The following is a 230,686-nucleotide window of genomic DNA, read 5'->3' on the forward strand; positions in this document are numbered from 1 at the left end:
ACCGCCGGCGACGGCGGGGCCGGCGGGGACGGTGGCGTCGGCGGAGCCGGCGGGCAGGGCGGCCAAGCAACCGACGGCGGCAACGCCGGCAATGCCGGCGACGGCGGCAACGGCGGGCAGGGCGGAACAGGCGGGCAGGGCGCAGCAGCCCCCTCAGCCGCCAAGGCCGCCGGCAACGGCGGGGCCGGCGGCGTCGGCGGCGACGGCGGGAACGGCGCCGACGCCAGCGGCGGCGGCAACGGCGGCGACGGCGGAAAGTCCGGCGGGGGCGGAACCGGCGGAACCGGCGGCAAGAGCTTAGGCAATCTACCCTCAGGTGACGGCGGAGTTGGAGGCAACGCCGGCACCGGCGGCAACGGTGGCAACGCAACCGATGGCGGTGCCGGCGGCAAAGGCGGAGACGGGGCCGCCGGCGGCACGGGCGGCAACGCCGGCGAGTTCCAGTCACTCCTCGGCATCGGCAAAGGCGGAGACGGCGGCACCGGCGGCGACGGCGGCACCGGCACACCCGTCGGGGCAGGCGGCCTGGCCGGTACCGGCGGTGCCGGCGGGTTTGGCATTTTCCCCGGCGGCCAGACCGGCCAGAATGGCACCGACGGCAAGGCCGGATGAACCCGTCCAGCCAACCGGGGCGGCAGCTAAGTCAGCGGAACCCTAGTCGAGATGTTCTTTGATCTCGGCTTCCGAAACGCAAGCACCCAGCGCGGCAACCCAACCGGTGACCCGGCGGGCCACGTCCTGATCGGTCAACCCCAGGTCGGCCAGCAGTTCACCGCGCGAGGCGTGCTCGAAGAACTGCTGCGGCAACCCCACATCGCGACAGGGCACGTCAATCTCGGCACGCCGCAGCGCAGCGGACACGGCTGACCCGACGCCACCGTTGACGCCGTTGTCCTCCAGCGTCACCACCAGCTTGTGCGCCACCGCCAGGTCGCCGATCCCATCGGCCACCGGCAACACCCAGCGAGGGTCGATCACCGTCACCCCGATCCCCTGGTTGTGCAGCCGTTTGGCCACCGCCAGCGCCATCGACGCCAATGCACCTACCGCTATCAGCAGCACGTCGTGGTTCAAGCCGCTAGCCGGCACAGCCAGCACATCCATGCCATCGCGCCGTTCCAGTGTCGGAATATCTTCGCCCACATCGCCTTTGGGGAACCGCAACGCCGTCGGTCCGTCATCGACGTCGAGCGCCTCGCCCAGTTCCTCGCGCAACCGGGTGGCATCCCTGGGTGCGGCTACCCGAATTCCGGGAACGATGCCCAGCATCGACAAATCCCACATGCCGTTGTGGCTCGGACCATCCGAACCGGTGATCCCGGCCCGGTCGAGCACCATGGTGACCGGCAGCTGGTGCAGCGCCACATCCATCATGATCTGGTCGAATGCGCGGTTCAGGAACGTCGAGTAGATCGCGACGACCGGATGCATTCCGCCCATCGCCAGCCCGGCCGCCGACGTCATCGCGTGTTGCTCGGCGATACCGACGTCGAACAGGCGGTCCGGGAACTGCTGGCCGAACGCGGTCAAACCGGTGGGGCCCGGCATGGCCGCGGTGATGGCCACGATGTCGCGGCGCTTGCCGGCGTATTCGATCAAGGCATCGGCGAACGTCGTCGTCCAGCCCGGGCCCGCCAGCTTGGTGGCCTGTCCGGTGGCCGGGTCGATCGGAACCGTGGAGTGCATCTGCTCGGCCACGTCGGCCTCGGCCGGGCCGTAACCCATGCCCTTGCGGGTGACCACGTGCACGATCACCGGGCCGCCGAAACCGCGGGCACTGCGCACCGCGACCTCTACCGCCCGCTCGTCGTGTCCGTCGACCGGGCCGACGTACTTCAACCCGAGGCCGGTGAACAGCAACTGCGGCGACAGGGAGTCCTTGATACCGGCCTTGACGCTGTGCATGAAGTGGTAACAGACTTCGCCGACCAGCGGCACCGCCCGCACCACGTCTCGGCCCTTCTCCAGCACCTGTTCGTAGGCCGGCTGCAACCGCAGCTTGGCCAGGTGGTCGGCGACCCCGCCGATGGTCGGCGCGTAGCTGCGGCCGTTGTCGTTGACGACGATGACCACCGGCCGGTGCGAGGCGGCGATGTTGTTCAGCGCTTCCCAACACATGCCGCCGGTGAGCGCGCCGTCGCCGACCACCGCAACCACATGCCGATTACGGAGCCCGCTCAGCTCGAACGCCTTGGACAGACCGTCGGCGTAGGACAGCGCCGCGCTGGCGTGGCTGGATTCCACCCAGTCGTGTTCGCTCTCGGCCCGGCACGGATAGCCCGACAACCCGCCCTTCTCGCGCAGGCTCTCGAAGTCCTGGGCGCGGCCGGTCAGCATCTTGTGCACGTAGGCCTGGTGCCCTGTGTCGAAGATGATCGGATCGTGCGGCGAGTCGAACACCCGGTGCAAAGCCAGCGTCAGCTCCACGACCCCAAGATTCGGTCCCAGGTGTCCCCCGGTGGCGGCGACTTTGTGGACCAGAAACTCTCGGATTTCCTGAGCCAGCTCACGCAGCTGCGCCTGCGACAGGTGCTGCAGATCAGCGGGACCACGGATCTGTTGCAGCATCTCGCCAGTGTACGCAGCGCCTGCGCATCGGAGCCATCAATGACCTCCGCGGCCCATCGACCGGACGGCTTGATAGCGTCGGAGACCGGTGAGCCGGGAAGCCTGGTCGGCGTCTGATTGTCCTGCAAGCACTTACGACGCGAAAGAACACGATGGGTGCAAATGAGCTAACCCTGACCACACCGGCAACGTATGGTCACCATATGCGCGCCGAAGACATCGCCGAGGAGTATCCCGTAATCAGCATCGACTCAGACGCACTCGAGGCGGCACGCACGCTGGCCGAACACCGCCTGCCCGGGTTGCTGGTTACCAAGAAAACCGGCAGCCCTTACGCGGTGTTGCCGGCGTCGCAGGTGGTCCGATTCATCGTTCCCCGCTATGTCCAGGACGACCCATCGCTGGCCGGTGTGCTCAACGAATCGATGGCAGACCGCTGCGCGGAAAAACTGCGCGGCAAGAAGGTCAGCGATGTGTTGCCCGATCACCTCAATGACGTTCCGCCGGTCAATGCCGACGACACCATCATCGAGGTGGCCGCGCTGATGGCTCGGTTGCGCAGCCCGCTGCTCGCGGTGGTCAAGAACGGCAAGTTGCACGGGGTGATCACGGCATCGCGCCTTCTGGGAGCGGCGCTAAGGCCTTGATCTCAACGGATTCAGCGATAGACGGTCTGCGGGCAAAAACACAGGTAGCGACTCGATGAGCATTGTCGCGGTCGCCATCTTTGTGGTGGCCTATGCGCTCATCGCCAGCGAACGCGTCAACAAGACCCTGGTGGCGTTGGCCGGTGCCGCGATCGTGGTGATGCTGCCGGTCATCAATTCCGAGGACGTCTTCTATTCCCACGAGACCGGGGTCGACTGGGACGTCATCTTCTTGCTGCTCGGCATGATGATCATCGTCAGCGTGCTGCGTCAGACCGGTGTGTTCGAATACGTCGCGATCTGGGCGGCCAAGCGGGCCCGCGGCAAACCACTGCGGATCATGATCCTGTTGGCGATCGTCACCGCGGTCGCATCGGCGCTGCTGGACAACGTCACCGCGGTGCTGCTGATCGCCCCGGTCACCCTGCTGGTGTGTGACCGGCTGGTGATCAACCCGGCGCCGTATCTGATGGCCGAAGCGTTCGCCTCCAACATCGGCGGCACCGCGACACTGGTCGGTGACCCGCCCAACATCGTCATCGCCAGCAAGGGCGGGCTGACGTTCAACGACTTCCTGATCCACCTGGCTCCGATCGTGGTCATCGTGATGGCGGTGTTCATCCTGATGCTGCCGCGCCTGTTCCCCGGCTCATTCGAGGCCGACCCCGAGCGAGTCGCCGACGTGATGTCGCTGGAAGAGAAGGAGGCCATCCGCGACCACGGCCTGCTGATCAAGTGCGGCATCGTCCTGCTCCTGGTGTTCACGGCATTCGTCGCGAACTCCGCGCTGCACGTGAAGCCGTCCATGGTGGCGCTGATCGGTGCCGGCATCCTGGTGGTCGTCTCCCGGCTGGACCACTCCGACTATCTGTCCAGCGTCGAGTGGGACACGCTGCTGTTCTTCGTGGGTCTGTTCATCATGGTCGGTGCCCTGGTGAAAACCGGTGTGGTCACGCAGGTCGCGCAAATGGCGGTGACCGCGACCGGCGGCAACACCCTGCTGGCGACCATGGTGATCCTGGCCGCCTCGCTGGTGATCAGCGGCATCGTCAACAACGTTCCCTACGCGGCCACCATGACGCCGATCGTCGCCGAGTTGGTGCCGGTCCTGGTCGACAAGGGCAACCCGGACGTGTTGTGGTGGGCCCTTGCGCTGGGCACCGACTTCGGTGGCAACCTCACCGCGATCGGCGCCAGCGCCAACGTCATCGTCCTGGGCATCGCCAAGCGGGCCGACAATCCCATCTCCTTCTGGGAATTCACCCGTAAGGGCATCGCGGTCACCACGATGTCGCTGGTGCTGGCCGCCATCTACCTCTGGGTTCGCTACTTCGTACTGAGTTGACCCGTGCACACACCAGATAACGATTCATCGGAGACCCCGTGAGCGTCATTGCGATCGGGGTGTTCGTCGTCACCTACGCGCTCATCGCCAGCGACCGGGTCAGCAAGACCCGTGCGGCGCTGGTGGGTGCGGCGATCATGCTCGCGGTGGGCATCGTCGACTCCCACGACGTGTTCTACTCCCACGACACCGGAATCGACTGGGACGTCATCTTTCTGCTGCTGGGCATGATGATCATCGTCAGCGTGCTGCGCCAGACCGGCGTCTTTGAATACATCGCCATCTGGGCCGTCAAACGCGCCAATGGCTCCCCCACCCGCATCATGATTCTGCTGGTCCTGGTGATGGCGTTCGGTTCGGCCTTGTTGGACAACGTCACCACGGTGCTGCTGATCGCCCCCGCCACCCTGCTGGTGTGCGACCGGTTGGCGATCAACCCATCGCCGTTCTTGATGGCCGAGGTTTTCGCCGCCAACATCGGTGGCGCGGCAACACTGGTCGGCGACCCACCCAACATCATCATCGTCAGCCGAGCCGGACTGTCGTTCAACGACTTCCTGCTGAACATGGCCCCGGTCGTGCTCATCGTGCTGGTCATCTTCGTCGCACTGCTGCCCCGCTTGTTCGGCTCGGTCACCGTCGAGCCCGAACGGGTCTCCGACGTCATGTCGCTCAATGAGCGCGAAGCGATCAGTGACCGCAAATTGCTGATCAAGTGCGGCGTGGTGCTGCTGGCGGTGTTCGCGACCTTCATCGCCCATCCGGTGCTGCACATCCAGCCCTCGGTGGTGGCCCTGCTGGGCGCCGGCGTGCTGATCATCATCTCCGGACTGGGCGGCCGCGATTATCTGGCCAGCGTCGAGTGGGAAACGCTGCTGTTCTTCGCTGGGCTGTTCATCATGGTCGGGGCGCTGGTGAAGACCGGCGTCGTGGACAAACTCGCGCGCGCCTCGATCGAACTGACCGGCGGTAACGAACTATTCACCGTCTTGTTGATCATCGGGGTGTCGGCTCCGGTGTCGGGCATCATCGACAACATCCCCTACGTCGCCACCATGACGCCTATCGTCACCGAACTGGTCGCGGTGATGCCCGGTCAGGTCAACCCGGACGCGCTGTGGTGGGCGCTGGCCCTGGGTGCCGACTTCGGTGGCAACCTCACCGCCGTCGGAGCCAGCGCCAACGTCGTGATGCTGGGAATCGCCCGCCGGGCAGGCACTCCCATCTCATTCTGGGAATTCACCCGCAAAGGCATCGTGGTCACCACCATCTCACTGCTGGTGGCGGCGGCCTACCTGTGGCTGCGCTACTTCGTTTGGAGTTGACTCGGCTAGACCGAGGCCACGTGTTTGGCGTGGAAACGGCGGAACAGCGCCCAGGCCAGCGCCAGGTTGTAGGCGCTTCCCGCCACCAGGTACGGCCACCAGGTGGCGTGATCGCTGGCCAGCCAGAACGCTTTGGCCGGCCAGTACGGGGGCAACACCGCGAACACGAAGTTCCAGTTGGAGTGGATGAACCAGGGTAGGCAGGGCAATCCCGCGATCAGCATCCCCAGCGCGCGGACGGCGGCCAGCCCCTGAATCTTGTTGTTGGCCACGGCCAGAATCAACAGCAGGGTCACCACCGCCGACAGTCCAGCGAGCAGGCCGATCGGAATCAGCGAGGGCAACAGCCGCAGCTCGAGTATGCCGCTGAGCGACAACGTTGCCACCACATAGATGGTGGTGACCACCATGACGGTGGCGGCACGATAGACAAAGAAGGTCGACAGCGGCACCGGGGTGACCCGCAGCGCGGCCAGCGTGCCGGCGTCCACCTCGTCGAGAACGAGAAACGCCGCCAAACCACCGACGATGATGATGCTGGTCAGCAGCAGGAATGCGGTCAAGATCAGCGGATAGTAGGGCCTCAGGTCGAACCCGTTGCGATCGGCCAGCATCGTGGTCACCCGCGGCGTCAGCAGCGCGACTGCGCTGGTCCAGATGACGGGTGCGACCACGATCATGACCAACAGCGGCTCACGATAGGTACCGCGGATGTCGTTGCGCCCAAACGCGATCAGTGCGCGTATCGACGCGCCGGCCGGGGCGCTCACCAGCTACCCGCCGCTGCGACGACGTAACGGGCGAAGCTTGCCTCAGCCACTCGATACAGCACCCCGACACACACCGACGGATACAACAGCGCGTATCCGATTTGCCAGGGCGCCAGGGTCAGCTGACCGAAGGCCGCGCCGAGCAGCAACAGCGGCCCCTGGGTGGGAATGGCATACAGCACCGGGTGCGGCCACACCCCGGAGTAGCACAGCACCGGCAGATTCATTACCGCCAGCGGGATCGTCGCCACCAGGAACCAGTCGCTGATCGAGGCGAATGGCAACGAGCTGATGAACCCCACCAGCAGCATCAACAACGTCCCCAGCGCCACCGCGACGATCATCGGCGCGGCCGAGTAGGAAAACCCATGCGCGATGGTGGCCACCACCACCGCCACCCCGACCGAAACCATCAGCAGGACGGCCAGTTTGGCCGCCAGATATTCCCCGAACCGCAGCGGGGTGGCGATCACCGCGCTCAGCGTGCGCTCCTGCTTTTCGAAGAAGACCGTGCCGGCGGCAAAGAAGAACCCGATGATGGTGATGTCACCGGAGAGCACGTAAGGTTCGGCAACCGAACGCAAGTCGGCCGGCATCGGCAGCAGCACCGCCAGCCAGATCAAGCCCGAAAACACCGCGGCATGCAGGAACCGCTGACGGTTTTGCAGCGTCAGCTCCAGCCGCAGCGCCGTGCTCAAGCGGCTCACGACAACCGCCGGCCGGTGACTTCGACGAATACGTCCTCGAGGCTGGCTTCCCTGCTGTGGATCGTCTCGACCTGATGTTCGCGCAGCACCGCGTGAAATGCCGGGTCGTCGGCCAGCGTGTCCAGCGAAAACTCCGCGGCGCTCAAACCACCGCCGTTGCCGCGATATTCGACCGTGACCAGGCGCTGGCTGCGGGCGATCTTCAGCTCGGCGGGCCGGTCAGACGCGACGATGCTCCCGTCGACGACAAAGGCCACCCGGTCACACAGCTCGTCCGCCGTCGCCATGTCGTGTGTGGTGAGAAACACCGTGCGCCCGCGTGCCTTCAGATCCATGATCATGTTCTTCACGCTGCGGGCGTTCACCGGATCCATCCCCGAAGTCGGTTCGTCCAGGAAGAGCAACTCGGGGTCGTTGAGTAGCGCCCTGGCGAACGTCAGGCGCATCTGCATGCCTTTGGAGTACTTGCCCGCCCGGGTATCTGCGTGGTCGGCCAATCCGACCGCCTCGAGTAGCTGCATCGGATCCAGCGTCGGCGTGCTGTAGAGCGAGGCGAAGAACTGCAGGTTCTCCAGCCCGGTGAGTTTCTGATAGTGATTGGGCAACTCGAACGACACGCCAATGCGCTCGTAGTATTCGGAGCCCCAGCTCGCCGGGTCTTTGCCCTACACCGCCACTTCACCGCCGTGGCCACGCAGTAGCCCGATAAGAATTCGTTGCGTCGTCGACTTGCCCGCACCGCTGGGACCGAGAAAGCCGAAGATTTCACCTCGGCCGACACTGAAATCCATGCCGCGCACCGCGGGTGTCGACGCTTTCGGATACGCGAAGGTGAGTCCACGGACCCGGATCACCTCGCCCACGGCGCCGGACACGGCCGGCTCGGGGTCGCGCATGCGCGCTCCTTTCGTCCAGTTCCGACCAGACTTCCCGGAGCGCCCTCGCCAGCATAATCAAGTTCGCGGCGCTTCGGGCCTCGGCGCGCGCGCATTCGGCCCCGACGCCCAACGGGCTAGCGGGTTAGCAGGGCAACGCACTCCACGTGATGGGTCAACGGGAAGGCATCGAACACCTTGATGGCGTCGACGCCGTACCCGTGGCCCCGATACAGGCCGAGGTCGCGAGCGAAAGACGCTGCTTCACAACCAATGTGAACCACACGGCGCACTCCGGCATCGGCCAGCAGATCAATGACCTCACGCCCGGCGCCCGATCGGGGCGGGTCCAGCACCGCAATATCGGCGCCACCGTCCTGAGCCGCCAGCACCCGTCGCACCGAATCGGTGACCACCTCGACCTGGGGCAGATCAGCCAGGGCGACGCGGGCCGCGGCCGAGGCCGCGCGCGCGGTGTCCACGCTCAAGACCCGTCCCGACTCCCCCACCGCGTCACCGAGCACCGCCGCGAAAACACCCGCTCCCCCGTAGAGATCCCAGGCGGTCATGCCGGCACCGGGTTGGGCCCAGTCCGCGACCAGGCCGCTGTACACCTTCGCTGCGTCGCGGTGTGACTGCCAGAACGCCGTCGCCGGAATGCGCCAGCTGCGCTCACCCACCCGCTGCAGCACACGCGGGTCGCCCTCGACCACCTTGGCGTCGGTTCGCCGGCCCCGGCGCACCGTGAGCACCACGTGGCGTGCCCCGTCGTCACCGAGCGCCACATGCAGTTGCGCCCCGGCCGGCCAACCGGCCTTGGCCGACCGCTGCGCCAGCCCGTCCAGCATTCCGTCGGGCAGCTGCCCACAGCTCAGATCGGTGACCAGTTCGTTGCTGTGGTAGCGGTGGAAACCCACGCAATGGTCCGCTCCCACCTCGAGCCGAACCCGGGTACGCCACCCCGTCGGGCCGGCATCCGAGAGCGGCTCAGCCGCGCCGGACCAGCTGAAGCCGCCAAGGCGTTGCAGCTGTTCGCCAACCACGCTCGACTTGATCGCCCGGGCCGCGTCCGGGGCCGCGAACGCCAGATCACAACACCCGGCACCATCCACCCCGGCGATGGGGCACAACGACCCGATCCGGTCCGGCGACGGGTCGATGACCTCGATAACCTCTGCGTTCCAATAGGAACCACGTTGCGCGGTGACTCTGGCGAGCACCCGCTCCCCCGGTAGCGCATGGCGGACGAAGACCACTCGCCCCTCGTGGCGGGCCACGCAGCTACCGCCGTTGGCGGCCGCACCGGTGACCAGGTTCAGTTCAAGTGCCTGATTCGGGTTCAATCGAAAATGCCCCGCCGCATGTCGCCGGGAGCCGCATGCGGCTCCAACGTGTTGATCCGCTCCGACGACGTCAGCTGCCATGGCACCGAGGTGACCATCACCCCGGGCATGAACAGCAGCCGCGTCTTGAGCCGGAAGGCACTTTGGTTGTGCAACAGCTGCTCCCACCACCGGCCCACCACGTACTCCGGGATGAACACCGTCACCACGGTGCGTGGCGATTCCTTGCTGACCCGTTTGACGTAATCCAATACCGGACGGGTGATCTCGCGATAGGGCGAAGCAATGACCTTCAGCGGCACGCTGACGTCGCTGTCCTCCCACTGCCGCACCAGCTCGCGGGTCTCGACATCATCGACACTGACGGTGATCGCCTCGAGCACATCCGGACGGGTCGCCCGCGCGTAGGCCAGGGCCCGCAGCGTGGGCAGGTGCAACTTCGAGACCAGCACCAAGGCGTGGTTGCGGCTGGGCAACACCACCTCGTTGTCATGGGCGGCGGCTTGCTCCTCCAGTTCCCGATTGACCGTGTCGTAGTGCCTTCGGATCATCTTCATCAGAATGAAGACCGAACCCATTGCCACAATGGCGATCCACGCGCCGGCAAGGAATTTGGTGACCAGGACGATCAACAGGACAGCCCCGGTGGACACCAGGCCGACCGAGTTGACCACCCGGGAGCGCACCATCTTGCGCCGGGCCGCGACATCGGTTTCGGTGCGCAGCAAGCGAGTCCAGTGCCGGACCATTCCGATCTGGCTCAACGTGAACGAAATGAACACGCCGACGATGTAGAGCTGGATCAGCGCCGTCAGCTCAGCCCGGAACGCGACGACCGCCCCGACGGCCGCCGCGGACAAGAAGATGATGCCGTTGGAAAACGCCAGGCGATCCCCGCGGGTGTGTAGTTGGCGGGGCAGGTAACTGTGCTGAGCCAGCACCGAGCCCAGGACCGGGAAGCCGTTGAAGGCGGTGTTGGCGGCCAGCACCAAGATGAGCGCAGTCACCGCAGCGATCATCAGGAAGCCGAGGTGAAAGCTGCCGAATACGGCCTGCGCCAGCTGGGCGACCAGCGTCTTTTGCTGGTACCCGCCCGGAGCACCGGTCAACTGGGTATCCGGGTCGTCGACGACTTGGGCCCCGGTCTGCACGGCCAGCGCGACCACACCCATCAGCAGGGCCACCGCGATGGCGCCCAGCATGAGCAGCGTGGTCGCGGCGTTGCGCGACTTCGGCTTCTGGAAGGCCGGTACCCCGTTGCTGATCGCCTCCACACCGGTGAGCGCCGCACAGCCGGAGGAGAACGAGCGGGCCACCAAAAAAACCAGCGCGATGCCAACCACCTTGCCGTGCTCGGCGTGCATCACAAATCCAGCGGATTCGGCGCGTACCTGATTGCCCAGCACGTAGATCCGGAACAAGCCCCAGCCCAGCATGGCGCTGATCCCGATGATGAATGCATAAGTCGGGATGGCGAATGCCAGCCCTGATTCGCGGACGCCGCGCAGATTCAACGCCGTCACCAACAGGATGGCGGCCACCGCGAAGAACACCTTGTGGTCATAGACGAATGGGATCGCCGAGCCGATGTTCGACATCGCCGAAGCTATCGAGACCGCAACGGTGAGAACGTAATCCACCATCAAGGCGCTGGCCACCACCAGGCCGGCGGTGGGCCCGAGGTTGGTGCTGACGACCTCGTAGTCCCCGCCGCCGGATGGGTAGGCGTGCACGTTCTGGCGGTAACTGGAGACCACGACGAGCAACACCGCTGCCACCGCCAGCGCGATCCACGGCGCCATCGAGTAGGCCGCCAGGCCCGCCACCGACAGCATCAGAAAGATCTCCTCCGGGGCGTATGCCACCGAGGACATCGCGTCGGAGGCAAACACCGGCAACGCGATCCGTTTTGGCAATAGCGTGTGGCTAAGCCGATCGCTGCGAAACGGCCGGCCGATTAGCAGCCGGCGCGCGGCCGTGGAAAGTTTGGACACGAGAGCCAAGGGTAAGCCCCATCGGCGTTGACGGTAGCGTTCCCTAGGCGAGAATTTTCCATAGGGGAATCGGCTGGCCAGTGTGGTTACCGATTGCGTTCGACGCGAGGGATACGGCCGAGAGGACGTCAAGTGCGAGTGGTAGTGATGGGCTGCGGCCGAGTCGGCTCTTCGGTGGCCGATGCACTGTCGCGAATCGGCCACGACGTGTCGGTGATCGACCGCGACGGCACTGCCTTCAACCGGCTCAGTGCCGAATTCGCCGGCGAGCGTGTTCTGGGCCAGGGATTCGACCGAGATGTGCTGCTCAGCGCGGGAATCGAGGGCGCCGACGCCTTCGCCGCGGTGTCCTCCGGAGACAACTCCAACATCATCTCGGCGCGTTTGGCCCGGGAGACCTTCGGCGTCAAACGCGTCGTCGCGCGGATCTATGACGCCAAGCGCGCCGAGGTCTACGAACGCCTCGGCATTCCCACCATCGCCACGGTGCCGTGGACAACCGACCGCCTGCTCAACGCCCTGCTCCGAGAGACCGAGACCGCCAAGTGGCGCGATCCCACCGGCACCGTCGCGGTCTGTGAAGTAGTGCTGCACGAAGACTGGGTCGGCTGCCGCGTCTCCGACCTGCAGCAGGCCACCGGTGCCCGGGTCGCGTTCCTACTCCGTTTCGGCACCGGCGTGCTGCCCGAACCGAAAACGGTGCTACAGGCCGGTGACCAGGTCTATGTCGCCGCCATCTCCGGGCGGGCGGCCGAGGCCGTCGCCATCGCGGCGCTGCCGCCGAGCGAGGATTTCGAGTCGGGGACCGCCAAATGAGCCGCGCTCGCGACGCACACATCGGCGCAGCCGGGGTTGAGAGGTGGGGCAAATGAAAGTCGTTGTCGCCGGCGCCGGCGCGGTCGGCCGCTCAGTCGCCCGCGAACTGATCGCAAACGCCCACGACGTGACCCTGATCGAACGCAACAGCGAACACGTCGACGACGACGCCATTCCGGCCGCGCATTGGCTGCTGGGCGATGCCTGCGAACTGAGCCTGCTGGAGTCGGTTCATCTCGAAGATTTCGATGTCGTGGTCGCCGCCACCGGCGATGACAAGGCCAACGTGGTGCTCAGCCTGCTGGCCAAGACGGAGTTCGCGGTGCCGCGGGTGGTGGCCCGGGTCAACGATCCCCGCAACGAGTGGCTTTTCACCGATGCCTGGGGCGTGGACGTGGCGGTGTCGACGCCCCGCATGTTGGCCTCACTGATCGAAGAGGCTGTCGCCGTCGGCGACCTGGTGCGGCTGATGGAATTCCGCAAGGGTCAGGCCAACCTGGTGGAAATCACCCTGCCCGACGACACGCCCTGGGGCGGTAAACCGGTGCGCAAACTGCAACTACCGCGGGATGCGGTGCTGGTCACGATCCTGCGCGGACCCCGCGTCATCGTCCCGCAAGCCGATGAACCCCTTGAAGGTGGCGACGAGTTGCTCTTCGTCGCGGTCACCGAGGCAGAGGAAGAGCTGAGCCAGCTGTTGCTGCCGTCGAGCTAGCCACCCGCGCGCTGTCGTTGCGCGAGCCAATGTGCGATTACGGCGCGCACTGTGCGCCGGTGGCGATGCAACGGGGGCAACGCCGCCCTCAGCGCGCACTCAAAGCCCTCCAAGGACACTGAACGCCCCGCCGGCGCCTCACGGCCCATGGGGAGCCCGCCGAGCACGCTCAACGCGGTACAGGGGCTCTCAGCGCCCTAAATGCGTCCGAACCGGGTCTAGAGCTCCCGGCAGGCCTCGGTGTCGACGGCAGCGACTTCTGCGGCCTCGGGCTCGTCAGCGGCCGGCATGGCCCGCCGGGCCGCCTTGATCGCCGCATAGGTCGCCAGCGCCGCCACCGCGGTCAGCGGCCAGCCCATCCCGATCCGCGCAACCCCTAGCCAGCCCGTTTTGTCGGCATCGTAGAGAAGCCGCTGGACGATGAACCGGGCCGCGAACACCAGCGTCCAACCCAGCGTTGCGACGTCAAACGCGTAGACGGCGCGGGGCACCTCACGCCAGCCCTGGTCACGCCCGCTGGTCCAGCTCCACAGAAAACCGACCACGGGCCGACGAACAACGATCGACAGGGCGAACACGACCGCCCACAGCAGCGACATCCAGATGCCGAGCAAGAAGTAGCCCTTGGACTGCCCCACCAGGTAGGCGACCAGCGCGCACCCGGCGACCCCGAAGAACCCGGAGACCGCAGGTTGGGTGGACTCGCGCCGGATCAGGCGCAGCAGCAGCACCAACCCGGCCGCGGCAAGCGCGGATCCGATGGCGGGCAAGAGTCCGCCGATACTGGATACTGCGACGAAGATCACTACCGGAACCGACGAGTAGACCAGCCCGCTCACCCCGCCGGCCTGTGCTAGCAAGCTCTCGGCGCTGACCCGGTTAGCGCTCACCGGCCGCCTCCGCCACCAAAGCGATGATCACCGCTGGATTTCGTAATGCGGGTTGTAGATGGCCTTGCTCCCGTTCTCGAGCTTGCCAAGCCGTCCCCGCACCCGCAGTGTGCGGCCCGAGTCGATGCCGGGGATCCGGCGTTGACCCAACCACACCAACGTCACGGTGTCGCTCCCGTCGAACAATTCGGCCCGAACACCGCCGGAACAACCCTTGCCGTTGGTTTCCACACTGCGCAGCGTGCCTACCATCGTGACTTCCTGGCCGCGTTGGCAGTCGATAGCCCGCTGCGCTCCGGTATTGACGACTTCGTCGGACAATTCTTCGACGTCGCGCTGCTCCGGGTCCTCCGTCAACCGACGGGTGAGCCGGCGCAGATAACCTTCGGCCCCCATGGCCTCTCCTGACACTCCAACGTCGTTTGGAAGCTGTGCTAGCTAGTGGCACTAGCTAGCAGCATTCCACAATGCCAACGGTCACCGTAGACCTGTTAGTTCCCGTCCGCCACACGGATCGCCCTACCGACGTTGGAGTACCTGAAATGACCGGGCACTATCGTGGGGTGCCAGTCGATCTGCGCGGTGTACCCGTCGCATTACTGCCCGGAACCGGCTCCGACGACGACTACGTCTACCGGGCCTTTTCCGGCCCGCTGCAAAGCGTGGAAGCCATCTTGGTGACACCGCCGCCGCACCCAGAACACCTAATCGATGGCTATCTGGCCGCACTGGATGAGGCCGCCCAGGCCGGTCCGATCGCCGTGGGCGGCGTGTCGATCGGTGCCGCGGTGGCCGTCGCGTGGTCGCTGGCCCATCCCGACCGGTGCGTTGCCGTGCTGGCCGCGCTGCCCGCATGGACCGGGGAACCTGGGCCGGCGCCGGCCGCCCACGCGGCGCGCTACACGGCAGCGCAATTGCGTCGCGACGGCCTGGCCACCACAACAACGCATATGCGGGCATCCAGCCCACCCTGGTTGGCCGACGAGCTGGCTCGGTCCTGGCGGGTGCAATGGCCGCAGCTTCCCGATGCGATGGAACAGGCGGCCGACTACGTGGCGCCAAGCAGCACCGAATTGGGCCGCCTTACCGTGCCGCTGGGGGTGGCCGCCGCGACCGATGACCCGATCCATCCACTGCAGGTCGGTCTCGACTGGGTGTCCGCAGCGGCACACGCCGCCTTGCGGACGGTGACGCTGGAGCAGATGGGGGCCGACACTTCGGCGCTGGGCGCCGCCTGCCTGGCCGCTCTGGCCGATATTTGAGCGCTGGGTACGCCTAGCCGCCGGTGGTGCTGCGCAGCTGCTGCATGGCAGATCCTTCGGCCCCGCGCCGCGGTACCGGCTGGTCGGGCTCCTGCTGTCCCTGCTGTCCCAGCTCGTGCTGGGCCGCCGCAGCCTGCCGCAGTTGCTCCACCATCGGCTCAGGCAACTGCACCGGCAGCGGGGTGCGCACCGGCAACGGCGTGTCGCCGCGGCGAATCACCGTGTCGGCCAGCGCCTCGCGGGCCTCATCGGTCAGCGTGTCGATGGTCTCGTGCGGACCGTTGACCACACACCGGACCATCCACCGATAGCCGTCGACGCCGATGAAGCGCACCACCCCGGAGGCGGTGCCGATCACTTCCCGACCCCACGGGCCATCCTTGATCGATACCTCGGCCGAATCCTTGCGCAGCGAGTCGGCGAGCTCCGATGCGACCTCACGCCACAGGCCGGCGGACTTGGGCGCCGCATAGGCAGCGATGGTGAAGCGACCGTTGGCCGTGACAACCCACACGGCGCTGGGAACTCCGCTCTCGGTCAGTTCGACCTGGACCTGGCCGCCTTCCGGCATGGGAACCAAGACCGATCCCAGATCGAGTCGGGCCAGCTGGGCAACCGACGGGTCGTCGAAGTCTTCGATGTCGAACGGGCCTACCAGGTCCACGTCATCTGCAGCCGGTTCGCCGACCTCGCGCGCTGCGGGCCCATCGGGTTCCACGGGGCTGCCGCTGCTGTCGCCTTTACGGGTGCGTCTACCGAATGCCATCACAAACTCGCATGTCCGCCGGAGGAACCATGACCACCATCACCACGGGATGTCGCGGCCAGCCCGGCCTCGTCGAAGGACGAAACCTCGACCAGCTCTAGCAACTCGACCCGCTGCACCAACAGCTGAGCGATACGGTCACCGCGGTTAACCACGATTGGCGTGGCCGGGTCGAGATTGATCAGCGCGACCTTGAGCTCGCCCCGGTACCCCGCGTCGATGGTGCCCGGGCTGTTGACGATCGAGAGCCCGACGCGGGAGGCCAGCCCCGAGCGGGGATGGACCAGACCCACCATGCCGAAGGGAATCGCGACCGCGACACCCGTGCGCACCAGGGCCCGCTGCCCCGGGGGCAGCACCACGTCTTCGGCGCTGTAGAGGTCTACCCCCGCGTCGCCATCGTGAGCGCGGCTGGGCAGCGGAAGCCCGGGGTCAAGACGCACAACGGCGAGACTGTTCGACACGGGGCCACAGACTACTCTTGACCGGATGTCCGAAACGCGCGTCGCGCCGCACAGCGTGCGATATCGCGAACGACTTTGGGCCCCCTGGTGGTGGTGGCCGTTGGGCTTCGCACTGGCAGGACTCATCGCGTTCGAGGTCAATCTGGGTATAGCCGCTCTCGCGGACTGGCTCCCGTACGCGATTTTGTTCACTGTGGCGGCCGCCGCATTGCTGTGGCTAGGCCGAGTCGAGATCCGAGTCATCGCCGGCGCGGATGGCGAAGTCGAGCTATGGGCCGGCGAGGCGCATCTGCCTGTCACCGTCATCGCCCGCTCCGCCGAAGTTCCACGCACGGCGAAGTCCGCGGCTTTGGGCCGTCAACTCGACCCAGCAGCGTATGTCCTGCACCGAGCGTGGGTAGGGCCCATGGTTCTGCTCGTTCTGGACGACCCAGACGACCCGACGCCGTACTGGCTGGTGAGCTGTCGCCACCCCGAGCGGGTCCTATCTGCATTGCGCAGCTGACCGATCAGGCGGCGCAGTCGGTACAGATCATCAAGCCATTCTTCTCGCTGGCCAGGCGGCTGCGGTGTTGCACCAGGAAGCAGCTCGAGCAGGTGAACTCGTCAGCCTGCTTCGGAATGACACGCACCGACAGCTCTTCGCCGGATAAGTCAGCCCCTGGCAGCTCGAATGATTCAGCGGATTCCGATTCATCCACGTCGACCACCGACGAGGCGGCCTCGTTCCGTCGAGCCTTCAGCTCCTCCAGCGAATCCTCTGACACGTCGTCAGACTCTGTCCGCCGTGGAGCGTCATAGTCGGTAGGCATTGTTCCGTCCCCTCGCATGCCCTCATCACTTCAAGCAACGCTTTGTACCAGCGTCGAACGCATCCACCAAACGATTCGCGCCCGTATCTTGCTTGATTCGACTGTGATTTACGTCACATCTCTGAATCGGCCCTTGTAATCAGGCCTAAACGGTGCGGACAGCGTGCGGACTAGAGTGCACGTGTGGTCGCACAAATCACCGAGGGTACCGCCTTCGACAAACACGGTCGGCCATTCCGGCGACGCAACCCCCGGCCCGCCATCATCGTCGTGATTCTGCTGGTGGTCTTGACCGGTGTGGTGTGGACAGTCGCGCTGACCCGCCCACCGGACATCACCGAGGCCGCGGTGTGCAACCCGCCGCCCCAACCGGCCGACGCGACGGCAACGGTCAAACTCGGTGAGCGGGTGTCGCGCACCGAAATGACCGACGTCACACCCGCACAACTGGGCGAGACCAAAGTCCGGGTGCTCAATGCCAGCGGCCGGGGCGGTCAAGCCGCCGACGTCGCTGGGGCGCTAAAAGACCTCGGATTCACCCAGCCGACCGCAGCAAACGACCCCGTCTATGCCGACACCCGTCTGGACTGCCAAGGCCAGATCCGATTCGGCACCGCCGGACAAGCGACCGCGGCGGCGGTATGGCTGGTCGCACCGTGCACCGAATTGTTCAACGACGGCCGGGCCGACGACTCCGTCGACCTCGTCCTGGGCACCGACTTCACCACCCTGGCGCACAACGACGACATTGACGCGGTGCTGAGCAGCCTGCGCCCGGGCGCCACCCAACCGCCGGACCCAACCCTGATAGCAAAGATCCACGCCAGTAGCTGTTAGCCGACTCAGTCCAGGGATTCGAGCGCATTGAGTCGCTTCAGGACCCCCAACAGCTCATCGGCGACCCCAGGCGCGGCGGCGACGACCAAACCGGCGCCAACGACATCCGAGGCGGGCAACACCACCCGCGCTCCGGCCTCGGCGGCGATCAGCGCTCCCGCGGCGCGATCCCACAACTGCAGCCCGTGCTCGTAGTAGGCGTCGAGACGGCCGGCCGCGACCATGCACAGGTCCAGCGCCGCCGAACCGATCCGGCGCACGTCGCGGACCATTGGCAGCATCCGGGCCAGCAGGGCGGCCTGGGTGGCCCGGCGTCCCGCCGAGTAGCCAAACCCGGTGCCCAGCAACGCCATCGACAAATCCTCCACCGCGGTGCAGCGCAGCTCGCGGGTTCCCTGCTCGTCGGTGACGTGGGCGCCCTGGCCAAGCGCCGCCGAATACACGCTGCGGCCCACCACGTCGGCGACCGCCCCGGCCACCGACACGCCACCCACCTGGGCGCCGATCGACACCGCATAGGCCGGGATGCCGTAGACGAAGTTCACGGTGCCGTCGATGGGATCCAGCACCCAGGTAACGGCATCGTCGGGCGCCGGCGCCGAATCCGCGGGACCGCCACCCTCCTCCCCCACAATCGGGTCCCCGGGCCGAAGTTGCGCCAGTCGACTGCGCAGCAACCGTTCCGCATCGATGTCGACGACGGTCACCGGGTCGGTCGGCGTGCTCTTGGCCCGCACCGCGTCCGACTCGTCAGCCGCGGCCGGATGGGCGCCAAACAGCTCGGCGCGCCGGCTGCGCACGAATTCGGCCGCCTCGGCGGCCAGGGTCTCAGCCACCACACGCAGCCGCGCAGGGTCGTTGTCAGGTCGTGTCACCGCTCTATCGCATCACAGTCGCCCCACGCGGCCCGCTCCTCACCACGCCAAGCCTGGTTTGTCGCCGGGCTCACCCCAAACAGCCCGCTCCTCACCAGGCCAAGCCTGGTTTGTCGCCGGGCTAAGGTGATCCGGACACAAAACGTCTCGCCACGTCTCGCCGAGGAGATCCGATGACCAGCACCGACCCAATGGCCCAAACCGCCGGTGCCGCACAGCCGCATCGCGGATTCGGGATTGACGTCGGCGGCAGCGGCATCAAAGGCGCGATCGTCGACCTGGACACGGGCCAGCTAATCGGCGAGCGCATCAAGCTGGCGACCCCGCAGCCCGCAACTCCGTCAGCGGTTGCCAAGACCATCGCCGAGGTGGTCGATCGATTCGGCTGGACCGGCCCGCTCGGGGTGACCTACCCGGGCGTGGTCACCCACGGCATCGTTCAGACGGCGGCCAACGTGGACAAGTCGTGGATCGGTACCAACGCGCGCGAGGTCATCAGCGCCGAATTGAACGGCCAGGACGTGACGATCCTCAACGACGCCGATGCGGCCGGGCTCGCCGAGGAACGGTACGGCGCCGGGAACAACCAGCCCGGCCTGGTGGTGCTCCTCACCTTCGGAACCGGTATCGGGTCGGCGGTCATCAACGACGGCACGCTCATACCCAACACAGAATTTGGCCATCTCGAGGTCGGCGGCAAGGAGGCCGAGCAACGGGCCGCGTCGTCGGTCAAGGAGAAAAACGACTGGAGCTACGAGAAGTGGACCAAGCAGGTGACGCGGGTCCTGGTGGCCATCGAAAACGCGATCTGGCCTGACCTTTTCATCGTCGGCGGTGGCATCAGCCGCAAGGCCGACAAGTGGGTGCACCTGCTGGAGAACCGCACGCCGGTGGTGGCGGCGACCCTGCAGAACACCGCCGGGATTGTCGGCGCAGCAATGGCCTCCAGCACCGATGTGACGCACTGAATTCTGCCCGCTCGGGCGGTGCACGCGCGCAGTGAAGTTACAATGGTCGTCGGCGACAGCCCAACCGATAGCGCGCGAGTATTCACGCTGATATCAACGCCGACATTCGACATAACAGACACTTTCGGTTAAGCACGCCCAGCCGCCGCCGGAAGTGAGTACCACCGAAGGGGTGTATGTGGCAGCGACCAAGGCAAGCCCGGAGGCCGGTGAGCCGGTGAAACGCACCGCCACCAAGTCCCCGGCCAAGGCTGGGGCCAAGCGACCGACGAAGACCGCAAACGGCGCGGCCCCCGCCAAGCGGGCCGCAAAAACACCAGGTCAAGCCGACGACGCCACTACCGGCGACGCCCCGAAGAAGACGCGTCCGTCGGCCAGAGGCACCAAGGCCGCCCGCGGAACCAAGGCGCCGGGCGAAGGCGCAACGGACCCAGACGCCAATCTGGACACCGCTGACGATCTTGATGCCGATCCGGACATCGACGTCGACTCCTCCGACGATCTCGACCTCGACTTGGATGACCTCGAAGACGCGGACGAAGCGGCCTCCGACGAGGCCGAGGGCGACGACGACTCGGACGAGGGCGACGACGCCGAGGACGGCGATGGGGCCAAGGCACCCGCGGCCGCGGCGCCGGGAACCCCTAGCGATGAAGAAGAGATCGCCGAGCCCAGCGAGAAAGACAAGGCTTCGGGGGACTTCGTCTGGGACGAGGACGAGTCGGAGGCATTGCGCCAGGCGCGCAAGGACGCCGAACTGACGGCATCCGCCGACTCGGTCCGCGCCTACCTCAAGCAGATCGGCAAGGTGGCGCTGCTCAACGCCGAGGAAGAGGTTGAGCTCGCCAAGCGCATCGAGGCCGGTCTCTACGCGACACAGCTGATGGCTGAGTTGACAGACCGCGGCGAGAAACTGCCCGCAGCCCAGCGCCGCGACATGATGTGGATCTGCCGCGACGGTGATCGTGCGAAAAACCACCTGCTGGAAGCCAACCTGCGTCTGGTGGTCTCGCTGGCCAAGCGCTACACGGGCCGCGGGATGGCGTTTCTGGACCTCATCCAGGAAGGCAACCTGGGCCTGATCCGTGCGGTCGAAAAGTTCGACTACACCAAGGGCTACAAGTTCTCCACCTACGCGACGTGGTGGATCCGCCAGGCCATCACCCGTGCCATGGCCGACCAGGCCCGCACCATCCGGATCCCGGTGCACATGGTCGAGGTGATCAACAAGCTGGGCCGCATCCAGCGCGAGCTGCTTCAGGACCTGGGCCGCGAGCCCACGCCGGAGGAGCTGGCCAAAGAAATGGACATCACCCCGGAGAAGGTGCTGGAGATCCAGCAGTACGCCCGGGAACCGATCTCGCTGGACCAGACCATCGGTGACGAAGGCGACAGCCAGCTCGGTGACTTCATCGAAGACAGCGAAGCGGTCGTCGCGGTGGATGCCGTGTCGTTCACCCTGCTGCAAGACCAGCTGCAGTCGGTGCTGGACACGCTCTCCGAGCGCGAGGCCGGCGTCGTACGTCTGCGCTTCGGTCTCACCGACGGCCAACCGCGCACGCTCGACGAGATCGGCCAGGTCTACGGCGTCACCCGGGAACGCATCCGCCAGATCGAGTCGAAGACGATGTCCAAGCTGCGCCACCCCAGCCGCTCGCAGGTGCTGCGCGACTACCTGGACTGACATCCCGCGTAAGCGCACCGGATCAGCGGTTCTCTTGCAGCTCCGGCGCGCCCGCCGCGCGTTGTGGGGACCGTTGGCGTCGCCATCTACCTGAGGTGTCGAATAGCTGCGACCCGCCAGCGATTGCTGACATCCGGTGCACCAGGGCATAGTGTTCGGCGTACACATCGTGTTCTTTGGCAGTACTGACGCTCCCCGGGAGGTCGCCCATGCCGTCCTATGTGTTCGCCACGCCCGAGGCTCTGACCACGGTTTCGTCGGACCTGGCCGGGATCGGCATCGCCATTCGGTCGGCGAATTTGACGGCTGCGCCCTCGACAACGCAGGTGTTAGCCGCGGCACAGGACGAGGTCTCGGCGGCGATCGCAGGGTTCTTCAGCGGCCATGCCCAGCAATTTCAGACGCTCAGTGCGCAGGCCTCGGCCTTTCATGACCAGTTTGTGGAGACACTGAGCGGCGCCAGTGGCGCCTACGCGGCAGCCGAAGCGGCCAGCACCTCGCCGCTGCAGAACCTCGAACAGAGCTTGCTGGCGGTGATCAACGCCCCTAGCCAGGCGCTGACGGGGCGCCCGCTGATCGGCGATGGAGCCAACGGATCCCCGGGCACCGGGCAAAACGGCGGTGACGGCGGATGGCTGTGGGGCAATGGAGGCAATGGCGGCTCGGGTGCGCCCGGCGGCGCCGGTGGGGCCGGTGGGTCGGCGGGGCTGTGGGGCCGCGGGGGCGACGGCGGGGACGCCACTATCGCCGGCGGGCCTGGCGGTAACGGTGGCGCCGGCGGAGCCAATGGGCTGATCGGAGGCGGTAACGGTGGCGCCGGTGGCGCCGGTGGCGCTGGCGCCCCAGGCGGCGACATCGCCGGTGGTACCGGCGGTGCCGGTGGCATCGGCGGGGCCAACCGTCAGCTTCTTTCACTAGACGGGACCGGTGGCGCCGGCGGCACCGGCGGCAGCGGCGGGTTCGGCGGCATCGGCGCTGCTGGAGGTGATGCCGGTGCCGGCGGGGCCGGCGGGGCCAACCAGGCGCTGTTGGGCGGTACCGGCGGCACTGGCGGAAACGGCGGCAACGGCGGTGCCGGCGGCGCGGGCGGCGGGCTCGGTGGCCAGGGTGGCGTGGGCGGTACCGGCGGCGTCAACCACGCGCTGCTGGGCGGCACCGGCGGTCACAATGGCCTTAACGGCAGCAACGGCAGTGACGGCATCACCGGGACGGGCTCTACCGGGGTGTACAAGCCCTACGTCGACATCACGCTGTGGCCCTACCCGGATGGATCCGGATACAACTTCTCTGACGCCGCCAACGCGGGCATCACAGACGTCACGCTCGCGTTCATCACCGCTGACACCACAAATGGCCAAGCTGCTTGGGGTGGGTATACCGCCTACGACGTCACCGGCGGCTCCCAAATCTCCTACATCGAGAACCAGATCACCAACATGACCAACGCCGGCATCAACGGGACCATCTCCTTCGGTGGCCAGGCCGGCACCCCGCTCGCTGTGTACGCCGCGAACAACTCTCTCACCGCCACCCAGTTGGCCGCGCAGTATCAAGAGGTGATGAGCACCTATGGGATCTACAACATCGACTTCGACGACGAAGGCGCCATTCTGACCAACAGCTCGGCACTGACGTTGCAGGCCCAGGCGATCGCGCTCTCCCAGGCGTGGGGCACGGCCAACGGGACCCCGGTAACGGTCTCCTACACCGTTCCGGCGGCGCCCTCGGGTCTGACCGCTGAGGGCATGGCGCCGATCAATGCCGCGATCAGCAGTGGCGTGAACGTGTCGACAGTGAACATCATGGCGATGGACTACTACGACGGCACCACCCAGATGGGCACCGCGGCAATCGACGCCGCGACCGCCACTCATGGTCAGCTGATGACGCTGTATCCCTCGCTCAGCAGCGATCAGGCGTGGGCCATGCTCGTCGTTGACGCCCATGATCGGCGTCAACGACGACACCAGCGAAATCTTCACCCTCACCGACGCCCAAACGTTGACCTCGTTCGCGCAGGACAACAACATCGGCCAACTGTCGATGTGGCAGCTTCCTCGCGACCAGACCGGCGATATCGGGGTATCGAACAACAACGGCAGCGGAGTGGAACAGACGCCCTTCGAGTTCTCCGAGATCTTCGAGCAGTACGCCAGCAACTCCTGAGCCCGACCGCGGCCTGCCAACACATCTCGGCCTGCCCTCCCGCTGCATCGGCTTGAACTGCGGCTCAAGAAATTGAGCTGCACTCAGGGCCACTGAGGTCCTACTGTGACGCGCATGTCAACCAGCCGCACCATCATTTCGTCGGAATCGGATTTCGAGTCGGCCGTCGGTTACTCGCGCGCAGTTCGCATCGGCCCCCATGTCGCGGTGGCCGAAACGACCGGCAATGGCCCGGCCGGTGACATCGCCGCGCAAACCCGAGACGCCCTGCGGCGCATCGAGGTCGCACTCACCGATGCCGGGGCCAGCCTCGCCGATGTGATCCGCACCCGGATCTACGTGACCGACATTTCACGGTGGCGCGAAGTCGGCGACGTGCATGCGCAGGTCTTCGGCCACATCCGTCCGGTAGCCACCATGGGAGAGGTCTCCGCACTCATCGCGCCCGACTTGCTGGTCGAGATCGAAGCCGACGCCTACGTGCAGTCGCCAGGCGGGCAGCCAAGCCCCGAGACCGACCCGAAGGTGCCGTCGGGCCCTGGCCGGTAGGCGGTCACCCCGACCACCGCCTGCACCGGCAGCGGCCCATACAAATGCGGGAATAGCATCGAGGCCGGATCCGTTGGAACGCCTGGTTCCCACCGCACCGGTGACTGCAGCGCAGCAGGGTCGATGTGGAGCAGAACCAAGTCTGGACGGCCGTGGAACAGTCGATTCGACGGAAGGTGCACCTGTTCGGGCGTCGACAGGTGGATGAACTCGGCACCAGGTTGTGGCGTTATGCACCCATGGTGACGAGCGTGCAACCACTCCTCGGCACCGCACATGTGCACCAGTGAACCGACCGTCGCAGACATACAGTCAGCTTGCCCGACCCGCAGGTCAAAAACACGTGAGAAACGACACACCTCACAGCGGTCGGGGAACAAGGCGAAATCCCCATACGTCTGACAGAGTGAACTTACGCCAGGAACGGAGAAGCCATGAACGCAACTCTGACCAGTCCCGAATTGACTAGAGCAGACCGCTGCGACCGCTGCAGTGCAGCAGCGCGGGTGCGTGCGAAGCTGCCTTCTGGAGCCGTACTTCTCTTCTGCCAGCATCACGCCAACGAGCATGAGGCCAAGCTGCTCGAGCTAGCCGCAGTGCTGGAGGTCAGCGGCGACTAGATGCACCGAGCCTGCCCGGAGCCAACGTCGGCTGCCCGAGCAGTCTTCGGTAATGCTGGACTGGTATGAGCGACCAAGTCCCCAGGCCGTCCCGCCATCACATCTGGCGTATTAGTTTAAGAACCCTCTCCAAAAGTTGGGACGACTCGATCTTTTCCGAGTCGGCGCAAGCGGGTTTCTGGTCGGCGCTGTCGCTGCCGCCGCTGCTGTTGGGAATGTTGGGCAGTTTGGCTTACGTGGCTCCGCTGTTCGGGCAGGACACGTTGCCCGCGATCGAAAAAACGATCATCTCGATGACCCACCGCTTCTTCTCCCCCAGCGTGGTCGACGAGATCATTGAACCCACCATCCGCGACATCACCGCCAACGCTCGTGGTGAGGTGGTATCGGTGGGTTTCCTGATCTCGCTGTGGGCAGGGTCATCGGCGATCTCGTCCTACGTCGATGCCATCGTCGAGGCCCATGACCAGACTCCCCTGCGTCATCCGGTGCGCCAGCGGTTCTTCGCACTCTTTCTCTACGTCGTGGGATTGCTGTTCATCGTCATCTCGGCGCCGGTGGCGGTGATGGGCCCGCGCAAGGTGAGCGAACACATCCCCGACAGCATGTCCAACCTCATGCACAACGGTTACTACCCGGCCCTGATCGCGGTACTGACCGTCGGGGTGATCATCTTGTACCGAGTATCGCTGCCGGTGCCGCTGCCGACCCATCGACTCATCCTGGGTGCCGTGCTGGCGATGGCGGTGTTTCTCATCGCCACGTTGGGGCTGCGGTTCTACTTGGGATGGATCACCCACACCGGCTATACCTACGGTGCACTGTCCACCCCGATCGCTTTCCTGCTGTTCGCGTTCTTCGGCGGTTTTGCGGTCATGATCGGCGCCGAACTCAACGCCGCCATCCAAGAGGAATGGCCGGCACCGGCAACCCACGCGCACCGGCTGCGCAATTGGCTGCGGGCACGCACGGCTGCGGCTACCGGGTCCGCGGATTCGGAGTCACCGCAGTCCAACACCGTGGTCGACCCGCCGTCCTGATCAGTCCCTCTTGAGCTGTTCGTAGATCTGCTTGCAATCCGGGCAGACCGGCGAGCCCGGCTTGGCCGCCCGAGTCACCGGAAAGACCTCGCCGCACAACGCCACCACGTAATTGCCCATGACCGCGCTCTCGGCGATCTTGTCTTTCTTGACGTAGTGGAAGAATTTGGGGGTGTCGCTGCCGGTCCCGTCGTCGACGCGTTCTTCGGTATCGGGACGTTCGATCGTCTGCGTCTCCATGTATGACATTGTGCCTCCTGACTCGCTCCTGCCGGAATCCACCGGATGTGGGAGAGTGGAGGTATGACGCGAGACTCGGAGTTGAGTTTCGACGACTTCGACGACAAGCACCGCCCAGTGTTGATCACCGGCGCTGCGCCGTCCTACGAGGTGCAGCACCGAGCGCGAGTGCGCAAGTACCTGACCCTGATGGCCTTTCGGATCCCGGCGCTGATCCTTGCCGCGATCGCCTACGGCCTCTGGCACAACGGTTTGATTTCACTGCTGATCGTGGCCGCCTCGGTGCCGTTGCCATGGATGGCCGTACTCATCGCCAACGACCGGCCGCCGCGTAGCTCCGATGAGCCCCGCCGCTTCGACGACGCCCGGCGGCATACCCCCCTGTTCCCCACCGCTGAGCGGTTGGCGTTGGACGCCGGGCTGGAAGACCCCGCGCCGCGGTGGGACGCGCAGCGCTTCGACGAGCGGGGCTAGTCCGGGTTCCGGTCAACCGACCCGGCGACACATTTCTCAGGACATTCTCAGCTCGGCGGCACATTCCTGCACGTCACGGGGTGTGAGATGACAGCTGCGCGGGAACTCTGCGGTGGAACCTGTCGTTAATCCTCATGACAGCACAAGCCGATCGGGAGGGCGAAATGGGACAGCCCATAGCAAGGGGCATCGTAGGCCGGGTTGACAGCGATCTGGACGCTCAAAGCCCTGCAGCGGACTTGGTGCGCGTGTATCTGAACGGCATCGGCAAGACGGCGTTGCTCAACGCCGAGGGCGAGGTGGAACTCGCCAAGCGCATCGAGGCCGGGCTCTACGCGGAGCATCTGTTGGCAACCCGCAAGCGCCTCGGCAACAACCGCAAACGCGAACTCGCCGCCGTGGTGCGCGATGGCGCGGAAGCGCGCCGCCACCTATTGGAAGCGAACCTGCGGCTGGTGGTGTCGTTGGCCAAGCGCTACACGGGTCGGGGCATGCCGTTGCTGGATCTCATCCAGGAGGGCAACCTGGGCCTGATCCGCGCGATGGAGAAGTTCGACTACACAAAGGGATTCAAGTTCTCGACGTACGCCACCTGGTGGATCCGTCAAGCCATCACCCGCGGCATGGCCGACCAGAGCCGCACCATTCGGCTGCCGGTCCACCTGGTCGAACAGGTCAACAAGCTGGCCCGGATCAAGCGTGAGATACACCAGAATCTGGGCCGCGAAGCCACCGACGAGGAACTCGCCGCCGAATCCGGCATTCCCGTCGAGAAGATCAACGACCTGTTGGAGCACAGCCGCGACCCGGTGAGCCTGGACATGCCGGTCGGCTCGGACGAAGAGGCCCCGCTGGGCGACTTCATCGAAGATGCTGACGCCATGTCCGCGGAGAACGCGGTCATCGCCGAACTGCTGCACACCGACATCCGCAGCGTGCTGGCCACCCTCGACGAACGTGAGCATCAGGTGATCCGGCTGCGCTTTGGCCTCGATGACGGCCAGCCACGCACCCTGGACCAGATCGGCAAATTGTTCGGCCTTTCCCGCGAGCGGGTACGTCAGATCGAGCGGGACGTGATGTGCAAGCTGCGCCACGGCGAACGCGCCGACCGGCTGCGCTCATACGCCAGTTGAGTAGTCAGCCCGTTGCCCGCTAGGTTGAGAGGCTAGGTACGAGACGGTGTGCCCGCCGCTATACAGCGGCGGGCATACTGCTGCGTTGGGGTGTTTTGGCAGACCATGCAAGCAGCTGGCCAAGTAGACTCGGCGGCAACGGAGGATGCTGAATGAACGACTTGGTTGATACCACCGAGATGTATCTGCGGACGATCTATGACCTCGAAGAAGAGGGTGTCACCCCATTGCGCGCCCGGATCGCCGAGCGGCTCGAGCAAAGTGGGCCCACCGTCAGCCAGACCGTGTCGCGGATGGAGCGTGACGGGTTACTGCGCGTGGCCGGCGACCGCCACCTCGAATTGACCGACAAGGGCCGGGCCCTGGCGGTCGCGGTGATGCGCAAGCACCGCTTGGCCGAACGTTTACTCGTCGATGTCATCGGGTTTCCGTGGGAAGAGGTGCACGCCGAGGCATGCCGGTGGGAGCACGTGATGAGCGAAGACGTCGAACGGCGTCTGGTCAAGGTGCTCAACAACCCCACCACCTCCCCCTTCGGCAATCCGATTCCGGGTCTGCTGGACCTCGGTGTGGGACCGGAGTCCGACTCCTACGAAGCCAACTTGGTGCGGTTGACCGAATTGCCGTCGGGATCACCGGTCGCGGTGGTCGTCCGCCAGCTCACCGAGCACGTTCAGGGCGATATCGACTTGATCAGCCGGCTCAAGGACGCCGGCGTGGTACCCAACGCGCGGGTGACCGTCGAAACCAGCCCGGCCGGCGGGGTGACCATCCTCATCCCGGGACACGAGAACGTGACCCTGCCCCACGCGATGGCACACGCGGTCAAGGTCGAGAAGGTCTGACCTAGCCGACGCATCGACCGTAGGGGCCCGATGCCCGCCGCGGAGGTAACTGCACCCCCAGCTGCTTTGCCAGCCGATAACCGGTGACCGCGAGGTCACGGATGTGCTCGGGGCGCAGACCGGACTGCAGCGCCGTGTCCAGCATGCCGGCCATGCGATGTCCTGGCGCGCAGCGCAGCGCCGCGTCCAGGGAAACCCCGGTCAGCGGCCCATCACCGCGCACATAGGCGCTGAACGCGAGCAAGACCAGCGCTTCGGCCCGCCATGGCGCCGGGAGCGCCCACGCCAGCACGCCCCACAAGGATTCGGCCTCATCCGCGTTTTCACCGACGGCAAGGGCATACAGCGTGTCGCGGACCTGAACGTCGGTCAGCGCGCATCCCAGCCGCGCCAGCTCCACCTCCGACAGGGATTGCCCGTCGGCAACCCGCGCGGCGGCGGCCATCGCGCTCTCGACGTCGCGGCGGGCGCATCGCGACGGGTCGGCCCGGTAGGAGATCTCCCGCTCGGCCGCGTGTACGGCGAGGGCCCCGGCCAACTCGCCGGCACGCGCCGACTCGTCCAGCTCGACGACGGCTTGCAGGTCGGCACGCCGCGGGTAGAGACGGCGCCCGTCCAACACCGCCGCAACGGCCAGCGGCGACACCGCCGGGTCGTCGATCAGCCCGCTAGAGCCGCACCCATCGACGCAATGCCAGCGTCCGCCCACCGCGATCTGGTCCACCACATGCGCCGCCCGCAGCACCACGTTGTGTTGCGAGAGCGCCTCGGCGAGCGCCGCGCACACTCGCCGGTACACCTCATTGCACGCCGGGCACTGTGCGCCGCCCTCGTCGACGATCACCGCGATGGCGGCCTGCGGATCGGCCCCTCCCGCGACCTCGGCGAGATGCTCGACCCGGTCAACAAGGTCCTCGGACAAGTCGGCGCGCAGCACCGAACCCAGTTCGCCGTCATCGAGAGATACCAAGACCAGAGACTTTTCCGGCACGAATCCGAGAATGGCCGGAAGTGCCGCAATAAGTGCGGCAGGACGATTCAGTTCAAATTCAGATCGATGCTTCGTCATAGGCCTCAACGCTGGCCCTGCACACCGTCAGCCGGTGCACACACCGGGCGACCCAACTGCCCTCCTGTGGACGAATTGCCCACTGTGCGTTCTACTGCTTATTCCATGGGGTCGATGCGCGAATACGACATGGTGGTTATTGGTTCTGGGCCTGGCGGCCAGAAGGCCGCCATCGCCTCGGCCAAATTGGGTAAATCCGTCGCGATCATCGAGCGCGGCCGCATGCTGGGCGGGGTATGCGTCAATACGGGCACCATCCCGTCAAAGACGTTGTGCGAGGCGGTGCTTTACCTCACCGGCATGAACCAGCGCGAACTCTACGGAGCCAGCTACCGCGTCAAGGACCGAATCACCCCCGCCGACCTGCTGGCACGGACTCAGCACGTGATCGGCAAGGAAGTCGACGTGGTGCGTAACCAGCTGATGCGCAACCGGGTCGACCTGATCGTCGGCCATGGCCGCTTCGTCGACCCGCACAGCATCGTGGTCGAAGACCAGACACACCGGGAAAAGACCACGGTGACAGGCGATTACATCGTCATTGCCACCGGCACCAGGCCGGCCCGGCCATCCGGGGTCGAGTTCGACGAAGACAAGGTCCTCGACTCCGACGGGATCCTGGATCTCAAGTCGCTGCCGGCCTCGATGGTCGTGGTGGGCGCCGGAGTGATCGGGATCGAGTACGCGTCGATGTTCGCCGCGCTGGGCACCAAGGTGACCGTCGTCGAGAAGCGGGACAACATGCTCGACTTCTGCGATCCCGAGGTCGTCGAAGCGCTGAAATTCCACCTGCGCGATCTGGCGGTGACATTCCGGTTCGGCGAAGAGGTCACCGCGGTCGACGTCGGCTCAGCGGGAACGGTCACCACCCTGGCCAGCGGCAAGCAGATCCCCGCCGAAACGGTGATGTACTCCGCCGGACGCCAAGGCCAGACCGACCACCTGGATCTGGCCAACGCCGGACTCGAGGTCGAAGGTCGCGGGCGGATCTGGGTGGATGACAAGTTCAGGACCAAGGTCGAACACATCTACGCGGTGGGCGACGTCATCGGCTTCCCGGCGCTAGCCGCAACATCGATGGAGCAGGGCCGTCTCGCCGCCTACCACGCATTCGGCGAACCCACCGACGGCATCACCGAACTGCAGCCGATCGGCATCTACTCCATCCCCGAGATTTCCTACGTCGGGGCCACCGAGGTGGAGCTGACCAAGAACTCGATCCCCTACGAGGTGGGCGTGGCACGCTACCGCGAGCTGGCCCGCGGTCAGATCGCCGGCGACTCCTACGGCATGCTCAAGCTGCTGGTCTCCACCGAAGATCTCACCCTGCTGGGCGTGCACATCTTCGGTACCAGCGCCACCGAGATGGTGCACATCGGGCAGGCCATCATGGGCTGCGGCGGCACAGTCGAGTACCTGGTCGAGGCGGTGTTCAACTATCCGACCTTCTCCGAGGCCTACTAGGTGGCCGCGCTCGACGTGATGAACAAGGTCCGGGCGCTCAACCAGTTCCGCCGCTGATCGGGCCTCACAAGCACGCGTCGTCGAACTCGACCGGCGGGTCGTCGCCGGGTCCGCCGGCTTCGGCACGAACCAGAAGGGCAGCGGCGTGTTCGTCCAACGGCGCCGAATACGAGACGCTCTCGGTGCAGCCACCGCCTCCTAGACCACCGATTACCCCAGTGACGGTCCCAGCACTGACCCAGGGCGCCCCGCTGGTGCCGGCCACCAGGCCGTCGCATGACAATTCCGGAAAGCCGCCCTCGGTGACCTCGGTGTTCGCCGAACAGGCGATGGGCGTGTCATCCAGACCCGCCGGGTAGCCGGTGACGGTCACCGGGGCGCCCCGCGCCGGGGCTCGGCCCAACAGCAGCGCGGAGCCGACCCGTGCTTGCAGCGATCCATCGCCGCTGACGCGGGCGATCGCGTAGTCGGCGCGCGGATCCTGGTTGGCGATCCAGCGTGGATCGAAATAGACCTGGTCGATCTTCCATCTCGACGGCGGCGGGTCGGCGCCGCCGAATCCCGGGATGAAGGACCCCGCCGTGTGACCGCCCAGCAGGCAATGCGCGGCGGTCAGGACGAGGTCACCGCTGGTCGAATGCAACACCGCGCCCGTGCAGATGTGCACCGGCCCGTCATCGAGGAAGATCGCGCCCACCCGCGGGTCCGGATCCACCGGGACGGCCACCGCGGCCTGGTTGCCGGGCGGGCTGGACCGCTGCCCGGGCAAGGAAGTTTGCTCAGACCGCTCACCGGCGCTGGGGGCTTGGCTGGTTGGCCGCCCGTAGCAACTCAGTAGCAGCGCCAGGCCGCCCCACAAGCAAATCACCGCAGCCAGGTTGCGCATCGACACCCATCTTGACCCATCTGGCCCCACCGCCGGGCGGCAAGCGGATGCGGATCGCTTTCACCTCGCCAATACACTTGTCAGCAACCCGCGCCACCGCATGACGCCGGCGACAGCGAATACAGCCGGGCGCTCGCGCGTTATGTATGAAACGAACAAACGAGTTTGTAATTAGATCACTGGTGCCCACTGATCTGCGAGACACTGATCAGGGCACCCTGGTCCGACCCCCGAGAGGAGGCAACACCCATGGCGCATGACCAAGACCCAGGCGAGGCGCAGGACTACCAGCCGGGCCAATCCGGCATGTATGAGCTTGAGTTCCCCGCGCCCCAGTTGTCGACGTCCGATGGCCGCGGTCCGGTGTTGGTGCATGCTTTGGAGGGCTTCTCCGACGCCGGTCATGCGATCCGGCTAGCCGCCACCCACCTCAAGGATGGTTTGGACACCGAGCTGGTCGCGTCGTTCGCGATCGACGAGTTATTGGACTATCGCTCGCGGCGGCCGATGATGACGTTCAAGACCGACCACTTCACCAAGTATGACGATCCAGAGCTGAGCCTTTACGCACTGCGTGACAGTGTCGGCACACCGTTTCTGCTGTTGGCCGGGATGGAACCCGACCTGAAATGGGAGCGGTTCATCACCGCTGTTCGCCTGCTGGCCGAGCGGCTGGGGGTGCGCCAGACCATCGGATTGGGCACCGTTCCCATGGCCGTCCCGCACACGCGTCCCGTCACGATGACCGCTCACTCCAACAACCCGGAGCTCATCGCGGACTTCCAACCGTGGATTTCCGAAATCCAGGTTCCGGCGAGCGCATCCAACCTGTTGGAGTACCGGATGGCTCAGCATGGCCACGAGGTCGTCGGATTCACCGTGCACGTCCCCCACTACCTCACCCAAACCGACTACCCCGCTGCCGCGCAGGCACTGCTGGAACAGGTGGCCAAGACCGGTTCACTGGACCTTCCTCTAGCCGCACTAACAGACGCATCGGCGCAGGTCGGAGCCAAGATCGATGAGCAAGTACAGGCAAGCACGGAAGTCGCTCAAGTGGTGGCAGCCCTCGAGCGCCAGTACGATGCGTTCATCGACGCCCAGGAAAACAGATCACTGCTAACGCGCGACGAGGATCTGCCTAGTGGCGACGAGCTGGGCGCGGAGTTCGAACGATTCTTGGCCCAGCAGGCAGAGAAGAAGTTCGACGACGACGACCAGCCATAACGCCCCCAAAAAATACGCCCCAGTCGGCCAGACAATGAGGTTGCCGAGATGACCGAGCGCAAGCGCAATCTTCGCCCGGTGCGGGAAGTGACTGCGCCGTCGCTTCAGTTCCGCGCCATCCACGGATACAAGCGAGCGTTCCGGATCGCCGGGTCAGGTCCCGCGATCCTGCTAATCCACGGGATTGGCGACAATTCCACAACTTGGACCGGTATTCACGCCAAGCTCGCCCAGCGGTTCACCGTCATCGCCCCCGATCTGCTGGGGCACGGAAGGTCCGACAAGCCGCGCGCCGATTACTCGATCGCGGCCTATGCCAACGGCATGCGCGACCTGCTCAGCGTGCTCGACATCGAGCGCGTGACCATCATCGGCCATTCGCTCGGCGGCGGCGTTGCCATGCAATTCGCCTACCAGTTCCCACAGTTGGTGGACCGACTCATTCTGGTCGGGGCCGGTGGAGTTACCAAGGATGTCAACGTCGTCTTCCGTTTGGCCTCGCTGCCGATGGGCGCCGAGGCGTTGGCGTTGTTGCGGCTGCCCATGGTCCTGCCAACGGTTCAGCTCGCCGGCAAGGTGTTGGGCATGGCACTCGGCTCCACCGCGCTCGGCCAAGACCTTCCCAATGTGCTGCGAATACTCGACGACCTCCCCGAACCAACGGCCTCGTCGGCTTTCACCCGCACATTGCGGGCCGTGGTCGACTGGCGCGGCCAGATCGTCACGATGCTCGATCGCTGCTACTTGACCCAGGCCATCCCGGTGCAGATCATCTGGGGCAGTCGAGATGCCGTGGTCCCGGTTCGCCACGCCGAAATGGCACACGCGGCCATGCCGGGATCCAAGCTCGAGGTCTTCGAGGGATCCGGACATTTCCCGTTCCACGACGACCCCGCTCGTTTTATCGACATCGTCCTGCGCTTCATCGACAGCACCCAGCCTCCCGAATACGATCAAGCGGCGCTTCGGGAACTGCTGCGCACCGGCGGCGGTGAACGAACCGTTTCGGGCCCGGCCGACACCCGCGTGGCGGTGCTCAGCGCCATGGGTTCTGACGAACGCAGCGCCACCTGACCAGCCCTTATGCCGACGCCTAGGACGGCGTCGTAGAGTCGGGCCATGGGCATCGACGTAACGGTGTTGCGGGTCTTCACCGATCCAATCGGCAACTTCGGGAATCCACTCGGGGTGGTCGACGCCAGCAAGGTTGAACCCCGTGACCGGCAGCATCTGGCGAGCCGATTGGCCTACAGCGAAACAGTTTTCGTCGACCTTCCGGCCACCGGCTCGCACACCGCACACGCCACCATCTACACCCCCCGCACCGACATCGCATTCGCCGGCCACCCGACCGTTGGTGCGTCCTGGTGGCTGCGCGAGCAGGGAACACCGGTCAACACCCTGCAGGTGCCGGCCGGTCTCGTGCAGGTGCATCACGACCGCGACCTCACCACGATCAGCGCCCGTGCGGAGTGGGCACCCGAATTCGCTATCCACGACTTGGATTCCCCTGATGCCCTCGCGGCCGCCGACCCCTCTGACTTTGCCGATGACACGGCGCACTACCTATGGACATGGACCGACGACGCCGCCGGTGACCTGCGGTCGCGGATGTTCGCCTCCAACCTGGGAGTCGAGGAAGACGAAGCAACCGGTTCCGCCGCAATGCGGCTTACCGACTACCTCAGCCGCGACCTCACCATCACCCAGGGCAAGGGATCAATAATCAACACAACCTGGAGTGCCGAAGGCTGGGTCGCGGTTGCCGGACGAGTCGTCAGCGACGGCGTGACGCACGTCGACTGACCGGGCGGATCAGGACTTTCGGCGCAACCGAGCGCCCAGATGGTGTTGCAGCGGCAGTCCGACCGCTCCCATGCGCAGCCGGTAGGACAGCTCGTCTCCGACCATCCGGAAAGATCGGCTCAACGCAGTCACCTCTTTTGCCGTGGGGGTCATGCCGATGGCCGTGGTGACCATTTCCATCTCGATCACCCCGCCGCTTCCCGAATAGGTGCCCACCTCGATTTCGGTGATGCCACTCGGATGAGCCAGGACCAGCTCGACCTGGCCTGGTTTCGGCACGCGCAGATATCCGGTCTCCGCATGCAACGGCGTCCCGTCGGCAACGGCCCTGGTCTTCTGTGCGTAAACCAGGAACGGCTTGCCTACATGAGAGAACACAACCTCTTCGAGATATTCGAACGGCTCGATCGTCGGATACTCGCCGGCACCTTGTCCCGCCCAGGTGCCCAGCAGCGGGGCCAGCGCATCAAGATCCGGGTGCAAGTCGGCAGGCATGGGGCCAGCCTAACGAGGCGGCAATGACTCAGCTCGAAGTAGGAACCTGGCGGTGTGCGCGCAACGCCTCGATTTCGCGCTCGAAATCCTCGGCCGAGGAGAACGAGCGATACACCGATGCAAATCGCAGGTAAGCCACCTCGTCGAGTTCACGCAGCGGCCCAAGGATGGCCAGGCCGACTTCGTGACTGGGGATTTCCGGCGAGCCAGCGGCGCGAACCGAGTCCTCCACCTGCTGGGCAAGCAGGTTCAGCGCGTCGTCGTCAACTTGGCGCCCCTGGCACGCCCGGCGCACCCCGCTGATGACTTTCTCCCGACTGAATGGTTCTGAGACACCGCTGCGCTTGACCACGGCAAGGACCGCGGTCTCGACAGTGGTGAATCGTCGCCCGCATTCCGGACATGACCGGCGACGCCGAATGGCCTGGCCCTCATCGGTTTCCCGCGAATCGATCACCCGGGAATCGGGATGCCGGCAGAACGGACAATGCACGGCCGCTCCTTCGGCGTCCTGACAATGCGGTACCTCGGACCTTTCCGAGAGTACCTGCGCGCTCCCCCGCACTGCCAACGCCGTCGCAATCCACCTCCGCTCGACGCCGCGGTAGCCGAGGAGCGTTGATGTGGAGCGGTTTTCGCTGTTCATCGGAGTGCGCTAGCCAACCGGCGCAATCAGCGTCTGCCCGGAAGCCGGCATCGACGAGCCCAACGCGTTCAATTCCCGGATGCGCTCGACGACCTGTCGAACCGGCGCGTCCGGAGCGACTCGAGCCGCCACGTCCTGCAGCGACTCCCCCGCGTCCACCCGGACCACCGCGAGCCGGTCCGGCACGCCCGATGAGATGGGTGACACATTGGCGGAGCCGCCATTGGCCATCTCGCCGAAGTGGGCGACCAACCCCAGCCAGAGCGTGATGATCGCGGCGAGCAGCGCCAGGCCCACCGTCGTCGCAACCGAAGCGGGACGCCGGCGATGGGCCGTGGCCGACAGCGCCACACCGGTGCCCCGGTAGCTCAGCGGGGCAACAGCCGGGCGCGATGGGCGGACCCGCCGCAACGTGGCCAGCCTGCCCCGGCCGGTGACAGGCTCGTGGATGCCCCCCCCGACCGGCCCTCGAATGAACCTGCGCGCCTCACGGGTGCCCAACCGGACGGGCACGGCGGGCGAGACGGGCTGGACTGCCTGCATGAGTGTCATGTTCGTTCCTCCGGCTGACGGTTTATCGCTCAAGTGTTCGACACTGTAGTCGCTCACGTGTTCGATTTACCGAACATTTGATCGAGGCGTGTCGCTCGAGCAAAACGCTAGACCAAGCCACCGACAAGACCTGCCGGTCGCAACCAACTCCCATGTGCTGCGAATACCCGGCCTCGCGCCGAGTTACACCTTTGTGATTCAGCAATTCGCGCCGCCGCGGCGGGCACCTGAGGCATGCCACTAACCCCGCGACACACTGGTCGAACACATGTTTGATTCTTGGGCGCCGTACGGCTACATTCAGTCCCATGAGCGACAGCAGCGACACCACGGTCGACGGGGCGAGTGACGGCGCCAGTGACGGAGCCAGTGGAGCGGACAATCGCGCGCAATTAGTAGACACGGCGTTGACGGAGCGGCAGCGCACCATTTTGAACGTCATCCGGACGTCGGTGAACGATCGCGGATACCCACCGAGCATCCGGGAGATCGGCGATGCCGTCGGCTTGACGTCGACCTCGTCGGTCGCGCACCAACTACGCACCCTGGAGCGCAAGGGCTATCTGCGCCGCGACCCCAATCGCCCCCGCGCCGTCGACGTGCGTGGCGCTGACGACACGGTTACCGCCGCCCCGGTCACCGATGTCGCGGGTTCGGACGCGCTGCCGGAACCCACGTTTGTCCCGGTCCTGGGACGCATCGCGGCCGGCGGACCGATCCTGGCCGAGGAAGCCGTCGAAGATGTGTTCCCGCTACCGCGTGAGCTGGTTGGCCAGGGAACACTGTTTCTGCTCAAGGTTGTCGGGGAGTCCATGGTCGAAGCCGCGATCTGTGACGGCGACTGGGTGGTGGTGCGACAGCAGAACGTCGCAGACAACGGCGATATCGTTGCGGCGATGATCGACGGCGAGGCGACGGTCAAGACGTTCAAGCGCGCGGGAGGCCAGATATGGCTGATGCCGCACAACCCCGCCTTTGATCCGATCCCCGGCAATGACGCGACCGTGCTCGGCAAGGTGGTCACGGTTATCCGCAAGATATAGCGGCACCCGGGGTGCCAACCACCACGGGCAGTGCGGCCCTCTAGTCGGCCTTGATGAAACCGTTGGCTTGCGCGGCCGCTTCGGTGGCGAACCAGATCTCGGCAAGGGTGTCGTAGTACAGCGCACTGCTCGGCGTGTAGTACAGGCCGAAGCGGGCGCTGGCCTTGATGGGATATCCCTCCGGCGCCTGGTACGGGTCGTGGTCGAGCGGCATGTGGATCGTCGGTCGCGCCCCCGCGCTTGGCCCAGCTGCGGCGGCCGCTGGGGCATGGGCTTGCCGAGCATGCACGGTGACCTCGTCCTCGGAGTCATCCTCCGCCGTTTCGGCCGCGGCGTGCCGTCCGGCCCTGGGTGGACGAGGCGATCCGGCCGCTTCCGGGAGCACGCGGATCTCGGTCGTGGCGTCTGCGGTACCACCGCCGGGCATGAAGCTTTTCGGGAAATCGTCCTCGTGGACCGCGGTTTCCGGAACCGCTGCCTCCGGTGCCGCGGTCTCCGGAACGACTGGTTCCGGAACATACCGGTGCGGTAGCCCGAAGGCCTCGGTGACCGCGGTTTCCGGCACGGCGGTCTCCTGCCGCACCGCTTCGGCCAAGTCGGCGATGGAGATCACGGGGGTGGGTGTGGTGTCCACCGCGTCGGGGTCTTCGTCATCGGCCCCGAAGTCCTCGTGTTCGAAGTTTTCGTGCTCGAAGTCCTCATCTTCGAAGTCTTCATGTTCGAAGTCCTCGTGTGCGAACTCGTCCCGCTCGAAATCTTCGTGGAACGAGGGCGGCATCTCCTCGCCGTAGGCAGGGCCACCACCACCACGCGGCCAGCTGACCCGGGCCCCGGTGCCGGAGTCCGACGCCGCATGCGCCAGATCGTGATCATCAGGCGGGAAGTGTTCGGAACCGAAGTCCAACTCGTCATGGGGCCACTGGCCACCGATGGCGTCGTAGCCGGATTCCGCATCGTGCTCGGCCGGCTCATAGCCGTGGGTCTCCTGGCCGGCGCGACGCCGGCGCAGGCCAACAGCCATCACCACGAGGAATACCACCAGCAGCAGCACCGGGATGGCGGCCGCCAGCCACCACCAATGCCAGGTGAACTTCTTGCTGTGCGGGGGCGCCGCCGACGTGCTGGGCTGATTCTGGCCGGACACCTGAAGGCCCGAGAGCAGCGGCGCCAGGTTCGCCGGGTCGGTGCTGAAACTATTGGTCGCCCGGTTCCACGAAATCGTGCCGCCGGTGAACTTCTGCGACACCACATCGCCGGCCTCGGTCTGATCGGCGACCGGTGCGCCCAGTTTCCCGGTGGCACCCTTGAGCTTGTCCCAGGCGACCTTCATGGCTCCGCGCACGACGAAGGCGCCGTGATCGGGCGTCCAGAAGATCACCGGCTTGTCGGCCGCCGAGAAGGCAGCGACCCGGCTCGCCGGCTCGATGCCGCCGTCAGACTCGTTGGCGGTGGGGAAACCAAGGTCGCTGCTCACCGGCCCACCCAGCGACTCGTACTTCGCCAGAATCTCGCCCTCGACCGCGTTCGCACCGGTAGCCGGGCTGAAGAAGACCTTTCCGCCCTCGAAGTCCTGGGCGATACCATCGCCGCCGATCGGGTACTGGGCGCCCTTCCTGGCGCCCAACGGGCCGGTGGCGCCGCCGGCGGCGCGCCAGGCCATATTGATGGCCGCGGTGGGGTCGATCGCCACCTGCAGGTCCTTGAGCTGATCGGCCAGTACCGTCGGGGTGGTGGTGAACTCCTTGGTCTGCCGGTTCCAGGACACCTCGCCGCCGGTGAACTTCTGCGAAGTGACCTCGCCGTCGAATGTCGCGTCCCCGATCGGGGCACCCAATACACCGCCGGAGCTGCCCAGCTTGTCCCACGCGGCGTTCATCGCGCCACGCACGACGAACGCCCCGTGGTCGGGCGTCCAGAAGATCACCGGGTTGTCGCTGGCGGAGAAGGTGCTCACCCGGCTATCGGGGCCGGCCAGACCGGGGACTTCATTAATCGTCGGAAAGCCCAGATCGCTGTCTGCCGGACCGCCTAGCTCGTCATACTTCGCCAGAATCGGGCCGTACATGTACTTGGCCCCAGTCTGCGGGGTGAAGAACATCTTTCCGCCGTCGAAGTCCAGCGCGAATCCGTCACCGACGGGATAAACGTCGCCCTTGCGGGCACCGAGTGTTGACGTATCGCCGCCGGCCTTGTCCCAGGCTTCCATCATGGCGGCTTCGGCGTCGCCGATCGGCGACGCCGTCGCGGTAGGCGCCAGCAACGTGACTGCCACCACCGAAGCCGCCAAGCTGAGCAATGCACACCCAATCAGCCTGCTCAATTGACCTCTCTGCCCGTTCACCAAGCCTCCCAGCCGATGCCGCTGCCCCGCCTAGCGTTTCAATGGACCGCCACCCTTGGGCCGTCCTCTAGCTACGATCCGCGTCGCTGCCAGGGGCCCGCATTACTTTGCTACAACGAATGACAAATGCGAAGTAAATTCGCAGATATTACGAAACGGATACCCAGCTGATGTCGAATCGATGCGGGGCCGAGCTCCTTTCGCGATGAACCGAACTGCTACCCGCACGGCGATTAGGTTACCGTGCGCACGAGCCTAACTCGACTTACGCCGAAGATCACCACGCCGACACCGAACAGGATCGCAACCCCGATGTAGATCGCTGACCATAACGCGGCTTCACGCTCTCAGCAGAAGGTCTTGCTGTTCGGTGTTGCATTCGCACTCATCGCACGCACCGGTTTCATCCTGTTCGGTGGCGCACTCATCGAACACTTCAACGCGGCCTTCTATGTGTTCGGTCTGACGCTGCTGATCATGGCGGGTAACCTCGCCAAACCCGCCGCAGCGGAAAGCCGCGACGCCGACAATCTCGCCATCCGCCTGGCCAATCGGTTCCTGCGTACCTCCCAGAACTACAACGGCGACCGATTTTTTATCGTGGAGAACGAAAGTCGGGTCATGACTCCGCTGCTTCTGGTAATGCTCGCGGTTGGCGGCAGCGACGTGCTGTTCGCGTTCGACTCGGTGCCGGCGCTGTTTGGCCTGACCCAGAACGTCTATCTGGTGTTCGCTGCGACCGCGTTTTCATTGTTGGGTCTGCGACAGTTGTACTTTCTGATCGACAATCTGCTGTACCCAGGGCTCCGGCGTTGTTGATTAGCAGGCTTGTGAGCTGGGGAATTGTGGATTGAGGAGGTCTAGGCGGCGGTTGGCGGTCAAAGCGGTGATCCGGCAGGCTTCGGCGATGTTGTCGGCGCCGTTGAGGCGGTGCAGATTGATCGCGGTGTTGCGTAGCGTTGCTAGGACCTGTGCGCCGTTTCCGGTATGTGCCCTTTGACGGTCTTCGTCGAAGGTGACGTCGCGTATCCAGTGCAGGCTGTTCTCGATTCCCCAGTGTTGACGCATCCAGGTCATGATCGCGGTAGGGCGGGCGTGCTCGAACGGCAGGCTGCAGATGGCATAGACCACCTCCACGCTGCGCTGGTCGGTGGCGGTGATCAAGCGTTCACGAGTGATCCGGATGATTTGTTTTGCGTAGGGGAAGCCGATTCCTCGTGCAGCGGTGATGATTTGCAGGGTGCGGGTCTCGACACGGCCGTGGCCGCGGGAGTCGTCGGTAGCGGCTGCGGGCACCTCGGCCCAGGGCAGCGCGGTGATACGCGCAAGTATTTTGGCTTGGTTGGACTTGACGATCATCAGGTAGTGCGACTTCAAGGTGGCGCAGATCAACTTCGCGGTGACGACCTGGGTATGCATCGCATCCACGGTGACCAGCCACCGCAAGCTACCCGGCAACAGCGTGAGCAGGGCACGTACGCAGGGAATTTCATTGCTTTTCTCGGCGACAGCGAGTTGACCGAGCACCAATCGGGCACGGTGGGCGAACACCGACACGAGATGCGTGGCTGTCGCTTTGGCGCGTAAAGCACCACGCAGCATCTTGCCGTCCAACGCGATCGGCACCAATCCACTGGGGTCGCTGCTGGCCACGTGTGCAGTGAAGTAACTGCCCATCCTGGCGTTGAGGTCGGCGGGGTCTAGCCGAGACAAAACAGCGCGGAAGGTCTTCTCACTGGGCCGCCGGAACCGGACCCCTAATTGGGCCAACACATCATCGGGAGCGGTGGCCGCCCATGTGGCAAAACCAGCATAGCCGCGCATCCCCGCGGCAGTGGCCAGAACCGCGATCGCCAACAAAGCCATCAGCGAATACCTCCGACCGCGTGGGTCCCTCGGGTCTGGCACCGAGGCCAACACATCGAGAAACTCCGATCCGATGAGCTCGCTGCGCTCACCAGGACTCCAGCGGTCGAACACCTCTGGAACCGACGACACAGGCAATACTGAAACGGTAGGCACGGGCAACTCCAGACCAACGACGAACAGTAACCAACTCGATCGTTCTCCAGATAGTCCGTGCCTACACTCCGACCCCAATAGCGCGGCACCAAAGATCATCAACCCAGCTCACAAGCCTGCTAATCAACAACGCCGGAGCCCTGCTGCTGTACCGGCTTATCTATCTGCCCTACGGCCTAGCGACGATTCTGGGCTTCATCGGCATCAAGCTGATGCTAGAAGCGTTGCATCACAACACCATTGCATTCATTAACCGGGGCAGGCCGGTCACGACCGTGGAGATGAGCACCGCGATGTCGTTGACCGTGACTGTCGTCGTCCTACTTCTCACAACGGTGGCGTCATTGGTTTCGGTACGCGGACGCAGGGAAAACGCCGCTGCCCGAGCCCGTCGACACGCCCTGGAGTATCTCGATCTGCATCACCCGGCGGATCCGGTCGAACGAGAAGGAATCTTCGCAGCGCTGCTACAGGCCGAAGACGAAATCAGCTCACTCCCATTGAAACACCGCGCCCAGGTGCAGCAGGACACGGAGCTGACAACGCTGCTGCAACAGGCCCACAACGCGCGCGAAGCGCGCGAGTGAGACCCGTCAGAGCCACACCGCGGTGCGGCTAGATACCCAGGCTGCGGCCGATGATCTCTTTCATGATTTCGGTTGTGCCACCGTAAATCGTCTGCACCCGTGAATCCAGATAGGCTCGGGCAACTGGATATTCGCGCATGTACCCGTAGCCCCCGTGGAGCTGCAGGCACCGGTCGTTCAAGGACACCTGCTTCTCGGTGGAGTACCACTTGGCCATGGCGGCCTGCTCGGCCGTCAACTTGCCGTCAAGGTGCAACTCGATGAACTCGTCGACCATGATGCGGACCATGGTGGCCTCGGTGGCCAGCTCAGCCAGGACAAAGCGACTGTTCTGAAAATTGCCGATGGACCTGCCAAATGCCTTACGTTCCTTGGTGTATTGCAGCGTCTGGTCTAGCACCGATTCCATCCCGGCGGCGGCCATGATGGCGATGGAGATGCGCTCCTGGGGCAGGTTCTGCATCAGGTAGATGAAGCCCATTCCCTCTTGGCCAAGCAAGTTTTCGACCGGCACCTGCACGTCGGAGAAGGACAGTTCCGCGGTGTCCTGGGCATCCAGGCCGATCTTGTCGAGATGACGGCCCCGTTCGAAGCCCTCCATCCCGCGTTCGACCACCAGCAGCGAAAAGCCCTGGGCGCCTTTCTCGGGATCGGTCTGAGCTACCACGATGACCAAGTCCGCGTTGATCCCGTTGGTGATGAAGGTTTTTGAACCGTTCAGCAGGTAATGATCACCCTGCTTGACGGCGCGGGTCTTGATGCCCTGCAGGTCACTGCCGGTTCCCGGCTCAGTCATCGCGATCGCCGTAATGAACTCCCCGGTACAGAACTTCGGCAGCCAACGCTGCTTTTGCTCTTCGGTTGCCAACGCCAGCAGGTAGGGGGCCACGATGTCGTTGTGCAACCCGAAACCGATGCCGCTATAGCGCCCGGCGCTGGTCTCCTCGGTGATGATCGTGTTGTACCGGAAGTCGGGGTTGCCCCCGCCGCCGTACTCCTCGGGTACCGCCATGCCGAGGAAACCTTGTTTGCCGGCTTCAAGCCACACGCCTCGATCGACGATCTTGGCCTTTTCCCATTCGTCGTGATATGGCGCTACATGGCGCTCCAGAAAGCCGCGGTAAGACTCGCGGAATAGATCGTGCTCAGGTTCGAATAGAGTGCGCTGGTACTTGATGGCATTGCCCATGAATAGACCTCCGCCGAAGATAATCTTGCTGCACACCGTATACCAACCATACGGTTGGTAGGTCTGTTGGGGCCGTTATTGGGCATCCGGTTGCAACGAGTGGCAGGCCAACGCGAAATTTGCGGCGATAACCCGGGCGGCCGCTACTCCCCCGACCCGGCAGGCGATGCAGCGAATTCCCGCAAAGTGGCCGCCAGTGCACCAGGCACCCGGGCCCTGATCCGGGTGCCCTCCGGCTGATGCTCCGCCTGCTGCACCCGCCCATCGGCGTGCATGCGCGCCACCAGGTCACCGCGGTCATATGGGATCACCACATCCACGGCGGTATCGGTGGGAGCGGCGAGCTCTGCCAGCTTGCGCCAGAGCACATCGATACCGTCGCCGGTGTGTGCGGAGACGAATAGCGCGCCGGGCAGAGCGTGACGCAGCTCGGCCAATGCCAGGTCACCGGCGGCATCCACCTTGTTGACGACCAGCAGCTCCTGCGGCGCCTCGGCGCCGGCACTGCCGGCCCTCCCATCACTGGCCTCACCGCCGCCTGTGGCCTCGTCGGCGATGACCTCGGAGATCACCTGGCGCACCGCGTTGATCTGGGCCAACGGGTTCGGGTCGGAGCCGTCGACGACGTGTAACAGCAGATCCGCGTCGATGACCTCCTCCAGCGTGGACCGAAACGCCTCGATCAGCTGGGTGGGCAGATGGCGCACGAAACCGACGGTGTCGGTGAACAGAAAGGGCCGCGCACCATTGGAATCGGGGTCGAACTCCGCGCGCCGGGTGGTTGGATCCAGTGTCGCGAACAACGCGTCCTGCACCAGGACCCCGGCGCCGGTGAGCGCGTTGAGCAGGCTGGACTTGCCGGCGTTGGTGTAGCCGACGATCGCAATCGAGGGCACGTCGCTATGCAGCCGCCGGCTGCGCTGAGTGTCGCGGGCCTGCTTCATCGCCTTGATCTCGCGCCGTAGCTTGGCCATCCGCTCCCGGATGCGACGACGGTCGGTCTCGATCTTGGTCTCACCCGGGCCGCGCAAGCCGACCCCGCCGCCGCTGCCACCGGCTCGGCCACCGGCCTGCCGCGACATCGACTCACCCCAGCCGCGCAGCCTCGGCAGCATGTACTCCATCTGAGCCAGCGCAACCTGGGCTTTGCCCTCTCGGCTGGTCGCGTGCTGGGCAAAGATGTCCAAAATCAGCGCGGTGCGGTCGATGACTTTGACCTTGGCCGCCTTCTCCAGAGCGGTCAGCTGGGCCGGTGACAATTCGCCATCACAGATGACGGTGTCGGCCCCGGTCGCCACCACCACTTCGCGTAGTTCGGCGGCCTTGCCCGAGCCGATGTAGGTGGACGGGTCGGGCCGGTCACGACGTTGGATAAGCCCTTCGAGCACCTGGGAACCGGCGGTTTCGGCCAGTGCGGCCAGCTCCGCAAGGCTCGCCTGGTTGTCGGCCGCGGTACCTTCGGTCCACACGCCGACCAACACCACACGCTCCAGTCGCAGCTGTCGGTACTCGACCTCGGAGACGTCGGCGAGCTCGGTCGACAGCCCGGCGACGCGGCGCAGCGCGGACCGGTCTTCGAGGGCGAGCTCGCCGATGCTGGGCTCGGCGGCGGGCTGAGAAGCCCGCCGAACGGAATCGGGAAATTCGGAATATGTCATAGGTAATTAGCAATAGTGCACGGTGGATGGGTGTCGCGCACCTGAATTAACGCCGTTGATCGCGCCACCATAACTCGCTGATCTCACCGCTGGCCACCAGCACCGACGGCCCGCGCAGCAGGCTGGTCGCATCGGTGATGTTGACCGTGACATCCCCGCCGGGAATGCGGACGGTCAGCGTGCCGGTCTCCTGTCCTGCGCTCGCCAGCGCGGCGACGGCGGCGGCGACGGTGCCGGTGCCGCAGGAGCGGGTTTCACCAACGCCGCGTTCATGAACACGCATGCACACCACGCCGGCGGCCGGCGCGGTGAGAACCTCGACGTTGACGCCCTCGGGAAATTGCGCGTGATCGAAGCTCACCGGGGCCCCCACATCCAACGCTGCCAGCTGCTCCGGTGTCAGCCCCGGATCAAAGCATGCCAGGTGCGGATTACCGACGTCAACGGCCACGCCGGATAACCGCCTGCCGCCAACGACGGCCTCCCCCGGCCCCAGCTTGTTGGCCTTGCCCATGTCGACGGTGACGTCGGCGTGGGTCTGATCGGCGTGGTGCACGGTAACCGGCCGCGGGCCGGCCAGTGACCCGACCACGAACTCATCGCGCGTCTCCAACCCGCTGGCTCGCAGGTAATGGGCGAACACTCGCACGCCGTTGCCACACATCTGAGCGGTCGACCCGTCGGCGTTGCGGTAGTCCATGTACCAGTCGCCCGGACTGACACCGTCGGGCAGACGGTGCAGAACACCGGCCGCCACGGCCGCATCCGCGGTGGTGACCCGCAGGATGCCGTCAGCGCCCAAACCCCGGCGGCGATCGCAGAGCGCCGCAACCTGCGCGGCGGTCAGCGACAGCCGGGCCGCCACGTCAGGCAACAGCACAAAATCGTTCTGGGTGCCGTGGCCCTTGGCGAAGATCACCAGATCAGGTTACGTGCCGCCACACCCGCAGCGCCTCATCGACCATGGCGACGCGATCGGAGGGACCGGTTGCGCCGGCGTCGCACCAGTGCACTCGGTGGTCCCGGCGAAACCACGACCGCTGCCGTCGGACGTAACGGCGGGTACCGAAATAGGTCTGCTCACGTGCGTCGTCGAGTAGCTCCGCGCCGCCGCCGGCGTCGAGAGCCGCGAGCACCTGGGCATAACCCAGCGCACGCGCGGCGGTCACCCCGTCGCGCAGACCCGCGCGCAGCAACACGCGCACTTCCTCGACCAGGCCCCGCTCGAACATCGAATCGGTGCGCACCGCCAGCCGATCATCCAGAATTGGTGTGTCGCAATCCAACCCGATAATCGCGGTGCCCCATTGGGCGGCGCCGATGCGCGGCGCGGATGCGGCGAACGGCTGCCCGGTGAGCTCGATGACCTCGAGCGCGCGCACGATGCGGCGACCGTCGGTGGGCAGGATCGTGGCGGCGGCGGCCGGGTCGCGCCGAGCCAGTTCGGCGTGCAGCTCGCCGACCCCGAGTTCGGCCAGACATTCTTCCCATCTGGCCCGCACCGCCGGATCGGTTGCCGGAAACGACCAGTTGTCGAGCAGCGACTGGACGTAGAGCATGGAACCGCCCACCACGATCGGCGCATGCCCGCGAGCGATGATCGCCTCGATGTCGGCCGCCGCCGCCTGCTGGTAGCGGGCGACGGTCGCCGTTTCGGCGACGTTGAGGACGTCGAGTTGATGATGCGGGATGCCACGGCGCGCTGCGACCGACAGCTTCGCGGTGCCGATGTCCATGCCGCGATAGAGCTGCATCGCGTCGGCGTTCACGATCTCCGCGGGTACCTCGCCGGCCAGCCGCTCGGCCACGTCGAGCGCCAGTTGCGACTTTCCGCTGCCCGTCGGGCCGATGATCGCCAGTGGCCTCATGGCTGCCAGACACCGACGAAGCACCCCACACCGAAGGGTGCCCCGCGATAGAGCTCCGTGGCCGATCGGGGCCCGGCACCGCAAAGGCCGGCCAGCACCTGGAACGCGGGGCGCCCGAGCACTCGTTCGGGCAACCGCGCCAGGGCGGCGACGTCACCGCCGGCCAGCGCGTCGTCAAGGAGCAGTTGGGCCGGGGCGCCGGTGGGGTCATAGCCGCCCGGCGCGCTTGGGGTCAACGTATTGACGCCGTCGGCAACGACGAGCACACCGACCGGATCGGCCGTCCGGTCGATCTCGGCGCGCAGTAGCTTGCCCTGCACCAGTGCGTCTTCGGATTCCCGGCCGTGGGCGTAGACCTGGATTTTCGCGGTGGCGGCGGGCCGTACCTGACCGCGAACCCAACCCGCCAGCAATGCGCAGAGCGGAAGGTCGGACGGCGGACCCGGTTGCTCGCCAAGCGCTGGGGCAAGGCGGACCTGCACGTCTACCCCGAAGCCCGCAAAAGTCCCGACCGCGTCGGGGCCGGCTACCTGATCTTCGGGGCCGACCCCGATGCCAACCCAGTGGTTCGGCAACGAGCTCGCCGCTGCGACCACCGCCGACCTCAGGTCGGCCACTTCGGCGCCGGCCAGTCCGGTCAGTTCGGGGACAAGCACAGGCGCGGACGGGATGATCGCGATGGCGCTCAGCACGTCACCAAACTAGTGTCTCGGCGCGCGCCGGTTCGACCGGTTGGGGCTAACCCGCCGGCGCCCTGCGCAACCGGTCGGTCTGCACGTCGTCGTCGGCGGGCCCGAAGTGCATGGTGACCGCCCGGTGGGGCATCGTTGCCGGAATATGGCCACTCTCGACCGCCTCTTCGGCCACCTTCTCGGCCTCTCCGCGGGCCAGCGCTATCGTCGCGACGAGCACCAGGACCACGCCAAAGGCCACCACGACAAGCCCGGGGCCGGTGGTATCGAGTGTTTCGCCCAGGACGACCATGCCCAGCACCGCGCCCATCAATGGTTTGGCCACCACCACCGTCGGCAACGAGGCGGTCAACGTGCCCGCGCGAAACGAGGACTGCTGGAAGATCATTCCGCCCAGCGCGGCGGCGATCCAGACATAGAACTCCGGCGCGCGAAACAGTGCGCCGGCTCCCCCGCCGACCACTTCGACGACCGCCTTGGTGAGCACGGCGAACAGCGCCAACGAACACCCCGAGACCACCGCCAGCAGCACCGCGGCCACCGATCCTGACCAGATCCGTGCACCAAGCACACAGAACACCATTACCGGGCCCAGCACCGAGGCCACCACCATCCAGGTCGCCAGTGAACCACGCGACACGCCGACATCCGGGTCGCCAACGATGACCACCACCGCCAGCGAAACGGCCAACAGCACAGCCCAGGTCCACTCCCAGCGTGTCACCCGGCGCCGAGTAACACGGGCGTATATCGGCAGCGCGAACAACAGCGCCGTCACCTGCAGCGCCGACACCAGCACCACCGATCCCAGCGTCAGGGCGGCGGCCTGCAGCAGATAGTTCGCGATCGCGCCGAGGGCTCCCAGCCACCAGCGCGAGTCGCGCAATGACAGCCAGAACAGCTCCAGGTGGCCCACCTGTTCGTCGGTGATCTCCTGAGCGGAACGCTGACGCGTCACGTTGCCCAGCGCGGATGCGAACGCGGCACCCAGCGCGAGAACAGCCGCGATCTCCGTCGTCGTCATGGCCAACCTCCTCGCCAAAACTCGCCCTCGGGAAACCGTTCTTACATCCGGTATCCACTACCCGTTTTGGTGGTGTTCTCAACCAGGCTTACCCCGCCGGGCTGGCAACTAGCTGGATTCGAACCGACCCCAAATACCCACCGTGCACCCACCTAACAGCGGCAACTCTTTAGGAAGCTATGCAGAACCTGTGTGCCAGATGTGTTTCGGTTCACACGGCTACGGCATGGCAAGCTGGCCGGCCGCGTTGAGATTGTCGGCGGGCGCCATCATGGCAGCTTCGTCGCGAGCCAGCGCCACGGTGGCCACGATCACCACCGCAACGGCAACCAGCAACACAAACACGCCCAAGTCGCCGGTCTGTAGCACCTCGTCGAGCACCGTGACCCCCAACAGCGAAGCAATCACCGGCCTGGCCACGGTGATGGTCGGCAATGACGCGGTCAACGAGCCGGCCCGCAGCGATGATTGCTGAAGCATCAGACCGATCGGCAGCACCGTCATCCAGGCGTAGAACTCGGGGGCGCGCACTAGCGGCCCGAAGCCGGTGCCGATGAGCGCGACAACGCCTTTGGTAAACACCGTGAACACGGCCAGCACAGCTGGCCGAAGAGACCGCCAGTAGCACCGCCGACAGAGCACCGGAGGTGACCCGCGCCGCTACCACGCAGACCACCAAGGCCGGAATCATCACCGCGGCAACCACCGCCCAGGTCGACAGCGGGGCGCGCGCGTGGCCAGCCGTGGGATCCCCTGCCGTCACGATGACCGCCACCGCGCCGGCCAGCAAGATCGCCCACATCCACTCTCGAGCGGTGATCCGATGCTGAGTAAGCCAAGAATCGATCGGCAGGGCGAAAAGCAGCGCGGTCGCCTGCAGCGACTGCACCAGCACCACAGACCGCATGGTCAACGCGATGGCCTGCAGGGTGAAGCTGGACAGAGCCGCGGCGCTGCCCAGCCACCACTGACCATGGCGTAGCGAGAGGTGCAGCAGCGTGAAGTGACCAACCTCGTCCTCGGTGACCTGCTGCGCTGACCGCTGCAGCACCACGTAGCCGACCCCGGCCAGCAGCGCCGCGCCCAGGGCGAGCGACGCCGAGACTTCGACAATGGCCATTTGGTGCCCTCCCACCGCATTCAGCTGCAAGCTGTCTGCGTAAACCTTCCGTTAGGCAGTTGTTCAATAATGACCCGTGTGCGCTGGTTAAGCATCTCAATCGCGCGATCCCATAGAAATGGTTGCCTCACCCGGGCATCGGGCCGCGCATTTCGCAGCCGACCGGTCGGCCGCGACACCAGCTGGACGGTCCGCACGCCAGCAGCGCGCACACCCGATCACCGCAATTCACAAAATCGATCGGGGCGCCGGCTATGCCGATCCGACCTGCCCAAATTCCCGCGCGAGCACACAGCGCAACTAACGGAACGGTTGCAGCTATAGGACGGATGCTGCAGTTTTGGTGCGTCCACAATGGTGAGCAATTACCGTCATGGTTGCTAGACCGGGGTATGCGGTCGGCAGGTCGGCCGGTGAGTGTGGCTTGCCGGTGCGATTACCCGCTGGTTTGAGGAGTAGGCGATGAGCGCCTCCGCGCGACGCTCGCGAGTAGGTACCCGCTTCGGGCCCTACTACCTCAAGCGACAGCTTGGCACCGGCGGCATGGGCGAGGTCTACGAGGCCGTGGACACCGTGAGACAGCGCGTGGTGGCACTGAAGTTGATGTCGGAGTCGCTCAGCCACGATCCCGTGTTTCGCATGCGGATGCAGCGTGAGGCCCGCAACGCGGGCAGGCTGCAAGAGCCGCACGTGGTGCCCATTCACGATTACGGTGAAATCGACGGGCAGCTCTACCTGGACATGCGCCTCATCGAGGGCACCCACCTGGCGCTGCTGCTGGAACGGTTCGGTCCGGTGACACCCCCGTGGGCGGTGGCGCTGGTGCATCAGGTCGCCTCCGCATTGGACGCCGCCCACGCGGCCGGCGTGATGCATCGGGATGTGAAACCGGAAAACATCCTGGTGACCCAGGATGACTTCGTTTACCTGGTGGACTTCGGGATCGCCAGTGCGGCGACCGACGAGAAACTGACGCAGATCGGCAGCGCGGTGGGGACCTGGAGGTACATGGCCCCGGAGCGGTTTTCCGACGCCGAAGTGAATCAGCGTGCCGACATCTATTCGCTGACCTGCGTGCTCCATGAGTGCCTGACCGGAACCCCGCCATATCGGGCGGACAGCGCCGGCATGTTGATCACCGCGCATCTGATGGCGCCCATCCCGCGTCCCAGCCAGCTGCGGCCCGGTATCCCCGCCACGTTCGACGCGGTGATCGCGCGCGGAATGGCCAAACGCCCGGAGGACCGCTTCGCAAGCGCGGGCGAACTGGCTGCGGCGGCGCACCAAGCGCTCAGCGCACCGCACCAGGCTCAAGAATTTCGCATCCTCAAACGTAGTGAGGAGGCCGGTGGCCTGCACACCGACGCCGCGGCAGAGGCCGGTATCACCTTTGCGAGCCCGTCGACGGCGTCACCATCGGCGCCCACCCCGGTCGCATCGACTTCGCAGCCCGACCTGAGGATCTCCGGGCCCCTGTCGATTCCGTCATTCCCCACATCGGAAGCCAACGTCCCGTTATTCGACGCGAGCACGAGTTCTTGGGGCGATCTGACGGCCGCACCACCACCACAGGCACCCCCGGCGCCCCTGACACCCCCGACTCCCCCAGTTCCCCCGACGCCCCCGCAACCGCCGAAGCAGACGAGCGACACATCACCGTCGGGCCCGGGCCCACACTTCTTGGCCGCACGCCTGCGCAACCCGTGGATGCTGCTCGGCGCCGCCGCCCTGGTGGCCCTGATCGTCTTCGCCGCCCAGGGCATCTGGCTCAGCTTCCGGCCGAAGTCCGAGTCCGCTTCCACCAGCCCGTCGACGGCTTCGCCCAGCGCGCCCTCGCCGGCGTCGGCGGACGCGCTGGCCCGCCTACTGAGCACGCTTCCACTGGGTTACGCACCGGGCACCTGCCGGGCCTTTCTGCCGGCCAAGGACTCGCTGGCCAGGGTCACCTGCGACAAGAACGTCGACCCTGGGGGCCCGTCCCGGGGCGTGTGCACGCTGTTCGGGGAAACGGCGACGCTGCGCCAGTATTTCGACGGCCTGCTGCGCACCGACATCATGGTCGACTGCCCAGGCGAGAAGAAGTCACCGACCGCCTGGCACCATCCCGATAGCCCACAGGTCGGCGGCATGATCTTCTGCGCAATCCAGGAGGGCAGTCCCTCGGTGGTGTGGACAAACGAAGCCCAGTTGATGATCAGCGTGGTCCAGGGCGATCCGCGGGGCCCCAACCTCGAAGAGCTCTACAGCTGGTGGAAAAAGCACTCGTGATAGCCGGCCTCGTTTGTGAAACTGTCCAGATGGGCAGTTAACCAACACCGACCAAGGTGTCGGTGTATGGCGGGGCAAGCTGTTTCAATACTGTTGGAACTGTTAGAACCGGTCTGTGCCCTCTGGTGAAGCCGTCGGCCCCATCAGAGCTGCAGATCGGATATTGGGTGCCGCTTCGCGCGGCAGGTGCGCGGGATACGGACCGCGCAGAGGGTGCAAAGGGTAGGTGACGAGCGCATGACGGCTGACGAACCCCGCGGCAACGATTTGCACCCGACGGTTTCGGGCCCCGGCCCACGGCCGGGACCGCGGCCGGGACCCAGGCCCGGCCCCAGGCCGTCGCCCCGACCCGTTGCCCATCCGGTGGTGGTATCCGCGCCCAGCGATCCCCACCGGTTCGGTCGTGTCGACGACGACGGCACGGTCTGGCTGATCACCACCGCCGGCGAGCGCATCGTCGGGTCCTGGCAGGCCGGGGACGCCGAGGCCGCATTTGCGCATTTCGGCAGGCGTTTCGACGACTTGAACACCGAGATCACGCTGATGGAGGAGCGGCTGGCCGCCGGCACCGGAGACGCCCGCAAGATCCGCGCCAACGCCGCAGCGCTGGCCGAGACACTGCCGATCGCGTCGGTGCTCGGGGACCTCGATGCGCTGGCCACCAGGCTGGCCAGCCTGTGCGAACAGGCCGACAGCATGGCCGTCGCCGACCGCACCAAGCGAGACGAACATCGGGCCGCCCAGACCTCGCGCAAAGAGGCGCTGGCCGCCGAGGCTGAGGAACTGGCCGCCAACTCGACCCAATGGAAGGCCGCCGGCGACCGGCTGCGCGCGATCCTCGACGAATGGAAGACGATCAGCGGCCTGGACCGCAAGGTCGATGACGCGTTGTGGAAGCGCTACTCGGCGGCCCGTGACACCTTCAACCGTCGACGGGGCTCCCATTTCGCCGAACTCGACCGTGAGCGATCTGGGGTCAAGCAAAGCAAAGAGCGCCTCTGCGAGCGCGCGGAGGAGTTGTCCGATTCCACGGACTGGGCCCCCACCAGCGCTGAATTCCGCAAACTACTCGCCGAATGGAAAGCGGCGGGACGCGCCAGCAAGGACGACGACGACGCGTTATGGCGTCGTTTCAAAGCCGCCCAGGATGCCTTTTTCACCGCGCGCAACGCCGCGACCGCGGAGCGAGACGCCGAGTTCCGCGCCAATGCCACCGCCAAGGAGGCCCTGCTCGTCGAGGCGGAGAAGCTCGACACCACCAACCGCGACGCCGCGCGAGCAGCGCTTCGCACCATCACCGACAAGTGGGACGCGATCGGCCGCGTGCCCCGCGAGCGCACCGCCGAATTGGAGCGTCGGTTGCGCGCGGTCGAGAAAAAGGTGCGCGAAGCCGGCGAATCCAATTGGTCGGATCCACAGGCTCAGGCGCGCGCCGAGAAGTTCCAGGCCCGAGTCGAGCAGTTCGAACAGCAAGCCGCCAAGGCAGCCGCGGCGGGTAAGACCAAGGAAGCCGAACAGGCAAAGGCCAACGCCGAACAGTGGCGGCAGTGGGCGGCAGCCGCGGCCGACGCGCTGACCCGCAAAACCTAGTCCTGGTCTTTTTCGGCCGCGGTCCCGTCGGACTCATCGGGTGTGTTGAAGCTGTCCAACAAGGTCTGCGACTGTTGTTCGGCGACCACGCGACGACGCTGCTCTTCCGCAGCAAGCTGCACTATCGTGCGCTGCCACACCACCCGTGCCCAGTGAAACGTCAACAGGATCACCGCGATCCAAGACACGATGAGCCCGACGCCCGGACCCGGTTGACCCGCGGCCACGGTCTGGCGCGACCACACCGCCAACAGCCCGGTGCCACTGGCCAACGCCGAACCCGCCAGGGCCACCCACGCCAGCGTCCAGCGTCGTGTCATCAACGCCAGCATCGAGAAGCCCACGCCGAATACCAGTGTCAACCAGGCGAACACCTGCGACGGCAGCGTCACCGCGGCGTCGGTGGCCCCATTGGTGCTCAACAGCACATCCCATCCGCGCACGTTTCCGGTGTGCGGCAGGATGAACGACCCCAGCAGCACGAACACGAGAATCGCGACGGCCAAAGCTCTGGCGCCGGGGTCGATCTCACGCGCCACCCGGCGTTCTGCCGCCTCGATTTCAGACCGGTAGGCGTCGAAATCCGCCACGTCAACCTCTCCGTTCATTGCGGGTCACCCGCGCTAGATCCAGCCCCGTCCGCCGATCCGCATCCGCCCGCCGATCCGCATGAGGCGGCTTCGGCCGCAACGGGAACCACGAGCCGCCCGATGCCGGGCATGCCCAGGCCGATGCCCCGAACGGTCTGTCCGTCGGCGTGCGCGTCACCGGCACGGGTACGGCGGTGGGCCAGAATGCCCCCGTCGGCAATCAGGTGGTGCGGAGCGGCATCGGTGACCTCCACGGTGACGATGTCGCCGGGGCGAACCGGCCCGTCACCGGCGCGGAAGTGAACCAGGCGCCCATCGCGCGCCCGGCCGCTCATGCGCGCCGTCAGGGTGTCCTTGCGTCCTTCTCCGGTGGCCACCAGCAGCTCGACGCGCTGTCCGACGATGGCCCGGTTGCCCTCCAGCGAGATCTGCTCCTGCAACTCGACGAGCCGCTCATACCGTTCCTGCACAACAGCTTTGGGCAACTGCCCGTCGAGTTCGGCCGCCGGGGTCCCGGGGCGCTTGGAGTACTGGAAGGTGAACGCGGCCGAGAACCGGGCCTGCCGCACCACATCAAGGGTGGCGGCAAAGTCCTGTTCGGTCTCACCCGGGAATCCCACGATCAGATCCGTGGTGATGGCCGCGTGCGGCATGGCGGCCCGAACCCGCTCGATGATGCCCAGATAGCGTTCGGCACGGTAGGAGCGCCGCATCGCGCGCAGCACCCGATCCGATCCGGACTGCAGGGGCATGTGCAGGGCGGGGCACACGTTGGGTGTTTGTGCCATGGCCTCGATGACGTCATCGGTGAACTCGGCCGGGTGCGGCGAGGTAAACCGGACCCGCTCCAGCCCGTCGATGTCTCCGCAAGCCCGCAGCAACTCGGCGAAAGCGCCCCGGTTGCGCGGCAGTGCGGGGTCAGCGAAGGAGACGCCGTAGGCGTTGACGTTCTGCCCCAGCAGGGTGATCTCGATTACACCGGTATCCACCAGCGACTGGACCTCGGCCAGGATGTCTGCCGGGCTGCGATCGATCTCTTTGCCGCGCAGCGACGGCACGATGCAGAAGGTGCAGGTGTTGTTGCAGCCGACCGAGATCGATACCCAAGCGGCGTACGCAGACTCACGGGCGCTCGGCAGCGACGACGGGAACTGCTGCAGCGCCTCGGCGATCTCCACCTGAGCCACCCGGTTGTGCCGGGCGCGGTCGAGCAGCGCGGGCAACGACCCGATGTTATGGGTACCGAAAACCACGTCAACCCAGGGCGCTTTGCGCAGCAGCGCGTCGCGGTCTTTCTGGGCCAAGCAACCACCGACGGCGATTTGCATGTCCGGACTGGTGCGCTTGCGCGGGGCCAGGTGGCTGAGGTTGCCGTAGAGCTTGTTGTCGGCGTTTTCCCGTACCGCGCAGGTGTTGAAGACCACTACATCGGCATCGGTGCCCTCGGCCGCACGACGGTAGCCGGCGGCTTCGAGCAGGCCCGCCATTCGTTCGGAGTCGTGGACATTCATCTGGCAGCCGTAGGTGCGAACCTGATACGTGCGCGCCGACATGGGCTCAGCATCATCGGCCGGGCCGGCAGACCCGGCGCCGTGCGCCACCGTCGAAGTCACGGGGCCATGGTACGGCGGCCGGCTGGCCGACAGCGTGTCGGCCGGTGGCCGAGCCCCTCCCGGACAGAGTCGGGCTAGACCCGCCGGCGATCTCGTTCGGCGGCCAGTTCTGCGATGACCACCTCGCACGCCACAGTCTGGCTGTAGCCACGACGCGCCAGCATCGCCACCAATCTGCGGGTCACCCGGGCGTCATCCTCGGTCAGCTTTTCGCGCCTGAGCTTGGTCCTGACGAGTTGCTCGGCCCTGCCTCGCTCGGCACCCGCGTCGAGTCCTGCCAGCGCGGTGCCGATCACATCCTGGTCGACCCCTTTGGCCTGCAGCTCAGCGGCCAGTGCGCGCCTGCTCTTTCCCGCATTGGCCCGACGGGATTGCACCCAGTCCGCGGCAAAGTCGGCGTCGTCGACCAGACCTACCGCGGTAAGCCGATCCAGCACGCGATCGCCGACGTCCTCGGGGTAGCCACGTTTCGCCAGCTGACCGGCCAACTCTGCCCGAGTCCGGGATCGCGCGGTGAGCAGGCGCAGACATAACGCCCGCGCCTGCTCTTCGCGAGATGGCTCAGAAGTCGACGGGGGCGGGAAGGACACCGTCATCAGTCACCACTGCACCGATACCGAGCTTTTCTTTGATCTTCTTCTCGATCTCGTTGGCCACTTCGCCGTTCTCCAGCAGGAAGTTGCGGGCATTCTCCTTGCCCTGCCCGAGCTGTTCGCCCTCGTAGGTGAACCACGCACCGGATTTCCGGATGAAGCCCTGATCCACACCCATATCGATCAGCGAGCCTTCCCTGCTGATACCCCTGCCGTAGAGGATGTCGAACTCGGCCTGTTTGAACGGTGGCGAGACCTTGTTCTTGACGATCTTGACCCGGGTGCGGTTACCGACCGCATTGGTGCCGTCCTTGAGCGTTTCGATCCGACGCACATCCATGCGCACCGACGCGTAGAACTTCAGCGCCTTTCCACCCGTCGTCGTCTCGGGTGAACCGAACATCACCCCGATCTTGTCGCGGAGCTGGTTGATGAAGATCGCCGTGGTTCCCGAATTGTTCAATGCGCCAGTCATCTTCCGCAGCGCCTGGCTCATCAGCCGGGCCTGCAGGCCGACATGGCTATCCCCCATTTCGCCTTCGAGCTCCGCGCGTGGCACCAGTGCGGCCACCGAGTCGATCACCACGATGTCGAGCGCCCCCGAACGGATCAGCATGTCAGCGATCTCGAGCGCCTGTTCACCGGTGTCCGGCTGGCTGACCAGCAGGGAATCGGTATCGACACCAAGCTTTTTGGCGTACTCGGGATCCAGCGCATGCTCGGCATCGATGAATGCCGCGACGCCGCCGGCGGCCTGGGCGTTGGCCACCGCGTGCAATGCCACGGTGGTCTTACCCGAGGATTCCGGGCCGTAGATCTCGATCACCCGGCCACGTGGCAGACCGCCGATGCCCAGGGCAACATCGAGTGCGATGGATCCGGTCGGGATGATCGAAATCGGTTGCCGTACCTCGTCGCCAAGGCGCATCACCGAACCTTTGCCATAACTCTTCTCGATCTGGGCCATCGCCAGTTCGAGTGCCTTTTCGCGGTCGGGAGCTTGCGCCATCGTGCCTCTCCTATAGTCGGTGTTCGATGACCGGTATCGGTCGGTTGGCTGTGACACTAAAGAAGGCCACCGACAGATCGCGTCTTCGAGTGATGACCACAGTAGCCGAACATCTGTTCGATTCAAGTTTCGACACCCCGCGTGTGGCAATATCGGCTACCGATGGACGCATGAACATCTCCGCCGAGCTGGCCGAAATCGCCTCCTACGGAGGTTTTTTCGGGCTGACCGTGGGCGGCGACCCAACGGGATGGCATCCGGTCACCCAGGCCTATGCCAACGGGTTCTCGGACTTGATCGACGCCACCATCGAGCGCTATGGCACGCCAGAGGTGCGAATCGGCGCATCCCTGGTGTATCTCGGCCATGCCGCCCGGCTGTGGTCACCAGTGCTCGCATGCGTCTTGAGCCAGGGGGTAGTTCCCGACCTGACCAACCTGCAGCGTGCCGACAACGCCGCGCTGCTGCGGCTGCCCGAACCCATCGGCGAGCCCGCCGCACCGTCCCCGGAATTGTTGTATCGCGTCGTCATCAAGGACCACATGGAGCCGTTCGCAGCGGGCCTGCGCGCCAAGTTGGCGCCCGCGCTGCTGTCCGGCAACATCGCGTCGGCACTCGTCGGGGCGTCACGCGCGCTGATCTCGGCGCGGCCGGACTTGCGCCAGTCCGTAGCCAGCACCACCGCCGAGTTGCTGAGCATGGGCCGCCTGGCCGGATCAGGGGTGATCGCAGGCACCGATCTGAGCTTCCGGCGCAACAGTTGCTGTCTCTACTACCGCCTGCCCGGCGCGGGGAAATGCGGCGACTGCCCGCTCTAGCGGGCGCCTAGATCACCACTGCTCACGGGGAACATCGAAGTCAGCGCACAACGCCCGCCACACGTCGCGAGGCTCCACACCCGCCTCGATCGCCTGGGCGGCGGTCCGGCCATCGAAGACCGTCAAGACGTGGTCGACCAGAACCGATGCGCCGTAGGCGGCACCAAACCGCAGCGTGATCCGTTCGTGAAACTCTGTCAGCCGCACGCCAGCCAACATACTGGGCCGGTCAGCCAATCCGGTCATCCCGCAAGCGCCAGCGCTTCGTGGCAGACCTGCACCGGATCGGCCACGTCGGCAATGCTGGCGGCGGCCCGTTGCGCCGCCTCCCGGTAACCGGGCGACGACAGCACCTCATTCACCGCGGCCGCCAGCGCATCAGCGCCCAGCGGCCGGATCAGCCGAGCGCTGCCCTGGCGTACCACGCGATTGGCTATCTCCCACTGGTCCCCGCCGCCGGGAACCACCACCAGGGGCACCCCGGCCAGCAACGTCTTGGAGACCATCCCATGACCGCCCCCGCAGATCACCACGTCGGCGTGGGTCAACAGCTCGGCCTGGCTGCACAGCCCGACCGCCGCCCACGACGGTGTCACCAGATCGTCGCCGCCGAGCCGGGAGACCACCAGCCGCGATCCCGACGGCAGCGTGTCGCCCGGAATCAGCGACTCCAGTGCGACCTCGGCCAGTCCGGCGGTTCCGGACAATGCCGTGGACGGCGCGATGACCAGCACCGGACCCGAACCGGCAGGGACTTTCAGCAGCTGATCGGTCGGTTCGAAGTGCAACGGGCCGACCACGATCGCCTCGGCAGGCCAGTCCGGACGCGGCACCTCGAGGGCGGGCAGCGTAGCGATCAATCGCCGCAGCGGGCCCGGATCATGCTCTGCCAGGCCGATCTCGGCCCGCACCGCGGCGCGCTGTCGCAGGCCCGCACGCCAGGACCGCGCCGTCAGCGCCCGCATGGTGGTGTCGCGCAGCCGGCCGCGAATTCCGGTGCCCGGCGCCAGACCGCTGCCGATCGGCGGCAGGCCTTTCGACGGCCGATACAGCGGATGCGGGTTGAGCTCGATCCAGGGGATCCCCAACCGCTCGGCCGCCATTCCCCCGCAGGCGGTGATCACGTCGGACACCACCAGGTCGGGCGCCAGGTCGGACAGCGCCGGAGCGTTGAGCAGGGCCATCTGAGCGGCCCTGCGATGAATCCTGGCGCCGGCATCCAGATCCTCGTCGGTGGCTACCAGCCCCGCCAACTCAATGGCGTCAACGCCGGCCGCCCGAGCGGTGTCCAACCACTCCACACCGGTCAGCAGCGTTGGAATATCGCCGGCCGCCAAAAAGCGCCGGCACAGCGCAATCGCGGGAAACGAATGGCCGGGATCCGGCCCGGCGACCACGGCGACACGCACCGCACCACCCTGCCACAGTGCCTGGCCGGTGCCCAGCCACCGCCCAATCGCCGACCAGCCACCGCAGTTGCCCGTACTCGCTTACCCTGGCAACCATGACCGAGCTGACTCAAACAAGCCAAACAAGCACCGACAACATCCGCACGGTCGAGGGCTTCCTGAGTGCGCTTCAGGACGCGGACTACGAAGCGGCGAACGCGGCCCTAGACGACCACCTGGTGTACCAGAACGTCGGACTGCCGACGATCCGTGGCCGGAGCCGGGCGATGCGGCTGTTCCGCCAGATGGACGGGCGCATGGGGTTCGAGGTGAAGATCCATCGCGCCGCCGCCGATGGAGCCGCCGTACTCACCGAACGCACCGATGCATTGATTCTCGGCCCGCTGCGAATTCAGTTCTGGGTCTGCGGCGTGTTCGAGGTACACGACGGGCGCATCACGCTGTGGCGCGACTACTTCGATTTCTACGACATGACCAAGGCATTGCTGCGCGGGGTGGCCGGCGCGGTGATCCCAGCGCTGAAGGCACGCATGTAGGTGCACACCTAGCGGCGCGGTAACCCACCCAGTTCGTCGAAGGCCTGCGCCCAGCCGGCCAGGCGATCGGTAGCTCCGACCAGTTCGGGCGGTAGCGCTGCTGCGACACCGCCTCGGCCACGGTGGCACCGTTGGCCGACGAAACCAATTGCGCTGCCGCGATCACCATCTCGTTGTACTGACGCACGCCGGCGCCTAGTTGGGCGGTAAAGGCATTGATGGTGGGCACCAGTTGGCCACGCGAGGATTCCGAATACTGCGCCGCCCGCTCCATCGATACCACCTGGGCAGCCGTGGCGGCCATCGCCGCGGCGCTGTGGTTGGCCGCATCGGTCAGGTCCTGGATTTCGGCCGCAGGTACCAGCGCGCCCCGCTCCATCACACCCAACAGCGAGAAGAATCCACGTTCGGAGGCGCCCAGGGCGGCCATCGCGGGGCGGGCGGCCGAACCCATCGGCGGCAACCGCCGGGTGGTGGTCGGCCGCTGTGACGGCAACGGCTCCGACCGCAGCCAGTAGTAGCGGAAGAACAGCAACGTCGCGGGAATCACCTGCACCACCGCGATCGCTCCGGTGATCTGCAGCAGCAACGCGAACCAGCCCCACGCTGCCAGCACCGCCGTCACCGCGGCCCAAAAGACGCAGCCGGCGCTGAAGATCAGCGCCCACCGCAGCGCACGGCGGCGGCGGCGCAGCTGGCGAGCTCGCGGATCGGTGGCAGCGCTGATCTTGCGGGCGGCGAAGTCGGACAGATCACCCACGAAGTCGAGACCCCGCTGCAGCAACGCACGCCGCTGGCCGCGCTGAGCCGACTTCACCGCCATGTGAGACTCTCCGCCCTACTGCTGACCAAAAGGTTTCTCTGCGACCGCCCCACCGGTTTCGGTGGCCCCAGTGGCACCGGGAGTGGCCGCGCCTCCCGCCGGCAGCGACTCGCCGCGCATCGAGGCCCGGATCTGTTCCAGCCGGGAATGACCGGCCATCTGCACGCCGGCCTGCTGAACTTCGAGCATGCGGCCCTGCACCGAACTTTGAGCGAGCTCGGCCTGACCGAGTGCGGTGGCATACCGGCGTTCGATCTTGTCCCGCACCTCATCGAGGCTGGGGACGTTGCCGGGGGCGGCAAGCTCACTCATCGACCGCAGCGACGAGCTGACCTGCTCTTGCATCTTTGCCTGCTCCAGCTGGCTGAGCAGCTTGGTGCGTTCGGCGATCTTCTGCTGCAGCACCATCAAGTTCTGCTCGACTGCCCGCTTGGCCTGAGCCGCGGCATTGAGGGCCTGGTCGTGCAGCGCTTTGAGGTCTTCGACGCTCTGCTCGGCGGTCACCAGCTGGGCGGCAAACGCTTCGGCGGCGTTGTTGTACTCGACCGCCTTGGCCGCGTCGCCAGCGGCGGTGGCCTGGTCGGCCAGCGTCAGCGCCTGACGCACGTTGACCTGTAGCTTTTCGATGTCGGCCAGCTGGCGGTTGAGGCGCATCTCCAGCTGGCGCTGGTTTCCGATCACCTGTGCGGCCTGTTGGGTCAGCGCCTGATGGGTGCGCTGGGCTTCCTCAATAGCCTGCTGAATCTGCACTTTGGGGTCGGCGTGCTCGTCAATCTTGGAGTTGAACAGCGCCATGAGGTACTTCCACGCTTTGACGAACGGATTGGCAATCGGTTAGCTCCGCCTTCGTTTCTTGTGGGCCGGGTGGGTCCCGGGTAGGGCCCGATTGAGCTCAGCACACTTACCCTGTCGCTCAATTTAGTGGGTCCGGGCCGATCTCCCCACCCGTGATCCCATAACTGATCGACACCAGATCGGCTGCGCCGCGCTCAGGCCACCGCCAGCGACGCTACCTGGGGAATGACCAATCTGGTGCCGGCATCGATGGTGGCTCCGGCCGGCGCGGTCTGGATCGCGCGTTCGTCACGCGCCATCCGCTCACCCGCACCGATGAGCACCTCAGACAGCGGGACCTGCAACGCGTCGCAGATTGCATTGAGCAATTCGCTGGACGGCTCCTTGCGGCCACGCTCGATCTCGGACAGATACCCCAGACTCACCCGAGCGGTGTCGGACACCTCCCGCAGCGTCCGGCCCTGTGAAGTTCGCTCCCCGCGCAACACGTCGCCAATGACCTCGCGCACCAATGACGCCATCGTGCTCTCCTCCATCTGCCTTCAACATCCATGACGACCAAATCAAGCACCCAAATGCGGTTCAAGCGCCCGACCAGCAGCGCCCAAGAGCACTGGTTCTTAGATGAACGCGGCGTGAGCTGGTGTGGTTCCCGCTGGCTTACGACGCGCGTTTTCCGGCACGAATTTCGCGGACGGTCGATGCCACGTAGTCGATCCCGGTCACCACCGTGAGCACGATTGCGGCGGCCATCACGACCACCGCCGCCATGTGCAGCGGGCCGGAAAGCGGCAGGACGAACAGCCCGATCGCCACCGCTTGGACGACGGTCTTGAGCTTGCCGCCCCAGCTGGCGGGAATGACACCGCGGCGGATGACAGCCAGCCGCAGCATGGTCACCCCGAGTTCGCGGCTCAGGATCAACACCGTGACCCACCACGGCAGGTCGTTGAGCATCGATAGCCCGATCAGCGCCGCCCCGATCAGGGCCTTGTCCGCGATCGGATCAACAAACGCCCCGAATTCGGTGGCCATGCCGTAGTTGCGGGCGAGCAGTCCGTCAAATCGATCGGTGATGCTGGCAACCGCGAATACCGCCCATGCCGCTATCCGGAAAGTCGTTTGGTGACCTCCGTCATAGAACAGGAGGTACAAGAAAATCGGGACCAGCACAAAGCGCAGGCCAGTCAGGACGTTGGCTAGGTTGGCGATCCCTGCGGTTCCCGGCACCTGACCTGTTTGCGGCTGCCCTGACACCGCAACAGAATAACGGTTGACCAGCCGCCCCGCCGCCGATGTCGATACTGTTTTCTCGTGACCGAAAGTCAACAGGATTTCCGGCCGGTGGTCCGGCGTGCCAGAACGTCCGACGTCCCGGCGATCAAAAAGCTTGTCGACACCTATGCGGGGAAGATCCTGCTGGAGAAGAACCTGGTCACCCTTTACGAAGCGGTTCAGGAATTCTGGGTTGCCGAACACCCCGAAATCCAGGGCAACGTGATCGGCTGCGGGGCCCTGCACGTGTTGTGGTCGGACCTCGGTGAGGTCCGCACCGTCGCGGTGGATCCCGCTATGACCGGGCACGGCATCGGCCACGCGATTGTCGACCGACTGCTCGAGGTGGCCCGGGAACTGCAGCTAGAGCGACTATTCGTGCTGACGTTCGAGACCGAATTCTTCACCGCGCACGGGTTCACCGAGATCGAGGGCACGCCGGTGACCGCGGAGGTGTTCGAAGAGATGTGCCGCTCCTACGACATCGGCGTCGCGGAGTTTCTGGATCTGAGCTACATCAAGCCCAACATCTTGGGCAACACCCGGATGCTGTTGGTGCTTTAAGCCGTCACCGATCAATCCTCGTCCGGCGCGTCGTCGGCCACCCCGCCCCTGATCAAGGCCAGCGTTCCGGCCAATTCATCGGGCTTGACCAGCACCTCGCGGGCCTTCGAGCCTTCGCTCGGCCCGACGATGTTGCGCGTCTCCATCAGGTCCATCAGTCGGCCGGCTTTGGCGAACCCGACCCGCAGCTTGCGCTGCAACATCGAGGTGGAGCCGAACTGACTGGACACCACCAACTCCACGGCCTGCAGCAGCACGTCCATGTCGTCACCGATGTCCGAGTCGACGTCGGTGCGCTCACCGGTGGGCTTGGCGTTGGTGACACCCTCGGTGTACTCGGGCTCCGCCTGATCCTTACACGCGGTGACAACGGCGTGGATCTCCTCGTCGGTGATGAACGCGCCCTGCAGCCGGATCGGCTTGCCGGCGCCCATCGGCAGGAATAGGCCGTCACCCATACCGATCAGCTTTTCCGCGCCCGCCTGGTCCAGGATCACCCGGCTGTCGGTCAGTGAGGATGTGGCGAACGCCAGCCGGGACGGCACGTTGGTCTTGATCAAGCCGGTGACCACGTCGACCGAGGGCCGCTGGGTGGCCAGCACCAGATGGATGCCGGCGGCGCGGGCCTTCTGGGTGATCCGCACGATGGCTTCCTCGACGTCACGCGGCGCGGTCATCATCAGGTCGGCCAACTCGTCGACGATCGCAACGACATAGGGATAGGGCTTGTACACCCGCTGGCTGCCCAGTGGCGCGGTGATCGCTCCCGATCGCACCTTCTCGTTGAAGTCATCGATATGACGCACCCGGGACGCTTGCATGTCCTGGTAGCGCTGTTCCATCTCCTCGACCAGCCATGCGAGAGCGGCCGCCGCCTTCTTTGGCTGCGTGATGATCGGGGTGATCAGGTGCGGAATGCCTTCGTAAGGGGTCAGTTCCACCATCTTCGGGTCGATCAGGATCATCCTGACCTCTTCCGGGGTGGCCCGGGTCAGCAGGGAGACCAGCATGGAGTTGACGAAGCTGGACTTTCCGGACCCGGTGGAACCGGCGACCAGCAGGTGCGGCATCTTCGCCAGGTTGGCCGAGATGAAATCGCCCTCGATGTCTTTGCCCAGGCCGATCACCAGCGGGTGGTGGTCGCGGCGGGTCGTCGGAGCGGTGAGCACGTCGGCAAGCCGCACCATTTCGCGGTCGGTGTTGGGCACCTCGATGCCGACCGCCGACTTGCCGGGGATGGGAGCGAGCATCCGCACGCTCTCGGTGGCCACCGCGTAGGCGATGTTCTTCTGCAGCGCGGTGATCTTCTCCACCTTGACGCCGGGCCCCAGCTCGACCTCATACCGCGTGACGGTCGGACCGCGGGTGCAGCCGGTCACCGCCGCGTCGACCTTGAATTGGGTGAGCACATCCCCGATGGCGCCGGCCATGTGACTGTTGGCGGCGCTGCGCTTCTTGGGCGGATCTCCCGCCACCAACAGTTCCATCGATGGCAGTGCGTAGGGCCCCTCGACGACACGGTCGAGTACCAGGGTTTCCTGCTTCTCCGCCGGGGCGCTGCGGCCGGACTTTCCGGCCTTGCCGGCGCCGCGCGCGACGGCAGGTTCTGGAACGGTCGGCGCATCCGGCTCCCCGATTTCGCCGTCGGGCTCCGTGTTCGGCGAGGGCCAGGCCCGCAGCTCCTCGTCGGGCCGCAGCGGCACCTCGTCGTAGTAGCCGTCGGAGAAGTCCTCACGCGCGACTTCCACCGTGTCGGCATCATCACCGGCGAAATCCGAGTAGCCCTCGTAGTCATCGCCGTCGTCGAACTCGTCATCGTAGTACTCGCGCTGCAGCAGCCGGGTTCCGAACAGACCACGTAGCACATCGGGAACCTCGCGGATTGTGGTCCCGGTCAACAGCAATAGTCCGAACAGCGCCCCGATGAACAGCAACGGAGCGGCGATCCACACGGTCAGCCCGTCGGATAGCGGTCCACCGATCGTGAATCCGATGAACCCCGCGGCACGCTGGCGCAACTCCGGGGATTCCGGCGAACCTGCCCACAAGTGCCGCAAACCCAGGAAAGACAGCGCGATCAGGCTGGACCCGAGAATCAGCCGGGGCCTGGTGTCGGGGTTCGACTCGGTGCGCATCAGCACTATCGCCGTGCCTGCAAGAACGATCGGGAGCAGCACCACCGCCGAGCCGATGAACGTTCGCAGTACCGCATCCACCCACGCGCCGACCGGGCGGGCGGCGTCGAACCATGAACTCGCGGCGACGACCACCGCAATGCCCAGCACCACCAGCGCCACGCCGTCACGGCGATGCCCGGGTTCGATGTCACGAGCGCGCCCTATCGACCGCGCCGCCCCGCCGGTGCCCTTGGCCGCCATCATCCAGGTAGCGCGCATGGCTCGGCCGCCCGCGAGCCCGGCCACCTTGAGCACGGACTGATTGCGCCGCGGGATCGGCTTGGCTACCCGCTTGGCCGGCTTGCCCGCCGGCTTTCTGGTCCCCTTCGCCGGCCTTGCCGGCCCGGCGGAGGCAGTAGCTCTCCCGCCTCGGGAAGCGCCCCCTGAAGCGGCCTTTGACCTGCTCGTTCGGGCTCCGGAGCGCGCAGCGGTCTTACTAGCCATGCCAGCAAGACTAGTCGCAATTGCATCATCTGCACCACTTGCCACACTGGTAACGCAGGCTGCACCAGCATGTGCCCGCCTCGTTATCTTCGAGCCTGAGTAGGGTGGCCAAAGGTGACCAAAGTCATGCCCGTTCACACCACCAAAAACCCGCCGCAGTCTCCCCAGGAGGTCCCAGCATGCCCGTCGTCGTCGTCGCCACGCTGACCGTCAAGCCGGAGTCGGTCGACGCCGTCCGCGACATCCTCACCACGGCGGTCGAAGAGGTGCACGACGAACCCGGCTGCCAGCTCTACTCGCTGCATCAAACGGGCGAAACCTTCGTTTTCATCGAACAGTGGGCCGACGCGGAGGCACTGACCGCCCATAGCACCGCGCCCGCGGTGGCCAAGATGTTCACCGCGGCCGGCAAACACCTGGCCGGGGCGCCGGACATCAAGATGCTGGCGCCGATCCCCGCGGGAGATCCCGACAAAGGTCAACTCCGTCAGTGATGAGCCGGCCACTGGACGGCCCACTGAGCGGCCGTGTTGCCTTCATCACCGGGGCGGCGCGCGGGCAGGGTCGCGCGCATGCGCTTCGACTGGCCCGCGACGGCGCAGATGTCATCGCGGTCGACCTGTGTGACCAGATCGCCAGCGTGCCGTATCCGCTGGGCACCGCCGAGGAATTGGCAACCACCGTCAAGCTCGTCGAGGACACCGGCGCCCGCATCGTGGCCAGCCAGGCCGACGTCCGGGATCGGGAAGCACTGGCCGCGGCGCTGCAAGCCGGGATCGACGAATTGGGCCAGGTCGACATTGTGGTGGCCAACGCCGGTATCGCACCGATGCAGTCCGGCGACGACGGCTGGCGTGACGTTATCGACGTCAACCTCAGCGGCGCCTACTACACGGTCGAGGTCGCGATACCGACCATGATCGAACAGGGCCGGGGCGGGTCGATCGTTCTGATCAGCTCGGCGGCCGGATTGGTTGGCATCAGCAGCGCGGACGCCGGCGCCATCGGCTACGCCGCCTCCAAACACGCGTTGGTCGGGTTGATGCGCGTATACGCGAACCTGCTTGCACCGCACAGCATCCGGGTCAACTCGCTACACCCATCCGGGGTGGATACCCCGATGATCAACAACGAGTTCATCCGACGCTGGCTCGCCGACCTGGTCGCCGAGACCGGCTCCGGCCCCGGCGCGGGCAACGCGCTGCCGGTGCAGATCCTGCAAGCCCATGACATCGCCGGTGCGCTGGCCTGGCTGGTGTCCGACGAGGCCCGTTACATCACCGGCGTCGCCCTGCCGGTGGATGCCGGCTGTGTGAACAAGAGGTAGTTGATGACCCGAAATCCCGCTGCGCAGACCGCCTTCGGCCCGATGGTGCTGTCGGCTGTCGAACAGAACGAGCCCGCCGAGCACCGCCTGGTCGACGACGACCTGGCGGATCTGTTCCTGCCCAGACCGCTGCGGTGGCTGGTCAGCGCGACCCGGCCGGCCGGCATTCGGCGCCTCTTCATCCGCTGGTCGGAGTGGTCCGGCAGCGGGCTCTGGGTCAATCTGACCTACCGCAAACGATTCATCGGCGACAAACTTGGCGAGGCGCTCGACGACGTCGATGCGGTGGCGATTCTGGGCGCCGGGCTGGACACCCGCGCCTACCGACTGACCCGCAAGGTGCGCATTCCGATCTTCGAGGTGGACCTGCCGGTCAACATCGCTCGCAAGGCCAAGACGGTGCGACGGGTGCTGGGCGAACTACCGTTGTCGGTTCGGCTGGTGGCGTTGGACTTTGAGCATGGCGACCTGCTCACCGCATTGGCCGAACATGGCTACCTCACCGACTTCCGGGTGTTCTTCATCTGCGAGGGCGTCACCCAATACCTCACCGAAGAGACCGTCCGGCGGACCCTGGAGGGGCTGCGCGCGGCGGCACCGGGCAGCCGCCTGGTGTTCACCTACGTCCGCCGCGACTTCATCGACGGAACCAATCGCTACGGCACCCGGACCTTGTACCGCTCGGTGCGCCAACGGCGTCAACTGTGGCATTTCGGCTTGCTGCCCGACGAGGTCCCCGAGTTTCTTGCCGAATACGGCTGGCGGCTGGTGGAACAGGCAGGGCCCGACGAGCTCGTCCAGCGCTATGTCGAGCCGGCCGGCCGCAAGCTCAACGCATCTCAGATCGAATGGTCGGCCTACGCCGAAAAACTCTGAGCCGGGCCGGAAGCGGCCGGTCCTCAGACTTCGATGACCGTGGGCACGATCATCGGCTGCCGGCGGTAGGTCTCACCGACCCATTTTCCAACGGTGCGGCGCACCCCCTGCGCGATCCTGATCGGATCGGTGACGTTGGCGGCAACCAGAGATTCCAGCTCGGCTTCGACCTTGCGCACGGCGGGCTCCAGCGCCTTGGGGTCTTCGGAGAATCCACGCGAATGCAGATGCGGCACAGCCGCGGGACGCCCGGTGCCCCGGTGCACGACCACGGTCACCGCGATAAAACCCGACGACAGGATCAGCCGCTCGCCCAGGGTGATTTCGCCGACATCGCCGGTGATCAAACCTTCGACGAACATCTTGCCAACCGGGACCGCACCGGCGATCGAAGCCTTGCGCCCCACAAGATCGACGCTGACCCCGTTCTCCGCCAACAGGATTGACTCCGGCGCCACCCCGGCGCTGGCGGCCAGCTTGGCGTTGGCCCGAAGCATTCGCCAGGTTCCGTGCACCGGCATGACGTTGCGTGGTCGCACCCCGTTGTACAGGAACAACAGCTCACCGGCGTAGGCATGGCCGGAAACGTGCACCCGGGCTTGGGCGTTGGTGACCACCCTGGCGCCGATCTTGGAGAGCGAGTCGATGACGCCGAAAACCGCTTCCTCATTGCCGGGGATCAGCGACGACGACAAAACGATGAGATCGCCGGCAGTCAGCGTGATGCTGCGGTGCTCACCGCGCGACATCCGCGACAACGCCGACATCGGTTCGCCCTGGGTGCCGGTGGTAATCAACAACACCTGTTCGGGCGGCATCATCTCGGCGGCACCGATGTCGATCACATCGGAATCGTCCACCCGCAGAAAGCCCAGTTCCCTGGCGATGCCCATGTTGCGCACCATGGAGCGCCCCACGAAGGAAACTCGCCGGCCCAGTGCCACCGCGGCGTCGATGATCTGCTGCACCCGGTCGACGTTTGAGGCGAAACACGCCACGATGACCCGACCGTCGGCGCCCCTGATCAGCCGGTGCAGGGTGGGACCCACCTCACTTTCGGAGGGCCCGACACCGGGGATCTCGGAGTTGGTCGAATCACACAGGAACAGGTCAACACCGGCATCGCCGAGGCGCGACATGCCCGGTAAGTCGGTGGGGCGACCGTCGAGGGGCAGCTGATCAAGCTTGATATCACCGGTGTGCAGCACGGTTCCCGCGCCGGTGTAGACGGCGATCGCAAGGGCATCCGGCACGGAGTGGTTGACGGCGAAGTATTCGCACTCGAACACGCCGTGTCGACTGCTCTGCCCCTCCGCGACCTCGACGAACACCGGTTTGATCCGGTATTCGCGGCACTTGGCCGCAACCAGCGCCAGGGTGAACTTGGATCCGACGATGGGGATGTCCGGACGCAACCTGAGCAAGAACGGGATAGCCCCGATGTGGTCCTCGTGCGCGTGCGTGAGCACCAGCGCCTCGATATCGTCCAGGCGGTCCTCGATATGGCGCAGGTCGGGCAGGATCAAATCGACGCCCGGCTCGTCGTGGGTCGGGAACAGCACGCCGCAGTCGATGATCAGCAGCCGCCCCAAATGCTCGAACACCGTCATGTTGCGGCCGATTTCGTTGATGCCGCCCAGCGCGGTGACCCGCAACCCCCCGGAAGCCAAAGGCGCTGGTGGGGGAAGTTCTTCGTTCACCGTCGACTCACCCTGGGATTCACCGAAGCACGGAGGCCGCGCGCATGTCAGCGGCCAACACGTCGATTTGCTCAGCGGTGGCGGCGACCTGCGGCAGCCTCGGGTCACCGACCTCGATACCTTGCAGCCGCAAGCCGGTCTTGGACAGCGTCACCCCGCCCAGTCGGGTCATCGCGTTGCACAGCGGACTGACCGCGACGTTGATCTTGCGGGCGGTGGCGACGTCCCCGGAACTGAATGCCGACAACATCTCCCGTAGCTGGCCAGCCGCCAGATGGCCGATCACGCTGATGAAGCCGATGGCGCCCATGGCCAGCCAGGGCAGGTTGAGGGCGTCGTCGCCGGAGTAGTAGGCCAGTCCCGTGTCGGCCATGATCTGGGCACCGCTGGGCAGGTCCGCTTTGGCGTCCTTGACGCCGACGATGTTCGGGTGCTTTGCCAGGGCGCGGATTGTTTCGGACTCGATCGGCACCGCAGACCGCCCGGGGATGTCGTAGAGCAGCACGGGCAGCTCGGTCGCATCGGCCACCGCGGTGAAGTGCGCCAATAGCCCCGATTGTGGCGGCTTGGAGTAATACGGGGTCACCACCAACAGACCATGGGCGCCTTCGGCCGCAGCGGCCTTCGCCAGCCCAATGCTGTGCGCGGTGTCATTGGTGCCGGCCCCCGCAATCACCCGAGCCCGGTCGCCCACCGCTTCCAAGACGACTCTGAGCAGCTCACGCTTCTCGTCGTCGGTGGTGGTGGGCGACTCGCCGGTGGTACCGGAAACCACCAGTCCATCGCACCCCTGGTCCACCAGGTGATTCGCCAGTCGCGCCGCCGCGACAAGATCAGGGGCGCCGTCGGAGCCGAATGGTGTCACCATCGCGGTCAGCAGTGTTCCCAGGCGTGCGGGAACGTCGAATTCGACGGTGCTCACGGTTCCCAAGATTACCTGGCGGCAGCAATCTTTTTTGCACCGGCGCAAGCGTGCGTGTTTGTCCGCCGACACGCCGCGAAGGCTGCCCGGATACGCACCCTCGCGCCAGGGCCGGACTCAGACCTCGGTGGCCAGCGGGCTGGTGGCGACCTCGCTGCCGTCGGCCAGGGTCGTGACCTCGAAGTCGGCGAACACCGCTGGCGCCACCGCGACGAGCTGACGCAGGCACTCGATGGCCAGCCGCCGGATCTCCACATCGGCATGCTCGCTGGCCCGCATGGCTATGAAGTGCCTCCACGCTCGGTAATTACCGCTGACCACGATCCGGGTTTCGGTCGCGTTGGGGAGCACGGCACGAGCGGCCTGGCGAGCCTGTTTGCGCCGCAGGACGGCGTTGGGCTGGTCAGCGAACCTGGCTTCCAGCTTGGTCAGCAGTTCGATGTAGGTGGCACGGCTGGCGTCGGCGGCGGCGATCAGGATTTCGCGCAGCTCGGGATCGTCCTCCAACCCCGGCGGCACGACGACCCGCGAGTCACCTTCGGGCACGTAGCGCTGGGATAGCTGCGAGTAGGAGAAGTGGCGGTGCCGGATCAGCTCGTGGGTGCACGATCGCGAGATGCCGCTGATGTAGAACGACACACTGGCGTGCTCGAGCACGGCAAAGTGCCCGACGTCGATGATGTGGCGCAGGTAACCGGCGTTGGTCGCGGTCTTGGGGTTGGGCTTGGACCAGCTCTGGTAGCAGGCGCGGCCGGCGAACTCGACCAGCGCCTCGCCTCCGTCGGCGTCGGTGGTCCAGGGCACGTCGGAGGGCGCCAAGAACTCGGTCTTGGCGATCAGCTGTACGCGTAGCGGCGCAGTCTCGGCCACGGCGCTCACCTTAAGGCGTGCCGAGCGGCGACGCGAGGAGGAGCTCTCCCCCACTGACGGCGACCTCGCCGGTGACCAATCCCGGTAGCAGCGCGTCGCGCAGCGCGGCCAGCTGCGCGCACTGGCCACGGCGGGCATGACACAACGCGCCCCGATCGGTGATCGTCGCGGACTGGGCGGCTCCAAAGCGCCGGACGTCTGGCACCTGAAGGTCGAGCAGGTCTTTGGGCCCGATGCGCTGGTGACTTCCCGATGTTCCGGCGACCAGCTGTGCCAGCGAGGTTGAGACTTCGGGCTGACGCAGCGCCGACCACAGCACCGAGGTATCCACCCCGAGCGGGCTCAATACGACGAACTCGCAGCTGGCCAGCGCCATCTGGGGCGGCAGGCGCACCACGTTCCAGATTCGCGGTACTCGGGGGTTCAGTTTCGCGAACAGCACACAGGGTTCGAACAAGTGGAACTTGCCGCTTTTGACCGATGCCCCGGCAACCGGCCGGGCGTGCGCCCCCGCATCAAAGGCGGGAAGGCTGAAATGGGCAACAACGTCGCCGAAGTCAGCGGGATTGACCAACTTCGTCGACCGGCGCGCCAGGCCCGACAGCCCGACGCGCGCATCGACCGACCCGACCATCGCGACCATCAGGGCCTCGGCGGCCACGATGACCCGCTCGTTGTTGGCGATCTTGTCGTCCAGGGCGCCCAGCACCTCGGCGATTCGCCGACGCTCAGGTGCTTGGGCAACGTGGACCGAGACCTCGCGAAGAGTCCGCTGATTCAGCAACGGCTGTCCGGATCCCGCCCGGTGTTCATTGAGCCGGCACGTCTGCAGTGCGTAATACCAGTACCGGGTTTCCGCAGGGTCATTGGCACGGCAAACGTAGGCGTTATCGGTGACCCAGACATCGGAGTCGCAGTAGCGCACACTGCCGCAATAGGATCCAACGCGCCCCACCACAATCAGCGGACCGCTGACGTTGTGTTCGGCCGCGAAGCCGATCGGCCCGTTCGCACCGTATACGGGAACCCGGCCCCGGGCGCGTCGCGGCGGAGAGCAACTGCCGCTGCGGAATTCGAGGTGCTCGCCGAGCCTCACCTCCACCGCACCCGCCCCAACTGCGCACGCACCGCCTCGTCCAGTTTTGTCGATTCATCCAGCGCGGCCAGCAACTGGGTGGTCAACCTTGTGAGTTTGTCGCCGATCGGTTCGCCGTCAGCACAGGACGCTCCAGTCCCCACATAGCGCCCCGGCGTGAGCACGTACCCCTCGGCGCGGATCTCATCCAACGATGCCGACCTGCAAAAGCCCGGAATATCCTGGTAAACAGCACCTTTCGCGACGGCTGATGCGGATCCGAACCAGCCGTGATAGGTATCGCCGATGCGGGCTACGTCGTCATCGGTCAGGGTTCGCTCGCAGCGGTCCAACATGCTCCCGAGCCCGCGCGCGTCGATGAACAGCACCTGGCCCGAACGAGCTTTCTTGTCCTTGGCGAAGAACCACAGACACACCGGAATTCCGGTACTGCGAAACAGCTGCGTCGGCAGGGCGACCATGCATGAGACCAGGTCTGCATCAATGATTCCAGCGCGAATCCTGTCCTCTCCATTGGTTTTCGATGACATCGAGCCATTGGCCATCACCACCCCGGCCTGACCTGTCGGCGCGAGCTTGGACAGGATGTGCTGAATCCAGGCGAAGTTCGCATTTGCGGCGGGCGGAGTGCCGAACCGCCAACGCGGGTCCTGTTCGTCGCGGGCCCAATCCTTGATGTTGAAGGGCGGATTGGCCATCACGTAGTCCATCGGCACGCCGTCGTGTTGGTCGGTGGCGGAGGTGTCGCCCCAACGCGCGCCCAGGCCCGCATCATCGATCCCATGGACGGCCAGGTTCAACTTTGCCATCCGCCAGGTCTGCTCGACGCTCTCCTGACCGTAGATCGATATCTGCGCGGGGTCCCCGTCGTGGGCGCAGATGAAGCGCTCGGTTTGCACGAACATCCCGCCCGATCCGCAGCACGGGTCATAGATCCGACCGCTCGAGGGTTCGAGAATCTCCACGATCACTCGAACGACGCTGGGTGGGGTGAAGAATTCGCCGCCGCGTCGTCCCTCCGCGCGCGCGAAGTTGCCGAGGAAGTATTCGTACACCTCACCCATCAGGTCACGCGCGCGATGACTTGGCCGGCCACTGAATCGCGCCGCGCCGAGCACCTCGACCAGTTCGCCGAGCCGCCGCTGATCGACCTTGTGATACAGCTGCGGCAGGGTCGCGGCCAGCGACGGATTGGCCGTCATTACCGACAGCATCGCCGTGTCGATGAGCTGGCCGATGTCCGGTGATTTCGCATTGCCGGCCAACGCTTCCCAGCGCGCTTCGGGGGGCACCACGAATGGCTTGCGCCCGTCTCGGGCATCGGAAACGAACTTGAGAAAGACCAGGCCGAGAATGACGTCTTTGTACTGGTTGGCCGGAATGGACCCGCGCAGCTTCTCGGCGCCTTTCCAGAGCGTGTCTTTGAGCTCTTTCATCGTCGACGGTGCCATCAGCCGGTCCGCCTGACGGCGATCGCCAGCTCCCCGGCCAGATCACCCCGTCCGGACACGCTGACCCCGCTCAATCCCAGCCACGGCGCCATCGACGCTAACTCACCGGCGAGTGCCGCGGCGACCCGCGGCCCCGATGCGTCGGGTTCGGCGAACGCGCCCACCACCAGCAGGGTGTCGGTGGAACGGTCGGCCTTGAGGTCCACCCGTCCCACCAGCTGCCCGTCCAGCAGCAGCGGCCAGACGTAGTAGCCGTATTGGCGTTGGGCGGCCGGGGTGTAGATCTCGATGCGGTAGTGAAAGTCGAACAGGCGCTGCACCCGGGGCCGGAAAAAGATCAGCGGGTCAAACGGACACAACAGTGCGGTGCCGCGATCACGTCGTGGCAGGGATCGGCCCGCCCGCAGATATGCCGGGGCCGACCAACCCTGCACCTGCACCGGCTCGACCTCACCAGCGGCTACCAGATCGGCGAGCGCGGGCTTGACCTGCTGCGCGGACAGCCGGAAGTAGTCGCGGATGTCGGCCTCGGTCCCCACCCCCAGCGCGGAGGCCGCCCGCAATACGAGTGCGCGAACCGCCTCGTCATCGTCGACCTGCCGGGCCAGCACTTCGGGCGGCAACACCCTTTCCACCAGGTCGTAGTGACGAGCGAAGCCCAACCGGGTGGCGGTGGTGAGCACGCCGGACGCGAACAACGCCTCGGCAACCCATTTGGTGTCGCTGCGATTCCACCAGGGCCCCTGGCCCCCGCGCGGCTCCGCTGCCAGGTGAGCTTCGATCTGTCCCGCGCTGGACGGGCCGAGTTCGGCAACAGCGGCAACGACGTCGTCCACCAGGCACGGGTTGGCCTTGACGATCTCGGTGCCCCACCTGCCGTGCCGGTACTGCCGCATCCGCCAGCGCAGCAACGGCCAGTCTTCGACGGCCATCAGCGCGGCCTCGTGCGCCCAGTATTCGGCGAGCAGCCGCGACGAGGGCGGGCCCCACGCGACCCGGTCGAGCACCTCCCGGTCGTAGGGCCCGAGCCGGCTGAACACCGGCGCGTAGTGGGCGCGCACCGCCACCGACACCGAATCCAGCTGCAGCACCTGGATCCGGGAGATCAGCCGCCTCAGGTGTGCCTTGTTGATCCGGCCGGCCGGCTTGGGTTCGGCGAACCCCTGTGCGGCGACCGCCACCCGGCGGGCCTGGGCAACGGTCAAGGTGCTCATAGTCGGCGGTAGCTGTGCATCCGGTATCGCAGTCCCGAGCGGCTGACCAGCCACTCCCCCGAGGTGCCAGCCCAGGTCTGGTCGAGCACGGGGGCCAGGGCGTCCTCGTCCTCGGGCGGTAAGTCGACGTCGACCTCGGTGACTTCACACCTGTTCGCCAGGGGCAGCGCCAGCGCGTAGATCTGGGCACCACCGATCACCCATGTCTCGGCATCCGGCTCGGCCGGACACAACGCCTGCTCGAGGGAACCCACCACCTGCGCTCCGTGCGCCACCAGACCAGTCTGGCGGGTCACTACGACATTTCGCCGGCCTGGCAGTGGCCGGTGGGCGGCGGGCAGGGAGTCCCAGGTCCGGCGGCCCATCACCACGGTGTGCCCCATGGTGAGCCGTTTGAAGTGCGCGAGATCCTCGGGCAGTCGCCACGGGATGCCGCCATCACGGCCGATGACCCCGGAGGTGGACTGAGCCCAGATCAGGCCCACCGACGTCATCTGCGCCTCATACAGCGACGGGAGCTTTGATCGCGGGATGGGGATCATAATCCTGCACGACGACGTCCTCGTAGGTGTAGTCGAAGATCGAATCCCGTTGCGACAAGCTTAGTTTCGGATAGGGCCGAGGCTCGCGACGCAGTTGCTCGGTGACCTGTTCGACGTGGTTGTCATAGATGTGGCAATCGCCGCCGGTCCAGATGAACTCGCCGACCGAAAGACCGGCCTGAGCCGCCATCATGTGGGTGAGCAGGGCGTAGCTGGCGATGTTGAAAGGCACCCCCAGAAACAGGTCGGCACTGCGCTGATACAGCTGGCAGCTCAGGCGGCCGTCGGCGACGTAGAACTGGAAAAAGGCGTGACACGGCGGCAGCGCCATTTGCGGGATCTGGCCGACATTCCAGGCCGACACGATGATGCGCCGCGAATCGGGGTCGGTACGCAGCAGTTCCAATGCGGCACTGATCTGGTCGATGTGCTCACCCGACGGAGTCGGCCAGGATCGCCACTGAACTCCGTAGATTGGGCCGAGATCGCCTGTTTCGCTGGCCCATTCGTCCCAGATGGTCACACCGTGCTGCTGCAACCAGCCCACGTTGGAGTCGCCGCGCAGAAACCACAGCAACTCATAAACGACCGACTTGAAGTGCACCTTCTTGGTGGTCAGCAAGGGGAAACCGCAACCGAGGTCGTACCGGATCTGCTGGCCGAACAGGCTGCGGGTCCCGGTGCCGGTGCGGTCGGATTTGGCGGTGCCCGTTTCGAGCACCCTGCGCAACAGATCCTCGTAAGGCGTCGCGATCGGCACGCGGTCAGCTTAGCGGTGATCGCGAGCCCAACGAAGCCAGGCACGGCGCGACGGCGCCGCCGAAGCTGGGGCGATCTAGCAGGAGTAGAACGGGTGCCATGCCGATAATCAGTGACAGCGTCTCCACTCCCGACGGCACCTGCCCGGTCCGTTTGTTCACTCCTGCCGGCCCGGGTCCCTGGCCAGGCGTGATCATGTTTCCCGACGCCGGCGGGGTGCGCGAGACCTTCGAGCAGATGGCGGCCACATTGGCCGGCCACGGCTACGTCGTGCTGCTGCCCGATGTGTACTACCGCGAGGGCGATTGGACGCCGTTCGCCATGGAAACGGTGTTCGGCGACGCGGACGAGCGCGCTCGACTCATGTTCATGCTCGGAACCCTGACGCCGGACCGGGTCACCCGCGACGCGGGCGCATACTTCGACTACCTGGCCACTCGCCCGCAGGTGAGCGGCGAGCGTTTCGGTGTATGCGGCTACTGCATGGGTGGGCGGATCTCGGTGCTGCTGGCCGGCCGGCAGCCGGACCGGGTGGCCGCCGCGGCGTCCTTTCACGGCGGTGGCCTGGTGACCGACAATCCCGACAGCCCGCATCTGTTGGCCGACCGGATGACCGCCAGGCTGTATGTGGGCGGCGCCACAAACGACCCGTCGTTCACCACCGACCACGCCGAACAATTGGAGAAGGCGCTGACGGCTGCGGGTGTCGAGCACACCATCGAGTGGTACCCGGGCGCGCACGGGTTCGCGGTTCCCGATAACCCGCCCTACGACGAAGCCTGCGCGCAGCGGCACTGGACCGCGATGACCGACCTGTTCGCCGCGACGCTGTCCCGCTAGGCCCCCGGCCGCGCCGCAGGATTCAGCTCACCGGGAGGTTGACCAGCTTGGCCAGTCGACCGCGGTGGCGATACGCGGTGCCGAGCGCCAACTGGTCGCTCTTGGCTCGCTTCAGGTAGAGATGGGCCGGATAATCCCAGGTCATCCCGATGCCTCCATGTAGTTGCACACACTCCTCAGCGGCGTGCACCGCGACATCACCGCAGTAGGCCGCGGCGATCGCCGCCGCAATCGCCGCGTCCTCATCACCGCGAGCACAGGTGTCGGCGCCGTAGCGGGCCGCGGCCCGCGCTGAGCCGACTTCCAGCCACAGGTCCGCCAGCCGGTGTTTGATCGCTTGATAGGAACCGGTGGCACGGCCGAACTGTTTGCGCTGCTTCGTGTAAGCCAGCGTGGTGTCAAAGCACCACTGCGCAATCCCGAGCTGCTCGGAGGCCAGCAGCGCGGCACCTGTCTGCAACGCCTCAGCCAGCGCGGCCTCCGCCGAGCCGAGACCGACCGGTGCGGACGCGGCCCCCGAAAACACTACGTCGGCAAGCGGTCTGGTCATATCGAAGGCTAGCAACGGCACTATCTCGACGCCGGGCGCATTGGCGCGCACCGTATGCAGTTCCACTCCGTCGGCCCCGGCGACCGGCACCACCAGCACGTCGGCCTCCCGGGCACCCGCCACGCCGCAGACTCGCCCGGACAGCCCAGCGCTGCCACGACTCACCCCGGCAACGGGGTCACCCGGCGCCGTGGCCAACGGCACCACCAGGGCCGCGGTGAGCTCACCCTGCGCCAGCTCCGAGAGGGTCTCGGTCTCCCCGGAATGCAGCAACGCGACGGTGGCCAGTACCGCACTGGACAGGAACGGGACCGACGCTACCGCCCGGCCGACTTCCTCCATGACTACCGCCGCCTCGCGCGCGCTGGCGCCGGCCCCACCAAGAGACTCGGGCACCAGCAAACCCGCGACCCCGAGCTCGGCGGCCAGCGTGCGCCACAGCTTGGCGAAGTCCGCCGGAGGCGAGTCGTAGGCGGCCACCACCGATTCGGGCGGACAGCGCTCGGCGAACAACTGCCCAACGCTGGCCCGCAGCGCTTCCTCGGTGTCGGAGTACAGCAAGTCCCCGGTGCTCATCGGTCCAGGTCCTTCCAGGCGAGGGTCTTGTCCACGCGGTGTTCGCCGGGCAATCCCAGGACCCGCTCGGAGATGGTGTTGCGCAGGATTTCTGAGGTGCCTCCCTCGATCGAGTTACCGCGAGCCCGCAGGTAGCGGTAACCGGGCCCGCGTCCGGTGAGATCAACCGCGTCGGGTCTGCGCAGCGTCCAGTCGTCGTACTGCAGACCGGATTCGGGGTGTAATTCCAGTTCGAAGCCCGAGATCTGTTGCGCGAGCCGGGCAAACGCCACCTTCATGCCCGCCCCCTCCGGCCCGGGCTGACCCGAGGCGGCCTGCTGGCGCAGCCGTTCACCGGCCAGCCGCAGCACCTCCGCCTCGACCCACAGCCGCATCATGTCGTCGTGCATCGCCAGGTTGCGCAGCGCCGGTTCGGCGCGCCACGCTTCGGTGACCTTGCCGATCATGCCGCCCTCCCGCGGGACACCGGTTCGGGAGCCGATAGCGACGCGCTCGTTGTTGAGAGTGGTGGTCGCCACCCGCCAGCCACCGCCTTCGGGACCAAGCCGGTTCGCGTCGGGCACCCGGATGTCGGTCAGGAACACCTCGTTGAACTCCGCTTCGCCGGTGATCTGGCGCAGTGGCCGGATGTCGATCCCCGGTTGGGTCATGTTGCACAGTAAATAGGTCAAACCGGCGTGTTTGGGCACGTCGGGGTCGGTTCGCGCGACCAGGATCGCCATTTGCGCATGTTGCGCCATCGACGTCCATACCTTTTGCCCGTTGACAATCCAGTCCTGGGGCCGGTGTGGATCGCGAACGGCGCGGGTTGCCGCGGCGGCCAAGTCGGATCCGGCCCCGGGCTCGCTGAACAACTGGCAGTAGAGATGCTCTCCGGTGAACAACGGGCGCAAGAACTTCTGTTTCTGCTCCGCGGTGCCGAACGCGGCAATGGTCGGTGCCGCCATGCCGATGCCGATGATGTTTCGCCCGCCGCCGGCCGGCGGTGCACCGGCGGCGGCCAGCTGCTTGTCGACCTGCGCCTGGTAGGTGTGCGGCAGGTCGAGCCCGCCGAACCCGACCGGAAAATGCACCCAGGCCAGCCCGGCGTCAAATCGTGCACCGAGAAACTCGCGCGGGTCACTCGTGGCCGGGGGGTGCGCGTCGAACAGAGTCTGGACCCGCGATTGCAGGTCGTCGGCGGCCGTCACGAGGCGCTGCCCGGCCGGGACTGGAAACCCGCCGCGCTGCCGAGCAGCAGACCGCCGTCAATCACCATGGTCTCGCCGGTGATCCAGCTCGCCGCGTCCGACACCAAAAAGCCGACGGCTTCGGCGACATCCACCGGTTCCCCGATCCGTCCGAGCGCGATGTTGGCCGCCAGCGGGTCCTCGTGGTCTTTCCACAGCGCTTCGGCGAGCTTGGTGCGCACCACACCGGGGCAGATCGCATTGACGCGCACCCGCGGTGAAAGTTCCAGCGCGAGCTGCTTGGTCACATGGATCAGGGCGGCCTTGGTGGCGTTGTACATCCCCATGGCCGGCGATTGGTGCATTCCGCCGATCGAGGCGGTATTGATCACGACGCCGCCGTGTTCGCCCATCCAGGCCTTGACCACCAGCGAGGTCCACATCAGCGGGGCCCACAGGTTGACATCGAAAATCTTGGTGAACCGGGCATGGTCCTGCTCGATCAGCGGACCGTAGGCCGGGTTGGTTCCCGCGTTGTTGATCAGGATGTCCACGCTGCCGAAGCGCTCGAGCGCGAGGTCGACGCACCCTCGCGCGGCCTCCTCATCGACCGCGTGAGCGCCGACGCCCACCGCCCGCTCACCCACCTCAGCGGCGGCGGCGTCGGCGGACTCCTGCTTGCGCGCGGTGAGCACCACGTTGGCGCCCGCGCCGGCGAGACGTTGTGCGATGGCCAACCCGATATCCCTTGAGGCTCCGGTGATTATCGCGGTGCGGCCGGTCAGATCCAGTGAGGTCATCGTGGTGTGCCTTCGGTTGTCGGTGAGCCGGACTCAGTCAATAACATCGTTGACGGGCACCTGTTGCACTCAATCCCTGCTGCCATGTTTCGGGCAGGCGCGCGCGTGGTATGCGATAAGGATGTTAGCGAAATCACACCTCATCAAACCACTGGTGGTGGCTGGGGCTGTCGCTACTGCGATCGCCGCAGCACCGGTTGTCACAGCCGATGCCGTCGCGGCGGCCGGCCCGGCAGCGGCCACCACAGCAATCACTTTCCTCGCCACCGAACAGCCCGGCGGCAGCGGCTGCGACAGCAACGGCAACTGCGGATCCGGAGGGGTCAACGGTGGCCCCGGCGGCGGACCGGGCGGCCAAGGCTGCATCCCCGGCGTCGGTTGCGGCTCCGGAGGCCAGTTCTCCGGACCCGGTGGCGTGCCGGGCGGCCAGGGCTGCATCCCCGGCGTCGGTTGCGGCTCCGGCCACGGATAACCAGCCGCGCGAACCGTCAGCGTCCCGGCAGTCTGGTGATCCAGGCCCGGGACTCTGCCGGGTCTATCACGTCATCCAGTTCGAATGTGGTGGCCGACCGTAGCGCTTTGCCGTGTTGGTAGGCGGCCTGAACAAGACGATCGAAGAGTTCTTGGCGCTCGATGTCGTCGGCGGCCGCCGCGAGTTCTTTGCTAAAGCCAAGGCGGACCGCCCCTTCCAAGCCCATGCCGCCGATCTCCCCGGTGGGCCAGGCGATGGTGAATTCGGGGGCATGAAAGGAGCCGCCGGCCATCGCCATGGCACCCAGCCCATATCCCTTGCGCAAGATGATCATTCCGAGCGGCACCGTCAACCGTGCGCCGGCCAGAAACATCCGACCGAACCGGCGGACCGAGGCCTGCGTTTCCGCGTCTGGCCCAACCATGAACCCGGGCGTGTCACACAGTGAGATCACCGGCAACCGAAACGATTCGCAGAGCATGAGGAAGTCGGTCGCCTTGTCCGATGCTTCGGCATCGATGGCACCACCGAGGTGGTGACTGCTATTGGCGATCAAACCGTAGGCAACACCCTCGATCCGAACGAGTGCGGTGACGATGCCCACCCCATAGTCGGCGCGCAACTCCAATACCGAACCGACGTCCACAATGGACTCGATCGCACGGTGAACATCGTAGGCGCGCAACCAATTCTCCGGCACCACCTGGCGGGCCAACCGCGGATCCGGCGCCTGCCAACCCTCGACCTTGCCCTGGAAGTAGCCGAGATACCGTTTGGCAAGCGACACCGCATGGGCTTCGTCGCGGGCGACCAGACTTACCACGCCGTTTCGTCGTTGAACATCGATCGGGCCGATCGCCTCCGGGGGGTACACCCCGAGCCCACCGCCCTCGATCATTGCGGGACCACCCATCCCGATGTTGGCGTCCGGGGTCGCAATGATCACGTCGCATACTCCGGCGAGTGCGGCAGTGCCGGCGAAGCAGCGGCCGGAAACGATCGACACCAACGGCACCCGCCCGCTGAGTCCGGCCAGCATCCGGAAGGTCGGCACATCGAGTCCGGAAATGTTGCCGAGGTCGGTGTCCCCCGGCCGGCCACCACCGCCCTCGGCAAACAGCACGACCGGAATCCGTTTTCGAGCGGCCAGTCCGAAGACACGATCGGTCTTGGCGTGGTTGCGCATGCCTTGGGTTCCGGCCAGCACGGTGTAGTCATAGGACACCACCACCGCCTCGGCGGCGTTGCTTCCGAAGCGATCCGCGCCGATGGTTGCCAGCCCGGCCACCAGGCCGTCGGCCGGAGTGCTCACGATCAGGTCTTGCTCGGAGCGCCGGCTGCGTTGCGCCGCGATCGCCAGTGCACCGTATTCGACGAAGCTTCCGGCATCCACCAGGTCGGCGATGTTCTCCCGCGCCGTGCGTCGGCCTTGCTTGTGCCGCTTGCCGACGGCGAGTTCCCTGCCCTCGTCCAGAGTCAGCCGGTGGCGCGCCCGGACCTCCTCGAGATCGGCCCGCGAGCGATCCAGATCGACGGCCGCCAACGATGATTCGACGTCTTCTCCAGCATCGGTGCGGCAGAAGACTACTAGCGGGTCGCCCGTCGCAACGACCTGACCGGGCGTCACCAGTATCCGGACCGTGTGAAGCCGATGCGGTGCCGCCAGCACATGCTGCATTTTCATCGCTTCCAGAACCACCAGTTGGTCACCGGCGCCGATATCGACGCCCTCGGGCGCAACCTCGACGACGGTGCCCGCCATTTGGGCGCGCAGCGCCTGTTCACCGGGGTACAACTCGAGGGCCACCACACGGACCTCGCGCTGCTGCGACTGCGCCGCCTCTAACAGCGCCGGGAGTATCTCGTCGAGGAAGGTCGTCGGCACCACTCCGGACACAAGACGCTCATCCGAGAGCACTTCCCGCAACAGACCGGCGTTGGTCGCGATGCCCTCGATGCTGAAATCGGACAACACGGTCCGGGCCTTGCGCAACGCTGCCGGAAACGAAGAACCGTGTACGTGGGTGATCACCTTGGCCAGCAGCGAGTCGTAGAGCGGGCTGGGGACCAGGCCTGGCCGGCCATAGGTATCGACCCGCACGCCCGGACCGCTTGGCGGCGAGAACACGTTCAGGGTGCCGGTAGCGGGCGAGACCGAGCCGTCAGCGGCGAGGGTCTCCATGTTGATCCGGGTCTGGATGGCGATCCCGCGGCGCACGGCGGGCTCGCCGATGACTTCACTGCCGTCAGAGGCGATACCGGCGGGTAGTCCGAGTTGATGACCCAGTTCATAGTAGGAGGCGCCGCCGGCGATCGCCAACTGTGCGGCCACCAGGTCCACCCCGGTGACCTCTTCGGTGATGGTGTGTTCCACCTGAATTCGCGGATTGATCTCGAGAAAGACGAACTTGTCCCCCGCAACCAAGAATTCGACCGTGGCCACCCCGCGCAGGCCTACCCTGGCACACAACCGCGCGGCGGCCTGATGCAGCTGACGCCGCAGCAGGTCCGAAAGTTGCTGGGCTGGCGCTATTTCAACCAGCTTCTGGTAGCGCCGCTGGATACTGCAGTCCCGGTCACCAAGAGCCAGGGCACGTGTTTGGTGCCCGACGGGGGCGGCGACCACCTGGACCTCGATGTGGCGCGCGTTGTGCAGCAACGCCTCAGCGAACAGCGCGGGATTGCCGAATCCGAGTTGCGCTTCGGCCGCGCACTGCCGGTATGCGTTGTCGATCTGGTCACCGCACTCGACCTTGCGCATTCCGCGGCCGCCACCGCCGGCCAGCGCCTTGATCATGATGCCGCCATCCTGGTCAGCGAAGAAGGCACGGACGTCCTCGACGCTGCTCGGCCCTTCGGTCGCGGCCAACACCGGCACTCCGGCGGCAGTCGCGACGCCACGGGCAGAGGCCTTGTTGCCCACCAGGTCCAGTACGTCGGCGTCCGGCCCGACAAACGTGTAGCCCGCGGCCGTGCAAGCCCACACAAATTCGGAGTTCTCGTTGAGAAATCCGTAGCCAGGATGGATCAGGCGGGCCCCGGACTTCGCGGCCGCCGCGAGGATCGCCGCTCGGTCCAGGTAGGCGGATGCGCCCTTGCCAGGCAAACCGATCGCCTCATCGGCAGCGTGCACGTGTGGGGTTCCGGCGTCGTCTTCGGCATACACCGCCACCGTCGCGATTCCCAATTCATTTGCCGTGCGGATGATTCGCAGCGCAATCTCACCGCGGTTCGCGATTAGCAGAGTCATGAGTCCCGTCGGTTTTTCAGGCCAGTGGGGATCACACGACAACTTGCTTGGGCATGACGGTGGGTTTGAATCCATAGCGTGGCCCGGCAAAGCCCCCGCCCTTGCCTGCTACTGCCATTCCCGGTCCACCCGGCATCGCCGCTATTGGCCCGGATTCCTCGGGTACAGCCCAGCCGCTGCCGTCCAGCGCCGTGGTGCCAGAGGTCAGCGCGGGCGCGGCGCTGGACCAACCGACCGGAACCGACAACTTGCCCACCCCGGCGGCCTGCCCCAGACCCGCCTCAACGCCGGCCCCGCCGAAGCTCAACGGCGCCACCGCATGCCTTAGGCCCGCCGCGGGCGCGAGGACTGGGGCAAGATCGGCAGCCACGGGCGCGCCCGCGGTCTCGATGGCGTTGAGGGTGTGGCCGAGGAAGACCGAATTGGGGATGGCCGCCATGACGAACCATGCCGCGGTGTTGACCGCACCGTTGATGGCGTTCTGCAGGAAGGGTGTCCCCAGCACGCTGCTGATGTCCTGAACCAGGGTGCTCAGCCCGGTCGCATCGACCAGTGATGCCGCCGGGGATGCCAGACCCATGACCGCCCCTGGCACGTTGGTGATCAGATTGCCCAGGCCCACCTGCTCGACAGTGGTGGCCGCGGCGGCCTGGCTCACGGCGGCCGCCTGGCTTGCCAGCCCGGCCGGGTTGGCGATCTGCGCGGGCGTGGTCAAAGGATTCAGCGTGCCGGCGGCCGCCGACGAATTGGCTGTCTCTGCGGCCGCATAGGTGCCAGCGCTGACCCCGAGCGTTCTGACGAACATGTCGTAGAGGGTCGCCGCCTCGGCGCTAACCTGCTGATACAGGGTTCCGTAGGCGGTGAACAGTGACGCCTGCAGCGCCGACACCTCGTCTGCTGCCGCGGGAATGACTCCGGTCGTGGTCGGAGCCACGGCGGCCACGTTCTCCGCATCCATCGTCGCACCGATGGTCTCCAGCTTGCCCGCCGCTGCGGCCAGCTCTTCGGGCTGTGTAGTCAGAAAAGACATCTATTGCTCCTTCCTTGTGAAACATTCCGGCTCATTGCCGCGATCCGAATTTCCTGTACATTTGCTGAACACTTTCTGATTATTTTCTGATTGGCTCCTGTGCACTGAGATAAGGCTAGTGATATGCACCCCCGCACTTCCGGCCCAAAGGCGCAGGCGAGGAATCCATTTACGGTTTCTTAACGCCGACGCCGACAGCGCTAACACTGTCCATTCGAGCGTGTCACCTTGGCACGGCCGACCGCACCGAATTGAGCCTTGTGGCGAAAAAATTTCTGCGGGCCGTGCGCGCGCGTCAGTCACCGCAAGGCCGCGCCCCACTGGATCTGCTCGCGAAGCCTGGCCTTGAGCAGCTTGCCTCCGGCGTTGCGCGGCAACGGATTGGTCACCACGGTCACGTATTGCGGGACTTTGAAGTCCGCGAGCTGGGCCCGACAGTGTTGCAGCACCGCGGCCACATCGATCGGGTCGGCGCCCCCGAACAGCACCGCTCCGACCTTCTCCCCCATCACCTCGTCGGGCACGGCCAACACACACTCGTCGGCGATGCTGGGCGCGGACAACAACACGGATTCGACCTCGACACTCGAGACGTTCTCCCCACCCCGGTTGATGATGTCTTTGAGTCGATCGATGACGTGCACCCGGCCCGCATCGTCGACGCGGACCACGTCGCCGGTATGCAACCAGCCGTCCACGATCGTCGCCGACGTGGCCTCCGGCCGATTCCAGTAGCCCGCCGTCACATTGGCGCCACGCACCACCAGCTCGCCTACCAGCTCACCTGGACCGGTCCCGCCGTCGCGCAACGGAATTACCCCCAGGTCCACCGAAGGAACCGCATATCCGACCGAATCGGCGTGCTCGACGGCCTCCGGGTCGGGCAGCACGGTCATCAGCGAGGCGGACTCCGTCATGCCGTATCCATTCAATACCGTGGCCCGCGGAAACGCTTCCTTCACCCGCCGCACCAGCGACGGCGCTATCGGCGCACCCCCGTAGCAGACCTGGCGGACTCCCGAAACATCGGCAGCGCCAAAATCCTTGTGCCGCAGCAGTAAAGAATACACCGCCGGAACGGTCACCAGGAGCGAGATCCGCTCTGCGAGAAGCGTTACGAGCGCCTGGTCAAGGTCGAGTGCAGGCAGGATCACCGCGACGCCGCCAAGCCGGGCGGCCGTCAACAGCTGTGAGTTACAGCCTGTCACATGAAACTACGGCACCGTGATCAGGGTGCGCAGTTGCTCACCGAGATCCGTTGCCAATCCGAGACATCTGAGCCCGTTCTCGGTGTTGGTCAGGAACGCCTCGTGGGTCGTTGGCACGCCCTTGGGGTGTCCGGTGGTGCCCCAGGGCTCCGGCGTTGTTGATTAGCAGGCTTGTGAGCTGGGGAATTGTGGATTGAGGAGGTCTAGGCGGCGGTTGGCGGTCAAAGCGGTGATCCGGCAGGCTTCGGCGATGTTGTCGACGCCGTTGAGGCGGTGCAGATTGATCGCGGTGTTGCGTAGCGTTGCTAGGACCTGTGCGCCGTTTCCGGTATGTGCCCTTTGACGGTCTTCGTCGAAGGTGACGTCGCGTATCCAGTGCAGGCTGTTCTCGATTCCCCAGTGTTGACGCATCCAGGTCATGATCGCGGTAGGGCGGGCGTGCTCGAACGGCAGGCTGCAGATGGCATAGACCACCTCCACGCTGCGCTGGTCGGTGGCGGTGATCAAGCGTTCACGAGTGATCCGGATGATTTGTTTTGCGTAGGGGAAGCCGATTCCTCGTGCAGCGGTGATGATTTGCAGGGTGCGGGTCTCGACACGGCCGTGGCCGCGGGAGTCGTCGGTAGCGGCTGCGGGCACCTCGGCCCAGGGCAGCGCGGTGATACGCGCAAGTATTTTGGCTTGGTTGGACTTGACGATCATCAGGTAGTGCGACTTCAAGGTGGCGCAGATCAACTTCGCGGTGACGACCTGGGTATGCATCGCATCCACGGTGACCAGCCACCGCAAGCTACCCGGCAGCAGCGTGAGCAAGGCACGTACGCAGGGAATTTCATTGCTTTTCTCGGCGACAGCGAGTTGACCGAGCACCAATCGGGCACGGTGGGCGAACACCGACACGAGATGCGTGGCTGTCGCTTTGGCGCGTAAAGCACCACGCAGCATCTTGCCGTCCAACGCGATCGGCACCAATCCACTGGGGTCGCTGCTGGCCACGTGTGCAGTGAAATAACTGCCCATCCTGGCGTTGAGGTCGGCGGGGTCTAGCCGAGACAAAACAGCGCGGAAGGTCTTCTCACTGGGCCGCCGGAACCGGACCCCTAATTGGGCCAACACATCATCGGGAGCGGTGGCCGCCCATGTGGCAAAACCAGCATAGCCGCGCATCCCCGCGGCAGTGGCCAGAACCGCGATCGCCAACAAAGCCATCAGCGAATACCTCCGACCGCGTGGGCCCCTCGGGTCTGGCACCGAGGCCAACACATCGAGAAACTCCGATCCGATGAGCTCGCTGCGCTCACCAGGACTCCAGCGGTCGAACACCTCTGGAACCGACGACACAGGCAATACTGAAACGGTAGGCACGGGCAACTCCAGACCAACGACGAACAGTAACCAACTCGATCGTTCTCCAGATAGCCCGTGCCTACACTCCGGCCCCAATAGCGCGGCACCAAAGATCATCAACCCAGCTCACAAGCCTGCTAATCAACAACGCCGGAGCCCTGGGTGGTGCCCGACGTGTAGAACAGCGCTGCGACATCACGCCGGCCGAGTTACTCGGTCACATACGGATCGCCATCGGGCAGCGCGTCCTGTGGTGCCAGGTCGATCCGTGCCCCGCAGTCGTTTAGCACGAATTCGACCTCGGGGCGGGCCGAGCGTGTGTTGACCGCAACCGCGATCCCCCCGGCCATCAGTACCCCCCAAAATGCCAGCACCCAATTGATGCCCGCCGGGTATCGCACGGCCACCCGGTCACCTGGTTTCAGGCCGTCGGCCCGCAGCCCTCCGGCCACTCGCGATGCGCGGCACCACAACTGGCGGTAGGTCAACCGGTCGCCACCGACTTCGATCACCGCCATGGCGTCGGGACGGCTGTCGAACTGCTCGGCGAGCATTTCCAGCAGGGTGGCCGGCAGTTCGTCGTAGCGCGCGACGCCGTTGCGATCGACGCAAACCCCTACTCGCGGGAACGGGTTGTGGTCGCGGGAGATTTCGATGACCGAACTCATGTCCCAATCCTTTTTGCTACTACATCAGCGCTCACCGGTGTCGTTGTTGCCCCATATCAACAAACGGTAGGAGCGGCCGGCTGCGTAGTCCAGGTTCAGGTCAGACGAGGACTTTCTTCGGCATCACCCTCGGTTTGACTCCGTACCGCGGGCCTGGCCGCGCACCAGCACCGTTGGTGCCGGCGACCATCCCCGCCGGGCTCGGCACGTCCTCGTCGGGAACCGCCCAACCCGTGCCGTCGGAGGCGGCGCCGCCGGTCGCAGCCGGTGCCGCGGTAGTCCAGCCCACCGGCACCGACAGCGCACCGACCGAGGATGCATCGCCAACGCCCGCGGAGGTGACCGTTTGGGCCAGTGCGGATCCCGCCGCGGCCGCCGGGGCGACCCCGCCCGCGGAGGTTGCGGTATTGGCGCTGGTCTGCAGGGTCAGCAGATTGGCAGCGATCATGGTGGCATAGTCCGCGGTCGCGCCCAGGCCGTGAAACGCGGACTCTACGAACCGCGGAATATCCAGAAAGATGATGTCCTCTATGAAAGCGCCGAGTGACGTCACATGCGGTGAGGATGTCAGGGGAGCCGACAGGCTCATGACCGCATCGGAGACCGTGCTGATCAGGTTCTCGAAACCCGCCTGCTGCACCGAAACAGAGGCGGCAGCGTGGCTGACCGCGACCGCCTGGCTGGCGATCCCGCCCGGATTGGTGGTCTCCGACGGCCGGGTCAGTGGATTCAGTCTTACGGCACCCGCGCAAGAGGCCGCATAGCCGTACATGGCCGACGCGTCTTGGGCCCACATCTCGCCGTAACGTGCCTCGGTAGCCGCGATAGCCGGCACATTTTGCCCAAAGATGTTGGTCGCCATCAGTGCCGCCAGCCGCGCTCGGTTCGCCGCAACCTCGGCCGGGGGCACTGTCATGGCGAATGCGGTTTCGAAGGCGGCCACCGACGCCGCGGCCTGCGCCGCAGCAAGTGCTGAGGATTCAGCGGTGTAGCTCAACCAGGCCAGCAACGGCTGTGCCGCGGCGGCCATCGACAGCGACGCGGTACCCAACCACTGATCGGAACTGAGCCGGGTGATGACCGACTCGATGGCGGACGCGGCGGTGCTCAGCTCGACAGCGATGTCGTTCCATGCCGCCGCGGCCCCCAGCAGCGGAGCCGCTCCCGCGCCGAAGTACATGCGCGCGGAGTTTATCTCCGGAGGTAGAGCTCCAAAATCCACTTGGGATTCCATTTCTCGTTCTAGCCGGGGATATTGGCGTTCTGTGCTCCAGGTGTGCCATCCATTATCCAACAGCCTGCCCGCCAATGCGGGCTCAAGCGCGCCGATTGCAGCTTCTTATTGCAACGCACTCGAAGTTTGCCTGCACCCGAGTTCCTTGCCGGACACAATTACCGTCTCGGCGTAGGTGTCGCCGATTGTGCGAGCAGGAAGTCCGCGCAGCGCTCTCCGATCATGATCGAGGGGACATTGGTGTTGGCGCGGGGAATGCGAGGCAGCGCCGAGGCGTGGCTCCCCATCGCGACGCTGCAAGCGGGATGGCGGGTGGTGATCGCGGTTTCTCGAATGCATGCCTTCACATCGGAACCCGGGCCTGGGAGAAGTTCAGGCCCGACAGCGGATGCGATCGGCTCGGTGGCGACGATTTCCCTTGCCCGTTCCAACGCGCGCACCAGCGCATCGACGTCGTCGCGCTCGGCTCGAATGCCCCTGTCTTGGGATCGGCGCGCATCACGGCAGCACGGGACTCACTCCATCAATTGCGCGGCGACCGTCGCGCCGAGGTTCCAACACGCCTCGACATCTGCCTTGGTCGGCTTACCCATCACCACGACGGTCTCCGCGGCCTTTACCCACCCGAGTCCGGCGGTGATGCCGTCGATGGCACGTAGGGCTCCCTCGGTGCCCTCATTGCCGTGCATCCAGGCCCCGAAGGGCCGACCTCGCGTCGAGTCGAGCAATTGGTAGTAGGACTGGTCAAACGCGTGCTTGAGCGCGCCCGAGATGTAGCCAAGGTTCGCCGGGGTGCCCAGCAAGTACCCGTGCGCCTCCAGCATCTCTACCGGTGAGACGGTCAACGCGGGCCGCCGGACGACCTCCACACCCTCGATCTCAGGGTCAGTCGCCCCGGCCACCACCGCCTCGAACATCTCCTGGCAGTGCGGCGACGGCGTGTGGTGCACGATCAACAGTCGCTTGCTCACTGCCGCGCCTGCAGTTCGACAGCGGTTCTCATGGCTTCGCGGGCACGGCGGCGGTCCCCCGCGTAATCGTAGGCACGGGCCAGCCGGTACCAGCGCCGCCAATTTTGCGGGTCCTCTTCCAACTCGGCGCGCATCGTGTCGAACAACGCGTCAGCCGCATCGCGCTCGATCCGGCCCGACGCGCGCCGCGGCAGCCCGTCGGCGTCGAGTTCTAGTCCCTCTTCGGCGATGAGGCGGGCCAGCTTCTGATGCGTGAATCCAGCTCGTAGCGTCGCGACCATCGCCCATAACCCGATCAGCGGCATGATCAGCAGCGCCAACCCCAGCCCCACCGCGGCCGCGCGACCCGAGCCGATCATCGCGAACGCAAGCCGGCCGAGCATGACGAAATACCCGAGTAGGGCTACGCACATGAAGGCAATCAGCACCTGAACACGCACGGTGCGCACAGTGTCACTCATTGGTCACTCACTGCAGGTTGAGCAGCGGCTCAATACCTATGGTCAGGCCGGGACGCTCCCGGACCCGACGCACCGCCAGCAGCACACCGGGCACAAACGATGTCCGGTCCAGGCTGTCGTGGCGGATTGTGAGCGTCTCCCCCTGCGTACCGAACAACACCTCCTGGTGAGCGACGAGTCCGGCCAAGCGCACCGCGTGCACCGGGATCCCGTCGACGTCGGCGCCACGGGCTCCCGGCAGGCTGGTGCTGGTGGCATCGGGGTTGGGCGCCAGGCCTTCCCGCGCCTCGGCGATCAACTTTGCGGTACGGGTGGCCGTGCCCGATGGTGCGTCCGCCTTTTGTGGATGATGCAGCTCGATGATCTCAGCGGAGTCGAAGAACGGCGCAGCCTGCTTGGCGAAATGCATGGATAACACCGCCCCGATAGCAAAATTCGGCGCGATCAACACTGCCGTGCTTGGCTTTTTGGCCAGCCATGATTGCACCTGCTCGACCCGCTCGGCGGTGAAACCTGTGGTTCCGACCACGGCGTGAATTCCATTGTCGATCAGGAACTCCAGGTTGCCCATCACCACGTCGGGGTGGGTGAAGTCGATGACGGCCTCAGTGTTTGTCTCGGTCAAGGTACTCAGTGGATCACCGGCGTCCACCTCGGCGGACAGGGTCAAGTCCGCAGCGGACTCGACCGCCGAAACCATCGTCGCACCGACTTTTCCCTTGGCTCCCAATACGCCTACTCGCATGGCCTTCACCCTAGACCCGGCACCGTCATCCACAGTCCGGCGTTCATCCACAGCGGCCGTTGACCGCCGCACCCGTGTTGCCGCACACACATAGAATTCGAACATGTATTCGATATCCGCCTTGTTGGACGCGCTGGACGCGGCGGTGGCGGCGATCGGTGAAGCCGACCTTGGCCACCTCGAGCCCGCCGCTCGGCTGCGCGCGCTGCAGCGGCTGGAGAACGCGCGACGACGCCAAGCGGTGGTCAGCCACGACGTGATCGCGGGCCTGGCCACCGAAGATCCGGCCGACATCGGCGGCCCGGTCTACAAGGTGGTCGCCGACTGGCTGCGCATCAGCTGCGCCGAAGCCCGTCGCCGGGTTCACGATGCCCAACAACTATCACCGCGCATCACGCTGACCGGCCAACCGCTGCCGGCGGAACTGCCCGCCACGGCACAGGTGTGGCGCCGGGGCCTGCTGGATGGCCAGCACGTAAAGGTCATAGCGGCCTTCGTGCGCGATCTCCCCCAGGACACACCGGCCGACACGGTCAGACAAGCGGAACAATTTCTGGCCCGGCAAGCGGTGCAGCTGCGGCCCGACCAACTCGAAAAGGTCGCCAACCGCGCCGCGGTGCTGATCAATCCCGACGGAAAGTTCTCCGACGCCGACCGGGCCCGCCAGCGTGGCTTTACCTGGTGCGCTCAACGCCCCGACGGCATGAGCATCGGCAAACTCATCGCCACCCCACAACTGCGTACCCATCTCGATGCATGGCTGGCCCGGTTCGCCGCACCCGGAATGTGCAACCCCGATGACGAAACACCCTGCGTCAAAGGCGAACCCACCGACGAGGTCACCGACAAAGATCTGCGCAGCCCCGCCCAGCGCCGCCACGACGCCCTCAACGCCCTGCTCGACGGCCGGCTAGGTGATCCAAAACTCGGTGCCCACAACGGATTGCCGGTGACGGTCATCGTGTCGACCACGCTGCGGGAACTGACTTCGGGCACGGGCCGCGCGGTGACCGGCGGTGGGACGTTTGTGCCCATGCGCGACGTGATCCGGATGGCCAGCCGCGCATATCACTACTTGGCAGTTTTCGACGAACATTCAAATCGCCCCCTGTATCTCGGACGATCTCGCCGACTAGCCTCGGCCGATCAGCGGCTGGTCCTCTACGCGCAGGACCACGGCTGCACCCACCCCGGCTGCGACGTGCCCGGCTACTGGTGCGAAGTGCACCACACCGACGAGTGGGCGGCCGGCGGCCCAACCGACGTCGACAAACTCACCTTTGCCTGCAAGCCCGATCACAAGCTGGCCGGAAATGGCTGGCAAACAACGAAACTCCCCAACGGACGGACCGCATGGATCCCGCCCCCACAGCTCGACCGCGGCGCACGCACCAATGACTACCATCACCCCGAGCGCCTCTTCGACGACGGGGGGCCCTGACCGGGGCTAGTTCTTGAACCGCCCGGCAAACCCGCGCAATGGAAGCTCAGCGCTGGTGATCAAGCCGGGCCGTGCCGCCACCACCGACTTGATCGAGTTGAGGGCGGGCATGCCGGTGACCGTCATGCCGATGGAGGCGAAGTTGTCCGGGTTGGACAGGTCCACACCGGCTTTCGGGAAAATCATGTGCTTGTTGTAGATGCACGGGTCACCCTTGATCTAGGTGATGTAGCAGCCCTTGATGTTCCAGCTCGGGTCGGTGTGCGGCGTCATCTGCCACTCCAGGTGTGTCTCCACCCGCGGCACCCCGCCGACCATGCCCTGATACTTGAGATAATTACCGCCGAGTGAGCCCTTGGGCGACGTGTACCAGCCCAGGTCGACGTCCTTGGTGCAGGCCCCGAGTTCGTAACTGAACTTGACCTCGTCGAGCGGCAAGTCGAAACAGTCCGCCATCATCAGCACGCTGTCGGCGAAGACCCGCGTGTACTTCTCCAGCTTGGCCGGAATGTCCGGGTCATCAACCGGTTGACCGTAACCGACCTCGATCCAGGTCTCCTTGGAGTGGTGGCATGACACGTCGACGGACTCGATCGTGGTGACGTTCTCGATCTCGGCCACATCAGCTGAGCACACCACACCCAGGATCTGGTTCAGGCCGGGGTTCATGCCGGTGCCGTAGAACGTGGCGCCGCCCTTTTCACACGCCTCGGCCAACAGCTGCGTCACCGGCTTGCCCGATGGATGTGGATGGTTGTGATCGCGGTGCCACCCGGTGATCCAGTCGGCGGTGGTGACGATATTGATGCCCGCCTCGAGCACTTTGACATAGAGGTCTTCGTCGGGGAACACACCGTGAAACGTGAGCACATCCGGCTTGGCCGCGACGATGTCGGAGACGCTGCCCGTGGCCGTTACGCCGATCGGGCCGATACCGGCCAGTTCCCCGGCATCTGCGCCGACCTTGTCTGGCGAATAGCAGTGCAGCCCGATCAGCTCCAGGTCGGGCCGGGTTTGTAGCCGTTTGATCATCTCGCGACCGACGTTGCCGGTGGCGACCTGAAAGACCCAAATCGGTTGGGGCCGTGCACTCATTCGGTTCAGCCTTTCTGCAACGCTGCATACACCTCGGCGGCGCTGCCGCCGACGCCGTCGGGATAGAACTGCTTGGCCCATCGGCGAATTGCGGTGAATCCGGCGAGTTCATCAGTGGTTAGCGCTGGCGGGTCGCAGTAGCGCTGATGAGCCCAAATCTGGATGTCAGGCTCGAACTGACGGATCACTTCCCGGCCGAATTCGGCAGCTTTGAGTTCGGCTCGGGCCGGATCCTTACCCGGGGTACGGCCGATGTAGACCATGAACCGGACATCGGAAGTGGATTCGTCGACCGGCGTGATCGCCGAAATGGTGCGATTGTCGACCATGCCCCAGCTCTTGGTGACCGCCACTCCCAGGCCGCCGTTGATCGCCTCCACGCCGCTGTTGATGTCCTCGATCTGCTGGCCGTCATCGCCTTCGAAGGTGATGGTGAAGTCGACGAAAGACACTGGGCCGTCGAAGTCGTGGCGGGTGAACACCGGCACTATCGGAGTGTTGTGCACGTACTTGAAGTGCGCGAAATCCACCCCGTTCTCGAGCACGTATTGCGGATGCAGTTCCAATGTGTGCCGGTAGAGGCGCTGCAGCGGATAGTAGTCGGCGACGCTGCTGCCATCGTTGAAGCCGGCGAACACATCCGGGGCGTCGAAGAACGGCGCACGGCCTTCGACATCGTGCCAAAGGTAGACCGACGCATTGCGCTCCACCACGGGATAGGTACGAATGCGGCGCCCTCGATTTGGCCGGTCCTGATACGGAATGCACACGTTGCGACCCAGCTGATTCCACTGCCACCCATGGAACGGACACTGCAGCACCTCGCCAACGACCTTGCCGCCGTAGCCGAGGTGGGCGCCAAGATGTTCGCAATAGGCGTTCATCACGGTGAGCTGGCCCGACTCGGCCCGCCAGGCGATCAATTCCTGGTCGAAGTACTTCATGGTGCGTACGTCACCCACGCCGATCTCGTCGGACCAGGCGACCTGGAACCATCCGGTCGGCTTCATCGACAGCGGCGGCTTGGCCATCTGAGCAGTCCTCCTTGGCGGCTTCGTACGAATGATAGGCCGCCCCGCCAAAAACTCACAGCACCTTCTATGAAAATGTGGATTTGCCCCTACTGCCATCGCGACAGCCGATACCAACGGCACATGACTCGGGCCGAAGTCGCAGGCAGACGCCCCAACCGGCGCGGCAACGCCACCCGCGAGAGCATGCTCGAAGCGGCGCTGACGTCACTTGCTTCCGGGGATCCGGGCTCGGTTTCGGCCAACCGCATCGCCAAGGAGATCGGCGCCACCTGGGGTGCGGTGCAATACCAGTTTGGCGACGTCGACGGTTTCTGGGCCGCCGTACTGCACCGCACCGCCGAGCGGCGTGCGGGGTCGATGTTGGCATTGTCGAAGCCGCTGCAGTCCGGCCGGCCCCTGCAGGAGCGAGTTGCCGCCGTCATCGAGACCCTGTTTCGCGGCCTGGCATCGGCCGATTCACGCGCAATAGAGAACCTGCGCGCCGCGCTGCCCCGAGACCCAGGCGAACTCGAGCGCCTCTATCCCCGCACCGCGGCCGAGCTGTTCTCCTGGGACAGAAGCTGGCTCGAAACGTGCCAGAACGCCTTCGCCAATCTCGATGTCGACCCCAACCGGGTGCGTGAGGTCGCCGCCCTCATTCCCGGCGCGATGCGCGGGCTGGTGTCAGAGCGACAACTGGGTTCCTACGCCGACCTCGAGCTGGCACGACGCGCGCTCACCAATGCGCTGGCGGGTTACCTGAAGAATTCTCGAACACCCTGAGTCGCTCAGGCGTCGATGACGACCCGAGCGCTGTGCCCCCGCGAAACGCAGACCAGCATTTCGTCGTCCCCCTGCGCCGCCCGGTCACGGTGATCAACCTGTCCGGCAAGCACTTTGACCTTGCACGTGCCACAGAATCCCTGTTGGCAGGAGTACGCGGTCGTCGGATCGCGGTCGAGCATGACGTCCAGCGCTGTCCGATTCGCCGGGATGCTCAGCACCTCGCCGGTGCGCGCGAGCTCCAGCTCGAACGGCACCCCGTCCACGACCGGCGGCGGGCTGAATCGTTCGTAGCGCAAAGGTGCACAGGGATATTCAGCACGCGCCGCGCGTACCGCCTCCAGCATTGGGGGTGGCCCGCACACGTAGACGGCCGTCTTCGGTCCAGCGCCGGCCACCAGATCTTCCACTTGGGCAAAGCGCCCGTGTTCGTCGTCGGCCCACACCGACACCCGCTCCGGTGCCATAGCCACGAGCTCATCGAGTAGGGGCATGTACTCGCGGCTGCGACCGGCATACATCGCGCGCCAATTGACGCCGCGCTGGTGGGCCAGCGCGACCATCGGCAGAATCGGAGTCACCCCGATACCGCCGATCACAAAGAGCATGTCGTACTCGGCAGCACCGAGATAGAACGCGTTGCGCGGCCCCTCGAAGACCAGGATGTCTCCCGGTTGGTAAGCCGCGTGCATCTCGATGGAACCGCCGCCCCCGTCGGCGATGCGGCGCACCGCGATGCGGTAGTCGGTGCGGCGCCCCGGTGGGCCGCACAGCGAATACTGGCGGCGCCGGCCAGAGGGCAGCTGCACGTCGATGTGCCCCCCGGGTGACCAGGACGGAAGCAATCCGCCGTCCGGGTCTGCCAGGTTCAGCGCGACCACGTCGGGCGCGACGAGCTCGCGCTCAACCACCCTGGCGCGATGTGTCCGGCCCACCGGCGTTACCCGCGACGGATTCCACCGCGAGAACCGGGCGAATCCACCGAACATGGTGCGCACACCCCACAATGCGGTGGCAAAGCGATCCCGGTGGCTGCGACCGTACAGATCGGCGGGCCTGCTGGTCCAGCTGCTCTCCGACACCGCCATATCCCCCAACTTTCTACCGCTGCCGGATGTCCAAGCGTGCGAACATCCGAATCATCGACGGGCTGATGCGCCGCATCGCGTAGCCCACCTTGGATTCCGCGGCCACCGGCAACACGGCCGGCCCGGACCTGATGGCCTTCACGATCGCCCTTGCGGTCGCTTCCGGGGTGAAATTACGACGCCGATAGGCCGCGTCCGCCTTCTGCCGGGCGCGCTCTTGTTGCTCGGTCGACATCCCGGCGTAGACAGTGCTCTTGGCGATGTTGGTGTTGACGAAGCCCGGGCACACCGCTGTGACGCTGATGCCTTCGTCGGCTAGGTCGGCGCGCAACGCTTCGCTGAACCCCAGCACCGCGGCCTTGGTGGTGCTGTAGGCGACCATCGATTTCGACGGGAGATACGCGGCGGCCAACGCGATGTTGATGATCGTTCCGCCCTGACCGCGCTCGACCATCTGGGCACCGAATGCTCGGCTCCCGCTGATGACGCCACCGACATTGATCCCCAGGATCGCGTCCCAGTGCCGCGGGGTCGTCTCCAAAAACCTGCCCGCCATCCCGATTCCGGCGTTGTTCACCAGGATGTCGACGACACCATGTTCGTCAAGGACTTGCGCGGCAAGGTCGTTCATCGCCGTTTCGTCGCTGACATCGACCTGGTACACGGCCGCCGCCGCGCCCGCGGCGCGCACCTGTGTTGCGCTCTCGTTGGCCGCGGCAAGGTCACGGTCGGCGATTATCACCATGCGGGCGCCCTGGCGCGCCAGCTCCACCGCGGTGGCTCGGCCGATGCCCGCACCCGCCCCGGTGACCAAAGCGAGCTGACCGCGCACCTCACCCGGACCCGCGCGCACCACGGTCGCCGCGGCGTCGCCCGTACCCGCAACGACCCGGTCCACCCAGTCGGCGGTCAGCCGTGCGACCACGTCCGGACGCGAGGTCACCACCAAGTGCCCGCCCTCGATCGGGACCACCCTGCCGCCGCCCGGAATCGCGCCGGTGAAACGTTGCAGAGCCGGCGTCACGAACATGTCTTTCCTGGGCACCAACACCTGAACCGGCACGCTGGTCTGCGGGAGTGACGACCCATCGGTGACAAATCCGGCGGGCATGTTGGCCCGATAGAGGTTGAGCGCGTTCACATAGTCCCCGATCGAGCGCGGCGTCTGACCACGCTGACTGCGGGTGCTCGATTGACCGATACGCTCAAACGCCCCAACGAGTTTCACCCCGATGCCGGAACGGAAGAAGAGTTCCGGCACGACCGGGCACAAGAAGAACCCGATGTATCCCGAACTGGCAAGCTGCCTGGCAACCTGGGCCGCCGAGCGGGGGGTGCGCCCCGAGCGCAGGAACGCACCCGCGTACTGCAGGTGCGGGCCCGAGATAGAGGTAAATGAGGCGACCTTTTCCATGACCGAGTCGGCGGTCACCGCGGCCCAGCCCTGAATCGAGCCCCAATCGTGTGCCAGCAGGTGCACCCGATCGACGCCCAGGCTGTCGATCACCGCGCCGGTGTCAGAAACCAGCTGTTCCAGCCGGTACCCGGAACGACTGGCAGGACAGGATGATTCGCCGGAGCCGCGCACGTCATAGGCAACCACGTTGTAGCGATCGCCGAGCAGCTCGGCCACCGGATCCCACAGGTGGTGGTTATCGGGCCAGCCGTGAATGGCCAAAATGGTCGGGCGCTGCGGATCTAGCGGCGTGTAGTGATACACAGCCAGGGTGGCGCCGTCGGATGCGGTGATTCCCGTTCGCGAAGCGGTGTTCATTGGCCTCAGTGCGACGCCCGGGCGGCGGGAGAGACGGCCAAGTAGTCGACGGCCCGCTCGAGTCCACCCAACTGCGAGGGGTGAAAGCCCGGCTTGTAGTAGTCGCCTACCACCCGGATCAGTCGCCACGGGCCGGGCGTCAGACCGCGACGCGCGGACCTGACGTAGTCCCGCCACCGTGGTTTGGTGCCCGGCGCCAGCAGCGGATCCACCGTATACATGAACCGGACCCCGCGAATCCACAGCAACAGCATCACCGGCGTCACGGCCAGCTGCGCACGCACTTGCCGCCAATACCCCGCGCGCAGGTGCTTCATGGTGTCGAACGCCACCGCCTTGTGCTCGACCTCTTCTGCGCCGTGCCACCGGAGCATGTCCAGCATCACCGGGTCGGTGCCGACCACGTCGAGTTGCGGCGAGTTCAGAATCCACTCCCCCAATACGGCGGTGTAGTGCTCGATTGCCGCGATGAAGGAGACCTGCTCCAGCAGCCAGCGGTGCCGTTGTCGCGGATTGCGTCCCGGCTTCTCCGCCAGCAGCTTCCCGAACAGCCACCTGATCTGGTCGGTATAAGGCGTCACGTCCACGCCCTGGGCCTCGAAGTGGGCCAGCACACCGGAGTGTGCCTGGGAGTGCATCGCCTCCTGGCCGATGAACCCCTGCACATCCAGCCGCAGCTGATCATCCTTGATCAATGGCAACGTCTTCTTGAAGACCTCGACGAAGAATTCCTCGCCGGCGGGCAGCAGCAGGTGCAGCACGTTGAGCACATGGGTGGGCAGCGGCTCGTTGGGAACGTAATGAAACGGCAGGCTCGCCCAGTCGAACTCGACATCGCGAGCCTCGAGAACGAGACGCTCGTGGTCGGCCGCACCCGATTCTCCAGAGTGCGGCCCCACTGCGCGGTTATCGACGGTGAACATAAGGCCCCCTTGCCTTGGACGTTTACATTAACGCCTCATATGTCGCCTTAATAGACAACTCGTGCTCGCAAGTATAGTGATGCAATCCCCCGATGGTGAAGAACTCAGTCGCCAGCCTCAGCACGTTGCTTCAGGCGCTGCAGCGTGGTCGCGATGTGCTCGGCGTTTGTCGCGGCCCGATCCTTGACCCCGGTCGCCAGGCCGGCCACCTTGCGGAACCACCCGGGCCGCCGGTCCCAGGTGCTCTCGGTGACCCGGCAACCGCCATCGGCACCGACGATGTCGTACTGCCACCGCGACACCGGAATGAAGATGGAGTGGACATCGAACGCGAAGATCCGGCCCGGTTCCGCGTCGGTCACCGTGCAGGTCGTCTTCCAGCGCCGGCCACCGTTTCGGTTGTGGCCGACGAACACGGCCCCCTTACCGACTCCATCGCCTTTCTGCAGTTCCATCGCCACCGCCTCCTCGGCCAGCGACGCCAGTGTCCTCAGGTCGGTGATCAGTCCGTACACCCGCTCGGGAGTGGCATCGATCTCGACAGTGGCCGCCACAGAAGGCTTGGTCATTGGGTGATCATAACCAGGGCGGACCGGCCTAAAGGGGCGCGGCCCCGCGTAGATGTTCGAAGATCAGCGACGTTTGGGTGCCCGCGACGTTGATGTCCGCGTTGAGGTTCTCCACCACAAATGAGCGCAGGTCATCGGTGTCCCGAGCGGCGACATGCAACAGAAAGTCTTCGGCACCGGCCAGGAAGTAGACATCCATCACCTGTCGCTTGCGGCGGATCTGCTGAATGAAGCTGCGGATCTTGCCACGGGCGTTGGCCTGCAGGCTGACCGAGATCATCGCCTGCAGCGGTTGGCCCACCGCGACGGGGTCGATATCGGTGTAAAACCCGCGGATCACGCCGAGATCGACCAGTCGGCGAACCCGGCCGTGGCATGTCGAAGGCGCGATCCCGACCGCCTGGGCCAGGGCATTGTTGGTGATCCTGGCATCGCCATGCAGCAGCAGCAGGATCTTGCGGTCCATGTCGTCAAGCACAGCGGGCCGAACATCCTTCGGCGAGTCTCCCCCTCGGCCGCTAGATCCCGTTAGGTCATCAGACATGCATCCACATTACAGAATTATCATCAGCGTAATTGCATAACTTCCGAAGATTTTTCACACTTATGGAACCGCGTCACACAAGCCCGTCAAACCCCCACCAAATCGGCAGGAGCGAATATGCGAGTCGGTATTCCAACCGAAACCAAAGACAACGAATTCCGGGTTGCGATCACCCCGGCCGGCGTCGCCGCCTTGACCAAGCGCGGCCACGAGGTGCTGATCCAGGCCGGCGCCGGAGAAGGCTCCGCCATCTCCGACTCCGACTTCAAGGCCGCCGGTGCCCAGCTGATCAGCACCGCCGACCAGGTGTGGGCGGATGCGGACCTGCTGCTCAAGGTCAAGGAACCGATCGAGTCCGAGTACGGCCGGCTGCGCCGGGGCCAGACCCTGTTCACCTACCTGCACCTGGCCGCCTCGCGCCCCTGCACCGATGCCCTGCTGAAGTCCGGCACCACGTCCATCGCCTACGAGACGGTGCAGACCGCCGACGGCGCATTGCCGCTGCTGGCCCCCATGAGCGAGGTCGCCGGGCGCCTGTCCGCCCAGGCTGGGGCCTACCACCTGATGCGCACCCACGGCGGTCGCGGCGTGCTGATGGGCGGCGTCCCCGGCGTCAAGCCTGCCGACGTCGTGGTGATCGGCGCGGGCACGGCCGGCTACAACGCCGCCCGCGTCGCCAACGGCATGGGCGCGATGGTCACCGTGCTGGATGTCAACATCAACAAGCTCCGCCAGATCGACGCGGAGTTCGGCGGTCGCGTCCGGACCCGCTACTCGTCGACCCTCGACCTTGAGGATGCGGCAGTCAACGCCGACCTGCTGATCGGGGCCGTGCTGGTGCCCGGCGCCAAGGCACCCAAGTTGATTCCGAACTCGCTGGTAGCGCGGATGAAGAAGGGCGCCGTGCTGGTGGACATCTCCATCGACCAGGGCGGCTGCTTCGAGGACTCCCGGCCGACCACGCACACGTCGCCGACGTTCACCGTCCACGACACGGTGTTCTACTGCGTCGCGAACATGCCCGGCGCCGCGCCCCGCACGTCGACCTACGCGCTGACCAACGCGACCATGCCCTACGTGCTCAAGCTCGCCGACCTGAGTTGGCAAGCGGCCTGCCTCTCGGATTCCGCACTGGCTAAAGGCCTTTCGACTCACGAAGGCGCGCTGCTGGCAGATCACGTGGCCGCCGACCTCGACCTGCCGTTCACCGACCCGGCGAGCGTGCTCGGCTAACCGAATCACAACCGACGCTGGCCACCTGCCCACCATGCAGGTGGCCAGTGTCGCGTCGGGGGCCGTTGGGCCGGACCTACAGCGACCACACGTTCGGCGCCAGGGCGGCAACGATGTCGGCCGCCGGTCCCGCCTGGGCCGCCCGGTAGGCCGTCCCCGCCCACAGGTTTGTTCCGTGGGGGTCGTCCGCCTCGATCGCCGCCGCCCGGATGGGCTTGGTCATCTGATTGACCTCCGGATAGCCGAGCGGCGCGACCCGATCAAGCAGTCGAGTGAAGTTGTTCGCCAGCCCTCGCGCATAGCGGCCGGAGAAAGCACGGGTGACTAGCGTGGAGTCGAACTCCGGGTTCTTCAGGGCAACTCGGTGCATCGAGCTGGTACCCGCTTCATCAGCAAGCAACAGCGCCGTCCCCACCTGTGCAGCAACCGCTCCCCTGCGCAGCACGGCTGCCACTTCGTCGGCGGTACCAAGACCGCCCGCCGCGATCAGCGGCACATCGTGGGTATGGTCGATGTGATCGAGTAGTTGGTGCAGGGACTCCTCGCCCGGCTCCGTATCCGGCGCGAACGTACCGCGATGCCCGCCCGCGCCGGGGCCCTGAACCACCAGGTTGTCAGCGCCGGCCGCGATGGCCACCCCGGCCTCATAAGCCGACGTCACCGTGACCGAAACCAACAAACCCAGCGCACTGAGCTGGCGGACCACATCGGGCGGCGGCGCACCGAAGGTGAACGACACCAGCTCCGGACGAATGTCGGCCACGACTTCGAGCTTGCGTTCCCACTCGTCGTCATCACCGTGAATGGGTTGTCCCACCTCGACGTGGTAGTACTCGGCGACCTCCGCGAGTTCTTCTGCGTAGTACTCCAGCTGCAACCAGTCGGCGACGCTGGGCTGGGGCACAAAGATATTGGCTCCGATCGGGCCGGTGGTGGCGGCCCGCGCAGCGGAGATGTCATCGGCGAACTGGTCGGCGGTCCGATACCCGCCAGCGACGAAGCCCAGCCCGCCCGCGTTCGACACGGCCGCGGCCAAGGCCGGGGTTCCTGGGCCGCCCGCCATCGGAGCACCCACGATGGGTACCGCGATGTCCCAGAAACCCAGTACCATCGACCTAATTTACCATCGCTCGAAGTTGTTGCGGCAGCTGTCGTTTCGAGGTATACGGGCCGAGAACCGCGGCGCCGTATCGTTTCACCAGCAGCCGGCGGGCCAGTGCGTTGACCTCGTCGACCGTGACCCGATCGATTTGCTGCAAAGTGTGTTCGATAGTGCGGTGCTTGCCGTAGTTCAATTCGCTGCGGCCGATGCGGCTCATTCGCGAGCTGGAATCCTCTAGCCCCACCACCAGCCCGCCACGCAGCGAACCCTTGGCAATACAGCATTCGGACTCGGTGATGCCGTCGCGTGCCACCGCCTCCAGCACCTCTCTGGTCACGCGCATCACTTCGGCGAAACGTTCCGGAAGACAGGCGGCATACACCGACAGCGCTCCACTGTCAGCGAAGATGTCCAGCGCCGAATAGACCGAATAGGCAAGACCGCGGGACTCGCGGATCTCCTGGAACAGCCGCGAGCTCAATCCGCCGCCGAGCGCGGTATGCAGCACCGACAAAGCCCAGCGGTGCTCCCAGCCACGTCCGGGCGTGCGGACTCCCAACGACACGTGGGTCTGTTCGGCTTCCCGGTCCGCCAGCACCAGCTGCGGGGTGTCGTTGACCCGGCCCGTGCCCTTGCGCGGGGCGACGGGCCGGCGGCCGCGGACCAAGCGTGGCCCGAAGTGCTCGCGCACCAACCCGACCACCTGGTTGTGGTCGACATTGCCGGCTACCGCGACGACCATCCGATCCGGTGTGTAGCGGCGCATGTGAAACGAGTGCAGCTGGGCTCGCGTCATCGCCGAGACGGATTGCGTACTGCCGATCACCGGCCGGCCGACCGGATGGTCACCGTACATGGCCGTCAAGAACATGTCCGCCAGTGCGTCCTCGGGGTCATCGTCGCGCATCGCGATCTCCTCGAGAACGACGTCACGTTCCAGCTCGACATCGTCGGCGGCGCAGCGTCCGTTGAGCACCACGTCGGCCACCAGTTCCACGGCCAGCTCTAGGTCGTTGTCGAGCACGTGCGCGTAGTAGCAGGTGTGCTCCTTGGCGGTGAACGCGTTGAGCTCCCCACCGACGGCGTCCATCGCCTGAGCGATGTCCACCGCGGTGCGGGTCGGGGGCGACTTGAAGAGCAGGTGCTCGAGGAAGTGCGCGGCACCGGCCACCGTCGTGCCCTCGTCCCGCGACCCGACCCCTACCCAGACCCCGACCGACGCGGAGCGCACCGCAGGCAGGTATTCGGTGACGACCCGCAGACCGCCCGGCAGTGTGGTGCGGCGCAGTGCCGGGACGGCCGCAGGGTCAGCTGCTTGCCGTGGCGGCATCGGCCGGCGCCGGGGAATCGGCGGCCGCCGCAGCGGCTGAATCGTCGTCCTCGGCCACCAACACCAGCGAGATCTTGCCGCGTTTGTCGATGTCGGCGATCTCCACCCGCAGCTTGTCGCCGACATTGACGACGTCCTCGACCTTGGCGATGCGCTTGCCCTTGCCCAGCTTGGAGATGTGCACCAGGCCATCGCGACCGGGCAGCAGCGACACAAAGGCACCGAAGTCGGTCGTCTTGACCACCGTGCCCAAGAACCGCTCACCAACGGTAGGCAGTTGCGGGTTGGCGATGGCGTTGATCTTGTCGATGGCAGCCTGAGCGGACGGCCCGTCGGTGGCGCCGACGAACACGGTGCCATCGTCCTCGATGGAGATTTGCGCGCCGGTCTCCTCGGTGATCGAGTTGATGACCTTGCCCTTGGGCCCGATCACCTCACCGATCTTGTCCACCGGAACCTTGATGGTGGTCACCCGAGGCGCGTACGGGCTCATCTCGTCGGGCGTGTCAATGGCCTCGGCCATGACCTCGAGGATGGTCAGGCGCGCATCCTTCGCCTGGGCCAGCGCACCGGCCAGAACCTGCGACGGGATCCCATCGAGCTTGGTGTCCAGCTGCAGTGCAGTGACGAAGTCCTTGGTTCCGGCGACCTTGAAGTCCATGTCACCGAACGCGTCTTCGGCGCCCAGAATGTCGGTCAAGGTGACGAAACGGCGCTCGGTCTTGCCGTCCACCTCTACATCGTCGGACACCAGGCCCATGGCGATACCGGCCACCGGCGCCTTCAACGGCACGCCGGCGTTGAGCAGCGCCAGCGTCGAAGCGCACACCGACCCCATCGAGGTCGAGCCGTTGGAACCCAGCGCTTCGGATACCTGGCGAATGGCGTACGGGAATTCCTCAACGCTGGGCAGCACCGGCATCAGCGCCCGCTCCGCCAGCGCACCGTGCCCGATCTCCCGTCGCTTGGGCGAACCGACCCGGCCGGTCTCACCAGTGGAGAACGGCGGGAAGTTGTAGTGGTGCATGTACCGCTTGGTGGTCTCCGGCCCCAGCGAGTCGATCTGCTGCGCCATCTTGACCATGTCGAGCGTGGTCACGCCGAGAATCTGGGTCTCACCGCGCTCGAATAGCGCGCTGCCGTGGGCCCGCGGAACCAGGGCGACTTCGGCCGACAATGCGCGGATGTCGGTGATGCCGCGGCCGTCGATGCGGAAGTGATCGGTGACGATGCGCTGCCGTACCAGCTTCTTGGTCAGCGAGCGGAACGCGGCGCCGATCTCTTTTTCCCGGCCCTCGTAGGTGTCGGCCAGCCGTTCGAGCACCTCGGCCTTGATTTCCTCGGTGCGCTGGTTTCGTTCGGCCTTACCACCGATGGTCAACGCCGCGGCCAGTCCATCGGTAGCCACCGAGGACACCGCGTAGTAGACGTCGTCGCCGTATTCGGGGAACACCGGATATTCGGCACCGGTCTTGGCGGTGGCCCCAGATGCGTCGGCCAGCTCCTGCTGCGCGGTGCACAGCGCCGCGATGAACGGCTTGGCCGCTTCCAGACCCTGCGCGACCACGCTCTCGGTCGGCGCCGGGGCGCCACCCTCAACCAGCTCGATGACCTTGTCGGTGGCCTCGGCCTCGACCATCATGATCGCGACGTCGGGCGTGCCGTCTTCCTCGGTGCCGACAATCCGTCCGGCAACCACCATGTCGAACACGGCGCGCTCGAGCTGCTCGACGTTGGGGAATGCGACCCACTGGCCGTCGATGAGGGCCACCCGCACGCCCCCGACGGGACCGGAGAACGGCAGCCCGGCCAGTTGGGTCGAGGCCGACGCGGCGTTGATCGCCACCACGTCGTACAGGTCGTTGGGGTCCAGGCTCAGGATCGTCACCACGACCTGGATCTCGTTGCGCAGTCCGTTGACGAACGACGGCCGCAGCGGGCGGTCGATGAGCCGGCAGGTCAGGATCGCGTCGGTGGAGGGGCGGCCCTCACGACGGAAGAACGAACCGGGGATGCGGCCGGCGGCATACATCCGCTCTTCGACATCGACGGTCAGCGGAAAGAAGTCGAAATGCTCTTTGGGGTTCTTGCTGGCGGTGGTCGCCGACAGCAACATGTTCTCGTCGTCGAGGTATGCGACCACCGAGCCGGCGGCCTGCTGGGCCAATCGGCCAGTCTCGAAACGGATGGTGCGGGTGCCGAAGCTCCCGTTGTCGATGGTGGCGGTTGCTTCGAACACGCCTTCTTCAGTTTCAGCTACAGACATAACGTCCGTGCGGCCCTCTCTGGGTTATTCAGCTGTTTCGCGGCGTCACACGCAACCCGATGAGTTTGCAGGACTCCTCGCGGACCCAGATGGGCCGGCCTGGATGCGGCTACGGCCGTCGATCGAAGCGGCCGGACTTTCCCCAGATCCGGGGTGCCCGGCAGCCACTACCGAAGACCGCCCGATACAGGCAGGGCTGCTCCCTCGGACATACGTAGCGACTCGCTGGAACGGCGCACGCGGATCTGCGTGAACCGCACCACAGTGCCTGGGCCGAATGGGCCCAGAACTTCCTCACTGTACACCGGCCAATTCGCCACGATGCCCGGCCATGATGGGAACCTGTCGACGATTATCGAGGGCTCCGGTTCTAAGCCAATTCCAGTTCCGTGAAATCGTCGGCGACCTTCTCGAGCTCGCCCAACTCGTGGTCCCAGCAGAAGACCTCGTCGCGCAATGCCGAACCATTCACACCAGGCAACAAGACGAGCCGGTCGCCGCAACCGTTGGCCCCAATGGCGACGGCGTTGACCGGAAAGCCGAACCATTCCTTGGAGCTTGCCGTCTCGCGGACAATGTCATTGCAGGTCCGCTTCAGTCGCTGTTTGTCGCTCGTGTCGAAGAAGGGGTGCAAGTCCCAGACGTCCGACGACGTCTCGACAGCCCCACCGTTACCGGCCATCATCTTCGCCCGGAACGCCGCGGGGAAGGTAACTCCGAGCTTCTCCTCGGTGTCGAGGATGTACTTCTCAGCGACCGGGAAGGGCATCAACTTCTCCTGATGGAACGATCAAACTCACCCACTACGTCTGGGAACTGCCGCCGACGTCCTCCACACAGACAACGAACCGCCGTTCGGTGTAGGTGTAGCCCACACCGCTGGCGCACTGATCCACGGTGACCGGGGATGCGACATCTTGGAGAATCTGGGTGGCCCGTTGCCGGTGCGGCGCCGACGCGTCGTTGCAGCCCACTCGAAACGGGTCGGTCTTGTGGTCCGGGTCAACACTCATACAACTGCCCAGCACCCAGTCGACGTCCAGGCACAGGGTGCTGTTTGCGCCGCCCAGCACGTTGCGGCTGGAGTACGACGAATCCACGTCGGCCGGGCACTCCGTGTGGTCGGTCCCATCCTTGGCGACGGCAACGACCTTGAAGTTGGATTCCTCGCTGCCGCACGCGGCCTTGGTGGCCTGCGGCCGGTCCGGCGGTCCGGCAAGTTTGAGGCAGTCACCCACCGCCAGGTCGGCGGCCTTGGTGGTTGACGAGCAACCCACCAAGACGCCGGATGCCGGCACCGCCAGAGCCATCAGCACGGCCAAGAACAAGGCGCGCATCGCGCCGGGGGTCAGCGACGCAGGCCCAGCCGCTCAATGAGCGAGCGATAGCGCTGCACATCGATCTGGGAGATGTACTTGATCAGCCGGCGCCGGCGCCCCACCAGGAGCAGCAGTCCACGCCGCGAGTGGTGGTCGTGCTTGTGCACCTTGAGGTGCTCGGTGAGGTCAGAGATCCGCTTGGTCAGCAGCGCAATCTGCGCCTCCGGGGATCCGGTGTCGGTCTCATGAAGACCGTAGGAATTCAGAATTTCCTTTTTCTGCTCGGCAGTCAGCGCCACGAAACATCTCCATCAATTGGTCCGCGATCAGGGATTAGCCGGCGCGGCCACCGCGAACCGCAGCACGCGCCGATGTCGTCGGGCAGTCTAGCAGCGGTGTGGCCGACAGACACAAACGCCGCGGGTCAGCCGGTCGACAGCAGGACCCGGGTCCGTTCGGTATCCGCCCCGATCTCGGCGACCAATTCGGGCACGGAAGCGAATTTCTTCTGGCCTCGGATGCGGGCAACAAAGTCCAGCGCCACGTGCTGACCGTAGAGGTCCGCGGCGGTGTCCAGGACAAACGCCTCGACCGTGCGGGTGCGTCCGGAGAACGTCGGGTTGGTCCCGACCGAGACGGCCGCCTGGTAACGCTCCCCCGGTATGACCGCGCCGGTCACCGGGCCGTGTCCCAGGACGGTGAACCAGGCGGCGTAGACCCCGTCGGCCGGTATGGCCGAATACATCGGCGGCGCAACGTTAGCGGTGGGGAACCCCAGTTCGGCGCCACGCCCGTAGCCGCGGACCACGACGCCCTCGACGCGATGCGGGCGGCCCAGGGCTTCGGTGGCCGCCATGACATCACCGGCGTCCACACACGACCGGATGTAGGTGGACGAGAACGTCACGGTCTCGTTGCTGTGGTGCTCGGACACCAGCGACATGGCCTCCACGGCGAACCCGAATCGCTCGCCGGCGTGGCGCAGGGTGTCGACGCTGCCGGCCGCCTTCTTGCCGAAGGTGAAGTTCTCACCGACCACGACCTCGACCACGTGCAGGTGCTCGACCAGCAGTTCGTGGATGAAGCGATCCGGTGTGAGCTTCATGAAATCGGTGGTGAACGGCATCACCAGGAACACGTCGATGCCCAGCTCTTCGACCAATTCAGCGCGACGGGTCAGCGTCGTCAGCTGCGCCGGGTGGCTGCCGGGGTAGACCACTTCCATCGGGTGTGGATCGAAGGTCATCATCACGGTCGGCACGCCGCGCGCCCTGCCGGCCTTCACGGCGTGCGCGATCAACTCGGCATGCCCGCGGTGCACACCGTCGAATACCCCGACGGTGAGCACGCACCTGCCCCAGTCCGTGGGGATCTCGTCCTGGTCACGCCACCGCTGCACAACCGCAAGCCTACGGCGCGATGGGACCGCGGCGTACAGCATCGCTGGGGTTGGCGGGTCTTGCCGGCACTGTCCGAGCGGGTTCGGCGCGCGCTCGGACGGTCATCGGGGCCCACCGGGACACGCTCGTTTGGCGGGCTGGACCGCCGATCAGGCGTGGGTTGCCTAAACTTTCTCCTTGTGAGGGCTGACGAGGAGCCTGGCCGTCTCACCACGGTTGCCCAGGACTATCTGAAAGTCATTTGGACGGCGCAGGAGTGGTCGCGGGAAAGGGTCAGCACCAAGATGCTGGCGGAGAAGATCGGCGTGTCGGCCAGCACCGCTTCGGAGTCGATACGCAAACTCGCCGAGCAGGGCTTGGTCGACCACGAAAAGTACGGTGCAGTGACCCTGACCGACTCGGGGCGGCGAGCCGCGCTGGCGATGGTGCGCCGGCACCGGCTCTTGGAAACCTTCCTGGTCAATGAGCTCGGCTACGGCTGGGATGAGGTGCACGACGAGGCCGAGGTGCTCGAGCACGCGGTATCGGATCGCCTGGTGGCCCGGATCGACGCGAAGCTGGGCTTCCCGCGGCGGGATCCCCATGGTGATCCCATTCCCGCCTCCGACGGGCAAGTGCCCACCCCACCGGCCCGCCAGCTGTGGGCCTGTCGGGATGGTGACACCGCGACCGTGGCACGCATATCCGATGCCGACCCGGAGATGCTGCGGTATTTCGACAGTGTCGGGATCAACCTCGACTCGCAGCTGCGGGTCCTGACCCGGCGTGAGTTCGCCGGCATGATCTCGGTGGCGATCGAATCGGCCGACGGCGCCGCGAACACGGTCGATTTGGGGAGCCCCGCGGCGCGAGCGATCTGGGTGGTGGCCTGATCGGTCTGATCCGACCTCAGCCAAGAAGGCCCTTGGCGATGTGAGTTACCTGGACCTCATTGCTTCCGGCATAGATCATCAGCGACTTTGCATCGCGCGCAAGCTGTTCCACCCGGTACTCGGCCATGTAGCCGTTGCCGCCAAATAACTGGACGGCCTCCATCGCGACGTCGGTGGCGGCTTCGGAAGAGTACAGCTTGATCGCCGACGCTTCGGCCAGTGTCGGTTCCCTGCCCGCCTTGAGCTTCTCGAGTGTCTGAAAGACCATGTTCTCGACGTTGATTCGGGCCACCTCCATCTTGGCCAGCTTGAGCTGGATCAGTTGGAACTGCCCGATGTTCTTGCCCCACAACGTACGAGTCTTTGCGTAGTCCACGCACAATCGGTGACATTCGTTGATGATGCCCAGCGCCACCAGCGCCACCCCGAGACGTTCCACGGCGAAATTGGCACGGGCGCTCTCACGTCCGTCACCATCGCCGTGGTGTTCACTCTCGCCGAGCAGACGGTCCGGAGTCAGCCGCACGTTGTCGAAGAACAACTCACCGGTCGGCGAGGACATCATGCCCATTTTCTTGAATGGCTTGCCTTGCGTGAGGCCTGCCATACCCGATTCGAGCACAAAGATGAGTACCGGCCGGTCCCGCCGGTCCGAGGACGTGGCTCCGGCCTCGTCGAGTTTGGCGTGCACCAACAACACGTCGGCGTAACGACCGTTGGTGATGAAAGTCTTCTGACCGTTGAGGATGTAGTCGGCGCCGTCACGTTTGACGTGAGTCTTCATGCCGCCGAACGCATCCGAGCCGGAATCCGGCTCGGTGATCGCCCAGGCCGCGATCTTTTCCAGCGTCATCAACTCGGGCAACCAGCGCTGCTTCTGCGCCAGCGTGCCGCGGCTCATGATGGTCGCCGCGCCCAATCCAAGGCTCACCGCGACCGTGCTCAGCAAGCCGATGCTGACTCCGGCGAGCTCGGACACCAGCACCGCGGCCATCGACGCCTGGGGCCCCAGGCCACCCGAACCGCTGGTTCGGTGCCGCTTTTCGCCTTGGTTGGCGCGCTCGGCGTCCAATATCGACTTGACCGATTCGGCGGCCAGCACATCCAAACCGAACTGACTGAACAGCTTGCGCATGATCGGATACGGCGATAGCGCACCGGTTTCCAGTTCATCCAGATTTGGCCGAATCTCCCTGTCGATGAATTGACGAACCGCGTCGCGCATCATCAGATCTGTGTCGGACCACTCGATCATCGGAGCCGCCTCGCCGCCCGCTCGCCGCTCAGCGTTCGGCGCGCTGGTAGGCGGTGACCACGGCGGCGCCACCGAGCCCGATATTGTGCTGTAGCGCGGCCGTGACGTTGTCGACCTGCCTCCTGTCGGCGGTGCCACGAAGCTGCCAGGTGAGTTCGCAGCACTGGGCCAGACCGGTCGCACCGAGCGGATGCCCCTTGGAGATCAGCCCACCCGAAGGGTTGACCACCCAACGTCCGCCGTAGGTGGTGTCGCCGTTGTCGATCAGTTTGGGCGCCTCACCTTGGCCACACAGGCCCAGCGCTTCGTAGAGCAACAACTCGTTGGCCGAGAAGCAGTCGTGCAGCTCGATCACTTGAAAGTCTTCGGGGCCAAGTCCAGATTGTTGGTAAACGCGCTGTGCCGCTTGAACATTCATGTCGTATCCGATGAGGTTCTTGGCGCTGCCGTCGAAGGTCGACGCGAAGTCGGTGGTCATGGCCTGGCCGACGATCTCGACCGCTCGCCCGGCCAGCCCGTGGCTGTCGACGAAGGATTCCGACGCCAGGATCGCCGCCCCCGAGCCGTCTGAGGTCGGCGAACACTGCAGCTTGGTGAGTGGTTCGTAGATCATCCGCGACGCCAGGATGTCGTCGAGCGTGTAGGCCTCCTGGAACTGCGCGAACGGGTTGTTGACCGAATGCTTGTGGTTCTTGAAGCCAATCTTGGCGAAGTGCTCGGCCGTGCTGCCGTACTGCTGCATGTGTTCGCGTCCGGCGGCCCCAAACATCCAGGGAGTCAACAAAAACGCGAATTCGGCTATTTGGGCCAGCGCCTTGACGTGTTTGTCCATCGGTTGCGTGCGGTCGTCGTAGGACGAGGACAGCGAGCCCGGCTTCATCTTCTCGAAGCCCAGCGCGACGGTGCAGTCGGCGAGTCCGCCGCGGATCGCCTGTGCCGCCAGGAACAACGCGGTGGAACCGGTGGAGCAGTTGTTGTTGACGTTGACGACCGGAATGCCCGTCATACCCAGCTCGTAGACCGCCCGCTGACCCGACGTCGACTCTCCATAGACATAGCCGACGTAGGCGTGCTCGACTTCGCGGTACTCGATGCCGGCGTCATTGAGCGCGTTGGTTCCCGACTCGCGCGCCATGTCGGGATAATCCCAGCCTTCACGACGACCCGGCTTCTCAAACTTCGTCATGCCGACGCCGATGACAAAAACCCTGTTCGACCCGTTGTTAGGCATCTTTACCCCTACTACCCTTCCAGGCCCCCCTTAGCGGCTGAAAGGCCGGAACGACCCCTCTTGCACAGTGTGCAACCCGGCCGCATCGACTTTAGGGGCGGGTCCCCTACATCGTCGCCGGGCGGATCACCACCACCGACTTGGTGCGGCGCCCCTCGTCGCGCAACAGCGCAATCACCCGGCCATCGGCATCGCTGGCGGCGTAGATGCCGTCGATTCCGGCCGGTTCAAGGGGACGACCGTTGCCCACGGACTGAGATTCGTCGACGGTGAGGTCGCGGCGCGGAAACATCAGCAGGCAGGCCTGATCGAGGGTCAGGCTCAGCGCCGGCCGCTCGGCCAGCTCGTCGAGTGACGCGGCCTGGGACATGTCGAAGTGACTAACGCGAGTGCGCCGCAGCGACGTCAAATGGCCGCCCACATCGAGCGCCGCACCAAGATCGCGCGCCAGGGCGCGGATGTAGGTCCCTGACGAGCAGTCGACTTCGACGTCGATATCGATCACATCGGCGCCGCGCCGAAAATCCATCAGCTCGAATCGGTCGATGCGCACCGGGCGCGCCGCAAGCTCGACCGTCTGGCCTTCCCGGGCCAGTTGATACGCGCGCCGGCCGTCCACCTTGATCGCGCTGACCGCCGACGGAACTTGTCTGATGTCGCCAGTCAAATCCAAGATCGCCGCCGCGATTGCCTCGGGTGCGACATGTTCGGCGGACACCGAGGCCAGCCGCTCGCCTTCGGCGTCCTCGGTGGAGGTCGTCTGGCCCAACCGGATGGTGGCGGCGTACGACTTCGACGTGGCGGTCAGCAGGCCAAGGATCTTGGTGGCACGCTCGATGCCGATCACCAGCACACCGGTGGCCATCGGGTCCAGGGTTCCCGCGTGGCCGACCCGGCGGGTGCCAAAGATCCTGCGGCAGCGCCCAACCACGTCGTGGCTGGTCATTGCGCCCGGCTTGTCGACCACAACGATGCCCGGGCCAAAGCCGGGACCGGCGTTCTGCCGGCTCATAGCACGATCGCGGTCAGCACCAGCCCGCGCTCAACCGACCATCGACCGTGAAGTGTCGTCAGGGGCGGGCCCCACAGCGCACTCGGATCGATCAAGATGCGGGAGACAAAGCGGCCGGTCCGCCCCGAGTCGTCGGCCTCGAACGTGATGTGCGCGTCCTCGAATCCCAGCCACCGATTGGTCAGCGGAAACCATACTTTGTAGGTTGCTTCCTTGGCGCAGAACAGTATTCGGTCCCAGTGCAGGCCGTCCGGCATTGCCGACGGTATCTCGTCGCGCTCTTCGGGCAGGCTGATCGCATCGAGCACGCCGTTGGGCAACACGTCATGCGGTTCGGCGTCGATGCCCACCGAACGCACCGCGGCGCTGCGACCGACCACGGCACCGCGGTAGCCCGAGCAGTGGGTGAGGCTACCCACCACGCCGTCGGGCCAGCACGGTTGCCCCTTGTCGCCCTTGAGAATCGGCACCGGCGGCACACCGAGGTCGCCCAACGCGACGCGAGCACAGTGGCGGACGGTGATGAACTCGTTGCGCCGCTTGGCAACCGACCTGGCGATCAGTGGTTCCTCTTCGGGCAGCGGCACCAGGCCGGGCGGGTCCGAGTACAGCTCCGCATACGCCAGATCATCGACCACGGTGCCGGGTAGAACCGACGACACCAACATGCTGATTGTCACCGCTCCTGCCGCTGCCGCAGTCTTTCCCGGAACTTGGTGGCCTGCGCCCTCATCTCCGGAGTGATCACGAAATGACCGCCGAAGTCGTTGAGGTACCCCGGCGCGTACTGGGGGTCCGGCAACACCTGACGCAGCCAGCTGTAGGGCTTGCGTCGACGCCATTCCCGCGGGTAGCCCACCGACACCTCTTCAAAGCGCACGCCGTCATGCCATGTGGTGCGCGGGATGTGCAGATGGCCGTAGACCGAACACAGCGCGTTGTAGCGGGTATGCCAGTCGGCCGTCTTGGTGGTTCCACACCACATCGAGAATTCCGGGTAGAACATCGCGTCACACGGTTCGCGCAGCAGCGGGAAGTGATTCACCAGCACGGTGGGCTGCATCCAGTCGAGCTGTTCGAGACGGGCGCGGGTAGCGGCAAACCGCTCGCGGCACCAGGCATCCCGGGTGGCATAGGGCTCGGGCGAGAGCAGGAATTCGTCGGTGGCCACCACATTGCGTTGCTTGGCGATGGCCATACCCTCGGCTTTGGTGGTCGCGCCGCTGGGCAGAAACGAGTAGTCGTACAGCAAGAACATCGGCACGATGGTGGCCGGGCCACCCCGTTCGGTCCATACCGGGAAGGGGTGCTCGGGTGTCACCACGCCCATTTCGTCGCACATGTTGACCAGGTAGTCATAGCGCGCCCGGCCAAAAATCTGCATCGGATCGCGGGTGGTGGTCCAAAGCTCATGGTTTCCGGGCACCCAGATCACCTTTGCGAATCGCCGCCGCAGCAAGTCCAGCGACCAACGAATCTCGTCGGTGCGCTCGGCAACGTCGCCGGCGACGATCAGCCAGTCCTCTGGCGAGGAGGGGTACAGCGACTCGGTGACCGGCTTGTTGCCCATATGACCGGTGTGCAGATCGGAGACAGCCCACAACGTCGGCTGCGCCCCGCCGGTCGATTCGTGTCCTGTCACGACTCACCAGCCTAACGACCCGGTGAAGTGGAGACGAAATCCTTGGGTCCCGCACACCTCGGGCGCAGCGGCGGGGTTCAAGGCCCCAGGCTAAGGGGTCGGCGGTGGGCTGGGTGTGTCGGTCTCACTGATCCGGCAGTCCGACTGTGCCGTGAGCGATGAGGCCACCTGGGTGCCCAGTTTGAACTCGACGCCCCCGTGCCCGGCGAGGTAGACGTCATGGTCACCCGGCTTGTCCTTCATCACCCCAAAGGTGGTGGCACCGAACTGCTGCCCACCATCTTTGACAATCTGAACAGCCTGCGGCCACTTGTCGTCGGGAATCGGCCCGCTGAATCCGACCATGAAATACGCCGTTCTGGCCCTGGTCCACTCGTAATCGCCTCCACACCCATTCCAGCTGTCCACATCCATCGACCAGGTCAACCCCGGCACCAGGGTCGCGATCGCATCGGCCATCCGGGTCACCGCGGCGCGGTACTGATCCTTGGCCGCCTCCAACGAAGGCTTGGCCCGCAACGGGTTCTCCAGTTCAGCAACCTTCTCCGGACTCAACGGGCCCTCCTGCTCACCACCACGCCCAAGACCACCAGAACCACTGGAACCACATCCCAGCACCAGCACACAAACCAGCGCCAGCAACCCCACCAGCCGCCACCGCATCAATACCCCCCTTCACACCGCTGCGGCAAGCGCCGACAAGCACCGTCCGGCAACCGGCTACGGGGGCGGCGGTGGGCTGGGTGTGTCGGTTTCACTGATCCGGCAGTCCGACTGCGCCGTGAGCGATGAGGCCACCTGGGTGCCCAGTTTGAACTCGACGCCCCCGTGCCCAGCGAGGTAGACGTCATGGTCACCCGGCTTGTCCTTCATCACCCCAAAGGTGGTGGCGCCGAACTGCTGCCCACCATCTTTGACAATCCGAACAGCCTGCGGCCACTTGTCGTCGGGAATCGGCCCGCTGAATCCGACCATGAAATACGCCATTTTGGCGTTGGTCCAGACGTACTCGCCACCGCAATGATTCCAGCTGTCCACATCCATCGACCAGGTCAACCCCGGCACCAGAGCCGCGATCGCATCGGCCATCCGGGTCACCGCCGCGCGGTACTGATCCTTGGCCGCCTCCAACGAAGGCTTGGCCCGCAACGGGTTCTCCAGTTCAGCAACCTTCTCCGGACTCAACGGGCCCTCCTGCTCACCACCACGCCCAAGACCACCAGAACCACTGGAACCGCACCCCAGCACCAGCACACAAACCAGCGCCAACAACCCCACCAGCCGCCACCGCATCAATGCCCTCCCGCCAATACGTGGCCGGGCGCTGCCGGCATCCCGCCGCCCAGAACCGGCGGAAGCAACGGCGCGCCGACCTTATTGTCCGGCAGCCCAGCGGCGATCGCCGCCAGGTTATAGCCCGACATCCGCAGCTGTGGCTGCCCGGCGGCATCTTGGAAGACTCGCGGATAATCACCATGGGCATACACCCCGTCCCGCCAGATCCCACCGGGATCGAAACCGGCCTGTGACGACAACTCCGTCAAGCCGGGAGTCAGATACGGGTCCGGCCCCCAACCGTGCAGCGGGGCCAGCGGGGCCACCACGCCGGTGATCAAATCGTGCGGCGCCTGCATGACATAAGCATGCCCGTGCTCGAGTCCCAGTTGAGCCGGGCTGTAGAGCTCCAGGCCGGGTGAACCGTAGAACACGACATCGTTGACGGGATGCGCGCCATGGGCGTTGAGGTCCTGCAGGGCCAGCGACGCCGTCAACGAGCCATAGGAGTGCCCCAACACGGTGAGGTGGCCGGAGGGGTTATTGGCGCGCACCTGCTGCAAATACCTGGACAAATCGCCGGCGCCCGCACGTGCCTGCCCATCGGTCATGGTCTGCCACAGGTCACCCGCAGTTGCGGTGTCGAGCGGGTTGGGGGGCGGCTCATAGCCCATCCAGGCGATCGCGGCGACCGACGTCGGTTTGCCGGCATTCTTCAACTGCCGCATTTCTTCGCTTTGTAGATTCCGCGCCTCTGTGACCATGCCCGGCAGGGTGCCCCGGGTGGTGGAACCGACTCCGGGCACGGTCACCGAAACATTGGCTGCGGTGTCCGGATTACCCACAGCCACCGCAGCCAGCACCTGCTGGTGCGGGTCGTCCGGAACCCGCAACTGGGCCAGGTAGGTTTCCGGGGCGTTTCGCAGTGCCCGATCAACAGCATCTAGATCGCCCAGCCGGCCCTTGGCGGCGGTCAGCTGATCGCCAAGGGCGGCGAGCTGGCCCATCGCATCGCTGTCGAGGATGCCGTTGTTGTAGTCGCTGGCGGCCCGCGCCGCCAGCTGGTCATAGCGCCCCTGCAACTGCCCAATCCGGGCTCGCAGCTTGGCGCGTTCCTCACGCAACAGCTCCTCGTTGGCATCGCTGGCCCGCTGAGTCGGTGTCAGTCCCTCGGGTCCGACCGGCGCACCGGCCTCGGCCGGGATGGGCGAATCACCGTCGGCCATGTTGACCGCTGACGCCAATTCCTCGTCGATGGTGTTCGCCTCAACCACAATCGCCCCCAGGTCAGCCTGCAGCTCGGCTTGCTTGGCAAGCACCCGCGCCCATTCGGACTCGGTGTGGCGCAAGCCCGCAATCGGCACCACCCGGCTGCTCAGCGCATCGATCTGCAGTTCGGCGGCCGCGGCGGCATTGCGCAACGCGGCCAACTCCGATTGGACCTTCACAATCCCATCAGCGGCCCGATCCGCCGCCCTCGCAACTGCCAACGCTTCATTACCGTGGGCGTCGAGATCGCGGCGAAGTCCCGCGTTCTGATGCGCGGCAGCCTCGGCGGTCTTGCCACCGGAGTTGGCAAAATCGACAGCGTGGCCAGTTGACGCGACACCTCCAAGCTCACCTGGGCTCGGGCGGTGGCCGCGTGGAACACCTCCCGAACCGCTTGCGCGTCCCACCGATCGATATCGGCGACCGTCAGCGACATCGATCAAAACCAACGCCCACTTGGGCGAGCGCGCGGGCCCGCTCCTCCTCCGCCGCCGCATGCGCGACGGCGGCTTGATGCAGGCCGCGTGCATGATCGCCGATTCTGCTCAACAACGCCCTCGACATTTCCAACCAGTCGTCCATGGCGGCATTGAGAGCCAGCGCCGACGCGCCCTGCCACCCGGACTGAGCGGCCTGGATCCGATGATCGGACGACAAATGTCCGGCCGCCAAGTCCTCCCCCTGCCCGGTGACATGCGCCGCTGAGCGCACCCATTGCTCCGGGTTGATCTCAAACACCCAGACATTCTTGCGCTGGGCGCCACCAAGCGCACTTCATCGCGGGTCAGGGCGAAATTCGAGCTGCGCCACGCTCGAGTTGGCCACCAAGAAATCAACCCCCCGGACTAGAACAAGTTCTCGTTTGACTGTGGCGGCGCGGAGCCGACTTGTACACTCCGGGCAAAGGGACCGCCCAAAGGCAGGGGGTGTCGTGCTTACCAAAGTGCGTCTGGCCGGAGCGCTTGGCGCACTGGTCGCAGCGGCGGTGATCGGCTGGCAGGGCGTCGCGCCGGCCCCCACCAGAGGCGAAAACATCGATCTGCGCTCAACCACCGCGCCGCTGTCGAGCACGATGAAGAGCCCGATCGTGGAGACCAACAACGTACGCCCGTTCGACGCGTGCGAAGACATCCCGTTCGACGCCGTGCAGCGACTCGGTCTGGCCTACACGCCGCCTGAACACGAGGATGGGTTGCGGTGCCACTTCGATGCGGGCAACTACCAGATGGCCGTCGAAACGATCGTCTGGCGCACCTACGCTCAGACCCTGCCGCCGGATGCCATCGAGACCACTATCGCGGGCCACCGGGCGGCTCAGTACTGGGTGATGAAGCCGACCTATCACAACAGCTTCTGGTTCTCCTCCTGCATGGTCACCTTCAAAACCAGCTACGGGGTGATCCAGCAGTCGCTCTACTACTCCACCGTCTACTCCGAGCCCGATGTCGACTGCCAGGCAACCAACCTGCAGCGGGCAAATGAACTTGCCCCCTACTACGTTTTCTAGCTCCGCTAGCGAGCGTGGCTAACCTGGGGATATGAGCATCACTTCAACCCACGTCGGGCAGCCCACGCTGCGCGCCTTGACCAAACGAGTCGGCGGCAGCGCGGCCGGCGGCGCTCTCGGCGGCTTATTGGGCCTACCGCGCGCGACCACTCGCTACACCGTGAGCCGCGTCGGAGTCCCGATGCGCGACGGTGTCCACCTGGTGGCCGACCACTACTGCCCCACAACGTCGCGACCTGCCGGGACCGTGCTGGTCCGCGGACCCTACGGGCGCGGATTTCCGTTCTCGTTGGTGTTCGCCCGCCTGTATGCCGCCCGCGGCTACCACGTCGTGCTGCAGAGCGTGCGGGGAACCTTCGGGTCCGCCGGGCAGTTCGAGCCAATGGTCAACGAGGAGACCGACGGCGCGGACACCGTCGAGTGGCTGCGCCGGCAGCCCTGGTTCACCGGCCGGTTCGCCACCATCGGGGTGTCCTACCTGGGGTTCACCCAGTGGGCGTTGTTGCAGGATCCGCCTCCGGAGCTGGCCGCGGCGGTGATCACCGCGGGCCCCCACGACTTGCGGTCCTCGGTCTGGGGCACCGGCTCGTTTGCCATCAACGACTTCCTGGGCTGGAGCGAGTTGGTCGCCCGCCAGGAGGATCCGGTGCGCATCCGGACCGGAATCCGCCAACTGACCGCCCCGCGCCGGGTGGCGCGAGCGGCGGCCGAATTACCGATGGGTGAATCGGCCAGGACGCTGCTCGGTACGGGGGCGCCGTGGTTCGAATCGTGGCTCGAGCACACCGACCACAGCGATCCGTTTTGGGACCGGATGCGCTCCCCGGACGCATTGGACCGGGTGCAGGTTCCGGTACTTCTGGTCGGCGGTTGGCAAGACGTCTTTGTGCAACAAACGTTGCAGCAGTATCGGCATCTGCGCGACCGCGGCGTGGACGTCGCGCTGACCATCGGCCCCTGGACTCACTCGCAGCTACTCAGCAAAGGGCTGGCCGTCAGCGCACAAGAGACGTTGGACTGGCTCGACACCCACCTGGGCGGCACGGCCGAGTTGCGCCGGCCCGACGCGGTTCGCGTGTACGTGACCGGCGAGGGCTGGCGCCACCTTTCGGACTGGCCGCCGAAAACCACTGACCATGAGCTCTACCTGCACCCCACCGGCCGCCTCAGCGAGATCGCGCCGCCCGACGCAACGACACCGGCAACGTTCCGCTACGACCCCACCGATCCCACCCCGACCATCGGCGGCCCGCTGTTGTCCTCCAAAGCCGGCTATCGCAACGACAGTCGGCTCGCGTCACGCAATGACGTGCTCACCTTTACCGGCTCCGCGCTGACCCATGATCTGTGGATTCACGGGCACCCGGTGATCGAGTTGACCCACAGCTCGGACAATCCCAACGTCGACGTGTTTGTCCGGATCAGTGAGGTCGACAGCAACGGGCGATCCCGCAACGTCAGTGACGGTTACCAGCGACTGGGCGACGCGCCCGAAACGATCCGCATCGAACTCGATCCGATCGCTCACCGCTTCAAGGCCGGCTCGCGTATTCGCGTCTTGATTGCGGGCAGCTGGTTCCCGCGTTATGCCCGCCACCTGGGCACCGACGAGCCGACCCTGACCGGACGGCAGGTGCAACCGGCCACCCACTCGGTGTACTTCGGCCAGTCGCGGCTGCTGCTGGGTGTCGACCAGTCAGCCAACGACATCACGGACGCGGGCAGCGACGAATCACCCGAATGACGCGTCCGCACGGGATCTGCGATTTTGACGAATTAGCCTGGCAGTCAATGCGATTCGGCCGAGAGAGCCGAAATGGCGGCTCGACGGGCTTGGCCCGGAGATGCGCCGACCGCGGATTGAAATGCGCAGTAGCGCAGTGCAGCACGTCAACGATCAATGAGCGCCCAACGCGGGCGCTAGCATCCCTGAACTCCCCCGCCGCGGCACGGTCGGTCAGCAAAATCTGGAGCCGGCGGTTTCCGCCTCTGCACCTCAATAGCACTGCTTTCCATAGCATTTGGGATATCTGCCCGTCATTGATTGCAGCGTCGCGCGATTTGGCTGGGGTGCAGACCCGCGCTGCCTGTGTGGTTCGCGTCCGCGACCGGCTCTGGGTATGCTCGGCTCCCGTCGAGTTCAAGACCGACTTGCTCACACGGCGCAAGCCGCCGGACCCGTACCGATTGGACGGGGTCAAGCCCACCCATGATGGAACTATTGACGATTTGGTGCGTTACATGATCGAGGTATTGACCAGTTGTTCGCTGGGCGGCGCGGGCGCTGTGGTGCCCACCGCCGCGCGATCCGCCCTCAGCGCAGCCGACTTCGGAGTCGAACGGCCCACCGTGCCGGGCGCACGACGTTCACCTGGGGGTTCGCTCACGTGAAGGCCGACCAGAATGCCCACCGGGCCGATGTGACCCCGGCGTTTCAGACTCGAGCGCGCCGCGGTCGGCTCTTAACCCGATTCTGCACCGTTGTTGCAGCCGGGATGCTGACCGCTTCCGCCGTGGCACCGAGCCAGGCGACCCCGGCAGCGGCCGATCGCTGCGATGGTGGACCAGGTTGGGAGTTCACGTCTGACGAGTTCGACAACTCGTATGGCCGGCACGCCTTCGTCGGCAACGGCTACCTGTCGCAACAAGTGCCGCCGGCGGGCATGGGGTATGCGCAGACCGGTGAGGAGACCGGATTCCCCCTCTTCACACCGCGTTTCGACGGCGCTTTCACCGCGGGCTTGTACTCCGTGGCTCCGACCAAGCAGAGCTCCGTGCCCCGGCGTGCCATCGCGGCGATACCCACGTGGTCGACGTTGGAGGTACAGCAAGGCGCCCACAAGTACTCGCCCGATGTGTCCCCGAACCAGGTGTCGAATTTTCGGCAGACGCTCAACGTCAGGTGCGGGCTACTGCGCACGTCGTTGACGTGGACGACACCAGACGGGCGCGCGACGGACCTGGAGTACCAGGTGCTGGCCGATCGAGCGAACCCGCACGTCGGGGCGGTGCGCCTGAAGATGACGCCGCACTGGAGCGGACCGGCTCAGGTCGTCGACCGCATCGATGGGGCCGGAGCACGGCGGGTACAGCCGACCGGGTCTGGTGCCGACGAAAACACCATTCATGTCGGCTTTTCCACCGACGGGGTGGGTGTGAACGGCGCGGTCGCGTCAACGCTGCAGGCCGGTCCGTCAGCAAAGGTGCGCGAACACCACCACCGCGCCGACGGTCTGACCGCTGAGCATGCCGTCGATTTCCAAGTCGAACCGGGTCACACCTACGAATTCGCAAAGTTCGTGGGCGTGGACACCAGGCGCCGAGATGCCTCGACCGCGGTGCGGTTCTCCCGGGATGCTGCCGAGCGCGGTTGGGGCAATGTGTTCGCGACGCATGCCGAGCAGTGGTCGCGGCTGTGGCGAAGCGACGTCCGAGTTGTCGGGCGTCCACAGCTGCAGGACGCGTTGCGTTCAACGAACTACGCCCTGCTGTCCAGCATCCGTGGGGGTCAGGCCAGCAGCGTCGCGCCGGCCGGGCTGAGCAGTGACAACTACGCCGGGCTGATCTTTTGGGATACCGAGCTGTGGATGTACCCGAATCTGCTGCTCGCGCACCCCGAAATCGCGCGCAACATCATCGATTACCGGGTGACAACGCTGCCGGCAGCGCGCCGTAACGCGCAATCGATCGGCGAGAAGGGCGCTTTCTACCCGTGGACGAGTGCGGACACCGGCGATGTATACGCCGACTGCCACAGCTGGGATCCGCCGCACTGCCTGACCCAAAACCATCTGCAAAGTGACGTCGGGTTTGCCATGTGGCAGTACTACCTGGCCACCGGCGACCGGCAATGGTTACGCCACGACGGCTGGCCGGTCCTGCAGGCGGTCGCCGAGTACTGGGCCGGCCGCGTGCGGGTCAATCGTGACGGGAGCTACTCGGTTGCCAACGTCGCCGGGCCCGACGAGTACAGCAACGGTGTCACCGATGGCGTGTTCACCAACGCGGGCGCCGCCATGGCGCTCACCCGCGCCACCGAAGCGGCGCGGCTGATTGGCGAAACGGCACCCCCGCGATGGGAACAGATCGCCGAACACCTGCGGATTCCGTTCGACCAGAGCCACAAGGTGTTCATGCAGTACGACGGCTACCGAGACAGCACGATCAAGCAGGCCGACTCCGTATTGCTCCAATATCCGTTGGAGTGGCCGATGTCACGTGAAGCCGCGACCAACACCCTCGACTTCTACGCACCGCGCACCGACCCGGACGGTCCTGCCATGACGGATGCCGTGCACGCAATCGACGCGGCCGCCACCGGCGAACCGGGGTGTGCGACCAACACCTACCTGGACCGTTCCGTGCTGCCATACCTCAGAGCGCCATTCGCGCAGCTTTCGGAAACTCGCGATGACAGTGGCAGTGCGCGCACCGGGCCTCCGGCGTTTAGCTTCCTGACCGGCGGCGGCGGATTCACGCAGGTGTTCACCTTCGGCCTGACCGGCCTGCGACTGCGCGCCGACGGCATCGTCGTCGACCCGATGCTGCCGCCGCAGCTCGCCGACGGCGTGGAAGTTGCCAACCTGCATTGGCAGGGCCGCACCTTCGACATCGCCATCGGGCCCCAGACCACACAGGTCAGCCTTCGCGACGGTGAGCCATTCACGGTGCACGCCACGGACGGGGACCATGTGGTGAGCGCGCAAGAGCCGCTGGTCCTCCAGACCCGGCGCCCGGATCTCACACCGACCAGCGATGTCGCTCGGTGCCGACCCGCGACCGCCACATCGGAGGAGCCGGGACGGTACGCCGAGGCTGCGGTCGACGGCAACAACGCGACCAGCTGGGCGCCCAACGGAACCGTGGGCTCCCTCACTGTCGACTTGGGCCAGCCACGGCAGCTCACCAAGATCGCGACGACGTGGACTGATGTTGCGCCGAGCTCCTTGCGCCTGTTCACCTCCGTTGATGGTGAGCATTTCAGCGAAACGGGGACCGAGCTTACGCCGCCGCGGCTAGCCCGCTACGTGAAACTGGAAGTCACCGGGCCAGCGCAGCAACATGTCGGATTGCGTGAATTGGTGGTAACCGATCGGAGTTGACGTTGCGGGTTTCAGGCGCCGGCTAGTCAGCCGACGGCATCACGGACGCGGGCAGCGACCTGCGATAGCAGCGCCTCGTCGTGCACCGGTGCCGCCTTGCTCGGCGCAATCGGCAACCGGACCCAACTGGTGCACCCCCCGAACTCCGGAACGCGGCGCACCCGCACGGGCTCGGCGAGCGGGATCGCCGACACCACCAGCACGGCAAGCTTGTGTTTGGGCCGGAAGTCGAGCCGCTCGGACCGTACCGACTCTGCGGTCCAGATGTGCAGATCCTCGATTTCTCCCAGCCCCTCCGGACGGTTGACGGGCAGTGCGGCAACAACTTTCGCTGCCGCACGGATCAGCAGGTGGTCGTCGGTGCTATCGGCAGCGGCGGCGGTAAGTAGATCCCGGCGCTCGGGTCGAACCCGCTCGGTGTGGCTGTGCGCCACCGTCGGAAACAGCAAAAACTCTTGCGCCGCAACCTCGAATCGCTTCTCACCGATGCCCCCCTTGCGCAGCAGCACCTTCTGGCGCCCGTCCAGTAGCGCGTGCACCGCGGCGCTCCACTCCTTCAGCGCGGGCGTCATGGCGATTGCGAGCCCGCCAACCGCGCCACCACCTCTGGTCGGCGCAACGGCGGAACCGTCTTTGGCGGCTGCCGCCGGGGGGCTAGCCCGGCGAGCAACCGTGTCGTTGTCGCAGTGATTTCGGCGACCGCGGCTTCAAACGCTTCCGCGTTAGCAGCCGAGGGATGGGTGATCCCGCTGACTTTGCGCACATACTGGCGCGCCGCGGCCGCGATTTCCTGGGCAGTGGCCGGCGGCTCCAGCCCGCGCAGTTCGGTGATGTTCCGGCACATACCTCCACGATAGGCACCATGGGTCCGCTCGACCCCGCTACCCGCCAGCAGGAGTGCGTTGCATCACCCGATAGCGGAATCCGTATTTCTGCTCCGCCACGGCGGTATTCCTGCCGGCCGCTGTCAGCGGCATGCCCTGCAGGTATGCGTTCGACTTCGCACTCGCCACCGAGCCGGCCAGGTCGAGCTGCTCATCGGCGGCGGCGTTGGCGAATTCTCGAACCCCAGCACCCCAACTGCTCGGCGTCGACAGGGATCCCGTCAACCGCGCCTTGCCCATTGCCGCCGACACCGGGCGGGTCAGCGTGCCCAAATCCTCCTCGAACTCCGCGGCGGCCCCGCCATGGGCGCCGTGCAGCATCGACCCCCAGTTGTCAACGACAGAGGATCCCGAGCCCCCGGCGCCACTGGCGGTCCCGGGAATGGCTTGCAGCGCTATCGATGTGGAAGACTGCACCATCCCCAAGGCGAAGTAGCTTTGCCCCAACAGCCGGACCACCGTGGTCCTTTCGGCGGGCGTGATGCCGGGCAGGTGCGCTTCGAGCCATTGCGCCAACGCCGCGAGCCGCGGGAGGGCGACGGGTCGCCGGGTCGCCGCCAACAGCGTTGACCCGCCAGCCACCGCGGTTGTGGTGGCGGCTTTTCCCATCGCGGATGCTTGCCACAGCGGTCCAGGCAGGTTGGTCGTCGCGGGCGGCGGCACGAAGGGGGTCAGCCTGGTGGCGGTCGCCGAGGATGCGGCGTAGCCGTACATCGCGACGGCGTCCTGGGCCCACATCTCGGCGTATTGGGCCTCCGTGACCGCGATCGCCGGGGTGTTCTGACCGAAGAAGTTGGTGACGATGAGCGTCGTCAACAAGACCCGGTTAGCCGCGACCACGGGCGGGGGCACGGTCATGACGAATGCCGCCTCATAGGCGGCCGCGGCCGACCGCGCCTGACTGGCGGTCCGTTCGGCCCGGATGGCGCTGGCGCGCAACCATGCCACATACGGGGCGGACGCACCCACCATCGAAGCCGCCGCCGGACCGACCCACGGCCCACTCGTCAGCTCGGAAATCACCGATGTATAGCCGGAGGCCAGCACACCGAGCTCGAAGGCGACCGCATCCCATGCCGCCGCGGCCGCCAGCATGGATCGCGAGCCTGGGCCGAAATACATCAGCGCAGAGTTGATTTCGGGTGGTCGTGCCCCATAGTCGGCATGGGCCATCAGCGCTTTCCCGATTGGATGCGGTCGCCTGAATACAGGAAAGTCTGCATCGGGAACATCGCCATAGGTTGGGTCAGCACTTGTGTCCTGGCTGTCGGGCGGGACCGTTATCACGTTGGTCGCGATCACGTTTCAGCCGGCAAAGGGTGGGCGTACCATCACGGTGGGGCGGACACCGTATCGGGGACCCGAACCGGATGCGCCGAGCCCGGGACCGCCAAGCGGCATGCCCCCCAACAGGTTCCCGGCGCCTCCACCGTCGGGTGCGAACTTGAGCGTCTCGATCGGCATGCGTGCTGGCATGGACTCGAGATCCGGGACGGACTGCGCCCACGACGGCGGCACCGACAACCGCCCCAGCGACGCGGAGTGCCCCAGATGTGCCGATACCTGCCCGCCGCCGTCAATCAGGCCGCCCAGACCGGCTAACCCACTGGCGGCGCCGCCAGTGGCCGCCGCGGTGGTGCCGCTGAGCAATCCCAGGGTCTTGCTCATCTGAATGAAGTTGTTCGCCATCCCAATGCCGAAATAGGGCAAGCCCTCGGTGTTGTAGAAAAAGCCGGCATATGGCTGCAAATCGGTGAGCAGCGCCGAAATCGAGGTGGGGAAAGTCGTTCCGAACAAGATTTGCCACAGCCAACCCAGCGGGGAGTCTGGTGTGGTCGAGGCTGCAAGGGGCGCAACAATGCCATGCAACGCCTTGGGGATCTCCGAAATTAGCCGCGACAGCGTTGTTTGACTGGTGCCGGCCAATGTTGCCGCCGAGTGTGCGACCGCAGCGATCTGCCCGGAACCGGCGCCGGGGCTAACGATCTGCTGCGGCTGCGTGAACGGGGTCAACTCCGTGGCCGACGAGGTGGCCGCGGCGTACTCGTACATGGCCGCGGCGTCTTGAGCCCACATCTGGCCGTACTCGGTTTCCAAGGCGGTAATCACCGCGGTGTTCTGACCGAAGACATTCGATGCGATCAGCTCGGCCAACCGCACCCGATTCGCCGAGATCAGCGGCGGTGGCACCACCGCGCCAAACGCGGTCTCGTAGGCCGCCGCCGAGGCTCTGGCCTGCATCGCCGTGTGCTCGGCCTGTGCGGCGGTGGCCCGCATCCAGACCACATAGGGCGCGACCGCATCTGCCATCGCCACCGACGCCGGGCCCAGCCACCCTTCCTCGACCAGCCCGATGACCAGGGATTCATAGCTGGTCGCCGCCTAATTCAACTCCGCGGCAACGCGGTTCCAGACCGATGCCGCAGCGGTCATCGACGTCGACCCCGGACCCATATACATAAGCGCGGAGGTGACTTCAGGCGGTCTGCGCCCAAAATCCATCTCTTCGTCTCCTCACCTCGGAAGTAGCAGCGGTTACGAGATCTGCGCCGGCTGTGCCGCAGACACCCAAAAAGCGAGCCCGTCAACAGTTTTCCTACAAACCAGTTGCTATATGCAGTAATTGGCCGCTCGCAGGAAACGGTAGCGTCTATTCACGCGAAACCCAAGTGGGTTCAACACTGTTCACCGTTGATACACCACCCAGCCACTCCAAATTCGGCGCCGAGGGCTGCGGCCCCTTCCTGCCAACCAGCCGGATAGGGGTCCTTGCCAGCGCCGACTACGGTGAAATCATGACCAACGAAATCCTGCTGATTGATACTGCTGAGCGGGTGCTCACTTTGACCCTCAACCGCCCGCAATCACGCAATGCTCTATCGGCGGCCCTGCGGGATCAGTTTTTCGCGGCTCTCGCCGCGGCCGAGACCGACGACGACGTCGACGTCATCATCCTCACCGGCACCGATCCGGTGTTCTGCGCCGGACTGGATCTCAAGGAGCTCGGCGGGCAATCAGCACTGCCCGACATCTCGCCGCGCTGGCCGGCCCTCACCAAACCGGTGATCGGAGCCATCAACGGTGCCGCGGTGACGGGCGGACTCGAACTCGCCTTGTACTGCGACATCCTGATCGCCTCCGAGCAGGCACGCTTCGCCGACACTCACGCGCGAGTCGGACTGTTGCCCACCTGGGGCCTCAGCGTGCGGTTGCCCCAGAAGGTGGGCGTGGGCCTGGCCCGGCGCATGAGCCTCACCGGGGACTACCTTTCGGCCACTGACGCGCTGCGCGCGGACCTGGTCACCGAGGTCGTGGAGCACCAGCAACTGCTGCCCGCCGCACGCCAGGTCGCGGCGTCCATCGTTGGCAACAACCAGAACGCGGTCCGAGCCTTACTCGCGTCCTACCATCGCATCGATGATTCTTCGACCGCGCAGGGGCTGTGGCTGGAAGCAACTGCCGCTAGAGAATTCCGGACCAGCGGCGACGATATCGCGGCCAACCGCGAGGCTGTCCTCAATCGCGGACGTTCCCAAGTGCGGTAGCGATCACACCGCGCTTGCCTGAACGCAGAACTGCAGGGATCCTTGCCAGATGACCGATCCCCATGACGTCGTCGTCATCGGTAGCGGTCCAGCCGGATTGAGCAGTGCGTTAACGCTCGCCCGAGCCCGAAGATCCGTCCTGGTCATCGATGGCGGGCAACCGCGCAATGCGCGGTCAGCCGGGGTCCATGATTTCTTGACCCGCGACGGTTGTGCCCCCGCGGATCTCATTTCCGCCGGTCATGCCGAAATTGCGGGTTATGGCGGCCAACTCCGCCAGGGCCAGGTCATGGCGGCACACCGCAACGGATCGATGTTCGAGGTTTCCATCACCGACGGCAGCACGATTCGCGCACGCAAGCTGCTTATCGCTTCGGGGCTGGTGGACCATTTGCCCGACATCACCGGCCTGGCCGAGCTACGGGGCACCGATGTGCCGTATTGCCCGTACTGCCACGGGTGGGAGGTGCGAGACCAGCCGATCGGCGTCCTGGCAACCGGGCCCGAATCCGTCCATCAGGCCCTCATGTTCCGACAGTGGAGTCCGCGGATCACGCTCTTTCTCAACGACGCAGTCGATCCGAGCGAACCCGAGCGAGCCCGGCTGCACGCCCGCCAGATCGAAGTCATAACCTCGCCGGTCACCGAGGTTGTCAGCAACGACGGGCGACTAGAGGCCGTCGCGCTCGCCGACGGCAACCGCGTCGCGCTGGCAGCGCTCGCGCTGTTGCCGCGGATGGTCGCCAACACCGATTTCCTAGACCCGCTGGGGCTTCGCTTGGTGACCCACCCGTCGGGTTTCGGCGAGAATCTGCAGACCGATGGCAGCGGCCGTACCTCGTTGCCCGGCGTCTACGCCGCCGGCAACGCGGCCGACATTTCGGCTCACGTGGTCAACTCGGCGTCTTCTGGCCTGCTCGCCGCTATGGCCATCAACGCCGACCTGGTCGACGAGGACACCGAGCAAGCACTTCTGGGGGTTGCTGACCGATGACATCGGGTCCGCGATGGCACCGGTACTGCTCAACGGATGCGCGACTCGGTTCGACTATCGAAGAAGCACACTTCCTGCGGATTCGGCGCGATCGACAACGAATCCCCCGCACCGACGGTGGTGTGTCGGTCGGACCGGATCACGATCCGCCGGGTCCGTGACGACCACCCGTCCTGGGCGACGGGGGTTGCGTAGATGAACGATTCGAAGCCCAATTCCTCGACCTGTTCGACGCGAACACCCAATGATGCGGCGGCATCGCCTCCTACCACATCCCAGGACTCCGGCCGGACGCCAATCAGCACCCGGTCGGCGGCGCCGCGTGGAACCGGTATCACCAGACCGGACAGTCGCGCCACCCCATCGGCGACCGGAGCCTCGATGAGGTTCATCGCCGGCGCCCCGATGAAAGTGGCGACGAAAGTGTTCACCGGGTTGTCATACAATTCCCGGGGCGTATCAACCTGTTGCAGCACACCGTCTTTGAGTACGGCGACCCGATGGCCCATTGTCATGGCCTCCACCTGGTCGTGTGTGACGTACACGGTGGTGGTGCCCAGCTGACGTTGCAGCCCCGAGATGTGCGATCTGGTGCTCACTCTCAGCTTGGCATCCAAATTCGACAACGGTTCGTCCATGCAAAAGACCCGCGGCCGGCGCACGATGGCTCGTCCCATCGCCACCCGCTGGCGCTGTCCACCCGAAAGCTTCGACGGCTTACGATCCAGCAGCTCGGTCAGTTCCAGCATGCTGGCAACTTCGAGAACTCGTTGCCGAGTGTCCGCGCGCGACATGCCGGCATTGCGCAACGCAAATCCCATGTTCTGCGCCACCGTCATATTCGGGTAAAGCGCGTAGTTCTGGGATACCATCGCGACATCGCGAGCCCGCGGCGGAAGGTCGGTGACATCCGTATCGCCGATAGTAATACGACCGCTCTCAACGGATTCCAGTCCGGCCAGCACCCGCAGTATGGTGGATTTGCCGCAACCGGAAGGGCCGACCAGCACCAGAAACTCGCCGTCGGCGATCTCGAGGTCCAGGTTGTTCACAGCGGGCGCACCACTGCCTGGATACCGATAGGTGACCCCGGAGTACTGCACTTTAGCCACGCTGGCGATGCTTTCGCACGATCTGTCGGTCCAGAATGATCTGCAGCTGCCTTTCAATACTCGCGAATGTCTTTGCCACGTTTGTTCCCCGCAACCCGATGGACTCGAGCCCGGCGGAGATGATTCGATCGGCACCGGGCAGGAAGACCCACGCGTAGTCCTGCGGGCGGGTGTGGGGAAGCTGGTTGATCGCAACTCTGGCGCGCGGATGATCCGCCAAATACTTCTGTTCGCTGGGGACATCGGCTGCCGACTTTCGCACCGCCAGATATCCGGTGCGCTGACTGAAATAGGCGGTATTGACCGGGTTGGTGATGTACTCGATGAACCTGAGTGCGTTGCGCTTGCGTTCGTCGGAGAGCTTGGTGGGAATCGCCAGGCCCGCCCCACCTGTCGGGCATCCGGGGGCTCCGCCCGGGCCGGTAGGCAGGGCTCCGGCGTTGTTGATTAGCAGGCTTGTGAGCTGGGTTGATGATCTTTGGTGCCGCGCTATTGGGGCCGGAGTGTAGGCACGGGCTATCTGGAGAACGATCGAGTTGGTTACTGTTCGTCGTTGGTCTGGAGTTGCCCGTGCCTACCGTTTCAGTATTGCCTGTGTCGTCGGTTCCAGAGGTGTTCGACCGCTGGAGTCCTGGTGAGCGCAGCGAGCTCATCGGATCGGAGTTTTTCGATGTGTTGGCCTCGGTGCCAGACCCGAGGGGCCCACGCGGTCGGAGGTATTCGCTGATGGCTTTGTTGGCGATCGCGGTTCTGGCCACTGCCGCGGGGATGCGCGGCTATGCTGGTTTTGCCACATGGGCGGCCACCGCTCCCGATGATGTGTTGGCCCAATTAGGGGTCCGGTTCCGGCGGCCCAGTGAGAAGACCTTCCGCGCTGTTTTGTCTCGGCTAGACCCCGCCGACCTCAACGCCAGGATGGGCAGTTACTTCACTGCACACGTGGCCAGCAGCGACCCCAGTGGATTGGTGCCGATCGCGTTGGACGGCAAGATGCTGCGTGGTGCTTTACGCGCCAAAGCGACAGCCACGCATCTCGTGTCGGTGTTCGCCCACCGTGCCCGATTGGTGCTCGGTCAACTCGCTGTCGCCGAGAAAAGCAATGAAATTCCCTGCGTACGTGCCCTGCTCACGCTGCTGCCGGGTAGCTTGCGGTGGCTGGTCACCGTGGATGCGATGCATGCCCAGGTCGTCACCGCGAAGTTGATCTGCGCCACCTTGAAGTCGCACTACCTGATGATCGTCAAGTCCAACCAAGCCAAAATACTTGCGCGTATCACCGCGCTGCCCTGGGCCGAGGTGCCCGCAGCCGCTACCGACGACTCCCGCGGCCACGGCCGTGTCGAGACCCGCACCCTGCAAATCATCACCGCTGCACGAGGAATCGGCTTCCCCTACGCAAAACAAATCATCCGGATCACTCGTGAACGCTTGATCACCGCCACCGACCAGCGCAGCGTGGAGGTGGTCTATGCCATCTGCAGCCTGCCGTTCGAGCACGCCCGCCCTACCGCGATCATGACCTGGATGCGTCAACACTGGGGAATCGAGAACAGCCTGCACTGGATACGCGACGTCACCTTCGACGAAGACCGTCAAAGGGCACATACCGGAAACGGCGCACAGGTCCTAGCAACGCTACGCAACACCGCGATCAATCTGCACCGCCTCAACGGCGCCGACAACATCGCCGAAGCCTGCCGGATCACCGCTTTGACCGCCAACCGCCGCCTAGACCTCCTCAATCCACAATTCCCCAGCTCACAAGCCTGCTAATCAACAACGCCGGAGCCCTGGGCCGGTAGGCACGGGCGCCGCACCAAAGTCGAATTTGGCCATCTGGGTAATGCCGGTCAGCGAGCCGGTCGAGGCGACCGCGGAGGCCATGATTCCGGTGGCGAATTCGTTGGCGATGTTGTTGGCGACCGCCGCATAACGCTTGGTATGGATGCTGTCCCGGTAAAAGTTGCCGGCCGCGATGGTGTCGGGGTCGGTGAATCGCAGCGTCCACAGATCCGAGTAAGAATTATCGAAGGTCCAGTTCACTCCTTGGAACGTCCACGAGATCAATTCGGCATTGGCCCAGCCGTGGGCCCACTGCCGTTCATCGACGACGCGTTGTAGCCGCGGGCCCCAGTCATCGAATTCTTGCCAACTGTTCGGCCCGCGATCGGGCAATCCGGCCCGCTGCCATACCGCCTTGTTGTAGTAGAACAGCGGCGTCGAGCGCGCATAGGGCAACGCGTAATGCCGTCCGTTGAACTCGTAGTCGGCCAGCAGTGTGTCCACATAATCAGAGGTGTCCACACCGATCTGGCGAAATAGTTTATCGAGGGGGGGTAATCACGCCGCTCAAAGCAAAGTGAAACCACCAGATATCGTCCAGCACAACCACATCGGGCACGTCATCGCCGATAAGTGCGGCGTTGAACTTCTCCGCCACTTCGTCGTAGTCCATGCCGGCATCGACTTGACCGACAAGCCGGGGAACTGCTGCTGAAAACGGTCGATCAGAACCTTCTCCACGCCGGATGATTGACCCGGATGATTGGACCAGAACGAGATCGGTCCGGGCCCCGACTTGATCGAGACGTTGTTGGTGATCCCGGCGCATCCGGCCGTCACACCGGCCGCGGCAGCACTTGCCAGCGACAGAAACCGTCTGCGATGCATGGAGTTCATGGCCCACTACCCCTTAACCGCACCCGAGGTGAGGCCCTTGATCATGCGCCGCTGCAATCCGATGAAGATGACCAGGATCGGCAACATCGCCAACAGTGTCACTGCCATCACCGGACCCCAGTTCGTCACGCCCTCGGCCTGCTGAAGGAAAGTCAGCCCCACTGGCAGCGGCGCCACCGATTCGTCGTCGGACATCAGAAATGGCCACAGGTATTCATTCCATTCGTTGACGACTGTAATGATGCCGAAGGCCACCATGGTGGGACTGGACATCGGCAACACCACTCGAAGTAGCAGTTGCCACCAACGCGCCCCGTCCATCCGCGCGGCCTCGATGACCTCGCTGGGCAGCGACAAAAAGTGATTGCGCATCAGGAAGGTTCCGAATGCGACTCCGGCAAGGGGCAAGATGATGCCGGGAAACGTGTTGCGCAGCCCCAGCTGAGCGATCAGCGCGTAGTTGGAGATGACGGTGATCTGGTTGGGCACCATCAGCGCGGCAATGATCAACAAGAACACCGGGGTTTTGCCCGGGAACTGGACAAACACCAAGCCGAATGCGCTGAACACACCGAGGGCGAACTTCACCACAGCCAGCACCGAGGTGATAATCACCGAGTTACGCAGGAAGGTCCAAAACGGGATCTGCCGGGTGGCCGTCCAATAGTTCTGCGGATACCAGTGCGGCGGCCACCAGTTGGTCGGTTGTGAGTAGATGTCCGCCTGTTCCTTGAACGAGGTGAAGAACACGAACAGTAGCGGCCCGGCCACCACAGCCATCACCAACAACATGGCGACATAGCCGAGCACACGAACGATGGCCCTCGAGCCGCGCGGGCGCAAGGACATCACTGCTGCTGCCCTCTATCCATGACTCGCACCTGGTAGTAGGTGACGACCAACAGGAAAAGAAAACACCATCGTTGCGATGGTGGCGCCGTAGCCGGCGCGGAAGTTTCGGAAGGTCTCCAGATACACCTGGTACACCATCGTTGTGGTCCCGGTTCCTTCCGGTCCGCCGCGGGTCATGACGTTGATTACATCGAACACCTGCAGCGAGTTGATCAGCACCGTAATCGACAGGAAGAAGGTGGTTGGCCGCAACTGCGGCAGCAGTACCCGCCGAAAGCTCGTCCACCGGCTCGCGCCGTCGATTTCTGCGGCCTCCAATAGATCTCGACGCACGCCCTGCAACGCCGCCAGATAGATCACGCAGGTGTATCCGAGGTTCTTCCACACATAGGTGACCGTCACCATGGACAACGCCCAGGGCGTGTCCTGGTAGAAGTCGGGAGCGTTGACCCCGACCCGGTGCAACAAGTCTTGCACCAGACCGAAATGTGGATCGAACACGAACTGGGCTGCCAGACCGACGGCCGCACCCGAGATCACAAACGGTGCGAAGACCGTTGAGCGCACCAGGTTTCGCCCGCGCAACGGTTGGTCGAGCAGCATCGCCAGCAGCAGTCCCAGCACCATCGATCCGGCCACCGCTGCGGTGGTGAAAATCGCCGTGTTGGCCACGATCTGGCGGGTGTCCGGACGACTGAACCACTCGATGTAGTTGGAGAATCCGACGAATTCCGCGGTGGGGTCGGAGATATTCCAGTCAAAGAACGACAACCTGATATTGCCGACCAATGGGCGGTAGACGAACAGCAACAACAATGCCAGGTTGGGGCCCACCAAAGCGACGAATAGCGCGTAATCCCGCCACAACCGGTTCCGCCGTGGCCGCGTCGTCGTCACCGGCGCAGTGTATCGGCGGTTGCTGGGGAGTTCTCGTCAAGATCCAAGATCGGCGCCGGGCGAGTCAAGCCGTCCCCGTCAAGGCCCACCGGCCACTCATCGCCCGCCATCCGACGAATATCAGCCGCAGCACGATGAAGGTGGCAAGGCCCGACCAGATGCCCGCCAGCCCCCAGCCGTACACCAACGACAGCCAGGTGAGCGGCAAGAACCCCGCCAGCGCGCTGACCACGGTCGCGGTACGCATGAAGGCGGCGTCACCAGCACCCAACAACACCCCGTCGAGTGCGAAAACGATTCCGGCAAAAGGTAACTGCGCAACAAGGAACCACCACGGCACGGTGATCGCCGCGAGCACCGCCGCATCGTCGGTGAACAGCGCGGGCAGCACCGGGGCCCCCAGCGCCAAAGCCGCCGCCAACATGCCCGCGGCAAGCAGCGAAAACACTGTCACCCGCCATGCCACCCACTTCGCGTGTGCGGCGTCCCCGGCCCCGAGTGCCGCCCCCACCAGCGATTGGGCCGCAATGGCCAGTGAATCGAGAACCAGGGCGAAAAAGCCCCACAGCTGCAGCACCACCTGGTGTGCAGCCAGAGCGGCAGCGCCAAACCTGGCAGCCACCGCCGCGGCCGAGATAAAACACGCCTGGAACGCCATCGTCCGCACGATCAGATCGCGAGCCAGCACCAATTGCTCCCGCAGTATGTGGCGGTCGGGTCGCAACGACACCCGCTCGGCGAGCAGCGCGCCCCCGAACAGCAACGCCGCCAGCCACTGCCCCACCAGATTGGCCACCGCCGAGCCGGCCAGTTCCATTCGCGGCAAGCCCAGCCAGCCGTACACCAGCAGCGGACACAGCAGTGCCGACAACCCAAAACCGGCAACCACGTAGCGCAGCGGCCGAACGGTGTCCTGCACGCCCCGCATCCAGCCGTTTCCCGCGAGCGAGATGAGGATCGCCGGCGTGCCCAAAATGGCGATCCGCAGCCAGGGCAGCGCCGCCCCCGCGATATCGCCGCTACCCGCGCGGGCCCCGGCGATCACCGAGACCAGGGGCACCGCGGCGATCTGCACCACAAGGATGGTCAACAGCCCGAGCGTCACCGCCAACCAGGTCGCCTGCACGCCTTCGGCGACCGCCGCCACCCGGTCGCCCGTCCCGTAGTGGCGCGCCGAACGCGCCGTCGTGCCGTAGGACAGAAACGTCGCCTGAGAACCGACCAGGCCCAGAACCAGACTGCCGATGGCCAGACCCGCCAGGGCCAAAGCCCCAAGCCGACCTATCACTGCGGTATCGAACAACAGATACAGCGGCTCGGCGGCCAGCACACCCAGCGCGGGCAACGCCAGCGCTGCGATCTTGCGGCCGCCGGCGTCGGGCCGCCCGGCGTCGGGCCCCATTTCCCGCAAAGAGGGTCAGCCCAGCGCTGCGAGCAGCGACGCCACGACGTCATCGATCCAGCCGGTGGTCGAATACCCCGCCGCCAGCAGGTGGCCCCCGCCACCGAACGCTGAGGCGACCACGCTCAAATCGATGTCCTTCTTGGCCCGCATCGACACCGACCACTGCCGGGGGTCGACCTCTTTGAAAACGACCGCGACCTCGGCCTGCCGGGTGGTGCGCACGATGTCGACGATGCTCTCCACCTCTTCGGCGCGCGCCCGCACAAACTCCTGGTGCTCGACGACCGCGTAGACCAATCCCCGACCGGCTACCGCCTCGGGCAGCAGCTGCGCCGAGCCGAGCACCCGGGAGAGCATCGGCAACCACATGAACGGGTGGGTATCCATCAGCGATCGGCTGATCGCGGCGTTGTCCACGCCGATGTCCACCAGCCGGGCCGCCAGCCGCAGGCCGCGCGGACTCGCCCACCTAAACGACCCGGTGTCGGTGGTGAGACCGGCATAGATGCAGTGCGCGACGTCCAGATCGATCGGCTTGCCCCACGCATCGAGAATCTCGGCCACCATCATGGTGGTCGAGTCGGCCGAGCAATCGATGAAGTTGGCCGTGCCGAACTCGGCGTTGGACGCGTGGTGATCGATGACCAGCACGCTGCGGCCCGGATCGGCCAGGTCACTGAGCCCACCGAGACGCTTGATGCTGGGGACGTCGACGGTCACCACCAAGTCGACGTCGCGGCGCATCTCGTCGGCATCGACAAGCAGGGCGCAACCGGGCAGCGACGCCAGCGACTCAGGCAGCGTGGCGGGGGCGGCGAAACTCACCTCGACCTGCTTGCCGCACCCGTCCAACACCAACGCCAGGGCCAGCCCCGCGCCGATCGTGTCGGCGTCGGGGTGGACATGGGCGATTACCGCAATGCTGTCGGCGGCCGAAAGCAGCTCGGCCGCGCCGACGGCGTCGACGCGCACCCCCGGACATCGCATCTGCTCAATCTTCGGCTTGGTAGTCGTCACCGGTGTTCTCAGCCTCGAGCCCGTCGCTAGTTCGAATGACCAGTCCCCCGGCATCCGACGGTTCGTCGGCCGATCCCCTGTCGCGGTAGGGATCGGCCTCCCCCGCCGGCTTGGCACCGACTCGCACCCGCGCCAGATCTGCGTCGGCGGCGCGGGCACGGGCCAACAACTCGTCCATCCGATGCACGGTGTCGGACGTGACGTCCCGGGTGAACGTCAGGGTCGGGGTGAAGCGCACGCCAGTGCCGGCTCCGACCTTGGTGCGCAGCACCCCCTTGGCCCGTTCCAGTGCCGCCGCGGCGGCCGCGTAGTCCGGCTCATCGTCCAACGTCGGCCCCATCACGGTGTAGTACACCGTCGCATCGTGCAGATCGGCCGTCACCTTGGCGGCGGTGATGGTCACCCCGACCAGCCCCGGATCCTTGATCTCGTACTCGATCGCCGACGCGACGATCGTGGTGATCCGTTTGGCCAGCCGGCGCGCTCGCGCCGGGTCAGCCATGCTCGCGCCCCATCAGGAGCGGTCTTTCTGGACCAGCTCGTAGGACTCGATGAAGTCGCCCTCTTTGAGGTCGGAGTAGCCCAGCGTCATACCGCACTCGAATCCCTCGCGGACCTCGGTCACGTCGTCCTTCTCCCGACGCAACGAGTGAATCGAGAGGTTCTCGACGACCACGATGTTGTCTCGCAACAACCGGGCCTTCGCGTTGCGGCGAACCACACCGGAGCTGATCATGCAGCCCGCGATGAGGCCGACCTTCGAGGACCGGAACAGCGCCCGGATCTCTGCGCGCCCGAGCTCGACCTCTTCGTAGATCGGCTTCAGCATGCCGCGCAGGGCCTTCTCGATCTCATCGATCGCCTGGTAGATGACCGAGTAGTAGCGAATCTCCACACCTTCGCGGTTGGCCAGCTCGGTGGCCTTGCCCTCGGCACGCACGTTGAAACCGATGATGATCGCATCCGAAGCCGACGCCAGGTTGACGTTGGTCTCGGTGATGCCACCGACACCGCGGTCGATGACACGCAGGGCCACCTCGTCGTCGACCTCGATACCCATCAGGGCCTCTTCCAGCGCCTCGACAGTACCGGCGTTGTCGCCCTTGAGGATCAGGTTGAGCTGGCTGGTTTCCTTCAGCGCCGAATCCAGATCTTCCAGGCTGATCCGCTTGCGACTGCGCGCCGCCAACGCGTTGCGCTTGCGAGCGCTGCGCCGGTCGGCGATTTGGCGGGCGATCCGGTCCTCGTCCACGACCAGGAAGTTGTCACCGGCACCGGGGACCGAGGTGAAGCCGATCACCTGGACCGGACGCGACGGTAGCGCCTCTTCCACGTCCTCGCCGTGCTCGTCGACCATCCGGCGCACGCGGCCGTAGGCGTCGCCGGCCACCACCGAGTCGCCGACCCGCAGCGTGCCGCGTTGCACCAGCACGGTGGCCACCGGGCCACGACCACGGTCCAGGTGCGCTTCGATCGCCACACCCTGGGCCTCCATGTCGGGGTTGGCCCGCAGATCCAGGGCCGCGTCGGCGGTAAGCAGCACCGCCTCCTCGAGCGCCTCGATGTTGGTGCCTTGCTTGGCCGAGATGTCGACAAACATCGTGTCGCCACCGAAATCCTCAGCGACCAAACCGTATTCGGTGAGCTGACCGCGGATCTTGGCCGGGTCGGCGCCCTCCTTGTCGATCTTGTTGACCGCCACCACGATCGGCACGTCTGCGGCCTGCGCGTGGTTGATGGCCTCAACCGTCTGCGGCATCACACCGTCGTCGGCGGCGACCACCAGGATGGCGATGTCGGTGGCCTTGGCACCGCGGGCACGCATGGCGGTGAACGCCTCGTGACCGGGAGTGTCAATGAAGGTGATCAACCGCTCGGTGCCATCGTGGTCCACGCTGACCTGGTAGGCACCGATGTGCTGGGTGATGCCACCGGCCTCGCCCTCGCGGACGTTGGCCTTACGGATGGTGTCCAGCAGTCGGGTCTTGCCGTGGTCGACGTGACCCATCACCGTGACTACCGGCGGTCGGGTCTGCAACTCGGACTCGTCGCCGGAGTCTTCGCCGTAGGTCAGATCGAAGGATTCCAGCAGCTCGCGGTCCTCGTCCTCGGGACTGACCACCTGGACGTTGTAGTTCATCTCGCTGCCGAGCAGCTCGAGGGTCTCGTCGCCGACCGACTGGGTGGCCGTGACCATCTCGCCGAGGTTGAACAGCGCCTGGACCAGTGCCGCCGGGTTGGCGTTGATCTTGTCCGCGAAGTCGGAGAGCGATGCTCCGCGCGCCAGCCGGATGGTTTCACCGTTGCCGTGCGGCAGCCGCACACCGCCGACGACCGGCGCCTGCATGTTCTCGTACTCGGCGCGTTTGGCCCGCTTGGACTTACGGCCGCGCCGGGGCGCGCCGCCGGGACGGCCGAAAGCACCGGCCGCACCGCCGCGCTGGCCGGGACGGCCGCCACCACCACCACCGGGACGGCCGCGGAAGCCGCCTCCAGGTGCGGCGCCAACGCCGCCGCCTCCGCCGCGGTAGTTACCGCCGCCACCATCTGACCGGCCGCCACCTGGCCCACCAGGACGACCACCACCGGGCCGCGGCGCGCCGGTACGCGGTGGGCGAGGCCCACCGGAAGCGCCGCCGGGACGCGGAGGCATGTTGCCGGAAGAAGCGCCGCCGGGGCGAGGCGCCCCTGGGCGCGGCGCCCCGGGACGCGGCGCCTGCGGGCGCGGAATGGGCCGATCAACCGGCTGCGCCGAGGAGAACGGGTTGTTGCCGACGCGGGGAGTACGAACTCCCGGCTTGGGCACCGGCCCCGGCCGTGCACCCGGAGCCATGCCCGGGTGAGGCGCTTGCGGAGCGGCCGGCTTGCCCGGTGTCGGCGCAGGCCGTTGCCCGGGAAGCGGCGCCTTCGGCGGCGCGGGCGCTGCCGAAGCAGCGGGGGCCGCCGGCGTCGCGGCCGGCGGTGCCACACCGGAGTCCGCGGGTTGCGCGGGCGCAGGCGCAGGCGCCGGCGCGGGGGCGGGAACGGGCGCCGGAGCACCGTTGCCTACCGCCTTGTCCAGAGCGGCGTCCAGAGACCTGTCCGGAGCCTTGGCCGCGGGGCTGGCACCCGGCACCTTCTGCGGGGCCTTGGCCACACCTTTGGCGGCACCCGTGTCGGAGCCTTTCGCCGGCGCCGACTTACCGCCACCGAACGATTCACGCAGCCTGCGGGCCACGGGAGCTTCCACCGTCGACGAGGCCGACTTGACGAATTCGCCCTGTTCACTCAGCCGGGCGAGCACTTCTTTGCTGGTTACACCGAGTTCCTTAGCCAACTCGTGTACGCGGGCCTTACCTGCCACTACATCTCCTGTCCATGAGGCGACAGTCGTGGGCCGCGCCTCGGGGTTTAGCTATGACACATTGTCATCGGGACTTCACGGTGTGCTCATGTTCTTTGCTACCTGTTCTGTTGCTCGGCGGACCGGGCACATCCAAACCACCGATGTGCTCGACCACCGCGGATATATCCGGTGACCCGGTGATGCGCAGCGCTCTGGTGAAAGCCCGTCGCCGAATCGCTTGTTGTACGCACTGCGGCACCGGATGCAACCACGCACCCCGTCCCGGCAGCCCCCTAGCTGTGTCAACGATCACGGCATAGTTGCCGTTCCCGGTCGACTCAGCCACCACTCGAAGCAGTTCGACGGCCAACTCTCGCTTTCGGCACCCGACACACGTCCGCACCGGTCCGCAGGGGATATCCGGACGCCCGTGCGCCATGGCCGAAGGCTTGCGCTGGATCACGGCTCAGTCTAGCGTCACCGAACCGATTGCCCGAACCGCCCGTGGACCCGTTGTCCGGGCCGGCGCCCAAACCGGGGCATGTCCCCTAGTGGTCGTGCGCCAAGCCGCGGCTGGCGCCCCGTTCCGGGTGCTCCGCCGACTGCTCCGGCGAATCGCCGCGGATGTCGATCCGCCAGCCGGTAAGCCTGGCCGCCAACCGCGCGTTCTGGCCTTCCTTGCCGATGGCCAGGGACAGCTGGAAGTCCGGCACCACGACGCGAGCCGCCCGTGCGGTCTGATCGATCACCGACACCGAAACAACCTTCGCCGGGGACAGCGCGTTGGCGACGAACCCCGCCGGGTCCTCGTCATAGTCGATGATGTCGATCTTTTCTCCGGAAAGTTCGCTCATCACGTTGCGGACGCGTTGACCCATCGGTCCGATGCAGGCGCCCTTGGCGTTCAGCCCCGGAACGTTGGACCGAACCGCAATCTTGGACCGATGTCCGGCCTCGCGGGCGACCGCCACGATCTCCACCGAACCATCCGCAATCTCGGGCACTTCCAGGGAGAACAGCTTGCGCACCAGATTGGGGTGGGTACGAGACAGCGTGATCAGCGGCTCGCGAGAACCGCGGCTAACGCCCACGACGTAGCAGCGCAGCCGATTGCCATGCTCGTAGCTCTCGCCAGGAACCTGTTCGGCAGAGGGAATCACGCCTTCGGAGGCCTTGGTCTCGCTTCCCATCCGAACCACGACCAGCCCACGAGCGTTGGCTCGGCTGTCACGCTGGATCACACCCGCGACGATCTCGCCCTCACGGGTAGAGAACTCCCCGTAAGTGCGCTCATTTTCCGCGTCCCGGAACCGCTGCAACATGACTTGGCGTGCGGTTGTCGCGGCGATGCGGCCAAAACCCTCGGGCGTGTCATCCCATTCGCTGATCACATTGCCGTCGTCATCGGTCTCGCGGGCCATCACGCGCACGACGCCGGTCTTGCGGTCGATCTCGATGCGCGCGTCGGTCTGATGGCCTTGGGTGTGTCTATAGGCGGTCAGCAGCGCCGATTTGATCGTCTCGAGCAGCTCATTGACCGAGATGCCCCGATCGACCTCGATCGCATGCAGTGCCGCCATGTCGATGTTCATGCCTCGACCTCCGTCCCAGCGGCCCTACCTGTAGTCGCGAGTTCTAATTCAGCTGGATTCGGCGGCGAAAACTCGACCTGCACAACCGCTTTCTCCACCTCGGCAAGTGGGATCTCGCGGACTTTCCACTCCCGCCCGGCCCGAACCACCAGATCCAGCGAACCGCTTTGCAGCGCGCCGATGCGGCCAGTCAGCTGCGATCCGTCCGCCAGGGTCAGTTCGACCTTGCGGCCACGAGCACGGCGGAAATGCTTCTCGCTGGTCAGCGGGCGATCGATACCGGGCGAACTGACTTCAAGCACGTAGCTGTCGCCGATGTTGTCCAGGCTGTCGAGCAAGCTCGACGCGGAGCGCGACAGCACGGCGATAGTGTCCAGGTCCAGGGTGGTGTCACCATCAGCGACAACCGTGATCCGCGGTGGACGAGCGCGGTAATCGATGACCACATCCTCGATCTCGTAGCCGGCGCGCGCGAACTCTCCACCGAGTAGCTCGATCACCTGCGTCTGCGAAGGTAGCCCGGTGGTCACGGCGAGCTCCTCATCTTGAGTTGTCCGGTCATCTGGCGGATGGCGCCGCCAGGGGCGGTACCAGCGTCGCACCGGCACCAAAAAGCCGACGATTCACCGGAACCAGCTACCAACGATACGCCAGGAATCCGCGTCGGCGCGCCGATCCCGCCGTCAAGCTCCGAGCTAATCGTCCCTGATCGTGCCCCGCTTGATCTCAATGGCAGGATGTTGCTGTGTCCCGAGCAGTAACCGTCCTCAACAGGCGGGGTGTGCTCGCCGGCGGTGCCGCTCTCGCTGCACTCGGGGTGGTCGTTTCCGCCTGCGGCGAGTCCCCGCCCAAGCCGCCAGCCGTCGAAGAGCTGCTGGCGCCTTTGGAGCAGGCCCGCCATGACAGTGCGCTGGCCTCGGCCGCCGCCGGGGCGATCGGCAATCCACCACAGATCGCCGCCGCCCTGACTGTGGTCGCCAACCAACGGGCCGCCCATGCGCGCGCGCTGGCCACCGAGATCGCCCGCGCGGCCGGCAAGCTGGTATCGGCGACCAGCGAAACGAGCAGTTCGAGTCCCAGCCCCAGCGCCACCGAGCCGCAGGCGCCGCCACCGCCGCCCCCGCCCCTGTCCGACGTGGTCGACTCACTGCGCCAGTCCGCCGAGGACGCCAATCGCCTGGTCACCACGACGGAGGGCTACCGTGCCGGGCTGCTCGCCTCGATCGCCGCATCCTGCACCGCGTCCTGCCAGGTCGCGCTGCTGCCCGGAGGGCCATCGATATGACCTCTTCCGAACCCAGCTTCGGCGCCAACCCGAAGCGCTCCCCCGCCGACAAAGACGGCGACACCGCGGCGCTCTGCGATGCGCTCGCCGTCGAGCACGCGACCATCTATGGCTACGGCATCGTGTCAGCGCTATCGCCCCCGAGCGTCAACGACCTGGTGGTGGAGGCGCTCAACCAACACCGCCAACGCCGTGATGACGTGATCGCCATGCTGACCTCCCGCAAGGTCACCGCACCGGTCGCCGCCGCCGCGTACCAGCTGCCGAACGTGGTGAGCAGTGCCGCCGACGCCGCGCGGCTGGCCGCCCGGATGGAGAACGACGGTGCAACGGCCTGGCGCGCGGTCGTCGAATACGCCGACACCGCCGGTGATCGGGCATTCGCCAGCACAGCGCTGACCCAGAGCGCGGTGATGGCCGCCCGCTGGAGCAAGGTGCTGGGCGCCTGGCCGATCACCACCGCCTTTCCGGGCGGGGGCGAGTAGCCAGGCGTTGGGTTAGCCCGAAATGGCCGCCGCGATGTCGGTGGCCAGCGAATCTCCAACCGTCAACTCGCGGGTCTGCCCACCGAAGCGGTCGCGCAGCTCCACCACGCCGTCCGCCCAACCACGCCCGACGACGACCACCCAGGGCATTCCCAGCAGCTCAGCGTCATTGAACTTGACTCCCGGCGACGCCTGCCGGTCATCGAGGAGCACCTCGACGCCGAGGCCATCCAGTTCGCCGGCCAGCCCGATGGCCCCAGCCCGCGCCTCGGCGTCCTTGTTGGCGATCACCAGATGAACACCGAACGGCGCGATCTCCGCCGGCCAGCGCAAGCCCAGGTTGTCGTGATGCTGTTCGGCGATGACCGCAACCAGCCGCGATACACCGATGCCGTAGGAGCCCATGGTCAGCCGCACGGGCTTACCGTCCTCACCGAGCACATCGGCGGTGAAGGCGTCGGTGTATTTGCGGCCGAGCTGGAAGATGTGACCGATCTCGATTCCGCGGGCCATGACCAACTGACCGGCGCCGTCCGGGGCGGGATCTCCCTCGCGCACCTCGGCGGCCTCGATGGTGCCGTCGGCGGTGAAGTCGCGGCCGGCGACCAGGCCGACCACGTGGCGACCAGGTTCGTCGGCCCCGGTGATCCAGCTGGTGCCGTCGACCACCCTCGGGTCGAGAAGATAGCGAACGTCGTTGCTTCGTAGCGCCTTCGGACCGATGTAGCCCTTGACCAGGAACGGGTATTTGCCGAAATCGTCGTCATCGAGGAAGACGTACTCGGCCGGGTCCAGCGCCGCGGCCAGCCGCTTCTCGTCGATCTCGCGATCGCCCGGCACGCCGATCGCTAGCAGCTCCCACTCCCCGCCCGGTTGACGGATCTTCATCAGGACGTTCTTCAGCGTGTCCGCGGCGCTCACCTCACGCCCCAGACCCGCCTCGTTTGCCCAGGCCACCAGGGTGGCGATGGTGGGGGTCTCGCCGGTGTCGTGGACCACGGCGTCGGGCTGCCCATCGATCGGCAGGCTTTCCGGGCGCGCGGTGACGACCGCCTCCACGTTGGCCGCGTACCCCGACTCCACACACCGCACGAAGGTGTCTTCGCCGACTGGGCTCTCGGCCAAGAACTCCTCCGAGGCGCTGCCGCCCATCGCACCGGACACCGCCGACACGATGACGTAGCGCACCCGCAGCCGATCGAAGATCCGCTGGTAGGCCTCTCGGTGGGCGTGGTAGGCCGCTTTGAGGCCGCCACTGTCGATGTCGAAGGAGTAGGAATCCTTCATGACGAATTCGCGGGCCCGCAAAATGCCGGCGCGCGGTCGGGCCTCGTCGCGGTACTTGATCTGGATTTGATACAGCGTGAGTGGAAAGTCTTTGTAAGAGTTGTATTCGCCCTTGACGGTCAGGGTGAACAGCTCTTCGTGGGTCGGGCCCAGTAGGTAGTCATTGCCGCGGCGGTCTTGCAAGCGGAATACGCCGTCGCCGTACTCGGTCCAGCGGTTGGTGGTCTCGTAGGGCGCCCGCGGCAACAATGCGGGAAACAGGATCTCCTGCCCACCGATCGCGTTCATCTCCTCACGAATGACGCGTTCGATGTTGCGCAGCACTCGCAGCCCCAACGGCAGCCAGCTATACAGGCCAGGCCCTACCGGCCGGATGTATCCGGCCCGAATCAGCAGTTTGTGGCTAGGCACTTCCGCATCGGCGGGGTCGTCTCGCAGGGTGCGCAGGAACAGCTCGGACATCCGGGTAATCACAGGCGGCTAGCCTAGTGGCGGTGCGTCCGCGGGTGACCAAGCGGGCCACCTCCGGGCGGCGAGCCGGCGTGTGCTCACGCGCGGCTACGGCGCCCCCGCCGAAGGCTTACAGCTCTCCGGCGTCGATCGCTTCCTTGACCTCTTGCGCGTGGGCCACCTGCTCCGGGGTGTACCCGATGAACACTGCCGCTCCGCCGACGATCACGGCCGCTCCGGCGACCCACAACAGGCCGTAGGTGTATCCGTGGTCGAGCGCGTGCAGCTGTGCGTCGTTCATGAACTTGACCGGGCCCGTGGTGCCACCCAGATACAGCGTGCGGGAGGTAATCACGGCCTGAATGACGGCCAGCACCAGCGGCCCGCCCAGGCTCTGCAGCATGAGCGTGAGGGCCGATACCGGACCGATGCGGTCGAAGCCGACGCCGGCGATCGCCGCCAGCGTCAGCGGGACGACAGCCATGCCGATACCGATGCCGCCGATCACGATGGGGGCCACCAGGTTCGGGAAGTAGGGCACACCGCGCTGCATGAACGCCCAGCCGTAGATCATCGCGCACACCAGCAGGTATCCACCGCCGATCGTCAGCACCCGCGGCGAGAATCGCGAAACCAGCTGCGAGGACACGCCTAGGCCGATTCCCATCGCGATGACGAAGGGGATGAAGCCGACACCGGCACGTAGCGCGCTGTAGCCCAAGACGTCCTGCACGTACAAGCCGATGCAGACGGTCAGGCTGAACATCACGCCACCGGCCAAGAAGATGGCGATGAACGTGACCAGCCGGTTGCGGTCATGGAACAGGTCAAACGGTACGACGGGGTTTTCGGCGGTACGTTCCACCAGAACGAAGCCGAGAGCGGCGGCGAACGCCACGGCACCCGAGCCGATCGTGGTGATCGAGAGCCAGCCCTTTTCCGGGCCCATCGAGAAGGCGAATACGGCAGCGGTGCACGCCAGTGTGGCCAGGATGGCACCGGCGGCGTCCAGCTTCATCCGCTCGCGGTTGGTCTCGCGCAGCGCGGTGCGAGCCAGGTAGATCATGACCAGACCGATCGGCACGTTGACCATGAACGCCAGCCGCCAGGAGACCTCGGTCAGCGCCCCGCCTACCACCAGGCCCATCACCGAACCGACCGCAGTCATCGCGGCGAATACCGCCGTCGCGGCGTTACGCGCCGGCCCCTTCGGGAACGTGGTGGCCACCAGGGCCAAACCAGTCGGCGAGGCGATCGCCGATCCCACACCCTGCGATAGCCGTGCGATGACCAATGTCGCCTCGTCCCAGGCGACCGCACACAGCACCGACGAGATGGTGAACAGCGCGACGCCGACGATGAATGTCCGCTTACGCCCGATCGTGTCGCCAAGCCGGCCGCCGAGCAGCATCAGCCCGCCGAAGGTCAGCACGTATGCGGTAATCACCCAGCTCCGACCCGCGTCGGAAAGGCTCAGCTCGTCCTGAATCTTAGGAAGCGCGACGATCGCGACGGTGCTGTCCATCGTCGCCAGCAGCTGCATCCCGCCGATCGCAATAACCGCGGCGATGAAGCGGCGCGAGGGCAACCACGTCGGGTAATACCTGCTCGCGCGCTCTGAAGCGGTCTCCGTCTCGCGCGTTGCGCGAGCGGAGGTCGGACGCTCCTGCCGTCCGGACGTCCAATTATGGACTGCCCGCTCTGTGTCGTTGAGAGCCGTCATAGCGGGTTACCTTACAGTAATCTTAAGAATCGTTTAATCCCCGAATGCCGCGACAGCCCCTATGACGATGATCGCAGGAGGTCGGATCCCCTCCGCGCGGACCTTTTCCGGCGTGTCGGCAAGGGTCGCCCGCAACGTGTGCTGAGCGGGCGTCGTTCCATGCTGAACGACAAGCACCGGCGTATCCGCAGGTCGGCCGCCTTTCAACAGCGCCTCGACGAAAAGTTCGATTCGTTCGACCGCCATCAGCAAAACAATCGTGCCTGACATTGCTGCCAACGCATTCCAATTCACTAACGATTCGGGATGGTCGGGCGCGATATGGCCGCTGACCACCACAAACTCGTGATTTGTGGCCCGATGAGTGACCGGAACGCCCGCCAAAGCGGGCACAGCTATGGCACTCGTCACACCTGCCACCACAATCACCGGAATCCCGGCTTCGGTGCATGCCAACACCTCTTCATAGCCCCGCGCGAAGACGAACGGGTCGCCCCCTTTGAGGCGGACGACAAAGCGCCCCGCCTTGGCCCGCTCGATCATGACGTCGTTGATGGCGTCCTGGGCCATGGCCCGGCCGTAAGGGATCTTGGCCGCGTCGATGACTTCCACGTGCGGCGGCAGTTCGGCGAGCAGTTCAGGTGGCGCGAGCCGGTCGGCGACGACGACATCCGCCTGGGCGAGCAGGCGTCGACCCCGGACGGTGATCAGCTCCGGATCCCCCGGACCGCCGCCGATCAGCGCGACCCCGCCCCGGATGACGTCGGAACTCTGATAGCTCGTCGAGGTGACAAGGCCGTTCTGCAGCGCCTCGCGAATCGCCGACCGGATTGCCGCCGAACGACGGTGGTCGCCACTGGCCAAGACTCCCACCGACAGGCCCGCGTGGTTGAAGGTCGCGGGGGTGACCGCGGTTCCTTCCACGGCGATGTCGGCGCGCACGCAGAAAATCTGGCGCCGATCGGCTTCAGCGACGATGGCCGCGTTCACCGCGGGGTCATCGGTGGCCGCTATCGCGTACCAGGCGCCTTCCAAGTCGCCGTCGCGATATTCCCGCAGGGTCAAGGTGATCTTGTCCATCACCTCGACAGAACGGGTGGCGCTACGGGATATGACTTGCACATCCGCGCCGCTGGCGATCAGAAGGGGCAGACGGCGCTGAGCAACGGTGCCCCCGCCGACCACGACGACCTTCCTGCCGGTCAGACGCAGTCCGACAAGGTAGGGGCTCTCGATCACCCGGCAAGCTTAGTGGTGACCGCCAGCGCGGCGAGGAGCCGGGCGCAGCGGGTCGCCACCATCAAATCCAGTGGTGACCGCCAGCGCGGCGAGGAGCCGGGCGCAGCGGGTCGCCACCATCAAATCCAGTGGTGACCGCCAGCGCGGCGGGGAGCCGGGCGCAGCGGGTCGCCACCATCAAATCCCGTGGCCGGCCCGGGCGGCGTGCGCGACAAAACGTGCTACCGCGTCCGGCGTGGATGCCGGATGAGTGTGCAGGTATGACGCATGCACGCCGGCATGTACAACTCCATCCCGCACCGCTGCCGCATCGTTGCCGCGATACACCCAAGCCGGCTCGTAACGATCGGAGAAGGTGACGGTGGTGCGGTGGAATTCGTGTCCGACAACTCGATGGCCGGCCGCATACAACGCCGAGTCCGCAACCGCGACCGCGTCGCGATATCCCAGGGTGAGGTGCGGGGTGAACCGTGCCGATCCGGCCAGCACATCGCACATCGGGTACCCATCGAGTTCGGAGGCCAAATAGATAAGGCCCGCGCATTCAGCGTGCAGGGGCGCGCCGGCGTGCGCCAGGTCTTTGATTTGGCGGCGCACCAGGTCGTTGGCGGACAGCTCCGCGGTGAACTGCTCGGGAAATCCGCCGGGTAGCAGGACGCCGGTGCTATCCGCGGGCAGTGGTTCGCCGAGCGGGTCGAACTCGACCACGTCGGCCCCGGCGGCCCGCAACAACTCAGCGTGCTCGGCGTACGCGAAGCTGAATGCCTTGCCGGCGGCCATCGCGATGGTGGCGTGGCCGGCTGGCGCCCCACCAATGGCGGTCACCGGGTCCCAGGGCGCATCGCCGACACTGCTGCCGGCCGCGGCCAGCACCGCCTCCACGTCGACATGGCGGGCGATCAACGCTGTCATCGCCTCGACCGCCAGCCGGGCACGACGGCCATATTCGACGGCGGTAACCAGACCCAGATACCGCGTCGGAAGCTCCAGCTCGGCACTGCGCGGGATGGCGCCCACCACCGGCACACCGGCTTGCTCGCACGCCTGCCGCAAAACGTGCTCATGGCGGGCGCTTCCGACCCGGTTGAGAATGACCCCGGCGATGCGGGTCTTGGAGTCGAACGTAGAAAAGCCATGTAGCAGTGCGGCGATGCTGTGGCTTTGGCCGCGGGCATCGACCACCAGAATCACCGGTGTTCCCAACAGATTTGCCACGTGTGCGCTCGAACCCGTCGCCGGGCCCGCCACGGCGTGCTCGATACGCCCGTCGAAAAGGCCCATCACCCCTTCGACCACCGCGATGTCGGCACCTTGTGCGCCGTGTGCGTACAGCGGGCCGATGAGCCGCTCCCCCACCAATACCGGGTCCAAGTTGCGGCCCGGGCGTCCCGCGGCCAGGGCGTGGTAGCCGGGATCGATGAAATCCGGGCCGACCTTGAACGGGGCGACCCTGCGGCCCGCTTGTCGGAGCGCTCCGATCAGACCCGTGGCCACGGTGGTCTTTCCGCTGCCCGATGCCGGGGCGGCGATCACCACACCGGGGATTGAGTTCACCGAGGCACCCGGTGCGAGCGTGCACAAAATGCCACCTGTAGCGGCGTGTCGCTGTGCCGACACGCACGCTCGCGGCACCGGGGCGGGGCGATGCTCACCACTCGATGCCCTTCTGCCCCTTACGCCCCGCGTCCATCGGGTGTTTGACCTTGGTCATCTCGGTGACCAGGTCGGCGGCCGCAATCAGCTGCGCGGGGGCATCACGCCCGGTGATCACCACATGCTGGTACCCCGGCCGCGCCAGCAGTACGTCCACCACTTCCCCGACGTCCACCCAGCCCCACTTGAGTGGGTAGGTGAACTCGTCGAGCACGTAGAACTGGTGGCGCTGCGCCGCCAGTCGCCGCGCGATCTCGGCCCAGCCGTCCGCTGCTGCGGCCGCGTGGTCGTCGTCGCTGCCGACCTTGCGTGACCAGGACCACCCCGCGCCCATCTTGTGCCACTGGACGGCCGCGCCGATCCCCTGCTGGTCGTGCAACCGGCCGAGGTGTTGGAACGCCGTCTCCTCGCCCACTTTCCACTTGGCACTCTTGACGAACTGGAATACCGCGACATCCAAGCCGACGTTCCAAGCCCGCAGCGCCATTCCGAACGCCGCGGTCGACTTGCCCTTGCCGTCACCGGTATGCACGGCCAGCACCGGGGTGTTGCGCCGCTGTCGGGTAGTGAGACCGTCGTCGGGGACTTGGGCCGGATTTCCCTGTGGCATAAGCAGTTGCCTTCCGCGAGTTCAGGCCACGCTGCGGATGGCTTGCGCCAAATAGTCGGCGTGCAACTGTTCGAGCCGCACCGCCGGCGCGCCGAGATGGCGGGCGAGTTGCTGGGCCAGTCCGAGCCGCACATACGACGTCTCGCAGTCCACAACCACCGCGGTGGCGCCTTCGGCGACAAGCCGAGCGGCGGCGGTTCGGCTGCGGCCCAACGGGTCCCGCCCGGCGGTGGCCCGTCCATCGGTGAGCACCACCACCAGCGGGCGGCGGGCACGGTCGCGTACTTTCTCCCGGATCACCAGCTCGCGCGCGGCCAGCAGACCCTCGGCCAGCGGAGTCTTGCCGCCGGTGTCGAACCGGGCCAGCCGCCGGCTGGCGATGTGCGCCGACGAGGTGGGTGACAGCAGGATCTTGGCTTCATGCTGGCGGAACGTGATCACCGCGACCTTGTCCCGGCGCTGGTAGGCATCGCGCAGCAGCGACATGGTCGCGCCGCTGACCGCCGCCATCCGATCCCGGGCAGCCATCGATCCCGAAGCGTCCACGACGAAGATCACCAGGTTGCCCTCACGCCCCTCGCGCACCGCCCGGCGGATGTCGGCGCCCTGCGGGCGCAGCGGCCCCGATCCGGTGGCGTTTTCGGCGGCCGAGAGCAAGGTGGCGAACAGGTGCAACCCACGGGCGCCGGAATTGCTGTCACTACCGTCGGCGGCCGCTACCACGCTGCCGGAGCCGTTGCGCGCCCGCGAGCGCCGCCCGGGCGCACCTTCGCCGACCCCGGGCACAACCAGCGCGCGGGTGCGGAACACCTTGGACGGCCCGGCGCTGGGCTTGGGCGCCTGCTGGGGCCTGGAGTTCGAGTTCTGTTGTTGAGGAGGGCAATCCTGGCCGGCTGACTGGCCTCCACCCGGCGGGTCGGGCTCCGGCTCGGGCGAACCCTGCGACTCCGCTCCGGCCCGTGCCAGTGCCTCGTCGAGCTGGTCGCGGTCAATACCGTGATCGTCGAATGGGTCCCGACGACGGCGATGGGGCAATGCCAGTTCCGCGGCGACCCGCACGTCTTGTTCTTCGACGGCCGGTGCGCCGCGCCACGCCGCATGAGCGGTGGCCGTTCGGGCCAGCACCAGATCCGCTCGCATGCCATCGACGTCGAACGCCGCGCACAACGCGGCGATCCGGCGCAATTCGTGGTCGGGCAACACGACCGTGTCGACGATGTCCCGCGCCTCGGCGATACGGCGGGCCAGCTCGGCGTCGGGGCCGACATAGCGTTCACAGAAGGCGTCCGGGTCGGCTTCAAAAGCCATCCGCTGGCGAATGACTTCCACGCGGACGTCCACGTCGCGGGACGCGTGCACGTCGACGGTCAGCCCGAACCGGTCCAGCAGTTGTGGACGCAGTTCGCCTTCTTCGGGATTCATCGTGCCGATCAGGACGAAGCGGGCCTCGTGCGAATGTGAGATGCCGTCCCGTTCGACGTGCACCCGCCCCATCGCGGCGGCGTCGAGCAAGATGTCGACCAGATGATCGTGCAGCAAGTTCACTTCGTCGACGTAGAGCACTCCCCCGTGGGCGCGGGCCAGCAGTCCCGGCGCGAAGGCGTGTTCGCCATCGCGCAAGACGCGCTGCAGGTCCAGCGAGCCGACCACCCGGTCCTCGGTGGCTCCCAGCGGCATTTCGACCAGCCCGGGACCGGAACTGCCGGTAGCGGCGGACAGTAGCGCGGCGAGCCCGCGCACGGCTGTTGATTTCGCGGTGCCCTTCTCGCCGCGAATGAGCACGCCGCCTATCTCCGGACGAACGGCGCACAACAGCAACGCCAGTCGCATCTGGTCGTGTCCAACGATCGCGCTGAATGGATAGGCCTTCATGACTGCGCCGCGGGACCGTGTGCGGGCCGCAACATGGGCAGGTGCGGAATACCGTCGTCGATGAAATCGTCCCCGTCACGAACGAATCCGTGCCGCGCATACATTTCGGCCAGGTAGACCTGCGCGTCGATCCGGCACGGGTAGTCGCCAACCTCGGCCAGGGCTGCCCGCAGCAGCCGGGTGGAGTGCCCGTGCCCGCGGGCCTGACGTTTCGTACACAGCCGGCCAAGCCGGAACACCTTCTCGCCCCCGGCGTGTTCCTCCATCAACCGCAACGTGCAAATCACTTCGCCATCGGCGGTTTCCAGCCAGAAGTGGCGGGTCTCGGCGAGCAGATCACGGCCGTCCAGCTCCGGATAGGGGCAGGCCTGCTCGACCACGAACACCTCGACCCGCAACTTGAGCAATTCGTAAAGGGTTGGTACGTCAAGGTCTTTGGCCCAGAAACGGCGCAGCGCTTCGCTCCTGACGCATCCAGCTGCAGCGCCCTGCTGCTCCAGGACCGCACCTCGTCGTACAAAACCGGCTCTTCAGACAAGTTCGCCCCCAACGACGGCACCATCTCTTTGAGTGCTGGCAGCCAGGACTGGTACCGATGGGTAAAGCATCGCTGTAACACCTCAAGCATTATCGGCACCGCCGTCGAGGCCCCGGGCGACCCCCAAGTAGTCCCGCAATACTGCCGTCGGCCTCGCCGACCACCGTGGTACCGAATTCGAGCACACCACCATTGCGCTTGTCCCGACGGATCACCTGCACTCGCTGACCTGCCACAATCAATTCCCAGTCCGAATCCGCTGCACTGGGAACAAACTCGCGCAGCACCGCGACTCGGTCGGGCTCGGAGAGACGCAGCTGGCCGATCAGGTAGTTCAACAGTGTCACTTGAGTGACACCGACGCCAACCATGGACAGTATGTTGTTGGGCTTGATCGAACCAGGTAGGTCGCGCAAGTGGCCGCGCTTCAAGAACTTCGGCGACCATCCGGCGAACGGCCCGAACATCAGCCAGGACTTACCGTTGACATACCTCAGGTCCAGGTGCAACGCACCCAGCGGCGGGGCCCCCGGCGCCGGAACGCCGTACACCTTGGCCCGGTGTGCCGCGGTGAGCGCCGTGTTCGCGGTACGCAAGAACCGGCCGCCGATGGGAAAGCCGGCAAAACCGTTGATTTCCTTGATGCCCGACCGCTGCAGCAACGACAGCGCGTTGCCCCCGGCACCGACAAACACGAATTTGGTTTTCAGCTTGCGCTTTTCGCCGGTGCGCCGGTTGACCACGGTCAGCATCCAACCACCGTCGGGCTGTCGAACCAGATTGCGGACCTCCTGACCGAACAGGGCCACCGCGCCATTGCGCACGCAATAGCCAATGAGCTGTCGAGACAGTGCGCCGAAATCAACGTCGGTACCGTCGGCGGCCCAGTTGAGCGCAATCGGTTCGGAGAAAACACGTTTGGCGGCCATCAAAGGCAGTCGGCGGGCGAACTCGTCCGGGTCGTCGATCCACTCGGCGCCGGCGAACAGCGGGTTGCCGGCCAGCGCGTCGCGACGCCGCCGCAGCTGATGGACCCGCTCGGCACCGTGCACAAAGCTCACGTGCGGGAGTGGGTTGAGGAAGCTGCGCACGTCGTTGAGGATGCCGTTCTCCGCCGCGTACGCCCAAAACTGGCGGGTGACCTGAAAATCCTCGTTGATCCGCACCGCTTTGGAAATGTCTATGGAACCGTCGGGTCGCTGTGGCGTGTAGTTCAACTCGCACAGCGCGGAGTGCCCGGTGTCGGCATTGTTCCAGGGGCCACTGCTTTCTGCTGCGACGGCGTCCAGGCGCTCGATGAGGGTGATCGACCAGTCCGGTTCCAGTCGTCGCAGCATCGCGCCCAGCGTGGCGCTCATGCTGCCCGCGCCCACCAGCACGACGTCGGTTCTGGCTGACTCTGACACCGGATCGTTGGTCCTTCGTGTTCGCGCGGTTGTGCAGGTCCTCAGGTTATCCCGCCGGGCATGGGCCCCACCCAAACCGCTGCCGTCGAGCCGGCAGACCTCGGGGCGCAGGCCGCAATTGCGACGGCGCAGACCAGCAAACGCCGCTGCCCCACCTAGTCGCCCGCGCTTCGGTGATCGCCTCTAAGCTGACCTCGTGAGCGGCTGGGTACCCGATGTACTGCCTGGCTATGAGCAGTACACGATCCCGCTCGGACCCGATCCCGTCGACGAGGGCGACATCGTCGCGACCCTGGTCCGCCGGGCGAACGCCGCGCCCTCGGCACACGCGGTTCTGGCGGTGCACGGCTTCACCGACTACTTCTTCAATACCGCTCTGGCCGACCACTTCGCCGACCGCGGCTTCGCCTTTTACGCGCTGGATCTGCAAAAGTGCGGCCGCTCGCACCGGCCTGGCCAAACCCCGCACTTCACCACCGACCTGGCGCAATACGACGTCGAACTGCAGCGCGCCTTGGCGATCATCGGCGAGCACACCGGCGCGGCAGATGCCACCAAGGTCCTCGTCTACGGGCATTCGGCCGGCGGGCTCATCGTGTCGCTATGGCTGGACCGGCTGCGTCGGCGCCGGCTCGGTGCGCACGGGGGCGTCGGCGGCCTGGTGCTCAACAGCCCGTGGCTGGACCTGCAGGGCGCGGCGGTCCTGCGCCTGGGCGTGATTTCCGCCGCGATCGGCGCGGTATCGCGGGTGCGCCCCATGTGGGTGCTCCGAGCGCGAGGTGAGCCCGGCTACGGCTCCGGCCTGCACCGGGACTACCACGGCGAGTTCGACTTCAACCTGCAGTGGAAACCGCTGGGCGGCTTTCCCGTCACCGCCGGCTGGTTCAGTGCCATACGCCGCGGCCAGGCGCGGCTGCATCGGGGGCTGGACGTCGGCGTGCCCAATCTGATCCTGCGTTCGGACCACAGCGTGCCCGACAGCGCCGACCCGACCGCCGTAGAACGCGGCGACGCGGTTCTCGACGTCACACAAATCGCCCGCTGGGCCGGCTGCATCGGGAACCGCAGCACCGTCATTCCGGTGCCGGACGCCAAACACGATGTGTTCTTGTCCCTGCCACAACCTCGACTGACCGCTTATCGTCAGCTGGACCGCTGGCTGGACCACTACCTCGAGACTATCGACGCCGACCCATCAAAGCCCTTGCGCAAGGGTTGACCGCGGCGCCCGCAAGTCGGACATGAACAAGGCGGCGCCGACGCCGAGCAGTGCGATCAACGCGGGCAACAGCAGTGACTGCGACATCGAGGCCGAGAACGGCTCGCGCGCAAACTCGGGCAGCTGCAGGGCGACGCCTTCGGTTGCCGCCGCCGCAGAGGTATGCGCGTCGTCGTGGATGGCCGGGGCCTGGGCGGCAATGCGTGATGTCATCAACGCCGCCATCCCGGCACTGCCGAGCGTGGCGCCCAACGCCCGAGCCGCGTTGTATACCCCTGAACTCGCACCGACCAGCTCCGCCGGCAGGTCACGGGTGGCGGTAACCGTCAACACAGGCCAGGCGAACACCATTCCAACGCCAAGGAAAGCGATCGGCACTGCTAACCGCCAAACCGGGGTTGCCGGGGCCATCTCGATCGAGAACCAGATCAGCGAGATGGCCACCACTGAGAAGCCGAAACCGGCCACCGCCCGCGGGTGTGCCCGATCCAGGATCTTGCCGATGAACGGGGTCAACAAGCCGACGACAATGGGCAGCGGCGCCATCAGCAGCGCCGTACGAGTCGGCGACAAGCCCCGCACCGTCTGCATATAGAACACGCCAGGCAGCATCATCGCCGCCGCCACGAACGCGATCACCGCCACACCGAAGCTGCACAGGGCGAAGTTGCGATCGCCGAAGATCCGCAGCGGGATCAGCGGCTCGCTGGTATTCACCGATTGCCAGTAGACAAATACGGTCACAAACCCGACGCCCACGGCGATCATCGCCCAGATCCATGGCGACCAGCCGGCCGCGTGCCCCTGCTGCAGCCCGAAGACGATGAGGAGCAAGCCGAGTCCGGATAGCCCCACACGGATCAGGTCGAACCGGCGCGTGTGCGTCGGCAGTGCGGGCACAAACCGCACGGCCAGCACCAATCCGACGATGCCGACGGGGATATTGACGAAAAAGATCCACTGCCACCCAAGGGTGTCGACCAGCGCGCCGCCGAGCAGCGGACCGACCAGATTGCCGAAGCCGACGGCCGCCGCCCAAACGGTCGCCGCCGCTCCGCGACGTTCCGGCGGGAAAGCCCGGGTGACGATGGTGAATGTCTGTGTGTAGAGCAACGCGGCGCCGATGCCTTGGGCCACCCGAGCCGCTATCAATATTTCGATGGTGCCCGACAGGCCACACCACAATGAGCTGACGGTGAACACCGCCAATCCGGCCAGGTAGAGGTTCTTGACGCCGAACCGGTCACCAAGTCGACCAGCGACCAGCGACCAGCGACGGCACCGTATAGGCCAACACGTAGCCGCTGGTCACCCAGATCACCATTGATAGCTGGTGTTCAGCCCGGCCATGATGCTCGGGTTGGCGACGTACACGACGGTGTCGTCCACCGAGGTCATGAAGATGCCAATGGCGATCGCCCATAGCGTGTCGCGATGGGTTTGGACGGGCACAGCATTGCAGCGGATGCCCGGACTTGCCGGCACGGCTCGCGTCTCCCCCCGCGTCATGGCGCTACTTCGACCTGGCCACCACCAGCAGCGCGGGCCGCGGTGGCCGTAACGGGCCCGGCCGAGCCAGCCCGATGCAGCACCCAGGCGGCCATCACCAGCAATGACATCGCTGCGCCCCTTCCAGTCACTCGGTGAGCATCGGCGAGAACCGATGAATACCTGCGCCGCGGCTCGATCTGAAACAGCTGCAATATTCGCGCACGTCCCGACCGAATATTTCCCCGAACGGAAGCCAACGTCGATGATGCGTCGGCAAGTCCAGCCCGTGACTCTACCCCGCAGAAAGACGCTGCTATGCAAATCTGACAAATTGACAACATCTTGCCTATCTCCGCGAGAAAGCAACCACTGCGTGAATCACCAGCAAACTCAACAATTGTTTACAGATATCGACATACAACCTCGCCATCAAGCGTAGAATCGAACATGTTCAGCGAGCCGATTATCGCCAGTCCGATACCGAGGATAGTGCCCCAATACTAGAATCATATTCAAGAACGTAATTCGAGAATATAATTCAAGAATCTAATTCGAATATCCCGGGCAGGGCGTCACTTCCGATTGCAAACCAGCTTGGTACGAGCCCGCGTTTATTCAGCTTCTGGCGTGCATAAATGGGATCGTCCTTCGATGACAAACCCCGGCAGGACGGCCCGACCAGGAGGAGTAGCGGTCAGCGTTTCATGGGCCGCCCCATCCGCAGGGCTGCGGCGTTGACGACAAACATCGCGACGAAGGAATCCGACATCGACTGTCTATTCACATCAGGCAATAAGAGATGGGCGACAGGGGGTACTCATCGCACCATCTTTGACACAATCGATCTAGCGAAGCACGCGTGAGTGGCAAATACCTCAACAACACAGATACAGAACCATCAATTCTGGCACGGTCGATCTACAAATTCGCGGTTCCCATCGCCCTGTTTTGGCTAGCCGTCTGCGCGATCATCGCGGCCTTCGTGCCTTCACTGAAATCGGTTGGAGAAAACCATTCGGTGTCATTGACTCCCCGCGACGCGCCGGCGATGCCGGCTATACACCGGATCGGGGCGGTGTTCAAGGAATCGGATTCCGACAGCATCGTGACAATTGTTCTGGAAGGCGACCAGCCCCTCGGCACCGAAGCCCACAAGTACTACGACGATCTGGTCCGTAGGTTGCGTGGCGATACCAGGCACGTGCAGCACGTCCAGGATTTCTGGGGAGATCCGCTTACCGCTTCCGGGTCGCAGAGTGCCGATGACAAGGCCGCTTATGTCCAGCTGAATCTGGCCGGCAACCAGGGTGAGCCGCTGGGCAACGAATCCGTCGAAGCTGTCCGCAGCATCGTTGACGGCGCCAAGCCGCCGCCCGGGATCGCGGTCTACGTCACCGGGACGGCGGCACTGGTGGCTGACATGCAGCACAGTGGCGACAGGTCTTTGGCGAGAATCACCGTCACGACCGCCGCGGTCATATTCATCATGTTGCTCTTGGTGTACCGTTCGCCGCTCACGGTGGTCCTGCTATTGCTCACCGTCGGAGCCGAATTCACGGTGGCCCGTGGAGTAGTCGCGCTACTCGGGCAGGTCGGGGCCATTGCGCTTTCCACCTTCGCCGTGAGCCTGCTGACTTCGCTGGCGATTGCCGCCGGCACCGACTACGGGATCTTCATCATCGGGCGCTATCAGGAAGCCCGCCAGGCCGGCGAAGACCGCGAGACGGCGTTCTACACGATGTACCCGGGGGGGTCGCCCACGTCATCGCGGGCTCGGGGCTGACGATCGCGGGGGCGACGTCTTGCCTCAGCCTGGCCCGGCTGCCCTACTTTCGAACGCTAGGTATCCCCTGCGCGGTCGGGATGCTGCTAGCGGTGGTGGTCGCCCTGACGTTAGGACCGGCGGTGCTTGCCATCGGCAGCCGTTTCGGGGTATTCGACCCCAAACGCATGATCAAGATTCGCGGCTGGCGACGGATCGGCACCGTCGTGGTTCGCTGGCCGGGGCCCGTTCTGGCTGCCACGATCGCAATCGCGCTGATCGGTCTGCTCGCTCTGCCCGCGTACACGACCAGCTACAACAACCGGGACTACACCCCGGGCTTCACCCCAGCCAACCAGGGATTCGCCGCCGCGGATCGACATTTCTCTCAGCCGCGGATGAAGCCCGAGGCGTTGCTGATCGAGTCGGATCACGATCTGCGGAATCCAGCCGACTTTCTGGTCTTGGACAAGGTCGCAAAGGAAATCTTCCGGATTCCCGGGATTTCCCGTGTCCAGGGGATAACCCGGCCCGAAGGAAAGCCGATGGATCACATGTCGATCCCGTTTCAGATCAGCATGCAAAACGCCAGTCAGATGCAAAATCTCAACTATCAACGTGACCGAATGGACGACCTACTCAGACAGGCGGATGCGATCGGCAAGTCCATCACCGTGATGAAACGCATGTATGACTTGATGATGCAAATGTCGGACACGATGCATCAGACGGTCATCGACACCGGCCAGATAAAGGATGTCACCGATGAGTTGCGCGATCATATTGCGGACTTCGATGATTTCTGGCGACCGATCCGGAGCTATTTCTACTGGGATAAGCACTGCAACGGAGTCCCGATGTGCTGGTCGCTGCGATCGATATTCGACGCGCTCGACGGCGTCGACAAGATCAGCGACGAACTAACCGACCTGCTGGGCGACGTGAAAACCATGGACCGGCTCATGCCGCTGACGGCCGCCCAGATCCCGCCACAGATCGAAGCCCTGGAGACGGTACGGGACATCGTCCTGACCATGCATAGCACCATGATCGGGATCTACGACCAGATGGACGAGTTGAGCGCAAACTCGACGGCCATGGGGAAAGCGTTCGACACCGCAAACAACGACGACTCGTTCTATCTCCCCCCCGAGGTGTTCACCAACGCGAACTTCAAACGCATAATGAAACTATTTCTATCCCCCGACGGGCATGCGGCTCGGTTCATTATTTTGCACCGTGGAGACCCCGACAGGCCTGAAGGAATTGCCCGCATCGACTTGATACGCACCGCTGCCGAAGAGTCGCTGAAGGGCTCGCCATTAGAAGACTCCAGGATTTATCTGACCGGAACCGGGGCCGTATCCAAGGACCTCTCCGAAGGCGCTAAATGGGATCTTCTGATCGCGGGAATCGCTTCCCTGTGCCTCATTTTCATCATCATGCTCATCCTCACCCGAGCCCTTATCACCGCCACCGTCATCGTTGGCACGGTGGCGCTGTCATTGGGCGCTTCCTTTGGCCTATCCGTATTGGTCTGGCAACACATTTTCGGCATCAAATTGCACTGGCTGGTGCTTCCGATGTCGGTGATTGTGCTGTTGGCGGTGGGATCCGACTACAACCTGCTTCTGGTCTCCAGGTTCAAGCAGGAGATCGGCGCCGGCCTCAATACCGGCATCATCCGTGCGATCGGCGGTACCGGCAAGGTGGTGACGAATGCGGGACTGGTGTTCGCCATCACCATGGCCTCGATGATCGTCAGCGATCTGCGGATCATCGGCCAAGTCGGCACCACCATCAGTCTGGGCCTGCTGTTCGACACCCTGATCGTGCGCGCATTCATGACGCCGTCCATCGCCGCCCTACTCGGGCGCTGGTTCTGGTGGCCGCTGCAGGTGCGAACCCGGCCAACCAGGCCCACCGCCGTCAAACCCCGCCGGCCTGATCCGCCGGATCATTTGCCATCAGTTGGCGAACGTCACCAAACCCGGCGGCTGCGCGCCTTGTCGACTGAGACCCTCAGCCCCGGCTGATCCACTCCTCGAGGATCTGCGCTGCGGGTTTCGCCCCTTCGACGAGCAGCGAAACGTGGTCCACCGCGACCGTGCGCACGGTATTCGATGGCGACCCAGGGCTCCGGCGTTGTTGATTAGCAGGCTTGTGAGCTGGGTTGATGATCTTTGGTGCCGCGCTATTGGGGCCGGAGTGTAGGCACGGGCTATCTGGAGAACGATCGAGTTGGTTACTGTTCGTCGTTGGTCTGGAGTTGCCCGTGCCTACCGTTTCAGTATTGCCTGTGTCGTCGGTTCCAGAGGTGTTCGACCGCTGGAGTCCTGGTGAGCGCAGCGAGCTCATCGGATCGGAGTTTCTCGATGTGTTGGCCTCGGTGCCAGACCCGAGGGACCCACGCGGTCGGAGGTATTCGCTGATGGCTTTGTTGGCGATCGCGGTTCTGGCCACTGCCGCGGGGATGCGCGGCTATGCTGGTTTTGCCACATGGGCGGCCACCGCTCCCGATGATGTGTTGGCCCAATTAGGGGTCCGGTTCCGGCGGCCCAGTGAGAAGACCTTCCGCGCTGTTTTGTCTCGGCTAGACCCCGCCGACCTCAACGCCAGGATGGGCAGTTACTTCACTGCACACGTGGCCAGCAGCGACCCCAGTGGATTGGTGCCGATCGCGTTGGACGGCAAGATGCTGCGTGGTGCTTTACGCGCCAAAGCGACAGCCACGCATCTCGTGTCGGTGTTCGCCCACCGTGCCCGATTGGTGCTCGGTCAACTCGCTGTCGCCGAGAAAAGCAATGAAATTCCCTGCGTACGTGCCCTGCTCACGCTGCTGCCGGGTAGCTTGCGGTGGCTGGTCACCGTGGATGCGATGCATACCCAGGTCGTCACCGCGAAGTTGATCTGCGCCACCTTGAAGTCGCACTACCTGATGATCGTCAAGTCCAACCAAGCCAAAATACTTGCGCGTATCACCGCGCTGCCCTGGGCCGAGGTGCCCGCAGCCGCTACCGACGACTCCCGCGGCCACGGCCGTGTCGAGACCCGCACCCTGCAAATCATCACCGCTGCACGAGGAATCGGCTTCCCCTACGCAAAACAAATCATCCGGATCACTCGTGAACGCTTGATCACCGCCACCGACCAGCGCAGCGTGGAGGTGGTCTATGCCATCTGCAGCCTGCCGTTCGAGCACGCCCGCCCTACCGCGATCATGACCTGGATGCGTCAACACTGGGGAATCGAGAACAGCCTGCACTGGATACGCGACGTCACCTTCGACGAAGACCGTCAAAGGGCACATACCGGAAACGGCGCACAGGTCCTAGCAACGCTACGCAACACCGCGATCAATCTGCACCGCCTCAACGGCGCCGACAACATCGCCGAAGCCTGCCGGATCACCGCTTTGACCGCCAACCGCCGCCTAGACCTCCTCAATCCACAATTCCCCAGCTCACAAGCCTGCTAATCAACAACGCCGGAGCCCTGGATGGCGACCAAGGCTCGGTGGCGGGATAGGTAATATCACCCGCGCCATAAGGCATCACCCACGGCCGGGTGCATTGCACGAATAGCACATCGGATTCAAGAGGCCCATCGTACATATTGGGAAGCAGATCCGACCAGCTGACTACGGCAGTTAGCCTGGTGGCATGAAATAGATCCTGTCCGACACTTTCTACGTACACGTCATAAAGTATTTCTATGGTGAGAAGTTCAGTTAGTTCGGGATCGGATTCCTTGTGACTATCAAGTAAGGCCACACCGGCGAAATTGCGATTTCTGACATCCTCAAAATGTTTGCCGAGAGCATAGGCGAACTTTCCACCCGATGATTGCCCCGCGAGGACGAAAGGCTCATCACCGACCAGTTCGACGACGATCCGAGTGAGGCACTCAACCGCGGCTTCCGGGGAGTCGGGCAGTGGCTCACCGCGGGCGAAACCGGGCAGGGGTATGGCCGAGACGGCTCGCACTCCCCTGAATTCTGATGCGATTCTTGCATAGTTATGCACTCCGCTGCTGAAGACCGACGTGCACAGGAAGATCAGATGGGGAGTCTTGGGCCCGCTGGTGAAGGTCGTCGGAACGGCGGTCGGCCAGGTCCGGGCGCCGGACTCGGATTGAACCGCCAGTCGCAGCTGAGACGCCGAACGCAGCAAGTGCATTCCCTCGCTGATCCGCCCTGTGGTGATCGCCCCCTTGAGGAGCGCTTCGAACGAATCCCTGGTTGATGCGTCGTCCCCATCCCCAGCCGGACCGCACCGGGCCGGGTTGGGGTGCTGCAGCAAAGCTTGCGGCGGGTGGTGTTCGCAACCCGCCACCTCAGCGTCCCTCAACATGTGAGCCAGGCCTCGAACGGTCGGGTGGTTGAAGACGTCCACCGGAGGCACATCCCGGTCGAACGCCTGGCTCAGGCGCGAAGCCAGTTTCACGAACCCGACCGAGTCCAGGCCCTGCTCACTGAGGGGTTGGTCGATGTCGACCCGCGCAGCCCGAATTCCGAAGACCGCGGCTACCTGGTCGCGCACCGACGCCAGTAGCGGGTCGCCCGGAGCTGCCGGCCAGGCTCCGGCCGATGTGACCACTGGGCCGGCCGTCCCCAGTTCGTCGTCGGGCACGTCCGGCGGCCCCGCGTCCTCGAGGCGTGCCACCAGCAGCGCCTCGGCTTCCAGGGTGCCGTCCAGCAGGCGGGTGCGGCATCCAGGGCTCCGGCGTTGTTGATTAGCAGGCTTGTGAGCTGGGGAATTGTGGATTGAGGAGGTCTAGGCGGCGGTTGGCGGTCAAAGCGGTGATCCGGCAGGCTTCGGCGATGTTGTCGGCGCCGTTGAGGCGGTGCAGATTGATCGCGGTGTTGCGTAGCGTTGCTAGGACCTGTGCGCCGTTTCCGGTATGTGCCCTTTGACGGTCTTCGTCGAAGGTGACGTCGCGTATCCAGTGCAGGCTGTTCTCGATTCCCCAGTGTTGACGCATCCAGGTCATGATCGCGGTAGGGCGGGCGTGCTCGAACGGCAGGCTGCAGATGGCATAGACCACCTCCACGCTGCGCTGGTCGGTGGCGGTGATCAAGCGTTCACGAGTGATCCGGATGATTTGTTTTGCGTAGGGGAAGCCGATTCCTCGTGCAGCGGTGATGATTTGCAGGGTGCGGGTCTCGACACGGCCGTGGCCGCGGGAGTCGTCGGTAGCGGCTGCGGGCACCTCGGCCCAGGGCAGCGCGGTGATACGCGCAAGTATTTTGGCTTGGTTGGACTTGACGATCATCAGGTAGTGCGACTTCAAGGTGGCGCAGATCAACTTCGCGGTGACGACCTGGGTATGCATCGCATCCACGGTGACCAGCCACCGCAAGCTACCCGGCAGCAGCGTGAGCAAGGCACGTACGCAGGGAATTTCATTGCTTTTCTCGGCGACAGCGAGTTGACCGAGCACCAATCGGGCACGGTGGGCGAACACCGACACGAGATGCGTGGCTGTCGCTTTGGCGCGTAAAGCACCACGCAGCATCTTGCCGTCCAACGCGATCGGCACCAATCCACTGGGGTCGCTGCTGGCCACGTGTGCAGTGAAGTAACTGCCCATCCTGGCGTTGAGGTCGGCGGGGTCTAGCCGAGACAAAACAGCGCGGAAGGTCTTCTCACTGGGCCGCCGGAACCGGACCCCTAATTGGGCCAACACATCATCGGGAGCGGTGGCCGCCCATGTGGCAAAACCAGCATAGCCGCGCATCCCCGCGGCAGTGGCCAGAACCGCGATCGCCAACAAAGCCATCAGCGAATACCTCCGACCGCGTGGGTCCCTCGGGTCTGGCACCGAGGCCAACACATCGAAAAACTCCGATCCGATGAGCTCGCTGCGCTCACCAGGACTCCAGCGGTCGAACACCTCTGGAACCGACGACACAGGCAATACTGAAACGGTAGGCACGGGCAACTCCAGACCAACGACGAACAGTAACCAACTCGATCGTTCTCCAGATAGCCCGTGCCTACACTCCGGCCCCAATAGCGCGACACCAAAGATCATCAACCCAGCTCACAAGCCTGCTAATCAACAACGCCGGAGCCCTGGTAGTTCAACCCCATCGCGGCGAGGATAGCTACCGGTCCAGTGGGTGCGGATCGGCTCGCGGGACTCCGGGCTGGTCTACCTGGACGGTGATCAGCGGCCTCTGGGGCGGCACGAAGGCCGCAGCGGCGCCGCGGTGGCATGGCTCAATCCGCGCACACCGCAACCCACCGCGAAATCCTGTCCACGTGGATCGCCAAATCGGCTCGGCAACCCACTTCTGACCAGCACCAACAGCTGAAAGCCCCAGAAGTAGATGTCGGCCAGCACGGCCAGGGTCAGCACCACCGGCAGCACGGGCAGGCCGAACACGAATGCCGACCAGCCGTACCTGTTACGCCAGCGCATCAGCAAACCCACCAGCGCCGCACCAACCGCGAGCAGACCCGACAGCAGCAATATGACCAGGCTCCACTGACCTACCGTCGTGAGATCATCACCGATCGATATGGCCACCAGCCACAGGAGGTAGCCGGCGGTCACACCGCCGGCCCCGCCCAACACCGCTTCGGTGCGAATCATGCTCAGAAGTTGATCACGTGCCCGGCCAAGCCGTGGAAGCACTCCTGTAGCGCCTCGGACATCGTCGGGTGAGTGTGCACGTTGCGCGCCAACTCTGTTGCCGTGAGGTCCCACTTCTGCGCCAAGGTCAGCTCCGGCAACAGCTCCGACACGTCGTGTCCGACCAGGTGCCCACCCAACAGCTCGCCGTGCTTGCCGTCGGCCACCAGTTTGACGAAGCCACTGGGGTCGCCCAGGCCATGGGCTTTTCCGTTGGCCGTGAATGGGAACTTGGCAACCTTGACGTCGTAGCCCTCATCACGCGCCTGCTGTTCGGTGAGCCCGAAGCTGGCTACCTGCGGCTGGCAGAACGTGGCGCGCGGCAGCATGCGGTAGTCGCCCAGGGACAGGGTCTCAGCGCCGGCGATGGTCTCGGCCGCCACGACCCCCATGGCCTCAGCCACGTGCGCCAGCATCAGCTGCCCGGTGACATCACCGATCGCATAGATGTGCCCGACGCTGGTCTGCATGTACTCGCCGATACCGATGGCCTTACGGTCGGTCAACGCGACACCGGCCTTGTCCAGCCCGTAGCCCTCGACATTCGGGGCGAACCCAATGGCCTGCAATACCTTGTCGGCCTTGAGTTCCTCGGACTTACCATCCTTGCTGACGACCACCGTGACCGCAGAGCCATCGTCGGAGATGGACTCGACCTTGGTTCCGGTCCGGATCTTGACGCCCAGCTTCTTGAATTGTCTCTCGATCTCCTTGGACACCTCGGCGTCCTCGTTGGGCAGTGCGCACGGCAGGAACTCCACGATGGTGACGTCAACGCCGTAGTTCTTCAGCACGTAGCCGAACTCCATGCCAATGGCACCGGCTCCGGCGATGATGATCGACTTGGGCAATTCGCGGGTCAGGATCTGTTCTTCGTAGGTCACCACGTTGGTCGACAGCGAGGTGCCGGGCACCAGCCGGGTACTACTGCCGGTGGCGATGATGGCGTTGTCGAACGTCACCTTCTCGGTACCGCCGTCATTGAGATCCACCGAGAGCGTGTTGGCGTCGGTGAATTTCCCGTAGCCGTGGATCTCGTTGATCTTGTTCTTCTTCATCAGGAAGTGCACACCGGCCACGCGGCCCTCGGCCACTTTCCGGCTGCGGTCGAACGCCACACCATAATCGAAGGTGGCCTCGCCGCTGATGCCAAAAGCCTTGGCGTCCTTGGTGAAGATGTGCGCAAGTTCGGCGTTGCGCAGCAGCGCCTTGGACGGGATGCAGCCAACGTTGAGGCAGACTCCGCCCCAGTACTTCGGTTCGACGATTGCGGTGTTCAGGCCAAGTTGTGCGGCACGGATGGCCGCCACGTATCCGCCTGGACCGGCTCCGAGGACGACGACGTCATAGTGGGTCACGGCACCCACCCTAACGGCCGGGTACGGCGTTGGACCGACCTACCGTGTCAACACCGCGGCCCGGTCGGCACGCCCGTACCGCAGCGGCATCGGGTGAGGCGGGTGCGGGCCAGGGCTCCGGCGTTGTTGATTAGCAGGCTTGTGAGCTGGGGAATTGTGGATTGAGGAGGTCTAGGCGGCGGTTGGCGGTCAAAGCGGTGATCCGGCAGGCTTCGGCGATGTTGTCGGCGCCGTTGAGGCGGTGCAGATTGATCGCGGTGTTGCGTAGCGTTGCTAGGACCTGTGCGCCGTTTCCGGTATGTGCCCTTTGACGGTCTTCGTCGAAGGTGACGTCGCGTATCCAGTGCAGGCTGTTCTCGATTCCCCAGTGTTGACGCATCCAGGTCATGATCGCGGTAGGGCGGGCGTGCTCGAACGGCAGGCTGCAGATGGCATAGACCACCTCCACGCTGCGCTGGTCGGTGGCGGTGATCAAGCGTTCACGAGTGATCCGGATGATTTGTTTTGCGTAGGGGAAGCCGATTCCTCGTGCAGCGGTGATGATTTGCAGGGTGCGGGTCTCGACACGGCCGTGGCCGCGGGAGTCGTCGGTAGCGGCTGCGGGCACCTCGGCCCAGGGCAGCGCGGTGATACGCGCAAGTATTTTGGCTTGGTTGGACTTGACGATCATCAGGTAGTGCGACTTCAAGGTGGCGCAGATCAACTTCGCGGTGACGACCTGGGTATGCATCGCATCCACGGTGACCAGCCACCGCAAGCTACCCGGCAGCAGCGTGAGCAGGGCACGTACGCAGGGAATTTCATTGCTTTTCTCGGCGACAGCGAGTTGACCGAGCACCAATCGGGCACGGTGGGCGAACACCGACACGAGATGCGTGGCTGTCGCTTTGGCGCGTAAAGCACCACGCAGCATCTTGCCGTCCAACGCGATCGGCACCAATCCACTGGGGTCGCTGCTGGCCACGTGTGCAGTGAAGTAACTGCCCATCCTGGCGTTGAGGTCGGCGGGGTCTAGCCGAGACAAAACAGCGCGGAAGGTCTTCTCACTGGGCCGCCGGAACCGGACCCCTAATTGGGCCAACACATCATCGGGAGCGGTGGCCGCCCATGTGGCAAAACCAGCATAGCCGCGCATCCCCGCGGCAGTGGCCAGAACCGCGATCGCCAACAAAGCCATCAGCGAATACCTCCGACCGCGTGGGTCCCTCGGGTCTGGCACCGAGGCCAACACATCGAGAAACTCCGATCCGATGAGCTCGCTGCGCTCACCAGGACTCCAGCGGTCGAACACCTCTGGAACCGACGACACAGGCAATACTGAAACGGTAGGCACGGGCAACTCCAGACCAACGACGAACAGTAACCAACTCGATCGTTCTCCAGATAGCCCGTGCCTACACTCCGGCCCCAATAGCCCGGCACCAAAGATCATCAACCCAGCTCACAAGCCTGCTAATCAACAACGCCGGAGCCCTGCGGCAGTGGCCAGAACCGCGATCGCCAACAAAGCCATCAGCGAATACCTCCGACCGCGTGGGTCCCTCGGGTCTGGCACCGAGGCCAACACATCGAGAAACTCCGATCCGATGAGCTCGCTGCGCTCACCAGGACTCCAGCGGTCGAACACCTCTGGAACCGACGACACAGGCAATACTGAAACGGTAGGCACGGGCAACTCCAGACCAACGACGAACAGTAACCAACTCGATCGTTCTCCAGATAGCCCGTGCCTACACTCCGGCCCCAATAGCCCGGCACCAAAGATCATCAACCCAGCTCACAAGCCTGCTAATCAACAACGCCGGAGCCCTGGCCACTGCCGCGGGGATGCGCGACTATGCTGGTTTTGCCACATGGGCGGCCACCGCTCCCGATGATGTGTTGGCCCAATTAGGGGTCCGGTTCCGGCGGCCCAGTGAGAAGACCTTCCGCGCTGTTTTGTCTCGGCTAGACCCCGCCGACCTCAACGCCAGGATGGGCAGTTACTTCACTGCACACGTGGCCAGCAGCGACCCCAGTGGATTGGTGCCGATCGCGTTGGACGGCAAGATGCTGCGTGGTGCTTTACGCGCCAAAGCGACAGCCACGCATCTCGTGTCGGTGTTCGCCCACCGTGCCCGATTGGTGCTCGGTCAACTCGCTGTCGCCGAGAAAAGCAATGAAATTCCCTGCGTACGTGCCCTGCTCACGCTGCTGCCGGGTAGCTTGCGGTGGCTGGTCACCGTGGATGCGATGCATACCCAGGTCGTCACCGCGAAGTTGATCTGCGCCACCTTGAAGTCGCACTACCTGATGATCGTCAAGTCCAACCAAGCCAAAATACTTGCGCGTATCACCGCGCTGCCCTGGGCCGAGGTGCCCGCAGCCGCTACCGACGACTCCCGCGGCCACGGCCGTGTCGAGACCCGCACCCTGCAAATCATCACCGCTGCACGAGGAATCGGCTTCCCCTACGCAAAACAAATCATCCGGATCACTCGTGAACGCTTGATCACCGCCACCGACCAGCGCAGCGTGGAGGTGGTCTATGCCATCTGCAGCCTGCCGTTCGAGCACGCCCGCCCTACCGCGATCATGACCTGGATGCGTCAACACTGGGGAATCGAGAACAGCCTGCACTGGATACGCGACGTCACCTTCGACGAAGACCGTCAAAGGGCACATACCGGAAACGGCGCACAGGTCCTAGCAACGCTACGCAACACCGCGATCAATCTGCACCGCCTCAACGGCGCCGACAACATCGCCGAAGCCTGCCGGATCACCGCTTTGACCGCCAACCGCCGCCTAGACCTCCTCAATCCACAATTCCCCAGCTCACAAGCCTGCTAATCAACAACGCCGGAGCCCTGAGCCCGTGGCCTAATAGGGAATGACGCCGGCCAGGCAGCGGCTCGCATGCTCGCAGAAGTAGGAGCCATACAGCGGCGCCGCGGCCGCGACCGAGGCAAACGGTGCCGACATCAACGCGAGCGACAACGCCGTGATCAGCGGCCTGCCCTGAACCATTGACAGCAGCAAGCTGGCCACCGCGCACAGCACCAGGTAGACCAGCACCACGAAGACTGGCAGCGTCTTGTCGATGGTGTGAAACCACCAGTAGAACAGGCTGAGCCCGACCTGGGCCGCGCCGAACCACACGCCCAGCACGACCAGCACGAACTTCCACCACTTCAGGTAGACGTACCGACTCGGCACGGTAACCGATGGCGCCGGGGTAGCGGTGCCCTCGGCCGGCGAATCCCCATCCAGAGAATCCCCATCCAGAGTTGTCAGCGGCGCCGACACGTCGGACAGGTCCACCAGCTCGACCGATGACTTCTTCGACTCCGTCACCACCGCGGCCAAACCGGCAAACGGCTTGGAGTCCATATCGAAATCCGGCACGAACGGCACCGAGCGTTCACCGGTATCGAACTCCGGCACGAACGGCTCGGTTCCCGGGTTCGAATCGAGATCGTCTTTAGCCATGAGAGGCCACCTGAATCGCAACGAGCACACCCAACCAACCCGGAGCCAACGCGAGGATGAACGCGCCCAACACCGTCACCCAGCGGCGCCCCGAGAACAAGATCACCAACATGCCAATCACACTGGGAATCCCAACCACCAGCGCAATAACGAGGTCCGGCCGGACCCGGGTGTGAACCAGAATGCTGGATCCCACCCCGGCCAATTGCCCGACCGCGCCACCGACCAGCATGGCGCTTGTCAGCAGCCACGCACGTGGAAGGGGTATCACGCCTTACGACCTTACTGCGGCTAGGGCCGACTGGCCGGGCACGCACCCGGCGCGTTGTCGGCCACCACCTCACCTGGCACCGCCGGACGCTCACCACGCTCATAGGCGGCACCGGTTATCACCGGCGTCTCTTCCAGCAGCGCCTGCTCCTCGCCGGTGAAGACTCGGCCGCGGCTGAGGAACCGCATACCCTCCGGCGCTTCCAGGCTGAACCCGCCGCCACGGCCCGGCACCACATCGATGACCAGTTGGGTGTGCTTCCACGCCTGATATTGCGGACCGGAGATCCACACCGCGACGCCTTCTGCCCCGGTCTGCTTGCCGATATCAAGCGTCCCGAGCAATACGTCGCGATCACCGACGAGGAAGTCGCCGCGCGGGTAACACATCGGCGAGGACCCGTCGCAGCAGCCGCCCGACTGATGGAACATCACCGGACCGTGCCGGTCCTGCAATCGGGCGAGCAATACAGCGGCGCCCGCGGTGATCACCACCCCCGACGGTGCCGACGGCTCCGGCATCAGAACAACCCCAAAGCCTTATCCGAGTAGGACACCAACAGGTTCTTGGTCTGCTGATAGTGGCCCAGCATCTTCTGATGGCCTTCCCGGCCAATGCCGGACTGCTTGTAGCCACCGAACGCCGAGTGCGCCGGGTAGACGTGATAGCAGTTGACCCACACCCGCCCCGCCTGGATGTCCCGGCCGGCCCGGTAGGCCGTGTTGCCGTCGCGGCTCCACACCCCCGCCCCCAACCCGTAGAGGGTGTCGTTGGCGATACCCATCGCGTCGTCGTAGTCGGTGAACGGCATGACCGCCACCACCGGACCGAATATCTCCTCCTGGAAGATCCGCATCTTGTTGGTGCCGCTGAAGATCGTCGGCTGCATGTAAAAGCCGCCGGACAGGTCACCGCCGAGTTCGGCGCGCTCGCCGCCGGTAATGACCTTGGCGCCCTCTTCCTTGCCGATGTCGATGTAGGACAACACCTTTTCCAGCTGGTCGTTGGAGGCCTGTGACCCCAGCATCGTCTCGATGTTCAAGGGATCGCCCTGCCGAACCGCCTTGGTCCGGATCGCCGCCAGCTCCAGGAACTCGTCGTAGATGTCGGCCTGGATCAGGCTGCGCGACGGACAGGTACACACCTCGCCCTGGTTGAGGGCGAACATCGTGAAACCCTCCAGCGCCTTGTCCTGGAAGTCGTCGGGCTTGGCCATCACATCAGAAAAGAAGATGTTGGGGCTCTTGCCGCCGAGTTCCAGGGTTACCGGGATCAGGTTTTGTGAGGCGTACTGCATGATCAGGCGCCCGGTGGTGGTCTCTCCGGTGAACGCGACCTTGGCAATTCGGTTGCTGGACGCCAGCGGCTTGCCCGCTTCGGCGCCGAAACCATTGACGACGTTGACCACCCCGGGCGGCAATAGGTCGCCGATCAGCGACATCAGGTACAGCACCGACGCGGGCGTCTGCTCCGCGGGTTTGAGCACCACCGCGTTACCGGCCGCCAGCGCCGGCGCCAGCTTCCAAGCACCCATCAGGATCGGGAAGTTCCACGGAATGATCTGCCCCACCACCCCGAGCGGCTCGTGAAAGTGGTAGGCGACCGTGTCCTGATCGATTTGCGACAGCGAACCTTCCTGGGCCCGGATCGCCGCTGCGAAGTAGCGGAAGTGATCCGCCGCCAGCGGGATGTCAGCGGCTATTGCCTCTCGGACCGGTTTGCCGTTGTCCCAGACTTCGGCCACCGCCAGCGCGGCCCTGTTTTCATCGATCCGGTCGGCGATCTTGTTCAGGATCGCGGCTCGCTCGGCCGGGGCCATCTTGCCCCAGGCCGGGGCCGCCGCATGTGCGGCGTCGAGCGCCATCTCGACATCGGCCTCATCAGAGCGCGGTATCTCGCAAAATGGCTGGCCGGTCACCGGGGTCAGGTCTTCGAAGTAACGGCCCCGCGCCGGGGCAACCCACTCACCCCCGATGAAATTTCCGTACCGGGACTCAAACGACATCAGCGCCCCGGCCGAACCCGGACGTGCAAACACGGTCATCTGATCGGCTCCTCGTTAGTTCACGTAATACAGCTCACACTACCGCCGGGGCCACAATGGCTTCCATGGCTCCCAAGGCTCCTGAGGCTCCCCAAGCTCCCGACGCGGCAGACACCACAACCGATCCGTATCTGTGGCTCGAAGACGTCACCGGCGAAGAGGCACTGGATTGGGTTCGCGCACGCAACGAACCGACCAAGGCGCAGTTCTGCGGCGGTGAGTCCGAGGACGAATTCGAGCGGATGCGCACCGAGGCACTCGAGGTGCTCGACACCGACGCCCGGATCCCATACGTGCGTCGGCGCGGGGACTACCTCTACGACTTCTGGCGCGACGCGAACAATCCCCGCGGGCTGTGGCGGCGAACCACGCTGGAGAGCTACCGCACCGACGCACCGGAGTGGGACGTGCTCATCGACGTGGACGAACTAGGGCGCACGGACAACAAGAAATGGGTGTGGGCCGGCGCCGACGTGATCGAACCCGAGTTCACCCGCGCACTGATCCGCCTGTCCCCCGGTGGTTCGGATGCCGTCATCGTGCGCGAATTCGACATGGTGACGCGCGAATTCGTCGCCGACGGATTCGAGCTGCCCGAGGCCAAGTCGCAAGTCGGCTGGGACGATCCGGACACCATCCTGGTGGGTACCGACTTCGGCCCCGACTCGATGACCGAGTCCGGATACCCACGCATCGTGAAGCGGTGGCGGCGAGGCACACCACTGAGCGACGCGGAAATGATTTTCCAGGGCGCACACACCGATGTCAGCGCGGGCGGTTCCACCGATCGCACACCCGGTTTTGAACGCACTTTCGTATCGCGGTCCCTGGACTTCTGGAACAGACAGCGCTACGAATTGCGGGGGACAGAACTGATCCCCCTCGACGTGCCCACCGATGCCAGCAGCATGTCGGTTCACTGCGAGTGGCTGCTGATCGAGCTACGCACCGACTGGTCCCCCAAAGCCGGCGCGGACGACGCCGCTAAGACCTACCGCGCCGGCTCGCTGCTTGCCGCGAACTACGATGATTTCCTCAGCGGCACAAGCGATTTGCACGTCGTTTTCGAGCCCGACGAACACACCTGCCTGTACCACTACGCCTGGGTTCGGGACCGACTGTTGATGGTTTCACTCGCCGATGTGGCCAGCCAAGTCGAAATCGTCACGCCGGGAAGTTGGCGCCGCGAACCCATCGGCGGCATCCCCGCATCGACCAACACCGTGATCGTCGCCGCCGACGACACCGGCGACGAGTTCTTCCTGGACTCCAGCGGCTTCGATGCACCGTCGCGGCTGCTGCGCGGCACCGCCGGTTCCGCGACGACGCAGCTGGAGCAGATCAAGTCCGCACCCACCTTCTTCGACGCCCAAAACATCTCGGTATCACAGCATTTCGCGACATCCGAAGACGGAACGTCGATCCCGTACTTCCTGGTGCGCCCCACCGGCTCCGATGGACCCGGCCCGACTTTGCTCTACGGCTACGGGGGCTTCGAGACATCCAATACCCCGGGCTACAGCGGCGTGATGGGCCGGCTATGGCTGGCCCGCGGCGGCACCTACGTCCTGGCCAATATCCGCGGCGGCGGTGAATACGGGCCCGGCTGGCATACCCAGGCGATGCGTGAGGGCCGGCACAAGGTGGCCGAAGACTTCGTAGCCGTAGCCGACGACCTCGTGCGGCGCGGCATCACCACGGTCGACCAGCTCGGCGCGCAGGGCGGCAGCAACGGCGGACTGCTGATGGGCATCATGGTGACCAAGTACCCGGAGAAGTTTGGCGCGCTGGTCTGCAACGTGCCGCTACTGGACATGAAGCGCTACCACTTGCTGTTGGCGGGCGCCTCGTGGGTCGCCGAATACGGCGACCCCGACAACCCCGACGACTGGGCGTTCATCTTCGAATACTCCCCCTACCAAAACATCTCAGCGGACCGGACCTATCCCCCGATCCTGATCACCACATCCACCCGAGACGACCGGGTGCATCCCGGCCACGCCCGCAAAATGACCGCCGCGCTGCAGGTCAGCGGGCACCGGGTCTGGTACTACGAGAACATCGAGGGCGGGCACGGGGGTGCGGCCGACAACGAGCAACTCGCGTTCAAATCGACGCTGAGCTACTCGTTCCTGTGGCGAATGCTGGGCAGCCGGAAATAGTTTCCCGCTTGGCCACTGCGCCGGCACGGCGCCAGTTGACACGGCATGTCGATGCTTGACACTGGCGCCCTGCAGCGGCTTCGCTTCGGCTATGCCAACTCCTGAGTTCCAGACGCTGCTGTACTCGACAGCGGGCCCGGTGGCGACCATCACGCTCAATCGCCCGGAGCACCTCAACACGATCGTTCCGCCCATGCCCGATGAGATCGAGGCAGCCGTGGGGCTGGCCGAACGGGACCAGGGCATCAAAGTCATCGTGTTACGCGGTGCCGGCCGCGCCTTCTCGGGGGGTTACGACTTTGGCGGGGGTTTCCAGCATTGGGGCGAAACCATGATGACCGACGGGCAATGGGATCCGGGCAAAGACTTCGCCATGGTCACCGCCCGCGAGACCGCCCCGACACAGAAGTTCATGGCCATCTGGCGGGCGTCGAAACCGGTGATCGCGCAGATCCACGGCTGGTGTGTCGGGGGAGCCAGCGACTACGCGTTGTGCGCCGACATCGTCATTGCCAGCGATGACGCCGTGATCGGAACCCCGTACAGCCGAATGTGGGGCGCGTACCTGTCCGGGATGTGGCTCTACCGGTTGAGCTTTGCCAAGGCCAAATGGCATTCCTTGACCGGTCGGCCGCTGTCCGGCGTCCAGGCCGCGCAGATCGAGCTGATCAACGAGGCGGTGCCGTTCGAACGGCTCGAAGCCCGGGTCGCCGAGGTCGCCGCCGAGCTGGCGCAGATTCCGTTGTCCCAGCTACAGGCGCAGAAACTGATCGTCAATCAGGCCTACGAAAATATGGGGCTGGCATCCACCCAGACCCTGGGCGGCATTCTCGACGGCCTGATGCGCAATACGCCGGACGCGTTGGACTTCATCAAAACCGCCGAAAACCAGGGAGTGCGGGCCGCGGTCGAGCGTCGAGATGGACCGTTCGGTGATTACAGCCAGGCCCCACCGGAGCTGCGGCCCAACCCCAATCACGTGATAGTCCCTGATCGCGACCGATAGTGAGATGGACTACGAATGTGACCTTGGCCCCTACGCCCCAGCACTGGAAGTGCTAACGTTGCAACTATGTCTCGGCTGAGTTCTAGCCTGCGAGCAGGCGCCGTTTTCCTCGCTATCGGGATCGCCGCGGCGGTGTTTCCGAAGACCGCCGCAGCCGACTCAACAGACGACTTCCCGTTACCTCGCCGGATAATCGCGACCAGCTGCGACGCCGAGCAGGTGCTCGCGGCCACCAGGGACACCAGCCCGGTGTACTACCAGCGGTACATGATCGACTACAACAACCACCCGGAGTTTCAGCAGGCAACCCAAGACAAGGCCCACTGGTTCTTCTCGCTGAGCCCCGCGGATCGCCGGGACTATTCCGAGCACTTCTATGACTCCATCGATCCGCTGTGGTGGGGCTGGCGCAACCACATGAAGATCTTCTTCAACAACAAGGGCGTTGTCGCCAAGTCGACCGAGGTCTGCAACCAATACCCCGCGGGCGACATGTCCGTGTGGAACTGGGCATAACCAACACCCTCCCGGCCGGGTCGGTTCACCGGGGTTCTCGTCCGCTGTTTGGGGGATGGGTGATTCAGCCTTGCATTGGCCGTTCGGCGGACAGCTAGTGCGCTCACGCGGTGGCCATACTGGCATCCGTAGCCAAATTCGGACGATATCTCTACCGAGCCGAGCCCCCCGGGATGCAGATCATTGCCGACATGGCCGCGCGGTACTCCGGCCAGCCGATTGTTCCCTGACCTTGTCAAGTAGCGAATGCAGTCCGGAAAGTCGGAGGTATTCGCATGAGTCAGGCAACCGGCAATGAGGTCCCCGGCATTCTGGTCGCGCTCGACTGGCAGACGCTGACCTGCCAGTCCGACGCGGGTTGCACAAATCGCGCGACGCATGTCGTCCACACCCACGCATTGGACCACTGCAACCGGCCCAATCTTGATCCGTTCGGGAACGTCATAGACATCCTGTGCGGCGACTGCCTCGGGCGCGCCCGGGCCGCAGCGCTGGTGCGAGTGAACCGTCTGGGCCGCTCGTCGGGCGCATACTGTCTGACCTGCGGGGCCCCGCTGTCCGACCCCGGCGACATCATCCGCGACGTGCGCCGGTGCGGGTTCAACGACCAGCCCGGGGTCTAGCCCGGGCCGACGGCGGCTGTCACCGACCGCGTCAGTAGTGCGGCGAACTCACCGCCAACCGCTCGGTATTGGTGTCTTCAGGTCCGTCGGCGGAATCACCGTTGCGGGGAAGCAGCAACGCCCGCACCAACGGGCGCGGTCCGTACGGACGGAGCAACTGACCGGCGGGTCGAGTGCGGACTTATTGCGGCCACCAGAACCAGCGGCCCATCAGCGCCGCGATGGATGGGGTCATGAACGAACGCACAATCAGCGTGTCGAACAACAGCCCCAGCCCGATGGTGGTACCCACCTGCCCGATTACCCGCAAATCGCTGAAAATGAACGGAGCCATGGTGGCGGCAAACACCAGACCGGCAGTGGTCACCACCCCACCGGTGCCGGCCATCGCGCGGATGATGCCGGCAGGGCTCCGGCGTTGTTGATTAGCAGGCTTGTGAGCTGGGTTGATGATCTTTGGTGCCGCGCTATTGGGGCCGGAGTGTAGGCACGGGCTATCTGGAGAACGATCGAGTTGGTTACTGTTCGTCGTTGGTCTGGAGTTGCCCGTGCCTACCGTTTCAGTATTGCCTGTGTCGTCGGTTCCAGAGGTGTTCGACCGCTGGAGTCCTGGTGAGCGCAGCGAGCTCATCGGATCGGAGTTTCTCGATGTGTTGGCCTCGGTGCCAGACCCGAGGGACCCACGCGGTCGGAGGTATTCGCTGATGGCTTTGTTGGCGATCGCGGTTCTGGCCACTGCCGCGGGGATGCGCGGCTATGCTGGTTTTGCCACATGGGCGGCCACCGCTCCCGATGATGTGTTGGCCCAATTAGGGGTCCGGTTCCGGCGGCCCAGTGAGAAGACCTTCCGCGCTGTTTTGTCTCGGCTAGACCCCGCCGACCTCAACGCCAGGATGGGCAGTTACTTCACTGCACACGTGGCCAGCAGCGACCCCAGTGGATTGGTGCCGATCGCGTTGGACGGCAAGATGCTGCGTGGTGCTTTACGCGCCAAAGCGACAGCCACGCATCTCGTGTCGGTGTTCGCCCACCGTGCCCGATTGGTGCTCGGTCAACTCGCTGTCGCCGAGAAAAGCAATGAAATTCCCTGCGTACGTGCCCTGCTCACGCTGCTGCCGGGTAGCTTGCGGTGGCTGGTCACCGTGGATGCGATGCATACCCAGGTCGTCACCGCGAAGTTGATCTGCGCCACCTTGAAGTCGCACTACCTGATGATCGTCAAGTCCAACCAAGCCAAAATACTTGCGCGTATCACCGCGCTGCCCTGGGCCGAGGTGCCCGCAGCCGCTACCGACGACTCCCGCGGCCACGGCCGTGTCGAGACCCGCACCCTGCAAATCATCACCGCTGCACGAGGAATCGGCTTCCCCTACGCAAAACAAATCATCCGGATCACTCGTGAACGCTTGATCACCGCCACCGACCAGCGCAGCGTGGAGGTGGTCTATGCCATCTGCAGCCTGCCGTTCGAGCACGCCCGCCCTACCGCGATCATGACCTGGATGCGTCAACACTGGGGAATCGAGAACAGCCTGCACTGGATACGCGACGTCACCTTCGACGAAGACCGTCAAAGGGCACATACCGGAAACGGCGCACAGGTCCTAGCAACGCTACGCAACACCGCGATCAATCTGCACCGCCTCAACGGCGCCGACAACATCGCCGAAGCCTGCCGGATCACCGCTTTGACCGCCAACCGCCGCCTAGACCTCCTCAATCCACAATTCCCCAGCTCACAAGCCTGCTAATCAACAACGCCGGAGCCCTGGTGCAGCATCTGGCACGCTGCACTTTCCCGCTGGTCGTCTTGCTCACGCTGCCGGGCGGCGCGACCACCACCGCCGAGCAGCGCAACTGGTGGTTCTTCAAGACAACTGCCTGCACCTCATCGGCCACCCCCGACAACATCTCGGTGGCGATATCGGCTTTCACCTCGACGAGCACCGCAAGCCCCTCGACATCGCCGGCATCGCCGGCATCGACTGCGAAGGCTGCGATCCCGCCCAGCCTGATGGCTGGGTGACAGTCACGCAGGCTCTCCTCGATGTCTTGGGGATGGATGTTGCGCCCGGCCAGGATGAGCAGGTCTTTGAGGCGACCGCACACATACAGCTCGCCGTCATGCAGGAGTCCCAGGTCACCGGTTCGCAGGTAGCTGCGGCTGTCGTCAGACCCGGCGAGACGGGCGCCGAAGGTGTCGCGGCTCTTGTCCGGCAATCCCCAGGAGCCCGCCGCCTTACTCGAAGAATCCACCCAGATCTCGCCGACCTGCCCGTCGGCCAGCGGCACGTGGAGTTCGGGGTCCACGATGCGCACGTCGACGTCGTCGGCCACCTGGCCGCAACCAATCAGCATCTGGCTACCGGGACCATCGGCAGGAACCGCCAGCCGCTGCGTCTCCAGCTGATGGCGGTCGACACTGAGCGTCGAACGCCCGAACATCGTGACGGCGACGGTGTGCTCGGCCAGGCCATAGGCGGGGCAGAATGCATCGCGACGCAGCCCGGTTCCGCTGAAGGCATCCAGGAAACGGCTGGTGGTGTCCTCGCGTACCGGTTCGGCCGCGCTCATTACCACCTGCAGCGAACTCAGATCCCATGCCGCACGTTGCTCGGCGGTGGTCTTACGCACCGCCAGTTCGTACGCAAAGTTGGGGGCGGCGGTGTGGGTGGCACGCACCCGATCCATGACGTCGAACCACAGCGCGGGCCGTTGCAGGAAGGTCAACGGCGACATCAGGGTGACCTCGCCACTGCCCGCCAAACCGCTCAGGATCACGCTGATGAGTCCGAAGTCGTGATACGGCGGGAGCCAGAAGACGCCCCGGGCATCCAGTCCGAGCCCTAGCAACCGACGGTTGAAATCGACCTGATGCGCCAGGTTGCCATGGGTGATGACGACACCCTTGGGGTCTGAGGTGGAGCCCGAGGTGTATTGCAGCAAAGCGGGGGCGTCAGGGCTCGGGGACCAGCCGCGGCCCGGCGCGCCGGGGGTGCCCGGTCCGCGCATTCGGCGGCCGCCGATACCCCGCGAGGTGATGTGCCAGGGGAGATCCCCAGGCCAGCCAACCGTGCTTCCGGTCACGATGGACCTGGCTGTTCCGAGCCGGCGAGCGTTCGCATACCGCCGACTCGTCAGCACCGCTTTCGCACCGCTGCTGGCCACCACCCGCTGCATCCGGTCGACGGTCTTCTGAGGGTTGATCGGGTCCGGCGGGTAGATCGGGACGGGAACAACCCCCGCTGCGAGGCATCCGATCAGGCCGCGCACGAAGTCCAGACCGGATGGATATGCAAGAATCGCCCGGTCCCCCGGCTCCAGTCCGCAGTGGTGCCGCAGAAACTCGGCCACCTCGCCCATGTCGCTCACCACATCAGCACGGCTCATCGATTCGGCGACTCGCCCTTTTTCGTTGACGAACGAGATGGCGGTGTTGGCGGGTATGCACGCCGCGAGTTCCCTAAACCGGTCTAGAAGTAACGACATAGCTGTGGCCTCAGTAGTTGTACATGAAATCATTCGGACATCAATCAGTGGCGCAAATGTGATGGGCGCTCCACTGCGTTGAACGGTAACAGTTCGCCGATCGCCTCGGCGGCCAAACCAAGATTCTCGGTACCGCGACTTGGGAGCACCCTCGAGGAGCCTGTTTGACGCCGAGATGCCCGTCGGTATCAAGCGGAAGAAGAGATGGTGGTGCCAATTATATTGTCGATAGAACCTGAATCTACATTCACATATTTCACGCAAACTCGAACACGCTCGAATGGCCCATTTCCGAGGAAGTGGCCGACGACGCAACCCCCGGGCAAAGGCGCGCATGCGCCCCCTCGAGTCGAGCCGAGATCCCGCTGCATCATCTCGACAAGCATTGCGCGCCTTGAGGATCGGTCCTTGGCGCGCGTGGATCCGCGGGGCGGGCGATGCCACCCACCAGCTCATCGACGAGTGCGTCCAACACGACGTCTTCTTTCCGGCCGGACAGCCGGGCCAGATAGCCTATCGCCAACTAGGCACCGACGTCTCGGCATCGTCCGGGGAAAGGGTAAACGGCCCAGAATGGAAACCTACGACCTCGCGATCATCGGAACGGGCTCGGGCAATAGCATTCTCGACGAGCGCTATGCCGGAAAGCGAGCAGCGATCTGCGAGCAAGACACCTTCGGCGGCACCTGCCTCAACGTCGGGTGCCTGCCAACAAAGATGTTCGTCTACGCCGCCGAGGTGGCCCAGACCATTCGGGGCGCGTCGCGCTACGGCGTCGACGCGCACATCGACCGGGTGCGCTGGGACGACATTGTCTCGCGGGTCTTCGGCCGTATCGATCCCATCGCGCACAGCGGCGAGGACTACCGACGCTCGGCACCCAACATCGATGTATACGGCTCCCATACCCGGTTCGGGCCGACCCAGGCTGACGGACGCTACCTGTTGCGGACTGCGGCCGGCGATGAGTTCACCGCGGACCAGGTGGTGATCGCGGCTGGGTCGCGGCCGGTGGTTCCCCAGGCCATCGCCGAATCCGGCCTGAAGTATCACACCAGCGACACCGTCATGCGTATCGCCGAGTTGCCCGAACACGTCGTGATCGTTGGAAGTGGTTTTGTGGCTGCCGAATTCGCGCATGTGTTCTCCACGCTCGGCGCACGAGTCACCTTGGTGATCCGGGGCAGCTGTCTGCTACGCCATTGCGACGACACCATCTGTGAGCGGTTTACCCGCATCGCGTCGACCAAGTGGGAACTACGCACGCACCGCAACATCGTGGGCGGGGAAAACCGTGGCTCGGGCGTCGAGCTGCAGCTCGACGACGGCTCAACCATCGACGCCGACCTGCTCCTGGTGGCGACCGGGCGGGTTTCCAACGCCGATCTGATCGATGCCGAGCAAGCCGGCGTCGCGGTCGCCGACGGCCGAGTAGTGGTCGACCAGTACCAACGGACTTCCGCGCGTGGGGTTTTCGCGCTCGGAGACGTGTCCTCGCCGTACCAGCTCAAGCACGTAGCCAACCATGAAGCCCGCGTTGTGCAGCAGAATCTGCTTTGCGACTGGGACGACACCGAGTCGATGGCCGTCACCGACCACCGGTTTGTCCCCGCTGCGGTGTTCACCGGCCCGCAACTGGCTGGGGTCGGGTTGACCGAAAATGAAACCGTGGCAAAGGGCCTCGATATCACCGTTGCGATACAGGAGTACGCCGACGTCGGGTACGGCTGGGCGATGGAGGACACGACCGGGTTCGTGAAGCTCGTGGGCGACCGCGCCACCGGTCGGCTCTTGGGCGCCCACATCATGGGCTATCACGCATCGACGGTGATCCAACCGTTGATTCAGGCGATGAGTTTCGGGCTGACCGCGGCCGAGATGGCTCGCGGCCAGTACTGGATTCATCCCGCGCTGCCCGAGGTGATCGAAAACGCCCTGTTGAATCTGCGCTGACCTCGACTAGCGGTCTGCCTGTTCCGGCTTGTCCGCCACGCTGTCTTGACACGCCGGACACAACCCGCGCAGCGTCAGTCCGGCGCACTCCGAGAGCGCGAAAGAACTGCCCGCCATCGCCTGCTCCAGCGCCGAGCTCAGCTGTCGTGCGGGCACTTCGATGATCGCCGCGCATTTGGTGCATACCGCGTGGTGGTGGGCGGCGGTGGCCAGTCCGTAGGTGGTGACGCCCCCATCGAGGGTCAGCGCGTGCAGCACCCCCTGCTGCACCAGAGTGGTGACGGTGCGATAAATGGTTGCCAGGTCCGGCGGCTGTGCACCGGCGGGAAGCCGCGCGGCCAGCCGTTGATGGATCTCGGCCACCGACAGGTGCCCGTTGACCGGTTCGAGCACCGCCAACACCTGGATGCGCGACGCCATCCGCCGCAACCCGCGAGCGCGCAGCAACTCTCCGATGCGTTCGGTGACGGCCGGGTCCAGCCCCGGCGGCGTTGTCGTCACCTATTCAGTGTCGCGCCCAACCCCCGGGAATGCCAGTGATGGAACACGGCGGTGCCGCCGCGGCGGCGTTCTTGCAATTGACTTGCATCCAGCTCGGGGACGAACCTACAGTCTGATTGTTGCGTCGTGCCCAGTGCCGGAAGGACCGACATGGCCAGCAATGACCTCGTCTCACGCTCTTCGTGGTGGTCCAGGCTGCACAGCACCCTGACGCCGCCGGAATGGTGGCGCCTGGGCGCGATGTTCGCCTTCATCGCCGCGCTGCATGTCGTCGGCTGGGGCACGCTGGTTTTCTTGGTGGAACCGGCGCAGCTTGCCGTGGGCAGCAGGGCCTTCGGTATCGGGATCGGAGTGACCGCCTACACGCTGGGCATGCGACATGCCTTCGATGCCGACCACATTGCCGCGATCGACAACACAACCCGCAAGCTGATGAACGACGGCCAGCGTCCGTTGGCCACCGGATTCTTCTTCTCCCTGGGCCACTCCACCGTGGTTTTCGGCCTAGCGGTCCTGCTGGCAACCGGGATCAAGACCATCATCGGCCCGGTCCGAGAGGACTCCTCGAGGCTGCACCACTACACGGGCCTGATCGGAACCAGCGTCTCCGGGCTGTTCCTATATCGGATCGCCATCCTCAACGTCATCATTCTGGCCGGCATCCTGCGCGTTTTCTTCCGGTTGCGGCGCGGCGAGTTCAGCGAGGCCGAACTCGAGGAGCAGCTGAACAACCGAGGACTGATCAACCGGCTGCTGGGCCGGTTCACCAATTCGATCACCAAGTCCTGGCACATGTATCCGGTGGGATTGCTGTTCGGACTCGGGTTCGACACCGCTACCGAAATCGCGCTGCTGGTGCTCGCCGGCACCAGTGCGGCGGCCGGATTGCCCTGGTACGCGATCCTGTGTTTGCCGGTGCTGTTCACCGCGGGCATGTGCCTGCTGGACACCATCGACGGTTCGTTCATGAACTTCGCCTATGGCTGGGCGTTCTCCAACCCGGTGCGCAAGATCTACGACAACATCACCATCACCGCACTGTCGGTGGCAGTGGCGCTGTTGATCGGAAGCGTCGAGTTGCTTGGCCTCTTCGCCGACGAATTCGGCTGGCGGGGTGCATTCTGGGATTGGATCGCCGGTCTGAACCTGAACCTGGTCGGTTTCCTGGTCGTCGGCATGTTTGTGGTCACCTGGGCCGCCGCCATGCTGGTCTGGCGCTTCGGCCGCATCGAAGAGAAGTGGACCGCCGCGGCAAATAGCGCGACCTGATCCGAGCCGCACCCCACCGCTGTGTCCCGGGCTGATGGCCCCGGTGCGGATCCACGGTGTAGAACAGGCACATGAGCTCCGTTTGCCGCCCATGCATGAACTAGCCCTGTGTGAGGCGATCGCCAACGTGGTCAAGACGCATGCCGACGGTCGCCACGTCGAGGTGGTCCGGGTGCGTGTCGGCGCGCTGAGGCAGGTGGTCCCGGAGTCTTTGTCGTTCTGCTGGACCCTGGTGCGCGACTCGGAGAACATGCCCGACGCCGAGTTGGAACTCGAGTGCGTCACCGCTGAGGTCCGCTGTCGCGCCTGTGGCCAGCAGTCGGAGATCACCTCGGCGTGGTCGATCTGGTGTCCGCAGTGTGACAGTTCCGATGTAGAGGTGCTACACGGCAACGAGTTCCTGGTGACATCGCTGGATGTCTCGTGAAAGGTAGTCAAGATGAACGGTTTCCAGCATGGGTAGATTTCACCGTCACGACGACGGCACGGTGCACACCCACGAGCACGAACATCACCAGCACGGCGATCACACCGGCTATCAGACGGGACCGGCGCGAATCGAAGTGTTGGAAGAAATCTTCGCCGAAAACGACGTGCGCGCCGATCTCAACCGGAGGGCTTTCGAGACCAACGGGATCCGCGCGCTCAACCTGATGAGCTCCCCCGGGTCGGGTAAGACGACAGTGCTGCAAGCCACCCTCGACCAGCTCGCCAGCGAGTGCGCCATCGGGGTGATCGAAGGCGACATCGCCACCGATCTGGACGCCGCCAAACTCAGTGGTCGCGGCGCACAGGTATCGTTGCTGAACACCAGCAACGGATTTGGCGGGGAATGCCACCTCGACGCGCCAATGGTCAACCGGGCCCTACCGGGTCTGGACCTGCCGAACCTGGACCTGGTGATCGTCGAGAACGTCGGCAATCTGGTCTGTCCGGCGGAGTTCGATGTCGGCGAGCATGCCAAGGCCATGGTCTACTCGGTGACCGAAGGCGAGGACAAGCCGCTGAAGTACCCGGTGATGTTCCGCTGTGTGGATGTGGTGCTGCTGAACAAGATCGATCTGGTGCCCTATCTGGACGCTGACGTCGACACATACGTCCCGCACATCCGAGAGGTCAACGCGCACGCAACAATCCTGCCGGTGAGTGCACGCACCGGGGCCGGCATGACCGCCTGGTTCGACTGGTTGCGCCGATTCGCGCAAGGCCTACCGCCGGAATAGACCTCTTTACGCATGCAATTGGCGGCGCGCATTAATTCAGCTGCAAATGATTTGCAGAAAGCCCAACAATGGTCCGCCGAGCCGCTCGCCGGGGCTCATCGGATGGGCCAGAAGTCATGAATACTGTTCTGCTCGAAGCCGATTCGGCATAAACGATGGGTCATGCAATGGCTTTCTTGCCACATTGCTTGGTGTTCTAACTGCGAACCATTGACACAGGGCTCCGGCGTTGTTGATTAGCAGGCTTGTGAGCTGGGGAATTGTGGATTGAGGAGGTGTAGGCGGCGGTTGGCGGTCAAAGCGGTGATCCGGCAGGCTTCGGCGATGTTGTCGGCGCCGTTGAGGCGGTGCAGATTGATCGCGGTGTTGCGTAGCGTTGCTAGGACCTGTGCGCCGTTTCCGGTATGTGCCCTTTGACGGTCTTCGTCGAAGGTGACGTCGCGTATCCAGTGCAGGCTGTTCTCGATTCCCCAGTGTTGACGCATCCAGGTCATGATCGCGGTAGGGCGGGCGTGCTCGAACGGCAGGCTGCAGATGGCATAGACCACCTCCACGCTGCGCTGGTCGGTGGCGGTGATCAAGCGTTCACGAGTGATCCGGATGATTTGTTTTGCGTAGGGGAAGCCGATTCCTCGTGCAGCGGTGATGATTTGCAGGGTGCGGGTCTCGACACGGCCGTGGCCGCGGGAGTCGTCGGTAGCGGCTGCGGGCACCTCGGCCCAGGGCAGCGCGGTGATACGCGCAAGTATTTTGGCTTGGTTGGACTTGACGATCATCAGATAGTGCGACTTCAAGGTGGCGCAGATCAACTTCGCGGTGACGACCTGGGTATGCATCGCATCCACGGTGACCAGCCACCGCAAGCTACCCGGCAGCAGCGTGAGCAGGGCACGTACGCAGGGAATTTCATTGCTTTTCTCGGCGACAGCGAGTTGACCGAGCACCAATCGGGCACGGTGGGCGAACACCGACACGAGATGCGTGGCTGTCGCTTTGGCGCGTAAAGCACCACGCAGCATCTTGCCGTCCAACGCGATCGGCACCAATCCACTGGGGTCGCTGCTGGCCACGTATGCAGTGAAGTAACTGCCCATCCTGGCGTTGAGGTCGGCGGGGTCTAGCCGAGACAAAACAGCGCGGAAGGTCTTCTCACTGGGCCGCCGGAACCGGACCCCTAATTGGGCCAACACATCATCGGGAGCGGTGGCCGCCCATGTGGCAAAACCAGCATAGCCGCGCATCCCCGCGGCAGTGGCCAGAACCGCGATCGCCAACAAAGCCATCAGCGAATACCTCCGACCGCGTGGGCCCCTCGGGTCTGGCACCGAGGCCAACACATCGAGAAACTCCGATCCGATGAGCTCGCTGCGCTCACCAGGACTCCAGCGGTCGAACACCTCTGGAACCGACGACACAGGCAATACTGAAACGGTAGGCACGAGCAACTCCAGACCAACGACGAACAGTAACCAACTCGATCGTTCTCCAGATAGCCCGTGCCTACACTCCGGCCCCAATAGCGCGGCACCAAAGATCATCAACCCAGCTCACAAGCCTGCTAATCAACAACGCCGGAGCCCTGGATATTCCGATTGACCAGCTGCCGTCGTTGCCGCCGTTGTCTGATGAGTTGCGGGCGCGGTTGGATGCTGCGTTGGCTAAGCCGGCTGCTCAGCAGCCCAGCTGGCCGGTCGATCAGGCGACGGCGATGCGTAAGGTGCTCGAGAGTGTGCCGCCGGTGACGGTGCCTTCGGAGATCATCCGGTTGCAGGAGCAGCTGGCGCAGGTCGCTCGTGGTGAGGCGTTTTTGCTGCAGGGTGGGGATTGCGCGGAGACGTTTACCGATAACACCGAGCCGCATATCAGGGGCAATGTGCGCACGCTGTTGCAGATGGCGGTGGTGCTGACCTATGGCTCGAGCATGCCGGTGGTCAAGGTTGCTCGGATTGCGGGGCAGTACGCCAAGCCGCGCTCGGCCGATACTGATGCGTTGGGGTTGAAGTCCTACCGCGGTGACATGATCAATGGTTTTCCGCCCGATGCTGCTGCCCGCGAGCATGATCCGTCGCGGCTGGTGCGTGCCTACGCCAATGCCAGTGCGGCGATGAACTTGGTGCGGGCGTTGACGTCGTCGGGGTTGGCGTCGCTGCATTTGGTTCATGATTGGAACCGCGAGTTTGTGCGGACCTCGCCGGCGGGGGCGCGCTATGAGGCGCTGGCCAACGAGATCGATCGGGGCCTGCGGTTTATGAGTGCCTGTGGGGTGGCCGACCGTAATCTGCAGACCGCTGAGATCTACGCCAGTCATGAGGCTTTGGTGCTCGATTATGAGCGGGCGATGTTGCGGTTGGGTGAGGGGGAAAACGGTGAGCCGCAGTTGTATGACTTGTCCGCCCATACCGTGTGGATCGGTGAGCGGACCCGTCAACTCGATGGCGCCCACGTTGCTTTTGCGGAGGTGATCGCCAATCCGATCGGGGTCAAGATCGGCCCGACGATGACTCCGGAGCTGGCTGTCGAGTATGTCGAGCGGCTGGATCCGCATAACAAGGCGGGCCGGCTGACGCTGGTGAGTCGGTTGGGGAACAACAAGGTCCGTGATCTGCTGCCGCCGATCGTGGAGAAGGTCCAGGCCGCCGGTCACCAGGTGATCTGGCAGTGCGATCCGATGCACGGCAACACCCACGAGTCATCCACCGGCTACAAAACCCGCCACTTTGACCGCATCGTCGATGAGGTACAGGGATTCTTCGAGGTCCATCGCGGCCTGGGAACCCACCCGGGTGGTATCCACGTCGAGATCACCGGCGAGAACGTCACCGAATGCCTGGGCGGCGCGCAAGACATCTCCGACTCCGACCTATCCGGGCGCTACGAGACCGCCTGCGACCCACGACTGAACACCCAACAATCACTGGAACTGGCCTTCCTGGTCGCCGAAATGCTGCGTAACTAGAACCGCACCAAGCTCTCACCAAATCCGCGCGGCAAAGAATCGTCTGGATTGCGTCCCGATTCGATGTCGGGATCCCGCCAACACGTAAACCCAACAACGGACCGGTACTCGTGATATCCGGGACTCAATAATTTAATTCCGCAATATACCGAATTTCTCCAACCCCTCAGGAGCGAGAAGTGCGCGCACCCCTTCCATGCCAAAAACTCGATACGATCATAGTTGGCAGGGGCATATCCGGGCCAAGCGCGGGCATATATCTTCGGCGGCAGGATCGCCTGGAGGTGGCGTTATTGCTGCCCGCGGTCGACAAAAGCTTCCCGAATCCACGTGTATATCACATCCTCTTCTGGCCTCAATCCCGAATCACACAAGAACTACGTCGCTTAGATTCCGGAGTGCCGAAATCTCGGACAAGCCTTCACATTTATGGCCCCGAACTACCGGAGCGGGCGGCCCACTACACCATAAACGCTGCACTTACACTGCCGCGCGGAGCACGTGGTCCATCACCGGAGCGCCGCGCAAATATCCGCGAATGCGTGCTCGAAACGATCGAGCGCGGCCTCCCCGCATTCAGGCAGACGCCAAATTATGACGCGGCGCGCGACATCATTTTCTTCGGCACTTCGGTGGGCCCGCCCGGTGAGCACGCTGGCGCGACTTCGCACTCCGGAGTAATTGGCGTGAATTTAGCCGTAGAACGCCTCTTGAACTAGCGAGTTGTCTTCATTTTCGCAATTTTACTTACATTCCCGCACGAGAAAGGGCACGCAGGCATGGACAGCAAAATTACCGGCATGGTGACGGACTTGGCCGCAGGGCTCCGGCGTTGTTGATTAGCAGGCTTGTGAGCTGGGTTGATGATCTTTGGTGCCGCGCTATTGGGGCCGGAGTGTAGGCACGGGCTATCTGGAGAACGATCGAGTTGGTTACTGTTCGTCGTTGGTCTGGAGTTGCTCGTGCCTACCGTTTCAGTATTGCCTGTGTCGTCGGTTCCAGAGGTGTTCGACCGCTGGAGTCCTGGTGAGCGCAGCGAGCTCATCGGATCGGAGTTTCTCGATGTGTTGGCCTCGGTGCCAGACCCGAGGGACCCACGCGGTCGGAGGTATTCGCTGATGGCTTTGTTGGCGATCGCGGTTCTGGCCACTGCCGCGGGGATGCGCGGCTATGCTGGTTTTGCCACATGGGCGGCCACCGCTCCCGATGATGTGTTGGCCCAATTAGGGGTCCGGTTCCGGCGGCCCAGTGAGAAGACCTTCCGCGCTGTTTTGTCTCGGCTAGACCCCGCCGACCTCAACGCCAGGATGGGCAGTTACTTCACTGCACACGTGGCCAGCAGCGACCCCAGTGGATTGGTGCCGATCGCGTTGGACGGCAAGATGCTGCGTGGTGCTTTACGCGCCAAAGCGACAGCCACGCATCTCGTGTCGGTGTTCGCCCACCGTGCCCGATTGGTGCTCGGTCAACTCGCTGTCGCCGAGAAAAGCAATGAAATTCCCTGCGTACGTGCCCTGCTCACGCTGCTGCCGGGTAGCTTGCGGTGGCTGGTCACCGTGGATGCGATGCATACCCAGGTCGTCACCGCGAAGTTGATCTGCGCCAACTCCGGCGGGTCCGGCGGTAGCGGCGGACCGCTCTTGGGCACCGGAGGCTCCGGCGGCGCCGGCGGAGAGTGCGACTTGGGCGCATTCGGGGACGGCGGGGACGGCGGGGACGGTGGCGGTGCGATGCTGATCAGCAACGGCGGCAACGGCGGCAACGGCGCTGCCGGTGCAACTGCGGGCACCGACGGCAAGGGCGGAGCCGGCGGTACCGGCGGCACCCTGCTAGGCGAAGACGGGCTCAACAGGTTGCCCTGAGCCCACACCCGCTCTCCCCCGAACCGCAGATGGTGCACATCTGGGTCGTGTAGCAAATGATTCGCAACTATTTCTGCAAATCGATTGCATCAATGTGGTTGCAGTAGTTACCTTCTAGATACAGGGAGTCTCCGCCAACCCTAAGGGGACGCACATGGCCTGTGCTCTGTGCTGCCGGCAGCCATCGTCGCGCTTGATTCGAAAGACTATTGCACCGGACAAATCGGCACCTTGTTTCCTGACCTGCAGTAGCGCACGGCTAGAAGAGCAGTGCTCGATGCCTGCCGAACGCGTCGGCTGATACGCGTCGTCACATCGGCTCGGGTCGGCCTCAAGCCGCGGGCACCACCGCGCCGGTACCGGATTCGATGACGATCCGATCTGATAGACGTTGGTGGGGAGGCATTTCCGGCATCCCAGCCATGGATCAACGCACAATCGACACAACGATCGGACCAGCTTCTCCCCCAACCACGGGCGGAGCAATTCACTGAAGTCGACGGCCGTAATCTACCCATCCGGTCCCGGTATCGCGCTCGACATCGAAAATGGTTTCACTGAGCCATATTTCATGCTCGTGTGCTGTTTTTCAATCGTGCGCCGCTGCGCGCCCAAACACGGACACCTTTACCGGGGCCGGGCTCGATTCCGAAAGAGAAGCCCATGTCATCTGCCCGAACGATACCCCAAATATGCTCCGCGGCAGCGGATAACGCCAAATGCCTTGGTCCGAGGCGGTCGGTCGGTGCGGCCTGCCATCCCACCAACGAAGCCACCAACGTAATCATCGCCGGTTGAGCGGTGGGTGCAACCATGGACTACGCAGCGCTTCCGCCCGAAGTCAACTCGGCACGCATGTACACCGGCCCCGGCTCGGGCGCGATGCTGGCCGCCGCACTGGCCTGGGATGGCCTTTCTACCGAGTTATCCTCGGCCACAGCCGATTACAGTTCAGCATTGGCCGCCATGACGAGCGGGCCGTGGCGGGGGCCCGCATCGACCTCGATGGCCTCCGCCGCCGCCCCCTACATCGCCTAGATGGCGGGCACCGCGACACAGGCCCTGCAGGCTTCACTGCAGGCCAAGGCCGCCGCCGCGGCCTACGAAACCGCATTCGCCATGACCGTGCCACCGCCGATGATCGCGGCCAACCGCGCGCTGTCGGCCTCATTGGTCGCCACCAACCTACTCGGCCAAAACACGCCGGCCATCGCCGCCGCCGAGGCCACCTACGGCGAGATGTGGGCCCAAGATGCGGCCGCCATATACGGCTATGGCGCGTGCTGCGCGACGGCAACGCAGTTGACCCCGTTCGCCGACCCACCACCGACCACCAGCCCCGAGGCCGGCCTGATCGCCCAGGCCGCGACCACAAGTAGCGCCCAAAGCCAGGCATCGCTGTCGCAGGTGATGTCAACGGTGCCGACCGCCCTGCAGGGGCTGGCCTCGCCGTCAGCGTCCGACGTGACCATCACCGATGTCGCGGGCGCGCTGGGGCTGGGTGCCCCACAACTGGACCGCATTCAAAGTTGGCTCGGTTTACAGGGCATCGACCTGACGACCCCGAGCGGGCTGCTCGCATTCTTCAACGGGACCGACGGATCGCCGCTGGGCACAGCCGTCAACGCAATAACCACGAACGCGATCGGCTCCGGCTTCTACACGCCCGGCAACTTCTTTGGAACCATGTGTGACTTCTTCGGGCTATCCAGTTTCTCGGCCATGGACGCTGCCGAGGACGCCGCCATCGCCGCCAGCAGCGGCCTCGGCGGGGCCGCACCCGGTCTCGGCGGATTCGGCGGGTTGGGCACCGCCGTGTCGGCGGGGGTGGGAAATGCGGCCTCGATCGGGTCATTGTCGGTGCCCCCGACCTGGGCGACAACCTCGCCGGTCGGCGCCGCAGTGGCGACCTTGCCATCCGTTGCCGCCGGCGCACCCCTGACCGCACACGGCCCGGCGAGCATGCTCGGCGGGCTGCCATTGAGCGGCTTTGGCGGACGCGGTTTCAGCGAGGTCCCCCGCTACGGGTTCAAGCCGACAGTGGTCATGCACCCGCCAGCGGCGGGTTGACCGGACTCCCTGCCAATCCGGTTCACGGCCATGGTCGGCACCGGCGCGAAAGCCGTTTCATGCCTTACCACCTCAGCTGAGCGCGGTCGCTGGTACCGTTGAATCACTGTGTTTCTGCGGGGCCCCAACAAGCCGACGCGATGGCAGTCAGCCATCGCTGTGGTGGCCGGGCTTTGCCTATTCGCCGCCGTCATCGGATGCTGGGCATTGCGCTCTGGGGTGGCGGCCGCCACTCCGTTGCATCCGGCCGCAACAGCATCCGCCGCCGGCCTCAGCCGAGCCGACATCGACAAACCGTCCGTGCGCAGCACCGGGCACCAATGCTCGTCATCCACAGGTCACAGCCCCTGCAAAAGCGCTGGGTTGAAACGGGATCGGCCGCCGACGTGGTCGCGCTCGGCACCGCCGCAGTGGTGGCTATCCACACCTGCCTCACTGACCACGGCGGGCCACCCGCTCAGGGCACTGCGTGCGCGCGCCCCGCTGGCAGCTGCCGCCGGGCGGGCATATCTCAACCAGCTCTGCGTCGCTCGCTGCTGATCGGCTAGCACCAGGCTCGTTGTGCGGCCATTCCAAGGCTGACACGGAGCCGGCGAAACCTACACCCGGTCAGCAATCTCGCTGACCCGTGCGACTTGTCATGCCCTAAACGGCGCACCCAAACATGTCCAGAAGAAGTGCATGTTCTGTTGCGCCACAAACTAATTCGTCATGCCCGCGGCGACAGACACGCCAACGCACCAAGCCAGCCAACCGGCGCAAGACCCGAGGAAATAGCAATGGACTATGCAGCTTTACCACCCGAAATCAACTCCGCTCGCATGTATGCCGGGCCAAGATCGACATCCATGCAGACCGCGGCAACAGCCTGGGACGCGTTGGCCACCGAGCTCTATTCGGCGGCCAGTTGCTATAGCTCCATCACCGCGGGACTGGCCGGCAAGTGGCAGGGCCCGGCCGCTACCGCGATGGCCCAAGCCGCCGCGCCCTACGCGGCGTGGCTCAGCACCACCGCGGCCCAGGCAGAGCTAGCCTCAGCCCAGGCAAGAGCGGCCGTCAGTGCCCACGCCGGCGCGTTCGCGGCGACAGTGCCGCCACCGGTGATCGCCGCCAACCGTGCCCATCTGGCAGCGTTGATCGCGACCAACCTACTAGGTCAGAACAGCCCGGCGATCGCGACAACCGAGGCCAACTACGAACAGATGTGGGCACAGGATGCGGCAGCGATGTATGGCTACGCGGGTGCTTGCGCGAGCGCCACACGGCTGACGCCATTTACTTCACCGCCGCCGATCACCGACCCGGTCGGGTTGGCCAGACAAGGTGTTGCCGCCACGCAATCGACCGGCGCATCGGCGGCTGCGCCAAGCCTCGAGGCCGTACTGGCGGCATCTCAGGTGATCACAACGCTGCCCGGGACCCTGGCTGGGCTCGCCACCGCACCCATCATGACATCCCTGAATAGCGCCTTCACGTCGTTGTCAACGTCGCTTTCGAAGCTGAGCTCACTGGCCGTGCCGCTGAACTTCGCCATGTACGCGCTGAACTTTCTCGATAAGGGGATCGGATTTACCAAAGCCGCAACCGGTTCGCTCACTGCCGCGGCCACAGGTGCGGTCAAGGCGGTCGAGTCCGGGGCGCAATCGCTGGGATCGGTTTCGCTGGGAATCACGGGTAGCGGTGCGGCACTGAGCGCCCCAATGGGCCCCGGCATGACGGTAGGGGCGTTGTCGGTTCCGCATTCTTGGATCACCGCGCCAGCCACAAGTGCCGTCGCCGCGAACCTGCCGAGCAGTTTGTCCTCGGTCGGCACCCTAGACAGCGGCACCGCAGGTATGCCGTTCATGCCGTTGACCGGCATGGCCGGGCGCAGCGCCAACGGCCCTGCCGCCTCCCGGTTCGAGCTGCGCTCAACGGTGGTACCCCGTTCCCCGGCCGCCGGATGACCCAAACGATGACGGGATGCTGTTGGGGCCCACGCCGCATCGGGCCCCGATCACGTGCCCGTGCTCAGTTACCCAGCTGAAAATGCCATTCCTCTAACCAATCTCAAAGGTTTCTTCCAGCCCCCAACAATGCTGGCGCTGTATGTTTGCGCCACTGTGACCTTCCCATGCGCGGCTTCTCCCCGACGATGGCAACGCGCCGTCGTCGTTGTTGTCGTCGCGGTAGGTCTTTTTGCCGCCGTCATCGCGGGCTGGGCACTGCGGTCCGGGCTTTCTGCCGCGGCACTACTGCAACCCGCAGCATGGTCGCAGGCGATCCCCGATATCGGCCACCTGCAGCTCGCTCACGGCCCACAACCCGTGAACCATAGCGATCAAGACGCTCCTCCCGCGCATCAGAAACCCTTCAGAAACGCTTGGATGACGCGGGATCGGCCGCCAAGCCAGGCCCACCTTGGGCCACTTTCGGCCTGGTCGCCGACGAGTGGTTGGGTAACCCGGGGCTGGCAATCCCAGCTGATCCACGTGCACCCGCCCGGTCCACCGGCGGCGACTGCCGCTGACCGAGATATCTTGACCGAGTTCTGCGTCGCTCGGCGCTGATCGTTCCCGACGGTTGTGCTGCAGCACAACCGGTTACAGGTGATTGCCAACCACGCGCTTTCAACGCGTCTGCGCTGGTTGCATGACGCCGTTCTTCGTTCTTCGATGCGGTAACCCCTTCGCGGGATGCCATCGAATGCCAACGATCCCGAGCACATCGATAACGGGACAACAGCGGAATCAACCCGTCCCCCAGCGCTTTAGGAATTGATCATGTCTTTGCGGCCCACTCCTGCCATCCCCCGAACATTTGTCGCGCGGAAGAGGCCGAAGAGATAGCCATGGACTTCGGAAAGTTGCCACCGGAGGTCAACTCCGGCCGAGCTCGTCCGGGCTCCCTGCAGGCCACCGCGGTGGCGTTGCGCGGGTTGACCGCCGGGATGCGCCAGATTGGAGCGGAATGTAGTTCGATCGCCGCCGGGCTCACCAGCGGGTGGCGCGGGCCGGCGGCGGTGCCGGTGATGCGGGTCATTGCGCCGCACTGGGCATTGCTCACCGCCCTGGCCCGCCATGCCAGTCAGACCGCGGTTCAGGCCGAAACTGCCGCGCAAGCCTACGAACAGGCAGCAGCAAAGATGACATCGGCACAGCTGATCGCGCCCAACCGCATGATGAGAAAGTGGTTGTCGGCGAACAACTTTCTGGGCCAGGCCAGCCCGGTTATCGCCGAGCTCGAAGCCGAGTACGACCGGGTGTGGGTGCACTGCGCCGACGCCGTGCACGACTTCGCCGGCGCCCTGGCTATCTCACCGAGGTCGACGCCGTTGACCTCCCAACTCGTCGCCATCGGGTTCACGAAGCTGGCCCACCGTGGTTCGCCCGTTGCCTGCGGGACAGCCGCCATGGATAGCCTCGCGATCATGACTACCGGCACTCAGGTGGTTTCATCAATTCCGCGAGCGCTCAAGGCCCTGTCTGCGCCCTATGCGTCATTGGGTGCCGCGATCTCCCCAGCGGCTTTGTCGCTGTCAAGACTGAGTTCGGTTGTCCTACGGTCAAATCTCGCGGCCCGCACGCTACATGTCCTGGAAACGGCTACCGCCTCGGGCCTAGCACGAACCACCGTCGCAGACAGTGGCGGTAGCCAGCTTTTGGTCGACGTTGATCACGCAACGTCGATCGGAGCGTTGTCGGTGCCGCAGGCGTGGATAACAGCGATTGCCGCCAGCCCCGTCGTCTCGGTGCTACAACGCACCGGATGGATCTGCGAACCAATCGGTGACGCCGTCGGCAGTGAGCCGCCGGGGTAGCGCCCACACTAGGGCGCAGCCAGGTCGGCGGAGGCGAGTGCGGCGTCCAATCCGAAGGGCCGATCCGCTCACCCGCTCCTGCGCGACCGGGCGGCATCAACCACCGCCGAGAACAGACGCAGATCCTCCAATGACTCCTCGGAATGCCACTGCACGGCCAACACGAAGTTCTCCCCCGGCAGCTCCAGCGCCTCGACCACGCCGTCGACATCAAAGGCGCTGACCACCAAGCCTTCGCCCACCTCGGCGACGGCCTGGTGGTGGTAGCAACGCACCTGCGCGGATTCCCCGATCAAGGTCGCCAACCGGGTCCCGGGCACGGTACGCACCGGCAGCGAGGAAAACACCGCGTTGCCTGCCCGGTGTCCGTTGTGCCCGAGCACATCGGGCAGGTGCTGGTGCAGCGTCCCACCGAATGCGACGTTGAGAACTTGAGCGCCGCGGCAGATACCGAGCACCGGTAGCCCCCGTTGCAGCGCACCGCGCAGTAGCGCGAACTCCCAGCTGTCCCGGATCGGTGCCGGCTCGTCGGTGGCCGGATGCGCCTGTTGGCCGTAGGCAGCGGGGTCGACATCCTTACCTCCGGTGATGACCAGGGCATCGAGGCTGTCGAGCACTCTGTTGGCAGCATCGGCATCGGCCCGCTGCGGAGGCAGCAGCACGGCGATGCCACCAGCCATGGTGACACCGTCGAAATAGCTGGCGGGCAGAAAACTTGCGCTGACATCCCAGACACCAGTCTTGGCCTGGTCCAGATATGTGGTCATCCCCACGATCGGTCCCGGTCCAGCGGCGTTCAAGACCACCCGTCCTCTCCCCATCATGCTGGAGCATCCGCATCGCCCAGCGTGGTGTCATGCCGAATATTTCAACGGAAACGGTTGTGGCACAAGACTAGACATCCCCGGCCCGCTCGCGAAAGGCCAGGTTGGCGGCACCTACCAACCGCTGGTGCGCAGCACGATCTCGGTGGCCAGCTGGGCCGTCGACTCCTGCGCGTTGCGTCGGCCCAGCAGCTCAACCACCCGATACTCGGCGTAGACCAACTGCTGGCTGTTACGGGCCGCTTCCCGCACGGCCGCCGAAGTCACCAGCACGGTGGTGGCGATCTCGACGGGCGGACACGAGTCATCACGAACGACGCCCTCGGAATCGGCGATCGCCGGATGGCCACGGTCAATTGCGACCAAGCCGGCGAACCTGCCCAACCTCGTCGCCGCCAGTTCCCAGGCGAGTTCGGCGCCCTCCCGATCGCCGACCACCACCGCCCACTTGATACCCAGGGCATCGAGGATGCCAACCACGGATTTTGACGTCAGCCGCGGGTCGGCGCCCACCACCACCGTTCGAAGTGAGGCGGTATGCAGCCGCTCGCACACCGCGTCATACGCGGTGACGGCGCGTTGATCGGCACCAAGAATGACGACGACGACGCCATTTGCGGGACCGGCCACTGCCACTTGGACCGGGAATCCGTCGAGCGTGGTCATCAACGAGGGCACCTACGCAAGTTACCGCCAATCGACCAGAGCGTGCCACGAGTTCATCCAGTCGCAGTCCCGCGACACCTCGAGCTTCCTGCGGCTAACCACCCGGTAACGGGTCAACCGCCGACGCCACCGAGCATGGCGAGCAGACGCAAAATCGCACCGGCACGCGGACGGCTACGCGAGTTTGCGTCTGCTCGCGTGTGGAGAGCTCATGGCAACGTGAGAATCTCGGCACCGGTATCGGTGACCAGCAGCGTGTGTTCGAACTGCGCGGTCCACTTGCGGTCCTTGGTGACCACCGTCCAGTCGTCATCCCAGATCTCGTAGTCCAACGTGCCCAGGTTGATCATCGGCTCGATGGTGAATGTCATCCCGGTCTGCATGATCGTCTCCACCGCAGGCTGGTCGTAATGCAATACAACCAGCCCGTTGTGGAAGGTGGTACCGATGCCGTGGCCGGTGAAGTCGCGAACCACGTTGTAGCCAAAGCGATTTGCATACGCCTCGATCACTCGCCCGATGACCGACAACGCCCGTCCGGGTTTGACGGCGTTGATCGCCCGCATCGTCGCTTCCCGGGTGCGCTCCACCAGCAGCCGGTGCTCCTCGGAGACGTCGCCGGCCAGGAAGGTCGCGTTGGTATCGCCATGCACCCCGTCGAAGTAAGCCGTGACATCGATGTTGACGATGTCACCGTCGGCGATCACCGTCGAGTCGGGTATTCCGTGGCAGATCACCTCGTTGAGCGAGGTACAGCACGACTTGGGGAAGCCCTTGTACTCCAGCGTCGACGGGTAGGCGCCGTTGTCGACCATGTACTCGTGGGCGATCCGGTCCAGCTCGTCGGTCGTGACCCCGGGTGCGACCGCTTTGCCCGCCTCGACCAGTGCGCCGGCCGCGATCCGCCCGGCCACGCGCATCTTCTCGATGACCTCAGGCGTCTGCACCCATGGCTCGGTCCCTTCGCGGGCCGTCGGCTTGCCGACATACTCCGGGCGCGCGATCCACTTGGGCACCGAGCGCATCGGCGAGAGAACTCCGGGGGAAAGCGCGGTGCGAGCAGGCATCCCGCTAGCTTAGTCGCGCCTGGCCGGTGACTCGCACCTCACCGGGAGCGCCCGGCCCGCCGTCACATCCCGCCCCGATGGTCGCTGCCTGGACGAACCGCTGGTTACACCTGATGGCGGCGCAGCAAGGCCCGGCGCGGACCCCGGATCACCACGGAGCCGCACACCACCTGGCCCGTCACCACGACATGCGGTGTGCCTTCACCAGGGGCATCCTTGCGACGGTCGCTGGCACTGCCCACGTAAACCTCGACGTCGTCGATGGAGGCGCTGGCCCCCTCGGGCAGTCTGAGCTCGAGTGAGCCGAACCTCATGTCGAGTTCGATCACCACCACGGGTCCCGCGAAACGCGCCTTGGTCAGGTCGAGTTCGATCGAGCCCAGCCGGCGAACCAACGCCAGGCGAGTCGGGACCATCCATTCGCCATGGCGCTTCAGCGACCCGGCCCAGCCACGCAATTCGACCCGGTCAGCCGCGGATGTGACGATGGCACCCGGCCCGGGCAGGTCACAGACCAGCCCGTCCAGTTCGTTCTGGGTGCGCGCAAACGACACCCGAGACGAACGCTGCTCGAATTCATTGATGTCGATCAACCCGAGCGCTACCGCGTTGTGTAAACGGCGCATCGTGCCGTTCCTGTCGGCGTCGGAGACCCGCAACGCCACCATCTCTGCACCGGAATCCGTCATGGCCTTTTCCTGATGTCCCTCGCTAACGGCGATCATCCGCCTCTCCTGGCAACTTACCGCGGTTGCGGGATCAGTGGCGACGCCGCGGGCCCAGCCAGGCGCCCACAGCGGCTAGGTCAGGTACCCGGGCGGCATCAGCTCGAACATAATCTTGGTCATCCGCACGGCGTATTCCGAGCTGCCACCGCCGACAATCAGCGAGGCGAACGCCAGGTCACCGCGGTATCCGGCGAACCAGGAATGCGACCCGCCCGGGAATTCGGCTTCACCGGTCTTGCCGAAGACCTCGCCGCACCCGGCGATCTCTTTGGCGGTGCCGTTGGTCACCACCAGGCGCATCATGGGGCGCAGCGCGTCCACCATCTTCGGGCTGATCGGCGCGCCCTCACCCGTCACCTGCGTGGGCCGACCGACGATGAGCTGCGGAACCGGTGTCCTGGCCGCGGCCACGGTGGCCGCCACCAGCGCCATCCCGAAGGGGCTGGCCAGCACCTTGCCCTGGCCGAACCCGTCCTCGGTGCGCTCTGCCAGGTCCACCGTCGGGGGCACCGAACCGGTGACCGTGGTGAGGCCCTCCACTCGATAGTCGAGCCCGATGCCGTAGCGAATGGCCGCCTGCGTCAACCCGCGCGGGGGCATCTTGCTGCTCAGTTCCGCGAAGGTGGTGTTGCACGAACTGGCGAACGCGCGTGATAGCGGCACTACGCCGAGATCGAAGCCGCCGTAATTGGGGATCGTGCGATGGCCGATGTCGAGTTCGCCGGGGCAGCCGAGCATGGTGTTGGGGGTGGCCATATCGCGCTCGACGGCCGCACCGGCGGTAACGACCTTGAAGGTTGACCCGGGTGGATACAGGCCGGTGGTGGCAACCGGGCCGTCGGCGTCGGCGGCGGCATTCTGCGCCACCGCCAGAATCTCTCCGGTCGAAGGCTTGATCACCACGATCATTGCCTTGCCGCCCCTGGCGTCCACCGCGCGCTGCGCGGCGTTCTGCACGGCCCGATCCAACGTGATGGTGACCGACGGCGCCGGTGACGGTGCCACCTCATGCAGCACCGCCACGTCCACACCGTTCTGGTTGACGCTGACCACCCGCCAGCCCGCCTCGCCCTCCAGCTCGTCGACCACGGCTTTCTTCACCTCGGTCATGACGACTCCGGCGAAATGATCGTCGGTCGGCAACATCTCGGGCTGAGGCGTGATCACCACACCGGGCAGGTGGCCGATCGCTTCGGCGACCCGACCGCTGTCGTCAGGACGCAGGGTGACCCCCAAGTCCAGCGGGTACGTCAACGAACTGGCCTGCTCGGCGAGCAGCTGCGGGTCGTTGAGCGTGTCGTTGAAGGGGTGCAGGGCATCAACCGCGGCGTGGGCGGTCCCGATCAGGTTGCGGCCGGCCTCGACGGCATCCAGAGCGTAGTGATACACGTAGCCCGGCACGAGCACGTCGGTGCCGCCGAGCTCGTTGACCGACGCCCGCCGGGGCGGGTCGGCGCGCAGGGAAAACGTCTGGTGCTCCCCCAGCTTGGGATGCAAGCCGGTGGATACCCAGCGGACCGCCCAGCGCCCCTCATCGCGGGCCATCTTCAACTGGCCGTCATAGGTCCACGTCCGATTCTTGGGAAGGTGCCAGGTGAAGCGGTAGACGACGGTGCCCGTGTCCTCGGCATACTTCGAGCTGAGGATCTGCGCGTCCAGGTGGGTCGCCTGCAGACCCGCCCACGCGGCGTTGAGCGCTTCCCGGGCTTCGTTGGGGTTGTCGCTGAGCTGGGCCGCGGTCGCGGTATCGCCAACGGCGAGCGCGGCGAAGAATTTCGCGGCAGCCGGCCCCGGGCCCTCGGGGCGGGGCGTGCAGCCTGGCAGCGCCATGCAGCAGACCAACAAAAGGGCTGCGCCAGCTGAGGCCAATGTTGCTCTAGTTACCATCGTTACTGATGGTAAGAACAGTGACGCCAAGGAGGGCGTAGACACACCGAGACGTTGCTCTAGTTACCATCGTTACTGATGGTAAGAACAGTGACGCCAAGGAGGGCGTAGACACACCGAGACCCAACCGTTATGTCGGATCTGGTTGACGCTACGAAGGGGTTTGGTGCAGGAGGCTGCTCAGTCGAGCAGCACTGTGGCGAAGGTGCCGACTTCCTTGAAGCCGACGCGCGTGTAGGCGGCGCGGGCGACCGTGTTGAAGTTGTTCACGTACAGGCTGGCGATGCGCCCGCTGCCGACGGTCACCGCGGCAAGCGTGGCGGTTCCCGCGGTACCCAAACCCAGGCCGCGCCGCTCCGGATGAACCCAAACCCCCTGGATCTGCCCGACGGCCGGAGACTGCGACCCCACCTCGGCCTTGAAAATCACCTCACCGTGCTCGAACCGGGCCCACGCCCGCCCGGCCGCGATGAGGCTGGCGACCCGGCGGCGATAACCCCGGCCGCCGTCTCCGAGGCGAGGATCGATGCCCACCTCACCGATGAACATGTCCACGGCGGCCACCAGGTAGGCGTCCAACTCCTCGGGTCGGACCTGGCGTACCTCCGGGTCGATCGCGCAACTGGGGTGGGTGTTGATGGCCATGAGCGGCTGGTGGTCACGCACATCGCGGGCCGGCCCCCAGGCCGACTCCAGGCGCTGCCACATCGGCAGCACCAGATCGGCCCGGCCCACCAGCGACGAACACCGCCGCGCGGTGCTCTTCGCCTCATCGGCGAACGCGTTCAAATCGATCAATTCACCGCGCAGCGGGATCAGGTTGGCGCCGGCGAAGCACAACGACTCATCCACTCCGTCGCGCGTCCACAGTTCCCCGCCAAGCGAATTGGGCTCGATTCCGTAGTCGGCCACCCGCGTGGCGACCATGCACGATTCGACCGGATTCTCGTCGAGCACTCGCCACAATGCGGCAACGTCACGCACCACAGACACCCGAGGTTCGCCGACAAGGCGCATGATGGGCGGAGCCGACATCTCAGATCTCTCTGTGGTGCGAACTGAGGCCAGACAATTCACTGACCCCTATCAGCTTACGGTCACAATAGGCGCACCGCTTGATGTCGTGCCCGGATCCTCAGTTCCCATTTCTGCGGCGATGCGCATCGCCTCCTCGATCAGGGTCTCGACGATCTGCGCTTCGGGCACCGTCTTGATCACTTCGCCCCGCACAAAGATCTGGCCCTTGCCGTTGCCCGAGGCCACTCCCAGGTCAGCCTCACGCGCTTCACCAGGACCGTTGACGACGCACCCCATCACGGCCACCCGCAACGGAACGTCAAGACCGTCCAAGCCGGCGGTGACCTCGTTGGCCAGCGTGTAGACGTCAACCTGAGCGCGTCCGCAGGACGGACAGGACACGATCTCAAGGGACCGTGGTCGCAGATTCAGCGACTCGAGAATCTGGTTGCCGACCTTGACTTCCTCCACGGGTGGGGCCGACAACGACACCCGGATGGTGTCACCGATGCCACGGGAGACCAGCGCACCGAAAGCGACCGCGGACTTGATGGTGCCCTGAAAGGCCGGACCGGCCTCGGTGACCCCCAGGTGCAGCGGATAGTCACATTGGGCCGCCAACTGCTCGTAGGCGGCGACCATGATCACCGGGTCGTTGTGCTTGACGCTGATCTTGATGTTGCCGAAACCATGCTCTTCGAACAACGACGCTTCCCACAGGGCAGACTCGACCAGCGCTTCGGGCGTGGCCTTGCCGTACTTCTGCATGAACCGCTTGTCCAGCGAGCCCGCGTTGACCCCGATGCGAATCGGAATGCCAGCCGCCCCGGCCGCCTTGGCGACCTCCCCCACCCGGCCGTCGAACTCCTTGATGTTGCCCGGATTCACCCGCACGGCAGCGCAACCGGCATCGATGGCGGCAAAGATGTACTTCGGCTGGAAGTGGATGTCGGCGACCACCGGAATCTGGCTGTGCCGGGCTATCTCGGCCAGCGCGTCAGCGTCCTCTTGGCGGGGGCAAGCCACCCGGACGATGTCGCAGCCCGCCGCGGTCAGCTCGGCGATCTGCTGCAGCGTGGCATTGACGTCGTGGGTCTTGGTGGTGCACATCGATTGCACCGAGACCGGGTAATCGCTGCCGACTCCGACATCGCGGACCATCAGCTGACGCGTGGTGCGGCGGGGCGAAAGCGTGGGCGCCGGAGGCTGCGGGATGCCCAGGCCAGTGGTCACTGTGACCCCTTCTTTCTGGTTCTTATTGGAACAACCTGATCGGGTTGACCAAGTCGGCGGTGACGGTCAACAGCATGTATCCGACCACGAAAACCAGCACCACATAGGTCGCTGGCATCAGCTTGAGATAGTTCACCGGCGCCGCGGCCACCTTGCCGCGGGCCGCGCGGATCATGTTGCGAATCTTCTCGAACACCGCGACGGCGATATGGCCGCCGTCGAACGGCAACAGGGGCAGCAGGTTGATGGCCCCGAGGATGAGATTCAACTGGGCCAGGAAGAACCAGAAGGCCACCCACAGCCCGTGGTCGACGGTGTCGCCGCCGATGATGCTGGCGCCGACCACGCTGATCGGCGTCTGCGGGTCACGCTGGCCGCCCCCGATGGCGTGGACCAGCGCGCCGACCTTGGTCGGGATGGCCACCAGCGCCCTGCCCACTTCGACCGTTAGGTCACCGGTGAAGGCGAACGTGGCGGGCAGCGCCGACAGAATCCCGTATTGCGTCGGCCCGGACTGGGCCGCACCCACCCCGATAGCGCCGACAGTCGCGGGCTCGAGTTGATTGCCCTGCTCGTTGGGAACCCAGCGGCGGGTGGATTCGATGACCACGTTGGCCGTCACCGTGGTTCCGTCGCGTTCGACGACGATCGGCACGCTGCCGTGCAGCTTGCGAATGGCCGTCGCCATCTCGTCGAAGGTGGAGACCGCGGTGTCACCGACCTTGACGACGACGTCACCGGCGCGCAGTCCGGCTAGCGCCGCGGGCCCCGGCCCGGTGCACTGCTCCAGTTTTCCTTGAGCCGTTTCCGGTGCGACACAGCCGGTTTCGCCAATGATCGCCTGGGTGGGCGGGTGCGGGTTCGGCAGCCCCCAGACCACTGCGATGCCATAGATCAGCACCAGGCAGATAACGAAGTTCATGCCAGGCCCGGCGAACAGGACCGCCACCCGCTTCCAGGTCGCCTGTTTGTACATCGCCCGGTCATGTTCGTCGGGCTCGAGATCCTCCACCGGGGTCATGCCGGCGATGTCACAGAAGCCACCCGCCGGAATGGCCTTGACCCCGTACTCGGTTTCGCCTCGGCGCGTCGACCACAAGGTGGGACCGAAGCCGACGAAATAGCGCCGCACCTTCATTCCGGTCGCACGCGCTACCCACATGTGGCCGCACTCGTGCAGCGCCACCGATATCAAGATGGCGAGTGCGAAGAGCACAATGCCGACAACGAACATCATCAGCCTCTATCGACCTTTCTCAAGCCAGTCCGGAGACCTTCTCGCATGCGCCGGCCGGGCTTGCTTTGGCGATCGCACGCTGTGCCCGCTGCCGCGCCCAACGCTGCGCGTCAAGTACGTCATCCACGTTAGCGGGTGAAACGGCCCATTGGTCGGCAGCGTGCAGCACGTCGGCGATAGTTCCCACGATGGCGGGGAAACTGATCCGGCCGGCGAGGAAGGCCGCTGCCGCTTCTTCGTTGGCCGCGTTGTACACCGCGGTCATGCACCCGCCGGTCTCGCCGGCATGGCGAGCCAGCTCGACGGCGGGAAACACCTCGTCGTCCAGCGGCTCGAACTCCCACGTCTGAGCCTGACTGAAATCGCAATAACGGGCCGCACCCGGCACCCGGCGCGGCCAGCCCAACGCCAGCGAGATCGGCAATTTCATGTCCGGGGGGCTGGCCTGGGCGATGGTCGAACCGTCGACGAAGGTGACCATGGAATGCACGATCGACTGCGGATGCACGACGACCTCGATGCGCTCGTACGGGATGCCGAACAGTAGGTGGGTTTCGATGAGCTCGAGTCCCTTGTTGACCAGTGAGGCCGAGTTCAGCGTATTCAGCGGGCCCATTGACCAGGTCGGATGGGCACCGGCCTGCTCCGGGGTGACCTCCTGAAGGTCGGCCGCCGACCACCCCCGAAACGGCCCACCCGAGGCGGTCAACACTAGTTTGGCGACTTCGTCGGGGGTGCCTGCGCGCAAGCACTGAGCCAGCGCGGAATGCTCGGAGTCGACCGGCACGATCTGACCGGGTTGCGCGGCCTGCAGTACCAGTGGACCGCCGGCAACCAGCGATTCCTTGTTGGCCAAGGCCAGCCTGGCCCCGGATGCCAGCGCGGCCAGCGTCGGGCGCAGGCCCAATGCGCCGACGAGCGCGTTGAGGACGACGTCGGCCTCGGTCTCCTCCACCAGCCGGGTGACAGCGTCGGGCCCCTGGTACGCAATGTCGCCGGCCAGTTGCGCCGCCCGCTCGTCGGCGATCGCAATCTCCGTTACGCCGGTCTCGGCGCGCTGTCGCAGCAGCGTGTCCAGATTGCTGCCCCCGGCAGCCAGCCCGACGACCTCGAAACGGTCCGGATTGGCGGCGATGACTTCCAGCGCCTGGGTGCCGATCGAACCCGTGCTGCCCAGCACTAGCACGCGCAAGCGGCCGTCGGCGGACCCGTCGGTGGCAGTAGTCACTCCATCATTGTGCCCCGACCGACCCCAATGCGGCCCGGCCAGCCCGCCGCTTCGACTAGCCATCCAGGACCTCCGCAGTTTCGAATAGTGAACATGGTCACGCTTGCACTCGTCGGCTTCGTCGGAGGTCTGATCACCGGGATCTCGCCGTGCATCCTGCCGGTGCTGCCGGTGGTCTTCTTCTCCGGCGCCCACGGCGGCGCCACGGTGGCCACCACACAGACGGGGGTTAGTACGCCGGACCCGAAGGCCGCGCGTGTCCAGACACGCCCCTATCGGGTGATCGCCGGCCTGGTGCTCAGCTTCTGTCTGGTGACCCTGACGGGTTCGGCGCTGCTGTCGTTGCTGCATCTGCGCCAGGACACCATCCGCTGGGTCGCGCTGGCCGCGCTGGTGGCGATCGGCTTGGGCTTGATCTTTCCGCGACTCGAACAGTGGCTGCAGCGGCCGTTTTCCCGCATCCCGCACAACTCGATCAGTGCTGGCGGCACCGGTTTCGGGCTCGGGTTGGCGCTGGGCGTGCTCTATGTTCCCTGCGCCGGCCCGGTGCTCACCGCCATCATCCTGGCCGGCGCCACCTCGAGAATCGGGCTCAACACCGTCGTGCTCACCTGCGCATTCGCCCTCGGAACCGCCTTGCCACTGCTGTTCTTCGCCCTGGCCGGGCGCGAGACGGCAGGACGGGTGAGCGCGTTTCGTCGGCGCCAGCGCGAGATCCGGATTGGGGCCGGAGTCGTGACGATTCTGCTGGCAGTGGCCCTGGTGCTCAATCTGCCCGCGACTCTGCAACGGGCCATCCCCGACTACACCAGTGCGCTACAGGGCCTACCGGAGCAGGTGGGCGGCCCCAACCAGATCGGCACCAACCTGGGCGGCATCGGCGGTCTTGTGACTGACCAAAACGCGCAGCTCTCCGACTGCACCAACGGCGCCGCCCAACCGCAAGACTGTGGCAGCGCACCCGACATCACGGGAATCAGCGGCTGGCTCAACACCCCTGAGCACCAACCGATCCGGTTGAGTTCGCTGCGAGGCCGCGTGGTGCTGGTCGACTTCTGGGCGTATTCATGCATCAACTGCCAACGCGCCATCCCCCACGTCGTCGGCTGGTACCGGGCCTACAAAGACAGCGGCCTGGAAGTGATCGGCGTGCACACACCCGAGTACGCGTTCGAAAAGGTGCCGGAAAATGTTGCGGCCGGCGCCGCGGATCTGAACATCACCTACCCGATCGCGCTGGACAACAACTATTCGACCTGGACGAACTACCGCAACGCATACTGGCCCGCCGAGTATCTGATCGATGCCAGTGGCACCGTTCGGCACATCAAGTTCGGCGAGGGTGACTACGACGGCACGGAGAACCTGATCAGACGGCTACTCGCCGACGCCAATCCGGGCGCCAAACTGCCGGCACCCGTGGACGCCGCCGACACCACACCCGCGCTGAGCCTGACCCCCGAGACATATTTCGGCGTGGGCAAAGCGGTCACCTTCGCCGGCAGCGGCTACGACCAGGGTTCGGCGACGTTCAGCTATCCGCTCGCGCTGCCCCCAGACACCTTCGCCCTGCAAGGCCCCTGGTCCCTGGACCACCAGCGGGCCACGGCCGACGGCGACGACTGCCGCATCAAGCTGAACTACCTCGCCAAGAACGTCTATCTGGTGGTCGGTGGCACCGGAACCCTCACCGTGACCGGAGCCGGCAAGTCGACGACGCTGCGGATCGGCGGGGCACCCACCTCGCATCAAATCGTCGCCGGCGACCAAGTGCAACGAACCACGATAGAAGTGCATCCCAGCAAAGGATTGCAGGTGTATTCATTCACCTACGGATGAATTATTTTTCCCACAACACCGATCCAAAATCGCTGCGGCTCCGAATAACAGTCAGAGATCCACCCGACAACAAAGGAGCCATAGGCAATGAAGTTCCACAACCCAGCAATTGCAGCAACCGGTCTCGCGGCAGCCGCTGCGGTAGGCCTGGTGGTGGCCACCGCTCCGAGCGCGATGGCCAGCCCGCCAGACACGCTGGCCGGCCCCGGATCCAGTGCCTACGCACAGCAAGTGCCGACCGGGCCAGGGTCGGTAGCCGGCATGGCGGCCGAACCGGTCGCGGTGGCGGCGTCGAACAACCCGATGCTCACCACGCTGACCTCGGCGTTGTCCGGCAAGCTCAACCCGCAGGTGAACCTGGTCGACACCCTCAACGGCGGCCAATTCACAGTCTTCGCCCCGACCGATGCCGCGTTCGGCAAGATCGACGCCGCAACGATCGACTCGTTGAAAACCGATGCGCCGCTGCTGAAAAAGATCCTCACCTATCACGTGGTCCCCGGGCAGTTGAGTCCGTCGCAGGTGGTCGGCACCCACAGCACCGTCGAGGGCGCCTCGCTGACCGTCACCGGTTCTGGCAATAACCTACAGGTCGGTGACGCGGCCGTGGTCTGCGGCGGAGTGCAAACCGCCAACGCCGTGGTGTACATGATCGACACCGTGCTGATGCCGCCCAGCTAGCCAGCTAGGCATCACCGGCAGCGGCGACGCATTTCGCTACGGCGATTCCTCCGGACGGGTAGCACAAAGGTGATGACCCCGGTCTGCGCTTCGGGCAGATGTGCCAGAATGATCGGGTTCGATCCGAAGACGTGCAGTAGCCAATCCCATCCGGAGGAATCGCTGTGGCCAGTACTGAGGTGGAGCCTTTCACCGGCGTCGATATCGCCGAGGTGCCGTCCGCACGCTGGGGATGGAGCCGGATCAATTACCGCACCTGGCACATCACCGGCGCGTGCATCTTTGTGTTCCTGCTGGCGATGCCGCGCGGCAACCACGTCGGCCATGTCGAAGACTGGTTCCTCATCGGGTTCGCCGTACTGACGCTGGCCGTCCTGGTTCGTGACCTGTGGGGCCGCCGGCGCGGCTGGCTCCGATAGCGGTTTCCCGACCAACTCGGCGCGCGCCGCTTAGCGACGGGCCCGCCGATACCAACTAACGCTGAACGCACCGGCCACCAGCAACGTCAGCACCACCACCCACGGCCAGATACCGTGCTGGTGGACCCAGCCGGCCAACTCACCTTGGATGCGGCCGGCCACACCGATCACCCGATCTTGGGGATCGACCAGTAGACCAGAGGTCAACCGCACCTCGTAGTAGCCGTAGTAGCCGACGTAGAGCCCAACCACCGCCAGCAACCCACCGCTGATCCGGTTGACCAGCGGCAGCACCCGCCGCAACCGGTCGGCCAGTGCCGAGCTGGCGGTCGCGGCGGCAATGGCGAGTGCGCCGACCACCATGGTCAGGCCCGCGATGTAGGCCAGGTAGATTGCCACCGCCCCCAGGATCGAACCGCCCCGCAGGCCCGCCCCGGTTACCGCGATAAACGGCCCGATGGTGCAGGACAACGAGGCGACGGCATAGCTGACGCCGTAGCCGTACATGGAACCCAAGCGGGCCGTTGGCGCCCATCGCGGACCAAACCCGCTAGGGGTCAGCGCGGCCAACTCACGCCCCGACAGCAGCCACACCCCAAGGCCGAAAAGCAGCACACCAATCAACACAGTCAGGTAGGGCAGGTATCGCTGCACCGTGGAAGCTGCCGAGATGGTCAAAGCGCCAAAGGCACCGAAGACCGTAAGGAAACCGAGCGCCATCCCGATGGTGGCGGCGATGGCTCGGCCGACCGCGCCGATCGGAGAGGCAGCCTCCCCCGACTCGCCGCCATGCTGCCCGCGCACCACCAACAGCAGGTATGTGGGCAGCATCGCGAATCCGCATGGGTTTAGCGCGGCCACCGATCCGGCGGCGAAGGCCAGCGCGACCAGGGCCGAATTCATCGGGGTCGGGGAATCAGGACGTCAGCGCGGCGACCCGGTCGGCCAGTTCCTGCTGGGACATGGCCGAGGTGGGGTTGTTGACGAAGGTCGAGGAACCGTCGGCCCGATAGAACACCCAGGCCGGCTGCCAGGGCACGTTGTAGCGCGCCCAGATCGCGCCGTCGGCGTCGTTGATGTTGGTGAAGTTCAGCCCGTATTTGGAGACGAAGCCCTGCATCGCACCCACGTCCGAATGCGCGGCGATGCCGACGAATGTGACCCCGGGGTTGGCGGCCGCCACCTGGCTGGCGGCGGGGCCCTCGGCGTTGCAGAACGGGCACCACGGCGTCCAGAACCACAACACCGCCGGCTTACCCTGCAGGCTGGCCCCGTTGAAGGGCGCGCCGCCCAGCGTCGTCGCGGTGAAATCGAGACGATCGTCGGCGGCGCGGGCGCGCGGCGCGGCGATCACGCCGAGCGTCAGGACAAGCGCGACCATGCTGGCCATCAGGACCGCGACAAACCAACGATTGCGGGGCGTAGGGCGAACAGTCATAGCAGACCTCACTTACTGGTGTTTGCCTTGATGACGTAATACCCACTGACGCGGTTCATCGCACCCGCTGCAGCTACCCGCCTTCGGCGGCCAGCTGTCCGCAGGCCCAGCCCCAATCGCCCACGCTCCAGCTACCCGCCTTCGGCGGCCAGCTGTCCGCAGGCGGCGCTGATCTCGCGGCCGCGAGTATCCCGTACGGTGCACGAAAACCCTTGTGCACGAACTCGTTTGACAAACTCCCGCTCCACCGGCTTGGGACTCGCATCCCAATCGCTGCCCGGTGTCGGGTTGAGCGGGATCAGGTTGACATGGACCAACGGACCCAGCGCGCCATGCAGTCGTTTACCCAGCAGATCAGCCCGCCAAGGTTGGTCATTGACCTCACGGATCAGCGCATACTCGACGGAGACCCGACGACCGGTCACCTCTGCATAGTAATGCGCGGCCTCGAGAGCTTCGCTGATCTTCCACCGGTTGTTGACCGGCACCAACGTGTCGCGCAGTTCGTCGTCGGGCGCATGCAATGACAGCGCCAGCGTGACGCCGAGGCGTTCATCGGCAAGCTTGCGGATCGCGGGCGCCAAACCCACCGTCGAGACCGTCACCGATCGGGCCGAGATGCCAAAACCCGTCGGCGGCGGTTCGGTGATGCGACGCACCGCCGCCAGCACCCGGGCGTAATTGGCCAGCGGCTCCCCCATGCCCATGAACACGACATTCGACAACCGGTCACCGAACTCGTCGCGCAACGCCGCGGCCGCGGCCCGCACCTGTTCGACGATCTCTGCAGTCGACAGATTGCGGGTCAGGCCGCCCTGCCCGGTCGCGCAGAACGGACACGCCATCCCACAGCCCGCTTGCGAGGAGATGCACACCGTATTGCGCTGCGGGTAGCGCATGAGCACCGATTCGACGGTGACACCATCGGTGGCGCGCCATAGCGTCTTTCGCGTCTGGCCCGCGTCACAGGTGACCTCTCGCGCCGCGGTCAGCAGGTTCGGGAACATCGTTTCCGCGATCTGGTCACGCACCGCCGCCGGCAGGTCGGTCATCTGACGGGGATCGGCGATCAGCCGACCGTAGTACTGGTGTGCCAGCTGCTTGGCCCTGAAAGGCGGCAGGCCGAGCGCGGCCACCGCCGACGCGCGGCCCTCCGCGTCGAAATCGGCAAGGTGTCGCGGCGGCTTCCCGCGACGCGGCTCCTCAAACATCAACTCTTGGGCCATGTGCTCCAGTTTGACATCCGTGCCGCGGCCGCAGCCGGGATTGCGAACCAACCGCGGCTTTCTGCACCCTCATCGTGGTTCGACCGGCACACGACCCACCGCGCGGGGGTCAGGGGCTTGCGGGGGCGCCGCCGGTCCCGCCGACGCCGGGCGGACCGGCGTAGCCGGGTGGAGGAGGTTGGCCTGGGCCACCGTTGTAGCCGGGAATGCGTTGTCCGTCAATGGTGCTGGTGCCGCCGCGGCCGCCGGCACCGCCGTAGCCCCCCGTAGCGCCGTTACCGGTGCCGCCGGTGCCACCGTCCCCGCCGTAGCCGCCGACCCCGGCGGTGCCGAGGACGCCGATACCGCCGATCCCACCGGTGCCGGAGGTGCCGGCAAAGGTGCTTCTACCGCCGGTCCCGCCTCGGCTGCCGTCGCCGCCGGTGCCGTAGGTGCTGGAACCGCCAACACCACCGGTGCCGCCGACCCCGCCGGCCCCGGAGTAGGTAAAGACGACGTTGTGATCGAGGGTGCCGCCGCTGCCACCGGCACCACCAGTCCCGCCATTGCCAGCGACGCCGCCGACTGTGTTGGAGTAGCCACCTTCGCCGCCATCGCCGCCGGCGCCACCAACGCCGGGGACCACTTCCAGGATTGCGGCGGTTTGGCCGACCTCGCCGGCGGCGCCGCCATTCCCACCGCTGCCACCGTCGCCGCTGTTGGTACGACCGGCGCCACCGATGCCACCGGTACCACCGCGGCCCCCGTTGCCGGCCGTTGTGCTGCCGGCCGCCCCGTTACCTCCGTTACCGCCGCCGCCACCGGCGCCACCGCTGGCCGCGGAATTTGTACTGAACACGGTGCCCCCGTTGCCGCCATTGCCACCGGCCCCGCCGACTCCGCCGGTGCCGTTGGTGCCACCGGAGCCGCCGGCCCCGCCATTACCGCCAGTGCCACCGCCACCGCCGCTCGGGCCGAACAAGCCTCCGGCACCGTCGATACCGTGACCGCCGTCGCCGCCGGCACCGCCTCTTCCTCCGGTCACGGAGCCGACGCCACCGTCGCCGCCGTTACCACCGTGACCTCCGTATCGCGGCGTACCAGATTGGCCGCCATTGCCGCCGTCGCCGCCGCTGCCACCGACACCGCCGACAGAACCGTAACCACCGGCACCGCCGTTACCTCCGTGGCCGCCGTCGCCGGTCGCGGTGCGGCCACCGAGCCCGTCTCCCCCGCTGCCGCCGGTGCCACCGACCCCTCGAATGCCCGCGGCGCCTCCGGCGGCTCTAGTGCCGTCGCCGTTGAGGCCGCCGGTGCCGCCGTTGCCACCGAAGCCGCCGTCTCCACCGGCACCACCATCTCCTCCAGCCCGCTGGTTGTACCCGGCTTTGCCGTTGCCGCCTTCGCCGCCGTACCCCCCGGTGCCTCCTTGGCCGCCGTCGCCTCCGTGGCCGCCGGCACCATCGTGGAATCCGGTTGCATGGGCCTTTCCGCCGTTGCCGCCGTCGCCGCCGGCGCCGCCAGCAGACCCGAGACCGCCCGCACCGCCGTTCAGGCCGTTTGCGTCCACCTGCGACTCACCGTGCGCGCCCATACCACCCGCGCCACCGGTTCCCCCCGTACCGCCGTCCCCACCGTTACCGCCGAGGACTCCTCCGGCACCTCCCACGCCGCCGGCACCGCCATGCCCACCAGGACCACCGCCAGACCCGCTCAGGCTTTGGCTTCCGTCGCCGCCGGTCCCGCCGTCGCCGCCGTTACCGCCATTGCCGTAGGCCCCGCCGTTGCCGCCCCGCCCACCGGCTCCGCCGAAATCGCCCGGTGGGTTAGAGAGGTTGCCGGCGCTACCGCTGCCGCCGTCGCCGCCGTCACCGCCGTCGCCGCCGCTGGTGGGGCTGTACCCGCCTAGTCCACTCAATCCGTTGGTCGAGCCGGCACCGCCTTTACCGCCGGCACCGCCCACACCCGGGTCACCGCCATTGCCGCCGTCGCCGCCGGCGCCACCGGTTGTCGCGGCTCCGTTTCCGCCCCGGCCGCCGTCGCCGGCCAGCCCGCCGGCGCCACCGGCGCCACCGGACCCACCAGCACCGCGGGTGCCATCGGAGTAGCCGGCCGCTTGTGCGTGACCGGCTGCTCCTCCGTCGCCCCCGGCACCGCCGTCGCCCCCGGTACCGCCGTGGCCGCCGTCACCACCGCGGCCACCGTTGTGGGTGCCGTTATCCGCGGCGGCACCGGCCGCGCCGGATCCGCCGGCACCACCATCACCACCGAACCCGCCGTCGCCACCGTCGCCCCCGTGACCGGCCAGGGCCCCACCGTTGCCACCGGCCCCGCCCGCGCCGCCCACACTGCCGGCGCCGCCGTCGGTGCCTCAGCCCCCCGGAGCAATCGCGGTCAGCCCGCGTTCTCCATTGACGCCGTCACCGCCGTCGCCGCCGTGCCCGCCGTTGCCGTAGAGCCCGCCGTTACCGCCGGCACCGTCGGCACCGCCGGCGATATCGACCGCGCCTTTGCCGCCATCACCGCCGGCACCGCCGTTGCCGCCGTTAGTCGGGCTATGCCCGCCAAGGCCGGTGAGTCCTGTGGTCGAGCCGACACCGCCTTTACCGCCGACCCCGCCGGCGCCGGTGTTACCGCCGTGGCCGCCGTCCCCGCCGGCCCCACCGAACCCGACCGCGCCGTCTCCACCGCGGCCGCCGTCGCCGGCGAGCCCGCCGGACCCGCCACGGCCACCGTTGGGATCCGCGGCGCTGCCCTGATCCCCGGCACTACCCGTCGCGCCGGACCCGCCGAAACCACCATCACCGCCGGCCCCGCCGGCACCACCATCACCGCCGTGACCAGCCAGGGTTCCGCCCAGCCCGCCGGACCCGCCAGCACCACCAGCGCTGCCAGCCCCACCGCTGGTACCCGAGCCCCCCGGTGTGGTCGCGGTCGACCCCTGCGATCCGGTAACACCGTCGCCACCGGCACCGCCGTCACCGCCATCTCCATACGTTCCGCCGTCACCACCGGCCCCGCCGGTCCCACCGGCGATATCGATCGCACCCCTGCCCCCCTCGCCGCCGGCACCGCCGTTGCCGCCGCTGGTCGGGGTTGCTCCGGAAAGGCCGTGCAATCCGGTGCTCCCGCCGGTACCACCGGCACCGCCGGACCCGCCAGTACCGGAGTCGCCGCCGTGGCCACCGGCGCCACCGTTACCACCGGCGCCACCGTCGTGGCCGACGGTACCCGAGTCGCCCGCAGTGATCGCGGTCAAGCCCCGCGATCCGGCGATCCCGTTGCCGCCAGCCCCGCCCGCACCACCATTGCCGTAGAGACCGCCGTTGCCGCCAGCCCCGCCGGTTCCGCCCAGCACCGCGCTATCGGCCCCCGGCCTCCGGCACCGCCATTACCGCTCAGTGGGCGGGCACCTTCGCTGCCATGAGCGCCCGCGATCGAGCCGGCCCCGCCGGCGCCGCCAGCACCACCCACACCGGGGGTGCCGCCATCACCGCCGGCACCACCGGTACCGCTGCCACCACCGGCAAACGTGCCCGTGGCCCCCACACCACCATCACCGGCCAGCCCACCGGCCCCACCGGCATCGCCGGCCCCGCCGGCACCCTGGCCGCCGAAGAAGCTGATCAACCCGCCCGCACCCCCGGCGCCGCCGGACCCCCGGCCCCGCCGGTACCGCCATCACCGCCATCTCCGCCGTCACTGCCCAACACCAGCCCGTCCGCGCCGCCACCACCGGCACCGCCGACACCCCCGACACCGCCAGCACCCCCGTCGCCGCCGGCACCGGCCAGCCAGCCGCCCCGCCCCCCAACGCCCCCATCACCGGCACGGCCGCCATCACCACCGGTCTGGCCCGCACCCCCGGTGCTACCGCCATCGCCGGCACCACCGCCACCCCCGGCCCCACCGTGGCCGATCAGCCCCGCCGCACCACCGGCCCCGCCGGTACCGCCGGCGCCACCACCGCCGACCTCACCACCCACCCCGCCGGCACCACCGTCGCCGTCGCCGCCATAGACCAGCCCGCCCTGCCCGCCGCCGCCACCGGCACCGCCATCGAGACCCATGCCCTGCCCGCCGGCGCCGCCGGCCCCGCCCGCACCCCACAACCACGCTCGACCCGCCGCACCGCCAACACCACCGCTAAGCGCACCCACCCCGCCGGCACCACCGTCGCCGCCGCCGCCATAGACCAGCCCGCCCTGCCCGCCGCCGCCACCGGCACCGCCATCGAGACCCATGCCCTGCCCGCCGGCACCGCCGGCCCCGCCCGCACCCCACAACCACGCTCGACCCGCCGCAGCACCAACACCACCGCTAAGCGCACCCACCCCGCCAGCACCACCATCCCCGCCGGCACCCCACAACCAGCCGCCATTGCCGCCCACCCCGCCCGCACCGCCGGCCCCCGAGGCGCCGCTGAGCCCGCCCGCACCACCGGCCCCGCCTCGCCCGATCAACCCCGCCGAACCACCCGCCCCACCGCTTTGACCCACCCCGCCCGAACCCCCATTACCCCCGTTACCCCACAACAAACCCCCCCGCCCCACCGGCTTGACCCGTCCCGGCCGCCCCATCAGCGCCATCACCGATCAACGGCCGCCCCACAACGCCACCGCCGGCCCGTTCACCGCCCCCCACACGCCCCGCTCAATCACCCCTAGCGGCGACAACGTCCCCACCGCAGCCGCCTCAGCCCCCGCATACGCCCCCGCCCCGGCCCCCAACGCCCGCGCGAACCGTTGCTCAAACTCCGCCCACTGCCCACACACCGCCTGATACTCGCGACCAAACCCCCAAACAACGCCGCAATCGCCACCGACACCTCATCACCGGCAGCCGCCGTCACCGACGTCGTCGCCCCCGCCGCCGCCGCATTAGCCGCACCCACCACCGACCCAATCCCGGCCACATCGGTTGCCGCCGCCGCCACCCACTCCGGAACCACACTCACAAACGACACAACACCCACCGCCCATCCACCCAAAGGCCAACAGAGTTCGACCCGGACCCAACCGGTCCAAACACGCTATATCCGCAGGTCAGCGATGCATCTGTAGAAAAATCAGATCGCCAAAAGTTGAGTAGAGATCACGACATGCCAGGCTCGCGGCAATCTCAGGGCTCCGGCGTTGTTGATTAGCAGGCTTGTGAGCTGGGTTGATGATCTTTGGTGCCGCGCTATTGGGGCCGGAGTGTAGGCACGGGCTATCTGGAGAACGATCGAGTTGGTTACTGTTCGTCGTTGGTCTGGAGTTGCCCGTGCCTATCGTTTCAGTATTGCCTGTGTCGTCGGTTCCAGAGGTGTTCGACCGCTGGAGTCCTGGTGAGCGCAGCGAGCTCATCGGATCGGAGTTTCTCGATGTGTTGGCCTCGGTGCCAGACCCGAGGGACCCACGCGGTCGGAGGTATTCGCTGATGGCTTTGTTGGCGATCGCGGTTCTGGCCACTGCCGCGGGGATGCGCGGCTATGCTGGTTTTGCCACATGGGCGGCCACCGCTCCCGATGATGTGTTGGCCCAATTAGGGGTCCGGTTCCGGCGGCCCAGTGAGAAGACCTTCCGCGCTGTTTTGTCTCGGCTAGACCCCGCCGACCTCAACGCCAGGATGGGCAGTTACTTCACTGCACACGTGGCCAGCAGCGACCCCAGCGGATTGGTGCCGATCGCGTTGGACGGCAAGATGCTGCGTGGTGCTTTACGCGCCAAAGCGACAGCCACGCATCTCGTGTCGGTGTTCGCCCACCGTGCCCGATTGGTGCTCGGTCAACTCGCTGTCGCCGAGAAAAGCAATGAAATTCCCTGCGTACGTGCCCTGCTCACGCTGCTGCCGGGTAGCTTGCGGTGGCTGGTCACCGTGGATGCGATGCATACCCAGGTCGTCACCGCGAAGTTGATCTGCGCCACCTTGAAGTCGCACTACCTGATGATCGTCAAGTCCAACCAAGCCAAAATACTTGCGCGTATCACCGCGCTGCCCTGGGCCGAGGTGCCCGCAGCCGCTACCGACGACTCCCGCGGCCACGGCCGTGTCGAGACCCGCACCCTGCAAATCATCACCGCTGCACGAGGAATCGGCTTCCCCTACGCAAAACAAATCATCCGGATCACTCGTGAACGCTTGATCACCGCCACCGACCAGCGCAGCGTGGAGGTGGTCTATGCCATCTGCAGCCTGCCGTTCGAGCACGCCCGCCCTACCGCGATCATGACCTGGATGCGTCAACACTGGGGAATCGAGAACAGCCTGCACTGGATACGCGACGTCACCTTCGACGAAGACCGTCAAAGGGCACATACCGGAAACGGCGCACAGGTCCTAGCAACGCTACGCAACACCGCGATCAATCTGCACCGCCTCAACGGCGCCGACAACATCGCCGAAGCCTGCCGGATCACCGCTTTGACCGCCAACCGCCGCCTACACCTCCTCAATCCACAATTCCCCAGCTCACAAGCCTGCTAATCAACAACGCCGGAGCCCTGGGCGCACGTACCGTTCTTCACAGCACCACGACGGCGAGCATGCAGCCGACAACCACGCACCCGGCCCAAGCCAGAAGGCTTCGTAGTTCTGGGGAATTGCTTGGCGCGCGAGATGTATCGGCCCACAACAAGCCACGCAACGTCGACAACACCAGGGGTGGTAACGCGCCCGCCAACGAGCGGCGCCGCCGGCCCGGTCGCCTCCGTGGCAACAGCTCCGACACTCGGCAGCGCATTCTCGCCAGTGCTCGCGAACTGTTTGCGAGCAACGGTATCGACCGAACATCGATACGGGCGGTGGCCGCGGCGGTAGATGTCGACGCGGCGCTCGTGCATCACTACTTCGGCACCAAGCAGCAGCTGTTCGCCGCCGCGATCCACCTTCCCATCGACCCAAAGCTCGTGCTGAAACGCATGCAGAACACCCCAACCGCTGAACTCGGATTCGCGCTGCCGTCCATGCTGCTGCCGATGTGGGATTCCGAACTCGGCACGGGGTTGATCGCCTCGCTGCGCTCCCTGTTCGGCGGCGGCGATGTGGACTTGGCACGCTCCTTCCTGCAAGAAGTCGTCACCGCCGAGATGGCGTCGCTGGTCGACAATCCAGCGGGAACGGGCATGATCCGTGCCCAGCTAGTCGCGTCGCAATTGCTGGGCGTCGTCATGGCTCGCTACATCTTGCAGATCGAGCCGTTCGCCTCGATGCCGGCAGAGGACATCGCGCGAGCCATCGCGCCGAACCTGCAGCGTTACCTCACTGGGGAAATCTAGGTCCCGCGCGCATCGTTGATCGGGCGTGCTCGCCGTCGTCATCGGCAGCGCGGGCCTGGTCGACAAGTGGCGCCGGGAGACAGTCTTGGTGCGGTGGGCCGGTCGAGGCGGCGGAATCGTCGAGTAGATTCCCGTGTTCGGTGCCGGCCCGCCGCAATCGGCGCTACCGGCTTCGCTGTTTATCCGGTTTACCCGCGCCATGCGATCCGGCACCCGTGCCGGCCCGGGGTTCTTGGGTTCCGGGCCAGCACGCCCCGGTCGGTGTCTCACGTTCGCAACCGTTGCGGACACATCGTTGACACCGGCGTAACAAGTTTGGCATCGATGCTTCCTATGGTGAGGCGGTCCGCCTTCCGCGGTGCAGGACGTCCCGGACCCCCTTACTGGTAGGAGCTCAGTTGAGCGGAAACGCAGTTCGCCTGCAGGCGATCAACAACGTCGAGGCATATGTCCCCCCAGCCGTCAGTTTCGTCGCGGGCGAGGCCCCGGGCGAGATCTTCGGCTCCAACGTCTTCACCAAAGCTGAGATGCAGGCACGGCTGCCAAAAGCGGTGTTCAAGTCGGTCCTCGCCACCATCCACAAAGGCGCCAGGCTCGACCCTGCGGTCGCCGACGCGGTCGCGGTGGCGATGAAGGACTGGGCGCTGGAGAAGGGCGCCACCCACTACGCTCACGTCTTCTACCCGATGACGGGGTTGACCGCCGAAAAGCACGACAGCTTCTTGGAACCCACCGCCGACGGACAGACGATGGCCGAGTTCGCGGGCAAGACGCTGATCCAGGGTGAGCCCGGCGCGTCGAGTTTCCCGTCCGGCGGGTTGCGCAGCACGTTCGAGGCGCGCGGCTACACCGGATGGGACGTCACCAGCCCGGCCTATGTTCTGGAAAACCCGAACGGCAACACCCTGTGCATTCCCACGATTTTCGTCTCGATGACCGGGGATGCCCTCGACTACAAGACGCCGCTGCTGCGCAGCCAGCAGGCCATGGGCATCCATGCCGAGCGCATTCTGAAACTGTTCGGCCACAAGGAACTCAACAAGGTCGTCTCGTTCTGCGGTCCAGAACAGGAGTACTTCCTGGTCGACAGGCACTTCTTCGTGGCGCGGCCCGACCTGGTCAACGCTGGTCGCACCGTCTTCGGCGCCAAGCCACCCAAGGGCCAGGAGTTCGACGACCACTACTTCGGCGCAGTCCCCGAGCGGGTACTGGGCTTCATGATGGACACCGAGCGGGAGCTGTTCAAACTGGGCATTCCCGCCAAGACCCGCCACAACGAGGTCGCCCCGGGCCAGTTCGAGGTGGCGCCGATGTTCGAACGGGCCAACATCGCTTCTGACCACCAGCAGCTGCTGATGACGGTCTTCAAGACGCTGGCCAAAAAGCACGGCATGGAATGCCTGTTCCACGAGAAGCCATTCGCGGGGGTCAACGGTTCGGGTAAGCACGTCAACTTCTCGGTCGGCAATGCCGAGCTCGGCTCACTGCTGGTTCCCGGCGATACGCCACACTAAAATGCGCAGTTCCTGGTGTTCTGCGCCGCGGTGATCCGTGCCGTGCACAAATATGCTGGGCTGCTTCGGGTCTCAGTTGCATCGGCCACCAACGACCACCGGTTGGGGGCCAACGAGGCGCCACCGGCGATCATCTCGATCTTCCTTGGTGAGCAGCTTGCCGATGTGTTCGAGCAGATCGCCAAAGGTGCGGCCACTTCGTCAAAGGGCAAGGGCACCATGATTATTGGGGTCGACACCCTGCCGCCGCTACCCACCGATCCCGGCGACCGCAACCGCACCAGCCCATTTGCGTTCACCGGCAACCGGTTCGAATTCCGCGCACCCGGCTCGGGCCAGACGGTTGCGGTACCGATGACCATCCTCAACACGATCATGGCCGACTCGTTCGACTACATGGCCACGGTCTTGGAGAAGGCCGTGGAGGACGGGGAGGACTTCGACGCCGCGGTGCAGAAGCTGCTCACCGAGATCATCACCGAACACGGTGCGGTGGTGTTCAACGGTGACGGCTATTCGGAGAACTGGCAGGTCGAGGCGGCCGAACGAGGCTTGCCGAACCTCAAGACCACGCTGGACGCCATTCCCGAGTTGATCAAGCCGGAGTCGATCGACCTTTTCCACAAGTACGACGTCTTCAATGAACGCGAGCTGCACAGCCGCTACGAGGTCCGTTTGGAGCAGTACGCGCTGACCATCGCGGTCGAGGCGAGGCTGACGTTGGAGATGGGGACGACGGTTATCCTGCCGGCGGCGATGCGCTACCAGACCGAACTCGCCCAGAACGTCGCCGCTCTAAAGGCCGCTGGCGTTGAACCGAGCATGGTCGCGCTGGAAGCGATTTCGGCTCCGCTGTCGGATCTGTCCGCGGCACTGGCGTCACTGAAGATGGCGTTGTCCGAGCACTCGGCGGATTCGGCGCTCAGCGAGGCCAAGCATGCCCAGGAGGCGCTGCTGCCCGCGATGGACGCGGTGCGCTGCGCCGCTGACACGTTGGAAAGCGTTGTGGCCGATGACTTGTGGCCGCTTCCCACCTACCAGGAGATGCTCTACATCCTGTGATGAGCCCGTCGGGCGTGGGGGTCGGCCGCGTCAGCGGACACTGGTGATTCAGCCCCCACGCCCGGCGCTCTGCGCTAGCACCGGGGCCGCTGCTGCGCACCCGGTTGCTCATCGAGGCCGGCCGCCAAACCCACGCGACCGGATGCCACGTCAATATTTGAGCGATTTCACCGGTCTCTTGATCCCGTGATAGGCACCAGCCCTGCCGCGCCCGACCGACGCCGGTGCACGGCAATCACCCGCGGCACTACGCAGCTAGATGCGACACCTACTGGTGTCCAGGCGGGCGTAGACCCAGAGCGCGCAACAGGTCGTCAGGCTCCCACCGCGGGCTGCTCACCGCGTCACCGGAGTCGCGCAACCGTCCGCTCTGGGCCCGAAGCCCCGAGCGCTTCTTTGAATGCCGGCGCAATCCACGAAGGCTCGTCAGCGGAAGGAACAAGGACGGCCCGTCGCGCTCAACCCCGGTCCGCCGCGCCGGACCGCCTTGGTTCGCCGAACTGTCCGAGTGGGCCGGGTTGACCGGCTGCAGCGGGTTGGTTGCATGCACCAGTTGAGCTTTGGTCGACATCGCCAAGGAAGGTTCGGCCGTCGCGGAGGCCGCTGTCGGCAGCGCCGATGTTGCCGTCGGCGCCAACAGTTCGCCCACACCGCCGACGGCTCCAGGGGCACCGCTGCCCACGGCCCCCAACGGCCCGCCTGCCAAGGCGGCCGTGCCATATCCATCCAATGACCTGCCAAGGCCGGAGCCGAGCCCGACGCCATGACCAGGACTGTGGCCGCTGGCCGAGCTGGTCGCACCGGCACCGTGGTCACCACCGGTGCTGGCAACACCTTGGCCCGCGGAACCACCGCCGCGTGCTCCGCTCGAGCTGGCGGCCGCGTCGGTACCGCCGGCCGAGTTAGCCGCCCCGCCGGCCCTGGCCGCACCGCCGTCGCTGACGTGCGAGCTAGCCATGCCGTCTCCGCTACCACCTCCGGCACCGCCGTGTTGTACGCCGGTGCCCACCGACGCAGCATCTCCGTTGCCGGCCGCAGGTCCGGAGTGCACCGTGGCCTGGGCGGGACTGCCTCCGGTTCCGGCCGCGGCCGTAGCGCCGGCGGGTCCGACCGGTGCGGCGTTAGCGGTGGGTTGACCGACATCGCCAAATCCGCCGGCACCGCCATGCAGACCGCCGCCGATGGCGCCGTTTCCCGTTCCGGGTCCCCCGGCCTGCCCCTCTGCCGGCGCGGTGAACACGCCGATCGCCTTCTCCAGCGGCGAGGCGTTGGTGGCCTCGGTGGAGCCGTACGCTTGCGCGCTCGTTTGCAGGATCTCGACAAACCGGTCGTGAAACTCCGCTGCTTTGGCACTGAGAACCTGGTAGTTGTAGGCGTGCGCGCCGAACAACGACGCGATTCCTGCCGAGACGATGTCGCCGCCCGCGGGCTGCACGGCCGCCGTCGGGGCCGCGGCAGCCGCACTGGCTTGGCGCATCGTCGAAGCGATCGCGGCCAAATCCCCGGCCGTGGCGGCCAGCAGGTTCGGCGAAGTGGTCACGTGCGGCATGAACGTACTCCAACTCCAACTACCAAAACCCGACAGTCATCGGATCGCGACTTCACAAAAACTATCAGCTATCAGCCGAAATGTTAGCCCGATCCGGGAAGACAGCTCAGGATTCACGCACCCTGAGGCTCCGCTCGCGAACTCGCCGGCGCCCCAGCATAGCGGCAGGCACCAACTGCGTGCCGGTGCACGGCCATCAAGAGTGCGTGCCGCTGCCGCCAAGAGGACTGTCACCGAACATGTTTGGTTCGAAATGCTCTTGTGACCGACGGCGCTCATCGATACCCAATCTCATCCGTAGCAAATCGTTTTTGAGAAGACACGGTTACGACGTCCCCGCCGCGCATCGGTTCGGCAACTAAATCGGCCGCTCGTCTAGGAAAGATCTCCGGACGGCGATACAGTTCCGCCGCACCGTTCGTTCGCGGAGATACCTTCTGAGCGCGATCATGAGAAGAGTTGTCGTTGAGAAAGTTTGATCGAATCAACATCGCTGTGGTTGCCAGTGCCGGGTTGTGCGGGGCCGCCTTTGCGTTCAGCCCCAGCGCGGCGGCGACGCCGTTACGAACGGGCGGCCCCAGTTGTGTGGAACAGATGGCGGGGGTTGGAGCACCCGCGGCGGGTGCGGCGCCAGTGATGGCGCCGATCCTGCCCGGCGCCCCGGTAGCGGGGGCGGTGCCCGTCGCGGGCGGCCCATTGCTGCCGGTGCCCGCCGCCGGCCCGGTACCGATCCCGGCACCGGTGCCCGCGGGCGCCCCGGTACCACTGCCAGCCGGCGCGCCAGTACCAGTACCAGTGCCGGTGGCGGTTGGCGCTCCGGTGCCGGTAGCGGCTCCGGGACCGGCCGCCGCGCCACTACTGCTTCAGGCCGGGGGCAAAGGCGAGCCCACCGCCATCGACCCGGCGCTGACGGCTGACCCAGTCGTCCTACCTGGTCCCCCGCCGGCACCGGCCCCTGCCCCACCGGCACCCACGGTGGTCACTGGCGCGACGTTAGCCGGGGCCACCCAACCGGTTGCGCCCTGCTGCAACCCCTGATCAGTTGCTGGGCGGTGCTGGCTCTTCGGGCTGGCCCGGCAGTCCCTCAACAGCGCGGGTGGGGATGGGATCGGCCGACTTGATGGTGCGGGCGGGGATGGGATCGGCCGACTTGACTTGCGAGGGAACCCCTTCCTTCACAATCACCGGGTCGCCGACGTTGACCGTGTTGAAGTACCACTCGGCGTCGGCGGGGCTCAGGCTGATGCAGCCATGGCTGATGTTCTCCACCCCCATTGCTTGTGTCGCCCACGGAGCGGAATGCACATACAGGCCGCGGCCGGTGATGCGAACGGCGTAGTCCACCGTGAGCCGATAACCGTCAGGAGCATCCACGGGTATTCCGACGCTGCTCGAATCCATGATCACCGAACGGTCTTTCGACAAGACGGTGTAGGTGCCGACCGGCGTCGGATACTCCGATCTACCCATCGAGGCGGGAAGCACCCCATCTTCACCCCAATGGGGACGGTGGTGCGGGGCGGGTAACCGAGGCGGCGGTTCCGCGTCGACCCCATCGATAGTCACGGTGAAGGTGTGATTTGCGATGTCGGCAACACCGAGGACCTCCGGACCCGTCTTGAACTGCGAGGATACGCCGCCCACCGAGAGGGCCACGGTGCTGTGCGCCGGCCAGAATTGATCGGGAACCCACTGCACAACGTTGTTGTCGAGCCACTGGTACCTACCGGTCATCGCGGGCGCCGACTTCACCGCGATGGCGCGCTCGGCCGCATGCCGGTCGGCGACCGGCCCGCTGAACGTCACCACCACGGGGTGCGCAACACCCACCACCTCGCCCCGCGTGGGTCGAAGTGATGCAATCGATAAATAGCCCTGCGACCGGTTGATCCCCGCCAGACGTACGTCACCTGGCCCTGCGACCACTGCCGCAGCGATCCCGATCACCACTAGAACAGACCTAACAACTGCCCGCATCGCGTTTATCACCCTTTGAGATGACCAAATTGTCATTGTTGTTTCGACAATGTTAGGGGCGACATGGCAGACGGTGCGTAAGTACGCGCGACCTGAATGGTCAAGGCTTCGACAAGATTTGGTCACAGGCGGCCGATGTGACAAATGGTCTCACCGAAACTCATCACGATGAATTGAGCTGAAGCAACGCCGCACGACCGCGCAATCGCGGGCCCGGAGCCAACCAACAAATCGCCTCGCCTCGCGACCCAGCGAGGCTTCGCCGCCGAGTTGTTCGGCGGGCCGGCGGCTCGGCAAATTGACGTTCCCGACGCCCGCCGGGTGGCGCGAGCGTGTAGAACGTCATTGTGCGCCATGTGCAAGACACCGTGTCCACCCCGACGGCAGCTGTCCGGTGAGCCTGTTCGTACCTGATACCTGCGAACCGGTGCCGGGCGTCGTCATGTATCCCGATGTCGGCGGATTCCGGCCGACCTTTCAGGAGATGGCGGCGACCCTGGCCGGTTTCGGCTATGCGGTGTTGCTACCCGACATGTACTACCGCCATCGTGGCTACGCCCCATTCTCGTTGCCGTCGGCATTCACCGATCCAGGCGAGCGGGCACGGATGATGGCATTGGGAGACAGTTTGATCCCCGACATGATGGCCAGTGATGCCGATGCCTACTTCGACTACCTGAGTACGCGAGCAGAGGTGCGCGACAACAGGTTTGGTGTATGCGGATACTGCAGAGGCGGACGGGTCTCAATGATCGTCGCCGGACGATGTCCGGATCGTGTCGCGGCAGTCGCGTCATTCCACGGAAGTCAATTGGCTGCCGACAGTCCCAACAGTCCGCACCTGCTGGCCAGCCGGCTGCGCGCGAAAGTGTATGTCGCCGCGGCAGACAACGATGAACTGTTCCCTCCGCAGCAGGCCGCAACCCTGCGCAGGGCCCTGACCGCGGCCGGAGTGGACCACACGATCGAAACCTATGCCGCCGAACACGGATTCGCCGTTGCGGACAACCCCGGCTACGACGCCGATGCGGCCCGCCGCCACTGGGATGCGTTGCGCGACTTCTTCGGTTCGACGCTAGGTGCCCAACCGGGCAACACCGGTTGAATTAGACCTAAGACGCCTAAGACGCCCCGCTGGTGTCCTTGGTCAAGTGCTGGCCGGTCTGCGGATTGACCGCGGTTTCGCCCGCCGGCAAGTTCGACAGGTCTGCCGCAATCACCGTCTGCATGTCTCCCGAGTCGGGCAGGGCCAGATGCGCGGGCGGGGACACGGCCGGCTCGAGGAGCAGATCGGCACTGTGGCGCCGCAGCGTACGGCCGCGGAAGAAGCCGGGCGAGATCGCCCACCAGATCAACATCACCACCACGCCGAGCAGCATGGACCCCACCCCGACCACCGCCACCGCGCCGAACCCGAAGATCGTGACATTGTGGCCGTTCTCGACGAGACAGTCCCGCTTCGCGTACTCGATCAGGCCGAAGATGAAGACCACCGTCAACACCACCCCGCCGGTCAGCGGCACGACGCCGCGCATGACGAAGTTGCGCAGCGACTTGGTCAGCGTCGCACGGTAATAGTGCGCGCAGGCATATCCGGTGAGCCCGTAGTAGAACGCGATCACCAACCCAACCGAACCGATCAGTGCGCTCAGCAAGTTGCGGCTGACCAGCGTGAACAGCACATAGAACAAGATCGACACCGCTCCCATCGCGATCGTCGACACGGTGGGCGTGAGGTAGCGAGGGTGGATTTTGGCGAACGACGCGGGCAGTGCCTTGTACACCGCCATCGACAGCGTGGTGCGCGCCGTGGGCAGGATTGTGGTCTGCGTCGAGGCCGACGCGGAGGTCAGGATCGACGCCGAGAGCAACAGCAGCCCGATCTTGCCGAGGACGCCGTCGCCGAACAAAGCCGGCCCGACCGCGGCGAAGACATCGTTGGAATTGTCCGGATTTCCCAGTCCGATGCCGTCGACGCCGACACTGGCGAAGGCGATACTCGCCACCGTGACCACCGCATAGGTGGCCAGCAGCAGAAACGTGAGATCACCGCCGCACGCCCGGGGGTGCGGCCGGGGTCATCGGTCTCCTCGTTACATGCCACCGCGGTGTCAAAGCCCCAGTAAATGAAGATGGTGATGAGCAACGCCGGCGCCATTTGGGTGCCAAAGTCCAAACCGCTGGGCCACAACCAGGACAACGAGGGCCGCAACGAGCCCACATCGCCATGATTGGTGTAGACCCTTGCCAGCGCGACGGCCGCCAGAGCGACCAGCACAACGAGTTCCACCGATAGCAACACGTACTGCATCCGCGCAGAGACGTCGGTGCCTCGATAGCAGATGTAGGTCATCACCACGATCCAGGCGACGCCCGCGAGCGTGGACCACAACGTGCTGTGCGCCAGGTTGCTCGCCGACTGCCAGCCAAGCTCGCCGACGAACGTAAAGGAATACGCACCGGCGATTTGCGCCAAGTTGGCCATCACGATCACGTCGGCGGCGATGATGCCCCAGCCCCCGAGCCACCCGGTAACCGGCCCGAAGGCCCGCGATGCCCAGGTGAAGGTCGTCCCGCAATCGGGTTCGGCCTTGTTGAGCTCCTGGTAGGCGACGGCGATCATGTACATCGGGATGAACGAGAGCAGCACGATCGCCGGCGCCTTGACGCCGCAAAGCAACTCGCCGCGGCTTGCCACGATGAGTCCCAACGTCGCCGCCAGACTGTAGGCGGGTGCCGTGGAGGCCGTACCGATAACAACACTGGATAGCAGCCCCACGGCGCCACCTTTGAGACCCTTGCCTTCCACCGCGACGCTCGTGGCCTCACCCTGGCTCACACAATCTCCTTCGATCGGTTGATGATTGGTCTTCTTGTCAGCGTCAAGGTGCCCCACTATCGAGGATGTGGCAACTCGAAACCGGATCTGGGCGCGTCACCATGCCGACCGGCGAGTCGCCGGCGGTCGCGGCTTGGCGATCAACTCCTGGCAGGTACCTCCTGAAGGCCCCACGGCGCCCCGTAGGCACTCAGCAGCTCGAGGAAGGGCACCGCGTCGAACGCTTCCGGACCCAGCACTCCCCTGCCGCTCCAGGTGCCACTGGCCAACAGTTCCAGCGCCACAACGGGGTTGATCGCGGTTTGCCAGACCACACACTGGTGTCCGTACTCGTTCATCGACCATTGGTTGTCGACGACGTGATACAGATAGGTCGAGCGCGGGTTGCCGTCCTTGCCGGTTCCGGTCACCCACAACCCCGCGCATGTCTTGCC

The 230,686-nt window shown here is 65.4% G+C and carries 185 protein-coding genes and 29 pseudogenes (2 of these 214 running past the window's edge); 73 read left to right on the forward strand and 141 right to left on the reverse strand.

The features are described 5' to 3' along the window. On the forward strand, positions 1-301 hold the 3' portion of the coding sequence (locus SHTP_RS30040; protein ID WP_276527381.1) for a PE family protein. Its footprint begins 2,186 nt before the window's first position; 301 of the gene's 2,487 nt are visible here — the last part of the coding sequence; the start codon falls outside the window, past its left edge; it ends in the stop codon at positions 299-301. Positions 302-654: 353 nt separating this feature from the next. Here SHTP_RS30040 and dxs read toward each other — a convergent pair whose 3' ends face one another. Beyond that, the gene (dxs, locus tag SHTP_RS16260; RefSeq protein WP_096371150.1) at positions 655-2,568 is read right to left on the reverse strand and encodes a 1-deoxy-D-xylulose-5-phosphate synthase; all 1,914 of its coding nucleotides are present in this window, start codon (positions 2,566-2,568) and stop codon (positions 655-657) included. A gap of 203 nt (positions 2,569-2,771) precedes the next feature. Between dxs and SHTP_RS16270 the strand changes: the two genes are divergently transcribed. From SHTP_RS16270 to SHTP_RS16280, 3 genes are read left to right on the forward strand one after another with little or no spacing between them, the layout of a single operon-like run. Further along, entirely contained in the window at positions 2,772-3,215 is a 444-nt protein-coding gene (locus tag SHTP_RS16270) for a CBS domain-containing protein (RefSeq protein ID WP_012393810.1), read from the forward strand. Positions 3,216-3,270: 55 nt separating this feature from the next. Then, positions 3,271-4,560 (forward strand): ArsB/NhaD family transporter, encoded by a 1,290-nt coding sequence (locus SHTP_RS16275; RefSeq protein ID WP_096371151.1) that lies wholly within the window; start codon positions 3,271-3,273, stop codon positions 4,558-4,560. A 38-nt stretch (positions 4,561-4,598) separates the two neighbouring features. After that, entirely contained in the window at positions 4,599-5,885 is a 1,287-nt protein-coding gene (locus tag SHTP_RS16280; protein WP_096371152.1) for an ArsB/NhaD family transporter, read from the forward strand. 5 nt (positions 5,886-5,890) lie between these two features. Here SHTP_RS16280 and SHTP_RS16285 read toward each other — a convergent pair whose 3' ends face one another. The 5 genes and pseudogenes from SHTP_RS16285 to SHTP_RS16305 all read right to left on the reverse strand — a co-directional run bounded on the left by SHTP_RS16285 (position 5,891) and on the right by SHTP_RS16305 (position 11,574). Beyond that, entirely contained in the window at positions 5,891-6,655 is a 765-nt protein-coding gene (locus tag SHTP_RS16285; RefSeq protein ID WP_020724824.1) for an Rv2686c family ABC transporter permease subunit, read from the reverse strand. Further along, positions 6,652-7,362, reverse strand: a complete 711-nt coding sequence (locus tag SHTP_RS16290) for a fluoroquinolone export ABC transporter permease subunit (protein WP_096371153.1) — start codon at positions 7,360-7,362, stop codon at positions 6,652-6,654. Before SHTP_RS16290 ends, SHTP_RS16285 begins: the two co-directional genes overlap by 4 nt. Then, a pseudogene (locus SHTP_RS16295) lies at positions 7,359-8,258 on the reverse strand (ABC transporter ATP-binding protein). The gene SHTP_RS16290 and the pseudogene SHTP_RS16295 overlap by 4 nt, the downstream one beginning before the upstream one ends. Before the next feature lie 116 nt (positions 8,259-8,374). Then, positions 8,375-9,580 carry a class I SAM-dependent RNA methyltransferase gene (locus SHTP_RS16300; RefSeq protein WP_020724821.1) on the reverse strand — a complete coding sequence of 402 codons (1,206 nt, stop codon included), beginning with the start codon at positions 9,578-9,580 and terminating at the stop codon, positions 8,375-8,377. After that, complete coding sequence (locus SHTP_RS16305) at positions 9,577-11,574, reverse strand: APC family permease (RefSeq protein WP_096371154.1); 1,998 nt, start codon at positions 11,572-11,574, stop codon at positions 9,577-9,579. The genes SHTP_RS16300 and SHTP_RS16305 overlap by 4 nt, the downstream gene beginning before the upstream one ends. Positions 11,575-11,706: 132 nt before the next feature. Between SHTP_RS16305 and SHTP_RS16310 the strand changes: the two genes are divergently transcribed. Together SHTP_RS16310 and SHTP_RS16315 are read left to right on the forward strand one after the other, a co-directional pair. Further along, the gene (locus tag SHTP_RS16310; protein ID WP_011741123.1) at positions 11,707-12,390 is read left to right on the forward strand and encodes a potassium channel family protein; all 684 of its coding nucleotides are present in this window, start codon (positions 11,707-11,709) and stop codon (positions 12,388-12,390) included. 52 nt (positions 12,391-12,442) lie between these two features. Further along, positions 12,443-13,105 (forward strand): potassium channel family protein, encoded by a 663-nt coding sequence (locus SHTP_RS16315; RefSeq protein WP_096371155.1) that lies wholly within the window; start codon positions 12,443-12,445, stop codon positions 13,103-13,105. 218 nt (positions 13,106-13,323) lie between these two features. Here SHTP_RS16315 and SHTP_RS16320 read toward each other — a convergent pair whose 3' ends face one another. Beyond that, complete coding sequence (locus tag SHTP_RS16320; RefSeq protein ID WP_012393802.1) at positions 13,324-13,995, reverse strand: DUF3159 domain-containing protein; 672 nt, start codon at positions 13,993-13,995, stop codon at positions 13,324-13,326. A gap of 27 nt (positions 13,996-14,022) precedes the next feature. Beyond that, positions 14,023-14,391 carry an OB-fold nucleic acid binding domain-containing protein gene (locus SHTP_RS16325; RefSeq protein ID WP_011741126.1) on the reverse strand — a complete coding sequence of 123 codons (369 nt, stop codon included), beginning with the start codon at positions 14,389-14,391 and terminating at the stop codon, positions 14,023-14,025. 167 nt (positions 14,392-14,558) lie between these two features. On the opposite strand from SHTP_RS16325, the gene SHTP_RS16330 reads away from it, so the two are divergent. After that, complete coding sequence (locus SHTP_RS16330) at positions 14,559-15,257, forward strand: alpha/beta fold hydrolase (RefSeq protein ID WP_096372517.1); 699 nt, start codon at positions 14,559-14,561, stop codon at positions 15,255-15,257. Between the two features lie 13 nt (positions 15,258-15,270). Here SHTP_RS16330 and SHTP_RS16335 read toward each other — a convergent pair whose 3' ends face one another. Further along, entirely contained in the window at positions 15,271-16,023 is a 753-nt protein-coding gene (locus tag SHTP_RS16335; protein ID WP_420866670.1) for a DUF3710 domain-containing protein, read from the reverse strand. Then, a complete protein-coding gene (gene dut / locus SHTP_RS16340) occupies positions 16,023-16,487 on the reverse strand; it encodes a dUTP diphosphatase (RefSeq protein WP_012393798.1) in 465 nt (154 codons plus the stop codon). Before dut ends, SHTP_RS16335 begins: the two co-directional genes overlap by 1 nt. A 25-nt stretch (positions 16,488-16,512) precedes the next feature. Here dut and SHTP_RS16345 point away from each other — a divergent pair, with 25 nt between their 5' ends. Beyond that, positions 16,513-16,992, forward strand: coding sequence for a DUF3093 domain-containing protein (locus tag SHTP_RS16345; RefSeq protein WP_086085217.1), 480 nt, complete (start codon positions 16,513-16,515; stop codon positions 16,990-16,992). A 4-nt stretch (positions 16,993-16,996) separates the two neighbouring features. Here SHTP_RS16345 and SHTP_RS16350 read toward each other — a convergent pair whose 3' ends face one another. Next, positions 16,997-17,299: a DUF4193 domain-containing protein gene (locus SHTP_RS16350; protein ID WP_011741131.1), complete on the reverse strand. Its 303-nt coding sequence runs from the start codon at positions 17,297-17,299 to the stop codon at positions 16,997-16,999. 183 nt (positions 17,300-17,482) lie between these two features. On the opposite strand from SHTP_RS16350, the gene cei reads away from it, so the two are divergent. Next, a complete protein-coding gene (gene cei, locus SHTP_RS16355) occupies positions 17,483-18,136 on the forward strand; it encodes an envelope integrity protein Cei (protein ID WP_012393797.1) in 654 nt (217 codons plus the stop codon). 5 nt (positions 18,137-18,141) lie between these two features. Here cei and SHTP_RS16360 read toward each other — a convergent pair whose 3' ends face one another. Further along, the gene (locus SHTP_RS16360; RefSeq protein WP_096371157.1) at positions 18,142-19,011 is read right to left on the reverse strand and encodes an inositol monophosphatase family protein; all 870 of its coding nucleotides are present in this window, start codon (positions 19,009-19,011) and stop codon (positions 18,142-18,144) included. Positions 19,012-19,184: 173 nt separating this feature from the next. On the opposite strand from SHTP_RS16360, the gene ppgK reads away from it, so the two are divergent. The 4 genes from ppgK (at position 19,185) to SHTP_RS16385 (ending at position 24,378) form a co-directional block, all read left to right on the forward strand. Continuing rightward, positions 19,185-19,979, forward strand: coding sequence for a polyphosphate--glucose phosphotransferase (gene ppgK, locus SHTP_RS16365; RefSeq protein WP_015355332.1), 795 nt, complete (start codon positions 19,185-19,187; stop codon positions 19,977-19,979). Positions 19,980-20,157: 178 nt separating this feature from the next. Then, positions 20,158-21,663, forward strand: a complete 1,506-nt coding sequence (locus SHTP_RS16370) for an RNA polymerase sigma factor (protein ID WP_096372518.1) — start codon at positions 20,158-20,160, stop codon at positions 21,661-21,663. 209 nt (positions 21,664-21,872) lie between these two features. After that, a complete protein-coding gene (locus SHTP_RS16380; protein ID WP_231991492.1) occupies positions 21,873-23,885 on the forward strand; it encodes a PE domain-containing protein in 2,013 nt (670 codons plus the stop codon). A gap of 58 nt (positions 23,886-23,943) precedes the next feature. Beyond that, on the forward strand, positions 23,944-24,378 hold the full coding sequence (locus tag SHTP_RS16385) for a RidA family protein (protein WP_096372519.1): 435 nt from the start codon (positions 23,944-23,946) through the stop codon (positions 24,376-24,378). Here the strand turns inward: SHTP_RS16385 and SHTP_RS16390 are convergent. Further along, entirely contained in the window at positions 24,306-24,686 is a 381-nt protein-coding gene (locus SHTP_RS16390; protein ID WP_096371158.1) for a DUF952 domain-containing protein, read from the reverse strand. The two genes, SHTP_RS16385 and SHTP_RS16390, sit on opposite strands and share 73 nt — an antisense overlap. A gap of 126 nt (positions 24,687-24,812) precedes the next feature. Here SHTP_RS16390 and SHTP_RS16395 point away from each other — a divergent pair, with 126 nt between their 5' ends. Continuing rightward, positions 24,813-24,998 (forward strand): DUF7455 domain-containing protein, encoded by a 186-nt coding sequence (locus tag SHTP_RS16395; RefSeq protein ID WP_011741138.1) that lies wholly within the window; start codon positions 24,813-24,815, stop codon positions 24,996-24,998. A 65-nt stretch (positions 24,999-25,063) separates the two neighbouring features. Then, positions 25,064-26,038 carry a YihY/virulence factor BrkB family protein gene (locus SHTP_RS16400; protein WP_096371159.1) on the forward strand — a complete coding sequence of 325 codons (975 nt, stop codon included), beginning with the start codon at positions 25,064-25,066 and terminating at the stop codon, positions 26,036-26,038. Here SHTP_RS16400 and SHTP_RS16405 read toward each other — a convergent pair whose 3' ends face one another. Further along, entirely contained in the window at positions 26,039-26,278 is a 240-nt protein-coding gene (locus SHTP_RS16405) for a DUF3039 domain-containing protein (RefSeq protein ID WP_020728402.1), read from the reverse strand. It abuts the gene before it with no gap. Between the two features lie 45 nt (positions 26,279-26,323). On the opposite strand from SHTP_RS16405, the gene SHTP_RS16410 reads away from it, so the two are divergent. From SHTP_RS16410 to SHTP_RS16420, 3 genes are all read left to right on the forward strand, one after another. Continuing rightward, positions 26,324-26,752: a DUF3099 domain-containing protein gene (locus SHTP_RS16410; RefSeq protein ID WP_015355327.1), complete on the forward strand. Its 429-nt coding sequence runs from the start codon at positions 26,324-26,326 to the stop codon at positions 26,750-26,752. A gap of 164 nt (positions 26,753-26,916) precedes the next feature. Then, positions 26,917-27,888, forward strand: a complete 972-nt coding sequence (locus SHTP_RS16415; RefSeq protein WP_096372520.1) for a sigma-70 family RNA polymerase sigma factor — start codon at positions 26,917-26,919, stop codon at positions 27,886-27,888. Positions 27,889-28,040: 152 nt separating this feature from the next. After that, positions 28,041-28,733, forward strand: a complete 693-nt coding sequence (locus SHTP_RS16420) for an iron-dependent transcriptional repressor DtxR (RefSeq protein ID WP_096371160.1) — start codon at positions 28,041-28,043, stop codon at positions 28,731-28,733. A 1-nt stretch (position 28,734) separates the two neighbouring features. Here SHTP_RS16420 and SHTP_RS16425 read toward each other — a convergent pair whose 3' ends face one another. Next, positions 28,735-29,802 (reverse strand): DUF4192 domain-containing protein, encoded by a 1,068-nt coding sequence (locus SHTP_RS16425; protein WP_096371161.1) that lies wholly within the window; start codon positions 29,800-29,802, stop codon positions 28,735-28,737. Positions 29,803-29,916: 114 nt separating this feature from the next. Here SHTP_RS16425 and sthA point away from each other — a divergent pair, with 114 nt between their 5' ends. Next, a complete protein-coding gene (gene sthA, locus SHTP_RS16430; protein ID WP_096372521.1) occupies positions 29,917-31,266 on the forward strand; it encodes a Si-specific NAD(P)(+) transhydrogenase in 1,350 nt (449 codons plus the stop codon). 64 nt (positions 31,267-31,330) lie between these two features. Here sthA and SHTP_RS16435 read toward each other — a convergent pair whose 3' ends face one another. After that, a complete protein-coding gene (locus SHTP_RS16435) occupies positions 31,331-32,158 on the reverse strand; it encodes a trypsin-like serine peptidase (protein WP_096371162.1) in 828 nt (275 codons plus the stop codon). A 243-nt stretch (positions 32,159-32,401) separates the two neighbouring features. On the opposite strand from SHTP_RS16435, the gene SHTP_RS16440 reads away from it, so the two are divergent. The 3 genes from SHTP_RS16440 to SHTP_RS16450 are packed head-to-tail and all read left to right on the forward strand — an operon-like array spanning position 32,402 to position 35,185. Further along, positions 32,402-33,379, forward strand: coding sequence for a proteasome assembly chaperone family protein (locus SHTP_RS16440; protein WP_096371163.1), 978 nt, complete (start codon positions 32,402-32,404; stop codon positions 33,377-33,379). 48 nt (positions 33,380-33,427) lie between these two features. Further along, positions 33,428-34,453 (forward strand): alpha/beta fold hydrolase, encoded by a 1,026-nt coding sequence (locus tag SHTP_RS16445; RefSeq protein WP_096371164.1) that lies wholly within the window; start codon positions 33,428-33,430, stop codon positions 34,451-34,453. Positions 34,454-34,498: 45 nt separating this feature from the next. Next, a complete protein-coding gene (locus SHTP_RS16450) occupies positions 34,499-35,185 on the forward strand; it encodes a PhzF family phenazine biosynthesis protein (RefSeq protein ID WP_096371165.1) in 687 nt (228 codons plus the stop codon). 9 nt (positions 35,186-35,194) lie between these two features. Here the strand turns inward: SHTP_RS16450 and SHTP_RS16455 are convergent, their stop codons facing one another. The 3 genes from SHTP_RS16455 to SHTP_RS16465 all read right to left on the reverse strand — a co-directional run bounded on the left by SHTP_RS16455 (position 35,195) and on the right by SHTP_RS16465 (position 36,878). Continuing rightward, the gene (locus SHTP_RS16455; protein ID WP_096371166.1) at positions 35,195-35,680 is read right to left on the reverse strand and encodes a peroxynitrite isomerase; all 486 of its coding nucleotides are present in this window, start codon (positions 35,678-35,680) and stop codon (positions 35,195-35,197) included. Positions 35,681-35,708: 28 nt separating this feature from the next. Continuing rightward, a complete protein-coding gene (gene nrdR, locus SHTP_RS16460; protein WP_011741151.1) occupies positions 35,709-36,173 on the reverse strand; it encodes a transcriptional regulator NrdR in 465 nt (154 codons plus the stop codon). 162 nt (positions 36,174-36,335) lie between these two features. Continuing rightward, the gene (locus SHTP_RS16465; RefSeq protein ID WP_096372522.1) at positions 36,336-36,878 is read right to left on the reverse strand and encodes a hypothetical protein; all 543 of its coding nucleotides are present in this window, start codon (positions 36,876-36,878) and stop codon (positions 36,336-36,338) included. Between the two features lie 308 nt (positions 36,879-37,186). Here SHTP_RS16465 and lexA point away from each other — a divergent pair, with 308 nt between their 5' ends. Then, on the forward strand, positions 37,187-37,921 hold the full coding sequence (lexA, locus tag SHTP_RS16470; RefSeq protein WP_011741153.1) for a transcriptional repressor LexA: 735 nt from the start codon (positions 37,187-37,189) through the stop codon (positions 37,919-37,921). Positions 37,922-37,961: 40 nt separating this feature from the next. Here the strand turns inward: lexA and SHTP_RS16475 are convergent, their stop codons facing one another. Beyond that, a complete protein-coding gene (locus tag SHTP_RS16475) occupies positions 37,962-40,262 on the reverse strand; it encodes an LGFP repeat-containing protein (protein ID WP_172900561.1) in 2,301 nt (766 codons plus the stop codon). A 345-nt stretch (positions 40,263-40,607) separates the two neighbouring features. On the opposite strand from SHTP_RS16475, the pseudogene SHTP_RS16480 reads away from it, so the two are divergent. Continuing rightward, positions 40,608-41,057, forward strand: a pseudogene (locus tag SHTP_RS16480) (TerC family protein); the annotation flags it as partial. Between the two features lie 24 nt (positions 41,058-41,081). Here SHTP_RS16480 and SHTP_RS16485 read toward each other — a convergent pair. Beyond that, entirely contained in the window at positions 41,082-42,284 is a 1,203-nt protein-coding gene (locus tag SHTP_RS16485; protein ID WP_420811867.1) for an ISAs1-like element IS2404/ISMul1 family transposase, read from the reverse strand. A 143-nt stretch (positions 42,285-42,427) separates the two neighbouring features. Here SHTP_RS16485 and SHTP_RS16490 point away from each other — a divergent pair. After that, positions 42,428-42,871 (forward strand): annotated as a pseudogene (locus SHTP_RS16490) (TerC/Alx family metal homeostasis membrane protein); the annotation flags it as partial. Positions 42,872-42,899: 28 nt separating this feature from the next. Here the strand turns inward: SHTP_RS16490 and SHTP_RS16495 are convergent. The 7 genes and pseudogenes from SHTP_RS16495 to SHTP_RS16525 all read right to left on the reverse strand — a co-directional run bounded on the left by SHTP_RS16495 (position 42,900) and on the right by SHTP_RS16525 (position 50,422). Beyond that, positions 42,900-44,060: an acyl-CoA dehydrogenase family protein gene (locus tag SHTP_RS16495; RefSeq protein ID WP_096371169.1), complete on the reverse strand. Its 1,161-nt coding sequence runs from the start codon at positions 44,058-44,060 to the stop codon at positions 42,900-42,902. Between the two features lie 143 nt (positions 44,061-44,203). Further along, complete coding sequence (gene hflX, locus SHTP_RS16500) at positions 44,204-45,718, reverse strand: GTPase HflX (protein ID WP_096371170.1); 1,515 nt, start codon at positions 45,716-45,718, stop codon at positions 44,204-44,206. A 46-nt stretch (positions 45,719-45,764) separates the two neighbouring features. After that, complete coding sequence (gene dapF, locus SHTP_RS16505) at positions 45,765-46,637, reverse strand: diaminopimelate epimerase (protein ID WP_096371171.1); 873 nt, start codon at positions 46,635-46,637, stop codon at positions 45,765-45,767. A gap of 4 nt (positions 46,638-46,641) precedes the next feature. Next, entirely contained in the window at positions 46,642-47,586 is a 945-nt protein-coding gene (miaA, locus tag SHTP_RS16510; RefSeq protein ID WP_096371172.1) for a tRNA (adenosine(37)-N6)-dimethylallyltransferase MiaA, read from the reverse strand. Further along, on the reverse strand, positions 47,583-48,278 hold the full coding sequence (locus SHTP_RS16515; RefSeq protein ID WP_012393770.1) for a class III extradiol ring-cleavage dioxygenase family protein: 696 nt from the start codon (positions 48,276-48,278) through the stop codon (positions 47,583-47,585). Before SHTP_RS16515 ends, miaA begins: the two co-directional genes overlap by 4 nt. Positions 48,279-48,324: 46 nt before the next feature. Continuing rightward, positions 48,325-49,302: a DMT family transporter gene (locus tag SHTP_RS16520; RefSeq protein ID WP_011741160.1), complete on the reverse strand. Its 978-nt coding sequence runs from the start codon at positions 49,300-49,302 to the stop codon at positions 48,325-48,327. 219 nt (positions 49,303-49,521) lie between these two features. Beyond that, positions 49,522-50,422, reverse strand: a pseudogene (locus SHTP_RS16525) (DMT family transporter). Between the two features lie 462 nt (positions 50,423-50,884). Here SHTP_RS16525 and SHTP_RS16535 point away from each other — a divergent pair. Together SHTP_RS16535 and SHTP_RS16540 are read left to right on the forward strand one after the other, a co-directional pair. After that, positions 50,885-52,690, forward strand: a complete 1,806-nt coding sequence (locus SHTP_RS16535; protein WP_096371173.1) for a serine/threonine-protein kinase — start codon at positions 50,885-50,887, stop codon at positions 52,688-52,690. Positions 52,691-52,927: 237 nt separating this feature from the next. After that, positions 52,928-54,280 (forward strand): DUF349 domain-containing protein, encoded by a 1,353-nt coding sequence (locus SHTP_RS16540; protein ID WP_096371174.1) that lies wholly within the window; start codon positions 52,928-52,930, stop codon positions 54,278-54,280. On the opposite strand, the gene SHTP_RS16545 is transcribed toward SHTP_RS16540, so the two are convergent. The 4 genes from SHTP_RS16545 to recA form a co-directional block, all read right to left on the reverse strand. Further along, positions 54,277-54,888 carry an Rv2732c family membrane protein gene (locus SHTP_RS16545; protein ID WP_096371175.1) on the reverse strand — a complete coding sequence of 204 codons (612 nt, stop codon included), beginning with the start codon at positions 54,886-54,888 and terminating at the stop codon, positions 54,277-54,279. The two genes, SHTP_RS16540 and SHTP_RS16545, sit on opposite strands and share 4 nt — an antisense overlap. Continuing rightward, on the reverse strand, positions 54,885-56,423 hold the full coding sequence (gene miaB / locus SHTP_RS16550; protein WP_231991620.1) for a tRNA (N6-isopentenyl adenosine(37)-C2)-methylthiotransferase MiaB: 1,539 nt from the start codon (positions 56,421-56,423) through the stop codon (positions 54,885-54,887). The genes SHTP_RS16545 and miaB overlap by 4 nt, the downstream gene beginning before the upstream one ends. 134 nt (positions 56,424-56,557) lie before the next feature. Next, entirely contained in the window at positions 56,558-57,079 is a 522-nt protein-coding gene (gene recX, locus SHTP_RS16555; protein WP_011741165.1) for a recombination regulator RecX, read from the reverse strand. Continuing rightward, positions 57,045-58,085: a recombinase RecA gene (gene recA / locus SHTP_RS16560; RefSeq protein WP_012393764.1), complete on the reverse strand. Its 1,041-nt coding sequence runs from the start codon at positions 58,083-58,085 to the stop codon at positions 57,045-57,047. Before recA ends, recX begins: the two co-directional genes overlap by 35 nt. A 170-nt stretch (positions 58,086-58,255) precedes the next feature. Between recA and SHTP_RS16565 the strand changes: the two genes are divergently transcribed. Further along, a complete protein-coding gene (locus SHTP_RS16565) occupies positions 58,256-58,903 on the forward strand; it encodes a (2Fe-2S)-binding protein (RefSeq protein WP_172900562.1) in 648 nt (215 codons plus the stop codon). Positions 58,904-58,915: 12 nt separating this feature from the next. On the opposite strand, the gene SHTP_RS16570 is transcribed toward SHTP_RS16565, so the two are convergent. Next, positions 58,916-59,110 (reverse strand): DUF3046 domain-containing protein, encoded by a 195-nt coding sequence (locus tag SHTP_RS16570; protein ID WP_407070187.1) that lies wholly within the window; start codon positions 59,108-59,110, stop codon positions 58,916-58,918. Positions 59,111-59,145: 35 nt separating this feature from the next. Continuing rightward, positions 59,146-60,312, reverse strand: a complete 1,167-nt coding sequence (locus SHTP_RS16575; protein WP_096371178.1) for a glycosyltransferase — start codon at positions 60,310-60,312, stop codon at positions 59,146-59,148. A gap of 95 nt (positions 60,313-60,407) precedes the next feature. Here SHTP_RS16575 and SHTP_RS16580 point away from each other — a divergent pair, with 95 nt between their 5' ends. Continuing rightward, positions 60,408-60,848: a limonene-1,2-epoxide hydrolase family protein gene (locus SHTP_RS16580; RefSeq protein WP_012393761.1), complete on the forward strand. Its 441-nt coding sequence runs from the start codon at positions 60,408-60,410 to the stop codon at positions 60,846-60,848. A gap of 8 nt (positions 60,849-60,856) precedes the next feature. Here the strand turns inward: SHTP_RS16580 and pspM are convergent. From pspM to pgsA, 4 genes and pseudogenes are all read right to left on the reverse strand, one after another. Beyond that, a pseudogene (pspM, locus tag SHTP_RS16585) lies at positions 60,857-61,671 on the reverse strand (phage shock envelope stress response protein PspM). A 15-nt stretch (positions 61,672-61,686) separates the two neighbouring features. Further along, a complete protein-coding gene (gene pspA, locus SHTP_RS16590) occupies positions 61,687-62,502 on the reverse strand; it encodes a phage shock protein PspA (RefSeq protein ID WP_096371179.1) in 816 nt (271 codons plus the stop codon). Between the two features lie 158 nt (positions 62,503-62,660). After that, positions 62,661-62,987, reverse strand: a complete 327-nt coding sequence (gene clgR / locus SHTP_RS16595) for a transcriptional regulator ClgR (RefSeq protein ID WP_096372523.1) — start codon at positions 62,985-62,987, stop codon at positions 62,661-62,663. Positions 62,988-63,126: 139 nt separating this feature from the next. Next, on the reverse strand, positions 63,127-63,723 hold the full coding sequence (gene pgsA / locus SHTP_RS16600; RefSeq protein ID WP_181013034.1) for a CDP-diacylglycerol--glycerol-3-phosphate 3-phosphatidyltransferase: 597 nt from the start codon (positions 63,721-63,723) through the stop codon (positions 63,127-63,129). A 57-nt stretch (positions 63,724-63,780) separates the two neighbouring features. On the opposite strand from pgsA, the gene SHTP_RS16605 reads away from it, so the two are divergent. Continuing rightward, positions 63,781-64,305 carry an amino-acid N-acetyltransferase gene (locus SHTP_RS16605; RefSeq protein WP_011741175.1) on the forward strand — a complete coding sequence of 175 codons (525 nt, stop codon included), beginning with the start codon at positions 63,781-63,783 and terminating at the stop codon, positions 64,303-64,305. 11 nt (positions 64,306-64,316) lie between these two features. Here the strand turns inward: SHTP_RS16605 and SHTP_RS16610 are convergent, their stop codons facing one another. Further along, positions 64,317-66,926, reverse strand: coding sequence for a DNA translocase FtsK 4TM domain-containing protein (locus SHTP_RS16610; RefSeq protein ID WP_071498121.1), 2,610 nt, complete (start codon positions 66,924-66,926; stop codon positions 64,317-64,319). Positions 66,927-67,105: 179 nt separating this feature from the next. Here SHTP_RS16610 and SHTP_RS16615 point away from each other — a divergent pair, with 179 nt between their 5' ends. Genes SHTP_RS16615 through SHTP_RS16625 form a run of 3 tightly spaced genes read left to right on the forward strand, consistent with a single transcriptional unit; the run spans position 67,106 to position 69,129 of the window. Further along, complete coding sequence (locus SHTP_RS16615) at positions 67,106-67,420, forward strand: putative quinol monooxygenase (RefSeq protein WP_096371180.1); 315 nt, start codon at positions 67,106-67,108, stop codon at positions 67,418-67,420. Beyond that, a complete protein-coding gene (locus tag SHTP_RS16620; RefSeq protein WP_096371181.1) occupies positions 67,420-68,253 on the forward strand; it encodes a mycofactocin-coupled SDR family oxidoreductase in 834 nt (277 codons plus the stop codon). Before SHTP_RS16615 ends, SHTP_RS16620 begins: the two co-directional genes overlap by 1 nt. Before the next feature lie 3 nt (positions 68,254-68,256). Further along, the gene (locus SHTP_RS16625; protein WP_096371182.1) at positions 68,257-69,129 is read left to right on the forward strand and encodes an SAM-dependent methyltransferase; all 873 of its coding nucleotides are present in this window, start codon (positions 68,257-68,259) and stop codon (positions 69,127-69,129) included. Positions 69,130-69,152: 23 nt separating this feature from the next. On the opposite strand, the gene SHTP_RS16630 is transcribed toward SHTP_RS16625, so the two are convergent. The 8 genes from SHTP_RS16630 to SHTP_RS16665 form a co-directional block, all read right to left on the reverse strand. Beyond that, positions 69,153-70,829 carry a ribonuclease J gene (locus tag SHTP_RS16630; RefSeq protein ID WP_096371183.1) on the reverse strand — a complete coding sequence of 559 codons (1,677 nt, stop codon included), beginning with the start codon at positions 70,827-70,829 and terminating at the stop codon, positions 69,153-69,155. A gap of 19 nt (positions 70,830-70,848) precedes the next feature. Further along, positions 70,849-71,751 (reverse strand): 4-hydroxy-tetrahydrodipicolinate synthase, encoded by a 903-nt coding sequence (gene dapA / locus SHTP_RS16635; RefSeq protein ID WP_096371184.1) that lies wholly within the window; start codon positions 71,749-71,751, stop codon positions 70,849-70,851. A gap of 117 nt (positions 71,752-71,868) precedes the next feature. Beyond that, positions 71,869-72,621: an FAD-dependent thymidylate synthase gene (gene thyX / locus SHTP_RS16640; RefSeq protein ID WP_096372524.1), complete on the reverse strand. Its 753-nt coding sequence runs from the start codon at positions 72,619-72,621 to the stop codon at positions 71,869-71,871. Positions 72,622-72,631: 10 nt separating this feature from the next. Continuing rightward, positions 72,632-73,723: a restriction endonuclease subunit S gene (locus SHTP_RS16645; protein ID WP_096371185.1), complete on the reverse strand. Its 1,092-nt coding sequence runs from the start codon at positions 73,721-73,723 to the stop codon at positions 72,632-72,634. After that, on the reverse strand, positions 73,714-75,168 hold the full coding sequence (locus SHTP_RS16650) for a class I SAM-dependent DNA methyltransferase (RefSeq protein WP_096371186.1): 1,455 nt from the start codon (positions 75,166-75,168) through the stop codon (positions 73,714-73,716). The genes SHTP_RS16645 and SHTP_RS16650 overlap by 10 nt, the downstream gene beginning before the upstream one ends. Then, positions 75,168-76,382: a winged helix-turn-helix domain-containing protein gene (locus tag SHTP_RS16655; RefSeq protein WP_096371187.1), complete on the reverse strand. Its 1,215-nt coding sequence runs from the start codon at positions 76,380-76,382 to the stop codon at positions 75,168-75,170. The genes SHTP_RS16650 and SHTP_RS16655 overlap by 1 nt, the downstream gene beginning before the upstream one ends. Next, complete coding sequence (locus SHTP_RS16660) at positions 76,379-76,876, reverse strand: dihydrofolate reductase (protein ID WP_011740204.1); 498 nt, start codon at positions 76,874-76,876, stop codon at positions 76,379-76,381. Before SHTP_RS16660 ends, SHTP_RS16655 begins: the two co-directional genes overlap by 4 nt. Positions 76,877-76,883: 7 nt before the next feature. Beyond that, a complete protein-coding gene (locus SHTP_RS16665) occupies positions 76,884-77,684 on the reverse strand; it encodes a thymidylate synthase (protein WP_011740203.1) in 801 nt (266 codons plus the stop codon). 98 nt (positions 77,685-77,782) lie between these two features. Between SHTP_RS16665 and SHTP_RS16670 the strand changes: the two genes are divergently transcribed. Next, the gene (locus tag SHTP_RS16670) at positions 77,783-78,523 is read left to right on the forward strand and encodes an alpha/beta fold hydrolase (RefSeq protein ID WP_020788014.1); all 741 of its coding nucleotides are present in this window, start codon (positions 77,783-77,785) and stop codon (positions 78,521-78,523) included. A 22-nt stretch (positions 78,524-78,545) separates the two neighbouring features. Here the strand turns inward: SHTP_RS16670 and SHTP_RS16675 are convergent, their stop codons facing one another. The 3 genes from SHTP_RS16675 to SHTP_RS16685 are packed head-to-tail and all read right to left on the reverse strand — an operon-like array spanning position 78,546 to position 81,618. Beyond that, positions 78,546-79,649 carry an acyl-CoA dehydrogenase family protein gene (locus SHTP_RS16675; protein WP_096371188.1) on the reverse strand — a complete coding sequence of 368 codons (1,104 nt, stop codon included), beginning with the start codon at positions 79,647-79,649 and terminating at the stop codon, positions 78,546-78,548. Next, positions 79,646-80,839, reverse strand: a complete 1,194-nt coding sequence (locus SHTP_RS16680) for an acyl-CoA dehydrogenase family protein (protein ID WP_096371189.1) — start codon at positions 80,837-80,839, stop codon at positions 79,646-79,648. The genes SHTP_RS16675 and SHTP_RS16680 overlap by 4 nt, the downstream gene beginning before the upstream one ends. Continuing rightward, the gene (locus SHTP_RS16685; protein WP_096371190.1) at positions 80,836-81,618 is read right to left on the reverse strand and encodes an SDR family oxidoreductase; all 783 of its coding nucleotides are present in this window, start codon (positions 81,616-81,618) and stop codon (positions 80,836-80,838) included. The genes SHTP_RS16680 and SHTP_RS16685 overlap by 4 nt, the downstream gene beginning before the upstream one ends. 142 nt (positions 81,619-81,760) lie before the next feature. Here SHTP_RS16685 and SHTP_RS16690 point away from each other — a divergent pair, with 142 nt between their 5' ends. Further along, entirely contained in the window at positions 81,761-82,090 is a 330-nt protein-coding gene (locus tag SHTP_RS16690) for a PE-PGRS family protein (protein WP_172900676.1), read from the forward strand. A gap of 16 nt (positions 82,091-82,106) precedes the next feature. On the opposite strand, the gene SHTP_RS16695 is transcribed toward SHTP_RS16690, so the two are convergent. The 11 genes and pseudogenes from SHTP_RS16695 to dapB all read right to left on the reverse strand — a co-directional run bounded on the left by SHTP_RS16695 (position 82,107) and on the right by dapB (position 93,004). Then, positions 82,107-85,340, reverse strand: a complete 3,234-nt coding sequence (locus tag SHTP_RS16695) for an acetyl-CoA carboxylase family protein (RefSeq protein WP_096371191.1) — start codon at positions 85,338-85,340, stop codon at positions 82,107-82,109. Between the two features lie 31 nt (positions 85,341-85,371). Then, on the reverse strand, positions 85,372-85,920 hold the full coding sequence (locus SHTP_RS30440) for a PE/PPE C-terminal domain-containing protein (RefSeq protein ID WP_420866696.1): 549 nt from the start codon (positions 85,918-85,920) through the stop codon (positions 85,372-85,374). 141 nt (positions 85,921-86,061) lie between these two features. Then, a pseudogene (locus SHTP_RS30445) lies at positions 86,062-86,370 on the reverse strand (PE family protein); the annotation flags it as partial. Positions 86,371-86,669: 299 nt separating this feature from the next. Continuing rightward, positions 86,670-87,719 (reverse strand): annotated as a pseudogene (locus SHTP_RS16705) (class I adenylate-forming enzyme family protein); the annotation flags it as partial. A gap of 21 nt (positions 87,720-87,740) precedes the next feature. Then, positions 87,741-88,943, reverse strand: a complete 1,203-nt coding sequence (locus SHTP_RS16710) for an ISAs1-like element IS2404/ISMul1 family transposase (RefSeq protein ID WP_420873016.1) — start codon at positions 88,941-88,943, stop codon at positions 87,741-87,743. A gap of 194 nt (positions 88,944-89,137) precedes the next feature. After that, positions 89,138-89,593, reverse strand: a pseudogene (locus SHTP_RS16715) (AMP-binding protein); the annotation flags it as partial. 100 nt (positions 89,594-89,693) lie between these two features. Further along, complete coding sequence (locus SHTP_RS16720) at positions 89,694-90,815, reverse strand: PPE family protein (protein ID WP_197706252.1); 1,122 nt, start codon at positions 90,813-90,815, stop codon at positions 89,694-89,696. A 170-nt stretch (positions 90,816-90,985) separates the two neighbouring features. Next, on the reverse strand, positions 90,986-91,300 hold the full coding sequence (locus tag SHTP_RS16725; protein ID WP_128145991.1) for a GMC oxidoreductase: 315 nt from the start codon (positions 91,298-91,300) through the stop codon (positions 90,986-90,988). Positions 91,301-91,342: 42 nt separating this feature from the next. Further along, a complete protein-coding gene (locus SHTP_RS16730; RefSeq protein WP_085981912.1) occupies positions 91,343-91,744 on the reverse strand; it encodes a flavodoxin family protein in 402 nt (133 codons plus the stop codon). Positions 91,745-91,794: 50 nt separating this feature from the next. Beyond that, positions 91,795-92,259, reverse strand: coding sequence for a tetratricopeptide repeat protein (locus SHTP_RS16735; RefSeq protein ID WP_096371195.1), 465 nt, complete (start codon positions 92,257-92,259; stop codon positions 91,795-91,797). Positions 92,260-92,266: 7 nt separating this feature from the next. Beyond that, positions 92,267-93,004: a 4-hydroxy-tetrahydrodipicolinate reductase gene (gene dapB / locus SHTP_RS16740; protein ID WP_012393728.1), complete on the reverse strand. Its 738-nt coding sequence runs from the start codon at positions 93,002-93,004 to the stop codon at positions 92,267-92,269. A gap of 103 nt (positions 93,005-93,107) precedes the next feature. On the opposite strand from dapB, the gene SHTP_RS16745 reads away from it, so the two are divergent. Next, the gene (locus tag SHTP_RS16745) at positions 93,108-94,445 is read left to right on the forward strand and encodes an HNH endonuclease signature motif containing protein (RefSeq protein WP_096371196.1); all 1,338 of its coding nucleotides are present in this window, start codon (positions 93,108-93,110) and stop codon (positions 94,443-94,445) included. A 6-nt stretch (positions 94,446-94,451) separates the two neighbouring features. Here the strand turns inward: SHTP_RS16745 and SHTP_RS16750 are convergent. Next, a pseudogene (locus SHTP_RS16750) lies at positions 94,452-95,540 on the reverse strand (NAD(P)H-dependent amine dehydrogenase family protein). Positions 95,541-95,545: 5 nt separating this feature from the next. Continuing rightward, the gene (locus tag SHTP_RS16755; RefSeq protein WP_096371197.1) at positions 95,546-96,571 is read right to left on the reverse strand and encodes a Rieske 2Fe-2S domain-containing protein; all 1,026 of its coding nucleotides are present in this window, start codon (positions 96,569-96,571) and stop codon (positions 95,546-95,548) included. Positions 96,572-96,694: 123 nt separating this feature from the next. Here SHTP_RS16755 and SHTP_RS16760 point away from each other — a divergent pair, with 123 nt between their 5' ends. Next, complete coding sequence (locus SHTP_RS16760; protein ID WP_096371198.1) at positions 96,695-97,336, forward strand: TetR/AcrR family transcriptional regulator; 642 nt, start codon at positions 96,695-96,697, stop codon at positions 97,334-97,336. A 5-nt stretch (positions 97,337-97,341) separates the two neighbouring features. Here the strand turns inward: SHTP_RS16760 and SHTP_RS16765 are convergent, their stop codons facing one another. The 5 genes from SHTP_RS16765 to aldR all read right to left on the reverse strand — a co-directional run bounded on the left by SHTP_RS16765 (position 97,342) and on the right by aldR (position 102,234). Then, positions 97,342-98,424: a PDR/VanB family oxidoreductase gene (locus tag SHTP_RS16765; RefSeq protein ID WP_096371199.1), complete on the reverse strand. Its 1,083-nt coding sequence runs from the start codon at positions 98,422-98,424 to the stop codon at positions 97,342-97,344. 13 nt (positions 98,425-98,437) lie between these two features. Further along, positions 98,438-100,198 carry an SDR family oxidoreductase gene (locus SHTP_RS16770; RefSeq protein WP_096371200.1) on the reverse strand — a complete coding sequence of 587 codons (1,761 nt, stop codon included), beginning with the start codon at positions 100,196-100,198 and terminating at the stop codon, positions 98,438-98,440. Between the two features lie 5 nt (positions 100,199-100,203). Next, positions 100,204-101,121 (reverse strand): metal-dependent hydrolase, encoded by a 918-nt coding sequence (locus SHTP_RS16775; RefSeq protein ID WP_096371201.1) that lies wholly within the window; start codon positions 101,119-101,121, stop codon positions 100,204-100,206. Between the two features lie 104 nt (positions 101,122-101,225). Further along, positions 101,226-101,690: an SRPBCC family protein gene (locus tag SHTP_RS16780; protein ID WP_011740188.1), complete on the reverse strand. Its 465-nt coding sequence runs from the start codon at positions 101,688-101,690 to the stop codon at positions 101,226-101,228. 28 nt (positions 101,691-101,718) lie between these two features. Next, complete coding sequence (gene aldR, locus SHTP_RS16785) at positions 101,719-102,234, reverse strand: HTH-type transcriptional regulator AldR (RefSeq protein ID WP_081435693.1); 516 nt, start codon at positions 102,232-102,234, stop codon at positions 101,719-101,721. A 117-nt stretch (positions 102,235-102,351) separates the two neighbouring features. On the opposite strand from aldR, the gene ald reads away from it, so the two are divergent. Further along, positions 102,352-103,467 (forward strand): alanine dehydrogenase, encoded by a 1,116-nt coding sequence (ald, locus tag SHTP_RS16790; protein WP_096371202.1) that lies wholly within the window; start codon positions 102,352-102,354, stop codon positions 103,465-103,467. 76 nt (positions 103,468-103,543) lie between these two features. On the opposite strand, the gene SHTP_RS16795 is transcribed toward ald, so the two are convergent. From SHTP_RS16795 to SHTP_RS16825, 7 genes are all read right to left on the reverse strand, one after another. Beyond that, complete coding sequence (locus tag SHTP_RS16795; protein ID WP_096371203.1) at positions 103,544-104,578, reverse strand: nitronate monooxygenase; 1,035 nt, start codon at positions 104,576-104,578, stop codon at positions 103,544-103,546. A 4-nt stretch (positions 104,579-104,582) separates the two neighbouring features. Next, complete coding sequence (locus tag SHTP_RS16800; protein ID WP_096371204.1) at positions 104,583-105,899, reverse strand: M16 family metallopeptidase; 1,317 nt, start codon at positions 105,897-105,899, stop codon at positions 104,583-104,585. After that, positions 105,877-108,165 (reverse strand): polyribonucleotide nucleotidyltransferase, encoded by a 2,289-nt coding sequence (locus tag SHTP_RS16805; RefSeq protein ID WP_012393717.1) that lies wholly within the window; start codon positions 108,163-108,165, stop codon positions 105,877-105,879. Before SHTP_RS16805 ends, SHTP_RS16800 begins: the two co-directional genes overlap by 23 nt. A gap of 370 nt (positions 108,166-108,535) precedes the next feature. After that, positions 108,536-108,934 (reverse strand): SMI1/KNR4 family protein, encoded by a 399-nt coding sequence (locus tag SHTP_RS16810; RefSeq protein ID WP_096371205.1) that lies wholly within the window; start codon positions 108,932-108,934, stop codon positions 108,536-108,538. A 34-nt stretch (positions 108,935-108,968) separates the two neighbouring features. Further along, entirely contained in the window at positions 108,969-109,502 is a 534-nt protein-coding gene (gene lppU / locus SHTP_RS16815) for an LppU family putative lipoprotein (protein WP_096371206.1), read from the reverse strand. Positions 109,503-109,513: 11 nt separating this feature from the next. Further along, entirely contained in the window at positions 109,514-109,783 is a 270-nt protein-coding gene (gene rpsO / locus SHTP_RS16820; protein WP_011740180.1) for a 30S ribosomal protein S15, read from the reverse strand. 125 nt (positions 109,784-109,908) lie between these two features. Further along, complete coding sequence (locus tag SHTP_RS16825) at positions 109,909-110,883, reverse strand: bifunctional riboflavin kinase/FAD synthetase (RefSeq protein WP_197706253.1); 975 nt, start codon at positions 110,881-110,883, stop codon at positions 109,909-109,911. A 180-nt stretch (positions 110,884-111,063) separates the two neighbouring features. Here SHTP_RS16825 and mntR point away from each other — a divergent pair, with 180 nt between their 5' ends. Beyond that, entirely contained in the window at positions 111,064-111,756 is a 693-nt protein-coding gene (gene mntR / locus SHTP_RS16830; RefSeq protein ID WP_096371208.1) for a manganese-binding transcriptional regulator MntR, read from the forward strand. 16 nt (positions 111,757-111,772) lie between these two features. Here mntR and SHTP_RS16835 read toward each other — a convergent pair whose 3' ends face one another. From SHTP_RS16835 to SHTP_RS16880, 9 genes and pseudogenes are all read right to left on the reverse strand, one after another. After that, positions 111,773-113,011 (reverse strand): acyl-CoA dehydrogenase family protein, encoded by a 1,239-nt coding sequence (locus SHTP_RS16835; RefSeq protein ID WP_096372525.1) that lies wholly within the window; start codon positions 113,009-113,011, stop codon positions 111,773-111,775. 28 nt (positions 113,012-113,039) lie between these two features. Beyond that, positions 113,040-114,242, reverse strand: coding sequence for a lipid-transfer protein (locus tag SHTP_RS16840; protein WP_096371209.1), 1,203 nt, complete (start codon positions 114,240-114,242; stop codon positions 113,040-113,042). Between the two features lie 106 nt (positions 114,243-114,348). Then, entirely contained in the window at positions 114,349-115,254 is a 906-nt protein-coding gene (truB, locus tag SHTP_RS16845; RefSeq protein ID WP_096371210.1) for a tRNA pseudouridine(55) synthase TruB, read from the reverse strand. Next, on the reverse strand, positions 115,251-115,934 hold the full coding sequence (gene pptT, locus SHTP_RS16850) for a 4'-phosphopantetheinyl transferase PptT (RefSeq protein ID WP_012393710.1): 684 nt from the start codon (positions 115,932-115,934) through the stop codon (positions 115,251-115,253). Before pptT ends, truB begins: the two co-directional genes overlap by 4 nt. Continuing rightward, a complete protein-coding gene (locus SHTP_RS16855; RefSeq protein WP_071498185.1) occupies positions 115,931-116,896 on the reverse strand; it encodes an ACP phosphodiesterase PptH in 966 nt (321 codons plus the stop codon). Before SHTP_RS16855 ends, pptT begins: the two co-directional genes overlap by 4 nt. Positions 116,897-116,986: 90 nt before the next feature. Then, a complete protein-coding gene (locus SHTP_RS16860) occupies positions 116,987-117,559 on the reverse strand; it encodes an LppA family lipoprotein (RefSeq protein ID WP_096371211.1) in 573 nt (190 codons plus the stop codon). A 57-nt stretch (positions 117,560-117,616) separates the two neighbouring features. Next, complete coding sequence (locus tag SHTP_RS16865) at positions 117,617-118,189, reverse strand: LppA family lipoprotein (protein ID WP_096371212.1); 573 nt, start codon at positions 118,187-118,189, stop codon at positions 117,617-117,619. Beyond that, positions 118,189-119,876, reverse strand: a pseudogene (locus tag SHTP_RS28185) (alpha/beta hydrolase family protein). The gene SHTP_RS16865 and the pseudogene SHTP_RS28185 overlap by 1 nt, the downstream one beginning before the upstream one ends. Further along, complete coding sequence (locus SHTP_RS16880) at positions 119,867-120,178, reverse strand: WXG100 family type VII secretion target (protein ID WP_011740170.1); 312 nt, start codon at positions 120,176-120,178, stop codon at positions 119,867-119,869. The pseudogene SHTP_RS28185 and the gene SHTP_RS16880 overlap by 10 nt, the downstream one beginning before the upstream one ends. A 193-nt stretch (positions 120,179-120,371) precedes the next feature. Between SHTP_RS16880 and SHTP_RS16885 the strand changes: the two genes are divergently transcribed. From SHTP_RS16885 to SHTP_RS16900, 3 genes are all read left to right on the forward strand, one after another. Further along, positions 120,372-120,947, forward strand: a complete 576-nt coding sequence (locus tag SHTP_RS16885; RefSeq protein ID WP_015355268.1) for a hypothetical protein — start codon at positions 120,372-120,374, stop codon at positions 120,945-120,947. A 31-nt stretch (positions 120,948-120,978) separates the two neighbouring features. Beyond that, positions 120,979-122,691, forward strand: coding sequence for a CocE/NonD family hydrolase (locus SHTP_RS16890; RefSeq protein ID WP_096371214.1), 1,713 nt, complete (start codon positions 120,979-120,981; stop codon positions 122,689-122,691). A 643-nt stretch (positions 122,692-123,334) separates the two neighbouring features. After that, positions 123,335-126,049, forward strand: coding sequence for a discoidin domain-containing protein (locus SHTP_RS16900; RefSeq protein WP_096371215.1), 2,715 nt, complete (start codon positions 123,335-123,337; stop codon positions 126,047-126,049). A 26-nt stretch (positions 126,050-126,075) separates the two neighbouring features. Here the strand turns inward: SHTP_RS16900 and SHTP_RS16905 are convergent, their stop codons facing one another. From SHTP_RS16905 to SHTP_RS16920, 4 genes and pseudogenes are all read right to left on the reverse strand, one after another. Further along, a complete protein-coding gene (locus SHTP_RS16905; RefSeq protein ID WP_096371216.1) occupies positions 126,076-126,621 on the reverse strand; it encodes a DUF1802 family protein in 546 nt (181 codons plus the stop codon). Next, positions 126,618-126,893, reverse strand: coding sequence for a DUF2277 domain-containing protein (locus tag SHTP_RS16910; protein WP_096371217.1), 276 nt, complete (start codon positions 126,891-126,893; stop codon positions 126,618-126,620). The genes SHTP_RS16905 and SHTP_RS16910 overlap by 4 nt, the downstream gene beginning before the upstream one ends. Positions 126,894-126,930: 37 nt before the next feature. Then, the gene (locus SHTP_RS16915) at positions 126,931-128,106 is read right to left on the reverse strand and encodes a PPE family protein (protein WP_096371218.1); all 1,176 of its coding nucleotides are present in this window, start codon (positions 128,104-128,106) and stop codon (positions 126,931-126,933) included. Between the two features lie 132 nt (positions 128,107-128,238). Further along, a pseudogene (locus SHTP_RS16920) lies at positions 128,239-129,435 on the reverse strand (PPE family protein). 293 nt (positions 129,436-129,728) lie between these two features. Between SHTP_RS16920 and SHTP_RS16925 the strand changes: the two are divergent. Together SHTP_RS16925 and SHTP_RS16930 are read left to right on the forward strand one after the other, a co-directional pair. Then, positions 129,729-130,478 (forward strand): enoyl-CoA hydratase, encoded by a 750-nt coding sequence (locus tag SHTP_RS16925; RefSeq protein WP_096372527.1) that lies wholly within the window; start codon positions 129,729-129,731, stop codon positions 130,476-130,478. A gap of 49 nt (positions 130,479-130,527) precedes the next feature. Continuing rightward, positions 130,528-131,472 (forward strand): NAD(P)/FAD-dependent oxidoreductase, encoded by a 945-nt coding sequence (locus SHTP_RS16930; RefSeq protein WP_096371219.1) that lies wholly within the window; start codon positions 130,528-130,530, stop codon positions 131,470-131,472. A 29-nt stretch (positions 131,473-131,501) separates the two neighbouring features. Here the strand turns inward: SHTP_RS16930 and SHTP_RS16935 are convergent, their stop codons facing one another. Next, complete coding sequence (locus SHTP_RS16935) at positions 131,502-132,584, reverse strand: ABC transporter ATP-binding protein (RefSeq protein ID WP_096371220.1); 1,083 nt, start codon at positions 132,582-132,584, stop codon at positions 131,502-131,504. Continuing rightward, positions 132,577-133,023 (reverse strand): annotated as a pseudogene (locus SHTP_RS16940) (extracellular solute-binding protein); the annotation flags it as partial. The pseudogene SHTP_RS16940 and the gene SHTP_RS16935, both read right to left, overlap by 8 nt. 131 nt (positions 133,024-133,154) lie before the next feature. On the opposite strand from SHTP_RS16940, the gene SHTP_RS16945 reads away from it, so the two are divergent. Further along, positions 133,155-134,357: an ISAs1-like element IS2404/ISMul1 family transposase gene (locus SHTP_RS16945; RefSeq protein WP_420873017.1), complete on the forward strand. Its 1,203-nt coding sequence runs from the start codon at positions 133,155-133,157 to the stop codon at positions 134,355-134,357. Positions 134,358-134,375: 18 nt separating this feature from the next. Here SHTP_RS16945 and SHTP_RS16950 read toward each other — a convergent pair. The 10 genes and pseudogenes from SHTP_RS16950 to rimP form a co-directional block, all read right to left on the reverse strand. Beyond that, positions 134,376-135,263 (reverse strand): annotated as a pseudogene (locus tag SHTP_RS16950) (extracellular solute-binding protein); the annotation flags it as partial. A 6-nt stretch (positions 135,264-135,269) separates the two neighbouring features. Further along, positions 135,270-136,112, reverse strand: coding sequence for a carbohydrate ABC transporter permease (locus SHTP_RS16955; protein WP_096371222.1), 843 nt, complete (start codon positions 136,110-136,112; stop codon positions 135,270-135,272). Continuing rightward, positions 136,112-137,012: pseudogene (locus SHTP_RS16960) on the reverse strand (carbohydrate ABC transporter permease). The gene SHTP_RS16955 and the pseudogene SHTP_RS16960 overlap by 1 nt, the downstream one beginning before the upstream one ends. 64 nt (positions 137,013-137,076) lie before the next feature. After that, positions 137,077-138,414, reverse strand: a complete 1,338-nt coding sequence (locus SHTP_RS16965; protein WP_096371223.1) for an MATE family efflux transporter — start codon at positions 138,412-138,414, stop codon at positions 137,077-137,079. 15 nt (positions 138,415-138,429) lie between these two features. Then, positions 138,430-139,404 carry a DHH family phosphoesterase gene (locus SHTP_RS16970; RefSeq protein WP_096371224.1) on the reverse strand — a complete coding sequence of 325 codons (975 nt, stop codon included), beginning with the start codon at positions 139,402-139,404 and terminating at the stop codon, positions 138,430-138,432. Between the two features lie 4 nt (positions 139,405-139,408). Next, complete coding sequence (rbfA, locus tag SHTP_RS16975) at positions 139,409-139,936, reverse strand: 30S ribosome-binding factor RbfA (protein ID WP_096371225.1); 528 nt, start codon at positions 139,934-139,936, stop codon at positions 139,409-139,411. A 12-nt stretch (positions 139,937-139,948) separates the two neighbouring features. Next, positions 139,949-142,777 (reverse strand): translation initiation factor IF-2, encoded by a 2,829-nt coding sequence (gene infB / locus SHTP_RS16980; protein ID WP_096371226.1) that lies wholly within the window; start codon positions 142,775-142,777, stop codon positions 139,949-139,951. A gap of 64 nt (positions 142,778-142,841) precedes the next feature. Further along, on the reverse strand, positions 142,842-143,198 hold the full coding sequence (locus SHTP_RS16985; RefSeq protein ID WP_179953036.1) for a YlxR family protein: 357 nt from the start codon (positions 143,196-143,198) through the stop codon (positions 142,842-142,844). A gap of 109 nt (positions 143,199-143,307) precedes the next feature. After that, complete coding sequence (nusA, locus tag SHTP_RS16990) at positions 143,308-144,351, reverse strand: transcription termination factor NusA (RefSeq protein ID WP_096371227.1); 1,044 nt, start codon at positions 144,349-144,351, stop codon at positions 143,308-143,310. Beyond that, a complete protein-coding gene (gene rimP, locus SHTP_RS16995) occupies positions 144,348-144,881 on the reverse strand; it encodes a ribosome maturation factor RimP (RefSeq protein WP_096371228.1) in 534 nt (177 codons plus the stop codon). The genes nusA and rimP overlap by 4 nt, the downstream gene beginning before the upstream one ends. A 215-nt stretch (positions 144,882-145,096) precedes the next feature. Here rimP and SHTP_RS17000 point away from each other — a divergent pair, with 215 nt between their 5' ends. Further along, positions 145,097-145,636, forward strand: coding sequence for a hypothetical protein (locus tag SHTP_RS17000; protein WP_096371229.1), 540 nt, complete (start codon positions 145,097-145,099; stop codon positions 145,634-145,636). Beyond that, the gene (locus SHTP_RS17005) at positions 145,633-146,121 is read left to right on the forward strand and encodes a ferritin-like domain-containing protein (RefSeq protein WP_096371230.1); all 489 of its coding nucleotides are present in this window, start codon (positions 145,633-145,635) and stop codon (positions 146,119-146,121) included. Before SHTP_RS17000 ends, SHTP_RS17005 begins: the two co-directional genes overlap by 4 nt. Before the next feature lie 12 nt (positions 146,122-146,133). Here the strand turns inward: SHTP_RS17005 and SHTP_RS17010 are convergent, their stop codons facing one another. The 8 genes and pseudogenes from SHTP_RS17010 to mqo form a co-directional block, all read right to left on the reverse strand. Further along, positions 146,134-147,882 (reverse strand): proline--tRNA ligase, encoded by a 1,749-nt coding sequence (locus tag SHTP_RS17010; protein ID WP_096371231.1) that lies wholly within the window; start codon positions 147,880-147,882, stop codon positions 146,134-146,136. A gap of 106 nt (positions 147,883-147,988) precedes the next feature. Continuing rightward, positions 147,989-149,581, reverse strand: a complete 1,593-nt coding sequence (locus SHTP_RS17015; protein ID WP_012393683.1) for an MFS transporter — start codon at positions 149,579-149,581, stop codon at positions 147,989-147,991. A 22-nt stretch (positions 149,582-149,603) separates the two neighbouring features. Continuing rightward, positions 149,604-150,820 (reverse strand): annotated as a pseudogene (cobA, locus tag SHTP_RS17020) (uroporphyrinogen-III C-methyltransferase). 177 nt (positions 150,821-150,997) lie between these two features. Then, complete coding sequence (locus SHTP_RS17030) at positions 150,998-152,365, reverse strand: cobyrinic acid a,c-diamide synthase CobB (protein ID WP_172900678.1); 1,368 nt, start codon at positions 152,363-152,365, stop codon at positions 150,998-151,000. 103 nt (positions 152,366-152,468) lie between these two features. Further along, entirely contained in the window at positions 152,469-153,083 is a 615-nt protein-coding gene (gene cobO / locus SHTP_RS17035) for a cob(I)yrinic acid a,c-diamide adenosyltransferase (RefSeq protein WP_011740150.1), read from the reverse strand. Positions 153,084-153,104: 21 nt separating this feature from the next. Beyond that, a complete protein-coding gene (locus tag SHTP_RS17040; protein ID WP_096371233.1) occupies positions 153,105-154,955 on the reverse strand; it encodes a magnesium chelatase subunit D family protein in 1,851 nt (616 codons plus the stop codon). Continuing rightward, entirely contained in the window at positions 154,952-155,455 is a 504-nt protein-coding gene (locus SHTP_RS17045) for a GNAT family N-acetyltransferase (RefSeq protein ID WP_231991622.1), read from the reverse strand. Before SHTP_RS17045 ends, SHTP_RS17040 begins: the two co-directional genes overlap by 4 nt. Beyond that, positions 155,422-156,899, reverse strand: a pseudogene (mqo, locus tag SHTP_RS17050) (malate dehydrogenase (quinone)); the annotation flags it as partial. The gene SHTP_RS17045 and the pseudogene mqo, both read right to left, overlap by 34 nt. Positions 156,900-157,095: 196 nt before the next feature. Between mqo and SHTP_RS17055 the strand changes: the two are divergent. Continuing rightward, entirely contained in the window at positions 157,096-158,118 is a 1,023-nt protein-coding gene (locus SHTP_RS17055; RefSeq protein ID WP_096371235.1) for an alpha/beta hydrolase, read from the forward strand. Here SHTP_RS17055 and SHTP_RS17060 read toward each other — a convergent pair. Continuing rightward, positions 158,095-159,603: pseudogene (locus SHTP_RS17060) on the reverse strand (MFS transporter). The gene SHTP_RS17055 and the pseudogene SHTP_RS17060 overlap by 24 nt on opposite strands. 865 nt (positions 159,604-160,468) lie before the next feature. Here SHTP_RS17060 and SHTP_RS17070 point away from each other — a divergent pair. Continuing rightward, positions 160,469-163,407, forward strand: a pseudogene (locus SHTP_RS17070) (MMPL/RND family transporter). A gap of 239 nt (positions 163,408-163,646) precedes the next feature. Next, a complete protein-coding gene (locus SHTP_RS17075; protein ID WP_420811867.1) occupies positions 163,647-164,849 on the forward strand; it encodes an ISAs1-like element IS2404/ISMul1 family transposase in 1,203 nt (400 codons plus the stop codon). Here the strand turns inward: SHTP_RS17075 and SHTP_RS17080 are convergent. The 6 genes and pseudogenes from SHTP_RS17080 to SHTP_RS30450 form a co-directional block, all read right to left on the reverse strand. Beyond that, a complete protein-coding gene (locus tag SHTP_RS17080; RefSeq protein ID WP_231991653.1) occupies positions 164,815-166,002 on the reverse strand; it encodes a phosphopantetheine-binding protein in 1,188 nt (395 codons plus the stop codon). The two genes, SHTP_RS17075 and SHTP_RS17080, sit on opposite strands and share 35 nt — an antisense overlap. A 103-nt stretch (positions 166,003-166,105) precedes the next feature. Further along, the gene (locus SHTP_RS17085) at positions 166,106-167,308 is read right to left on the reverse strand and encodes an ISAs1-like element IS2404/ISMul1 family transposase (protein WP_420872989.1); all 1,203 of its coding nucleotides are present in this window, start codon (positions 167,306-167,308) and stop codon (positions 166,106-166,108) included. A 393-nt stretch (positions 167,309-167,701) separates the two neighbouring features. Then, positions 167,702-167,971: pseudogene (locus SHTP_RS17095) on the reverse strand (hypothetical protein); the annotation flags it as partial. Between the two features lie 2 nt (positions 167,972-167,973). Further along, positions 167,974-169,368, reverse strand: a complete 1,395-nt coding sequence (lpdA, locus tag SHTP_RS17100; protein ID WP_096372528.1) for a dihydrolipoyl dehydrogenase — start codon at positions 169,366-169,368, stop codon at positions 167,974-167,976. A gap of 130 nt (positions 169,369-169,498) precedes the next feature. Further along, a complete protein-coding gene (locus SHTP_RS17105) occupies positions 169,499-170,701 on the reverse strand; it encodes an ISAs1-like element IS2404/ISMul1 family transposase (protein ID WP_420811867.1) in 1,203 nt (400 codons plus the stop codon). A 132-nt stretch (positions 170,702-170,833) separates the two neighbouring features. Further along, positions 170,834-171,037, reverse strand: a pseudogene (locus tag SHTP_RS30450) (transposase family protein); the annotation flags it as partial. Positions 171,038-171,177: 140 nt separating this feature from the next. Between SHTP_RS30450 and SHTP_RS17115 the strand changes: the two are divergent. Further along, positions 171,178-172,200: pseudogene (locus SHTP_RS17115) on the forward strand (ISAs1-like element IS2404/ISMul1 family transposase); the annotation flags it as partial. 30 nt (positions 172,201-172,230) lie between these two features. On the opposite strand, the gene SHTP_RS17120 reads toward SHTP_RS17115, so the two are convergent. Genes SHTP_RS17120 through exaC form a run of 4 tightly spaced genes read right to left on the reverse strand, consistent with a single transcriptional unit; the run spans position 172,231 to position 175,154 of the window. Then, entirely contained in the window at positions 172,231-172,839 is a 609-nt protein-coding gene (locus SHTP_RS17120; RefSeq protein ID WP_096371241.1) for a hypothetical protein, read from the reverse strand. Next, on the reverse strand, positions 172,832-173,110 hold the full coding sequence (locus SHTP_RS17125; RefSeq protein WP_012392727.1) for a putative holin: 279 nt from the start codon (positions 173,108-173,110) through the stop codon (positions 172,832-172,834). Before SHTP_RS17125 ends, SHTP_RS17120 begins: the two co-directional genes overlap by 8 nt. A 20-nt stretch (positions 173,111-173,130) precedes the next feature. Beyond that, on the reverse strand, positions 173,131-173,631 hold the full coding sequence (locus SHTP_RS17130) for a DUF779 domain-containing protein (protein WP_096371242.1): 501 nt from the start codon (positions 173,629-173,631) through the stop codon (positions 173,131-173,133). Continuing rightward, positions 173,631-175,154 (reverse strand): acetaldehyde dehydrogenase ExaC, encoded by a 1,524-nt coding sequence (gene exaC, locus SHTP_RS17135; RefSeq protein ID WP_096371243.1) that lies wholly within the window; start codon positions 175,152-175,154, stop codon positions 173,631-173,633. Before exaC ends, SHTP_RS17130 begins: the two co-directional genes overlap by 1 nt. A 65-nt stretch (positions 175,155-175,219) precedes the next feature. Here exaC and SHTP_RS17140 point away from each other — a divergent pair, with 65 nt between their 5' ends. The 4 genes from SHTP_RS17140 (at position 175,220) to SHTP_RS17155 (ending at position 179,461) form a co-directional block, all read left to right on the forward strand. After that, positions 175,220-177,316, forward strand: a complete 2,097-nt coding sequence (locus tag SHTP_RS17140) for a prolyl oligopeptidase family serine peptidase (protein WP_096372529.1) — start codon at positions 175,220-175,222, stop codon at positions 177,314-177,316. A 91-nt stretch (positions 177,317-177,407) separates the two neighbouring features. Then, positions 177,408-178,322 carry a crotonase/enoyl-CoA hydratase family protein gene (locus tag SHTP_RS17145; protein WP_011739574.1) on the forward strand — a complete coding sequence of 305 codons (915 nt, stop codon included), beginning with the start codon at positions 177,408-177,410 and terminating at the stop codon, positions 178,320-178,322. Positions 178,323-178,388: 66 nt separating this feature from the next. Continuing rightward, positions 178,389-178,838: a DUF5078 domain-containing protein gene (locus tag SHTP_RS17150; protein WP_096371244.1), complete on the forward strand. Its 450-nt coding sequence runs from the start codon at positions 178,389-178,391 to the stop codon at positions 178,836-178,838. A 275-nt stretch (positions 178,839-179,113) separates the two neighbouring features. Beyond that, positions 179,114-179,461, forward strand: coding sequence for a hypothetical protein (locus SHTP_RS17155; protein WP_096371245.1), 348 nt, complete (start codon positions 179,114-179,116; stop codon positions 179,459-179,461). Between the two features lie 31 nt (positions 179,462-179,492). Here the strand turns inward: SHTP_RS17155 and SHTP_RS17160 are convergent. Continuing rightward, a pseudogene (locus tag SHTP_RS17160) lies at positions 179,493-179,864 on the reverse strand (MMPL family transporter); the annotation flags it as partial. A gap of 145 nt (positions 179,865-180,009) precedes the next feature. On the opposite strand from SHTP_RS17160, the gene SHTP_RS17165 reads away from it, so the two are divergent. Then, entirely contained in the window at positions 180,010-181,212 is a 1,203-nt protein-coding gene (locus SHTP_RS17165; protein WP_420811867.1) for an ISAs1-like element IS2404/ISMul1 family transposase, read from the forward strand. Here the strand turns inward: SHTP_RS17165 and SHTP_RS17170 are convergent. Then, a complete protein-coding gene (locus tag SHTP_RS17170; RefSeq protein ID WP_231991654.1) occupies positions 181,178-182,950 on the reverse strand; it encodes a fatty acyl-AMP ligase in 1,773 nt (590 codons plus the stop codon). The two genes, SHTP_RS17165 and SHTP_RS17170, sit on opposite strands and share 35 nt — an antisense overlap. Positions 182,951-183,523: 573 nt before the next feature. On the opposite strand from SHTP_RS17170, the gene mtr reads away from it, so the two are divergent. Continuing rightward, positions 183,524-184,903: a mycothione reductase gene (gene mtr / locus SHTP_RS17175; protein ID WP_096371246.1), complete on the forward strand. Its 1,380-nt coding sequence runs from the start codon at positions 183,524-183,526 to the stop codon at positions 184,901-184,903. 6 nt (positions 184,904-184,909) lie between these two features. Here mtr and SHTP_RS17180 read toward each other — a convergent pair whose 3' ends face one another. Continuing rightward, positions 184,910-185,404 (reverse strand): Fur family transcriptional regulator, encoded by a 495-nt coding sequence (locus SHTP_RS17180; RefSeq protein ID WP_096371247.1) that lies wholly within the window; start codon positions 185,402-185,404, stop codon positions 184,910-184,912. A 150-nt stretch (positions 185,405-185,554) separates the two neighbouring features. On the opposite strand from SHTP_RS17180, the gene nicT reads away from it, so the two are divergent. From nicT to hypB, 3 genes are all read left to right on the forward strand, one after another. Beyond that, positions 185,555-186,673, forward strand: a complete 1,119-nt coding sequence (gene nicT / locus SHTP_RS17185) for a Nickel transporter NicT (RefSeq protein ID WP_096371248.1) — start codon at positions 185,555-185,557, stop codon at positions 186,671-186,673. Positions 186,674-186,764: 91 nt separating this feature from the next. Continuing rightward, positions 186,765-187,100 (forward strand): hydrogenase maturation nickel metallochaperone HypA, encoded by a 336-nt coding sequence (locus SHTP_RS17190; RefSeq protein WP_020724735.1) that lies wholly within the window; start codon positions 186,765-186,767, stop codon positions 187,098-187,100. Between the two features lie 28 nt (positions 187,101-187,128). Further along, positions 187,129-187,896, forward strand: coding sequence for a hydrogenase nickel incorporation protein HypB (gene hypB / locus SHTP_RS17195; protein ID WP_096371249.1), 768 nt, complete (start codon positions 187,129-187,131; stop codon positions 187,894-187,896). Positions 187,897-188,132: 236 nt separating this feature from the next. Here hypB and SHTP_RS17200 read toward each other — a convergent pair whose 3' ends face one another. Continuing rightward, positions 188,133-189,335 (reverse strand): ISAs1-like element IS2404/ISMul1 family transposase, encoded by a 1,203-nt coding sequence (locus SHTP_RS17200; RefSeq protein WP_420873018.1) that lies wholly within the window; start codon positions 189,333-189,335, stop codon positions 188,133-188,135. 140 nt (positions 189,336-189,475) lie between these two features. Between SHTP_RS17200 and SHTP_RS17205 the strand changes: the two genes are divergently transcribed. From SHTP_RS17205 to SHTP_RS17240, 5 genes and pseudogenes are all read left to right on the forward strand, one after another. Beyond that, the gene (locus SHTP_RS17205; protein WP_096371251.1) at positions 189,476-190,852 is read left to right on the forward strand and encodes a class II 3-deoxy-7-phosphoheptulonate synthase; all 1,377 of its coding nucleotides are present in this window, start codon (positions 189,476-189,478) and stop codon (positions 190,850-190,852) included. Between the two features lie 962 nt (positions 190,853-191,814). Beyond that, positions 191,815-192,456, forward strand: a pseudogene (locus SHTP_RS17215) (ISAs1-like element IS2404/ISMul1 family transposase); the annotation flags it as partial. Between the two features lie 1,071 nt (positions 192,457-193,527). Then, positions 193,528-194,784, forward strand: a pseudogene (locus tag SHTP_RS17220) (PPE family protein). Between the two features lie 779 nt (positions 194,785-195,563). Beyond that, positions 195,564-196,730: a PPE family protein gene (locus SHTP_RS17230; protein WP_096371255.1), complete on the forward strand. Its 1,167-nt coding sequence runs from the start codon at positions 195,564-195,566 to the stop codon at positions 196,728-196,730. A gap of 884 nt (positions 196,731-197,614) precedes the next feature. Beyond that, the gene (locus SHTP_RS17240) at positions 197,615-198,583 is read left to right on the forward strand and encodes a PPE family protein (protein ID WP_015355222.1); all 969 of its coding nucleotides are present in this window, start codon (positions 197,615-197,617) and stop codon (positions 198,581-198,583) included. A 68-nt stretch (positions 198,584-198,651) separates the two neighbouring features. On the opposite strand, the gene SHTP_RS17245 is transcribed toward SHTP_RS17240, so the two are convergent. From SHTP_RS17245 to dxr, 9 genes are all read right to left on the reverse strand, one after another. Further along, entirely contained in the window at positions 198,652-199,407 is a 756-nt protein-coding gene (locus tag SHTP_RS17245; protein WP_231991153.1) for a gamma-glutamyl-gamma-aminobutyrate hydrolase family protein, read from the reverse strand. Between the two features lie 114 nt (positions 199,408-199,521). Further along, entirely contained in the window at positions 199,522-200,073 is a 552-nt protein-coding gene (locus SHTP_RS17250; protein ID WP_020788093.1) for an alpha/beta hydrolase, read from the reverse strand. Positions 200,074-200,282: 209 nt separating this feature from the next. After that, a complete protein-coding gene (map, locus tag SHTP_RS17255) occupies positions 200,283-201,140 on the reverse strand; it encodes a type I methionyl aminopeptidase (RefSeq protein WP_012393640.1) in 858 nt (285 codons plus the stop codon). A gap of 104 nt (positions 201,141-201,244) precedes the next feature. Beyond that, entirely contained in the window at positions 201,245-201,829 is a 585-nt protein-coding gene (locus SHTP_RS17260; protein ID WP_036427447.1) for a DUF1707 SHOCT-like domain-containing protein, read from the reverse strand. Positions 201,830-201,940: 111 nt separating this feature from the next. Next, positions 201,941-203,755 (reverse strand): penicillin-binding transpeptidase domain-containing protein, encoded by a 1,815-nt coding sequence (locus SHTP_RS17265; protein WP_096371258.1) that lies wholly within the window; start codon positions 203,753-203,755, stop codon positions 201,941-201,943. 180 nt (positions 203,756-203,935) lie between these two features. Further along, complete coding sequence (locus SHTP_RS17270) at positions 203,936-204,790, reverse strand: GNAT family N-acetyltransferase (RefSeq protein WP_096371259.1); 855 nt, start codon at positions 204,788-204,790, stop codon at positions 203,936-203,938. Positions 204,791-204,841: 51 nt separating this feature from the next. Further along, on the reverse strand, positions 204,842-206,005 hold the full coding sequence (ispG, locus tag SHTP_RS17275) for a flavodoxin-dependent (E)-4-hydroxy-3-methylbut-2-enyl-diphosphate synthase (RefSeq protein ID WP_096371260.1): 1,164 nt from the start codon (positions 206,003-206,005) through the stop codon (positions 204,842-204,844). A 22-nt stretch (positions 206,006-206,027) separates the two neighbouring features. Next, positions 206,028-207,242 carry a M50 family metallopeptidase gene (locus SHTP_RS17280; protein ID WP_096371261.1) on the reverse strand — a complete coding sequence of 405 codons (1,215 nt, stop codon included), beginning with the start codon at positions 207,240-207,242 and terminating at the stop codon, positions 206,028-206,030. A 19-nt stretch (positions 207,243-207,261) separates the two neighbouring features. Continuing rightward, complete coding sequence (gene dxr, locus SHTP_RS17285) at positions 207,262-208,470, reverse strand: 1-deoxy-D-xylulose-5-phosphate reductoisomerase (RefSeq protein WP_096372530.1); 1,209 nt, start codon at positions 208,468-208,470, stop codon at positions 207,262-207,264. A gap of 93 nt (positions 208,471-208,563) precedes the next feature. Here dxr and SHTP_RS17290 point away from each other — a divergent pair, with 93 nt between their 5' ends. The 3 genes from SHTP_RS17290 to SHTP_RS17300 all read left to right on the forward strand — a co-directional run bounded on the left by SHTP_RS17290 (position 208,564) and on the right by SHTP_RS17300 (position 211,409). Then, entirely contained in the window at positions 208,564-210,309 is a 1,746-nt protein-coding gene (locus tag SHTP_RS17290) for a cytochrome c biogenesis protein DipZ (RefSeq protein ID WP_096372531.1), read from the forward strand. Positions 210,310-210,396: 87 nt separating this feature from the next. After that, entirely contained in the window at positions 210,397-210,990 is a 594-nt protein-coding gene (locus tag SHTP_RS17295; RefSeq protein WP_096371262.1) for a fasciclin domain-containing protein, read from the forward strand. A gap of 164 nt (positions 210,991-211,154) precedes the next feature. Continuing rightward, the gene (locus tag SHTP_RS17300) at positions 211,155-211,409 is read left to right on the forward strand and encodes a DUF2631 domain-containing protein (RefSeq protein ID WP_071498386.1); all 255 of its coding nucleotides are present in this window, start codon (positions 211,155-211,157) and stop codon (positions 211,407-211,409) included. Between the two features lie 30 nt (positions 211,410-211,439). Here SHTP_RS17300 and SHTP_RS17305 read toward each other — a convergent pair whose 3' ends face one another. The 5 genes and pseudogenes from SHTP_RS17305 to SHTP_RS30715 all read right to left on the reverse strand — a co-directional run. Then, complete coding sequence (locus SHTP_RS17305) at positions 211,440-212,312, reverse strand: cytochrome c biogenesis CcdA family protein (RefSeq protein WP_096371263.1); 873 nt, start codon at positions 212,310-212,312, stop codon at positions 211,440-211,442. 13 nt (positions 212,313-212,325) lie between these two features. Further along, positions 212,326-212,847 carry a disulfide bond-forming protein DsbE gene (gene dsbE / locus SHTP_RS17310; RefSeq protein WP_096371264.1) on the reverse strand — a complete coding sequence of 174 codons (522 nt, stop codon included), beginning with the start codon at positions 212,845-212,847 and terminating at the stop codon, positions 212,326-212,328. A gap of 131 nt (positions 212,848-212,978) precedes the next feature. Next, a complete protein-coding gene (rlmN, locus tag SHTP_RS17315; protein WP_096372532.1) occupies positions 212,979-214,073 on the reverse strand; it encodes a dual-specificity RNA methyltransferase RlmN in 1,095 nt (364 codons plus the stop codon). A 109-nt stretch (positions 214,074-214,182) separates the two neighbouring features. Further along, entirely contained in the window at positions 214,183-216,015 is a 1,833-nt protein-coding gene (locus SHTP_RS29845) for a GTP-binding protein CgtA (protein WP_477497732.1), read from the reverse strand. A 216-nt stretch (positions 216,016-216,231) separates the two neighbouring features. Further along, positions 216,232-219,018: pseudogene (locus tag SHTP_RS30715) on the reverse strand (PE family protein); the annotation flags it as partial. A gap of 299 nt (positions 219,019-219,317) precedes the next feature. Here SHTP_RS30715 and SHTP_RS17325 point away from each other — a divergent pair. From SHTP_RS17325 to SHTP_RS17335, 3 genes and pseudogenes are all read left to right on the forward strand, one after another. Then, entirely contained in the window at positions 219,318-220,520 is a 1,203-nt protein-coding gene (locus tag SHTP_RS17325; RefSeq protein WP_420873019.1) for an ISAs1-like element IS2404/ISMul1 family transposase, read from the forward strand. Between the two features lie 59 nt (positions 220,521-220,579). After that, positions 220,580-221,311: a TetR/AcrR family transcriptional regulator gene (locus SHTP_RS17330; RefSeq protein WP_096371266.1), complete on the forward strand. Its 732-nt coding sequence runs from the start codon at positions 220,580-220,582 to the stop codon at positions 221,309-221,311. 398 nt (positions 221,312-221,709) lie between these two features. Further along, positions 221,710-223,887 (forward strand): annotated as a pseudogene (locus SHTP_RS17335) (glutamine synthetase III family protein). 268 nt (positions 223,888-224,155) lie between these two features. On the opposite strand, the gene SHTP_RS17340 reads toward SHTP_RS17335, so the two are convergent. After that, the gene (locus SHTP_RS17340) at positions 224,156-225,436 is read right to left on the reverse strand and encodes a PE family protein (RefSeq protein WP_096371267.1); all 1,281 of its coding nucleotides are present in this window, start codon (positions 225,434-225,436) and stop codon (positions 224,156-224,158) included. Between the two features lie 465 nt (positions 225,437-225,901). Here SHTP_RS17340 and SHTP_RS29125 point away from each other — a divergent pair, with 465 nt between their 5' ends. Further along, complete coding sequence (locus SHTP_RS29125; RefSeq protein WP_231991155.1) at positions 225,902-226,474, forward strand: hypothetical protein; 573 nt, start codon at positions 225,902-225,904, stop codon at positions 226,472-226,474. A gap of 132 nt (positions 226,475-226,606) precedes the next feature. Here the strand turns inward: SHTP_RS29125 and SHTP_RS17350 are convergent. Further along, positions 226,607-227,413 (reverse strand): annotated as a pseudogene (locus SHTP_RS17350) (L,D-transpeptidase); the annotation flags it as partial. Between the two features lie 347 nt (positions 227,414-227,760). On the opposite strand from SHTP_RS17350, the pseudogene SHTP_RS17355 reads away from it, so the two are divergent. Then, a pseudogene (locus SHTP_RS17355) lies at positions 227,761-228,518 on the forward strand (dienelactone hydrolase family protein). 16 nt (positions 228,519-228,534) lie between these two features. Here the strand turns inward: SHTP_RS17355 and SHTP_RS17360 are convergent. Next, a pseudogene (locus SHTP_RS17360) lies at positions 228,535-230,252 on the reverse strand (APC family permease). Between the two features lie 140 nt (positions 230,253-230,392). Continuing rightward, on the reverse strand, positions 230,393-230,686 hold the 3' portion of the coding sequence (locus SHTP_RS17365) for a saccharopine dehydrogenase family protein (protein ID WP_096371271.1). Its footprint extends 924 nt past the window's final position; the window shows 294 of its 1,218 coding nt (coding positions 925-1,218); the start codon falls outside the window, past its right edge; its stop codon occupies positions 230,393-230,395.

It is taken from the genome of Mycobacterium ulcerans subsp. shinshuense (assembly GCF_002355775.1).
GTDB lineage: Bacteria > Actinomycetota > Actinomycetes > Mycobacteriales > Mycobacteriaceae > Mycobacterium > Mycobacterium marinum.

Coding starts and splice junctions, on each gene's coding strand:
- dxs (WP_096371150.1), bottom strand. CDS start 2,568: ATGCTGCAACAGATCCGTGGTCCCGCTGATCTGCAGCACCTGTCGCAG.
- SHTP_RS16270 (WP_012393810.1), top strand. CDS start 2,772: ATGCGCGCCGAAGACATCGCCGAGGAGTATCCCGTAATCAGCATCGAC.
- SHTP_RS16275 (WP_096371151.1), top strand. CDS start 3,271: ATGAGCATTGTCGCGGTCGCCATCTTTGTGGTGGCCTATGCGCTCATC.
- SHTP_RS16315 (WP_096371155.1), top strand. CDS start 12,443: ATGAAAGTCGTTGTCGCCGGCGCCGGCGCGGTCGGCCGCTCAGTCGCC.
- SHTP_RS16325 (WP_011741126.1), bottom strand. CDS start 14,391: ATGGGGGCCGAAGGTTATCTGCGCCGGCTCACCCGTCGGTTGACGGAG.
- SHTP_RS16335 (WP_420866670.1), bottom strand. CDS start 16,023: ATGGCATTCGGTAGACGCACCCGTAAAGGCGACAGCAGCGGCAGCCCC.
- SHTP_RS16345 (WP_086085217.1), top strand. CDS start 16,513: ATGTCCGAAACGCGCGTCGCGCCGCACAGCGTGCGATATCGCGAACGA.
- SHTP_RS16350 (WP_011741131.1), bottom strand. CDS start 17,299: ATGCCTACCGACTATGACGCTCCACGGCGGACAGAGTCTGACGACGTG.
- ppgK (WP_015355332.1), top strand. CDS start 19,185: ATGACCAGCACCGACCCAATGGCCCAAACCGCCGGTGCCGCACAGCCG.
- SHTP_RS16380 (WP_231991492.1), top strand. CDS start 21,873: ATGCCGTCCTATGTGTTCGCCACGCCCGAGGCTCTGACCACGGTTTCG.
- SHTP_RS16385 (WP_096372519.1), top strand. CDS start 23,944: ATGTCAACCAGCCGCACCATCATTTCGTCGGAATCGGATTTCGAGTCG.
- SHTP_RS16390 (WP_096371158.1), bottom strand. CDS start 24,686: ATGTCTGCGACGGTCGGTTCACTGGTGCACATGTGCGGTGCCGAGGAG.
- SHTP_RS16395 (WP_011741138.1), top strand. CDS start 24,813: ATGAACGCAACTCTGACCAGTCCCGAATTGACTAGAGCAGACCGCTGC.
- SHTP_RS16400 (WP_096371159.1), top strand. CDS start 25,064: ATGAGCGACCAAGTCCCCAGGCCGTCCCGCCATCACATCTGGCGTATT.
- SHTP_RS16405 (WP_020728402.1), bottom strand. CDS start 26,278: ATGGAGACGCAGACGATCGAACGTCCCGATACCGAAGAACGCGTCGAC.
- SHTP_RS16410 (WP_015355327.1), top strand. CDS start 26,324: ATGTGGGAGAGTGGAGGTATGACGCGAGACTCGGAGTTGAGTTTCGAC.
- SHTP_RS16415 (WP_096372520.1), top strand. CDS start 26,917: ATGGGACAGCCCATAGCAAGGGGCATCGTAGGCCGGGTTGACAGCGAT.
- SHTP_RS16420 (WP_096371160.1), top strand. CDS start 28,041: ATGAACGACTTGGTTGATACCACCGAGATGTATCTGCGGACGATCTAT.
- SHTP_RS16425 (WP_096371161.1), bottom strand. CDS start 29,802: ATGACGAAGCATCGATCTGAATTTGAACTGAATCGTCCTGCCGCACTT.
- sthA (WP_096372521.1), top strand. CDS start 29,917: ATGCGCGAATACGACATGGTGGTTATTGGTTCTGGGCCTGGCGGCCAG.
- SHTP_RS16440 (WP_096371163.1), top strand. CDS start 32,402: ATGGCGCATGACCAAGACCCAGGCGAGGCGCAGGACTACCAGCCGGGC.
- SHTP_RS16445 (WP_096371164.1), top strand. CDS start 33,428: ATGACCGAGCGCAAGCGCAATCTTCGCCCGGTGCGGGAAGTGACTGCG.
- SHTP_RS16450 (WP_096371165.1), top strand. CDS start 34,499: ATGGGCATCGACGTAACGGTGTTGCGGGTCTTCACCGATCCAATCGGC.
- SHTP_RS16455 (WP_096371166.1), bottom strand. CDS start 35,680: ATGCCTGCCGACTTGCACCCGGATCTTGATGCGCTGGCCCCGCTGCTG.
- SHTP_RS16465 (WP_096372522.1), bottom strand. CDS start 36,878: ATGACACTCATGCAGGCAGTCCAGCCCGTCTCGCCCGCCGTGCCCGTC.
- lexA (WP_011741153.1), top strand. CDS start 37,187: ATGAGCGACAGCAGCGACACCACGGTCGACGGGGCGAGTGACGGCGCC.
- SHTP_RS16495 (WP_096371169.1), bottom strand. CDS start 44,060: ATGGGCAATGCCATCAAGTACCAGCGCACTCTATTCGAACCTGAGCAC.
- hflX (WP_096371170.1), bottom strand. CDS start 45,718: ATGACATATTCCGAATTTCCCGATTCCGTTCGGCGGGCTTCTCAGCCC.
- miaA (WP_096371172.1), bottom strand. CDS start 47,586: ATGAGGCCACTGGCGATCATCGGCCCGACGGGCAGCGGAAAGTCGCAA.
- SHTP_RS16520 (WP_011741160.1), bottom strand. CDS start 49,302: ATGACGACGACGGAGATCGCGGCTGTTCTCGCGCTGGGTGCCGCGTTC.
- SHTP_RS16535 (WP_096371173.1), top strand. CDS start 50,885: ATGAGCGCCTCCGCGCGACGCTCGCGAGTAGGTACCCGCTTCGGGCCC.
- SHTP_RS16540 (WP_096371174.1), top strand. CDS start 52,928: ATGACGGCTGACGAACCCCGCGGCAACGATTTGCACCCGACGGTTTCG.
- SHTP_RS16545 (WP_096371175.1), bottom strand. CDS start 54,888: ATGAACGGAGAGGTTGACGTGGCGGATTTCGACGCCTACCGGTCTGAA.
- miaB (WP_231991620.1), bottom strand. CDS start 56,423: ATGTCGGCGCGCACGTATCAGGTTCGCACCTACGGCTGCCAGATGAAT.
- recX (WP_011741165.1), bottom strand. CDS start 57,079: ATGACGGTGTCCTTCCCGCCCCCGTCGACTTCTGAGCCATCTCGCGAA.
- recA (WP_012393764.1), bottom strand. CDS start 58,085: ATGGCGCAAGCTCCCGACCGCGAAAAGGCACTCGAACTGGCGATGGCC.
- SHTP_RS16565 (WP_172900562.1), top strand. CDS start 58,256: ATGAACATCTCCGCCGAGCTGGCCGAAATCGCCTCCTACGGAGGTTTT.
- SHTP_RS16580 (WP_012393761.1), top strand. CDS start 60,408: ATGACCGAGCTGACTCAAACAAGCCAAACAAGCACCGACAACATCCGC.
- clgR (WP_096372523.1), bottom strand. CDS start 62,987: ATGGCGTCATTGGTGCGCGAGGTCATTGGCGACGTGTTGCGCGGGGAG.
- SHTP_RS16610 (WP_071498121.1), bottom strand. CDS start 66,926: ATGGCTAGTAAGACCGCTGCGCGCTCCGGAGCCCGAACGAGCAGGTCA.
- SHTP_RS16615 (WP_096371180.1), top strand. CDS start 67,106: ATGCCCGTCGTCGTCGTCGCCACGCTGACCGTCAAGCCGGAGTCGGTC.
- SHTP_RS16620 (WP_096371181.1), top strand. CDS start 67,420: ATGAGCCGGCCACTGGACGGCCCACTGAGCGGCCGTGTTGCCTTCATC.
- SHTP_RS16625 (WP_096371182.1), top strand. CDS start 68,257: ATGACCCGAAATCCCGCTGCGCAGACCGCCTTCGGCCCGATGGTGCTG.
- SHTP_RS16650 (WP_096371186.1), bottom strand. CDS start 75,168: ATGGCACCGTCGACGATGAAAGAGCTCAAAGACACGCTCTGGAAAGGC.
- SHTP_RS16655 (WP_096371187.1), bottom strand. CDS start 76,382: ATGAGCACCTTGACCGTTGCCCAGGCCCGCCGGGTGGCGGTCGCCGCA.
- SHTP_RS16660 (WP_011740204.1), bottom strand. CDS start 76,876: ATGACGTCGGTGGGCCTGATCTGGGCTCAGTCCACCTCCGGGGTCATC.
- SHTP_RS16670 (WP_020788014.1), top strand. CDS start 77,783: ATGCCGATAATCAGTGACAGCGTCTCCACTCCCGACGGCACCTGCCCG.
- SHTP_RS16675 (WP_096371188.1), bottom strand. CDS start 79,649: ATGAGCACCGGGGACTTGCTGTACTCCGACACCGAGGAAGCGCTGCGG.
- SHTP_RS16685 (WP_096371190.1), bottom strand. CDS start 81,618: ATGACCTCACTGGATCTGACCGGCCGCACCGCGATAATCACCGGAGCC.
- SHTP_RS16695 (WP_096371191.1), bottom strand. CDS start 85,340: ATGACTCTGCTAATCGCGAACCGCGGTGAGATTGCGCTGCGAATCATC.
- SHTP_RS30440 (WP_420866696.1), bottom strand. CDS start 85,920: ATGGGTCTGGCATCCCCGGCGGCATCACTGGTCGATGCGACCGGGCTG.
- SHTP_RS16730 (WP_085981912.1), bottom strand. CDS start 91,744: ATGTTCGAGGCGGTGGTGGCCGGGGCGACTGACCCTGAGATCGAGGGT.
- SHTP_RS16735 (WP_096371195.1), bottom strand. CDS start 92,259: ATGAGTGACACTGTGCGCACCGTGCGTGTTCAGGTGCTGATTGCCTTC.
- dapB (WP_012393728.1), bottom strand. CDS start 93,004: ATGCGAGTAGGCGTATTGGGAGCCAAGGGAAAAGTCGGTGCGACGATG.
- SHTP_RS16745 (WP_096371196.1), top strand. CDS start 93,108: ATGTATTCGATATCCGCCTTGTTGGACGCGCTGGACGCGGCGGTGGCG.
- SHTP_RS16755 (WP_096371197.1), bottom strand. CDS start 96,571: ATGGCCAAGCCGCCGCTGTCGATGAAGCCGACCGGATGGTTCCAGGTC.
- SHTP_RS16760 (WP_096371198.1), top strand. CDS start 96,695: ATGACTCGGGCCGAAGTCGCAGGCAGACGCCCCAACCGGCGCGGCAAC.
- SHTP_RS16765 (WP_096371199.1), bottom strand. CDS start 98,424: ATGGCGGTGTCGGAGAGCAGCTGGACCAGCAGGCCCGCCGATCTGTAC.
- SHTP_RS16770 (WP_096371200.1), bottom strand. CDS start 100,198: ATGAACACCGCTTCGCGAACGGGAATCACCGCATCCGACGGCGCCACC.
- SHTP_RS16775 (WP_096371201.1), bottom strand. CDS start 101,121: ATGTTCACCGTCGATAACCGCGCAGTGGGGCCGCACTCTGGAGAATCG.
- SHTP_RS16780 (WP_011740188.1), bottom strand. CDS start 101,690: ATGACCAAGCCTTCTGTGGCGGCCACTGTCGAGATCGATGCCACTCCC.
- aldR (WP_081435693.1), bottom strand. CDS start 102,234: ATGTCTGATGACCTAACGGGATCTAGCGGCCGAGGGGGAGACTCGCCG.
- ald (WP_096371202.1), top strand. CDS start 102,352: ATGCGAGTCGGTATTCCAACCGAAACCAAAGACAACGAATTCCGGGTT.
- SHTP_RS16795 (WP_096371203.1), bottom strand. CDS start 104,578: ATGGTACTGGGTTTCTGGGACATCGCGGTACCCATCGTGGGTGCTCCG.
- SHTP_RS16800 (WP_096371204.1), bottom strand. CDS start 105,899: ATGCCGCCACGGCAAGCAGCTGACCCTGCGGCCGTCCCGGCACTGCGC.
- SHTP_RS16805 (WP_012393717.1), bottom strand. CDS start 108,165: ATGTCTGTAGCTGAAACTGAAGAAGGCGTGTTCGAAGCAACCGCCACC.
- SHTP_RS16810 (WP_096371205.1), bottom strand. CDS start 108,934: ATGCCCTTCCCGGTCGCTGAGAAGTACATCCTCGACACCGAGGAGAAG.
- lppU (WP_096371206.1), bottom strand. CDS start 109,502: ATGCGCGCCTTGTTCTTGGCCGTGCTGATGGCTCTGGCGGTGCCGGCA.
- SHTP_RS16835 (WP_096372525.1), bottom strand. CDS start 113,011: ATGATCGAGTGGTCCGACACAGATCTGATGATGCGCGACGCGGTTCGT.
- SHTP_RS16840 (WP_096371209.1), bottom strand. CDS start 114,242: ATGCCTAACAACGGGTCGAACAGGGTTTTTGTCATCGGCGTCGGCATG.
- truB (WP_096371210.1), bottom strand. CDS start 115,254: ATGAGCCGGCAGAACGCCGGTCCCGGCTTTGGCCCGGGCATCGTTGTG.
- SHTP_RS16860 (WP_096371211.1), bottom strand. CDS start 117,559: ATGCGGTGGCGGCTGGTGGGGTTGCTGGCGCTGGTTTGTGTGCTGGTG.
- SHTP_RS16865 (WP_096371212.1), bottom strand. CDS start 118,189: ATGCGGTGGCGGCTGGTGGGGTTGTTGGCGCTGGTTTGTGTGCTGGTG.
- SHTP_RS16890 (WP_096371214.1), top strand. CDS start 120,979: ATGAGCATCACTTCAACCCACGTCGGGCAGCCCACGCTGCGCGCCTTG.
- SHTP_RS16905 (WP_096371216.1), bottom strand. CDS start 126,621: ATGACGCCCGCGCTGAAGGAGTGGAGCGCCGCGGTGCACGCGCTACTG.
- SHTP_RS16910 (WP_096371217.1), bottom strand. CDS start 126,893: ATGTGCCGGAACATCACCGAACTGCGCGGGCTGGAGCCGCCGGCCACT.
- SHTP_RS16915 (WP_096371218.1), bottom strand. CDS start 128,106: ATGGCCCATGCCGACTATGGGGCACGACCACCCGAAATCAACTCTGCG.
- SHTP_RS16925 (WP_096372527.1), top strand. CDS start 129,729: ATGACCAACGAAATCCTGCTGATTGATACTGCTGAGCGGGTGCTCACT.
- SHTP_RS16930 (WP_096371219.1), top strand. CDS start 130,528: ATGACCGATCCCCATGACGTCGTCGTCATCGGTAGCGGTCCAGCCGGA.
- SHTP_RS16955 (WP_096371222.1), bottom strand. CDS start 136,112: ATGTCCTTGCGCCCGCGCGGCTCGAGGGCCATCGTTCGTGTGCTCGGC.
- SHTP_RS16965 (WP_096371223.1), bottom strand. CDS start 138,414: ATGGGGCCCGACGCCGGGCGGCCCGACGCCGGCGGCCGCAAGATCGCA.
- SHTP_RS16970 (WP_096371224.1), bottom strand. CDS start 139,404: ATGCGATGTCCGGGGGTGCGCGTCGACGCCGTCGGCGCGGCCGAGCTG.
- rbfA (WP_096371225.1), bottom strand. CDS start 139,936: ATGGCTGACCCGGCGCGAGCGCGCCGGCTGGCCAAACGGATCACCACG.
- SHTP_RS16985 (WP_179953036.1), bottom strand. CDS start 143,198: ATGGCGCACGGGCGTCCGGATATCCCCTGCGGACCGGTGCGGACGTGT.
- nusA (WP_096371227.1), bottom strand. CDS start 144,351: ATGAACATCGACATGGCGGCACTGCATGCGATCGAGGTCGATCGGGGC.
- SHTP_RS17005 (WP_096371230.1), top strand. CDS start 145,633: ATGACCTCTTCCGAACCCAGCTTCGGCGCCAACCCGAAGCGCTCCCCC.
- SHTP_RS17015 (WP_012393683.1), bottom strand. CDS start 149,581: ATGACGGCTCTCAACGACACAGAGCGGGCAGTCCATAATTGGACGTCC.
- cobO (WP_011740150.1), bottom strand. CDS start 153,083: ATGCCACAGGGAAATCCGGCCCAAGTCCCCGACGACGGTCTCACTACC.
- SHTP_RS17040 (WP_096371233.1), bottom strand. CDS start 154,955: ATGAAGGCCTATCCATTCAGCGCGATCGTTGGACACGACCAGATGCGA.
- SHTP_RS17120 (WP_096371241.1), bottom strand. CDS start 172,839: ATGGCTAAAGACGATCTCGATTCGAACCCGGGAACCGAGCCGTTCGTG.
- SHTP_RS17130 (WP_096371242.1), bottom strand. CDS start 173,631: ATGCCGGAGCCGTCGGCACCGTCGGGGGTGGTGATCACCGCGGGCGCC.
- exaC (WP_096371243.1), bottom strand. CDS start 175,154: ATGACCGTGTTTGCACGTCCGGGTTCGGCCGGGGCGCTGATGTCGTTT.
- SHTP_RS17140 (WP_096372529.1), top strand. CDS start 175,220: ATGGCTCCCAAGGCTCCTGAGGCTCCCCAAGCTCCCGACGCGGCAGAC.
- SHTP_RS17145 (WP_011739574.1), top strand. CDS start 177,408: ATGCCAACTCCTGAGTTCCAGACGCTGCTGTACTCGACAGCGGGCCCG.
- SHTP_RS17150 (WP_096371244.1), top strand. CDS start 178,389: ATGTCTCGGCTGAGTTCTAGCCTGCGAGCAGGCGCCGTTTTCCTCGCT.
- SHTP_RS17155 (WP_096371245.1), top strand. CDS start 179,114: ATGAGTCAGGCAACCGGCAATGAGGTCCCCGGCATTCTGGTCGCGCTC.
- SHTP_RS17170 (WP_231991654.1), bottom strand. CDS start 182,950: ATGTCGTTACTTCTAGACCGGTTTAGGGAACTCGCGGCGTGCATACCC.
- mtr (WP_096371246.1), top strand. CDS start 183,524: ATGGAAACCTACGACCTCGCGATCATCGGAACGGGCTCGGGCAATAGC.
- nicT (WP_096371248.1), top strand. CDS start 185,555: ATGGCCAGCAATGACCTCGTCTCACGCTCTTCGTGGTGGTCCAGGCTG.
- SHTP_RS17190 (WP_020724735.1), top strand. CDS start 186,765: ATGCATGAACTAGCCCTGTGTGAGGCGATCGCCAACGTGGTCAAGACG.
- hypB (WP_096371249.1), top strand. CDS start 187,129: ATGGGTAGATTTCACCGTCACGACGACGGCACGGTGCACACCCACGAG.
- SHTP_RS17230 (WP_096371255.1), top strand. CDS start 195,564: ATGGACTATGCAGCTTTACCACCCGAAATCAACTCCGCTCGCATGTAT.
- SHTP_RS17240 (WP_015355222.1), top strand. CDS start 197,615: ATGGACTTCGGAAAGTTGCCACCGGAGGTCAACTCCGGCCGAGCTCGT.
- SHTP_RS17245 (WP_231991153.1), bottom strand. CDS start 199,407: ATGATGGGGAGAGGACGGGTGGTCTTGAACGCCGCTGGACCGGGACCG.
- SHTP_RS17250 (WP_020788093.1), bottom strand. CDS start 200,073: ATGACCACGCTCGACGGATTCCCGGTCCAAGTGGCAGTGGCCGGTCCC.
- map (WP_012393640.1), bottom strand. CDS start 201,140: ATGCCTGCTCGCACCGCGCTTTCCCCCGGAGTTCTCTCGCCGATGCGC.
- SHTP_RS17260 (WP_036427447.1), bottom strand. CDS start 201,829: ATGACGGATTCCGGTGCAGAGATGGTGGCGTTGCGGGTCTCCGACGCC.
- SHTP_RS17265 (WP_096371258.1), bottom strand. CDS start 203,755: ATGGTAACTAGAGCAACATTGGCCTCAGCTGGCGCAGCCCTTTTGTTG.
- SHTP_RS17270 (WP_096371259.1), bottom strand. CDS start 204,790: ATGTCGGCTCCGCCCATCATGCGCCTTGTCGGCGAACCTCGGGTGTCT.
- SHTP_RS17280 (WP_096371261.1), bottom strand. CDS start 207,242: ATGATGTTCGTTGTCGGCATTGTGCTCTTCGCACTCGCCATCTTGATA.
- SHTP_RS17290 (WP_096372531.1), top strand. CDS start 208,564: ATGGTCACGCTTGCACTCGTCGGCTTCGTCGGAGGTCTGATCACCGGG.
- SHTP_RS17295 (WP_096371262.1), top strand. CDS start 210,397: ATGAAGTTCCACAACCCAGCAATTGCAGCAACCGGTCTCGCGGCAGCC.
- SHTP_RS17305 (WP_096371263.1), bottom strand. CDS start 212,312: ATGAATTCGGCCCTGGTCGCGCTGGCCTTCGCCGCCGGATCGGTGGCC.
- dsbE (WP_096371264.1), bottom strand. CDS start 212,847: ATGACTGTTCGCCCTACGCCCCGCAATCGTTGGTTTGTCGCGGTCCTG.
- rlmN (WP_096372532.1), bottom strand. CDS start 214,073: ATGGCCCAAGAGTTGATGTTTGAGGAGCCGCGTCGCGGGAAGCCGCCG.
- SHTP_RS17330 (WP_096371266.1), top strand. CDS start 220,580: ATGCAGCCGACAACCACGCACCCGGCCCAAGCCAGAAGGCTTCGTAGT.
- SHTP_RS17340 (WP_096371267.1), bottom strand. CDS start 225,436: ATGCCGCACGTGACCACTTCGCCGAACCTGCTGGCCGCCACGGCCGGG.